At 35.7% G+C, this 230,686-nt stretch carries 208 protein-coding genes, 10 tRNA genes, 1 other RNA gene, 1 pseudogene and 1 riboswitch (1 of these 221 running past the window's edge); of the genes and pseudogenes, 98 read left to right on the top strand and 122 right to left on the bottom strand.

From position 1 onward, the window contains the following. A protein-coding gene (locus AC57AW_RS23355) for an adenylosuccinate synthase (RefSeq protein WP_496353773.1) crosses the window boundary here: on the top strand, positions 1-1,044 show its 3' portion. It extends 225 nt beyond the left edge of the window; the window shows 1,044 of its 1,269 coding nt (coding positions 226-1,269); its start codon lies off the left edge, out of view; its stop codon occupies positions 1,042-1,044. A 38-nt stretch (positions 1,045-1,082) separates the two neighbouring features. Here AC57AW_RS23355 and AC57AW_RS23350 read toward each other — a convergent pair whose 3' ends face one another. The 7 genes from AC57AW_RS23350 to AC57AW_RS23320 all read right to left on the bottom strand — a co-directional run bounded on the left by AC57AW_RS23350 (position 1,083) and on the right by AC57AW_RS23320 (position 7,223). Then, positions 1,083-1,685 (bottom strand): hypothetical protein, encoded by a 603-nt coding sequence (locus AC57AW_RS23350; protein WP_496353772.1) that lies wholly within the window; start codon positions 1,683-1,685, stop codon positions 1,083-1,085. 158 nt (positions 1,686-1,843) lie between these two features. Beyond that, a complete protein-coding gene (locus AC57AW_RS23345) occupies positions 1,844-3,175 on the bottom strand; it encodes a M12 family metallopeptidase (RefSeq protein ID WP_496353771.1) in 1,332 nt (443 codons plus the stop codon). A 401-nt stretch (positions 3,176-3,576) separates the two neighbouring features. After that, positions 3,577-5,331 carry an aspartate--tRNA ligase gene (gene aspS, locus AC57AW_RS23340; RefSeq protein WP_496353770.1) on the bottom strand — a complete coding sequence of 585 codons (1,755 nt, stop codon included), beginning with the start codon at positions 5,329-5,331 and terminating at the stop codon, positions 3,577-3,579. 137 nt (positions 5,332-5,468) lie between these two features. After that, complete coding sequence (locus AC57AW_RS23335) at positions 5,469-5,831, bottom strand: ankyrin repeat domain-containing protein (protein ID WP_139348588.1); 363 nt, start codon at positions 5,829-5,831, stop codon at positions 5,469-5,471. 150 nt (positions 5,832-5,981) lie between these two features. After that, positions 5,982-6,422 carry an ankyrin repeat domain-containing protein gene (locus tag AC57AW_RS23330; protein WP_496353769.1) on the bottom strand — a complete coding sequence of 147 codons (441 nt, stop codon included), beginning with the start codon at positions 6,420-6,422 and terminating at the stop codon, positions 5,982-5,984. 10 nt (positions 6,423-6,432) lie between these two features. After that, the gene (locus AC57AW_RS23325) at positions 6,433-6,636 is read right to left on the bottom strand and encodes a helix-turn-helix domain-containing protein (RefSeq protein ID WP_077418859.1); all 204 of its coding nucleotides are present in this window, start codon (positions 6,634-6,636) and stop codon (positions 6,433-6,435) included. A 2-nt stretch (positions 6,637-6,638) separates the two neighbouring features. After that, positions 6,639-7,223: a hypothetical protein gene (locus AC57AW_RS23320; RefSeq protein WP_496353768.1), complete on the bottom strand. Its 585-nt coding sequence runs from the start codon at positions 7,221-7,223 to the stop codon at positions 6,639-6,641. Between the two features lie 202 nt (positions 7,224-7,425). On the opposite strand from AC57AW_RS23320, the gene AC57AW_RS23315 reads away from it, so the two are divergent. Together AC57AW_RS23315 and AC57AW_RS23310 are read left to right on the top strand one after the other, a co-directional pair. Beyond that, a complete protein-coding gene (locus tag AC57AW_RS23315; RefSeq protein WP_496353767.1) occupies positions 7,426-8,820 on the top strand; it encodes an MATE family efflux transporter in 1,395 nt (464 codons plus the stop codon). A gap of 120 nt (positions 8,821-8,940) precedes the next feature. Beyond that, positions 8,941-9,060: a 30S ribosomal protein THX gene (locus AC57AW_RS23310; RefSeq protein ID WP_318846371.1), complete on the top strand. Its 120-nt coding sequence runs from the start codon at positions 8,941-8,943 to the stop codon at positions 9,058-9,060. Positions 9,061-9,119: 59 nt separating this feature from the next. Here the strand turns inward: AC57AW_RS23310 and AC57AW_RS23305 are convergent, their stop codons facing one another. From AC57AW_RS23305 to AC57AW_RS23295, 3 genes are all read right to left on the bottom strand, one after another. Next, entirely contained in the window at positions 9,120-9,776 is a 657-nt protein-coding gene (locus AC57AW_RS23305; RefSeq protein WP_318846372.1) for a DUF937 domain-containing protein, read from the bottom strand. Positions 9,777-9,856: 80 nt separating this feature from the next. Continuing rightward, positions 9,857-11,116 (bottom strand): protein O-mannosyl-transferase family, encoded by a 1,260-nt coding sequence (locus tag AC57AW_RS23300; RefSeq protein WP_496353766.1) that lies wholly within the window; start codon positions 11,114-11,116, stop codon positions 9,857-9,859. Between the two features lies 1 nt (position 11,117). After that, positions 11,118-11,627 carry a DUF2480 family protein gene (locus AC57AW_RS23295; protein ID WP_496353765.1) on the bottom strand — a complete coding sequence of 170 codons (510 nt, stop codon included), beginning with the start codon at positions 11,625-11,627 and terminating at the stop codon, positions 11,118-11,120. A 78-nt stretch (positions 11,628-11,705) separates the two neighbouring features. Between AC57AW_RS23295 and lpxB the strand changes: the two genes are divergently transcribed. The 14 genes from lpxB to AC57AW_RS23225 all read left to right on the top strand — a co-directional run bounded on the left by lpxB (position 11,706) and on the right by AC57AW_RS23225 (position 34,796). Then, on the top strand, positions 11,706-12,809 hold the full coding sequence (gene lpxB, locus AC57AW_RS23290; RefSeq protein ID WP_496353764.1) for a lipid-A-disaccharide synthase: 1,104 nt from the start codon (positions 11,706-11,708) through the stop codon (positions 12,807-12,809). 39 nt (positions 12,810-12,848) lie between these two features. Further along, the gene (locus AC57AW_RS23285) at positions 12,849-13,937 is read left to right on the top strand and encodes a glycoside hydrolase family 99 protein (RefSeq protein ID WP_496353763.1); all 1,089 of its coding nucleotides are present in this window, start codon (positions 12,849-12,851) and stop codon (positions 13,935-13,937) included. A gap of 145 nt (positions 13,938-14,082) precedes the next feature. Continuing rightward, positions 14,083-15,855: a ComEC/Rec2 family competence protein gene (locus AC57AW_RS23280; RefSeq protein ID WP_496353762.1), complete on the top strand. Its 1,773-nt coding sequence runs from the start codon at positions 14,083-14,085 to the stop codon at positions 15,853-15,855. 144 nt (positions 15,856-15,999) lie between these two features. Further along, positions 16,000-16,662: a succinate dehydrogenase cytochrome b subunit gene (locus AC57AW_RS23275; RefSeq protein ID WP_318846378.1), complete on the top strand. Its 663-nt coding sequence runs from the start codon at positions 16,000-16,002 to the stop codon at positions 16,660-16,662. A gap of 15 nt (positions 16,663-16,677) precedes the next feature. Further along, positions 16,678-18,690: a fumarate reductase/succinate dehydrogenase flavoprotein subunit gene (locus tag AC57AW_RS23270; protein WP_496353761.1), complete on the top strand. Its 2,013-nt coding sequence runs from the start codon at positions 16,678-16,680 to the stop codon at positions 18,688-18,690. Positions 18,691-18,714: 24 nt separating this feature from the next. Next, a complete protein-coding gene (locus AC57AW_RS23265) occupies positions 18,715-19,482 on the top strand; it encodes a succinate dehydrogenase/fumarate reductase iron-sulfur subunit (RefSeq protein ID WP_106914501.1) in 768 nt (255 codons plus the stop codon). A 309-nt stretch (positions 19,483-19,791) separates the two neighbouring features. After that, positions 19,792-21,336: a TlpA family protein disulfide reductase gene (locus AC57AW_RS23260; protein WP_318846380.1), complete on the top strand. Its 1,545-nt coding sequence runs from the start codon at positions 19,792-19,794 to the stop codon at positions 21,334-21,336. Between the two features lie 160 nt (positions 21,337-21,496). Further along, complete coding sequence (rlmD, locus tag AC57AW_RS23255; protein WP_496353760.1) at positions 21,497-22,903, top strand: 23S rRNA (uracil(1939)-C(5))-methyltransferase RlmD; 1,407 nt, start codon at positions 21,497-21,499, stop codon at positions 22,901-22,903. Positions 22,904-22,934: 31 nt separating this feature from the next. Further along, positions 22,935-23,408, top strand: coding sequence for a DUF6452 family protein (locus tag AC57AW_RS23250; protein WP_496353759.1), 474 nt, complete (start codon positions 22,935-22,937; stop codon positions 23,406-23,408). Next, entirely contained in the window at positions 23,374-24,039 is a 666-nt protein-coding gene (locus AC57AW_RS23245) for a DUF6048 family protein (RefSeq protein WP_496353758.1), read from the top strand. The genes AC57AW_RS23250 and AC57AW_RS23245 overlap by 35 nt, the downstream gene beginning before the upstream one ends. Before the next feature lie 180 nt (positions 24,040-24,219). Next, complete coding sequence (locus AC57AW_RS23240; protein WP_496353757.1) at positions 24,220-27,243, top strand: reprolysin-like metallopeptidase; 3,024 nt, start codon at positions 24,220-24,222, stop codon at positions 27,241-27,243. 167 nt (positions 27,244-27,410) lie between these two features. After that, entirely contained in the window at positions 27,411-31,841 is a 4,431-nt protein-coding gene (locus tag AC57AW_RS23235) for a GEVED domain-containing protein (RefSeq protein WP_496353756.1), read from the top strand. Between the two features lie 348 nt (positions 31,842-32,189). Further along, positions 32,190-32,360: a hypothetical protein gene (locus AC57AW_RS23230; RefSeq protein ID WP_496353755.1), complete on the top strand. Its 171-nt coding sequence runs from the start codon at positions 32,190-32,192 to the stop codon at positions 32,358-32,360. After that, a complete protein-coding gene (locus tag AC57AW_RS23225; RefSeq protein ID WP_496353753.1) occupies positions 32,361-34,796 on the top strand; it encodes a fibronectin type III domain-containing protein in 2,436 nt (811 codons plus the stop codon). Between the two features lie 67 nt (positions 34,797-34,863). On the opposite strand, the gene coaE is transcribed toward AC57AW_RS23225, so the two are convergent. The 4 genes from coaE to ruvB form a co-directional block, all read right to left on the bottom strand. Next, on the bottom strand, positions 34,864-35,493 hold the full coding sequence (gene coaE, locus AC57AW_RS23220; protein ID WP_496353752.1) for a dephospho-CoA kinase: 630 nt from the start codon (positions 35,491-35,493) through the stop codon (positions 34,864-34,866). A gap of 9 nt (positions 35,494-35,502) precedes the next feature. Then, positions 35,503-36,369, bottom strand: a complete 867-nt coding sequence (locus AC57AW_RS23215; RefSeq protein WP_318846389.1) for an MBL fold metallo-hydrolase — start codon at positions 36,367-36,369, stop codon at positions 35,503-35,505. Positions 36,370-36,382: 13 nt separating this feature from the next. Next, complete coding sequence (locus tag AC57AW_RS23210) at positions 36,383-36,994, bottom strand: FMN-binding negative transcriptional regulator (RefSeq protein ID WP_496353751.1); 612 nt, start codon at positions 36,992-36,994, stop codon at positions 36,383-36,385. A gap of 277 nt (positions 36,995-37,271) precedes the next feature. After that, on the bottom strand, positions 37,272-38,294 hold the full coding sequence (gene ruvB, locus AC57AW_RS23205) for a Holliday junction branch migration DNA helicase RuvB (RefSeq protein ID WP_496353750.1): 1,023 nt from the start codon (positions 38,292-38,294) through the stop codon (positions 37,272-37,274). Positions 38,295-38,553: 259 nt separating this feature from the next. Between ruvB and hutI the strand changes: the two genes are divergently transcribed. The 4 genes from hutI (at position 38,554) to AC57AW_RS23185 (ending at position 42,548) form a co-directional block, all read left to right on the top strand. Continuing rightward, positions 38,554-39,777 carry an imidazolonepropionase gene (hutI, locus tag AC57AW_RS23200; RefSeq protein ID WP_496353749.1) on the top strand — a complete coding sequence of 408 codons (1,224 nt, stop codon included), beginning with the start codon at positions 38,554-38,556 and terminating at the stop codon, positions 39,775-39,777. 14 nt (positions 39,778-39,791) lie between these two features. Continuing rightward, positions 39,792-40,193, top strand: a complete 402-nt coding sequence (locus tag AC57AW_RS23195; protein ID WP_496353748.1) for a hypothetical protein — start codon at positions 39,792-39,794, stop codon at positions 40,191-40,193. Positions 40,194-40,202: 9 nt separating this feature from the next. Further along, on the top strand, positions 40,203-41,117 hold the full coding sequence (hutG, locus tag AC57AW_RS23190; protein WP_496353747.1) for a formimidoylglutamase: 915 nt from the start codon (positions 40,203-40,205) through the stop codon (positions 41,115-41,117). A gap of 138 nt (positions 41,118-41,255) precedes the next feature. Next, positions 41,256-42,548 carry an aldehyde dehydrogenase family protein gene (locus AC57AW_RS23185; RefSeq protein WP_496353746.1) on the top strand — a complete coding sequence of 431 codons (1,293 nt, stop codon included), beginning with the start codon at positions 41,256-41,258 and terminating at the stop codon, positions 42,546-42,548. Between the two features lie 226 nt (positions 42,549-42,774). Here the strand turns inward: AC57AW_RS23185 and pyk are convergent, their stop codons facing one another. From pyk to ssrA, 6 genes are all read right to left on the bottom strand, one after another. Further along, positions 42,775-44,220, bottom strand: coding sequence for a pyruvate kinase (gene pyk / locus AC57AW_RS23180; RefSeq protein WP_318846396.1), 1,446 nt, complete (start codon positions 44,218-44,220; stop codon positions 42,775-42,777). Next, complete coding sequence (locus AC57AW_RS23175) at positions 44,213-44,686, bottom strand: IPExxxVDY family protein (RefSeq protein WP_318846397.1); 474 nt, start codon at positions 44,684-44,686, stop codon at positions 44,213-44,215. Before AC57AW_RS23175 ends, pyk begins: the two co-directional genes overlap by 8 nt. After that, complete coding sequence (gene rnc / locus AC57AW_RS23170; RefSeq protein ID WP_318846398.1) at positions 44,664-45,428, bottom strand: ribonuclease III; 765 nt, start codon at positions 45,426-45,428, stop codon at positions 44,664-44,666. Before rnc ends, AC57AW_RS23175 begins: the two co-directional genes overlap by 23 nt. A gap of 9 nt (positions 45,429-45,437) precedes the next feature. Further along, positions 45,438-46,682, bottom strand: coding sequence for a beta-ketoacyl-ACP synthase II (gene fabF / locus AC57AW_RS23165; RefSeq protein WP_318846399.1), 1,245 nt, complete (start codon positions 46,680-46,682; stop codon positions 45,438-45,440). A gap of 34 nt (positions 46,683-46,716) precedes the next feature. Beyond that, entirely contained in the window at positions 46,717-46,956 is a 240-nt protein-coding gene (locus AC57AW_RS23160; RefSeq protein WP_002976354.1) for an acyl carrier protein, read from the bottom strand. A 468-nt stretch (positions 46,957-47,424) separates the two neighbouring features. Next, positions 47,425-47,824: a transfer-messenger RNA gene (ssrA, locus tag AC57AW_RS23155) on the bottom strand. Between the two features lie 269 nt (positions 47,825-48,093). Here ssrA and rpsU point away from each other — a divergent pair. From rpsU to AC57AW_RS22955, 40 genes are all read left to right on the top strand, one after another. Next, on the top strand, positions 48,094-48,291 hold the full coding sequence (rpsU, locus tag AC57AW_RS23150) for a 30S ribosomal protein S21 (RefSeq protein ID WP_047379266.1): 198 nt from the start codon (positions 48,094-48,096) through the stop codon (positions 48,289-48,291). Positions 48,292-48,369: 78 nt separating this feature from the next. Further along, positions 48,370-49,257 carry a phage lytic cycle repressor MrpR family protein gene (locus tag AC57AW_RS23145; RefSeq protein WP_496353901.1) on the top strand — a complete coding sequence of 296 codons (888 nt, stop codon included), beginning with the start codon at positions 48,370-48,372 and terminating at the stop codon, positions 49,255-49,257. Next, positions 49,254-49,544, top strand: a complete 291-nt coding sequence (locus tag AC57AW_RS23140) for an HPF/RaiA family ribosome-associated protein (protein WP_318846400.1) — start codon at positions 49,254-49,256, stop codon at positions 49,542-49,544. The genes AC57AW_RS23145 and AC57AW_RS23140 overlap by 4 nt, the downstream gene beginning before the upstream one ends. Before the next feature lie 109 nt (positions 49,545-49,653). Continuing rightward, positions 49,654-49,727, top strand: a tRNA-Thr gene (locus AC57AW_RS23135). An 18-nt stretch (positions 49,728-49,745) separates the two neighbouring features. Beyond that, a tRNA-Tyr gene (locus AC57AW_RS23130) sits at positions 49,746-49,826 on the top strand. An 87-nt stretch (positions 49,827-49,913) separates the two neighbouring features. Then, positions 49,914-49,986 (top strand) — tRNA-Gly (locus AC57AW_RS23125). Between the two features lie 89 nt (positions 49,987-50,075). Continuing rightward, positions 50,076-50,149 (top strand) — tRNA-Thr (locus AC57AW_RS23120). Positions 50,150-50,169: 20 nt separating this feature from the next. After that, positions 50,170-50,250: transfer RNA gene (locus AC57AW_RS23115), tRNA-Tyr, on the top strand. Between the two features lie 86 nt (positions 50,251-50,336). Continuing rightward, positions 50,337-50,409, top strand: a tRNA-Gly gene (locus AC57AW_RS23110). A gap of 41 nt (positions 50,410-50,450) precedes the next feature. Then, a tRNA-Thr gene (locus AC57AW_RS23105) sits at positions 50,451-50,522 on the top strand. A 259-nt stretch (positions 50,523-50,781) separates the two neighbouring features. After that, positions 50,782-51,462, top strand: coding sequence for a response regulator transcription factor (locus tag AC57AW_RS23100; protein WP_318846401.1), 681 nt, complete (start codon positions 50,782-50,784; stop codon positions 51,460-51,462). Further along, entirely contained in the window at positions 51,463-52,827 is a 1,365-nt protein-coding gene (locus AC57AW_RS23095) for a sensor histidine kinase (protein WP_496353745.1), read from the top strand. 217 nt (positions 52,828-53,044) lie between these two features. Further along, positions 53,045-54,286, top strand: a complete 1,242-nt coding sequence (locus AC57AW_RS23090; RefSeq protein WP_496353744.1) for a TolC family protein — start codon at positions 53,045-53,047, stop codon at positions 54,284-54,286. 4 nt (positions 54,287-54,290) lie between these two features. Continuing rightward, positions 54,291-55,376 (top strand): efflux RND transporter periplasmic adaptor subunit, encoded by a 1,086-nt coding sequence (locus tag AC57AW_RS23085; protein ID WP_318846404.1) that lies wholly within the window; start codon positions 54,291-54,293, stop codon positions 55,374-55,376. A 69-nt stretch (positions 55,377-55,445) separates the two neighbouring features. Continuing rightward, positions 55,446-58,544 carry an efflux RND transporter permease subunit gene (locus AC57AW_RS23080; RefSeq protein ID WP_496353743.1) on the top strand — a complete coding sequence of 1,033 codons (3,099 nt, stop codon included), beginning with the start codon at positions 55,446-55,448 and terminating at the stop codon, positions 58,542-58,544. 253 nt (positions 58,545-58,797) lie between these two features. After that, positions 58,798-60,009, top strand: a complete 1,212-nt coding sequence (gene tuf / locus AC57AW_RS23075) for an elongation factor Tu (RefSeq protein ID WP_318846406.1) — start codon at positions 58,798-58,800, stop codon at positions 60,007-60,009. 54 nt (positions 60,010-60,063) lie between these two features. Next, positions 60,064-60,134: transfer RNA gene (locus AC57AW_RS23070), tRNA-Trp, on the top strand. A 12-nt stretch (positions 60,135-60,146) separates the two neighbouring features. Then, positions 60,147-60,353 carry a preprotein translocase subunit SecE gene (secE, locus tag AC57AW_RS23065; protein WP_045501119.1) on the top strand — a complete coding sequence of 69 codons (207 nt, stop codon included), beginning with the start codon at positions 60,147-60,149 and terminating at the stop codon, positions 60,351-60,353. 19 nt (positions 60,354-60,372) lie between these two features. Then, on the top strand, positions 60,373-60,915 hold the full coding sequence (gene nusG / locus AC57AW_RS23060) for a transcription termination/antitermination protein NusG (RefSeq protein WP_105681614.1): 543 nt from the start codon (positions 60,373-60,375) through the stop codon (positions 60,913-60,915). Positions 60,916-61,372: 457 nt separating this feature from the next. Beyond that, positions 61,373-61,993, top strand: coding sequence for a hypothetical protein (locus AC57AW_RS23055; protein WP_318846407.1), 621 nt, complete (start codon positions 61,373-61,375; stop codon positions 61,991-61,993). A gap of 14 nt (positions 61,994-62,007) precedes the next feature. Then, on the top strand, positions 62,008-62,655 hold the full coding sequence (locus tag AC57AW_RS23050; protein WP_496353742.1) for a hypothetical protein: 648 nt from the start codon (positions 62,008-62,010) through the stop codon (positions 62,653-62,655). Positions 62,656-62,661: 6 nt separating this feature from the next. Beyond that, positions 62,662-63,330, top strand: coding sequence for a hypothetical protein (locus tag AC57AW_RS23045; RefSeq protein ID WP_496353741.1), 669 nt, complete (start codon positions 62,662-62,664; stop codon positions 63,328-63,330). Positions 63,331-63,670: 340 nt separating this feature from the next. After that, entirely contained in the window at positions 63,671-64,114 is a 444-nt protein-coding gene (rplK, locus tag AC57AW_RS23040) for a 50S ribosomal protein L11 (RefSeq protein ID WP_047379251.1), read from the top strand. Positions 64,115-64,125: 11 nt separating this feature from the next. After that, positions 64,126-64,818 (top strand): 50S ribosomal protein L1, encoded by a 693-nt coding sequence (rplA, locus tag AC57AW_RS23035; protein ID WP_068944773.1) that lies wholly within the window; start codon positions 64,126-64,128, stop codon positions 64,816-64,818. A 17-nt stretch (positions 64,819-64,835) separates the two neighbouring features. Continuing rightward, positions 64,836-65,423: a 50S ribosomal protein L10 gene (rplJ, locus tag AC57AW_RS23030; RefSeq protein ID WP_149833642.1), complete on the top strand. Its 588-nt coding sequence runs from the start codon at positions 64,836-64,838 to the stop codon at positions 65,421-65,423. Positions 65,424-65,469: 46 nt separating this feature from the next. Beyond that, a complete protein-coding gene (rplL, locus tag AC57AW_RS23025) occupies positions 65,470-65,835 on the top strand; it encodes a 50S ribosomal protein L7/L12 (RefSeq protein WP_007845452.1) in 366 nt (121 codons plus the stop codon). Between the two features lie 274 nt (positions 65,836-66,109). Further along, positions 66,110-66,607 carry a hypothetical protein gene (locus AC57AW_RS23020; RefSeq protein ID WP_496353740.1) on the top strand — a complete coding sequence of 166 codons (498 nt, stop codon included), beginning with the start codon at positions 66,110-66,112 and terminating at the stop codon, positions 66,605-66,607. 131 nt (positions 66,608-66,738) lie between these two features. Next, complete coding sequence (locus AC57AW_RS23015) at positions 66,739-67,872, top strand: phage tail-like protein (RefSeq protein WP_496353739.1); 1,134 nt, start codon at positions 66,739-66,741, stop codon at positions 67,870-67,872. A 36-nt stretch (positions 67,873-67,908) separates the two neighbouring features. Next, a complete protein-coding gene (locus AC57AW_RS23010) occupies positions 67,909-70,506 on the top strand; it encodes a T9SS type A sorting domain-containing protein (RefSeq protein ID WP_496353738.1) in 2,598 nt (865 codons plus the stop codon). Positions 70,507-70,948: 442 nt separating this feature from the next. Beyond that, the gene (rpoB, locus tag AC57AW_RS23005) at positions 70,949-74,770 is read left to right on the top strand and encodes a DNA-directed RNA polymerase subunit beta (protein WP_318846413.1); all 3,822 of its coding nucleotides are present in this window, start codon (positions 70,949-70,951) and stop codon (positions 74,768-74,770) included. 80 nt (positions 74,771-74,850) lie between these two features. Continuing rightward, positions 74,851-79,116, top strand: a complete 4,266-nt coding sequence (gene rpoC, locus AC57AW_RS23000; protein WP_318846414.1) for a DNA-directed RNA polymerase subunit beta' — start codon at positions 74,851-74,853, stop codon at positions 79,114-79,116. A gap of 87 nt (positions 79,117-79,203) precedes the next feature. Next, positions 79,204-79,509 (top strand): DUF3467 domain-containing protein, encoded by a 306-nt coding sequence (locus AC57AW_RS22995; protein ID WP_027375539.1) that lies wholly within the window; start codon positions 79,204-79,206, stop codon positions 79,507-79,509. Between the two features lie 184 nt (positions 79,510-79,693). Further along, the gene (locus tag AC57AW_RS22990) at positions 79,694-80,344 is read left to right on the top strand and encodes a Crp/Fnr family transcriptional regulator (RefSeq protein ID WP_496353737.1); all 651 of its coding nucleotides are present in this window, start codon (positions 79,694-79,696) and stop codon (positions 80,342-80,344) included. A gap of 125 nt (positions 80,345-80,469) precedes the next feature. Next, on the top strand, positions 80,470-81,312 hold the full coding sequence (locus AC57AW_RS22985; RefSeq protein ID WP_318846416.1) for a DUF5777 family beta-barrel protein: 843 nt from the start codon (positions 80,470-80,472) through the stop codon (positions 81,310-81,312). A 1-nt stretch (position 81,313) separates the two neighbouring features. Then, positions 81,314-81,661 (top strand): hypothetical protein, encoded by a 348-nt coding sequence (locus tag AC57AW_RS22980; RefSeq protein ID WP_496353736.1) that lies wholly within the window; start codon positions 81,314-81,316, stop codon positions 81,659-81,661. Between the two features lie 10 nt (positions 81,662-81,671). Continuing rightward, positions 81,672-82,217: a YceI family protein gene (locus AC57AW_RS22975; protein ID WP_318846418.1), complete on the top strand. Its 546-nt coding sequence runs from the start codon at positions 81,672-81,674 to the stop codon at positions 82,215-82,217. Further along, on the top strand, positions 82,214-82,738 hold the full coding sequence (locus AC57AW_RS22970) for an ankyrin repeat domain-containing protein (protein ID WP_318846419.1): 525 nt from the start codon (positions 82,214-82,216) through the stop codon (positions 82,736-82,738). The genes AC57AW_RS22975 and AC57AW_RS22970 overlap by 4 nt, the downstream gene beginning before the upstream one ends. Position 82,739: 1 nt before the next feature. Then, the gene (locus AC57AW_RS22965; RefSeq protein WP_496353735.1) at positions 82,740-83,486 is read left to right on the top strand and encodes a T9SS type A sorting domain-containing protein; all 747 of its coding nucleotides are present in this window, start codon (positions 82,740-82,742) and stop codon (positions 83,484-83,486) included. Positions 83,487-83,659: 173 nt separating this feature from the next. After that, positions 83,660-84,505 carry a GNAT family N-acetyltransferase gene (locus AC57AW_RS22960; protein ID WP_496353734.1) on the top strand — a complete coding sequence of 282 codons (846 nt, stop codon included), beginning with the start codon at positions 83,660-83,662 and terminating at the stop codon, positions 84,503-84,505. 107 nt (positions 84,506-84,612) lie between these two features. Further along, positions 84,613-85,896, top strand: a complete 1,284-nt coding sequence (locus AC57AW_RS22955) for an alkaline phosphatase family protein (RefSeq protein ID WP_496353733.1) — start codon at positions 84,613-84,615, stop codon at positions 85,894-85,896. A gap of 86 nt (positions 85,897-85,982) precedes the next feature. Here the strand turns inward: AC57AW_RS22955 and AC57AW_RS22950 are convergent, their stop codons facing one another. Next, positions 85,983-86,861 (bottom strand): NAD(P)H-binding protein, encoded by an 879-nt coding sequence (locus AC57AW_RS22950; protein WP_496353732.1) that lies wholly within the window; start codon positions 86,859-86,861, stop codon positions 85,983-85,985. 169 nt (positions 86,862-87,030) lie between these two features. On the opposite strand from AC57AW_RS22950, the gene AC57AW_RS22945 reads away from it, so the two are divergent. Beyond that, entirely contained in the window at positions 87,031-87,459 is a 429-nt protein-coding gene (locus AC57AW_RS22945; RefSeq protein ID WP_496353731.1) for a winged helix-turn-helix transcriptional regulator, read from the top strand. Between the two features lie 52 nt (positions 87,460-87,511). On the opposite strand, the gene AC57AW_RS22940 is transcribed toward AC57AW_RS22945, so the two are convergent. The 3 genes and pseudogenes from AC57AW_RS22940 to AC57AW_RS22930 form a co-directional block, all read right to left on the bottom strand. Beyond that, the gene (locus tag AC57AW_RS22940) at positions 87,512-88,564 is read right to left on the bottom strand and encodes an NAD(P)-dependent alcohol dehydrogenase (RefSeq protein ID WP_496353730.1); all 1,053 of its coding nucleotides are present in this window, start codon (positions 88,562-88,564) and stop codon (positions 87,512-87,514) included. A gap of 24 nt (positions 88,565-88,588) precedes the next feature. Further along, a pseudogene (locus AC57AW_RS22935) lies at positions 88,589-88,813 on the bottom strand (cupin domain-containing protein); the annotation flags it as partial. An 18-nt stretch (positions 88,814-88,831) separates the two neighbouring features. Then, positions 88,832-88,993 (bottom strand): hypothetical protein, encoded by a 162-nt coding sequence (locus AC57AW_RS22930; RefSeq protein ID WP_496353729.1) that lies wholly within the window; start codon positions 88,991-88,993, stop codon positions 88,832-88,834. Positions 88,994-89,124: 131 nt separating this feature from the next. Between AC57AW_RS22930 and AC57AW_RS22925 the strand changes: the two genes are divergently transcribed. After that, a complete protein-coding gene (locus AC57AW_RS22925; RefSeq protein WP_496353728.1) occupies positions 89,125-90,027 on the top strand; it encodes a helix-turn-helix domain-containing protein in 903 nt (300 codons plus the stop codon). A 112-nt stretch (positions 90,028-90,139) separates the two neighbouring features. After that, complete coding sequence (locus tag AC57AW_RS22920; protein WP_496353727.1) at positions 90,140-91,480, top strand: carboxylesterase family protein; 1,341 nt, start codon at positions 90,140-90,142, stop codon at positions 91,478-91,480. Positions 91,481-91,944: 464 nt separating this feature from the next. Here the strand turns inward: AC57AW_RS22920 and AC57AW_RS22915 are convergent, their stop codons facing one another. The 6 genes from AC57AW_RS22915 to lpxK form a co-directional block, all read right to left on the bottom strand. Continuing rightward, positions 91,945-93,417 (bottom strand): alpha-amylase, encoded by a 1,473-nt coding sequence (locus AC57AW_RS22915; protein WP_496353726.1) that lies wholly within the window; start codon positions 93,415-93,417, stop codon positions 91,945-91,947. Positions 93,418-93,461: 44 nt separating this feature from the next. Beyond that, on the bottom strand, positions 93,462-94,559 hold the full coding sequence (gene dinB / locus AC57AW_RS22910) for a DNA polymerase IV (RefSeq protein WP_496353725.1): 1,098 nt from the start codon (positions 94,557-94,559) through the stop codon (positions 93,462-93,464). Between the two features lie 43 nt (positions 94,560-94,602). Beyond that, the gene (locus AC57AW_RS22905; protein ID WP_496353724.1) at positions 94,603-95,058 is read right to left on the bottom strand and encodes a GNAT family N-acetyltransferase; all 456 of its coding nucleotides are present in this window, start codon (positions 95,056-95,058) and stop codon (positions 94,603-94,605) included. Between the two features lie 61 nt (positions 95,059-95,119). Beyond that, positions 95,120-95,635, bottom strand: coding sequence for a TlpA family protein disulfide reductase (locus AC57AW_RS22900; RefSeq protein ID WP_318846431.1), 516 nt, complete (start codon positions 95,633-95,635; stop codon positions 95,120-95,122). 212 nt (positions 95,636-95,847) lie between these two features. Then, complete coding sequence (locus AC57AW_RS22895) at positions 95,848-96,663, bottom strand: purine-nucleoside phosphorylase (protein ID WP_496353723.1); 816 nt, start codon at positions 96,661-96,663, stop codon at positions 95,848-95,850. Further along, positions 96,647-97,672 carry a tetraacyldisaccharide 4'-kinase gene (gene lpxK, locus AC57AW_RS22890; RefSeq protein WP_318846433.1) on the bottom strand — a complete coding sequence of 342 codons (1,026 nt, stop codon included), beginning with the start codon at positions 97,670-97,672 and terminating at the stop codon, positions 96,647-96,649. The genes AC57AW_RS22895 and lpxK overlap by 17 nt, the downstream gene beginning before the upstream one ends. A 109-nt stretch (positions 97,673-97,781) precedes the next feature. On the opposite strand from lpxK, the gene truA reads away from it, so the two are divergent. Next, positions 97,782-98,516: a tRNA pseudouridine(38-40) synthase TruA gene (truA, locus tag AC57AW_RS22885; RefSeq protein WP_496353722.1), complete on the top strand. Its 735-nt coding sequence runs from the start codon at positions 97,782-97,784 to the stop codon at positions 98,514-98,516. Positions 98,517-98,607: 91 nt separating this feature from the next. Here the strand turns inward: truA and AC57AW_RS22880 are convergent, their stop codons facing one another. Beyond that, complete coding sequence (locus AC57AW_RS22880) at positions 98,608-100,065, bottom strand: hypothetical protein (RefSeq protein ID WP_496353721.1); 1,458 nt, start codon at positions 100,063-100,065, stop codon at positions 98,608-98,610. 248 nt (positions 100,066-100,313) lie between these two features. Here AC57AW_RS22880 and AC57AW_RS22875 point away from each other — a divergent pair, with 248 nt between their 5' ends. Continuing rightward, a complete protein-coding gene (locus AC57AW_RS22875; protein ID WP_318846435.1) occupies positions 100,314-102,071 on the top strand; it encodes an ABC transporter ATP-binding protein in 1,758 nt (585 codons plus the stop codon). A gap of 179 nt (positions 102,072-102,250) precedes the next feature. Here AC57AW_RS22875 and AC57AW_RS22870 read toward each other — a convergent pair whose 3' ends face one another. From AC57AW_RS22870 to AC57AW_RS22845, 6 genes are all read right to left on the bottom strand, one after another. Further along, a complete protein-coding gene (locus AC57AW_RS22870) occupies positions 102,251-104,026 on the bottom strand; it encodes a M43 family zinc metalloprotease (protein WP_496353720.1) in 1,776 nt (591 codons plus the stop codon). 58 nt (positions 104,027-104,084) lie between these two features. Then, on the bottom strand, positions 104,085-104,699 hold the full coding sequence (locus AC57AW_RS22865; protein ID WP_496353719.1) for a class I SAM-dependent methyltransferase: 615 nt from the start codon (positions 104,697-104,699) through the stop codon (positions 104,085-104,087). Next, complete coding sequence (locus AC57AW_RS22860; RefSeq protein WP_318846438.1) at positions 104,696-105,289, bottom strand: hypothetical protein; 594 nt, start codon at positions 105,287-105,289, stop codon at positions 104,696-104,698. Before AC57AW_RS22860 ends, AC57AW_RS22865 begins: the two co-directional genes overlap by 4 nt. Further along, positions 105,279-105,749: an RNA polymerase sigma factor gene (locus AC57AW_RS22855; protein WP_496353718.1), complete on the bottom strand. Its 471-nt coding sequence runs from the start codon at positions 105,747-105,749 to the stop codon at positions 105,279-105,281. Before AC57AW_RS22855 ends, AC57AW_RS22860 begins: the two co-directional genes overlap by 11 nt. Next, on the bottom strand, positions 105,749-106,600 hold the full coding sequence (locus AC57AW_RS22850; protein ID WP_496353717.1) for an alpha/beta fold hydrolase: 852 nt from the start codon (positions 106,598-106,600) through the stop codon (positions 105,749-105,751). Before AC57AW_RS22850 ends, AC57AW_RS22855 begins: the two co-directional genes overlap by 1 nt. A 203-nt stretch (positions 106,601-106,803) precedes the next feature. Further along, the gene (locus AC57AW_RS22845) at positions 106,804-107,478 is read right to left on the bottom strand and encodes a DUF4919 domain-containing protein (RefSeq protein ID WP_496353716.1); all 675 of its coding nucleotides are present in this window, start codon (positions 107,476-107,478) and stop codon (positions 106,804-106,806) included. Positions 107,479-107,698: 220 nt separating this feature from the next. On the opposite strand from AC57AW_RS22845, the gene AC57AW_RS22840 reads away from it, so the two are divergent. After that, the gene (locus tag AC57AW_RS22840; RefSeq protein ID WP_496353715.1) at positions 107,699-107,914 is read left to right on the top strand and encodes a hypothetical protein; all 216 of its coding nucleotides are present in this window, start codon (positions 107,699-107,701) and stop codon (positions 107,912-107,914) included. 60 nt (positions 107,915-107,974) lie between these two features. On the opposite strand, the gene AC57AW_RS22835 is transcribed toward AC57AW_RS22840, so the two are convergent. Further along, a complete protein-coding gene (locus AC57AW_RS22835) occupies positions 107,975-109,267 on the bottom strand; it encodes an MFS transporter (RefSeq protein ID WP_496353714.1) in 1,293 nt (430 codons plus the stop codon). Between the two features lie 102 nt (positions 109,268-109,369). Beyond that, positions 109,370-110,122 (bottom strand): DUF3575 domain-containing protein, encoded by a 753-nt coding sequence (locus AC57AW_RS22830; RefSeq protein WP_496353713.1) that lies wholly within the window; start codon positions 110,120-110,122, stop codon positions 109,370-109,372. Between the two features lie 166 nt (positions 110,123-110,288). Here AC57AW_RS22830 and AC57AW_RS22825 point away from each other — a divergent pair, with 166 nt between their 5' ends. After that, a complete protein-coding gene (locus AC57AW_RS22825) occupies positions 110,289-112,373 on the top strand; it encodes a TonB-dependent receptor domain-containing protein (protein ID WP_496353712.1) in 2,085 nt (694 codons plus the stop codon). 63 nt (positions 112,374-112,436) lie between these two features. Here AC57AW_RS22825 and AC57AW_RS22820 read toward each other — a convergent pair whose 3' ends face one another. The 37 genes from AC57AW_RS22820 to AC57AW_RS22640 form a co-directional block, all read right to left on the bottom strand. Next, positions 112,437-113,435 carry a T9SS type A sorting domain-containing protein gene (locus tag AC57AW_RS22820; protein WP_496353711.1) on the bottom strand — a complete coding sequence of 333 codons (999 nt, stop codon included), beginning with the start codon at positions 113,433-113,435 and terminating at the stop codon, positions 112,437-112,439. A gap of 142 nt (positions 113,436-113,577) precedes the next feature. After that, positions 113,578-114,225, bottom strand: a complete 648-nt coding sequence (gene ribB / locus AC57AW_RS22815) for a 3,4-dihydroxy-2-butanone-4-phosphate synthase (protein ID WP_318846446.1) — start codon at positions 114,223-114,225, stop codon at positions 113,578-113,580. 92 nt (positions 114,226-114,317) lie between these two features. Continuing rightward, positions 114,318-114,443, bottom strand: a riboswitch (FMN riboswitch). A 145-nt stretch (positions 114,444-114,588) separates the two neighbouring features. Next, complete coding sequence (locus tag AC57AW_RS22810) at positions 114,589-114,942, bottom strand: DUF2200 domain-containing protein (RefSeq protein ID WP_496353710.1); 354 nt, start codon at positions 114,940-114,942, stop codon at positions 114,589-114,591. A 36-nt stretch (positions 114,943-114,978) separates the two neighbouring features. Beyond that, on the bottom strand, positions 114,979-116,223 hold the full coding sequence (locus tag AC57AW_RS22805; RefSeq protein WP_496353709.1) for a hypothetical protein: 1,245 nt from the start codon (positions 116,221-116,223) through the stop codon (positions 114,979-114,981). A 688-nt stretch (positions 116,224-116,911) separates the two neighbouring features. Next, the gene (locus tag AC57AW_RS22800) at positions 116,912-117,922 is read right to left on the bottom strand and encodes a DUF2268 domain-containing putative Zn-dependent protease (protein ID WP_496353708.1); all 1,011 of its coding nucleotides are present in this window, start codon (positions 117,920-117,922) and stop codon (positions 116,912-116,914) included. 71 nt (positions 117,923-117,993) lie between these two features. Further along, positions 117,994-118,767: a hypothetical protein gene (locus AC57AW_RS22795; RefSeq protein ID WP_496353707.1), complete on the bottom strand. Its 774-nt coding sequence runs from the start codon at positions 118,765-118,767 to the stop codon at positions 117,994-117,996. Positions 118,768-118,814: 47 nt separating this feature from the next. Then, positions 118,815-119,318, bottom strand: coding sequence for a DinB family protein (locus tag AC57AW_RS22790; RefSeq protein WP_047386154.1), 504 nt, complete (start codon positions 119,316-119,318; stop codon positions 118,815-118,817). A 32-nt stretch (positions 119,319-119,350) separates the two neighbouring features. Beyond that, entirely contained in the window at positions 119,351-119,734 is a 384-nt protein-coding gene (locus AC57AW_RS22785) for a 5-carboxymethyl-2-hydroxymuconate Delta-isomerase (RefSeq protein ID WP_496353706.1), read from the bottom strand. 132 nt (positions 119,735-119,866) lie between these two features. Further along, the gene (locus AC57AW_RS22780) at positions 119,867-121,477 is read right to left on the bottom strand and encodes a serine hydrolase (protein ID WP_496353705.1); all 1,611 of its coding nucleotides are present in this window, start codon (positions 121,475-121,477) and stop codon (positions 119,867-119,869) included. 153 nt (positions 121,478-121,630) lie between these two features. Beyond that, positions 121,631-122,431 carry a hypothetical protein gene (locus AC57AW_RS22775; RefSeq protein ID WP_496353704.1) on the bottom strand — a complete coding sequence of 267 codons (801 nt, stop codon included), beginning with the start codon at positions 122,429-122,431 and terminating at the stop codon, positions 121,631-121,633. Next, positions 122,424-122,912, bottom strand: a complete 489-nt coding sequence (locus AC57AW_RS22770) for a hypothetical protein (RefSeq protein ID WP_496353703.1) — start codon at positions 122,910-122,912, stop codon at positions 122,424-122,426. The genes AC57AW_RS22775 and AC57AW_RS22770 overlap by 8 nt, the downstream gene beginning before the upstream one ends. Before the next feature lie 12 nt (positions 122,913-122,924). Then, on the bottom strand, positions 122,925-123,449 hold the full coding sequence (locus AC57AW_RS22765) for a hypothetical protein (RefSeq protein ID WP_496353702.1): 525 nt from the start codon (positions 123,447-123,449) through the stop codon (positions 122,925-122,927). Between the two features lie 2 nt (positions 123,450-123,451). Further along, positions 123,452-124,225 carry a hypothetical protein gene (locus tag AC57AW_RS22760; RefSeq protein WP_496353701.1) on the bottom strand — a complete coding sequence of 258 codons (774 nt, stop codon included), beginning with the start codon at positions 124,223-124,225 and terminating at the stop codon, positions 123,452-123,454. A gap of 19 nt (positions 124,226-124,244) precedes the next feature. Then, a complete protein-coding gene (locus AC57AW_RS22755) occupies positions 124,245-124,619 on the bottom strand; it encodes a VOC family protein (RefSeq protein ID WP_318846457.1) in 375 nt (124 codons plus the stop codon). An 11-nt stretch (positions 124,620-124,630) separates the two neighbouring features. Then, on the bottom strand, positions 124,631-125,170 hold the full coding sequence (locus AC57AW_RS22750) for a dihydrofolate reductase family protein (protein WP_496353700.1): 540 nt from the start codon (positions 125,168-125,170) through the stop codon (positions 124,631-124,633). Positions 125,171-125,267: 97 nt separating this feature from the next. Further along, positions 125,268-126,017 carry a phosphodiester glycosidase family protein gene (locus tag AC57AW_RS22745; RefSeq protein ID WP_496353699.1) on the bottom strand — a complete coding sequence of 250 codons (750 nt, stop codon included), beginning with the start codon at positions 126,015-126,017 and terminating at the stop codon, positions 125,268-125,270. Between the two features lie 44 nt (positions 126,018-126,061). Beyond that, positions 126,062-126,718, bottom strand: coding sequence for a hypothetical protein (locus AC57AW_RS22740; protein ID WP_496353698.1), 657 nt, complete (start codon positions 126,716-126,718; stop codon positions 126,062-126,064). Then, a complete protein-coding gene (locus AC57AW_RS22735; protein WP_496353697.1) occupies positions 126,715-127,095 on the bottom strand; it encodes a hypothetical protein in 381 nt (126 codons plus the stop codon). The genes AC57AW_RS22740 and AC57AW_RS22735 overlap by 4 nt, the downstream gene beginning before the upstream one ends. A 96-nt stretch (positions 127,096-127,191) precedes the next feature. Continuing rightward, the gene (locus AC57AW_RS22730) at positions 127,192-127,944 is read right to left on the bottom strand and encodes a hypothetical protein (protein ID WP_496353696.1); all 753 of its coding nucleotides are present in this window, start codon (positions 127,942-127,944) and stop codon (positions 127,192-127,194) included. A gap of 72 nt (positions 127,945-128,016) precedes the next feature. Further along, positions 128,017-128,592, bottom strand: a complete 576-nt coding sequence (locus AC57AW_RS22725) for a hypothetical protein (RefSeq protein WP_496353695.1) — start codon at positions 128,590-128,592, stop codon at positions 128,017-128,019. Between the two features lie 35 nt (positions 128,593-128,627). Beyond that, positions 128,628-129,287, bottom strand: a complete 660-nt coding sequence (locus AC57AW_RS22720) for a DUF2461 domain-containing protein (RefSeq protein ID WP_496353694.1) — start codon at positions 129,285-129,287, stop codon at positions 128,628-128,630. Between the two features lie 7 nt (positions 129,288-129,294). Further along, on the bottom strand, positions 129,295-129,840 hold the full coding sequence (locus AC57AW_RS22715) for a hypothetical protein (protein WP_496353693.1): 546 nt from the start codon (positions 129,838-129,840) through the stop codon (positions 129,295-129,297). A gap of 169 nt (positions 129,841-130,009) precedes the next feature. Continuing rightward, complete coding sequence (locus tag AC57AW_RS22710) at positions 130,010-131,224, bottom strand: hypothetical protein (RefSeq protein ID WP_496353692.1); 1,215 nt, start codon at positions 131,222-131,224, stop codon at positions 130,010-130,012. 87 nt (positions 131,225-131,311) lie between these two features. Further along, entirely contained in the window at positions 131,312-131,908 is a 597-nt protein-coding gene (locus AC57AW_RS22705; RefSeq protein WP_496353691.1) for an SMI1/KNR4 family protein, read from the bottom strand. Positions 131,909-131,956: 48 nt separating this feature from the next. Continuing rightward, positions 131,957-132,613: a hypothetical protein gene (locus tag AC57AW_RS22700; protein ID WP_496353690.1), complete on the bottom strand. Its 657-nt coding sequence runs from the start codon at positions 132,611-132,613 to the stop codon at positions 131,957-131,959. 162 nt (positions 132,614-132,775) lie between these two features. Next, positions 132,776-133,696: a serine hydrolase domain-containing protein gene (locus tag AC57AW_RS22695; RefSeq protein WP_496353689.1), complete on the bottom strand. Its 921-nt coding sequence runs from the start codon at positions 133,694-133,696 to the stop codon at positions 132,776-132,778. A gap of 147 nt (positions 133,697-133,843) precedes the next feature. Next, positions 133,844-134,254 (bottom strand): SMI1/KNR4 family protein, encoded by a 411-nt coding sequence (locus AC57AW_RS22690; protein ID WP_496353688.1) that lies wholly within the window; start codon positions 134,252-134,254, stop codon positions 133,844-133,846. A 60-nt stretch (positions 134,255-134,314) separates the two neighbouring features. Further along, positions 134,315-134,842 (bottom strand): hypothetical protein, encoded by a 528-nt coding sequence (locus tag AC57AW_RS22685; RefSeq protein ID WP_496353687.1) that lies wholly within the window; start codon positions 134,840-134,842, stop codon positions 134,315-134,317. 2 nt (positions 134,843-134,844) lie between these two features. Then, on the bottom strand, positions 134,845-135,288 hold the full coding sequence (locus tag AC57AW_RS22680; RefSeq protein WP_496353686.1) for a hypothetical protein: 444 nt from the start codon (positions 135,286-135,288) through the stop codon (positions 134,845-134,847). A gap of 68 nt (positions 135,289-135,356) precedes the next feature. After that, complete coding sequence (locus tag AC57AW_RS22675; protein ID WP_496353685.1) at positions 135,357-136,010, bottom strand: DUF4919 domain-containing protein; 654 nt, start codon at positions 136,008-136,010, stop codon at positions 135,357-135,359. A 69-nt stretch (positions 136,011-136,079) separates the two neighbouring features. Beyond that, positions 136,080-136,565: an ecotin family protein gene (locus AC57AW_RS22670; RefSeq protein ID WP_496353684.1), complete on the bottom strand. Its 486-nt coding sequence runs from the start codon at positions 136,563-136,565 to the stop codon at positions 136,080-136,082. A gap of 91 nt (positions 136,566-136,656) precedes the next feature. Beyond that, positions 136,657-137,832, bottom strand: a complete 1,176-nt coding sequence (locus AC57AW_RS22665; RefSeq protein ID WP_496353683.1) for a Kelch repeat-containing protein — start codon at positions 137,830-137,832, stop codon at positions 136,657-136,659. Positions 137,833-138,245: 413 nt separating this feature from the next. Then, positions 138,246-138,818, bottom strand: coding sequence for a hypothetical protein (locus tag AC57AW_RS22660; RefSeq protein ID WP_496353682.1), 573 nt, complete (start codon positions 138,816-138,818; stop codon positions 138,246-138,248). 41 nt (positions 138,819-138,859) lie between these two features. Beyond that, entirely contained in the window at positions 138,860-139,402 is a 543-nt protein-coding gene (locus AC57AW_RS22655) for a hypothetical protein (protein ID WP_496353681.1), read from the bottom strand. 125 nt (positions 139,403-139,527) lie between these two features. Further along, on the bottom strand, positions 139,528-140,157 hold the full coding sequence (locus tag AC57AW_RS22650) for a hypothetical protein (RefSeq protein WP_496353680.1): 630 nt from the start codon (positions 140,155-140,157) through the stop codon (positions 139,528-139,530). A 279-nt stretch (positions 140,158-140,436) separates the two neighbouring features. Further along, positions 140,437-141,078 (bottom strand): hypothetical protein, encoded by a 642-nt coding sequence (locus tag AC57AW_RS22645; protein ID WP_496353679.1) that lies wholly within the window; start codon positions 141,076-141,078, stop codon positions 140,437-140,439. A 120-nt stretch (positions 141,079-141,198) separates the two neighbouring features. Further along, a complete protein-coding gene (locus tag AC57AW_RS22640) occupies positions 141,199-141,723 on the bottom strand; it encodes a hypothetical protein (RefSeq protein ID WP_496353678.1) in 525 nt (174 codons plus the stop codon). Between the two features lie 689 nt (positions 141,724-142,412). Here AC57AW_RS22640 and AC57AW_RS22635 point away from each other — a divergent pair. After that, positions 142,413-142,646 (top strand): helix-turn-helix domain-containing protein, encoded by a 234-nt coding sequence (locus AC57AW_RS22635; RefSeq protein WP_496353677.1) that lies wholly within the window; start codon positions 142,413-142,415, stop codon positions 142,644-142,646. Between the two features lie 171 nt (positions 142,647-142,817). On the opposite strand, the gene AC57AW_RS22630 is transcribed toward AC57AW_RS22635, so the two are convergent. The 14 genes from AC57AW_RS22630 to AC57AW_RS22565 form a co-directional block, all read right to left on the bottom strand. Beyond that, a complete protein-coding gene (locus AC57AW_RS22630; RefSeq protein ID WP_496353676.1) occupies positions 142,818-143,258 on the bottom strand; it encodes a hypothetical protein in 441 nt (146 codons plus the stop codon). 9 nt (positions 143,259-143,267) lie between these two features. Further along, positions 143,268-143,630 carry a hypothetical protein gene (locus tag AC57AW_RS22625; RefSeq protein WP_496353675.1) on the bottom strand — a complete coding sequence of 121 codons (363 nt, stop codon included), beginning with the start codon at positions 143,628-143,630 and terminating at the stop codon, positions 143,268-143,270. After that, positions 143,630-144,166, bottom strand: coding sequence for a hypothetical protein (locus AC57AW_RS22620; protein ID WP_496353674.1), 537 nt, complete (start codon positions 144,164-144,166; stop codon positions 143,630-143,632). Before AC57AW_RS22620 ends, AC57AW_RS22625 begins: the two co-directional genes overlap by 1 nt. 187 nt (positions 144,167-144,353) lie before the next feature. Next, a complete protein-coding gene (locus AC57AW_RS22615; protein ID WP_496353673.1) occupies positions 144,354-145,229 on the bottom strand; it encodes a phosphotransferase in 876 nt (291 codons plus the stop codon). A 235-nt stretch (positions 145,230-145,464) separates the two neighbouring features. Continuing rightward, a complete protein-coding gene (locus AC57AW_RS22610) occupies positions 145,465-145,743 on the bottom strand; it encodes a putative quinol monooxygenase (RefSeq protein ID WP_496353672.1) in 279 nt (92 codons plus the stop codon). A 194-nt stretch (positions 145,744-145,937) separates the two neighbouring features. Next, a complete protein-coding gene (locus AC57AW_RS22605; protein ID WP_496353671.1) occupies positions 145,938-147,719 on the bottom strand; it encodes an AAA family ATPase in 1,782 nt (593 codons plus the stop codon). Between the two features lie 250 nt (positions 147,720-147,969). Continuing rightward, positions 147,970-148,134: a hypothetical protein gene (locus tag AC57AW_RS22600; RefSeq protein WP_496353903.1), complete on the bottom strand. Its 165-nt coding sequence runs from the start codon at positions 148,132-148,134 to the stop codon at positions 147,970-147,972. A 102-nt stretch (positions 148,135-148,236) separates the two neighbouring features. After that, positions 148,237-148,476, bottom strand: coding sequence for a hypothetical protein (locus AC57AW_RS22595; protein ID WP_496353670.1), 240 nt, complete (start codon positions 148,474-148,476; stop codon positions 148,237-148,239). A 241-nt stretch (positions 148,477-148,717) separates the two neighbouring features. Beyond that, positions 148,718-150,343 carry a chaperonin GroEL gene (gene groL / locus AC57AW_RS22590; RefSeq protein WP_496353669.1) on the bottom strand — a complete coding sequence of 542 codons (1,626 nt, stop codon included), beginning with the start codon at positions 150,341-150,343 and terminating at the stop codon, positions 148,718-148,720. Between the two features lie 104 nt (positions 150,344-150,447). Then, positions 150,448-150,726, bottom strand: a complete 279-nt coding sequence (locus AC57AW_RS22585; protein WP_034696138.1) for a co-chaperone GroES — start codon at positions 150,724-150,726, stop codon at positions 150,448-150,450. Positions 150,727-150,841: 115 nt separating this feature from the next. Continuing rightward, positions 150,842-151,633, bottom strand: a complete 792-nt coding sequence (locus AC57AW_RS22580; protein WP_496353668.1) for a TerC family protein — start codon at positions 151,631-151,633, stop codon at positions 150,842-150,844. Then, a complete protein-coding gene (locus tag AC57AW_RS22575) occupies positions 151,620-152,831 on the bottom strand; it encodes a cation:dicarboxylate symporter family transporter (RefSeq protein WP_496353667.1) in 1,212 nt (403 codons plus the stop codon). Before AC57AW_RS22575 ends, AC57AW_RS22580 begins: the two co-directional genes overlap by 14 nt. A 44-nt stretch (positions 152,832-152,875) precedes the next feature. After that, a complete protein-coding gene (locus AC57AW_RS22570) occupies positions 152,876-154,162 on the bottom strand; it encodes a CitMHS family transporter (protein ID WP_318846486.1) in 1,287 nt (428 codons plus the stop codon). Positions 154,163-154,186: 24 nt separating this feature from the next. Beyond that, positions 154,187-154,792 carry a DUF2490 domain-containing protein gene (locus AC57AW_RS22565; protein WP_262904063.1) on the bottom strand — a complete coding sequence of 202 codons (606 nt, stop codon included), beginning with the start codon at positions 154,790-154,792 and terminating at the stop codon, positions 154,187-154,189. Positions 154,793-155,174: 382 nt separating this feature from the next. On the opposite strand from AC57AW_RS22565, the gene AC57AW_RS22560 reads away from it, so the two are divergent. Then, positions 155,175-156,143, top strand: coding sequence for a sensor histidine kinase (locus tag AC57AW_RS22560; RefSeq protein WP_496353666.1), 969 nt, complete (start codon positions 155,175-155,177; stop codon positions 156,141-156,143). Beyond that, positions 156,136-156,834, top strand: a complete 699-nt coding sequence (locus tag AC57AW_RS22555; protein WP_496353665.1) for a LytR/AlgR family response regulator transcription factor — start codon at positions 156,136-156,138, stop codon at positions 156,832-156,834. The genes AC57AW_RS22560 and AC57AW_RS22555 overlap by 8 nt, the downstream gene beginning before the upstream one ends. Positions 156,835-156,888: 54 nt before the next feature. On the opposite strand, the gene AC57AW_RS22550 is transcribed toward AC57AW_RS22555, so the two are convergent. The 4 genes from AC57AW_RS22550 to AC57AW_RS22535 form a co-directional block, all read right to left on the bottom strand. Beyond that, positions 156,889-157,023, bottom strand: coding sequence for a hypothetical protein (locus AC57AW_RS22550; protein ID WP_262484685.1), 135 nt, complete (start codon positions 157,021-157,023; stop codon positions 156,889-156,891). Between the two features lie 239 nt (positions 157,024-157,262). Continuing rightward, positions 157,263-157,400 (bottom strand): hypothetical protein, encoded by a 138-nt coding sequence (locus AC57AW_RS22545; protein ID WP_165790518.1) that lies wholly within the window; start codon positions 157,398-157,400, stop codon positions 157,263-157,265. Between the two features lie 267 nt (positions 157,401-157,667). Beyond that, on the bottom strand, positions 157,668-160,055 hold the full coding sequence (locus tag AC57AW_RS22540; protein WP_496353664.1) for a M1 family metallopeptidase: 2,388 nt from the start codon (positions 160,053-160,055) through the stop codon (positions 157,668-157,670). 67 nt (positions 160,056-160,122) lie between these two features. Beyond that, entirely contained in the window at positions 160,123-160,701 is a 579-nt protein-coding gene (locus AC57AW_RS22535) for a HupE/UreJ family protein (RefSeq protein ID WP_047435205.1), read from the bottom strand. A gap of 151 nt (positions 160,702-160,852) precedes the next feature. On the opposite strand from AC57AW_RS22535, the gene AC57AW_RS22530 reads away from it, so the two are divergent. Next, on the top strand, positions 160,853-164,071 hold the full coding sequence (locus AC57AW_RS22530; RefSeq protein WP_496353663.1) for a S8/S53 family peptidase: 3,219 nt from the start codon (positions 160,853-160,855) through the stop codon (positions 164,069-164,071). Between the two features lie 80 nt (positions 164,072-164,151). Continuing rightward, positions 164,152-164,667, top strand: a complete 516-nt coding sequence (locus tag AC57AW_RS22525; RefSeq protein ID WP_496353662.1) for a DUF6702 family protein — start codon at positions 164,152-164,154, stop codon at positions 164,665-164,667. Positions 164,668-164,673: 6 nt separating this feature from the next. On the opposite strand, the gene AC57AW_RS22520 is transcribed toward AC57AW_RS22525, so the two are convergent. Together AC57AW_RS22520 and radA are read right to left on the bottom strand one after the other, a co-directional pair. Continuing rightward, the gene (locus tag AC57AW_RS22520; RefSeq protein ID WP_496353661.1) at positions 164,674-165,267 is read right to left on the bottom strand and encodes an acyl carrier protein phosphodiesterase; all 594 of its coding nucleotides are present in this window, start codon (positions 165,265-165,267) and stop codon (positions 164,674-164,676) included. 132 nt (positions 165,268-165,399) lie between these two features. Further along, entirely contained in the window at positions 165,400-166,749 is a 1,350-nt protein-coding gene (gene radA / locus AC57AW_RS22515; protein WP_318846496.1) for a DNA repair protein RadA, read from the bottom strand. A 136-nt stretch (positions 166,750-166,885) separates the two neighbouring features. On the opposite strand from radA, the gene AC57AW_RS22510 reads away from it, so the two are divergent. Next, the gene (locus tag AC57AW_RS22510) at positions 166,886-167,455 is read left to right on the top strand and encodes a YceI family protein (RefSeq protein ID WP_496353660.1); all 570 of its coding nucleotides are present in this window, start codon (positions 166,886-166,888) and stop codon (positions 167,453-167,455) included. Between the two features lie 246 nt (positions 167,456-167,701). On the opposite strand, the gene AC57AW_RS22505 is transcribed toward AC57AW_RS22510, so the two are convergent. From AC57AW_RS22505 to AC57AW_RS22480, 6 genes are all read right to left on the bottom strand, one after another. Further along, complete coding sequence (locus AC57AW_RS22505) at positions 167,702-169,402, bottom strand: bifunctional alpha/beta hydrolase/class I SAM-dependent methyltransferase (RefSeq protein ID WP_496353659.1); 1,701 nt, start codon at positions 169,400-169,402, stop codon at positions 167,702-167,704. Between the two features lie 3 nt (positions 169,403-169,405). Next, positions 169,406-170,707: a phosphatase PAP2 family protein gene (locus AC57AW_RS22500; RefSeq protein WP_496353658.1), complete on the bottom strand. Its 1,302-nt coding sequence runs from the start codon at positions 170,705-170,707 to the stop codon at positions 169,406-169,408. After that, positions 170,689-171,444 (bottom strand): SDR family NAD(P)-dependent oxidoreductase, encoded by a 756-nt coding sequence (locus tag AC57AW_RS22495; RefSeq protein ID WP_496353657.1) that lies wholly within the window; start codon positions 171,442-171,444, stop codon positions 170,689-170,691. The genes AC57AW_RS22500 and AC57AW_RS22495 overlap by 19 nt, the downstream gene beginning before the upstream one ends. A gap of 253 nt (positions 171,445-171,697) precedes the next feature. Then, positions 171,698-172,741, bottom strand: coding sequence for a patatin-like phospholipase family protein (locus AC57AW_RS22490; protein WP_496353656.1), 1,044 nt, complete (start codon positions 172,739-172,741; stop codon positions 171,698-171,700). A gap of 4 nt (positions 172,742-172,745) precedes the next feature. After that, positions 172,746-173,549, bottom strand: a complete 804-nt coding sequence (locus tag AC57AW_RS22485; RefSeq protein WP_496353655.1) for a phosphatidate cytidylyltransferase — start codon at positions 173,547-173,549, stop codon at positions 172,746-172,748. Beyond that, positions 173,539-174,141 carry a CDP-alcohol phosphatidyltransferase family protein gene (locus AC57AW_RS22480; protein WP_496353654.1) on the bottom strand — a complete coding sequence of 201 codons (603 nt, stop codon included), beginning with the start codon at positions 174,139-174,141 and terminating at the stop codon, positions 173,539-173,541. The genes AC57AW_RS22485 and AC57AW_RS22480 overlap by 11 nt, the downstream gene beginning before the upstream one ends. 153 nt (positions 174,142-174,294) lie before the next feature. Between AC57AW_RS22480 and pyrG the strand changes: the two genes are divergently transcribed. Together pyrG and yidC are read left to right on the top strand one after the other, a co-directional pair. Beyond that, positions 174,295-175,902, top strand: a complete 1,608-nt coding sequence (gene pyrG, locus AC57AW_RS22475) for a CTP synthase (RefSeq protein WP_318846504.1) — start codon at positions 174,295-174,297, stop codon at positions 175,900-175,902. Between the two features lie 204 nt (positions 175,903-176,106). After that, entirely contained in the window at positions 176,107-177,930 is a 1,824-nt protein-coding gene (gene yidC / locus AC57AW_RS22470) for a membrane protein insertase YidC (RefSeq protein ID WP_496353653.1), read from the top strand. 131 nt (positions 177,931-178,061) lie between these two features. Here the strand turns inward: yidC and rnhB are convergent, their stop codons facing one another. After that, positions 178,062-178,646 (bottom strand): ribonuclease HII, encoded by a 585-nt coding sequence (rnhB, locus tag AC57AW_RS22465; RefSeq protein ID WP_496353652.1) that lies wholly within the window; start codon positions 178,644-178,646, stop codon positions 178,062-178,064. A gap of 854 nt (positions 178,647-179,500) precedes the next feature. Between rnhB and AC57AW_RS22460 the strand changes: the two genes are divergently transcribed. From AC57AW_RS22460 to argS, 4 genes are all read left to right on the top strand, one after another. Then, on the top strand, positions 179,501-182,461 hold the full coding sequence (locus tag AC57AW_RS22460) for a SusC/RagA family TonB-linked outer membrane protein (protein ID WP_496353651.1): 2,961 nt from the start codon (positions 179,501-179,503) through the stop codon (positions 182,459-182,461). A gap of 4 nt (positions 182,462-182,465) precedes the next feature. Then, on the top strand, positions 182,466-183,926 hold the full coding sequence (locus tag AC57AW_RS22455; protein ID WP_496353650.1) for a SusD/RagB family nutrient-binding outer membrane lipoprotein: 1,461 nt from the start codon (positions 182,466-182,468) through the stop codon (positions 183,924-183,926). 56 nt (positions 183,927-183,982) lie between these two features. Further along, the gene (locus AC57AW_RS22450) at positions 183,983-184,432 is read left to right on the top strand and encodes a lipocalin-like domain-containing protein (protein WP_496353649.1); all 450 of its coding nucleotides are present in this window, start codon (positions 183,983-183,985) and stop codon (positions 184,430-184,432) included. Between the two features lie 73 nt (positions 184,433-184,505). Continuing rightward, entirely contained in the window at positions 184,506-186,266 is a 1,761-nt protein-coding gene (argS, locus tag AC57AW_RS22445) for an arginine--tRNA ligase (RefSeq protein ID WP_496353648.1), read from the top strand. A 110-nt stretch (positions 186,267-186,376) separates the two neighbouring features. On the opposite strand, the gene AC57AW_RS22440 is transcribed toward argS, so the two are convergent. From AC57AW_RS22440 to ccoN, 5 genes are all read right to left on the bottom strand, one after another. Then, positions 186,377-187,318, bottom strand: coding sequence for a YihY/virulence factor BrkB family protein (locus AC57AW_RS22440; protein WP_496353647.1), 942 nt, complete (start codon positions 187,316-187,318; stop codon positions 186,377-186,379). Position 187,319: 1 nt separating this feature from the next. Beyond that, on the bottom strand, positions 187,320-189,647 hold the full coding sequence (tamL, locus tag AC57AW_RS22435) for a translocation and assembly module lipoprotein TamL (protein WP_496353646.1): 2,328 nt from the start codon (positions 189,645-189,647) through the stop codon (positions 187,320-187,322). Beyond that, positions 189,647-194,680, bottom strand: a complete 5,034-nt coding sequence (locus AC57AW_RS22430) for a translocation/assembly module TamB domain-containing protein (protein ID WP_496353645.1) — start codon at positions 194,678-194,680, stop codon at positions 189,647-189,649. The genes tamL and AC57AW_RS22430 overlap by 1 nt, the downstream gene beginning before the upstream one ends. Before the next feature lie 286 nt (positions 194,681-194,966). After that, positions 194,967-195,854: a cbb3-type cytochrome c oxidase N-terminal domain-containing protein gene (locus AC57AW_RS22425; RefSeq protein WP_496353644.1), complete on the bottom strand. Its 888-nt coding sequence runs from the start codon at positions 195,852-195,854 to the stop codon at positions 194,967-194,969. Positions 195,855-195,872: 18 nt separating this feature from the next. Then, positions 195,873-198,152 (bottom strand): cytochrome-c oxidase, cbb3-type subunit I, encoded by a 2,280-nt coding sequence (gene ccoN / locus AC57AW_RS22420; RefSeq protein ID WP_496353643.1) that lies wholly within the window; start codon positions 198,150-198,152, stop codon positions 195,873-195,875. Between the two features lie 184 nt (positions 198,153-198,336). Here ccoN and AC57AW_RS22415 point away from each other — a divergent pair, with 184 nt between their 5' ends. The 7 genes from AC57AW_RS22415 to AC57AW_RS22385 all read left to right on the top strand — a co-directional run bounded on the left by AC57AW_RS22415 (position 198,337) and on the right by AC57AW_RS22385 (position 204,093). Then, positions 198,337-198,630 carry a helix-turn-helix domain-containing protein gene (locus AC57AW_RS22415; RefSeq protein ID WP_318846518.1) on the top strand — a complete coding sequence of 98 codons (294 nt, stop codon included), beginning with the start codon at positions 198,337-198,339 and terminating at the stop codon, positions 198,628-198,630. 237 nt (positions 198,631-198,867) lie between these two features. Beyond that, positions 198,868-200,286, top strand: a complete 1,419-nt coding sequence (locus AC57AW_RS22410; RefSeq protein ID WP_318846519.1) for an amino acid permease — start codon at positions 198,868-198,870, stop codon at positions 200,284-200,286. Positions 200,287-200,552: 266 nt separating this feature from the next. Then, positions 200,553-201,164, top strand: a complete 612-nt coding sequence (locus AC57AW_RS22405; protein ID WP_496353642.1) for a hypothetical protein — start codon at positions 200,553-200,555, stop codon at positions 201,162-201,164. A 4-nt stretch (positions 201,165-201,168) separates the two neighbouring features. Further along, positions 201,169-202,275, top strand: coding sequence for an agmatine deiminase family protein (locus AC57AW_RS22400; RefSeq protein WP_496353641.1), 1,107 nt, complete (start codon positions 201,169-201,171; stop codon positions 202,273-202,275). A 235-nt stretch (positions 202,276-202,510) separates the two neighbouring features. After that, positions 202,511-203,143: an HdeD family acid-resistance protein gene (locus AC57AW_RS22395; protein ID WP_047420013.1), complete on the top strand. Its 633-nt coding sequence runs from the start codon at positions 202,511-202,513 to the stop codon at positions 203,141-203,143. Between the two features lie 245 nt (positions 203,144-203,388). Beyond that, positions 203,389-203,724 (top strand): hypothetical protein, encoded by a 336-nt coding sequence (locus AC57AW_RS22390; RefSeq protein WP_496353640.1) that lies wholly within the window; start codon positions 203,389-203,391, stop codon positions 203,722-203,724. A 33-nt stretch (positions 203,725-203,757) separates the two neighbouring features. Continuing rightward, positions 203,758-204,093, top strand: a complete 336-nt coding sequence (locus tag AC57AW_RS22385) for a hypothetical protein (protein ID WP_496353639.1) — start codon at positions 203,758-203,760, stop codon at positions 204,091-204,093. Positions 204,094-204,272: 179 nt separating this feature from the next. Here the strand turns inward: AC57AW_RS22385 and AC57AW_RS22380 are convergent, their stop codons facing one another. The 3 genes from AC57AW_RS22380 to AC57AW_RS22370 all read right to left on the bottom strand — a co-directional run bounded on the left by AC57AW_RS22380 (position 204,273) and on the right by AC57AW_RS22370 (position 206,266). Next, positions 204,273-205,811, bottom strand: a complete 1,539-nt coding sequence (locus tag AC57AW_RS22380; RefSeq protein ID WP_496353638.1) for a T9SS type A sorting domain-containing protein — start codon at positions 205,809-205,811, stop codon at positions 204,273-204,275. An 84-nt stretch (positions 205,812-205,895) separates the two neighbouring features. Further along, positions 205,896-205,966 (bottom strand) — tRNA-Gln (locus AC57AW_RS22375). 229 nt (positions 205,967-206,195) lie between these two features. Further along, positions 206,196-206,266 (bottom strand) — tRNA-Gln (locus tag AC57AW_RS22370). Between the two features lie 98 nt (positions 206,267-206,364). On the opposite strand from AC57AW_RS22370, the gene AC57AW_RS22365 reads away from it, so the two are divergent. From AC57AW_RS22365 to AC57AW_RS22345, 5 genes are all read left to right on the top strand, one after another. Continuing rightward, entirely contained in the window at positions 206,365-207,387 is a 1,023-nt protein-coding gene (locus tag AC57AW_RS22365) for an AMP-binding protein (protein ID WP_496353637.1), read from the top strand. A gap of 8 nt (positions 207,388-207,395) precedes the next feature. After that, the gene (gene arfB, locus AC57AW_RS22360) at positions 207,396-207,788 is read left to right on the top strand and encodes an alternative ribosome rescue aminoacyl-tRNA hydrolase ArfB (protein WP_496353636.1); all 393 of its coding nucleotides are present in this window, start codon (positions 207,396-207,398) and stop codon (positions 207,786-207,788) included. Between the two features lie 48 nt (positions 207,789-207,836). Further along, positions 207,837-208,481: a hypothetical protein gene (locus AC57AW_RS22355; protein WP_496353635.1), complete on the top strand. Its 645-nt coding sequence runs from the start codon at positions 207,837-207,839 to the stop codon at positions 208,479-208,481. 299 nt (positions 208,482-208,780) lie between these two features. Further along, positions 208,781-209,161 carry a GreA/GreB family elongation factor gene (locus AC57AW_RS22350; protein ID WP_496353634.1) on the top strand — a complete coding sequence of 127 codons (381 nt, stop codon included), beginning with the start codon at positions 208,781-208,783 and terminating at the stop codon, positions 209,159-209,161. Between the two features lie 428 nt (positions 209,162-209,589). Next, positions 209,590-210,561, top strand: a complete 972-nt coding sequence (locus tag AC57AW_RS22345) for a deoxyhypusine synthase family protein (protein ID WP_236853006.1) — start codon at positions 209,590-209,592, stop codon at positions 210,559-210,561. A gap of 348 nt (positions 210,562-210,909) precedes the next feature. Here AC57AW_RS22345 and AC57AW_RS22340 read toward each other — a convergent pair whose 3' ends face one another. Continuing rightward, on the bottom strand, positions 210,910-211,056 hold the full coding sequence (locus AC57AW_RS22340; RefSeq protein WP_167498843.1) for a hypothetical protein: 147 nt from the start codon (positions 211,054-211,056) through the stop codon (positions 210,910-210,912). A gap of 88 nt (positions 211,057-211,144) precedes the next feature. Here AC57AW_RS22340 and AC57AW_RS22335 point away from each other — a divergent pair, with 88 nt between their 5' ends. Continuing rightward, complete coding sequence (locus AC57AW_RS22335; RefSeq protein ID WP_496353633.1) at positions 211,145-211,441, top strand: MGMT family protein; 297 nt, start codon at positions 211,145-211,147, stop codon at positions 211,439-211,441. A gap of 270 nt (positions 211,442-211,711) precedes the next feature. Here AC57AW_RS22335 and AC57AW_RS22330 read toward each other — a convergent pair whose 3' ends face one another. Next, a complete protein-coding gene (locus AC57AW_RS22330; RefSeq protein WP_496353632.1) occupies positions 211,712-212,098 on the bottom strand; it encodes a helix-turn-helix transcriptional regulator in 387 nt (128 codons plus the stop codon). Between the two features lie 396 nt (positions 212,099-212,494). Further along, complete coding sequence (htpG, locus tag AC57AW_RS22325; RefSeq protein WP_496353900.1) at positions 212,495-214,387, bottom strand: molecular chaperone HtpG; 1,893 nt, start codon at positions 214,385-214,387, stop codon at positions 212,495-212,497. 153 nt (positions 214,388-214,540) lie between these two features. On the opposite strand from htpG, the gene AC57AW_RS22320 reads away from it, so the two are divergent. Together AC57AW_RS22320 and AC57AW_RS22315 are read left to right on the top strand one after the other, a co-directional pair. After that, positions 214,541-217,435, top strand: coding sequence for an alpha/beta hydrolase family protein (locus AC57AW_RS22320; protein ID WP_496353631.1), 2,895 nt, complete (start codon positions 214,541-214,543; stop codon positions 217,433-217,435). Positions 217,436-217,584: 149 nt separating this feature from the next. Then, positions 217,585-219,018, top strand: a complete 1,434-nt coding sequence (locus tag AC57AW_RS22315) for a hypothetical protein (protein ID WP_496353630.1) — start codon at positions 217,585-217,587, stop codon at positions 219,016-219,018. A 312-nt stretch (positions 219,019-219,330) separates the two neighbouring features. Here AC57AW_RS22315 and recA read toward each other — a convergent pair whose 3' ends face one another. Further along, positions 219,331-220,332: a recombinase RecA gene (gene recA, locus AC57AW_RS22310; RefSeq protein ID WP_318846533.1), complete on the bottom strand. Its 1,002-nt coding sequence runs from the start codon at positions 220,330-220,332 to the stop codon at positions 219,331-219,333. Positions 220,333-220,704: 372 nt separating this feature from the next. Between recA and AC57AW_RS22305 the strand changes: the two genes are divergently transcribed. Further along, positions 220,705-221,916 carry a hypothetical protein gene (locus AC57AW_RS22305; protein ID WP_496353629.1) on the top strand — a complete coding sequence of 404 codons (1,212 nt, stop codon included), beginning with the start codon at positions 220,705-220,707 and terminating at the stop codon, positions 221,914-221,916. Positions 221,917-222,009: 93 nt separating this feature from the next. Here AC57AW_RS22305 and AC57AW_RS22300 read toward each other — a convergent pair whose 3' ends face one another. Both AC57AW_RS22300 and AC57AW_RS22295 read right to left on the bottom strand, forming a co-directional pair. Beyond that, complete coding sequence (locus AC57AW_RS22300; protein WP_496353628.1) at positions 222,010-223,194, bottom strand: oxygenase MpaB family protein; 1,185 nt, start codon at positions 223,192-223,194, stop codon at positions 222,010-222,012. Positions 223,195-223,273: 79 nt separating this feature from the next. Further along, positions 223,274-224,074, bottom strand: a complete 801-nt coding sequence (locus AC57AW_RS22295; protein WP_496353627.1) for a response regulator transcription factor — start codon at positions 224,072-224,074, stop codon at positions 223,274-223,276. Positions 224,075-224,268: 194 nt separating this feature from the next. Between AC57AW_RS22295 and AC57AW_RS22290 the strand changes: the two genes are divergently transcribed. Beyond that, positions 224,269-225,141: a hypothetical protein gene (locus tag AC57AW_RS22290; RefSeq protein WP_496353626.1), complete on the top strand. Its 873-nt coding sequence runs from the start codon at positions 224,269-224,271 to the stop codon at positions 225,139-225,141. A gap of 155 nt (positions 225,142-225,296) precedes the next feature. Here AC57AW_RS22290 and gap read toward each other — a convergent pair whose 3' ends face one another. The 4 genes from gap to AC57AW_RS22270 form a co-directional block, all read right to left on the bottom strand. Continuing rightward, complete coding sequence (gene gap, locus AC57AW_RS22285; RefSeq protein WP_496353625.1) at positions 225,297-226,301, bottom strand: type I glyceraldehyde-3-phosphate dehydrogenase; 1,005 nt, start codon at positions 226,299-226,301, stop codon at positions 225,297-225,299. Positions 226,302-226,333: 32 nt separating this feature from the next. Continuing rightward, positions 226,334-227,320 carry a 6-phosphofructokinase gene (pfkA, locus tag AC57AW_RS22280; protein ID WP_318846537.1) on the bottom strand — a complete coding sequence of 329 codons (987 nt, stop codon included), beginning with the start codon at positions 227,318-227,320 and terminating at the stop codon, positions 226,334-226,336. A gap of 83 nt (positions 227,321-227,403) precedes the next feature. After that, a complete protein-coding gene (locus AC57AW_RS22275) occupies positions 227,404-228,282 on the bottom strand; it encodes a DUF4846 domain-containing protein (protein ID WP_496353624.1) in 879 nt (292 codons plus the stop codon). Between the two features lie 83 nt (positions 228,283-228,365). Next, positions 228,366-228,707 carry a winged helix-turn-helix transcriptional regulator gene (locus AC57AW_RS22270; RefSeq protein WP_496353623.1) on the bottom strand — a complete coding sequence of 114 codons (342 nt, stop codon included), beginning with the start codon at positions 228,705-228,707 and terminating at the stop codon, positions 228,366-228,368. A 96-nt stretch (positions 228,708-228,803) separates the two neighbouring features. Here AC57AW_RS22270 and AC57AW_RS22265 point away from each other — a divergent pair, with 96 nt between their 5' ends. Continuing rightward, positions 228,804-229,604 (top strand): DNA alkylation repair protein, encoded by an 801-nt coding sequence (locus AC57AW_RS22265; protein ID WP_496353622.1) that lies wholly within the window; start codon positions 228,804-228,806, stop codon positions 229,602-229,604. 321 nt (positions 229,605-229,925) lie between these two features. On the opposite strand, the gene AC57AW_RS22260 is transcribed toward AC57AW_RS22265, so the two are convergent. Beyond that, on the bottom strand, positions 229,926-230,684 hold the full coding sequence (locus AC57AW_RS22260; protein WP_496353621.1) for a TIGR03915 family putative DNA repair protein: 759 nt from the start codon (positions 230,682-230,684) through the stop codon (positions 229,926-229,928). Positions 230,685-230,686 lie beyond the last annotated feature (2 nt).

The raw sequence follows: 230,686 nt of genomic DNA, 5'->3' as shown, positions 1-230,686 counted from the left end.
AGTTTTAAAAAAGAAATTGCGAATCTTCAGGCATTTGATGAAACGGTTCAACCGGAAAACAATGTGGTTATTTCTCTTAAGGCTCACTTTGTACTGCCTACTCATAAACTTCTGGATGTTTTTATGGAAGAAAGTCCGGATTATACAACCATCGGGACAACCAAAAATGGGATTGCACAGGCCTATTCAAATAAAATTTTAAGACAGAATGTAAGAGTAGGAGACATGTTTGCTCCTGACTTTAAAAGCAGAGTACAGCATATTTTAGAAAGAGATTATAAAATGCTGGCAGCAGGAGGTATGAAACTTCCTTCTTTGGAGGAAATAAGTAATGAGTTTTTTGAAGCTGTAGACTTCCTGAAGAGATTCAAATGTACTGAAACAGAAATATATTTAAACAATGCTCTGGCAGAAGGAAAGACAATATTAGCAGAAGGATCTCAGGCCGCCATGCTGGATATTGACCATGGAACATATCCTCATGTCACTTCTTCTTCAACTACCGCTTCAGGAGCCAGCAGCGGATTGGGTATTTCACCGAAAAAGGTAGGTGAGATCTTTGGTATTGCTAAAGCATACTGTACAAGAGTAGGGAATGGAGTATTTCCTACAGAATTATTTGATGAATTGGGTGAAGAGGTCAGAACAAAGGGAAATGAGTTTGGCTCTAATACGGGACGTCCCAGAAGGACTGGATGGTTAGATTTGCCCGCCTTAAAATATGCCGCCATGATCAACGGTGTAACTCAGTTGGTTCTGACTAAAGCTGATGTTTTAAGCGGTTTGAAATCTGTAGCAGTTTGTACCTGTTATGAACTTGAAGATGGAAGTATAGTTGAGGTTTCGGGGCTGCTTCCTGAAAATGGAAAGCCTATACTAAAATGGATGAACGGATGGGATGCTGATTTTTCTGTTATAAAAAACACTTCAGAATTACCAAAAGAATTAACTGAATTTCTATCATTTCTGGAAGCGGAATTGAGTATTCCGGTGGCATATCTTTCGACCGGGCCGGGAAGAGAGCAGATGATAAAAATGAAATGATTTTTTACAAATAAGAAAGCGGGATTGATGTTCCGCTTTTATTTTTTCCAGTTTTGCAGGAACTCCAAATCAATATAATAATTGCTTGGGATATATTTGTCAAAGTAGATCATTGTTGAAGAATACTGATTTTGAAAAATTTCTTTTAAAGTTATCTTATCAACATTGGTAAATGCTGTAAGCAATCGGGTTGAGCTTCCTTCTGTATATTCTACGGTGATTTTGGTTTTTACAAATTCAATATCGTCTTTGCTGTAAGAGATGTTAACATAGTCATTCTGGTCTTTTCCTACGCCAAAAACAAAACTTTCTATCATAGCATTGCTCAAATCTACATGGCCATAGATTTTGTATCGTTTTATATCCTGAATGATAAGTTCCTTATTAAAATTTTCTAGTGGAAATCCTTTTTCACTTTCAATAGTCGAATAAATATAATAGTAAACAGGAGCAAGAATTAGAATTCCAATTACAAAATAGCCTGCTTTAAAATCTAAATTACTTTCATATTTTGAATAACCGATTCCGTGGAATAATAAAAAAAGACCAACCACCCAAATGATGGTGATTGCGATGGTCCATGGCGTCCGTTTTTTGTTTTTCGGGAGTGGATTACTTGTCTTTTCCTCTGATTTATTCATCTGTCGAATTTTCTATTGAGATATAAAAAAAACGGGGCAAATACCCCGCTTTAAATTTATGCTTTTAAATTCAATTGTAATTCCAGTTCGTCAAGCTTTGTGTCTGCAATAGAAACAGGCGTGTCGATCATTATATGGTTCCTCTTTATTGAAAAAAATTAGTTAACTTTTGTAAGGATAAAACGCTGCTTTGTAGAAGGCTGAACCGTTTGGTCCGTAGTGCCGATTACAATAGGCGTAAGATTAGTTGTTAAACCATTCTTTACCTCTAATCTCAATGCAGGTGCATTTTTAGGAGCGAATCCGAAGCCATTGTTTCCCAGGTTGAATAATAACCATTTCTGAGAATCAGTATTGGAATTGGTTCTTAATTCAACAGCTGTTCCATTCGTTGTTCCGTTACCTTTTACGGTTAATACCTTTGCAGGGTCTAATATAGATTTGATAATATAATACCCATGATCTGATTTGCTGAAAGTAAATTTCTGGTTATTCCCCGTAGAAGCGGAATACAAAATTATACTGGTGCCGTCTGTAGTAGAGCTTCCGGAAATATCTAAGTTTTTATCATTCGCTAAAGCTGTTCTCATTGTATAAGTTCCGTTGATTGCAGAAGTAGCATTAACGGGTCCGTACAAATGATTTATTCCAGCATAATCACCGGCAGACAAACCTGTTCTTTGCTTGGTAAAAGTAGATCCGTCCAGCTTAGTCATTACAGGCTGGCTTGAGTTTATCGCAAAGTCTGTAGACTGATACATCATAACTGAACCGAAATCAAATGCACCATGTCCAGCGTAATCATTATAAAGGTTGAAGTTATGACGGCTGCCCTCCACGGCTTTGTTAACATCTACAATAATATACTGATCTCTGTCCGGACGGCACTGTTCATGCATGATTCCCATGGAATGCATTATTTCGTGAGCAATAATTGCGGGATAAGTAATATTATAAATTTTAATCCCATTCACTCTGTTTTTTTGCCATCCAAGTGGTGAGCTGTTGCTTGTTGTATAAGTAAAGGTGATATACTCTGTTTGATTGGTACGTTCAACAAACTGCATACTGGTTTGAGAAGAGATCATATCAAACGCTTTGTTGATATTGGTAAGGAACGTATTGTAATTCTGAGTGCTCAGACTTCCCTGGCTGGGCAAAGTATAATAAACTGTTGCATTTGGCCATGTTTTAATAAATGAACTTACAATAGTGCTTTTCTCAGTTGTTGATATTTCAGAATTGGCCTGCATCTTTAATTTGTCAAACTGCTCAGCGCTAATCGTAATATCATCTGCATAAAAATATTCACCATTTACTTCATTAACGTACGTGTATTTTCCGTTAATCAGTAATTTGTGAATCTTAGCATTGTCCAGTTTAGTCGTTGTAAGGTCTATTGAGTCTGCCTGTGCATTTTCAATATCCGACCTACATGAATTCAGTGCCAAAACAAGGCATGCTGATAAGAGTAATAGTTTGCTTTTCATATTATTTAATTTTGGTTTGGTGATCAGGTCAAATATGAACAGCTATATTATTATCGTACGCAAAAGATTATAAAATTAATCAAATCCTAAGTTTTGATTAAGTCTTCATTATAATTAAGCTGTATGATGTAAATGTATTAATAAAAGATTATGTTTGTATATAACATAATATAATAATTGTTTTGTTGTGTTTTTATTTTAAATGTGTATTAATTTCGATGATTTACTCTTTTTGCATTAATTTTTACTATTAGATTTCAAATTAAGTTATTTCACTAATCATTGATATGGTAACCAAAGTCGTACTTTATACTAGCGTAAAGCTTATAATATTAACAAATTAATGAAATGTGCTGAAATTTAGGATATAAAAAAAGCGGGGCAAATACCCCGCTTTAAATTTATGCTTTTAAATTCAATTGTAATTCCAGTTCATCCAGCTGTGCATCAGCAATAGAAGCAGGAGCGTCAATCATTACATCTCGTCCTGAATTGTTCTTAGGGAATGCGATATAATCTCTGATCACTTCGTTTCCGTCAAGGATTGCTACCAAACGGTCAAATCCAAATGCTAAGCCTCCGTGTGGCGGTGCTCCGTATTTGAAGGCATTCATAAGGAAACCAAACTGAGCTTCTGCCTCTTCTCTGGTGAATCCTAATAAATCAAACATTTTAGACTGCAGATCTCTGTCAAAAATTCTGATAGATCCTCCTCCAATTTCGTTTCCGTTCAGAACCATATCATAGGCATTGGCTCTTGCTTTTCCAGGATCTGTTTCCAGTAAGTGGATGTCTTCCGGTTTTGGAGAGGTGAACGGGTGGTGCATTGCATGGAATCTTTCAGAGTCTTCATCCCATTCCAATAGAGGGAAGTCAACTACCCATAGTGGCGCAAATACGTTTCCTTTTCTTAATCCTAAACGGTTTCCAAGTTCCATTCTTAAAGCAGAAAGCTGTGCTCTTACTTTATTTTCGTTTCCGGAAAGAATCAACATTAAGTCTCCTTCTTTCGCTCCGAATTTTTCGATGATTTTCGCAAGATCTTCTTCGTTGTAGAATTTGTTCACTGATGAGGTCTTCACTCCGTCATTCTGAAATTTAGCCCAAACCATACCTGAAGCTCCAACCTGAGGGCGTTTTACCCAATCAACAAGTTCATCAATCTGCTTTCTTGTATATTCTGCACATCCTTCTACATTGATTCCGACTACTAATTCTGCATCATCAAATATTTTAAAGTCTTTTCCTTTTACCAATTCGTTAAGTTCTACGAACTCCATTCCGAAACGAATATCCGGTTTGTCATTTCCGTATTTTCTCATCGCATCTGCGAAAGTCATTCTTGGGAAGTTTCCGAATTCCTGACCTGTAATATCTTTGATAAGAGTTTTGGTCATTCCTTCGAAGACATTCATGACATCTTCCTGCTCTACAAACGCCATTTCACAGTCGATCTGTGTAAACTCAGGTTGTCTGTCGGCTCTTAAATCTTCATCACGGAAACATTTTACAATCTGGAAATATTTATCCATTCCACCTACCATCAAGAGCTGTTTGAAAGTCTGTGGAGACTGTGGTAATGCATAAAACTGTCCCGGATTCATTCTGCTTGGTACAACAAAGTCTCTTGCTCCTTCCGGAGTAGACTTGATCAAAACAGGAGTTTCTACTTCAATGAAACCTTCTTCAGATAAATAATTTCTTACTTTCTGTGCCATCTTGTGGCGGAAGATCAGTTTATCTTTTACCGGATTTCTTCTGATATCCAGGTAACGGTATTTCATTCTTAATTCCTCACCGCCGTCTGTTTCATCCTCAATAGTGAAAGGAGGAAGCTGAGAATCGTTCAGAATAGTTAGTTTTTCTACCAGAATTTCAATTTCCCCTGTTGGAATATTAGGGTTTTTGCTCACTCTTTCAATAACTCTTCCGGTAGCCTGAATCACAAATTCACGGCCCAGTTTTTTAGCTTCTTCCATCAGCTGTGCAGAAGAACGCTCCTGGTCAAAAACCAGCTGGGTAATTCCGTAACGATCTCGAAGATCTACCCAAATCATAAATCCTTTATCACGGATAGTCTGTACCCATCCTGATAGTGTAACTTCTTCATTCAGATTTTTCAGAGATAGTTCTCCGTTGGTGTGTGATCGAAACATAATTATTTGTTTAAAGTTCAATGTTTAAGGCTCATTTCCGAACCTTGAATTTTTCGTTGGCAAAGATAAGATTTTTGCAGGTTTTATAAATAAAAAAAACTTCCTTTCGGAAGTTTCGTATCTTGTTTTTAGGTTTTTTAATTTCTATTACCCCCTTTTTCTGTCAGAATTTTCTTTATTTCTTCAGTGCCTTTTGTATCATCAGCTACTTCAAGAGGTGTTTTGTTCTGACATTTTTTGTTAACATTGGCCTTGTTGTCCAAAAGGAAATGTATAATATTCTTTCTGTCAGACATTACACTGAAACCAAGTGGCGAATAAGCTATATTTCCAACAAGGAAGCATTTGTTGTAATCTCCCGGGGCAAACTGTTTTTTAAATGTTGCCACATCATCAGAATAGATGGCTTTCATCTTTTCCTGAGTCATCTTCTGAGCAGAGAACATGCTGCCAGACAGTAACATTCCAAATAGAAAGGTAGTAGAGATTATTTTTTTCATAAGGATACTTTTTTAAGAATATACAAATCTAAATTAAATTTTATTACCAATTGCTAAGTTTTGATAATAATTATCGTTCTATTAATCAGATTATTCTAGTATTAATTATAGAATTGCAAAACGGTTGTTTTAAATATCATGATTTAAAAATTATTCCAAAAGCTTAATAATTTCAGATTTCTCATATTTTTTAGCATAATCCAGAGCTGTATAGCCAGTAGATGTTTTAGTCTCTTTTTTTGCTCCATTGGCCAGAAGTTTCTTTGTAAACTCTGTATTTCCATATTTCGCAGCAAACATCAAAGGAGTTTTACCATCACACACTTTATCCAGATCTGCTTTTTCATCAATCAGTTTTTGGAATATCTCTTTACTGTTCATTTTAATGGCTAAGCCTAATAAAGTGTAGGTGTTGTTTTCAATCTGATAGCAGGTATTGATATTATTTTTATTAATTAGAGTATTAAAATAAGCTGTATTATCATACTTCAACATTTGTTTATGTTCATTAGTCAGCTCTTGAGCGTTGGCAAATGTTGAAAATACAATTAATGTCAAAATGATTGTTCTTAGAGTTAAATTGAGTTTCATAGTATTAATGTTAAGGTTTAAATTCTAATATATCACCAGGTTGGCAGTCCAGTGCTGTGCAGATTGCTTCTAACGTTGAAATTTTTAAAGCTTTGGCTTTTCCATTTTTTAAAATTGATAGATTGGCTTGTGTAATTCCTATTTTTTCAGCCAATTCCTGGGACTGCATTTTTCGTTTGGCAAGCATTACATCAATATTGATAATGATCGGCATAATTATATTGTTAAGTCATTTTCTATTTGTAATTCATATCCCTTTTTGAAAAATTCTATAATGAAAAAGATAATGATTCCTAAGGTAAGATGAAGTAATATAAACATTGGGTCTATGCTATATACAGACTTATCCATAAAATATAAAACAGCACAATAAATCGGGATGAAAATTATATTGAGCATGGCAAATAGTTTGAGATCCTGAATAACTTTTGTATTAAAAACAATCACTTTGCTCATTCCTTTGAAAACTCTGAAGAGATAAAAAGTAAATAGGCTGTAGAATCCAATGAAAAATATAATTGAAACAAAGGTATACAGTGTATAGCTTCCCCTTATTACAGAACCGTTTAATGGCATATTGAATTGGAAAGTTAAAGAATCAGTAGCTGTTTTTGTTACTTCGTTATTGAAATTTCCGGTTTTAAATGTGTCTGAAAAATATTGTGTTCCTTGATGCATGTTGAGATATACTATAATGAATCCAAAAATTAAATAACCTAAATACAACAGCTGAGCTATTGAGACTGCCAGCAGAATTTTATTTAAAATTGTGGATATAGATTTTTCACCAATTAATTTCATGTGATATTGTTTTTTAATTGTTGTAAATTTATAAATATTTATCGTATTACGATAAATATTTGTTGTTAATTTTATTTTTAAATATTTTGACTCAATTTTTTTACAGGAGCAGTCAGCATTCAACAGTTATTAAAAACTTTCCATATGCCAACTTTTAATTGCTTTTGAATGAATACTTTTGCTAAGTAAACTAAAAGAAATCATGACAAAATATGTTGAGTTTTTGAAAAAAGCTTTCAGTGGGGAAGAAACTGATTTTACCAAAGTGAATATCAGAAGTGCCGTTCTGCTTCTAGCCATTCCTATGATGCTGGAAATGGCTATGGAATCCGTATTTGCCCTTGTTGATCTGTACTTTGTCGGGCATTTGAAAGAAAGTGGTTTTGCTATTCAGACTGTAGGACTTACCGAATCTGTACTTTCTGTGATGTACTCTATTGCGATTGGTATGAGTATGGCAGCAACAGCTTTGGTGGCAAGACGAATTGGGGAGAAAAATCCTGAACAGGCTTCCAGAAGTGCGGCACAGGTACTATTGGTTTCATTTGTTATTACTTTTGTTTTAAGTTTACTGGGAGTGATTTATGCTGAGGAAATCCTGATCCTGATGGGTTCAAAGCCGGAAGCGGCAGCCTATGGGAAGAATTTTACCAGAATTATGATGAGCAGCAGTACAATCATTATGCTGTTATTTTTAATTAATGGTATTTTCAGAGGTGCAGGAAATGCAATGATTGCTATGAAAAGCTTGTGGATAGCGAATATTGCCAACATTATTCTTTGTCCAATTCTGATAAAAGGGTTAGGACCAGTTCCTGCTTTGGGATTGACCGGAGCTGCTTTGGCAACAACTATAGGCCGAAGTATTGGGGTGATTTACCAATTGTACCATCTTTTAGTTGCTGATACCCAGATTCGTATTAAACTTTCTTATTTTAAACCGAGTTCTGAATTAATTAAATCTATTATAAAAATTGCAACGCCAGGAATTTTTCAGTTTGTCATTGCTTCATGCAGCTGGATTTTCCTTGCAGAATTGGTAGCGACTACAGGAGGTGAAAATGCCTCAGCCGGTTATCAGACAGCTTTAAGGCTTATGATGTTCTTTATACTTCCGGCCTGGGGACTTAGTAATGCTGCCTCTACACTGGTAGGGCAGAATATGGGTGCGAATGAAATGGTAAGAGCAGAACAGTCGGTGATGAAGACTGTGAAATATAATGCGATCTTTATGCTGATCGTAAGCCTGATATTTATTTTTATGGGAAATTTCTTAGTTAGTTTTTTCACTCAGGAAACGGCTATTAAGGATTTTGCTAAAAATGCCCTTCAGATTATGAGTATCGGGTTTATATTCTATGGAGTTGGAATGGTCATGATCAATGCCTTTAATGGAGCTGGAGATACCTGGACACCTACATGGGTGAATCTTTTTGGATTCTGGCTGTTTCAGATTCCGCTGGCATATTTTTTATCAAAGCATCTGGATATGGGACCGAAAGGAGTCTTTATTTCAATTCCTGCCGCAGAAACTCTGATAACAATAGTTGCTTTTATCTTATTCAAAAAAGGAAAGTGGAAAACGATTAAGGTTTGATCATAATTTGTAATTCTCTTTTTCAGTGTATCTGGTTATTTTATAAAACTTTAACAGCTTCATTAATTGGATTTTAGAGCTGTATTTTATAAATTCGTAATTAACAAATACATAATTACTATGGGAAAAGGAGACAAAAAATCAAGAAGAGGAAAAATCAATTCCGGAAGTTATGGTAAAAGAAGACCTAAAAAAGCCTCAAAATCTTTTATAGCTTCTGAAGAAAAATCTAAAAAATAATCTAAATAAAAAAGACCGAAGATCATCTCTCCGGTCTTTTTTTATGAAAATTAAATTAATTATTTACCTCCAAGAATATTACCAAGGATGCTGCCTAAGCCGCCACCGCCTTGTTGTTGGTTTCCGCCACCCAATACACTTCCTAGTATATCGTTCAATGGATTTCCTGATGATTGAGATTGCGTACCTCCTCCTAAAACACTTCCAAGAATGTCATTCAAAGGATTAGACTGCTGGGTTTGAGCCTGGTTGGAAGCATTCCCAAGAATTCCTCCTAAAAGATCTCCAAGTCCTCCTGCACCTACATTACTCTGCTGCTTCTGCTGTCCAATGTATCCCATTATAACAGGTGCCAGCATCGCCAGAATAGGACCTATCTTGTCAATTGAAATTCCTGTGTTTTGTGACAGTTGGTTTTCAACAGTACTTTTTTGTCCGCCAAAGATATGATCCAGAATAGATCCGCCTTCAGCCTGTCTTGCTTCAATTTGTGAAGCATCATCTAAAATACTTCCGTTATGGTCTTTATCTAAAGCACTATTTAAAGCTTCTGCTTCTTTAGCATCCTGAGACTTATTTCTAAGATAAGAAATAATAAGAGGGGTAGCTACAGCTAATAAGGCGATTACCTGGTTTTTGCCGATTCCGAATTTGTTTTCAGCCTGTTCAGCAACCTGGTTGCCTGTGTTCCCTGTAAGTAGGTCAATTAAACTCATTTTTTGTGTTTGTTAGTATTAAGTAAACCAAAGTTATCAAAAAATATGCCTCACAAAATGACCGCCTTTCATAATTATTGTTAAAGTTTTCTGATCTGTTCTTCCGTATACCCTTTGCTTTTTAATACCTTTATGTATTCTACAGCACTTATTGTCATCCAGTCGATCGGTTCAGGGGCTTGTTTTTTATCAATGGTGAACTCCAGAATGCCTGCATTGTTATTCATCCAGGGAAGAACATAATAATCCAGACCGCCTTTATATTCTTTAAATGCATGAAACTCTTTTCCTTTCTCTGTTAAAAATACCACTTTATAAAAAAGAAGATACCCTACAGGAATCAGCAGACATATCCACGAGAATTTTCTTAAACGGATGTACTTTGCAGAAGAAAGACCATATCCAATGGATAAGGCAAAAATAATATTGAAGGGTAAAAAGAAAACGTAATTATCTGATACTGCATAAAATGTGGAAAACCCATACACACAGATTGCCCCGACAGCAAAAACAAAAAACATTTTTTTATTGGCTTTGTACAAAAGCAGAATACCTGTGACTCCGAAAAATGTAAATACGTTGAAATTATAAATAAGATATACAAAAGATTGGAAAAAATCCTTTACATACTGAATTGTACTTTTTTTCAAAGAATCTTCCACCCATGTTCCCTGATCAGAACTATATGGAGATTTGAAAGGAAGTCCCTGGGAAATATTCAAAATAAATAAAGAGCCAAACAATATGGCAAACATCAGTAATGAAGCCACGGCATATTTTTTTTCGTTTCTGAAATAGAATAAAAAGACCAGTAAGGCAGGTATGAGCAGGATATTCTGAATGTGAACCCATAAGCTGATTCCTAGAAATACACTGCTCAGCAATATGTAGATTCTTTTATTTTCCGTAAAAGCTTTTATAACTGAAAAGAAAAAAAGACTTACCCAAAGGGAATTATAAGTATATACCTCTACTATTTCAGCATTTCTCCAAAATGAGAAGCTGAAGCCAAAAACAAAAGCAGCTGTAAGAGATGCCCATTCTGTTTTTGAAAGGGTTTTTACCGTGAGATAAATAATAGAAACCGTTGCCGCACCTGATGAGACAACCAAAAACCGGCTTGCTTCAATAGCGTTAATCCCTGTAAGGTTTTTAATGAAAATAACGGTATTGATATATAAAAAGTGACTCGTGGCAGTAGCATTTGTTGCCCATACTCCTTTTTCTGCATCCAGCACAAATCCTACGCAGTCTGCAAAAGGAATTTTCGAAAAACTTCCGATATAATAAATCCCAAGAAAAATAATAAACAAAAATCCCGCGGATAAATATTTGTTCATATTAATTCTTTACAATAGGGACATTAGAACATGCTTCTCCAAACATCAGAGATTTTACAATAGGCTTCAGCTGCTCTACCAGCTCTATATAGGCGTTTTCAGGAATGTCTTTATCAGAACAGCCTTTTACCAGAACTCTTTTTCCTCTCATTTCCTCAAAATCATGAGTCTGGATCGCATTGTGCATTAAAATAACATCAAGATTCTTACGGTCTCCGAAAACTATTTTTTTGGCTACATCTGTAAGTTTAGCTGTCAATACAAAATAAGCCCAAAGCGGAATAATGGTATCTACCGAGTTGTAGATGTAAATATAGGTGTCTTTATATTGTTCAGTATCGATAGCTTCTACCTTTTCACGAAAATCTTTTTCTTTCAGGATCATTTCCTGGAAAAGAAAATCTTTAAGGTCAATTCCTTTTCTTTCCCCCTTTGGAAGTAAAGTGGTAAGGTCAAAATTGATAAGGCCACTTTCTGCAACTTTATTCCGGATTTCAAATTCTTCTGACATTTTTTATCATTATCTTTGAACAAATTTACGAATTAAGATCATATCTATTTTAATTTGTTCTCTATCCTTACTATAGAAATGAAGTATTACATTATTGCAGGAGAAGCTTCCGGTGATTTGCATGGAAGCAATTTGATGAAAGCCTTAAAACATAAGGACCCGAATGCGGAGTTCAGATTTTGGGGTGGCGATCTGATGAAAGCTCAGGGCGGAACACTGGTAAAACATTACCGGGAACTGGCTTTTATGGGATTTCTTGAAGTGGTGATGAACCTACGGACAATTTTGAATAATATCAAATTCTGTAATGAGGATATTCAGAAAAACAGACCAGACGTTTTAATTTTAGTTGATTATCCGGGTTTTAATCTGAGAATTGCCAGATTTGCCAAAGAACTTGGGATCAAAGTTGTATATTATATTTCTCCACAGCTTTGGGCATGGAAAGAAGGACGTGTAGAAATTATCAAAAAGTACGTGGATGAAATGATGGTGATTCTTCCTTTCGAAGAAGATTTTTACAGGAAACATGGCGTTCATTCCCATTTTGTAGGCCATCCGTTGCTGGATGCTATTTCAGATCTACAGGAAATCAGTGCTGAAAAATTCAAATCGGAAAACGGACTGAACGAAAAAGAAATCATTGCATTATTACCGGGTTCCAGAGAGCAGGAAGTAGAAAAAATGCTTGAAATAATGCTTTCCGTAAGACCGCATTTTAAAAATTATCAATTTGTAATTGCCGGAGCACCGAGTCTTCCTAAAGAATTTTATCAGAAATATGTGGATGATAATGTGCATTTTGTTTCCAATAAAACCTATGATTTGCTGAGATGTTCCAAAGCAGCTCTTGTTACTTCCGGAACAGCTACATTAGAAACGGCTTTATTAAATATTCCTGAAGTGGTTTGCTATCGTGGAAGCAAAATTTCCTATGCTATTGCTAAAAGGTTAGTGAAGAACATCAATTATATTTCTTTGGTTAATCTTATCATGGATAGAGAAGTGGTGAAAGAACTTATTCAAAATGATCTGAACACCAAAAATCTGGTAGAAGAACTCAATAAAATTATAGAAGGAGACAAAAGAACACAGGTTCTAAATGATTACAGCCTTCTGAGAGAAAAATTGGGTGGAAAAGGTGCCAGTGACCATGCTGCTGAGGTGATATTAAAAGTATAGTTTGCCGAGGTTTTTGAGAATTTAATCTACTTTTTAACTATGAATTATTTTAACCGTTTTCTTTTATTATTGGTATTCACATTATTTTTCTCGAAAAGTTTTGCTCAACAGAGTGACTCAAGAGATAAAGTTCAGATATTCTATTACGGCTGGTATGGAAATCCTGCAACGGATGGAAGTTATCAGCATTGGAACCATGAAATTCTTCCTCACTGGAGTAATCCGAAGTGGAACAATCTGGGGCATCACAAAGGAGGAGATGATATTGGGGCTAATTTTTATCCAGCGCTTGGAAACTACAGTTCTAACGATGCAAAGATCATTGAAAAACATATGAAAATGATCAAAGAATCCGGAGTAGGGGTAGTGGTAGTCAGCTGGCTGGGAAAAGATTCATTCACGGATAAAAGTCTTATCAAATACCTCGATATTGCGGATCGATTTGATTTAAAAATTGCATTTCACATTGAGCCGTTTTATAAAAATACTTCAGAATTAAAAGAACAGCTTTCTTACCTTATAAAAACCTATTCTCATCATCACGCTTTCTATAAAAAAGAAGGAAAGCCATTGTTTTATGTCTATGACAGCTATAAGATTCCTAAAGAAGAATGGGTGAAAATATTATCCAAAAACGGAGAAAGTACGGTTAGAAATACAGATTTGGATGCTCTTTATATTGGATTATGGGTGGAAAAGGATGATGCGAAATTTTTTGATTCGTCAGGTTTTGACGGCTTCTATACCTATTTTGCCAGTGAAGGTTTTGTATATGGAAGCACAACGGCTAATTGGGATTTCTTATCCAAATATGCCAAAGATCATCATATGATATTTATTCCTTGTGTAGGTCCCGGTTATTCAGATACAAGAATCCGCCCATGGAATGAAGCCAACTTCAAAAGCAGAAATGAGGGTAAGTATTATGAAAATATGTTTGATGCAGCCATCAAAGTAAATCCGGATTTTATTGGAATCACGTCTTTCAACGAATGGCATGAAGGAACACAAATAGAACCCGCTATCCCTAAAAAAGTGGGAGATTTCAAATATGAGGATTATGGGAAAGATCCATTATTTTATATCAAAGAAACGAAACGTTTGACGGATAAATTTCTGAAAAAATAATAACATACTTTCAACCTTTAATTTTATAGCAAAAAATCAAGCGCTCAGTTAATGTCTTTGGTAAGCTGTAAAGTACTTATTCAGCTATTTAAGAGATAATACTTCATTGATTAATTATCTATTTTCCCTTGATAATTAATTGAAATTGCATAAGCAGCCTCTTCTTATTCTGGTAATATGTTTTATTCTTGGAATTCTTTTCCAGGAGAAAATGGTATTGACAGGCATTACGTTTTACCTGGTTATTATAATTTGCTTGATCATACTGGCTGCAATATGTTTTCATTCTTATTTTTTACATAAGACCAAAGCCGTTTTGCTGGGGCTTCTGTTCTTTGGAACGGGGATTATTCTTCATTTTTACAATACTTTTTCGGCGGACGTTTCTTCATATGTAAAGAAAAAAGAAACGATTACTTTTAAAATTTCTCAAAAATTAAATACTACAGAAAAATATAAGAAATACGAAGGAGCAGCACGGGTAGGAAATGTAAAATTCAATTCGGTTTTTTATGTTCCCAAGGATAGTAAAGAGTTGGACTTTATTCACTACTACAAGGCTGATGCTTATATAACACAACCCAAAGCTCCTCAGTATGATTTTCAGTTCGAGTATGGAAAATATCTGAGGCGAAAGCATATCGAATATCAGGTCTATCTTTCAAAAGAAATTAGAGCTACAGAACGGAATGATTTAACTCCTGCAGATAAACTACGCCAATATAGACTTAACGTTCTTCAGAAAATTGATAAAGCAAACATTTCGGGGAAAACCAAAGAATTTTTAAAAGGAATCATTCTAGCAGATCGTACAGAGATTGATGCGGGTACGGTACAGGATTTCAATAAATCAGGACTGGTTCACTTTCTTGCTATTTCCGGAACTCATATTGTGGTTATTTTCGGGATGTTTTACTTTTTGCTGATTCGTTTTATTCCCTTAAAATTTAGAAAATATGTGGTCATTTTAAGCTTGGGTTTCATTTGGCTGTTTGCTGCTTTTATTGGCTTTGGAAACTCAGTCATGCGGTCCTGTATCATGTTGAGTGTCTATTTTATTTTTGTATTGCTTCAGCGGAAACCTGATCTGCTTCATTCATTATCTTTATCTGCGTTTTTTATTTTAATTGGTGACACCCAGCAGTTTTTTGATGTAGGATTTCAGCTCAGTTTTTTGGCTGTTTTGGGGATTTATTGGTTGAATCAGCCTCTTTTGAAATACTTTCCAAAACAAAATAATTATTTAAAAAAGATATTGTTTAATACCATTACGATATCTTTATCAGCACAGATAGCTACACTTCCCTTGGTGTTGTATTATTTTCATCAGTTTTCATTCATATCCATCATCGCCAATTTTGTTATTGTTCCTTTTTCTGAAATGATCATCATTTTTTCATTCCTAATGACAGCTCTTATTGCTTGTGGGATTGACTTTGAATTGATGAACGGGATATATGATTTTGTGATTCAGATTTTATTGAAAATGATTCATTGGTTTGCTGAGGTTGATGTATTGTTCTTTGAAAATATTCCAATGAACGGACTAGAGGTGATTTCAGTATTTGTGCTTGTTTATTTATTAAGACCAGTCATCATAAAATTCGATGTTAAAAATTCTTCAAGAGTAATGATGGCTGTTATCATATTTCTGATCATAAGAACCGGATTCAATGTTTTTGAAGAACAGAAAGATGAGATATTAATCCATACATTTGGTAAAAACAATATTTTCTCAGTAAAAAGGGGAGATAAGGTATGCTTCTGGATTTCGGATATGGAAAATAAAACAAAGGTTTTGCAGTTTGTTGTGAAACCTTATTGCTCTTCAAGAAGAATACATCATTTTGAGATGAAAACCTTTCCAAAGTCTGTTCAAAAAGTAGTTTTCAGGAATAGGATTTATGATTTGAAATAATCGTTATAATTTATACGTTTTCCTGCATTTATAATACATGGAATTCTTATTTAGAAAGATTACAAACTGTCTATTTGTGAGATTTCTCACTTTTCGATATTGTTAAACTTTCTTAATTTTGTAGAAATTCAAATTTAAACTTATATGGCAGGTTTAACGAGTTCTACGATAGGTAGAAAATATGCGATGGCATTATCAGCTCTATTTTTGCTGATTTTTCTTATACTGCATTTGACGACCAATTTGTTATCAGTTCTGAATAAGGATGCATTCAATACAGCATCTGATTTTATGGGCTATAATCCTTTTGTGCAGTTCTTAATGCAGCCTATTCTTGGTTTTGCAGTAATTTTCCATTTCATTATGGGATTTGTGCTTGAAATCAAGAATAATAAAGCGCGTCCGGTAAAGTATGCAGCTAACAATGCGTCTGTGAATTCTTCATGGATGTCCAGAAATATGATTATTTCAGGAGCTGTTATTTTAGCGTTCTTAGCGCTTCACTTATATGATTTCTGGCTGCATGAAATCAATTACAAGTATGTAGAAGGATTGACTCCTGATGCTGAACGTTTCTGGCCGGAACTTCATGAGAAGTTTGCTGATCTTTGGAGAGTGGCTTTGTATGTAATCTCTTTTGTTTTACTAGGATTACACTTAGCTCACGGATTCCAGTCTTCATTCCAGTCTATCGGAGCAAGACATCCAAAATATACGCCGGTGATCAAAGCTTTCGGGAAATGGTATTCAATCCTTATCCCTGCAGGATTCATCATCGTAGCAGTTTACCATTTTATAACTCAATAATATCACTATACTAGTATGAGTAAATTAGATTCAAGAATTCCGGGAGGTCCTCTAAAGGACAAATGGAAAAATCATAAAGACCATATGAACCTTGTTGCACCAAACAACAGAGATAAGATTGATATTATTGTTGTAGGTACAGGTTTGGCAGGAGGTTCTGCAGCAGCTACATTGGCTGAGCAAGGATATAACGTAAAAGCATTCTGCTACCAGGATTCTCCAAGAAGAGCACACTCTATTGCAGCTCAAGGGGGAATCAACGCAGCGAAGAACTATCAGGGAGACGGTGACTCTACTTACAGATTATTCTATGATACCATTAAAGGTGGTGACTATAGAGCAAGAGAGGCTAACGTTTACAGATTAGCTGAAGTTTCTGCAAATATTATTGACCAGTGTGTTTCCCAAGGGGTACCTTTCGGGAGAGATTACGGCGGTCAGCTAGATAACCGTTCATTTGGTGGGGTTCAGGTAAAAAGAACTTTCTACGCAAAAGGACAAACAGGACAACAGTTATTATTAGGAGCATACTCTTCAATGAGCCGTCAGATCGGTAAAGGAAGAATCAAGATGTACAACCGTCATGAAATGCTGGATCTTGTAATTGTTGACGGAAAAGCAAGAGGTATCATCGCAAGAAACCTTGTAACAGGTGAGATCGAAAGACACTCTGCTCACGCAGTAGTAATTGCTTCAGGAGGATACGGAAACGTATATTTCCTTTCTACCAACGCAATGGGATCAAACGTTTCTGCAGCATGGAAAATTCACAAGAAAGGAGCTTACTTCGCAAACCCTTGCTACGTACAGATTCACCCGACTTGTATTCCTGTTCACGGAACACAGCAGTCTAAACTGACTTTGATGTCTGAATCATTAAGAAACTCCGGAAGAATCTGGGTTCCTAAGAAGATTGCAGATTCTGTAGCCATCAGAGAAGGTAAATTGAGACCTGAAAATATTAAAGAAGAAGATAGAGATTATTATTTAGAAAGAAGATATCCTGCATTCGGAAACTTAGTGCCTAGAGACGTTGCATCTAGAGCTGGTAAAGAAAGATGTGATGCTGGTTTCGGAATCGAAAATAATGAAACGAAAGAAGGTGTTTACTTAGATTTCTCAACAGAGATTATCAAAAAAGGTAAAGAAGCCGCTATCGAAAAACATATTCATAATCCTACAGATCAGCAGATTTATGATTTAGGAAAATCTTGGATTGAGGAAAAATATGGTAACTTGTTCGTTATGTACGAAAAAATTACTGCTGATGATCCTTACAAAACTCCAATGAAAATTTATCCTGCAGTTCACTATACAATGGGTGGTGTTTGGGTTGATTATAACCTTCAGTCTACAATCCCTGGATGTTTCGTAATCGGTGAAGCTAACTTCTCAGATCACGGGGCAAACAGACTTGGTGCTTCTGCATTGATGCAAGGTTTGGCAGATGGATATTTCGTTCTTCCTTATACGATTGCAGATTACCTTTCTGCAGATATCAGAACGGGAACAATTCCTACTAATTCAGCAGCATTTGATGAAGCTGAAAAAGAAATTAAAGGAAAAGTAGATTTCTTCTTAAATAATAAAGGAACACATTCTGTAGATCATTTCCATAAAAAATTAGGACATATCATGTGGAATAAAGTGGGGATGGGAAGAACTCCTGAAGGGTTAAAAGAAGCTATTGCTGAAATTGCTCAGGTGAAAAAAGAATTCTGGGAAGACGTGAAAGTTCCTGGTGATGCTGATGGAATGAACACTGAGCTTGAAAAAGCATTCAGAGTGGCAGATTTTATCGAACTAGGACAATTGATGGCTATTGATGCTCTACACAGAAACGAATCTTGTGGAGGACACTTCAGAGAAGATCATGCTACCTCAGAAGGAGAAGCAGAAAGAGATGATGTTAACTTTAAATATGTTGGAGCTTGGGAATATCAAACAGATGATATCACCACTGAAGTTCTGCATAAAGAAGATCTGATCTACGAAAACATTGAAGTTAAAGCAAGAAGTTACAAATAATCTCCAACCTATAAATAAACAATTATGAGTGCAAAAAAAGGCCTTCATCTTACCCTAAAAATTTGGAGACAAAAAAATAGCAAAACTAAAGGTCAGTTTGAGACCTACAAAATATCAGATGTTTCTACAGATTCTTCATTTTTGGAAATGTTAGATATTTTGAACGAAAATATCATTAACGAAGGAAAAGAACCAATCGCTTTTGATCACGACTGTCGTGAAGGAATCTGCGGAATGTGTTCTCTTTACATCAATGGTAGAGCGCACGGTCCGGATACGGGGATTACAACGTGTCAGCTTCACATGAGAATGTTCAAAGACGGTGAAACAATCGTTATTGAACCTTGGAGAAGTGCTGCTTTCCCTGTTATTAAAGATTTAATGGTAGACAGAAGCGCATTCGACAGAGTAATGGCTGCAGGTGGTTTCATTTCGGTGAACACTTCAGGAAATACTTTGGATGCTAATGCAATTCCGGTTCCTAAAGAAGATGCAGACAAAGCAATGGATGCTGCGGCTTGTATCGGATGTGGAGCTTGTGTGGCTACTTGTAAAAACGGATCTGCAATGTTATTCGTAGGAGCGAAAGTTTCTCAGTACGCTCTTTTACCTCAAGGTAGAGTAGAAGCGAAGCGAAGAGTTCTGAACATGGTAAAAGCTATGGACGAAGAAGGATTCGGAAACTGTTCAAATACAGGTGCTTGTGAAGTAGAATGTCCAAAAGGAATTTCTCTTGAAAACATTGCAAGAATGAACAGAGAGTACATGTCTGCTCTTGTAGATCAAGGATAGAATTGATTCAAATATATAAAAAATCGCCTTCATTTTTGGAGGCGATTTTTTTATGAATGGCATTACCCTGTTAAAGTTTGTTAACTTATTGACGGATTTTAGTCATTCTTTATTTAATAAGTATATATTTGGAGGGCAGTTGAATCGTTTTTTTAAAACATTCAATTACAGCTTGCTATTCAAAAAGAGATCAGTTAAAATAACTGGAATATCCCTTTTAAACAGCAATAATAAATTTTTTAAAAAAAATAATTAGTGTGAATTAACAAGCCCTAAAAAGCGTATTTTTGTGTAATATTAAAAATTGAAATGAAAAAATATCTTTTATTGTTTATCATCACAGTTTTTGTGATGTCTTGTTCAAAAAAAGTAGAAGTAAAAGGAAAAATTACTGGAAGCTCAGCATTAGAAAGAATTGAATTTGTAGAAGCTTCAGGAGTAGGAACCCTGCCTTTGGTTAATATAGGTTTAGATAAAGACGGAAACTTTTCAGGAAGCTTTGATGCTCCTAAAGATGGGATGTACGTGATCAACTATGCAGGAAGACAAAACCTTATTTATCTTGAAGGGGGACAAAAAGTGAATATTTCAGGAAACGGAACTACTTTCCCAAATGAATTCGTGATTACTGGAGATGCTAAGAAGAATAATGATTTTCTTACAGCAACTCAAAAGTTCTTAGCTGACTATGGTACTAAAGTTAATATAGCAGGCTTGATGGGCGGAGACGAAGCCGCATTTTTGAAAGGTATGCATAAAATAGAAGCAGATATCAATAAAAATGTAGATGATCTTGCAAAGAAAAACAGCCCTAGTAAAGCGCTTTTGGAATGGAAGAAAAATGACGTGAAAGTGACTGTTCTTAATTTGCTTGCCAACTATGAAATGTCTCACGGACCAATGTCTGGAAATCCATCTTACAAGGCTTCTAAAGCTTTTAAAGATTACGAAACTCAGTTGGAAACAGATAAAGATGCGATGGTGAAAACAATCCCTCTTTACAGACAATATCTTCTTGTAAAAATGACTCCTGATTTTCAGAAGTATGCAGAAGCAAACAGCAAAGGGAAAACAGGAATTACAACTTCTGAGATGTTTGCACAGTATTTAAAAACAAAGAAAGATTTATCTCAGACTGCAAAAGATTATCTATTGGCATTTGTAATGGCTCAGGCGGATATTCATCCTACAACTCCGGCTGAAAATATTGATAAAATCAAAAAGATCATTGATTCAGATATTAAAGATGCTACCATTAAAAGTGACCTGTTAAAAATGCAGGTAGCTATTACAGGACTTAAAATAGGAGATGCCGCTCCGGAAGCAGCTTTAGCAAAACAAGATGGAAAAGCTTATAAACTTTCTGAAAACAAAGGAAAGCCTTATATGTTATTCTTCTACGCTTCATGGAATCCTTATATCAGCGAAGCTACAGTACCTGTATTGAAAGAAGTAGTCAACTTCTATAAATCTAAAATGAATTTTGTATTTGTAAACGTAGACGATACAAAAGATCAGTTCATTAAAACCAGTAACTCTCTTTTAAAAGGAGTTCAGGGAGTAAATGTTTACGGAGAAGGAGGTTTAAACTCTGATATTGCTAAGAAATATGGTGTATACGGATTCAAATTACCTTGCTTTGTGATCATTGATAAAGATGGTAAAATTGCCAGCAGATCATTTGTAAATCTTGGTGAGCAGGAATTGGTAACTATTCTGGATAAGCAGACTGGTCTTTCGGCTCCAAAGGCAGAACCAAATATGCAGATGCAGCCACAATTGCAGCTTGATCCTTCTGCAGCTCAGCAGCAAGCTCCACAGCCAGCAAATCCACAGCCGGCTCCAACAAAATAATAAACTTTAACACAGTATAGAAACCTTATCTTCGGATAAGGTTTTTTTTATTGTATTTTTGCAAACGAAATTGGAACTGAAAGGTTTCATAGTTTATTAGAAAAAATAGAAAATAGATGAAGTATAGAGTAGAAAGCTATCTTCATCACAAGAAATTGATATGAGAAAGAAGAAAGATGTAATTCTTGAAAATATAAAACTTTTCGCGGCAGGAGCAAAAGGAGTAGCTATCGGAAAAACGGAAGAAGGGAAAACTGTTTTGGTTTCCGGGGCGATTCCTGGGGACGTTGTAAATGCAAGAGTTAAAAAATCAAAGTCAAAGTATTTTGAGGCTGAAGTAAAAGAAATTGTTGAAAAATCACCATTCAGAGTTGATCCAAAATGTATTCACTTCGGAACTTGTGGTGGTTGCAAATGGCAGAATATGAGCTACGAAAAGCAGCTTGATTTTAAACAAGAAGAAGTTTATAATAATATTAAAAGAATTGGAGGAATTGAAGATTTTGAAACTGTTCCAATTTTAGGTGCTGAAGAACAATATTTCTACAGAAATAAAATGGAATTTTCTTTTTCTAATGCAAGATGGTTGACTCAATACGAAATCAGTTCTGAAGAAAACTTCGGAAGCAGAGATGCGCTTGGTTTCCATATTCCGGGAATGTGGAGCAAGATTTTAGATTTAAAAGAATGCTTCCTTCAGGAAGATCCTTCGAATGCAATTCGTTTGGCAGTTAAAAAATTTGCTGAGAATAAAGGGTTAGATTTCTTTGATGTGAAAAACCAGGAAGGTTTCCTGAGAACTTTAATGATGAGACAAAACTCTAAAGGAGAATGGATGGTTTTATTCCAGCTTTATAGAGAAGAAAAAGAAAACCGCACTCAGCTTTTTGATTATTTGTTGGAGCAGTTCCCGCAGATAAAAACATTGGTATATGCCATTAATCCTAAACAGAATGATTCTATTTATGATTTAAATATCAATGTGTATTTCGGAGAAGGTTACCTTATGGAAGAAATGGACGGATTGAAATTTAAAATCGGACCAAAATCTTTCTTTCAGACCAATTACAAACAAGCTTTAGAATTATATAGAAAAACGCTTGAATTTGCTGATCTAAAAGGCGATGAAGTTGTTTACGATTTATATACAGGGACTGGAACGATTGCTCAATATGTGGCAAGAAATGCAAAACAGGTTATCGGAATCGAATCTGTTCAGGAAGCAATCGATGCAGCAATTGAACATGCTGAATTGAATGGTTTGACTAACACAACTTTCTATTGTGGAGATATGAAAAACGTCTTTAATGATGAGTTTTTAGAAAATCATCCAAAAGCAGATGTTTTGATTACAGATCCACCAAGAGACGGAATGCACCAGAAAGTGGTAGAACAGATCATAAAGCTTTCACCGGAAAAAGTAGTTTATGTAAGTTGTAACTCAGCAACACAGGCGAGAGACCTTGCTTTGATGAAAGATCACTATACTTTAGTAAAGATCCTACCGGTGGATATGTTCCCACAGACACACCATGTTGAGAACATTGCATTGCTGATTAAAAAATAAATTTATTTAAATTTGAATTTCAAATCTTAATATGAAGTACTTTAAATTTCTCATAGCGATCTGCTTTTTAGGAATGCTTTTTTCCTGTGGAGGAGATGATGATATTTGTGAAAGCGGAGAAGGAACTCCCAGAATGAAGGTAGCTTTCAGATCAAAGGATGGAAAAGAGACAACTCTGGATACACTCTATGTAGCAGTAGATTATGGAGCAGGGAAGGTAGATCTGGGTAAAGTTGCAAAGATTGATTCCAGGTTAATTCCTCTACGGGTAGACAACTCGCCTTATACAGACGTTTATTTTAAACTTACCATTAAGGGGGCGGAATCTAAAGTAAGGATTAATTATAGTACGAAGTCAACGTATGTTTCTCCCGGATGCGGAATCAAAAAATCGTACGAGAATTTAACTTCAGAATTAGTAACTCCGAATCCTGTTCAAAAGGTGGAAATCGGACAAAATCAAATAGAGAATGAAGACAAGACTAATCTTTACCTTTCTTTTTAGTTTATTAGGAATAATAAGCTGGGCACAAGACAAAAAAAAGGAAGCAGAGAAAAAGGTTCAGGAGAAATATGAACCCAATTTTATGGTTGGCCTTGATGTACTGAATACCGGAGCGGGTTTCTTTTCTGACAGAAAACTGTATCAGGGATTTATTTCTTCAAAAATAAAAGGAAACCTTCATGCTATTGCAGAGGCAGGTTTTGAAAAGAATGTGTATCAGAAGAATGGATATGATGCAAAGGCAAGCGGTCCTTTCGTGAAGTTGGGAGCATTCTATATGCTGGCAAAAGATGCAGAGAATGAATTCAACGGATTTTATGTTGGAGGAAAAGCTGCCGGATCATTTTATAATCAGGAATATATGGCAATCCCTGTTCGTGGATTTGGAGGAAGTAACTCTTCTGAAGCCTTTCCTTCATCATCCCAGTCATCTTTTTGGCTGGAAGGAACATTGGGGGGCAGAGTGCAGTTATTTACTTCAAATTTCTACATTGATGTGAATCTTCAGCCAAGATACATGGTTTATACTTCCAAGCAGGATGATATTTCTCCAATGATCGTTCCAGGCTTCGGAAAAAGTTCTTCAAAATTCAATATGGGATTTGCATGGAATATTGCATATAAGTTTTAGAAATAGCATTTCTTAACTTTTAAAATATATAAAATACAAACGTTAGACGAGTCTAACGTTTGTATTTTTTTTAATATATATGGGTAATGAGTGTGTTATGTTGAAAAATATTAACTTATTTTATCCATAAGATTTATAAAATAGTTATATTTGGCGGAAATTATAATTGTGTTTTAATTTATGAAAAGAGTATTTACTGCTTTAATGTTTACCTTTATAGGAGGAGCCGTGTTCGGTCAATGGACGCCAACTTCCTTTAAAAAAGGAGACGATAACAAAAGAAGTACAGGATTTAGAGTAGATCAATCTAGTGTAAGAGGTAACGGGTACTATAAATTAGACCTGAACTTACTGAGATCTCAGCTGAAGAATGCACAGGAAATGGGTACAAATGCCACTCCTGTAGTGATTTCTCTTCCTACTATGAGCGGGAAGATTGAAAGATTTAACGTATACAGTTTTCCAGTAGTTGTAAAAGAACTGGCAGACAAGTATGAATTAGGATCTTATGTTGGAACAAGTGTAGAAGACCCTACCAAGTATTTAAGATTCAGTATTGCTCCTAATGATTTTCAGTCGATGATCATCCATGGAGGTAACTATGAATTTATTGACCCGGCTTCTGCTGATAAAACAGTTTATGCCGTTCATCCTAAAACTAAAAAGGATAAAAGTGGATTCTTATGTTCTACAGAAGAATCTCCTGCCGCGAAAAAGCAAATAGATGCTTTATTAAAAAATGGGCAGTCATTCTCAAATCAGGCAACAACTTTCAACAAAAGTTCTGATAAGAAATACAGAACAATGAGATTGGCTATGTCTGTTACAGGTGAGTATACTCAATACTTTATGGGGCTTGCTGGTGTACCTGCTACAGCTACAGATGATCAGAAAAGAGCTCCGGCACTTGTTGCCATTAATAATACTTTAACCAGAGTAAACGGAGTTTTTGAGAAAGATTTTGCATTGCATTTGAATTTACAGAATTTTCCAGGTGTAATTTATATTGACCCGGCTACAGATCCATATTCTGCTGCTGCTACAGGATCGGGAGGTGCATGGAATGGAGAACTACAGGGTGCTTTGACTGCTAATGTAGGAAATGTCAACTATGATATCGGACACTTGTTCGGTAAATCAGGAGGTGGAGGAAATGCCGGATGTATCGGATGTGTATGTATCAATCCTACAACTGCAGTTCCTAAAGGAAAAGGTTCAGGATTTACTTCTCCGGCAAATGGAATTCCATCAGGTGATAGCTTTGATATCGACTATGTTGCTCATGAGATGGGGCACCAGTTAGGAGGTAACCATACTTTTTCTCATAATCTTGAAGGAAGTGGTGTAAACATGGAACCTGGTTCAGGAACTACCATTATGGGATATGCAGGTATTACTGGTCCTAATACAGACGTACAGCCTAACTCTGATCCTTACTTCCATAAAGCAAGTATTGGTCAGATTCAAGCCAACTTAATTGCAAAAACTTGTGATGTAGAAACTACAATTACCAACAATCCACCGGTAATTACGGATCTGCCAACATATACTATTCCTAAAGGGACTGCTTTTGTTTTAACAGGTGGTGCTACAGATCCTGAAAATGATCCAATGACTTATTCTTGGGAAGAGGTTGATGATGCATCAGTTTCTATTAATAAGTTTAACTTAGGAAATACAATGTCGGGAGCTTCGTTCAGATCTGCTGTTCCAAGTACGAATCCAGTAAGATACTTCCCGAAATTTGCATCTGTAATGAATGGAGTATTAAATAATGCAAACAATACTTGGGAAGCGGTATCAACTGTTGCAAGAACGACAAACTTTGCATTAACTGTTAGAGATAATAACTCTAATGTAGCTCAACAGCAGTCAGCTTTTAAAGTTCAAACGATTGTTGTAGGAGATAACGGACCTTTCAGAGTAGCTAACCAATATGCTGATGTGAATACTCCAACTCCAGTTCAATGGATTGTTGCAAATACTAATGCTGCTCCTTATAATGTTACTACTGTAAAAATTGATTATACTACAGATAACGGAACAACCTGGACTGTATTATCAGCATCAACACCTAATGACGGAACTGAAAACTTTACTTTCCCTTCTTCATTGAATGGGCAGACTATTAAAGTAAGAATTTCTTCAATTGGTAATGTTTTCTATGCGGTAGGGCCTCTTAGTATTGCACCTCTATCTGCATGTAGCAGTGCTGCTCCAACGAATGTAGCAGTGAGTAATATCACAGTATCTTCAGCTAGTGCATCTTGGATGTCTTATACTGGAGCGACTTATAAAGTACGTTATAGAAAAGTAGGTACAACAGTATGGACTGAAGCTGATACTACAGTGCCATCAATCAACTTAGGTAATCTAATAGATGGTACACAATATGAAATTCAGGTAGCTTTGGTTTGCGGTACTACAGTAGGAACATATTCTACTTCTGTAAACTTCACTACACCACAACTTGCTTATTGTACTACTGGTACGAATAATGCTGACTATGAGTATATTTCCAATGTAACACTTGCGAATGTAAATAATACTTCAGCAAGCAGTACATATACAAACTATACAACAAACACTGCACTTCAGATTAACTTAACAAAAGGGAATGTTTATCCTATGTCTGTTACTGCTAGTAATCCAGATGTTGCTGATTTTGATACAGTAGCAGCATTTATTGATTTTAATAAGGATGGTGTTTTCAGCGAAACAGAAAGAGTATTGAATTATCCTGTAGCGACTACTCCATCGCCAACTGTAGTAACAAGTAATGTTACAATTCCAAGTAATGCAGTAGAAGGGCAGCCATTAAGAATGAGAGTTGTATCATTTTTTGTAGGTAGTACAAATGCTGGTTTATCATTACCGGCAGATTATCTATGTGGAAATAATTTTGATTACGGAGAGGTTGAAGACTATAACGTAGTCATTACTGGTAACCTTGCTACTTCTGAAACTGCTGTTAAAAATAATGGTATTCAGATTTATCCAAACCCGGTAAGTGATATTCTAAATGTTACTAAAGTTTCAGATAAAGCTAATTATAAAATCTATAGTGCTGCTGGACAATTAGTAGATAGAGGAAATATCAATAACGGAAAAGTAAATGTTTCAACTTTAGTTAAAGGTGGTTATGTAATTACAATAGATGATAAAGGAATTGAGCAATTCAAATCTAAATTCATCAAAAAATAAAGATAACCTTTATATATTAGCAAATCCCCGGGCTTTCCCGGGGATTTCTTTATTTAAAGCATAAGTGGAGATATTATTGGATTTTTACAAAAAAAACCTAAATGTACATGTAAATTAATAACGAAAAATGATTAGATTTGTATGATTAATATTATAATGAAAACATTATGAAGAAATTCTTTACCTCTTTTATTCTGTTTCTCTGTTTGATATGTACAGGCTTTGTATCCAAAGTCTCAGCTCAGGCAGGACAGATCGGGACAGGAACGGGTACCTCAGTGTATCTCCCCATACGTTCCTATTATGGGTATAGTTATTCCCAGCAGATCTACACTGCTGCGGAACTTACGACTGCTATAGGTACGTCGAACTATATCACAGCTGTAAAGTTTTATTCCACCACCGTTGCAACCTCACAGGATGTATATAAGGATTGGGTGGTATATATGGGAAACACAACCCAGACTAACTTTGCAACCATTACAAACTGGGTTCCATTTAATTCTTTGACCCAGGTTTTCGCCGGAACTTTACCTACCCTGACAAATGGGAACTGGGTAACTCTTCAATTGGCAACTCCGTTTTTGTGGAACGGGACAGACAATCTTGTGATTGCTGTAAATGAAAAAACTCCAGGTTATGCATCTTCACCAGGTACGGCTTGGGGATCTTATAATGCAGGAGCAAACAGAGGGATGATCTATTATGAAGATTCCGCAAACCCAGACCCTGCAGCACCTCCTGCAGCAAAAGACAGACTTGCGGATATTCCTAGAATACAGTTGGAAAGCCATCCGCTGCCAGCTTGTTCAACGGCTCCGCCTACCAATATTACAGTTTCAAACCTGACAACAGCTACAGCTAATGTAGGTTGGTACCTTTCTGCAGGAGCTACGTATGTAGTACGATACAGACCTGTAGCCGGAGGACCTTGGGTGACAATTAACGTAACTACACCTTTGGTAGGAAATCAGCTCATTACCGGATTAACAGAACAAACCCAGTATGAAGTTCAGGTAGCTACTATCTGTGGGGGTGTTCAGGGAGCATTTTCTTCCAGTGTAAACTTTACAACTCCTGCACTTACTTATTGTAATTCAGCTGCTACAAGTACTTTTATTGACGGGTATATCAGCCAGGTTTCAGTTAATGCGCAAGGAGCTCCTTCAATGACAAGTAACTCTAATCAAAGTGGTTATACAGATTATAGTACAGACCCAACAAGATTAGTTACTTTAGTAAGAGGGGGTACTGCTAGTGTTTCTGTAGCAAAAACATGGCCGGGTTATCAATATAGCTTCCTGACAGGAGTTTGGATTGACTTTAACCGTAATGGTGTTTTTGAAGCGACTGAAAGAGTATTAACTTCTCCAAGTAATACAACAACGCCGGTTACGGCCACATTCAATATACCAAATGCAGGAGGTGGTGCCTATACAGGAAACCTTACTACCAGAATGCGTGTTGTAATGAATGAATACAGCCCTATTAATGCTTGTGGAACGTATTCTTATGGTGAGACTGAAGATTATGCTGTTAAACTTATCGATTTATCAGCGTGTACTACAGCTCCACCAGCTGATATTCAGGTGAATAACGTAACTCCTTCTTCAGCTAACGTTACTTGGACATCTACTACAGGTGCTACTTATATCGTAAGATACAGAGTTTCTCCTTCTGGTGCTTGGCAGCAGATTGCTGTAAATACACCTTTGGTAAGTAATCAAATGCTTACAGGGTTATTAGAGCAAACAGCATATGACGTTCAGGTAGCTACTGTTTGTGGAGGTACTACAGGTGCATTCTCTCCGACTGTAACCTTTACAACTCCAGCTCTTACTTATTGTACAGCAGGTCCTACAAGTAATACTGCTACTAGTGGATATATTAATAATGTAACCGTTACTCCTACGAATACTCCTATCATGTTGAGTAATTCAGGATCGGATAACTATAAAGATTATACACCAGACCCTACAAGAGTTGTTATTTTTGAAAGAGGTTCTGCAAATAATAAAATTTCTGTGAACAAATACTGGCCGGGTTCTCCTACATCTTATGGAGTTTCAGCTTGGGTTGACTTTAACAGAAACGGAACATTTGAAACAAGTGAGAGAATTCTGAATACTACTTATAATACAACTACTCCGGTAACGGCAACTTTTGCTGTACCTACAGTGGCGAGTGGAAATGTATATACAGGAACTCTTCCTACCCGTATGCGTGTCGTAATGAGATATTTTGATAATGCTACCCAATGTGGGACATTTACTCAGGGAGAAGTAGAAGATTACGCAGTGAAGTTTGTAGATTCTCAACCATGTTCAACAGCTCCTCCAACGAATATTACAGTAAACAATATTGGTGCAACTACTGCAACAGTATCTTGGGTTGCAACTGTAGGAGCTACTTATAATATCAGATGGAGAACTACTCCTGGAGGTGTTTGGCAGACGGCTACTGTGCCAGCAGGTCAAAACTTCTATGGAATTACTGGTCTTACCGAGCAGACAAATTATGAAGTTCAGGTTTCTACAACATGTGGAGGTTCTACAGGAGTTTACTCATCATCAGTAACGTTTACAACTCCACCGTTGTCTTACTGTCAGATGACAGGTACCGGAACGAATGACCATATTTCGAATGTAACAGTTACCTCTTCGAACCTTGGTGTTCCTCCAATGAATAATACTTCAGTACAGACTAATTATACGAGCTACACAACACCTGAGACCCTTATTACTTTAGATGTTGATTCTCAAAATAATAAAATCTCTGTAGCAAAAGGTTGGACCGGAGCTACTGGAAATGATGCTGTAACAGCATGGATCGACTTTGACAGAAACGGACAGTTTACAGATGCTGAGAGAATTTTAATTTCTCCGGCTAACACAACTACTCCTGTTACTGCTACGTTTGCCGTTCCTTCAACATCTTATACAGGACCGTTGACCACTACAATGAGAGTTGTACTAAAACGTACAAGTGCTCCTGTAATGTGTCAGAATGCAGTAGATGGAGAAGTGGAAGACTACAGAGTAAGAATCAGACCTTGTAGCAATGCAACTCCAAATGCACCTACATTTACTACTACTCATACAACAGCTACTGTTACAATTACAGGAGCAGGAGTAAGCTATGTAGTAAGATATAGAGTTCAGGGAACAACACCTTGGACATCAGTATATGCTTCTACACAATTAGGTAACCTTCCATTAGTAATTAGTAACTTGACACCTGCTACTACTTACGAAGTTGAAGTTGCTGCAATTTGTGGGGATATTGTTGGTACAGCTACTCCAATCAAGACATTCACAACAAGATGTGATCCTACTCCTCCGAATGTGACGGTAGGGAACATTACTCCAACAACAGCATTGATTACATGGGCTCCGCTTGCAGCAAGCTCTACGTATACAATGAGATGGAGAAAAGTAGGTACTACTGCATGGACTCTTATCAGTTTACCTGCAGCTCCTGCAAATACTTATGTGTTAGGTAGTGTAACTCCATTAGAGCCATTCACTACGTACGAAGTACAGATTGCTAATATGTGTAACGGAGAAACTGCTCTGAACCCATATTCTAACCCTAAAGTATTTACAACAGAAAGAATCTGTGAAATTCCGCCTCCAGGATTGACTATTACTCAATTACTTCCTACATCGGCAGCAATCCAGTGGGATCCTTTCCCGGGAGCAACATATGTTCTTAGATATAGAAAAGTAGGTATTCCAAGTTGGACAGAAGTACCATCATTAGTTAATAACCTTGTATTAACAGGTCTTACAGAATTAACGAAATATGAAATGCAGGTTGTAAATATCTGTAATGGTACACCAGGAAATTATACTCCTCCATATTACTTCACAACTCCTACAGTAATTTACTGTCAGATGCATTCAGGAAGTTCTACAGGTGAGCATATTTCTAAAGTTACAGTGAAGCCTACCGGTAAGAAAACAATGGAGAATGAATCAGGAGCATCAACGTATACAGATTATACAGGAGTTCCTAAAACATTCATTGAAATGATCCAGGGATCAACAGACAATGAGATCATCATTGAGAAGAAGTGGACAGGAAATACTTATAACGAAGGAATCGCAGTTTGGATCGACTTCAACAGAAATGGTGAATTTGATATCAACGAAAGAGTATTAAGCTCTCCACCAAATACAGACAGTCCTATCTCAGGTAAATTCAATGTACCGGCAGATGCGTTTGTAAGTATGACAGATTACAAATATGTTGTAATGAGAGTAGCAATGTCAAGAGATGGTATTCCTGTAAACTGTGCAAGCTTCAAAGACGGAGAAGTAGAGGATTATACAGTAAGAATCTCTAAGCCAATCGTTGCTAATCCAATTGATCAAACAGGTATCATGATTTATCCTAACCCGGTAAGCTCAATATTGTTTGTGAAAAATATCAGCAAGAGAGCTAAATATAAGATCTACAATGCTGCCGGACAGGTAATCGGAGATGGTATCTTATTAAACAACCAAATCAATGTAAGCAGATTGATTAACGGTGTTTATGTAATCGATATCGATGATAACGGTAAAACTGTTCAGAAGAAATTTATCAAAGAATAATTAATTTAAATTTCAAATAGAATAAGCCTCCAGAAATGGGGGCTTATTTTTTTGTGCTTAAAAATCACAATCAAGTATGGAGAATAAATGTTTTTTTGAATAGTAAAAAAAATTTCGATCAGTTTGAAATTTTAAAATCGAATAAAAATAAATAGATTTCAGAAGGAAATAGTATTTCTGCTATCAGATCATGTATTTTTTAATTCAGATAATACGTATTAAGTACTTGTTGTGCTGAAGTGATATTGTAATGAGTTTTATTTTATGAAATTAATAATAATTTTGAATACTGAAGTAAAGATTGATTTCTTTCAAATCTTATTATTAATCAAAACAATTTATATCCCAATGAGAAAAATTCTATTCTCTTTATTAGCACCTGAATATTATTATCTGCCCAACATTCAAAAATGGGAGTTTAATACAGCTAATCTTGATCAGCTAATCTATATAACCATTTCAAATGGAAAGAGTGTAAAAGCAAGAACTATTTATAAAGACACAGTAAAATTTTTCTAAATGAGATCAAGACAATCTATTGTATTGAGGGTATTAAGTATCCTTATTATTGCTTTAGTACTTGCATCTTGTACTACTGTTGTTCCGGCTCCTTTTCCTTACAAACAGGACTTCAGTGCTGATAATGGAAATTTTACTTTTGTGAACTCTACACAGTCAAATAAATGGACCTTTGGTAATGCCGCAGGAAATCCTTCCCGGGCTATTTATATTTCCAATACAAACGGAGGTACAAATGCTTATAATAACGGTGCTTCCAGTATTGTTCATACATATAGAGACATTGTTATTCCTGCAGGAACATCAACTACGATATTATCTTTCGATTGGAGAGCAGCGGGAGAAAACGGTCAGGATTATCTTACAGTATGGCTTGTACCAACTTCTTTTACTCCGACAGCAGGCACAGGAATTACGGCAGGTGCCGGAAGAGTGAAGGTGGGTTCTAGCTTTAATGCGCAATCTACATGGCAGACCTATATGAATGCCAATCTGAATTTAAGCAGTTTTGCAGGATCCAATATGCGTTTGGTATTTGAATGGAGGAATAATAATAATGGTGGAGCCCAGCCGCCAGCTGGTGTAGATAATATTTATCTTGGGAGATGTTTTATCCCCACACCAACACCTGTAACTTTAATAACGTCTACTACGGCCCAGTTGAATTGGACCGCTCCATCTCTACCTCCGTCCAATGGGTATGAGTATTATCTGACAACAACAAATACTCCTCCTAATCAAAGTACAGCATCTACTGGTTCTTCCAGTACTGTTTTTGCAAGCGTGTCCCAATTGTTGCCGAATACAACTTATTATTGGTGGATACGTTCTGTATGTGGTACTAATAAAAGCCTTTGGGTTTCTGGTGGAAATTTTACAACATTAGCTTGTAATGCTACACCCCCAGTACTTACAATGGGTGGAATAACTCATAATTCAGCTTCTGTACAATGGCCCCGCAATAATGGAGTAGGAAACTATCAGATAAGGTACAGACCTGTTGGCACATTAAATTGGGTAGTAGTCAACCAGCCAGCTGTTTTACCTCCACAGGCAATGAATACTTTTAATGCAGCTAATTTATTACCTGCTACATTGTACGAAGTTGAGATTGCAGCAGTGTGTAATGGAACAGCAGGAAATTATGCTCATACGGAATTTTCAACAAGATGTGATCCTAATCCTCCCAATGTAACAGTGAGTACTATTACTTCAACAAGCGCATCCATTACATGGACACCGGTTTCATCAGGTTCTAGCTATATCATGAGATGGAGAGAAGTAGGAACAACAGCATGGAATCTGGTACCAATGCCAGTACCTCCTGCCAATACATTTAATCTTACAGGTTTAAGTGCCAATAAAACATATGAAGTACAAATCGCCAGTCAATGTGTTGGAAGCACTACTGTAAATCCTTACTCAGCCTCTCAGGTCTTTACAACAGGGAGAGTCTGCGAAATCCCGCCTCCAGGATTGACGATTACCCAATTGCTTCCTACATCAGCAGCAATCCAGTGGGATTCTTTCCCAGGAGCAACATATGTTCTTAGATATAGAAAAGTGGGTATTCCAAGTTGGACAGAAGTACCATCATTAGTTAATAATCTTGTATTAACAGGTCTTATAGAATTAACGAAATATGAGATGCAGGTAGTGAATATCTGTAACGGGACACCAGGAAATTATACTCCTCCATACTATTTTACAACGCCTACAGTCATTTATTGTAAGATGACCTCAAGAATTTCTACCGATGAGCATATTTCTAAAATTACAGTAAAGCCTTCTGATAAGAAAACAATGGAGAATGAATCAGGAGCGTCAACATATACAGATTATACAGGAGTTCCTAAAACATTCATCGAAATGATCCAGGGATCAACAGATAATGAAATCATCATTGAGAAGAAGTGGACAGGAAATACCTATAATGAAGGAATCGCAGTATGGATCGACTTCAACAGAAATGGTGAATTTGATATCAATGAAAGAATATTAACCTCTCCACCAAATACAGACAGTCCTGTTTCGGGTAAATTCAATGTACCGGCAGATGCCTTTGTAAGCATGACAGACCATAAGTATGTAGTGATGAGAGTAGCCATGTCCAGAGACGGTATTCCTGTAAACTGTACAAGCTTCAAAAACGGGGAAGTGGAAGACTATAAAGTAGCAATTTTAAAAAATAAAGTGCCTAATTTACTTGATCAGACCAGTATCATGATTTATCCCAACCCGGTAAGTACGATACTCTATGTAAAAAATATAAGTAAAAAGGCTAGTTATAAGTTATACAGTATATCCGGCCAGTTTATATCCGGCGGAATTATACTGAATAATAAGATTGATGTAAGCAAATTGATCAACAGTGTATATGTGATCTCTATTGAAGATGGTGGAAATACCATACAAAAGAAATTTATAAAAGAATAACACAAAAGCCCTCAGAAAATGAGGGCTTTTTTATTTTTAAGCGAGAAAATAATCTTCAAGAATATTTCTATTCAATAGCAAAGATTACTTTTTCGGTTTGTTCTTTTAATTCTTCCAGATTGGTATTGTTGTAGATGATACAATCTGCCATTTTAATTTTATCCCTTTCAGGCATCTGTTTTTCCATGACAGCTTCTACCTCACGGTAGGTTTTGTTATCTCTGTCCATTACTCTTTTAGCCCTGATATTATCCTCAGCAGTTACCAGAAGAGATTTATAACATTGCCTGTTGAGTTTTAGTTCAAACAATAATGCAGTTTCTTTGAAAACCAAATATTTGCTTTGCTTCTTGATCCAATTTTCAAAATCAATGCGTACAGCCGGGTGTATGATCTCATTCAATTGATGGAGCAGATCATTATTGTTGAATACCTTACTGGCAACAAATTTTCTGTCATACAATCCATTTTCATCATAAGATTCTTCACCAAGAAGTTCTTTGATCTTTATTTTCAGATCTTCGCTCTCATTGACGATGGCCTTTGCTCTGTCATCGGAATAATAAACCGGAAATCCGAATTCCTCTATAAAATGGGCAACTGTAGTTTTTCCAGAGCCTATTCCACCTGTTAAACCTATGATCTTGGGTGCTGGTTCCGGTTCAGTTTGTTGTGTTTCTGAATGTAGTTCTTCCATGATTAAAAATTAATATCCAAAAACATCATTAAAGCTAAATGTCTCATCAAGTCTTACTCCTTTTTCGGTCATTTTAAGACTTGCAAGCTCATTATGAGCGTCATGTTCAAAGAACAATAAATATTCGTTATCTACACACTGCTTCAGGAACTTTCCTTTCTCTTCCATTGTTAAAAGAGGTCTGGTATCATATCCCATCACATATACCGGGTTGATATGTCCCGCCGTAGGAATAAGATCTGCAGCAAAAACAACTGTTTTTTCCTGATATTGAATTACCGGAAGCATTTGCTTTTCTGTATGCCCGTCTACAAAGATGACATCCATCTTCAGATCCGGAGCAAAACCGTAGTTTCCTGTAGTAGGAAGAGGTAAAAAGTTAAGCTGGCCGCTTTCCTGTATCGGCATAATATTTTCCTTCAGGAAGCTTGCTTTTTCTCTCGCATTAGGTTCTGTTGCCCACTGCCAGTGATTTTCATTAGTCCAGAAGTTAGCATTTTTGAAAGCTGGTCTGTATCCGGTTCTGTCATCATTCCATTCTATAGCACCACCACAGTGATCGAAGTGAAGGTGAGTAAAGAATACATCCGTAATATCTTCCTTTATAAAACCGTATTTCTTTAGATTTTTATCAAGAGTATCATCTCCCCAAAGAGAATAATGTCCGAAAAATTTATCGTCCTGTTTGTTACCAAGACCGCAGTCTACAAGGATGAGTTTTTTTCCGTCTTCAATAAGCAGAGAACGGGTTCCCAGCTCGATTAGGTTTTTTTCGTCTGCTGGGTTTGTTTTTTCCCACAGACTCTTCGGGACGACTCCGAACATAGCACCGCCGTCCAGTTTAAATTTTCCACATTGTATTGGATATAACTTCATATGTATATTTTGATTATTTCTTTATTACTTTCATTTTCTCCGCAATCTTTTTTGCGTTATCATCAGATTGTTCAAGTTGAGTGATAATATTATTAAAATCAGCCTCTTTTCTGTTCTGAGAAAGTTTTTGTTTGATAAATATTTCGGTAGGAATTATTTTAATACCAAAAGCACCCTTCATCTCCTTTTCCACAAACTCTTTTCCCATATCCTTCACCATCATTGGACATTGCTGAGATTTTTCATATTTGGAGGTAAGTTTGTCCAAATGAGCATAAAGCTCGTCATGATTCATCAGTTCAATCTTTCCGTAGATCTGTACCGCCTCATAATTCCAGGTGGAGACATTAATATGATCATACCAGCTGCTGGAAATATAGGTGTGAGCTCCTAAAAAATCACAAAGCACTTCATCTCCGTTTTTTAAGGTTTTTGCCTGTGGATTCACTCTCGAAATATGAGTTTCAATATAAGCATTTTCCGGATCATCTTCATTCAGCATCATCATAGAATGAGTGGCTCTTATCTTATCCACAGAAGAAATGAGTAAAGCAAAAGAATTTTCTTTGATAATCTCTCTCATCAAATTGTAATCTTCGCTTCTGTATAATTTGGGTATGAACATTCTTTAAATATTGAAGAATAGATAAATTAAAAATAATGTTATAGCTATAGTCACACAATTTGCAACTAAAAATATTTTCTTTTCTTTAAGAATCAGTTGAAAACAAAAATCTATTACTAATAAAGATAGTATTAAACAAAAAGAGAGTATAAGCATAAAAAGCCATCCTCCTTCAAAATCTAAATTCACACTATATTTAAAAATAGAAACAATAAATATCAGGATACAAAAAATATGTATCGGAGTGAACTTTTGACTTGTTAATAACGATTTCATACTAGAAAAGCTCGCCAGGGTTTTTAGGTCTTGTAATATTCAAATGTTTATAAGCCTTATCGGTAACTTCTCGTCCTCTTGGAGTTCTGATGATAAATCCTTCCTGGATTAAAAACGGTTCATAAACCTCTTCCAGTGTTTCAGGATTTTCAGCAATAGATGTGGCCAGAGCAGAAATACCAACCGGTTTTCCTTTAAAATTTTCAATCATAACACGCATGATCTTATTGTCCATTTCATCCAACCCGAATTCATCCACATTTAGAGAATCCAGCGCATATTTTGTGATCTTGATCTCAATTTCACCATTCCCTTTAATCTCCGCGAAATCACGCACCCTTCTTAATAATGCATTCGCAATCCTTGGTGTCCCACGGCTTCTTCTTGCAATTTCTATCGCTGCATCTTCATAAATAACAACTCCCAAAACTCTTGCACTTCGCTGGATAATCATTGACAAAAGTTCAATAGAATAATATTCCAGTCTGCTTTGAATCCCGAATCGGGCAAGCATGGGTTTGGTAAGCATTCCGCTTCTTGTAGTAGCACCTACTAGGGTAAAAGGATTCAGCCCGATCTGTACACTTCTGGCATTAGGACCAGTCTCCAGCATGATGTCAATTTTGTAATCCTCCATGGCAGAGTAAAGATATTCCTCTACAATAGGAGACAGACGGTGAATTTCATCAATGAAAAGAACATCATTTTCTTCCAGATTGGTCAGCAAACCGGCTAAACTTCCAGGTTTGTCCAATACAGGGCCGGAAGTAATCTTACAGTTTACCCCAAGTTCATTAGCAATAATGTTAGCTAAAGTTGTTTTTCCAAGACCTGGAGGACCGTGTAATAAGACATGATCTAGTGCACCGCCACGTCTTTTAGCAGCGGTAACGAAAACATCAAGGTTCTCCAGCGTTTTTCTCTGTCCCGCAAAATCTTTAAAGCTCTGGGGACGGATCTGTTCTTCCTGCATCAGCTCCTCGTGTGAGTAGTTTTCCTTATCTGGATGTAAAAAATCTGGCATTAATTCATTTCATTTACCTCAAAGATAGCAAATTTAGACTAAGGTTGAAGGGCAGATTGAGAAAAGGTTAAGATTGACACTGAGTTTAGGCTATGGTTAAAAATGAGAACGGCTAAGATTTAAATAATTGGGATATTTTGAGTATTTTTGAGAGGAGAAATTATTGATAAAAATTATTAAAATTTTGATTGTTTAGCAGACAAGTGCTGATGATGAATAAATCAGTCTCAAACTAAACATAAGCATTAACTTTAAACTAATGAAATTAATAGGACCATTTAAGCAGGTTGTAACACTTGCTAACTTACCATTAAGAGGAAAACTTTCCGATGAACAACTTGAAATTATTATAGACGGAGGAATTGTTGTAGATCAGAATACTATTCAGGAAGTTGGAAATTTTGAAACATTAAAAACAGAAAATCCTACCATAGAAATCGAACATATCCAGGGAGAGCAGATTGTTCTTCCTGCTTTTGTAGATTCACATACCCATATCTGTTTCGGAGGAAACCGTGCCAATGATTTTGCCATGCGTAATGCAGGGAAAACCTATCTGGAAATTGCTGAAAGCGGCGGTGGAATCTGGAGTTCCGTACAGCATACAAGAAATGCTTCAGAAGAAGAATTATTGGAAACTTTAGTGGAAAGAATCAACTTTTTGATTGATTTAGGAATTACGACCATTGAAGTGAAGAGCGGTTACGGTTTAGATCTGGAAAACGAGCTGAAAATGCTTAGAATTATTAAAAAAGCTCAGAACGCAACTAAGGCTACTTTGGTTCCTACCTGTCTTTCGGCACATTTAAAGCCTAGAGACTTTGAAGGGAGTAACCCTGAATATCTTGACTATATCATTACTGAAATTTTACCAAAAGTAAAAGAAGAAAAGCTGGCCAACAGAGTAGATATTTTTATTGAAAAGTCTGCATTCCAGCCTGAAGAGAGTAAAGAGTTCTTACTTAAAGCAAAAGCATTAGGTTTTGAGATTACCGTTCATGCAGACCAGTTTACGCCGGGAAGTTCAAGAATAGCAGTAGAGGTGGGAGCAAAGTCAGCAGATCATCTGGAAGCAACCATTGATGAGGATATTGAATTTTTGGCTAAGTCTGATACGGTAGCAACAGCACTTCCCGGAGCAAGTTTAGGACTGGGCGAAAAATTTACGCCCGCAAGAAAATTATTAGATGCAGGAGCTATTGTAGCTATTGCAAGTGACTGGAATCCAGGATCAGCTCCAATGGGAAATTTAATTACCCAGGCTTCTATTTTAGCGACTTTCCAGAAACTAACCACTGCTGAAGTGTTGGCCGGAATGACTTTCCGTGCCGCTTATGCACTTAATATGGAGGATAGAGGACAGCTGGAAGCAGGAAAAAAGGCAGATTTTGTTACTTTTAAAACGAATAATTTCCAGAATGTGCTGTATAATCAGGGAAGCTTAAAAGCTGAACTTGTTTATATTGATGGCAATAAAAGCTAATTAAAAACACAACCATGAAAATTACATTTGACGAGATTAAAGAAAAGTATGTCTCTCTAGGTGTTCCTGAAAAAAATATTGAATATGCATTGAATGCAGTAAAGTCCGGAACAAAAAAGGATTTTATTATGAAGAATTTGACTTCTGATATTAGAAAGGTGGAAGCCAATGTAGCCAACAGCATGCTTGACGAAATGTTTACGGCAAACGGAGGGGAATTTAAGTACGAAAATAGAGGAGGATATCTTTATTCCATATTTTACTTAATAGCTATTGTAGCATTGGGTATTGTGACTTTTTATTATAGTTATGAAAACAGAAGCATGCAATTCAAATTGGGAGGAGCTTTAGTAATATTTACAGTTTTATTTTTTAGAACACTTATACCTACAATAAGAGGCAGGTTTAGAGAATAATTTTAGATTATGATTTGGCAAGGCAGATTAGACGGAGAAGAACTTCTCCATCACAGAATATTTCAAAGAGTAAAAGAAGAACGCAATTACGATAATATCGCAATGGATGACTTTGTACTGCATGGTTTTGCTGTAGATGAAGGAGTAAGGCGAAACAAAGGCCGTCAGGGAGCTAAGGATGCTCCTGATGTCATCAGGAAAAATATGTCTAATTTTCCTGTCATTCTTCCTGATTTTTCAATGCTGGATTTTGGGAATGTTACCTGTGACGATGGCAATTTGGAAAATACGCAGAATAATCTTGCCAAAAATGTTTCAAAAGTACTTTTAAAAGGAGGGAAGTCTCTTGTTTTGGGCGGAGGCCATGAAGTTACTTACGCTCATTATTTAGGCGTTAAAACCGCTTTTCCGGAGCAAAAAATAGGGATTGTTAATCTTGATGCCCATTTTGATAACAGACAGCCGGAAAAAGGAGTAGGGGCAAGCTCAGGTACCGGATTTTGGCAGATTGCTCAGGAAGGTCCTATCAACTCGCTGCATATTGGGATTCAGAGAAACTCCAATACACTGAAGCTTTTTGATACCGCTCACCAGTATGGAATGAAATATATCCTGGCCGATGAATTGTTTTTTGAAAATCTTCCATCCATCTACCAGCGTATTGATGAATTGCTGGATACTGTCGATTATGCCTATCTTACGATATGTATGGATGTCTTTAATGCATCAATCGCTCCCGGCGTTTCGGCTGCAGCGTATAATGGAATCTTTGCGGATCCTACGTTTATGCATTTTTACAGACATATCTTAAAAAATAAAAAATTGGTTGCAATGGATGTGGCAGAAGTTAATCCTTCTTTCGATATCCAGGACCGGACCGCAAGACTGGCATCATGTCTTGTGAATGAATGGCTAATGATTTAAGATAAAGCTATATTCTTCCGATAGAGAAAATCATTATTTTATTGACCCTTTAAGGAATGAAATTTGCTAATTTCACCGTGCTTTTAAAATAAAAGCGCTCATAAATTCATTAGCTGAATTTAAAACAGAATTTATATTATGGAACAATTAATTGAAAGCAAGCTTATTAAAGCAGATAAAGCGTTTTCAGTGTGGAGAAAAGTGCCGTTTGAGGAAAGGCAGAAGTTAATTGCAAAAGCAGCAGAGATTTTAAAGAATAATTCGGAGAAATTTGGTAGAATAATTACAACAGAAATGAATAAACCCATTTCAGAATCAATAGCTGAGGTGGAAAAGTGTGCTTTAATGATGAATTATTATGCCGCTGCTGATAATATTTTAAAACCGGAAAAAGTAGAATCTGAATTTACTTATTCCGAAGTTCATTACACTCCGAAAGGAGTCATTTTAGGGGTAATGCCCTGGAACTTTCCTTTTTGGCAGGTATTGAGATTTGCTACGCCTGCAATTTTAGCTGGAAATACAATAGTTTTGAAGCATGCTTCAATTTGTTTCGGAAGCGGAAATGCCATTGAAGAAGTTCTTTTGGAAGCGGGTTTCCCGGAAGGGATTTTCCAGAACCTTGAAGTAGGACATAAAGCAGTAAAGGAAATCCTTGAACATGATGCTGTAAGAGGTGTAAGTCTTACAGGGAGCGGAAAAGCTGGAGGAGAAGTAGCTTCAATAGCTGGTTTAAATATCAAAAAATCTTTACTTGAATTAGGTGGAAGTGATGCATTTATCATTTTTGATGATGCGGATCTTGAAGCAGCAGCAAAAGCTGGGGTAAAGTCCAGACTTCAAAACTGTGGGCAAACATGTACTGCAGCAAAAAGATTTATTATCGATGAAAAAATCGAAAATGAATTTCTTCCTATATTCATTGAAGAATATAAAAAATATGAAATCGGAGATCCTTTAGATAAAGAAACTAAATTAGCGGGAATGGCAAGACCTGACCTTGCTGATGAGCTGGAAGCTCAATTCAACAGAGCATTGGAAAATGGTGCAGAAATTATTATTCCTCTGGAAAGAATTTCAGAAAATGAATTTACGCCAGGCCTAATAAGAGTTCAGGAAGGAAATCCAATTTTAAAAGAAGAACTTTTCGGACCTCTCGGTATGATTATGATCGCAAAAAATGATGAAGAAGCCTTACAAATGGCTAATGATATTCCTTTTGGGCTTTCCAATTCCGTATGGACTCAAAATAAAGAGCGTCAATTATATTTCATAGAAAACCTTGAATCCGGAACAGTCAATATCAATAGAATGACAAGCTCTGATCCGCGTTTTCCGTTCGGAGGATCTAAGGCTTCAGGATATGGAACAGAATTGTCTTTATTAGCCTTAAAAGAATTTGTAACAGCAAAAACAATTGTGGGTAACTAAAATGTGTTTAGTGTCATTCCGAGGAATAAAGCAATCTCATAGATTCTTCACTTCGTTATATTCAGAATGACAAACTACCTGTTACTAAAATATAATGAGTTAATAATAGACTCTTTGCAGGATAAAAATAAAAATTCCCAGAAATTAATTTCTGGGAATTTTTTATATGCTTTTACAAGAAGTAATTTTGCTTATTGCTTATTGCTTATTGCTTATTGCTTATTGCTTATACTGTCGTCAATCTCAGTGTATTCGTTTTTCCACCTTCATATGACGGAGTCGCGTTGATATTGATTACAAAGTCTCCGGTTTCAATATAGCCGTAGTTGTGTGTCAGCATATTTACCTGAATAATTGTTTCATCAGTAGATTTTTTCATGTCATAATAATACGCGTGAACACCCCAAAGAAGGTTCAGCATAGCAATAACTCTTCTGTTACCGCTATATACAATGATATGAGAGTTTGGTCTGTGTGCTGCCAGCTGGAAAGCCGTATATCCTGAATGAGTAAGGGTTACAATAGCAGAAACGTTTGTAGTTTTAGCAATTCTTACCGCTGCAAGACAAACTCTGTTGGTAATGAACCTCTCATCAATACAGTTATAATCTTTTTCGATTGGCTCATTTTTGTGTTGGTAAAAATGAGTGGTTTCGATATTCTTTACAATCTTAGCCATGTTTTCCACTACTTGTACCGGATATCTACCTACAGAAGTTTCTCCAGAAAGCATTACAGCATCAGCGCCATCCAATACAGAGTTAGCAACGTCATTTACTTCCGCTCTTGTTGGGGTTAAGCTGTTGATCATCGTTTCCATCATTTGGGTAGCAATGATCACTGGCTTAGAATAGAATCTTGCTTTTTCTACCAGGTTTTTCTGGATAGCAGGAACTTCTTCCATTGGAACTTCTACTCCAAGATCTCCACGAGCCACCATTAATCCGTCACATTCAAGAAGGATTTCTTCAATATTTTTTACTCCTTCAGGTTTTTCAATCTTCGCGATGATTGGCGTTTTGAATTTACCATTCGGATGTGCTTTGATAAGCTCTTTCAGGTCGATAATATCCTGAGCATGACGAACAAATGACAAGGCAATCCAGTCAACTTCCATATCAAGCATGAAATTAGCATCCTGAATATCCTTTTCTGTCAATGCAGGAAGAGAAACATTCGTATTAGGTAGATTAACTCCTTTTTTAGAACTTAACGGACCTCCCTGAATGGTTTTTGCTTTTACAGTATCTATTTCATTGGTTTCGATAACCTCCAACATCAGTTTTCCATCATCAATAAGGATTCTTTCCCCTACTTTTACATCCTGTGGAAACTGTTGATAAGTCATGTATACCTTAGTGGAATCTCCCTCCATCTTTTCGTTGGTGAAGGTAAGAATATCACCAGGATTCAAATAAGATCCCTCTTTTACAACTCCTACTCTCAGCTTAGGACCCTGAAGATCTCCCAAGATTCCCACTGAATAACCATACTCGCTGTTTAGCTCTCTAATTATTTCAATATTGTTTCGAACTAAGTCGTAATCTGCATGGGAAAAATTTATTCTGAAAATATCAACACCCGCTCTCATTAAATCTAACATTACCTCCTTCGATGATGAAGCAGGCCCTAGTGTTGCGATAATTTTTGTCTTCTTTAAATACTTATTCATAATACTGGATAATTTGATAAAGTTCTTCATCAGAACTCAGTGTATAATCTTGAATTGGAAACACAAGATTTTCAGGGAGCAAAATTACGGAAAAATCAGGAAACTGTTCCGAACTATGCAGAATATATTCTACATCTACCTGATTATTTAATAAAAATTTAATGTTTTCTTCTTCTGTAAAGAGTTCTGTCTGAACTTTTTTTTGCTTACTTTCAGAAGATTTATTTGAAATAAAGGTAAAACAGGTCTTAGAAAACTTGTGGTAGGCCTCAAATCTTGGAAAAAAATAATCATAATACCCTCCATGAAAGACAAGATCTTTCTTTCTTGAAAAATTGAGGTTGTTGGTCTGATTTATTTTGTAGAAAAACTCATGAGCAGGTACATCTTTTGCTAATCTTACCAATCCTATGGCAATATCTTCAAATTCTATATCATCAAGATCATAAAGTTTTTGAATTTCCAAGTATATTCTCTTTTTTATTTAAAATATAAAATGCCCTTTGTGCTGCCTTTTCCTCTGCTTTTTTCTTGGAAGTTTCTGTTGCATTAGCAATTTTTTCTTCACCCAGCCACACGTGACATCGGAATATGACAGATTTATTAACTTGTATTTCTTCGCAGGTTTCGTACTTTATATTAACCTTCTTCTTTTGACTCCATTCGAGTAGGAGGCCTTTATAGCTTACAATTTTGTTTTCAAGCTTGTTGATTTCAGAAGGCGTAAGCAGTCTTTCCAAAATAATCCTCTTACAGGTATCATAATGGAAGTCTAAGTAAACGGCACCGATTAAGGCTTCGAATAAATTTCCGGAGATATTCTCGCCCAAAGCCGAAGAACTGTTTTGCTTTTGCAAAAGGTTGGTAAGCTTTAGGTCTTCGCCTAATTTATTGAGGTTTTTCCTATTAACAATCTTAGATTTCATCTGTGTCAGATATCCCTCATTAGCCTGAGGATAGGTCTGAAACAGGTGACAAGAAATAATTGTACCCAAAACAGAATCTCCCAAAAATTCAAGTCTCTCGTAGTTGCTGTCTTGATTTTTAGAAGAATTTTTCAAAGAAAAAGCTTCGCGGTAAAGAGCTATATTTTGTATCTCTGTACCTAAAACTTTTGTAAGCTCAGTACTGAGAAAATACTCTCTCTCCGTTAATTGCTTTTTTCTTTTTTTGAGAAGGAATTTAGAAAAGTATTTCTGTAACTCCATTCATTGAATTTAGATTTTCTTAAATAGAACGCAAGCGTTATGCCCGCCAAATCCAAAAGTATTGCTCATGGCTACTTTTACATCTTTCTTCACAGCTGTATTAAACGTAAAGTTTAGTCTGCTGTCAATATTTTCATCATCAGTAAAATGGTTGATGGTAGGAGGAACAATACCATGAATAATAGTTCCCAACGCAGCGATAGCTTCAATAACACCAGCAGCACCAAGAAGGTGGCCCGTCATTGATTTTGTAGAATTAATCTGAATGTCATAAGCGTGCTCGCCTAATAATCTTGAGATTGCATTGGATTCTGCGATGTCTCCTAATGGAGTAGATGTACCATGCATATTGATATGATCTACTTCATCAGCAGTTAAACCTGCATCTTCCAGGCAACTCTTCATTACCAGATAAGCACCAAGGCCTTCAGGGTGCGGAGCAGTCATGTGATGTGCATCAGCACTTAGACCTCCTCCTAATAATTCTGCATAAATTGTAGCACCACGTTTTACTGCGTGCTCATATTCTTCAAGAATGATTGTTCCAGCACCTTCGCCTAATACAAATCCATCTCTGTCTTTGTCAAAAGGTCTTGAAGCTGTTTTAGGATCATCGTTTCTTGTAGAAAGTGCCATCATTGCATTAAATCCACCGACACCACTTGCTGTAACGGCTGCTTCAGAGCCTCCGCATACAATCACGTCTGCTTTTCCTAATTGGATCAGCATTTTGGAATCAATTATCGCGTTTGCAGAAGATGCACATGCAGATACAGTAGTATAGTTAGGTCCGTGGAAACCGTATTCTATAGAGATATGTCCTGGAGTGATATCCGCAATCATTTTAGGGATAAAGAACGGGTTGAATCTCGGAATTTCCGTATTGGCCCATCCTAACACTTCAGTTTCAAAAGTCTCTAAACCTCCGATTCCGGAACCCCAAATTACACCAACTCTGTTTTTATCTACATTGTCTTCAATAATTCTGGAATGTGCTACTGCTTCTCTTGCAGCAACAAGTCCCAGTTGGGTATTTCGGTCCATTTTTTTAGACTCTTTCTTTTCGAAATGCTGTAATGGATCAAAACCTTTAATTTCGCAAGCGAACTTTGTTTTAAAGTTTGTGGCATCAAAAAGAGTAATCGGAGCGGCACCGCTCTCACCTTTTACAAGATTTTCCCAGTATTCTTTTGCATTATTTCCTATTGGCGTTATTGCTCCAAATCCGGTTACAACTACTCTTTTTAATTCCATAAACTTTGTTTAATTTCTTTTTTGTTGAAGAATATTATTTATTTACTACTTCTTCGATGTAAGCGATAGCGTGCCCTACAGTAGTAATTTTTTCAGCTTGGTCATCAGGGATCTGAATATTAAATTCTTTTTCAAATTCCATGATTAACTCAACTGTATCCAATGAGTCAGCTCCTAAATCGTTAGTGAAGCTAGCTTCAGGAGTTACTTCTGTTTCTTCAACGTCAAGCTTATCAGCGATGATAGCTTTTACTCTTGATGCAATGTCTGACATAGTAAATTATTTTTTTAATTGTTAGATGGTGCAAATATATAAAATTCTTTACGATAAAACATTTTTTTAGCCTTTTTTGTGGACCAGAAGCTTTCATTTTAAATTGTCTCGCTTTAGTCTTTTAGTTTTCAGGAGGTTATATTTGATGTTTAAGCGTAAATATGAAAGCAATCCTGAAAGTTTGAAAATACTTAATAGAAATGACTCTTGGATCTTCTTTTATGCACTTCCATTTTGTGAAATTAGATCTTAGAAAATCAACTTGTCTTTTTTTTATTTGGAGTAAGAGAAAATTGATTTTTAAATTTAAGTTCTTGAAAAACTCAGAACTTTTTTCTTTAAGGTACTCCATACTATATTATATAAATTTATATTTTATTGGAACGATGATGAGTAAATCTAAAATTTGAAAAAAAGAGATGAGAGAATGATAAATAAAAAAACCGCTTAGATGAACTAAACGGTTTTTTGTGGAGTTGGAGGGATTCGAACCCTCGTCCAAACAAGCAATACATAAGATTTCTACATGCTTATTCTACCATTGGTTTTCGACTGAAGGCAGAGGGCAGACACCCAACTTCCAGCTTATCTTCTAAAGTTTTCGAATTTTAGCCGAAGCGTCTAAAATCTTATTCCCGCATTCCTATATCTCAGGATCAAACGCCGCAGAACAGAGCATTTGTGAGATATCTTGCTTCCTTACTATCTTCAGGAAAGCGCTTAGATCTACTATAATTCGATATTAAGCTGCAAGAGCGAACTCTTCGTTGCCAGTTAAAGTTGTGTAGCAAGGGATTAAAGAGATCGCGCTACGGTTCTCTGCATGCTTACTTACCCATTGGTCTTGCTGTCGAAACCAGTCAACCCCATGAATAAAGTGATTGCAAAGATAATGCTTTTTGTTCACATTTCATTAATACGATTGATTTTAATGAAATGAAGTTGTAGAATAGATTGATCTTAACTTTTTAGGATTTGAATATTTAGTTATTGTGGATAAAAAAATATAACGTCTAATTAACCTTAAATACTAGGTTTTTGAGGATAACTACAAGTGAGAAGTACTCGTTTGTTAAAATATATTTTGTGATGTAAGAAAAATTGTCTAGTTTTGCAATCCAAAATGAGATGTAAAATATGTTAATAATTCCAGTAAAAGATGGTGAATCCATCGACAGAGCTTTAAAAAAATACAAGAGAAAATTTGATAAAACAGGAACAGTTCGTCAATTAAGATCTAGACAAGCGTTTATCAAGCCTTCTGTAACTTTGAGACAATCAAGGTTGAAAGCTGCTTACAAACAAAGAGCACTTAGCAAAGAAGAGCAGGCTTAAGATTTTTTCTTAACCATATATTAATTCACTTCTTAAATTCTTATATTTGAGGAGTGAATTTTTATTTTTATACCCATGATGCTTGAAAAATTTTTAGAATACTTACAATTCGAAAAAAGGTACTCTCCTCATACTGTTACAAGCTATAAAAAAGATCTTGAAGACTTCTCCCATTTCTTTCTACGAACAGAGTCTTCCGATAATCTGGCCAAAGCAGACAAAAAAATCATCAGAAATTTCATTGTTGAACTAAGCGAAAATAATATTTCTAAAAGAAGTATCAACAGAAAACTGTCTTCTCTCCGCAGTTTCTATCTTTTTCTTCTAAAAATAGGCGAAATTAAGGTTTCTCCTACCGAAGGGGTTTCTTCCCTGAAGTTTTATGCTGAAAAGCAGATTCCTATGTCTCAGGAAGAAATGACTGATCTTAATGAAAGGATTTTCGAACAGCTGCATGATGTGCTTGAAAAATGTATCATGGAAGTACTTTATCAGACAGGTATGCGTAAAGCTGAACTTTGTGGCCTGATATTTGAGAATGTTGACTTATATGAGAATGAATTAAAAGTAATAGGAAAAGGAAATAAAGAAAGGGTAATTCCTGTTTCCAATGAATTGTCTGAACTTCTTAAAAGTTATCTGGAAATAAGAAATCCACAGACAGAATTTAAATCATATTTTTTTGTAAATAAGAAAGGGAAAAAACTCAACGAAAAATTTGTTTATGTGGTAGTTAATAAGTACCTTAGTCTTATAACAACGAAAGAAAAAAAAAGTCCTCACATCCTTCGTCATAGCTTTGCTACTCACGTATTGGATAATGGGGCGGAGATCTCCAAAGTAAAAAAAATATTAGGGCATTCCAGTCTTGCTAGTACTCAAGTTTATACGAATGCTAATATTGAACAATTGAAAAAAGTGTTTAATCAGGCTCACCCTCGAGCTTCAAAAAAAGAAGAATTATGAAGATTTCAGTACAATCAATTGGTTTAACTCCACACGAACCACTAGAGTCACACATTGACAAAAAAGTAAGTAAGTTAGACACCTTCTATGACAAAATTCAGGAGTGTAAGGTGTTTTTGAAAGTAGAAAATAACGCGGATAAAGTTAACAAAACAACTGAGCTTATTCTGGCGGTTCCGGGAGATGATATTGTAGTAAAAAAGACATCTTCAAGTTTTGAAGAAAGTTTGGACCTTTGTGTTGATACTGCTAAAAAGCTATTAATCAAGAAAAAAGAAATGGCTTAGAAAAAAAAGTTAAAAAAAGTTTATAAAAAATTTGAGAATTCAAAAAATCCGTTCTATATTTGCACTCGCAAAAAAGGAACAGCGATCTTTTGAATTCTTTTTTATATTTGCCTCCATAGCTCAGTTGGCCAGAGCACGTGATTTGTAATCTCGGGGTCGTGGGTTCGAATCCCTCTGGAGGCTCATTAATATAAAATATCTGGGGAGATTCCAGAGTGGCTAAATGGGACTGACTGTAACTCAGTTGCTTCGGCTTCGTAGGTTCGAATCCTGCTCTCCCCACTATATTTTTTATAAAAAAAACTTGCAAGATTAAATAAGTTTTCTTAGTTTTGCACAGCGTTTACCAATGGTTTTGGAAACAAAATTGCGGAAGTAGCTCAGTTGGTAGAGCGTCAGCCTTCCAAGCTGAATGTCGCGGGTTCGACCCCCGTCTTCCGCTCAAAAAAAGATCTCGATAAGAGTGATTTTTTTTAACACTGAAATGTGTAGAGTAGATTCTCTCAATCACTTTCAGTCTTTTATTAAAATGCCTCCATAGCTCAGTTGGCCAGAGCACGTGATTTGTAATCTCGGGGTCGTGGGTTCGAATCCCTCTGGAGGCTCATTTTAATATAAAATATCTGGGGAGATTCCAGAGTGGCTAAATGGGACTGACTGTAACTCAGTTGCTTCGGCTTCGTAGGTTCGAATCCTGCTCTCCCCACATTTTATATTAATAAAAAACTTGCAAAATTAAATAAGTTTTATTAGTTTTGCACAGCGTTTACCAATAGTTTTGGAAACAAAATTGCGGAAGTAGCTCAGTTGGTAGAGCGTCAGCCTTCCAAGCTGAATGTCGCGGGTTCGACCCCCGTCTTCCGCTCAAAAAAAATCACGCTACTTAGTGTGATTTTTTTAGTTGATGCCGACTTAGCTCAGCGGTAGAGTGCTTCCTTGGTAAGGAAGAGGTCACGGGTTCAAGTCCCGTAGTTGGCTCTCGATTTTCCCGAATTTCTTCGGGAATTTTTTTTTACCCTATTTTTGAAAATAAGAATGAAGTGATTTTGTCATTGAATAAGTTTTCTAGTTAAACACTTGCTTAAATAAAATCATAAAATTGATTCTATTCAACTTTTGCTCCAGGGTATTCTCCACCTATAAGAATAAAGTACAGAAATGCTTTGAAAATTTTTACTTCATCTTTTAGAATCACAATCATAAAATTTTCGTTAAATTCGTGTAAAATAAATTTTTGATGAATATTCTTTTATTAGAAGATGATCTCATTCTGTCTGCAGAACTTTGCCGATTTTTAGAATCAAATAATTTTAACTGTGATAAAATCTATGACGGGGAAACCTTCCTCCGCCAGATAAAAAATAATACTTACGAACTGTATTTGCTCGACATTAATGTTCCTAAAATAAATGGACTTGATGTCTGCCAGACCATCCGTTCTTTTGATAAGAATACACCTATTATTATCATTTCTGCCTATGGGGACATTTCTGATAAAAAAGATGCCTTCACCAGACTGGCTGATGATTATCTGGTAAAGCCTTTTCAGTTTGAAGAACTTCTTTTAAGAATGAATTCGCTGCTGAGACGAAAAGCACCTTCTGATAGTTCGGATCAGGATATTCTCAGAATTGATGATCTTATTATCAACAAAACCGAGCAGAAGATCTATCGTGGAGGAAATGAAATAACACTTACATTAAAAGAATTTCAGTTGTTAGTTTATCTTGCGGAAGCGCAGGGAAGAACAGTTTCTAAACAACAGATTACAGAACATGTATGGGAACACAATTTTAATACGAATACCAATACGGTAGAAGTTTATATCAATTTCCTGAGGAAAAAGATTGATAAAGATTTTAAAATAAAATTGATCCATACCCGTTCAGGTTTCGGATATTACCTTAGTCCACTATAAATGTCTTTAAAAAGAAAGATAGCCTTAACGATCAGTATCGCCTTTTCACTGCTTTTTGGAATGGTGATGGCGGTCATATATTTATCTTTTAACGATTTCAGAAGGGACGAATTTAAAGAGCGCTTCAGGCAGAGACTTGAATTTACCTCTCATTTCATTTCAAAATCCAAAGACTTTGAAGAAGAGGCTCCGGTTTTCTTCAATGAAAATTCAGATAATATTCTTTTGAATGAAAAGATTTTGATTTTCAACGAAAAAAAAGAATTGATCTACAGCACCATCAAGGACCGGAATGTTACCTGGGACAGTGCGATGCTTAAGGAACTGGATAAAAAGAAGATTATCTATACGGAAAGAACAGTTCCGGAGATCTATGCCGCACTCAGGACTATTAATGGGGAAGACTATTATATCCTTACCAGTGCCTTTGATACCAACGGAAAATCGAAGCTGGGGTATCTGAAATACCTTTTGATCACGGCTTATGCTATGAGTACTCTTCTTATTGGCTTTTTCAGTTATTATTTTGTAGAAAAGTTCCTTCGTCCGCTGGAAGATCTTAACAAAGAGATTTCTGAAGTAACGGCCCATAAACTTACAAAACAGATTCCTGTTGAACAGTCTAATGATGAAGTCAGTGTCTTGGCAAGGTCATTTAATACAATGATTGGAAGATTGGATGATGTATTTCAGTCACAGAAGGATTTTACAGCAAGTGCTTCCCATGAGATAAGGACACCTATTACAAGAATGGCATTTCAGCTGGAGAACCTTATAAAATTCGAAGAACATTCTCCGGAAACGCTGTCTTCTTTACAGCAGATTCAGCGGGATGTATATCAATTGTCGGATTTGACGAATTCACTTTTGCTGCTTACAAAATTTGATAAAGAAAATATTCAGAGCATTTATGAAGAAGTAAGAATTGACGAAGTTATCTTTGAGGCTTTTGAAGCTGTAGAGAAAAGTTACCCGGAGCTTAAGCTGGATTTCCTGATTAATGAGGATAGTTCTGAAAATGCTTTTCTAACCATAAAGGGAATTCAATCCCTATTGGTCATTGTCTTTATTAATCTCTTTAAAAATGCAGCGGTATATTCTGATAACACAGAAGTGAATGTCTTGATTACTGAGACGAATGATAATCTCTCTGTAGAAGTTCTTTCTCACGGAAATACTATTTCCGAAGATGAGCAAACCAAACTGTTTGAAGCTTTCACAAGAGGAAATAATGCCCAGAATATTGCAGGATCAGGGTTAGGCCTCAGGATCGTCAAAAGAATTCTGGAATATCATGATGCTGATATCCTCTATTCTTCTCCTGAGGAGTATAGTAATAAATTCACTTTAATTTTTAAAAAATAATATTCAAAAGCAACGGCTCAAAAAGCAGTTGCTTTTTTGTTAAACTCCAGATTAAATTTTTAACCAAAAATTCAACAATTGGAGAATAAAATATCTATTCTGCTGTTTTTGTTTTCTCCGAAACGTCCTGTAGAAGGAGATTTTAATATTTTTTTAAGCGTCATTTAAGTTTCTTTTAATAGCATCAAAGCAATTTTGTAATTTAAAAAGAAAAACAATGAACAGAATTGCAGTGCTGTGTCTCGCCGTTTCCTCATTCATGGCAGCACAACAGCAGATGTCTCTTTTGGATTGCGAACAAGCTTTTCAGAAGAACAACCTCCAGCTGCTCGCCGAACAATACAACATCAATATGGCTGATGCAGATATTCTTCAGGCTAAAATCTGGGAATTACCGCAACTAAGCGGACAATTCAATGCTTATAATCCTCAGGATAAAAAGATTTTTGATGTCGGTCACTCAAAAGGAGCAGGAATTACTCAATTGATCTATATGGGTGGGAAAAAGAAAAACGAAATTGCTTTTGCCAAATCCAATAAAGAACTTGCCCAACTTCAGTTTTCCCAACTGCTGGCTGATTTAAGATCTCAGCTTCGTTCTGCCTATTTCAACCTTTATTACGAAAAACTAAAACTGGAGAACACCAATAGGCAGCTAGGCTATATGAACGATCTTTTAAACGCCTATCGTGTACAATCCGCAAAAGGAAATGTTTCGCTTAAAGATGCTGTCAGGTTACAGAGTATTGTAATACAGCTGAATCATGATAAACTGGAGATCAATAAAAATATTCTGGATTTTGAACAGAACCTGAAAGTTTTAACGGGAGTTTCGGATGAGATAGAACCAATGATGTCTGAAGCTGAAGCTAAAGAATCGTTGGCGGCACAGCCTTTCGGAAATGAAGACGAACTGAAAAGTAAAGCGCTGGAAAATAATGCGGATTATCAATACAATCTGAAACTCATTGACAACAGCAAGTTATATGCACAATGGCAGAAATCCTTGAATGTACCGGATGTGACGGTAGGTGCTGCATGGGATCAGGCAGGCGGAACCTTTAATAATGAAGCAAACTTAACTTTAGGGATTCCTTTGCCTTTATGGAAAGCGAATCAGGGGAATGTGGTAAAAGCAAACTATGCTATTCAGCAGAATCAGAAAAATGCAGACTTTCAGAAACTGACGCTGGAGACAAAAGTTCAGTCTGCTTATAAAATCTGGAAAGCCCAGTATGAGCAGCTTCTGGACATCAAAACTACAGACCTGCAAAATATGGATCTCGTATACAATGGAATGCTGAATAACTTCAGGAAAGGAAATGTAAACCTGATTGAATTTACAGACTTTATGGATAGCTACAGGGAAACAGCCCTTCAGATCTATGATATGAAAAATGAGATCATGCAGTCCGCAGAACAGCTTAATCAACTTGTACAAACTAAAATCTTCTATTAAAATCATGAAAACATATATTATCCCCGTATTGATGGCCCTTTCATTATTGGCCTGTTCAAAAAAAGAGGAAGAGAAAACCAATCACGCCAAAAAAGGATTTGAGCTAAGCAACACAATGCTGAATTCTATTTCCCTGGCAAAAGTTGAAAAAAAGAATATAGAAGATGAATACAGCTTTTACGGAAAGATCTCTGCAGACAAAAATAGCTACATAGATGTTTACCCGTTGGTAGGAGGAAATGTGATGAGTGTAAATGTAGAGCTGGGTGACTACGTGAAAAAAGGACAGGTGCTGGCAACAATCAGGAGTACCGAGCTTGCGGAAATTCAAAAAGATGTAAGTGATGCCAAAACAGATATGGTAGTGGCGAAAAATAATCTTCGTGTTGCAAAGGAGCTGTACGAAGGAAAACTGAATACAGAAAGAGATGTCCTGGAAGCCAAAAGCCAGTTACAAAAAGCCGAAGACCAATTGCAGAGAGCGGCAGCAGTAAGCACGGTTTACAATGTGAAAACCGGAAATATATACAGTGTAGTAGCACCCATCAATGGCTATATTGTTCAGAAAAGTATCAATAAAGATATGCAGTTGAGAAGCGACAGAAGCGATAATATTTTTGATGTTGCCAATACAACCAACGTGTGGGCAATTATGAATGTCAACGAATCGGACATTGATAAAATCAGTCTGGGCATGAAGGCCCAGGTATCTACTCTTTCTTATCCTGATAAAGTTTTTGACGGGAAAATTGATAAAATATTCAAGATTATTGATCCGCAGACCAACGCCATGCAGGCAAGAGTGGTACTGGATAATGCCAATGGATTGCTGATCCCCGACAGTAAGGCAACGATAAAAGTTTCCAGCCTGGAAAGCAATACTACGTTGACTGTTCCATCCAAAGCCGTGATTTTTGATGATAACAAAAGTTTTGTTGTGATTTTTAAATCCAGAACAGATGTGAAAGTCAGAGAAGTTAAAGTATTAAAGCAGGTAGGAGATGTCACTTATATTGCGGAAGGACTGAAAGAAGGAGAGGAAGTGATTACCAATAACCAGCTGCTGATATACCGTTCGCTGAACAGCTAGTCTTATTAAACCATTAAGAATATTAATATTTTTCTTTAACGGCTTTTTTAGGTCATCAATTTATCTATCATGAATAAATTCATAAAAAATATAATCGCTTTTTCATTAAAAAATAAAGCATTTACCTTTATCTGGGTAGCAATTTTAGCCATCTCCGGGTTTATAAGTTTCAAAAATATGCCTATTGAAGCTTTTCCGGATGTTACCAATACCCAGATTGTAATCATTACCCAATGGAATGGACGTAGTGCAGAAGAAGTAGAACGCTTTGTCACTACACCCATTGAATTGGCGATGAGCCCGGTTCAGAAGAAAACAAGTGTGAGAAGTACCACCATGTTTGGTCTTTCCATTGTTAAAATTCTTTTTGACGATGGGGTGGACGATACTTTTGCCAGAAATCAGGTCAATAACCAATTAAGAACCATTAGCCTTCCTGATGAGGTAGATCCCGAAGTACAGCCACCCTACGGGCCAACCGGTGAGATTTTCAGATATACACTGGAAAGTAAAACAAAAGATTCCCGGGCGCTGCTTACTTTACAAAATTGGGTTATAGACCGCGCTTTAAGAGGTGTTCCCGGAGTCGCTGATATCAATGTCTTCGGAGGCCAGGATAAAGTATTTGAACTAAGTATAGACCCAAGAGCGCTGGATAAATACAATCTGACACCACTTCAGGTATATGATGCCGTTACCAAGAGCAACCTGAATGTAGGAGGAGATGTCATTGAAAAAAATGGACAGGCCTATGTCGTAAGAGGGATTGGTTTGGTGAAATCAGTGGCTGATATCGGAAATATTACCATTCAGAATGACAGCGGAAACCCTGTTCTCGTAAAAAATGTAGCAGAAGTTCACGAAAGTTCCATGCCCAGAGTAGGGCAGGCTGCTTTGAATCATCATGACGATACAGTAGAAGGAATTGTTGTAATGAGAAAAGGAGAAAATCCAAGAGAAGTTTTGGTAGGAGTGAAAGCTAAAATTAAAGAGCTTAATGAAAAGATTCTTCCAAAAGATGTTAAAATGGTCACTTTCTACGATCGTGACAATCTGATGGATTTTACCACCCATACCGTAATGCACAACCTTATCGAAGGAATTGTACTGGTAACGGTCATTGTTTTAATCTTTATGGCCGACTGGAGAACAACGCTGATTGTTTCCATCATCATACCTTTATCCTTACTCTTTGCATTTTTATGCTTAAAGCTGGCCGGAATGAGTGCCAATCTGCTTTCATTAGGAGCGGTAGACTTCGGGATCATCATAGACGGAGCCGTCGTCATGGTAGAAGGTCTATTTGTAATGCTCGATCATAAGGCAAAAAGATACGGAACGGAAAAGTTTAATAAGTTGGCAAAAGGAGGCTGGATCAAACAGACCGGAACCGGATTGGGAAAAGCCATCTTCTTTTCAAAATTAATCATCATTACTTCCCTGATTCCTATTTTCTCATTTCAGAAAGTAGAAGGAAAGATGTTCTCTCCTTTGGCTTTTACACTCGGATTTGCATTAATTGGAGCATTAATATTCACATTAACCCTGGTTCCTGTTCTTTCCCATCTCCTTTTAAATAAAAATGTAAGAGAAAAAAATAATCCGTTTGTTAATTTCTGGGATAAGATCGTATTGAAAGGCTTTAATTTAACATTTAAGCATAAAAAAACGAGTATGATCGTTGCCATCTCCTTCCTGATTGTTACTTTATTTTCCGGTAAATTTTTAGGAACAGAATTCCTGCCTCAGTTGAATGAAGGTTCCTTGTGGATCACAGCCGAAATGCCGATGAGCTCCTCATTAAAAGAATCTCTGAAAACAGCAGACCTTTTGAAGAAAGATATTATGAGCTTTTCTGAAGTTACAGATGTTCTGGCACAAACGGGGAGGAGTAATGACGGAACAGACCCTAATGGATTTGGATTCGTACAGTTTGCTGTTAACCTTAAGCCAAGAGAAGAATGGAAGCGTAAGATCACGTATGATGAATTGATTAATGAAATTGATATAAAGCTCAGAAGTTATCAGGGAATTACTTTCAATTATTCCCAGCCGATTTCAGATAACGTAGCAGAAGCAGTAGCAGGATTTAAAGCAGAAAACGGAATCAAAATCTATGGTGACAACCTGGAAACCCTGGATAAATTAGCCAATGAAATTCTCTTAAAAATTAAAGATGTAAAAGGCGTAAAAGATCCCGGAATTATTAAAAATATTGGTCAGCCGGAAGTAAGCGTTGTACTGGATAGAGATAAAATGGCTGCTTATGGCGTAATGCCGGCAGATGCACAGGCTGTGTTGGAAATGGCTTTTGGTGGGAAAACCGCTTCAGAAATGTTTGATGGCGAAAGAAAATTCCCGATCCGTCTGCGCTATTCTCAGCAATACAGGACCAATGAGAACGATATTGCAGCTTTGATGGTTCCTACCCAGGATGGAGCAAAAATTCCATTAAAGGAAATAAGTACCATTGTTAAAGATAACGGAGCTGCATTTATTTACCGGGACAATATCAAACGATATATTGGGGTTAAATTCTCAATTCGTGACAGAGATTTGGGAAGTACCATTGCCGATGCCCAGAAAAAAGTTGAAACCATTGAACTTCCGGACGGATATTCCGTAGGATGGACCGGTCAGTTTGAAAACCAGCAGCGGGCCTCTCACAGATTGACACAGGTAGTACCCGTAAGTATTCTGATGATTTTCTTCCTGTTGTTTATTCTGTTTGGAAATATGAAGGATTCCCTTCTGGTATTAGCCAATGTACCTTTTGCTTTAATAGGAGGAATCATTGCATTACATGTTACCGGAATCAATTTTGGAATTTCAGCCGGAGTAGGAATGATTGCCCTCCTCGGAATTTGTATTCAGAACGGGGTAATTCTTATCACAGAATTTCATCAGAACGTGAAAGATGGTCTTGATATAGACTCTGCAATATTAAATGGGGTGAAATCAAGAACCAGACCCGTAATTATGACTGCGCTTATGGCCTCTATCGGATTGATGCCGGCAGCATTGTCTACAGGAATAGGGTCAGAATCTCAAAAACCTCTGGCTATTGTCATCATTGGAGGGCTTATTACAGCTACTGTACTTACGCTCCTTATTTTTCCAATTATTTTCTGGATGTTCAACAGGACAAAAAAGCTCAGCCACATGTGATTTTTCTTTCATTTATATATTAATTGAGCCTGGAATATTCTGTATTTCAGGCTTTTTCATAAAAGGTTTCAGAAAGTTTTTTTCAATCAGGAAAAATATGTAAATTTGCAGTCTCAATACGTTAAATATAAGGTTTGTCCTTCACTGGATGAGAATATTGAAAGTTTTTTTAATAAAAAGTTTTTGGTATTTAAAAATTCATTATATTTGCACACCGAAAATTTGAAAAACAATAAATAAATAATTTTAAATCATGGCAAAGGAAACGTTTAATCGTAACAAACCACACTTGAACATTGGTACTATTGGTCACGTTGACCATGGTAAAACTACTCTTACAGCTGCTATTTCTGCTGTATTAGCTAGCAAAGGTCTTGCTGAGAAAAAAGACTTCTCTGCAATTGACTCTGCTCCAGAAGAAAAAGAAAGAGGTATTACTATCAATACTGCTCACATCGAATACGAAACTGAAAAAAGACACTATGCTCACGTTGACTGTCCAGGTCACGCCGACTATGTTAAGAACATGGTAACTGGTGCTGCTCAAATGGATGGAGCTATCGTAGTATGTGCTGCAACTGATGGTCCTATGCCTCAGACTAGAGAACATATCCTACTTTGCCGTCAGGTAAACGTACCAAGAATCGTTGTTTTCATGAACAAAGTTGACATGGTAGATGATCCAGAGTTATTAGAGCTTGTTGAAATGGAGCTTAGAGACTTACTATCTACTTATGACTTTGACGGAGATAACTCTCCAGTAATTCAAGGTTCTGCATTAGGAGCTCTTACTGCAGCTACTGCATCTCCTGCTAACACAGAAGATAAGTGGTTCAAGAGCGTTGAAGAATTGATGGATGCTGTTGATACTTGGATCGAGCAACCACCAAGAGATACTGAAAAGCCATTCTTGATGCCAATCGAAGACGTATTCTCTATTACAGGTAGAGGTACTGTTGCAACTGGTAGAATCGAGGCTGGTGTTATCAACACTGGAGATCCAGTTGATATCGTAGGTATGGGTGACGAAAAATTAACTTCTACTATTACAGGAGTTGAGATGTTCAGAAAGATCCTAGATAGAGGTGAAGCTGGAGATAACGTAGGTCTATTGTTGAGAGGTATTGAAAAAACTGACATCAAGAGAGGTATGGTTATCGCTAAGAAAGATTCAGTTAAGCCACACAAAAAATTCAAGGCTTCTGTTTATATCCTTTCTAAAGAAGAAGGTGGACGTCACACTCCATTCCACAACAAGTACCGTCCTCAGTTCTACGTAAGAACTACTGACGTTACAGGTGAGATCTTCTTACCAGAAGGTGTAGAAATGGTAATGCCTGGTGATAACTTAGAGATCACTGTAGAATTGTTACAACCAATCGCTCTTAACGTAGGTCTTAGATTTGCGATCAGAGAAGGAGGTAGAACAGTTGGTTCAGGTCAGGTTACTGAAATCATAGACTAATCATCTTAAAATAAATAAAGCTTCCGAAAGGAAACTCTCGGAAGCTTTTTATCTACGGGCATCGTCCAATGGTAGGATACCGGTCTCCAAAACCGTTGATCAGGGTTCGAATCCTTGTGCCCGTGCAAATATAAATTATGAGTTCATTTGTCGATTTTTTAAAAGGTTCTTATAACGAATTCAGACATAAAGTTGAATGGCCAAAGTGGGCTGACCTTCAGTCATCTACTATTGTAGTGACTATTGCGACAGTGATTCTGGCATTATTTACTTTTGGAGTTGATGAATTGTTTTCTAAATCAATCAGCAACATCATTGGAATGCTAATCAACTTGTTCAATTAATTAAAAGTATTTTCCCATAATGAGCGAATTGAAATGGTATGTGCTGAAAGCAATCAGCGGACAGGAAAATAAAGTGAAAAACTATATTGAGACAGAAATCAAGCGTTTAGGGTTTGAGCAGTACGTTACTCAAGTGGTTATTCCTATGGAAAAGGTGATTCAAATTAGAAACGGAAAAAAAGTTCCTAAAGAGAGACCTTACTACCCTGGATACTTGATGATTGAAGCTGATCTGATGGGAGAGATTCCTCACGCTATCAAAAATATCCCTGGAGTTATTTCTTTCTTAAGTTTAACAAAAGGAGGAGATCCTGTTCCAATGAGAAAATCAGAGGTTAACAGAATGCTTGGAAGAATGGATGAGCTTTCAGAATTCGCAAGCGATGTTGAGATTCCTTACGTAGTAGGTGAAAACGTGAAAGTAATTGATGGACCTTTCAATGGATTCAATGGTACAGTTGAGAAGATTCTTGAGGACAAAAAGAAAATTGAAGTTTCTGTATTGATCTTCGGTAGAAAAACTCCAATGGAACTTAGCTACATGCAAGTAGAAAAAGTATAACAATTACTTACAAAAATATAAAAAGACTGCTATTAAGCGGTCTTTTTGCTTTTATATCCTCAGCTTATAAATGTTGGCTCGTTGCCAGGGAATATCTTAATAGAAGATATATAATGCGCATTGAATAGTAGATCTCAATATTTTCCAGATTGCATTATTTACTCTTCTAAAATACAGATTTCCTGTTGACTACTTCTATAAGGTATTTACTTCAATTCAATTATCACTATCGGGAGATTATAATTATTTTTCTGTACCAAAGTTCTTTTTTTAATTTTTAATTCACCTTCAGATGGCATAGTTCTTGCAAACAAGCTGTTAACTAATCCATAAATTTTATTTTTTTTATTTCATACACTGATTACAGGCGTATGGCCATTTTTATGTTTTTCAACTAAAAAATGTAAAATCTGGATTAGCTATTCAAAACACAAGCTTTATATAAACACATAACCCCATGACAAAAATTATTTCGATGGTCATTCTGGTGGGTACATCTGTACTTGCGAGTGCGCAGGTTGGTATCAATACTGCAAAACCGGAAAAAGAACTTACCGTGAACGGTACAATGAAGACATCCGGAATGGTCTTCAAGCAACCGATGGAGAAATTGAAAGCGGACGAGAATTACACTTTCATTATCAAATCTCCAGCGCCGGAAAACAAAATTACAGCGTACAATGACACCTTTGTACCCAACTCTCCGGCACCAATTAATCTTGTTCAATTTAAAATTACATGTGATCCTTCAGACAAGGATTGGGTAAATCAGTTTGACACAAAGATCAATTCTAATAAGTTTTTGGTGGTAATTTCTTCTTTTGGATTTACACAGCCTACAAGAACTTTTTCTGCGGATTGGCTTACACCAGTACCTCAGATTTTTGCTTATTCTACAGGAGGTACATGGAAACTTAAAGCAGATTACCAGGGATTCTCTCCGGATGCTTCTTTTCCTACAGGAGTTTGGACTCTGAATTTGCTGGTATTTGACAGATCTTATGCCAAAGATTTTAATTCTACACAAAGCCTTAATGCTTCTACAACAGGTGCTGCAGCAGCTCCATTAATTCAATAAAAGACAAATACGTTATGAAAAAAATTATTGCGATACTCTTTACAGGGTTTGCTGCTTTAAGCATTAATGCACAAGTTGGAATTAACACTAATACCCCTAAAGGAACTCTCGATGTTGAAGGAGAAACATTGGTAGAGTCCTATTTAATAGATACTGAGAATACGAAGGCAAGCGGAAACTATCTTCTTCTTACCCGTTCAAAAGATACTTCACCAGTAGGTAAGGTAAAGCTGTTGGACATATCGCTCCGTAATGTAGCCCCTGTGAATATGTATAATATTGTATTGAAAAATGTGAGACAGGATGAAGTGGTAAATCTCAATACAGGATTAGATGTAAGTAAATATGTTGTGGCAATTACAGGTGCTGTTTTTACAGGAGCGGTATCAGCGGCTAATACGACGACGAATCCAAAATCATATGGTTCTTATTCTACTGAAGTTACTCAGGTAGCAAGTGGAGGTAAAAATTATCATGCAATTAATTTGAGCTTTAAAGGAGCCGGTACCGTTTCCTCTCAAAATGGAACATGGACTCTTACCCTGAATGTCTTTGAAAAATCATTAGTTAAAGACTGGGGAACTTTCAACGGTTCTGTTTCAGCATCTGCTTCACCGGGTTATTCGGGAGTATCAACCAATACGCCTCTAGGGCTTCAATAAAAAAATATGAAAAGAAAAATTTATATCACAATAATCATGTGTCTGGGGATATTTTTGAACGCTCAGAAAGGAAATGTAGGGGTGAACACTGCTAATCCTACAGAAACACTTGATGTTAACGGAAAAACATATACGAATTCTTTATATCTGAGAAATCCGGGAGAGCCTACCATGACCGGAGGGAGCTTTTTAGCAACTTCGCAAAATGGTTTACAATTGTATGATCCGGCTTTGGAAAGCAGCGGACTGTTCAATTATCTTAAGCTTAGCCTTACTGGAATATCAGGTGCAGGGATTACAGATTATGATACCAAAATTGATGCAAATAACTTTTTGGTTGTCCTTCATAACTATTCATTCAAAATGAATGATGGAAATACCAATGTGATGCTTGATTATGGTGATAACGGTGTTAATGACAACAAACAGGGATCCCCTGATGTGGTGGCATTCAAAAGTAACGGGACATGGCATATAAGAGCAAGATTTACAGACAGCAGAATTATTGCTGTAAATTCATCCAATCCATCAAGAAACTACAATAATTTTACGGTAGATCTCTATCTGATGGCTTACAGAAGGTTGATTACAAAACAAAATATCAGTGATGTTAATGCTGATCTTGGAGGGAATAATGGTTCTACCCAAACGATTACCAAGCCATCCGGTTTTTAGCAGGTCTTTGAATTCTATAAATAAAAAAGAAGAGCAGGTATATGTTCTTCTTTTTTATTTGTTATAAGATCTTCTTTTTAAAATCGAGTGGAAGTAATTTACATTATATTTCAAAATCCTCTTGAAAGAGGACATTGCAAAAGTTGATCTGAAAAAATAATTTCGGGAACTCAACTATTTTTTTAAAACTTTTTAAAAATCAGCAATTTCCGTTTGCTATTTCAAAAATATTTTATACTTTTGCAGTCCAAAAAGTAGGTTTATTGTTATGTGAGTGCATAACCTACTGAATAATAAATGCTTCCAAACTCATTAATTATTCAAATTTAAAAAACAAACAATGGCTAAGAAAGTCTTTAAAATGGTAAAACTTCAGGTGAAAGGTGGCGCAGCTAACCCTTCTCCACCAGTAGGTCCAGCATTGGGTTCTGCAGGTGTGAACATCATGGAGTTTTGTAAGCAATTTAACGGAAGAACCCAAGATAAGCCAGGGCAAGTTTTACCTGTAGTAATTACAGTATACGAAGACAAATCTTTTGAATTCGTTATTAAAACTCCACCTGCAGCAATCCAGTTAATGGATGCAGCTAAGATCAAGGGAGGTTCTGGTGAACCAAACAGAAACAAAGTAGGTTCTGTAACTTGGGAACAAGTAAAGAAAATCGCTGAAGATAAAATGGCGGATCTTAACTGTTTTACAACAGACTCTGCTCTTTCTATGGTTGCAGGTACTGCTAGATCTATGGGATTAAGAGTAACAGGAACTAAACCAACTAACGCTTAAAACTTAAAGAAATGGCAAAATTAACAAAAAAGCAAAAGGAAGCTTTAAGCAAAGTAGAAAAAGGAAGAATCTATAACCTTGAAGAAGGTTCAGCTCTTGTAAAGGAGGTGAACACTGCAAAGTTTGATGCTTCTGTAGATATCGCTGTAAGATTAGGTGTAGACCCAAGAAAAGCAAACCAAATGGTAAGAGGTGTTGTATCTCTTCCTCACGGTACTGGTAAAGATGTTAAAGTATTAGCTCTTGTAACTCCAGATAAAGAAGCAGAAGCTAAAGCTGCTGGTGCTGATTATGTAGGTCTTGACGAATATTTACAAAAAATCAAAGAAGGTTGGACAGATGTTGACGTTATCGTTACTATGCCAGCTGTAATGGGTAAATTAGGTCCATTAGGTAGAGTATTAGGACCAAGAGGTTTAATGCCAAACCCTAAATCAGGAACTGTAACAATGGAAATTGGTAAAGCAGTAACTGAAGTGAAAGCAGGTAAAATTGATTTCAAAGTAGACAAGTATGGTATCATCCACGCTGGTATTGGTAAAGTATCTTTCGATGCTGCTAAGATCAAAGAAAATGCGCAGGAATTGATCTCTACATTGATCAAAATGAAGCCAACTGCTGCTAAAGGAACGTATGTAAAAAGCATTTACTTGTCTTCTACAATGAGCCCTGGTATTGCAATCGATACTAAATCTGTTAACTAATATAAATCCTTAAGACAATGACAAAAGACCAAAAAGTTGTAGCAATACAAGAGATCAAAGACTTGCTTCAGGATGCAAAAGTAGTATACGTAGCAGATCTAGACGGTTTGAACGCTGCGAAGTCTTCAGAATTCAGAAGACAGGCTTTCAAACAAAATATCAAAGTGAAAGTGGTAAAAAATACACTTTTACAAAAAGCAATGGAGCAGATTGAAGGAGTAGATTACTCTGAAATGTTCCAGACTTTTAAAGGAAACTCTGCATTAATGATTTCTGAGACTGCAAACGGTCCAGCAAAATTAATCCAAGGGTTCAGAAAGAAAGAAGAAAAGCCAGCTTTAAAGTCTGCTTTTGTTCAGGAAACTTTCTACGTTGGAGACGAAAACTTATCTGCACTTGCTAACATCAAGTCTAGAGAAGAAATGATCGGAGAAATCATTGGATTACTTCAATCTCCAATTCAAAGAGTTGTTTCTGCTCTTCAAAACAAATCTGAAACTGTAGAAGCTAAAGCTGAAGAAGCTGCTGCTCCTGCTGTAGAAGAAACTCCTGCTGAAGCTCCTGAAGCTGCTGCAGAAAGCACTGAAGAAACAAGTGCTGAATAATTACACTCAAGAAATTAAATAAATAATCAACAAAAACATTACAACAATGTCAGATTTAAAAAATTTAGCTGAAACGCTAGTAAACTTAACAGTAAAAGACGTAAACGAATTAGCAACTATCCTTAAGGATGAGTACGGAATTGAGCCAGCTGCTGCTGCTGTAGTTGTTGCTGCAGGTGGTGGAGAAGCTGCTGAAGAAAAAACTGAATTCGACGTAATTCTTAAGTCTGCAGGTGCTTCTAAATTAGCTATCGTTAAATTAGTAAAAGATTTAACTGGTGCTGGTCTTAAAGAAGCTAAAGATATCGTAGATGGTGCTCCTGCTCCAATCAAAACTGGTATCTCTAAAGACGAAGCTGAAGCTCTTAAGAAGCAATTAGAAGAAGCTGGTGCTGAAGTAGAATTGAAATAATTTCAATTTTATTATAAATATAGGAGTCCGGGCATTGCCCGGACTCTTTTTTTTGTATGCAAGTCTTTGTAAACGTGTACGTTATTTCATAATAGTATTTGAATATTATTAATCCTTTTTTCTTTATATTTTATTATGATTATTTATTTAATAATAATTAACATAATATTTTATTTTTATTTCGCAATTTGGTTGTTTTGTTTATATTTAAATTAATAAAGTGTTGTTTTGGTTGAAAAAATATTATATTTGTACCGAAAAAAACACAACATAATTGGATAGAAATTATTTTCTTTCTTACGGCCACAAGATTACACTTTTGCTGCTTCTGGCGGCTGTAGGAAAATTAAACGCTAAGTTTATACCTGTAACAATGAGTAAAACTCAATTACTCTATTGTACAGATATAAATAATCACCCGCAGCAATATTTGGCTGATCTTTCAGTTCATCTGTCTGAAGCAGGAAATGGCGTGGCAGCTGTACATAAAATATCTGCTGTTCAGAATGAAACTTTTGCATTCTATTGCAATAGATTACAAAACAATCTTTCTTTTTTAAATAATGACAACCTTCAGTTATTCTTCTTTAGAGATATCAAATTTGTTGCTGGTTGGAGTAAGTGGACTTATTCGTATCTGAACTACAAAGAAAATATTTCCCTGATATTTAATGAAGTCCGAAAATTCTATGTCAACTCATTTAAGCTTGTTGACGGTTTTAAGTTTATCATTAAAATTCCTGATAAATTAATCCATTCTTTTATCCTATAATATTTCGTACAATTTAAGCGCTTTCTTACAGTACTATCTGTTATTTCATTTATTATTTGAATGAGAATGCCCGGGAATTGCCTTTTCAAAAACACACACATACATAAAAAAAACAGCAAATATCATTAGACATGAAAAACAGATTATTCACCATCGCTCTTTTATCAATTGGTGTATCACTATCAGCACAGGTTGGGATTAATACCGGACAGGCTCAGGCAACCTTTGATATCGTAGGATCACCTTCCAATGCCAGTAAACTTGATGGCGTGATTGCTCCAAGACTTACAGGAGTACAACTGAGAGCTAAAAGCTATACTGCAGCCCAAACAGGGGCTATAGTTTATATTACAGCAGCCGAAACTACACCTTCCGGGCAGACCGTTGATGTTGTATCACCAGGGTACTATTATTTTGATGGTACCAAATGGGGTAATTTAAGTGGAAACTGGCGTACAGCAGGAAATGCTGGTACAACAGCGGCAACAGCCACATTAGGAACAGATATTGGTGCCGGGAATTACTTAGGTACAAATGACGGTCAGAATTTAGTTCTGGCTACTCAGAAAAATGTAAAAGGAATATTAGATACTAACGGAACCCTGCAGGGTGGAAATTCCAATTCTGCAACAGGTCCTTATGCTTCGTTTACTTGGGGGTCCAATAATATTCTTACCAACAGTACTTCTTCAAATATTGCATTGGGAAAAGACAACTCGGTTTCTGCGCAGGGTAATTTTCTCGCTGTAGCTATCGGAATGGGGAATACCGCAAATAATGGAGCTAAGGTGATAGGAAACACCAACAATGCTACCGGACCTAATAATTTAGTATTTGGAAACCTGAACACCGTAACAGGACTCACAGGACTGACTGTTGGAAACAATCATACCAACAGCGGTGGGATTGCTATCGGAAGCGGAAATACAACATCATTGAATAATATTGCTGTTGGTTCTGCCAATACAGCCACCGGTACAGAAGCTTTTGCAATTGGATTTTCAGGCCAGGCAGCAGCAGGGCAGATGGTTTATGCCAATAAACAACATATTTTCTTCAATAAAAACAACGGAACAGATACAATATTAGGAATCAATATGACACCTACTGCGGCAACAGCTACAGGTGCCGCTATTCAGATGAAAGGAATTGCTTCCGGTGCCAACGCAGCATGTTCAGCAGCAGAGGAAGGTGCAATCCGATATAATACAACCGCTAAAGTGCATGAAGGTTGTAATGGGACTAACTGGAAAGCGCTTTACTAATTCATAAAATAGACACAAACCTTAAAAAAATAAAAAATGACCAGAAAATTATTCGAAAAGTTAGCTGCGATGCTTATGACATTGATGATGTCAGTGGCAGTATTTGCGCAGCAGGGCTATGAACCTATCCGTGGGATGGGAGTAGAGGCAAAACCTGTCAACAATTCAGGGATTTGTCTAGCATGTTATAACGGAAGCATGAATCCGGTGGTGGATGCAAGCCTTGATAACAGCGTAAGTATGGGGAATTTCGCCTCCCTGTTAAGTGGAAACGGAATCTCAGTAAAGAATAAAAATACAACCTATCCTGCGGGATATATTACCGGATTCAATGTAGATCTTGGGACGAGTTTTATTACTGTTGATCTTTTGAGTTCTTTGCGAATCAGTACGTATAAAAATGGTGTTCTTCAGGAGACAACTACCAGCAGTACACTTTTATCGGTTCCTGCATTCGGAGGAAGTAAGAACAGGATATTCCTGCACTTTAAAACTTCAAAAGAATTTGATGAAGTAAGACTATATCAAACCAATGTTCTTTCTGTGTTCAGTGCTATGAATGTGTATTATGCATTTGCATTTGATCCTGCAAAAGTACCTACAGAAAATAATGGTATTTGTGATGATATCATTGCAGGAAGCGGTGTTGACGGAAATGTATCCGGAAGCAGCAGTTTCCTGGCTCCGCTTTCTTATGTTCAGAATAAAGAAAGAATTGGAGATGGAAATAAAAACTCTTACGGATCAATAGTCCTTCCAATCGGATTACTGGGATCTTATTCAGTAGGAGTTCTTGATAAAAATCAGGTGTATCCTGCAGGTAACAGAACAGGTTTTGTTATTGAACCGGATGATCAGGGGAAGCTGTTAAGTGCTGAGTTTTTAAAGAATATTACAATAGAAACTTACCTTTACGGTCAGCTTCAGGATTCAAAACAGCTTTCTGACGGAGGAGGTTTGATTAACATTAAAGTATTGGGATTTGGTTCAGGAAAACAGAAGGTTACCTTAACGACTACTAAGCCTTTCAATGAAGTAAGATTAAAAATTACCCAGACAGTAGGATTTAATTTAGGAGCTTTAAAAGTTTACTATGCTTTTGAAGAACCTGTTTCTTGTGAATGTGATGATAAAATTCAGACAAGTGGTTCTGCTGTACCGGGAAATCTGGTAACAGGTACTTCATGGACATCAGGTCCTGGATTCCTTGGTCTTATTTTAGCGAAGATGATCAATCCGGAAGCGATTGTGGATAACAATCCATCTAATTACGCAACGGCTACTGTTCCGGCAGCATCTTTTCTTAGTATTTTCTCAGCATATGCAACGGTAAGTACTGCGAGTGTACTTCCTGTGAATACGATGGCTGGGTTTACTGTAGAAAAAGCAGGAAACCTTCTTGGGGTAAGTGTTCTGGAAAATATCACGGTGACATTGTACAACGGAAATACTTTGACAGATACCTTTACAAGCTCAGGAAGTTTGATCAGCGGAAACTTCTTCACTACGAATTCAAATAAATTCTATGTCGGAGGAAAAGCTACAAAGCCTTTCAACCGTATTAAAATTACATTCAACAGCGGAACTGCGGTTCGTATTCCTCAGAACTATTACATCTATAATGCTTTTGCGAGCAGAGATGATGATAACGATGGAGTTCCAAACTGTTTCGACCGTTGCCCTGGAGGGGATGACAGCATAGATAATAACGGAAACGGAATTCCTGACTGTGCAGAAGGCTGTACGGAAGTAAATGACAAATCTCCTGCACTGGATACAGACGGAGATGGTATTGTAGATGCTTGTGATCTGGATTCTGATAACGACGGTATTCTTGATGCTGTAGAAGATTTTGATAAAAATGGAAAATTCCAGGATGATGATAACGAAGGAGATATTCTGTTGACACCGGTATTGGGAGATTCAGTTCCGAATTATCTTGACCTTGATTCTGATAACGATGGTATCTTAGATCTGTTTGAGTCAGGAATTCCAACGTCAGTAATTAATCAGATTGATACAGACCATAATGGTGTTATCGATGCTAATGTTCCGGTAGGTAAAAACGGTATCGCTGATATTTTGGAAACTTCACCTGACTCAGGAGTTCTGAAATATACAGTTAAAAATACAGATGGGGATGATAAACCGGACTTTCTGGATATTACTTCCAATGGTTCAGATCTTGACCTTTATCAGATTGGGAAAGGTAACCTTGATACATTAGGCGGTGGATTCATTTCTACAATCAACGATAAAGACAAAGATGGTATTCAGGCTGTTGTAGATACAGACCTTGTGAAAAGAGGTTCTCCGAATTCTCCGCTTTCACCTTATGCGTCCTTATTGAAGAATGCATCCAAAACTGCTGCAAAAATCACAACTTCGGAAATTGCTGCTGCAGCAAATGATGTGAAAGTATATCCAAACCCTGTAAAAGCAGGAGAAAATCTTAGAATTACATCCGCAGAAGAAGGAGTGTATACACTGTTCTCAGCACAGGGACAGGTGATTAAGACAGATAAATTTAATGCCAATACCGGTATTGATACATCTTCACTTCCTACAGGAGTTTATATTATTAAAATAGAAACCAAATCAAAAATACAATCTTATAAGGTTATTGTGAAATAGTCATAAGATTAGCTTGTGTTGTGGAGGGGTTGCTCATATTTGGGCAGCCTCTCTTGTTTTTAAGAGCCTCGAAATGAGGTGATTTATTTGTTATTGTGGATAACTTTTTGTATCTTTGCCCCTCTTTTGGCGCGAAAAATTGTTTGTAAATTTATAAAATACTGAAAATCAACTCTTTCATTGTGAAAACATGAAGGGGATTTCGTATATGTAGATATTGCGGTAATACAGCCTCAAAAGTAATAAAAATATTTTGCATTACACTGTGAAAAGATATACCAGTGTTGCAGTTAGAAAGAGCCAAGTGCAAAGTTAAAAGAGCCTTAAGGTCTTCTGTGAGCGCCAAAAACACTTTTACCTTTTACTTTTACCTTGTTTCTTGTTCTTTTCTGATATTTTTTTAATGAATCAAAATATTTTTTAACCCTTTCTTAAAAGTTTTATGAGTAAAACAAAATCAACAACTCAAGGAAATCCGAGAATTAATTTCTCATCAGCGAAAGGAAAAATCATCACTCCAGACTTTTTGGATATCCAAATTGAGTCTTTCAGAGAATTTTTCCAGCTTGATACACTTCCTGAAGCCAGAAAGACAGAAGCTCTTTACAAGACTTTCCAAGAGAATTTCCCAATTACGGATTCAAGAAACCAATTCGTATTAGAATTCCTTGACTATCTGGTAGATTCTCCACGTTATTCAATCGATGAGTGTGTGGAAAGAGGACTTACTTATTCAGTTCCTCTAAAAGCTAGACTTAAATTGTATTGTACTGACCCGGAACACGAAGATTTCCAAACAGTGGTTCAGGATGTATATTTAGGTCCGGTTCCTTATATGACGCCAAGTGGTTCTTTCATCATCAACGGTGCTGAGAGGGTTATCGTTACGCAGCTTCACCGTTCACCTGGTGTATTCTTCGGACAGACTTACCATGCGAATGGAACCAAACTTTACTATTCAAGAATTATCCCTTTCAAAGGATCTTGGATGGAATTTACAACTGATATCAACAGCGTAATGTACGCGTATATCGACCGTAAGAAAAAATTACCATTAACAACTTTATTAAGAGCTATCGGATTTGAATCTGATAAAGATATCCTTCAGATCTTCGACCTTGCGGAAGAAGTGAAAGTTTCTAAAGCAGCCCTTAAAAAAGTAGAAGGGAGAACATTGGCTGCGAGAGTATTGAACACTTGGTTCGAAGATTTCGTAGACGAAGATACAGGTGAAGTAGTTTCTATCGAAAGAAACGAGATCATCTTGGATAGAGAAACAATCCTTGAAAAAGAACACTTAGATCTTATCCTGGATGCTGGTGTGAAATCAATCCTGATTCACAAAGAAAACAGTAACGAATTCTCTATCATCCAGAATACATTACAAAAAGACCCTACTAACTCTGAAAAAGAAGCAGTAGAGTATATTTATCGTCAGTTAAGAAATGCAGATCCACCAGATGAGGAAACTGCAAGAGGAATCATTGAAAAATTATTCTTCTCTGAGCAGAGATACTCTTTAGGTGAAGTAGGACGTTACAGATTAAATAAAAAATTAAGTCTAAATATCCCAACTACAACTGAAGTTCTTACAAAAGAAGATATTATTGCAATTGTAAGACACTTAATTGAGTTAGTAAACTCAAAAACTGATGTTGATGATATTGACCACTTATCAAACAGAAGAATTAAAACTGTTGGTGAGCAATTGGCAGGACAGTTCGGTGTAGGTCTTTCAAGAATTGCAAGAACAATCAAGGAAAGAATGAACGTTAGAGATAACGAAATCTTTACTCCGCTTGACCTTGTAAATGCTAAGACATTAACATCTGTAATTAACTCATTCTTCGGTACCAACCAGCTTTCTCAGTTCATGGACCAGACCAACCCGCTATCAGAAATCACGCACAAGCGTAGACTTTCTGCACTAGGGCCTGGTGGTTTATCAAGAGAAAGAGCAGGTTTCGAGGTTCGTGACGTTCACCATACTCACTACGGAAGAATTTGTCCGATTGAAACTCCGGAAGGACCAAACATCGGTTTGATTTCATCTCTAGGGATCTATGCAAAAATCAACAACCTTGGTTTCATCGAAACTCCATATAGAAAAGTAGAAAGTGGTAAGATTGATCTTAACGCTGATCCTATTTACTTAAATGCTGAAGATGAAGAAGACAAAGTAATTGCTCAGGCAAACGTTGAATTGAGTGATAACGGAGATTTCTTAACAGACAGAATTATCGCAAGATTGGATGGTGACTATCCGGTGGTGGAGCCTGCTCAGGTAAACCTTATCGATGTAGCTCCAAACCAGATCTCAGGTATTTCTGCTTCATTGATTCCATTCTTGGAACATGATGATGCGAACCGTGCATTGATGGGATCTAACATGATGCGTCAGGCCGTTCCTCTATTGAAGCCACAGGCTCCAATCGTTGGTACAGGGCTTGAGCAGCAAGTTGCAAGAGATTCAAGAATCTTAATTAACGCTGAAGGTACAGGTACTGTAGAGTACGTAGATGCTGACAGAATTATCATTAAATATGAAAGAAGCGAAGACGAAGATTTAGTACAATTCGAGTCTGCTACTAAAACATACAAACTTACTAAGTTTAGAAAAACGAACCAGAGTACAACAATTACCCTAAGACCAAACGTAAGAGTAGGTGATGTAGTGGAGAAAGGACAGGTACTTTGCGACGGTTATGCTACTGAAAAAGGAGAATTAGCTCTTGGTAGAAACTTAGTGGTAGCGTTCATGCCTTGGAAAGGGTACAACTTCGAGGATGCAATCGTAATCAACGAAAAAGTTGTACGTGAAGACTGGTTTACTTCAATCCACGTAGATGAATATTCTCTTGAAGTTCGTGATACCAAATTAGGTATGGAAGAGCTTACAGCAGATATTCCAAACGTATCTGAAGAAGCTACCAAAGATCTTGACGAGAACGGTATGATCAGAATCGGTGCTGAAGTGAAGCCTGGAGATATCATGATTGGTAAAATTACTCCAAAAGGTGAATCTGACCCGACTCCTGAAGAAAAACTTCTTAGAGCAATCTTCGGTGATAAAGCTGGTGATGTAAAAGATGCATCATTAAAAGCTGACTCTTCATTAAGAGGAGTTGTTATCAACAAGAAATTGTTCTCTAGAAACATTAAAGACAAAAAGAAAAGAACTGAAGAAAAACTTAGACTTGAAGAAATTGAAAACACTTACAAGGCTAAATTTGACGAGTTGAGAAATACTTTAATTGAAAAATTAAATACACTGGTAAGCGGTAAAACTTCTCAAGGGGTACAAAATGACCTTGACGAAGAAATCATCGGTAAAGGTGTGAAATTTACTCACAAGTTATTAACTTCAGTTGAAGATTATGTAAACGTTAGTGGTGCAGACTGGACAGTTGACGCTGACAAGAATGAATTGATCAAACAATTAATTCACAACTACAAAATCAAATATAACGACATCCAAGGAGTTAAAAACCGTGAGAAATTTGCAATTTCAATCGGAGATGAGCTTCCAGCAGGGATCATGAAGTTGGCTAAAGTTTACATCGCTAAGAAACGTAAACTGAATGTAGGAGATAAGATGGCGGGACGTCACGGTAACAAAGGTATCGTTTCAAGAATCGTTCGTGAAGAAGACATGCCGTTCTTAGAAGATGGAACACCAGTAGATATCGTATTGAATCCACTAGGGGTACCTTCTCGTATGAACATCGGTCAGATCTACGAAACAGTTCTTGGATGGGCTGGTCAGAAACTGGGAATGAAGTTCGCTACACCAATCTTTGACGGAGCTACTCTTGATCAGATTACTGAATATACAGAGAAAGCAGGGGTACCTAAATTCGGTCACACTCACCTTTATGATGGTGGTACCGGAGAAAGATTTACTCAGGCTGCGACAGTAGGTATCATTTACATGTTGAAACTAGGACACATGGTTGATGATAAGATGCACGCACGTTCTATTGGACCTTACTCATTGATTACTCAGCAGCCGTTAGGAGGTAAAGCTCAGTTCGGAGGTCAGAGATTCGGAGAGATGGAGGTTTGGGCACTTGAAGCATTCGGTGCATCCAATATCTTGAGAGAAATCTTGACTGTGAAGTCGGATGACGTGATTGGTAGAGCAAAAACTTATGAAGCAATTGCAAAAGGTGAATCTATGCCTGAACCAGGTATTCCGGAATCATTCAATGTATTACTTCACGAGTTACAAGGACTTGGACTTGATGTAAGACTTGAGGAATAATTTTAAATTTTGCCTGTTGAATTTTGAACCCGTTCAGAATTCTATCCAAAATTTATAATCCAAAATCTAAAATCTAAAAAATGTCAAATAAAAATAAAACAAGTAGATTTAATAAAATAACCATCGGTTTAGCTTCACCGGAGTCTATTTTACAAGACTCAAGAGGGGAGGTTTTAAAACCGGAAACTATTAACTACAGAACTCACAAACCTGAAAGAGACGGATTATTCTGTGAGAAAATCTTTGGTCCTGTAAAAGATTACGAATGTGCTTGTGGTAAATACAAGAGAATTCGTTACAAAGGGATCGTTTGTGACCGTTGTGGTGTAGAAGTTACTGAGAAAAAAGTAAGAAGAGAAAGAATCGGTCATATCGGATTGGTTGTTCCTATTGCTCATATCTGGTACTTCCGTTCATTGCCAAACAAAATCGGATACCTTTTAGGAATCCCTTCTAAGAAATTAGACATGATCATCTACTACGAAAGATATGTAGTGATTCAGCAGGGTATTGCTAAAAAATTAGATGGTTCTGATTTCGAAAATATGGAATTCCTTACGGAAGAAGAATACCTTGATATCATGGAAACTCTTCCGGTGGAAAACCAATATCTTGATGATTCTGATCCAAACAAATTCATCGCCAGAATGGGTGCTGAAGCTGTAGAAGATCTATTAAAAAGAATCGATCTTGATGCATTGTCTTTCGACTTGAGACACAAAGCTCACAACGAAGGTTCTAAGCAAAGAAGAACAGAAGCTCTTAAAAGACTGAACGTTGTAGAAGCATTGAGAGGTGCTAATACAAGAATGATCAACAGACCAGAGTGGATGATTATGCGTGTACTTCCTGTTATCCCACCAGAACTAAGACCATTAGTTCCATTGGATGGAGGACGTTTCGCAACTTCTGACTTGAATGACCTTTATAGAAGAGTAATTATCAGAAATAACCGTTTGAAGAGATTATTGGAAATCAAAGCTCCTGAAGTAATCTTGAGAAACGAGAAGCGTATGCTTCAGGAATCAGTAGATTCATTATTCGATAACACAAGAAAATCTTCTGCAGTAAAATCTGAATCAAACAGACCATTGAAATCACTTTCTGATTCATTGAAAGGTAAGCAAGGTCGTTTCCGTCAGAACTTACTAGGGAAAAGGGTAGATTACTCTGCGCGTTCCGTAATTGTTGTAGGTCCAAACTTACAGCTTCACGAATGTGGTATTCCTAAAGATATGGCAGCTGAACTTTACAAACCGTTTATCATTAGAAAACTAATTGAAAGAGGGATTGTAAAAACGGTAAAATCTGCAAAGAGAATTATTGATAGAAAAGAACCCGTAGTTTATGATATCCTTGAAAACGTGATGAAAGGTCACCCTGTTCTATTGAACAGAGCACCTACGCTTCACAGACTGGGTATTCAGGCTTTCCAACCTAAGATGATCGAAGGTAAGGCAATCCAGCTACACCCATTAGTAACTACGGCCTTCAATGCCGATTTCGATGGTGACCAGATGGCAGTACACTTGCCGTTAGGACCAGAAGCAATCCTTGAAGCTCAGTTATTGATGTTAGGTTCTCAAAACATCTTGAACCCTGCAAACGGTTCTCCAATTACAGTACCATCTCAGGACATGGTTCTTGGTCTTTATTTCATGACTAAAGAACTGAGCTCTACAGAAGATATGAAAGTAAAAGGTGAAGGTCTTGCATTCTATTCTCCTGAAGAAGCGGAAATCGCTTATGCTGAAGGTAGAGTATCTTTAAATGCTAAAGTAAGATGTAGACTACCTGTTAAAGAAGAGGGAGTAATTGTAACAAGATTAATCGAAACGTCTGTTGGTAGAATTCTATTCAACCAGATTGTACCTAAACAGTCAGGATATATCAATGAACTTCTTACGAAGAAATCATTGAGAAATGTTATTGGTAAGATCCTTGCTGATACAGATTTCCCTACAACGGTGAAGTTCCTTGATGCAATGAAAGACTTAGGGTATTCAAATGCATTCAAAGGAGGTCTTTCATTCTCACTTGGGGATATTGTAGTTCCTGTTGAGAAAAAGCAGATGATTGCGTCTTCAATTGAAACAGTAGACGAAATTAGAGCCAACTATAACATGGGTCTAATTACAGATACAGAACGTTATAACCAGGTAATCGACGTTTGGACAAACACCAACGCTGGATTAACTGAAATGATCATGAGCAGAATGAAAGTTGACCAAGGTGGATTCAATTCTGTATACATGATGCTTGACTCTGGAGCGAGGGGTTCTAAAGAACAGATCCGTCAGTTATCAGGGATGAGAGGTTTGATGGCAAAACCGCAAAAAGCTGGTTCTACCGGTGCGGAGATTATCGAAAACCCGATCCTTGCAAACTTTAAGGAAGGTCTTTCGATTCTAGAGTACTTTATCTCTACCCACGGTGCTCGTAAGGGTCTTGCGGATACCGCTCTTAAGACAGCCGATGCTGGTTACTTAACGAGAAGATTGGTAGACGTTGCACAGGACGTTATCGTTACAGAAGACGACTGTGGAACGCTAAGAGGTACAGAAGTTACTGCACTTAAGAAAAATGATGAGATCGTTGAAAAGATTTCTGAAAGAATCTTAGGTAGAGTATCTCTTCATAATATCTATGATCCTGAAACTGATGAGCTAATTGCTAGTGCAGATCAGGTAATCATCGAAGCATTAGCTAAGAGAATTGAAGAAGCTGGACTAGAAGCGGTTGAAGTTCGTTCACCGTTAACTTGTGAGGCTAAGAAAGGAATCTGTGCAAAATGTTATGGTAGAAACTTAGCAACAGGTAAAGTGATCCATATGGGTGAAGCTGTAGGAGTAATTGCAGCTCAGTCAATTGGTGAACCGGGAACTCAGTTAACATTGAGAACTTTCCACCAGGGAGGGGTTTCAACAAACGTTTCCGAAAACCCATCTATTGTTGCTAGAAGAGACGGTATCGTTGAATTGGATGAAGTAAGAACAATTACTTCTGAAGACGAAAATGGTAACACTGCAGAAGTAGTGGTTTCACGTACAACAGAATTTAGATTGGTAGCTGAGAATGAGACTAAGACTCCATTAATGATCGCTAACGTACCTTACGGTGCTATATTATCTGTAAAACCAGGTGATAAAGTGAAAAAAGGAGATATTATCTGTAAGTGGGATCCATATAACGCGGTTATCATTGCAGAAACTGCTGGTAAAGTAGAATATGAAGATATCATCCAGGGTATTTCATTCCAACTTGAAATTGACGAACAAACAGGATTCGAAGAGAAAGTAATCTCTGAATCTAGAAATAAGAAAGCCGTACCTACCTTGAAGGTGGTAGACTCTAAAGGAGTTGAGCAGAAAGCTTACAACTTACCGGTAGGAGCCCACTTAATGGTAAACGATGGTGAAAAAATTAAAGCAGGTAAAGTTTTAATCAAGATCCCAAGAAAAGCTGCAAAGACAGGGGATATCACCGGAGGTCTTCCGAGAGTTACCGAATTATTCGAAGCAAGAAACCCTTCAAACCCAGCGGTTGTTACTGAAATCGACGGGGTAGTTTCTTACGGAAAAATTAAAAGAGGTAACCGTGAATTGATCGTAGAAGCAAAAACTGGAGAAAGAAAAATTTACTTGGTAAAACTTTCTAACCAGATCTTGGTTCAGGAGAATGACTTCGTAAGAGCTGGTTCTCCACTTTCTGACGGTTCAGTTACTCCGGACGACATTCTGAAAATCAAAGGGCCAACTGCGGTTCAGGAATACTTAGTAAATGAGATTCAGGAAGTTTACCGTCTACAAGGGGTAAAAATCGACGACAAGCACTTCGAAATTATCGTAAGACAGATGATGACGAAAGTATCTATCGTAGATGGAGGTGATACTCAATTCCTTGAAGGAGCTCTTGAGCACAAGTATGATTTCTTAGAAGAAAACAACAGAGTATTTGGTCTTAAAGTAGTAGTAGAAGCTGGTGATTCTAAAGAATTTATGCCAGGTCAGATGATTACTGCAAGAGAATTAAGAGATGAAAACTCTAAGTTGAAGCGTGAAGATTTAGGTCTTGTAGAAGTAAGAGAAGCTCTTCCTGCTACAGCAACTCCTGTATTACAAGGTATTACAAGAGCAGCACTTCAGACTAAGTCATTCATGTCTGCAGCATCGTTCCAGGAAACAACTAAAGTTCTTAACGAAGCAGCTGTTGCTGGTAAAGTAGACGAACTTAACGGTCTTAAAGAAAATGTAATTGTAGGTCACAGAATCCCTGCAGGTACAGGTCTTAAAGAGTATCAGAACGTTATTGTAGGTTCTAAGAAAGAATTCGAAGACCTTAACTAAAATTAATGATTTGAAATTTGGGATTTGAAATTATTTTTATATTTTCACAATCTCAAATTTCGAATTTTAAAAACATAATTTATAACAATGGACAACAATCAAAATCCACAAGACGGAAACATCAACATCGAATTAAACGAAATGGTAGCTGCTGGTATCTATGCTAACCTAGCTTTAGTAAACCACTCTCCATCTGAATTTGTAGTAGACTTTATTCAGTTGATGCCAGGTGTTCAGCAAGCTAAAGTAAGATCAAGAGTTATTCTTGCTCCACTTCACGCTAAAAGAGTATTAAGCGCTCTTCAACAGAACATCGCTAACTACGAGCAGCAGTTCGGAGAAATCAAAGAAGTTGAGCCTTTCGTATTAGGAGGAAACAACGTTCAAGCGTAAGATTTCTTTTTACAATAAATAAAGATGCCCTGGTTTTTACCGGGGCATTTTTTGTGCTCAACTTTGCTCAAAAAATGAATATCGAATTTATCTAATTGTTAATTTTCTTTAATAACATAAAAATTTATAGTAACGATACATCAATTTTATATCTTTGTTTTTGAAAAAGTAGAAAATATAAGATATGGTTGATAATGCGTTCGCCGTAAGTAAATTTGGCTTTTTAGGTGCCGATTTTTTATCTGAACTGGAAAAGCACGCTGTTGCAATTGATATAAAAGCAAAAACTGAAATCATAAGAGAAGGGCAGAAAAATAAATTTGTGCCTTTCTTGATAAAAGGCTCTATCAAGGTATTTACCCTTAATGATGGAAGAGAACTGATCTATTATTATATTAAACCCAAAGATAGCTGTCTTATGACATTCTCATCCATTCTCACAGATTATGTCAGCAGGGTATATGCTATTGCAGAAGAAGATTCTGAAGCTATTCTTATTCCCGTTTCCGTAATGCATGATTGGCTGATAAGATTCCCGGAAATCAATAAACTGTTTTATCATGAATATGACCGTAGGTTTTCTGAAGTGATGAATATGGTGAATGATGCAGTATTCCACAGGCTGGATAAAAGAGTCCTGAATTATATCAAACAGCAGATTTCATCCACAGGAAACAATCCTATTAAGATCACCCACCGTGAAATTGCGAGCAGTTTGGGAACTTCCAGGGAAGTGGTAAGCAGAGTTTTGAAAAAAATTGAAAGCGAAGGTGAAATTGCTCAAACCAAAGAAGGAATAAAAGTGCCTGTAAATGAAAATGTTAGTATGATCTAATTTTAATTGTTTGAAAAGTTTATTTCTATCATTGATAAAAACAATTTCAATGGTGACTTTTATCACCTGTTTTTGAATTGAGAACTCGATAAGTTTGTTATATCATAATTTAATTCAAATTGTATATGACGAAAACTCTCTTATTTTTGTCAGTATTTTCTTCAGGTCTTGTCTTTGCACAGGAAGATCTGCTGAAAGATATTGACACGGTGAAAACCAACACAGAAACCTCACAACCCGCTTTCAAAGCCCTTCAGATTGTTACGGGACAATCTACAAAACTGGCTGCAAAAAAAGAATGGTACATGATTGTGGCCCATAGATTTGGAGATATAAGCGCAGGATTTAAAGACTTTTTCGGTCTGGATCATGCCTCAACCAAATTGGGTGCTGTCTACGGTATCTCAGATGCTGTCTCCGTAAGCCTTTCCAGAGAAACGAATATGAAAACGTTTGAAGGAGCGGTGAAATACAGGCTGGTAAGACAAAATGAAAAATTTCCGGTAGATATTGTGGGGTACAATGTAATGGCTGCCAATACTGAACTGGATAAAGATGCTTATCCACACCTTAAATTCAGTGACAGGCTTTCTTATCTTACACAGGCATTGATCTCAAGAAGGTTCAATGATAAGCTTTCATTGCAGCTTACTCCTTCCTTTGTTCATAAAAACCTTTACGAACCCACTATTGAAAACAAAAATCAATTTTTGGCAGGTTTGGGAGGACGCTACAAAATTTCCAAAAGAGTTTCTGTGAATGCAGAATATTTTGTGAATTTCGACGATCACAGTTTTTATAAAAACCCTCTGTCTTTGGGGGTAGATATAGAAACAGGAGGACACGTGTTCCAGCTTTTACTGACGAACTCCCAGATAAATTCAGATATCGGATATCTTACCAATGCCACAGGAGCATGGGGAAAAGGACATATTTTCTTTGGGTTTAATCTTTATAGAGTTTTTTAATATGAAAAAGCTAACATCCTTATTAATATTGTCGTCAGCAATCATACTGACGGCGTGTGACAGCAGAACTTATGAAGAGATTTCTGATAATACACCCATCACAGTACCTGTAAAATATACAGCAGATGTAAAACCTATTGTAGATAATAATTGCATAGGCTGCCATTCTGCGGGAAGTTTTAAACCGTTCGTTACTTACGATCAGGTAAAAAATAACATAGACGGAATTCTGGACCGTATTCAGAGACCCAACGGTGATTCCGGTAAAATGCCTCAGGGAGGATCGTTGTCCGCTACCCAGATCAATATTTTCATAAAATGGAAAGCCGACGGATTAAATGAAAATTAAAAAAATTGATATGAAAAAATTAGCATTATTAAGCGTATTACTGCTTTCTGCCGGTTACGCTTCAGCACAAAAATACAGCTCTAAAACAGGAAAAGTAACTTTTGAAGCTTCAGTACCACTGTTTGATGATATTTTTGCCCAGGATGACACCAATATTGTGATTCTTAACGCAGACAATGGTGAAATGGCATCTGTTTCAACAGTTAAAAACTTTCATTTTAAAACAAAATTAATGGAAGAGCATTTCAACGAAAGTTATGCAGAATCTGCAAAATACCCGAAAACAACATTCAAAGGGAAAATTGTCAACTTTGATAAAACAAAACTTACGACAAGCCCTCAGAAATATACCGTTCAGGGAACGCTTAACTTTCATGGAGTAGACAAAGCAGTTGCTTCTTCAGCCACATTATATGCAAAAGATGGTAAAATCTATATGCAGGGTGGTTTTATGGCAAGACCTGCAGATTATAAAGTGACCATCCCTAAAATGGTTACCAAGAAAGTGGCAGAAAATGTCAACATTGAATACAATTACGTAATGGTAAAACAATGAGAAGTGTAATCTTAATTGTAGGATTATTTCTGAGCTCATTGATATTTGCTCAGGAAAAAGCAAAATCAATATTTGATATTGCCAGAAGCGGAACAGTTCCTGAAGTGCAGGAACTGATGAAACAAAATCCGGATATTATTAATCAGGTGAACGAAAACGGATTCTCTCCCCTTATTTTAGCTTGTTACAGAGGGAATACAAGCGTTGCAGATTTTCTGATTGAAAATGTAAAGGATGTTAACTACAAAAGCCGTGAAGGAACTGCACTGGCAGGTCTTGCTATTAAATACAACAAAGACCTGGTAGAACATCTGCTAAAGAAAAAAGCAGACCCCAATATTGCAGATTCTACAGGATACACTCCTTTATTCTGGGCTGTAAAATCCGGTAATAAAGATCTGGTAGAACAGCTGTTGAAATATAAAGCAGATAAAACAAAGAAAGATTCAATGGGAATGACTCCTTTTGAATATGCATTGCAAACCAATAACAAGGAAATTATTAATCTTTTAAAAAATTGATATGAAAAAAACTCTACTAGTACTTAGTTTAGCTCTTGCAAATTTAGCTTGGGCACAGTTTTCGTCAGGGACGGTAAATTTACCGAATACAGCTATGACGGTGAAATTAGATACAACTCCAGCCGGAGTAACAATTACAGTAACAGGTGACAGCAATTCTATGTTGGGAATTGGTTTCGGAAGTGTGGGGATGGGAGCAGGTTCAGATGGATTTATATACAATTCTTCTACCAATAGAGACTATGGATTTACCGGCCCTATGATACCTCCTACCGTTGATCCTTCGCAGGACTGGACAGAAACTTCTAATACTATTTCAGGATCTACCAGAACTGTCATTGCGACAAGAAGTCTTTCAGGAGGAGCAGGAGACCTTGCCATTGCCAATGCTGCAGGAACAATTAACATATTCTATGCAAGAAAAACAGGTACAGGTATAGGTTATCATGATGCAGGAAGAGGTTATGCAACCTTAACGATGACAGCAGCTTCTTTATCTACCAATGAAATTGCAGCCAATAGCAAGAAAGTAAGCCTATATCCTAACCCAGCAAAATCAACAGTTAATTTCAAGAATTCTGATAAAATAAAATCTATTGATATCTTCGAAGCATCAGGCCGAAAAGTACTATCAGTAAAACCGGATGGAGAAAGCATCAGTGTTGAAAATTTGAGATCAGGAAGCTACTATCTTGAAATTCAGCTTAAAGATGGAACTACGTCTTACGAAAAACTGATTAAAGAGTAATTTTTAAGAAAAAATACACCTAAATAATTAGTAATGAATACCTCTGACTTTTCAGGGGTATCATTTTTTCTTAAAAGGCCTATTTCATGGAGATTGCTTTAAAATTCCTATATTTGTGTAGATCAGAATTCTTAATAAAAGGCAGTTTCTTAGCCTTATAATTTTTACAACCGATGGAGTTTAAAACTTTAGCCAATACCACAATAGACGAACTTTTATCAGTGTTCAATCATTCATTTTCTGACTATGTTGTTCCTTTTCATTTAACGAAAGAGGTGCTTGTTTCAAAAATCGCAGCAGAGAAATTAAATATGAATTTATCGGTTGGTACATTTGAAGAAGGAAAACTCGTTGGCTTTATTCTTCAGTCTGAAAAAATTGAAAATGGGGAGAAAGTTATATACAATGGTGGGACAGGAGTCGTTCCTGAAAGCCGAGGTAAAGGATTGGTGAGAAAAATGTATGATTTTATTATTCCTACCCTAAAAGAACGAAATGCAGATACATTATTGCTTGAAGTTATTGAAGGAAATCATAATGCGGTCAGAGCCTATGAAAATTTAGGTTTTACCATTGTCCGAAGATTGCTTTGCTTTAACGGAAGTATTCAACAGGGTAAAGAAAATGCTGAGGTTTCTATTAAGGATTTGAAAGACTTTCAATGGGAGCTGTTATGTTCTTTCTGGGATATCGAACCTTCCTGGCAGGGATCTGTTTTTGCATTGGAACCTATGCCGGAAAACTATGTGACTTTAGGTGCTTATATTGAAGAAAAGCTTGTAGGATATGCTGTTTATAGTCCTGCAGCTAAAAAAATATACCAGTTTGCGGTAGATAAGAATTTCAGAAACCAGGGAATAGGTACAATGCTTTTTAATTCCATTTCGGATAAAAATGAAGGACAAGCTATAGCATTGAACAATGTAGATGATTCCTCAGAAAACACCAGCCGATTTCTTGGTGAAAAAATAGGACTGAACAATTGGCTGTCACAGTTTGAAATGAAAAAGTCAATTTAACAGATCGTCATTTTATTCAAAAAAATAATAGGTTTTAATATACTTTTAATCTCTTAAACTTTTCAGGCAGAAGTATAGGATGTAACTTTGCGGAAAATTTTAAAATAATGAAGCGAGGAATCCATTTTTTACTGCTGCTAATTTCCTTTACGGCTTTTGCACAACAGGCTAATATTGATACAGCCCAGGTGGTCATCCCGGGGAGACAAAACAGTACAGAAGCCCAGTCTAAGCCTTACGTGATTATGATATCTACAGACGGATTCCGTTATGACTATGCGCAAAAATACAAAGCCGAAAATCTTTTGAAACTTGCCAATGGCGGTGTAAAGGCTGAAGCAATGATTCCTAGTTATCCCAGTATTACGTTTCCCAACCACTGGAGCCTAATTACTGGACTTTATCCTTCTCATCATGGTTTGATAGATAACTTTTTCTATGATTATAAAAGAAAAGAAGGATATGCCATGAGCAGCAAGAAAGATGCTGAAGATGGCAGCTGGTACGGCGGAACTCCACTTTGGGGGCTTGCTGAAAAGCAGGGAATGGTATCGGCTTCTTTGATGTGGGTAGGATCTGCCAGCGATGCAGGAGGAATAAGACCTACTTATTATTATCCTTATCACGAAAAATTCACACCTTCCGAAAAAGTAGAAAAAGTAGTAAACTGGCTGAAATTACCGGAAGAGAAAAGACCTCATTTTATATCATTATATTTCCCGGAAGTAGACGGTAGCGGTCATCATTATGGACCTGACGCCCAAGAAACAGAAACAGCTGTTCATCTGATAGATCAGGCGATTGGTGATCTTGTTCAGAAAGTAAATGAATTAGGATTAAAAAATGTCAACTTTATTTTTGTTTCCGATCACGGAATGATCAAAGTAGATGGGGGTACTCCTTTGGAAATCCCAACTGTACTTTTTGATAAAAGCAGATTCGATTTTTATAACTCTCAAACCTTGTTAAGAGTTTACGTTAAAAATCAGGATGAGGTAAAATCAGTTTATAAAGAGCTGAAAGCTAATAAAACAGACGATTACGAAGTATATCTGGATAAAAAGCTTCCTAAATATTTACATTTTGCCACAAAAGATGACAAATATAACAGAATAGGGCAGATTCTTCTGATCCCGAAAGCTCCAAAAATATTCCTGGAAAAAGGAAAGAAAACATCCGTTGGAAAACACGGCTACAATCCTAAAGTGGTGCCGGAAATGAAAGCCACTTTCTTTGCCTGGGGACCGGAGTTTAAAAATAATCTGGTCATCCCTGAATTTGCCAACATTAATGTTTATCCTTTGGTTGCTGAAGTTTTAGGATTAAAAATTGATCAACCTATTGATGGAAAACTTAAAGTTTTAAAAGAAGCTTTGAAAGAAAAAAAATAGTTAGAAGAAAAAAATATAATTAAAAAGCTTCGGCGCACCTTTGGTGCGCCGAAGCTTTTTTTAACTTTTGTTCAAGACAAAAGAAATTAAAATTGAGAAGAAAACTCTTTAGCAAAATCTTCCAGCTTAACATTTCCTGCTACAGGAGAGCCATGATCGATAAAATCTTTCTGCACAACACCCGTTCTTATTCCTCTTCCCATTTCAACATACAACTTGGCCATATCTTCAGGAAGCCCGGCCTGCAGCATTCCGTTTAAAGAATCTTCATCAGAGAATTCTACCCATGGAAGTTCAGGTTTGCTAACAGAAGTTCCTAAAACCTTTGCAAAATCAGAAGCTGTTCGTACATCGCTCACAATATATCTGATACTGTTTGTATTTCCATCTTTTATCAATTCTTCAGCTGCTGCCTTAGCAATATCAGTAGGATGTACTACAGGCACTTCAATACTTGCGGGATAATTACCACCAATGATTCCAGCATTTTGAATCAAAGGAATATCGTTGAAGAAGTTATTGTAAAAATATCCGGCTCTTAAAAAAGTGAAAGAAGTATTTTCTACGTTGTTATATATTTTTTCAATATTGTGAAGACCTGCTATCGGACCGTTTTCTATCGGAGATTCTGCTCCCACACTACTTAGCATTACCGCTCTCTTTACATTGGCATTCTTTAAAGCTTCAGCATAATTTTTTCCTGCATTGGTTGTGTTTTCCACAATCTTATCCGGGCTGATAGCTGGAGGTGTCATTACAAAAACAGCATCTGCTCCTTCAAATGTCTGGGTTAGAAAATTAACGTCTGTGATAGAACCAATGGCTGGAGTTGCTCCAAGAGATTCAATATCCTGTTTTCTTGCCTCGCTGCTGCTTACTACGGTAATGTCGTGCCCTTCGGCAATTAATTGTTGTGCTAAGGGTTTAGCTACATTTCCTAATGATCCTGTGATTACAATTTTCATATGTAAATTTTTTTGTTGTTTAATGATCATATGCAATCGCTGAATATTGACTCGCATTTATAAACTCATCAAATGACTGCGATTTCATAATAAATATTTTTTTATTTCTGAGAACAAAGTTATATTTGTACTTACTTTTATACAAGTACTTACCCTAAAGTATGTAAATATGACAGCAATCAAAGAAAGTTCAACCATTCAGGAAAACAGAAAGACAGTGCAGGATTGCCCTGTAATGTACGTTATGGAAAGAATTGGCGGATTCTGGAAACCCATTATCCTGTTTAATCTTTCTACAGGAGAAAAAAGATACAGTGAATTGAAAAAAGCAATTCCTGCCGTAACAGAAAAAATGCTGATTCAGCATCTGAAGCAGCTTGAAGCGGACGGATTAATTATCAGAACAGCAAAACCTGTAGTACCACCTCATGTGACCTATAAGTTGAGTGGTGCGGGTAATGAACTGGCTCCTGTTATTGATGCCATGGCAGCATGGGCTTTTCAGGATATGGAAAGACATGATAATAAATGTGCTGAAGGAAACCAATATATTGTGAATCAGGCTCAGAATGCTTTTAGTCAAAATCTGAAAAAATAAAAACAGGCGCTTCAATCTGAAGCGCCTGTTTTCGTTATATTCTGCAAAAGAATTACAGAGATTGCATATCAATCACAAAGCGATATCTTACATCACTTTTCAGCATTCTTTCATAAGCTTCATTGATGTCCTGCATTTTGATCATTTCAATTTCTGAAACAATATTGTGCTCCCCACAGAAATCTAATAATTCCTGAGTTTCTGCAATACCTCCAATTACTGAACCCGCTACAGATTTTCTTCCCAGAATCATAGGAACAGTATTAAGGATAGGCTCCAAGCCTCCCAGGTATCCTACAAGAACATGAGTTCCATTGATATTTAAAGTAGTCACATATGGATTTACATCATGTACATAAGGAACCGTATCAATGATCACATCGAATTTTCCTTTTACAGAATCCATTTGTGCTTCATCAGTAGAGATGATAACGTGATCAGCTCCCAGTTGTTTGGCATCATCAGTTTTTCCGGGAGTTCTTGAGAACAAAGTAACTTCAGCTCCCAGTCCTTTTGCCAGTTTAATAGCCATGTGCCCCAAACCACCTAATCCTACAACAGCTACTTTAGAACCAGGACCTACATTCCAGTGCTTTAAAGGTGACCATGTGGTAATACCTGCACAAAGAAGAGGTGCCACGGCTGCAAGGTCAAGATTTTCAGGTACTTTTAAAACATGATGAGAATCCACAACTACTTTCTGAGAATATCCTCCGAAAGTATGACCTCCCAAATGCTTGTCTTTTCCATTGTATGTTCCCGTGAAACCATTTAGACAATATTGTTCCAGATCATGCTGGCAGCTATCGCAATGTCCGCAAGAATCTACGATACATCCTACCCCTGCAAGATCACCTACTTTAAATTTGGAAACCTCACTTCCTACTTTAGTAATTCTTCCAACAATTTCATGTCCCGGAACTGCAGGATATAAAGATCCGCCCCAGTCATTTCTTGCCGTATGAAGGTCAGAGTGGCATACCCCGCAATATAGAATTTCAATCTCTACATCCTTTGAGGTTACTTCTCTTCTTTCAATATTCATTTCTTTCAGATCTGCCGTGGTAGACTCTGCACCATAGGCTTTTACTGTGATTGTACTCATTTTTTATTTAGTTTAAGTTTAGTTTTACAAATTGTGATATTCTTCATCTGTTACAGGTTCCAGCCACTCTACAATTCCGTTTTGAGTGTTAGGATTGATCGCAATGTGGGTAAATTCACTGTCCGGGCCGGCACCATGCCAATGAATGATACCAGAAAGAATATTAACGAGATCCCCCGGGGTTAAAATTTGTACAGGTTTACCTTTTTCCTGATAATATCCTGTTCCTGAAGTTACAATTAAAATCTGTCCACCGACATGAGAATATCAGTTATTTCTGCACCTGGACTCGAAAATGACATTTCCTATCTGAGAGTTCAGGCTGTCCTCATTGGTTTTCAGAATAGGAACCCACGCTGTTCCGCCGGAGAAATGCTCTGCAGGAGCTTTTTTCCCTTTTGGAAAAATGGTTGTATTAAAAGTTTCCATAACGATACAAAAGTCGAAACTTTTCAGTAAACCGGACTTATACAGATTACCGAATTACTTACCAATTTTACAGACACTATTTCAGTTACAAAGGAAAGTGGTAATTTTGAATAGAAATAAAAATATACTTCATGGAAAATCAGGAGGTTGAAATCTATAATAGTGTCTCAGAATACAACAAAATGGCCAATCATGAAACCCTGCACCCGCTGGTCAGTGTAATTGATTTTTCTAAATCCGATCCTATTTGCCAGCATAAAAGAAAATTTGGTTTTTTTACTGTTTTTCTGAAAGATGTAATGTGTGGAGATATGCAGTATGGAAAACACAGTTACGATTATCAGGAAGGAACCCTAGTTTTCATCGCTCCCGGACAGACTTATGGAATTTATAATAAAGATAAATATATTCAACCTGCAGGTTCTGCATTAATTTTCCATCCCGATTTAATAAAAGGTACCAACCTGGGAAAGAATATTAAAGACTATTCGTTTTTCTCATATGATGTACACGAAGCCCTGCACCTCTCTGAAAAAGAGCGGGAAATTATATTGGAATGCTTTAAAAATATCAAGCTGGAACTTGAACAGCCTATTGATAAACACAGTAAATCTTTAGTTGTTAACAATATTGAATTGTTTTTGAATTACTGTATGCGTTTTTATGACCGTCAGTTCATTACAAGAGACTATATCAATCAGGGAGTGATCGGGAAATTTGAAAATCTTGTTGATGATTATTTAAAATCTGAAAATCCTAAAAATATAGGTTTTCCGATGGTCAACTATTTTGCAGAGAAACTGAATCTGTCAGCTAATTATTTCGGAGACCTGATTAAAAAAGAACTGGGGATTTCTGCACAGGAATTTATCCACAACAAACTTATTGATATTGCTAAAGAACAAATTCTTGATCAGGCAAAAACAATCAGTGAGATTTCCTATGATTTAGGATTCAAATATCCACAGCATTTTACAAGACTCTTCAAAACGAAAGTAGGTATTTCTCCAAGTGAATACAAAACCCTGAACTAAGTTTTTTCAACACGAATACCACTATAATCAGTAGTGAATATTTGTGCTTGTATTCGTGAAATTTGTGTTTAAATAATTAAATTTAAAGAGAAAAGTTTTCACAGTTTTAACGATGACACCAAATCAGCAGAACATTGCTACTTTCGAAACTCGTTTCGGGAGAATTACAGCATTAAAAGAAGAAGGGATTATAAGAGTCCGAAGTATTCGTTATGCCCATTCTGAAAGGTTTAAAAAACCTGTTGCTGTTGAAGCTTCCTTATCTTTAAGGATTATTCCTCCGGAAAGAATTCCGGTTTGCCCGCAGACTTTAAGTCCACTTGTGGAAAAAATGATAGGAGCAACACCTGTAGAAAGTTTCGAAGTTGATGAAGCTACACAATATCTATCCATCACCCGCCCTGAAATTATATCTGAAAATGAAAAACTCCCTGTTGTTGTCTGGATTCACGGAGGGTCTCATGAAATAGGCTGTGGTGATCTTGCTACTGCTGATCCTGCTGAATGGGTGAAAGAGCAGCATATTATTGTAGTCACCGTTTCCTATCGTCTAGGACTTTTTGGTTTTTTAGGTGGCGATGAAAAGAGACCTGCCAATCTTGGGTTGCTGGATATCATTGAAGCCTTGAAGTGGATAAAAATCAATATTGGAGATCTGGGAGGAGATGAAAAAAATATCACCCTTCTCGGGCAGTCTTCAGGCGGTGATGCTATTGCTCATTTAATGATATCAGAAGGTATAGAAGGCTTATTTCAGCGTTTGATTATCCAGAGCGCGCCTTTGGGATTACGCCATAAAAGACAGAAAATGTCTGCAGAATTTCTAAAAAAAACAGAAGTGTTGAAAGATGAAACCGATGTTTTAAAAATGATGGAGGCGTACGGGAAATTTTTACCGTCTGTGATAAGGTATGGATTGAAAGCAGCGATGCCTTTTGGTACCCAATATGGATGTTTTCCTCTATGCAAAGAAGAAGAGTCTGTAGAAATGTGGAAAAAGAATGCGCAGAAATACGATGTGCTGATTGGTTTAAATAACGATGAAACTGCATTTTATCTTAAAACTTCTGAAGCTTTAAATAAATATTTCGGAAAAGGATTGGGCTTGAAAATCATAGATAAAACCGTTGAAAAAACTACAGAATTTATCTACGGAAATCCGGCAAGGCAATTTGCACAAAATCTGGCTGATGCCGAAGGGAACGTCTACCTCTTCAGAATTCATTCAAAATTGAAAGACAATCATATCGGAGCATCGCACTGTATTGATCTTCCTTTGATCTTTGGGAATGAATCAGCCTGGAAATCTTCCGAAATGCTGAAAGATATTCCCTGGAGTCGTATCCATGAGAATGGTAAAAAACTTAGGGCTCTCTGGGCTGAATTTGCCCGTACCGGAAAAATAGCCGATACCTCAGAAAGGCCGGAGATCCTGGAGCTCCGAAAGATGTAACCGCATAACAAGCTTATAAAATTTTTAATTCTAACAAATATCTCAATTGGAGACGCAAATATTCCCTTTTTGTGGAGGGGTGTCGAAAATTCAAAGAATTTTTGACGGGGTGGTTTATGTATATTTACTATTTATTTCAGATTTCACTATGATTATATTTGCTAATCAGGTTGTTAGTGTTAAGATTTCGTCAATAATTGTAATTTTTGACGTATATTTAATTGCAAACCAAATAAAATAATAATTATGAAAACAAACAAAGATTTCAAAGTAAAAAAACTTAAACGTGAGGAGTTGAAAAGTTTAAAAGCCGGAGATTTAAATTGGGGTAAAGTATGCTGCACTTCCAACGAAGATGGGCAATGCTGTGAATGGGCTATAGATATTTGGAATTGCAGATACATTTATTGCTAATTTTCTAATGAAAGAAAGCCTTGTCAAGGTTTTAAACCTTAACAAGGCTCTTATTCGGGGATCCAAACACTTATATTTCCGGCCGGAACAGGGAAATTTCCCCATCCGTTTTCATCAATGATTACCTTTTCTTTGAATCGTTTCAACAGGTCTTTGAATTTTTTTCCAGCGTAAAGCTGTCCCATTTCCATAGGCTTGTTATAAGCGTCTTTATTGCTTAGTACGACAGCACATCCTGAATGTTCATCATCTCCTGTACGAACCCATCCAAGGCAGTTGGCATCCTCAAAATAATCCTGCTGATCACCATAAGCATGCTCTTTTCGAGCTTTTAATAACTCTTCTATTCCATCTACTTTTGGCATAAATATTTCCTGATCATGGCCTCCCCGATCCTTATCCACATAATGGGCACCATATAAATCAGGATAAAAAACACATGGATAGCCATCTTTTCTCAATAAAATCAAAGCATAAGCAAGAGGTTTGAACCAGGGCTCTACAGGAGCCTCAAGATCCTGAAGCGGCTGAGTATCATGATTGGCCACCAAACTTACCGAATGCATAGGATCTGCCTGAGTAAGAGTTTCATCAAAAATTCTCCTGAGATCATAAGAACTTCCTTCTTTCGAAGCATTATGAAAATTATTTTGAAGGGAACTGTCAAAAAGACTCATACAGCCTTCCGTCACTTCAATATACTTCTGAAGCAAATGAAGATATCCGGGAGCCCAGTATTCACCTACAGCAAAAATATTTTTTTCTGAATTGGAACGAAGCATAGTGAGCCATTCTTTATAAAAATCGAACGAAATATGCTTCAAAGCATCCAGTCTTACTCCATCAAAATCTGCTTGGTCAAAATACCACTTAGCCCAGTGGTTAAGCTCTTCGCGTACAAAAGGATTGCGGTGTTCAATGTCATTATACATCAGGTAGTCATAATTTCCTTTTTCATCATGAATCATTTCTTCCCAGTCATCCCCGTATTCAGATTGTATTTTATAAATGTGGGATTCCATACCTTCGGCATAATCTACACCACTGAAACAGGTGAAGTTCCATTCGAAATCAGAATATTTTTTTCCTCTTCCGGGAAAGGTGAATTTGGTATAGGACTCAATTTCGATTACGTCAGAAATAACTTTGTCCCTGTTTTCCTCATCTACTTTCACCACTTTGAATTTTTCCAGTTCGTCACCACCGGCTTTATGTCCCAGTACAATATCTACAATCACTTGTATATTTTGTTTCTTTAGGGCTTTAATGGCTTTTGTGTAATCGGTTTTAGTGCCATATTTGGTAGGAATAGTTCCCTTTTGGTCAAATTCTCCAAGGTCATAGAGGTCATAAGCATCATATCCGGTAGAGTAACCGCCATTTGTCCCTTTGTAGGCAGGAGGGAACCATACAGAAGTAATCCCCAGTTTAGCTAAATATCTGGCCTGTTTTTCGGCTTCTTTCCACAACTTTCCGTCTCCTTCAGAATACCAGTGAAAAAACTGAATCATGGTTGGGTTCATAAATTTGCTGATTTGGTAGATACAAGTTAGCGAAAATATATGATCTACTCATTTTCAAATTCTTCAAACGGGATTTTTAGTTGAACGGAAACTTGTTTTTTTTCTTCCGTATTGAGGTGGGAGAGAGACAGCCCCAGAAGACGTACAGCCTTATCGAAAGGGCGGAGCTCCCAGAGTTTTCTTCCCGTATTAAAGTACTGTTCCGGTGATGAGAAATAATCTTCCCTCGTTATACTTCTTGTGAAAAGAGAAAAATCTTTATATTTTATTTTTAACGTTAAAGTTCTTCCGAGAATATTATTTTTCTGTAATCTCTGATGAAGTTCCTGTCCGAGACTTTCCAGTTTTTCATTGATCTGCTGCTCATCCAGAAGATCCTCAAAAAAAGTTCTTTCTACGGCTACACTTTTCTGGATCCGATGAGGTTTTACTTCAGAAGTATGAATGCCGCGTACCACATTGTAATAATGGTTTCCAGATTTTCCGAAAAGCCTTACCAGATCTTCAAGTGATTTCTTTTTTAAATCTTTTCCTTTATAAATTCCCAAGCTAAACATTTTATTAGCGGTAACTTTTCCAACCCCATAAAACTTTTCTACAGGCAATTCTTCCAGGAAGTGTTCCATTTTATCAGGGTGAATGGTTTTCTGGCCATTCGGTTTGTTGATATCGGAAGCTACTTTAGCCAAAAATTTATTAACTGAAATTCCCGCAGAAGCAGTCAATCCTGTCTGTTCAAAAATTTTCTGACGGATTTCTTTGGCGATCAGGTTGGCAGATTCCATTCCTTTTTTATTTTCAGTGACATCCAGATAAGCTTCATCCAGAGAAAGGGGTTCTACCAGATCAGTATATTCATAGAAAATTTCCCGGATCTTTTTTGAGATTTCTTTATATCTGGCAAATCGGGGAGGAACAAAAATAAGATGTGGACATTTTTCTTTTGCAGTCTTGCTGGGCATTGCAGAGCGTACACCATATTTTCTGGCTTCATAGCTTGCCGCAGCCACTACACCACGATGTTGCCCTCCAACTGCAATAGGTTTGCCCTTCAATGTCGGATTATCATGCTGCTCCACAGAAGCATAGAATGCGTCCATGTCAACATGAATAATTTTACGAAGTGGCAAAGAAAAATCCATATGCAAAGATATGGATTCCTTTATTTATGGTAAATTATTCTCGTTAGGATTTCAATCTCATCATGAGAATATGAGGTTCAAAATCGGCCTTTTCATAAGCTTTTATAGCAGATTCATTTTGAGCGTATACTTCCAGCCTTACTTCATCAATGCCTCTTGATTTTGACCAGACAATCAGCTCATCAGTGATCACTTTATTGATTCCTTTTCCTCTGTGTTCCGGTTTTACGTACATAAAACCCAGATAAGCATAGCTTTCAAACTGATTATAATATTTTTCTGATTTTTTAATCAGGGCATAGCCCGATGCAATGACCTCATTATTCTCTTCGGCAACAATTACAGTAGCGTCTGGAGACTGCATAAGGCTGTTTAAATCATAATAATGAATTTCTCCTTCAATAAGTGTACTGTTGAATGGTCTTTCTGCAGCAATTACTCCCTGTTCAAACTCTAAAAGAATTTCCAGGTCCTTTTCTGTAGCTTCTCTTGTAATCATGGTATTAAGATAACTGAAACTTTCAATAGAGTAAAGTTTCTGTATTTTTTGTGATTAAAAATTATTTTAAAAGATTGTTGATCGTTTGTTGAAGTTCAGGATCTTCAGGAGATATCGCGTAATATTTTGCAATAGAAGATTTCTGATCGATCACCATATATCTTGGGATCCAGTTAAGATCTACATAATTATTAAAATCATTTTTCCATCCTGAAGCGAACCAATAATTTTCTTTGTCTTTCATATCAAATCTATCAAGGCTTTTTTCAAATCCTTCTTTTGAACGGTCTAATGATAGAAATACAAAATCAATATTCTTATTATTTTCTTCTAATTCCTTAGCTTTTGGAAGGGCATTTAAGCAATCTCTACACCATCCTGCCCAAAAATCAATGACTAAAACTTTTCCTTTATGCTGATCAAGAATCTGCTGGATGCTAATGGTTTTTCCATCTTCATCTTCCAGTTTCTGCTGTAAAGCTTCTTTTGAAAATCCTGTTTTAAGAACGGCAGGAACTTTTTGTGAATAACTTATTCCAAAAATACCTATCATTAAAATTAATATCAACTTTCTCATTTTATACAATTTCATTTGTACAAATCTAAACAATGAATTGCAATCTGAGATTGATTTTTGTTGAATTAGTAAAAATTTATAATATTGATGGTTTCTATAGGGTATGAGGGGGGAATATGTAAACTACCTCTTCAAAAATTCTTTGAATTTTTCGCCATCCTCCCGTGGGAGAGGAATATGACGTCTTCAGTTATATTAGTTGTTAAATATTTTTACTGATAGTTTTTAATCAAACCTTTCACAACGGCAATTACATTGGGCATTGCTTTATTGGCTGCATTTAAAACTTCTTCGTGAGAAACAGCCAAAGCAATATCCGGTCCGCCAAGGTCTGTGATGACCGAAATACAGAATGCATCCATTCCCATATGTCTGGCAACAATAACTTCCGGAACGGTACTCATGCCTACCATATCTCCGCCAATGGCTTTTATCATACCATATTCAGCTGGAGTTTCAAAAGTTGGTCCTTGCAAGGCAACGTAAACTCCCTGATGGATCTTGATATGATGATCTGCTGCAGCCTGTTCTGCTGTGGCAATCATTTTTTTGTTGTAAGGTTCGCTCATGTCCACAAAACGCGGTCCAAGCTCGTCTATATTTTTTCCACGGAGCGGATGCTCAGGCATCATGTTGATATGGTCTTTCAGAATAACAATATCTGCAACGCTGTAAGCAGGATTTACGCCGCCGCACGCATTGGAAAGAATAAGATTTTGAATACCCAATACATGAAAAACTCTCACAGGGAAAGTTACGGTTTCCATAGAGTGCCCTTCGTAATAATGAAAACGGCCGTTCATCATCAGAACTTTTTTCCCTTCCAATATTCCATACACAAGCTTTCCGGTATGTCCGGCAACGGTAGTTTGTGGAAAATGGGGAATGTCTTTGTACTCTAAAACGTGGATCGGTTCTACTTCATTTTGTAATTTCCCCAATCCGGATCCTAAAACAACTGCAAAATCAGGAGTTTCCTGAATAATATTTTTAATAAAATCAGCAGTCTCTTTAATTTTTTCTAACATAATCTAAGATGATTTGATTGAATTCTTCTTTCTTATCAATCAATACATTGATAGGCCAGTAGTAAACAATATCTCTAAGATAGTCAAAAGTTTTCAGACGAACGTAATCTTTCTCTGTGGTTAATATCAGTTTATATTCTCCTAATTTTTTATACTCGGCAAGGATTTTTTTAATATCATCATCCGTGAAATTATGATGATCTCTGAACTTTAAATGTTTCACCCTTTTTGAGAATTTTGCCAGATGTTCCAGAAGCGGTTTAGGATTGGCAATTCCGGTGATCAGTAAAATATCATAATAATTCAGGTTGTTATCCGGCAGCATTTTCTCTTTTCCGTATACATTTTCGTCATAACCAATGGATGAAAAGAAAACTTTCTGCCCGTAAGAAGGTCTTATTCTTGAGATATAATACCTTTTTGTTTCCTCAGTAAGTTCGTCAGGACATTTGCTGACCATAATGATGTCCGCTCTTTTATATCCTGCTCTTGATTCTCTCAGATCTCCGGCAGGAAGTATATAATCTTTAAAAAAAGGATCATTAAAATCAGTCATCAGAATGTTGAATCCTGCCTTAATAGCTCTGTGCTGCAAGGCATCATCCAGTACCAGAACCTGAAGGTCCATATCTTCAATTACTTTTTTAGCGCCGGGCACACGTTCTTCTGAAACGGCAATGACAAATCGGTTTTTGAAACGTTCAAAAAGCTGCATCGCTTCATCGCCCACCATTTTGTAGTTGCTTTCATAATTGGTTACTTCATAGCCTTTTGTAAGCCTTCCATAACCTCGTGAAAGTACTCCGGTTCTGTAATGTTTGGATAGATATTGAGCAAGATACATCACCATGGGTGACTTTCCGCTGCCGCCCACAGAAAGGTTTCCGACATTGATTATCGGAGTTTTGAATTTTGTTGACTTAAAAATTCCCAGATCATACATTGTGTTCCGGATACCCGTTGCCAAATGATAACCGAGGGAAAAAGGATAAAGGTACCATCTTTTCATACGATTGCAAAAATAGGAATTTTCATAAGGATTTGGTATAATATTCTTGAAGACTTTTCAATAAATATTTCGTTAAATTAAAGTATTTTTGTGGAGTTATTAGATTACATTGAGATACTTTATAGAATTTTCTTACAATGGAAAGAATTATTTCGGCTACCAGATACAGCCGGATGCCATTTCTGTACAGGAAGAACTGGAAAAAGCACTTTCCACAATTTTAAGGGAAGAGATTAAAACGACAGGAGCGGGAAGAACCGATACAGGAGTTCACGCCAAGAAAATATTTGCTCATTTTGATACGGAAAAAGAAGTGAACGATCAGCTTCCACGCAGGCTGAACGGCTTTCTTCCACCTGATATTTCCATTAAAAGGATTTTTCAGGTAAAGGATGATTTTCATGCCCGTTTTGATGCGACCTACAGAACCTATGAATATTATATCTCGCTGGAAAAAAATCCGTTCACCCAGGAATCTGCCTGGCAGCACTGGAAAAGGAATCTTGATATTGATAGAATGAACGAAGCCTGCAAAATTCTTTTTGAATATGAAGATTTTACCAGTTTTGCCAAATTAAAAACCGACAACAAAACCAATATCTGCAAAGTGTATAAAGCAGAATGGGAACAGAACGGAACGGAATTGAAATTCACCGTTTCAGCTAATCGTTTTTTGAGAAATATGGTTCGCGCCATTGTAGGAACAATGATAGAAATAGGAACCGGAAAACTGAAACCGGAAGATCTTCGTACAGTGATTGAAGATAAAAACCGAAATTCTGCCGGAACTTCAGCGCCAGGACACGGGTTGTATCTGGTGGATGTGGGCTATGAATTTAGATAACTTTTTCAAATAAATATAGTTTATTAATCATAAAAGTGAAAGCCCATCTTTTATAAAAATGGGCCTTCTGTTAAATATTTCAAATCAATTTTTAGTTACAAGGTTTAGATAATATTTGTCCATCTTTTATGCTGAGTTCTTCCCAATCATTAGAATTATTAGAACCTCTTAATACTTTTAGTCCCGAATCCTTTTCGGAAAGCATTTTTACAAATCCTAATTCGTTAACTTGAGGTGTGTTGTTTATATGTATATTGTAATCCAGAAGATAATTCATGGTACTAAAATTATCAGTTTTTCCTACGTCAATCTGTCCATCTGGTGTAAGGAACTGATCTGTAAAAGTTAAAAATTTTGCAGAATCATCAATTACCAGAATATATTGCGTGTTAGAAGCCGTTACCAGTCCAAAAATGAATGTATTGTGGTTTTTAATGAACCAATTCTTATGCATTAATGAGAAACTGGCAAGATCAGCAGCTGTAAATACAGATAATAATCCCACGTGGTGAGAATGTATAAATCCATCAATAGGAGCTGTGATATCAATATTAATTCCTCCTAGTCCAGCCTGTCCCACTACAGAAATATTATTAATCTGTCCTCCTGATTCTGTAAGGATTTCACCGAATTCTTGATTAGAATTGAACTTTGTCTTTAGGTTTTCAAAAAGTTGTTTTGTAGTGCTATTTCTCCCAATTCTAGTGATTTTTGCACAAGGAGAAGATTTCGGAAGAGGTAGGTTAGGTATTGTAGGAGTTCCATCATTATTTCCTCCTCCTAAGCCTCCAGGATTGGTAGGACCGCCGCCTCCGCCGGTACCATCGTCTCCAAGTGCTGTAGAAGCAGGAAGAGCTTTACATCTGTGTACAACCACGGTAACTAACGTTGAAGGCTGATCTGCTTTGCATGGACCTCCCTGGCCTTTGGGAAGTTCACCATTAAAATGCTGACCTTCACTACAGGAAGTATAATAGGATTCTTCAATCCATTCACAGGTCATATTGGATTTTCCTGCTGGCCCACCTTCATTGTATATTCTAGGACTAAGCTCTTCTATACTAAATTTAGTCTTTGCATCAAGAGAACCATTATTCATCAGGATCTGTTTTTCTTGTGAAGTAAACTGGTAAGTAATTAAAAGTGCTTTATAGGTACCATCTGGAAGAAGACTTAATACGAGATTTTCTAACGGTGCATTCGCAGGTGCATTCTCACGGGCAATATGAAAAGTATAACTATGGAAATTCTGCCCTCGTTCTATATAAATGACATCATTAGTATTGATAGAAATCCCATTGTTGTATTCTGTGGTTTTTCCTTGTGTGTATGTTTGTAAATTCTTAAATATTCCATTTACATGTTGTAATTCTGTGGAAATTTTTGCTTTATGCTTGCTTTCAGTTAAAGATATTCTTTTCGAAGTAAAATGAAGATTACTATTGTTCGTAAAAGTTTCATTTTGATCTTGTAAAGACTCGGTTTGGCATGACCATAGCATGCCGAATAGAACTATCAGTAGAAATAGCCTGAATGTAATTTTTATCATGTATTAAAAGTTTTTTTCAATCCAAATATATTAAAAGATTACAGAATTACAAGTGGTAAGGATCACGGAGTTGATCAAATTTTTATTTTAAATTTAATGTTGGTACAACAATCTATACTATTCATTCTGTAAATAACAGGTATCTGAAATTTTCTATGACGATTTGCAAAAGTTGTAAAGGCAGTCCGATTATAAAGTCTTATTTTTGCATGGAATTTTTATTTTAATTCTTTCTTTCGATTCGTACAATGAAAAAACAAGATACCTGGGAGATTATAAAAAGGCTGTTCTTTATCGGAATGAAGTTCCGTTCATGGTTCATCCTTACTCTTATAATTTCTATTTTCCTTTCCATTGTTTCTACTTACAGGCCATATCTTACTATGCAGGTGGTGGATAATGATATTACAAAGCTTCATGATAAGGCTTTGATGATGAAACATATCTATATCCTTGTAGGGCTGGTGTTTGCTGAAACGATTTTAAACTTTTTCTTAGTTTATTTTTCCAATTTTATCTCGCAGAATGTGATCAGGGATATCAGGGAGCGTTTATATGCTAAACTGATTTATTTCAAGACTTCATTTTTTGATAAAACCCCTATCGGGCAGCTGGTAACGCGTGCGGTAGGAGATGTAGAAACAATTGCTACCGTATATACGGACGGTTTCCTGATGGTTTTTGGGGATATTCTTAGAATTGTTTTTGTATTGATTATGATGTTCAGCACCAATGTTCACCTGAGTTACATTACGCTGGCCATTTTACCTTTGATGGTCGTTATTACAAGATTCTTTCAGAAAAGACTGAAGAAAGCTTTTGGAGACGAGAGAAACTGGACCGCGAATCAAAACTCTTTTGTTCAGGAAAGACTGGCGGGAATGTCTATTATTCAGGTATTCAACAGACAGGAATCTGAGTTTAAGAAATTTGATGATATCAATATTACCCTGAAAAGTGCATTGCTGAGAACGGTATTTATTTTCTCACTGTTCTTTCCCGTAGTGGAACTTATTTCCTCATTATTCATAGGATTTATCCTTTTCTATGGAGGGTATATTACCATCAGTGCCGGGGTGGTGATTGCATTTATCCAGTATATTTCAATGTTGATTCGTCCTTTGAGGCAGATTGCTGACCGTTTCAACAATATTCAGCGAGGAATTGTAGGAGCAGAAAGGGTATTGGGATTAATGGATGAGGAGATTTCGATGCCTAATAACGGAACGGTGAAGAAAGACCACTTTGCCGGGAAAATTGAATTCAAGAAAGTGCATTTTGCCTACGATGAAAAGCAGGAAGTTCTGAAAGGAATTGATTTTAAAGTAAATCCGGGAGAAACAGTAGCGATAGTGGGTGCCACAGGTGCCGGAAAATCTACTATTATCAGTTTGATCACAAGATTGTATGATATCAATTCCGGAAATATTCTGATTGATGATGTGGATTTAAAAGATTATGAGCTTTATAATCTGAGAAGCCACATTGGAGTCGTTTTGCAGGATGTTTTCCTTTTCCATGGAAGTATTTTTGAAAACCTTGCTTTCGGTGATGACAGTATAACTTTGGATAAGATAAAAGCAGGTGCCAGAGAAATTGAAGTAGACGAGTTTATCCAGCAGCTGCCTGGCGGATATGATTATGTAGTGAGCGAAAGGGGATCGTCAATCTCTTTAGGACAGAGACAATTGCTGTCTTTCCTGAGAGCCTATTTATCAGATCCGAAAATTTTAATCCTGGATGAAGCAACGTCTTCTATTGACCATGAAAGTGAAAAACTGATCCAGAGAGCAACAGAAAAAATTACGAAAAACAGAACCTCTATTATTATTGCCCACAGGCTTTCCACTATTGAAAAAGCAGATAAAATTATTGTGATGGAGCACGGTAAAATTGTGGAAGAAGGTAAGCATCTTGAGCTTCTGGATAAGAACGGATATTATTCTACTCTTTACAAAGCCCAGCTGCGCCATGAGGTAGAAATGGAGGAAGAAAAAGAATCATAATCCATAAGAAATAATGATAACAAAAAAGAGAGTCACTGCGACTCTCTTTTTTTATGAAGCTGTCTAATCTTTTACATTAATTATTTTAACCACAAAAGGTACAAAGGTTTTAAACACTTAAGTTTTTTAGAATCAAGCTTGTGCTTTGTAAAGTTTAGACTGCTTTTATAAATGAATTTTTAGAATTTTAATTTCTTAGTGATTATTTTTCCGTTTTCCAGTACTGCTGTTACGGTGATAACTATATTCTTCTGATCAACCGGATATTTGAATTCTGAAGATTTAATATCTGTCTTTCTCATTAGCAGTCTTCCTGAAACATCATAAATATGCAATGAAGAGATTTTTACATTACTTCTCACTGATACAGAATTTTCATCTTTAAAAATGACAGATGAATTTTTTGATCCAGTGTTTTCTAGAGCTAATAAAGTTTTGGTTTCGATGATCACAGAATAATCTTCCACTTGCCCATATTTTGGAGTATAACAGGCTGTTACTGCAGTGCCATTGAACTCTCCAATCACTCTCATTCTTAAAGGAGTATTGGTAACTGCACTGGCAGGAGGGGTTACCTGAGCTGTAGCGAATGAACCGCTGCTTACGCCAGTTTGGTTAAGAACAAGTTCTGTAGATTCATTAAACTGACCGTCATTATTATAATCAATATAAGCTTTAATAATGTGGGGATTGTTGGTTCCCGGTGCTACAGTAAGTGTTGTAGCTGTATTTTGAGGAATTGTAGTTTTTGATATTCCAAAACAGTAAGTTCCTGTAAAGTTTTCATAGAAATTATTAGCCGCCTGTTTGAAATTGCTGGAGTAATTGCTAATACTCCCGAATTTTACAGAAGTAATTCCCACATTGTAATTTCCTGGATTTGTGATTGAAGCGGGGGTGCAGGCATTGGTCAATACAGCACTGTTATTAGTTATAGAAGCAACCGGTGAGTTGATCAATAACTGTCTATATTGTAAAAGCTGCGCCGTTGCTCTGTCAGTCTGCCCTTGTGTAAATAAATTTCTGAAGCAGTAAGTGTACGCCATCACATTTCTTTCACCTCCATTATACAACTGGCTGGTACAAGGATTTATCTGTCCTGTCTGGCAGCTATGAGGAACGGAAGAGTGGTAAAGACTTTTCATGGGTTCTGTATCACAAACAAGATCTCCCTCCAGAGTACAGTCATTATTGGTAGGGCAATCTCCTGTGGTTTCATTATATCCCTGGTGGGTATGTCTGAGGCCCAGAGCATGCCCGAACTCATGAGCTAAAGTCTGTGCATTGACAGCAGAAGCACTTGTCGCCATAAAAGCATAATCCTTGCTTCCTCCCGGATAATAGGCAAAACCATTCAATCCTCCAGAGTTGGATGTTAATTTTTTAACGACATAGATATTGTAATATTTTGAGGTATCCCACATCCCCATTGCAGTAATCTCAGAGGCGGTCACCGCATTGGTAGTATTGTCATTATTGACTCCTCCGCTTACATATTTAGGAAGAGTAGAAGCATTGATTCTGTTGATGCCATTGGTTGCATTACAGTTGGGATCCTTGATTGCGAAAACAAATTTGACAGGCAGGATAGAACTTGTTCCGGACATTCCGCTGGTGGAACTTCCGGCGAAAACTCCGTTGGTATAGTTCACCCATGCGATGATATCAGCATCAGACTTATTATTGGTGGTTCCTATAGCACTTCCGTCTCCTACAACATGTACAACAATAGGAATTTCATACACCTGATTGTTGAGCTTAGAAGCAAGCTTCCCACTTTTGATCATATTGGATAATTTCAGGTTGAAAGCATCGTCCTGAGCTTTCTCTTCCGGATACCTTTCATAATGTTTTTTCATCAATTCATCGGTTCCGCATTCCTGGAATTCCAAACTTTGTGAATAAATATTTGAGCAGAATGCCCCTGAAATAAGCAGAAATAGTAGTTTTTTCATAGTATTTTTTATTTAATGGTTTGAAATCTAAAAATAAATAAAAAATACTTACAATGAATTAACGTTTTTGAAAACTACAGAAAACAAAATTCTGAACGGTCTCAAAAGGAGTGATATGATCTTCAGTAATGCATTTTATTTTTTCAAAACTTCCTTCAAATTTTTCGGATAATGATTCTTCGTCATATTGCTGAATATCCAGTCCGCTGCATTTCGTAGGTCCTTTTTTAGAGAAAGTTCCGAGGATCAGAAAGTTATTCACATTTTTTTCTGCAATAGTAATATATTTTGAAACCTGTTCCGGAGTTGTCAGGAAATGAAAAGCAGCTCTGTCATGCCATATATCGTAAGTTTCGGTAGGTTCGAAAGCGGTAATGTCTGTAGCGATCCATTTTACTTTATTGGCAATCTCTCCCAGTCTTTCCTGTGCTTTTTCCAAAGCGTTGGCAGAAATATCAAGTACTGTAATATTTTCATAGCCTTCTTCAAGAAGAAAATCAACAAGGTTGCTGTCTCCGCCGCCGATGTCAATGATTCTGGCATCCTTTCCCAATCCGGAAGACCTGATAAAATCAAGCGATGTCTGAGGTTTTTCCTGGGTCCAGCTTACCTGGTCAGGACTTTTGGTTTCGTATACGTTTTCCCAGTGGTTTTTGTTGTCTGAAGAACTCATGATTCTTTTAATTGATTGTTTATCTCTTCAAATTTATTAATTAATTCATCAAGTTTTCCCTGTTGTTTCTTTATTGTTTTAGGTCTTAAATAAAACCAATTGAAAGCAATCCACCCTAATGTTACCGCATAGGCCAGAATACCCGAACCAAGTGTCATTATTGAAGTGTATTCATACATATAAAAACATATTCCAAGAGACAGCATAATAAAATATAAGTTGAGTATGGTCGTCTGCATCAATTTCTGCTTACTCTTTACCACATATAAACTCTGGAGATACTCATTGTTGGATTGGGTCTGATCAATTTTGTAAAACACCATAAACATTTTATTATAAGCAAAAAGGAACATAACCATGGCCAGAATGACAAGCACAATCCCGATTTTTGTAGTAATCATCTGAGGCTGGAAACGATACCAGATATAAATAATTAATAATGAAGTGGTGATTAATCCAATATTGGCAGCGATCAGTTTACGCAGATTTTGATTTCTGAATTTTTTCAGCTTACCAAGAAGCTCTTCCAGATTAGGTTTGTTGGAAGTCTGCTGCTTCCATATATTTTTGAAATTGATATTAGTATCCATTTTCTTTAAACTTTTGTGTTAATTTTTCCTTTATCCTGTGAATCTTTACCCGTATGTTAGATTCCGAAAGCCCTACGATATGAGCTATCTCAGCCTGTTTTACCTCTTCCAGCTCCAATGAAATAATAATTCTGTCCGTTTCCGGCAGCTCAGAAATAAACTGATACAGCATTTGTATCTGAGGTTCCATAGATTCCTGTTTTTTCTCTTCCAGATTAATAGGTAAATCTGCTTTAGCAAATTTCTTTTCCTTTTCAATCTGTCGGAGGCAGTTATTGGAGGCTATTCTGAAAATCCATGTTCCTATGCTGGATTCATTTCTGAATTTCGGAAGCTGCTGCCATACAATGATAAATGTTTCCTGGGCCAGATCCTGAGCGAGGTCAGGATTATTCACATATCCCATGCACAGACGGAATATCCTTTGCCAGTAGAGTTCGTATATCTCCTCAAAAACCATTATTTCGAAGATAAGAAGTTATTCAACTGATTAAAGTACCAATCTTTATCATCATACATAATGAAATGTAATCCTTTTGAAGCATACTGCATATTGGCATTTTTCAAATTTTTGTATTGACCTTCGATCGTTGGTTTCAGATTGGCAAAAAAGGATTCCAAAAGAATAAGAGAAGGACACTGTATATTTTTTATTTTCTCTCTCAAGTCGGTATTAGAAAAATCACAATACATTTTAGCGAATGTTTTTCGGTCAGATTTCATGCTCCAGTTGATCACAGTTTCCTGCATAGAAGTATCTGCCAGGAGACGCGGCATAGTCTGTGTCTGCATTTTTCGGAACTGTTCTTCACTCATGGCTGTTAATTTTTCAATGATAGAAGTACAGTCATTATTTTCCTTAGAGGTGAAATCAGGATCAGATATTGCAGCCAGACAAGGCAGTGTGTCTACGATGACGATTTTCCCTACCAGCTCAGGATAGTCTGCTGCAATGGCCAGAGCAAGACCTCCTCCCATGCTGTGTCCGATGATAATAGGTTTGTCAATTTTATTATTCTTTATATAAGCTGCAATTCCTTTTTCCCAATCTTTAAAGCTGGCATCTGTCTGAGGTTTTGTTCCGGCAAATCCAGCCATCGTTAAAGTATAACAAGTAAAGTTTTTTTCAAATTTTGCAGTTGTTTCGTTCCATACATCTCCTGAAGAGGCAAACCCAGGAATAAATAATAAAGACTGGTTTCCTTTTCCGGTTTTCTTTACTTCAAACGGATATGCTGCTTCCTGACCGAATACATTACATACTGCCGCGAAAAATAACATGATGATAAGAAGGAATGTGAATTTTTTCATGATTTCTAAAGTTTTAAGGTTTATTTGTCTTTTAGAGACGAACCTTAAAAAAATGTTACACTAGATTTTAATTTTTTTTGAGAAAAAATATTCCTTCCTACTCCGAAACCCTTATCATTAGGGGAAAATTATATGAAAATATTTTAGTAATTTATCGTTAAATAATAAACTTAAGTGAATTTTTGAATACAATATTGAAAAGATTAATCTAATATTCTTCCGTAAAACCTACTGATATCAAAATAAAATCCAGGGATTTTATATTTGTCTTTTTCAAATTCCTGATAGTCACATTTTCCATTGTGGCTTTGTGCTTTGGTTTCCATTTGGAATCTGTTCAAAAGTACATATTCATCAGTAACGGATATGATATGAAACCCCGTCTCACATTTCAGTCCATCACCGGAAGTAAGAATGGCGTTTAATAATCCGTGGAAATTTCCAGCAATTTTTTCAGCGGTGGCATCATCATTATTTAAATGATACAAATAAGCAAGATAATTCATAGCACGCAGATCCAGTGGGTTTTCGTCCAAAGCATCCAAAAATAGTTGGATCCCTTTGGACAGATCTTTTTGTGAAATACCTTCGCCGCGATAATATTTAGCTACTTCTTCGGCTTTCTTTCCTATTTTATAAGGCTGATAGTCTTTTTGAAAGGTATAACCGAAGTAAAGATGACGGTATTGATTGCTCGTAAGAAGTGTATCGTTCTGTTTTAATCTCTTTAAAAGCTTCGGATAATACAATTCTGAGCTTTTATCCTCAATATTTTTTTGAATTAAAGAATAATCAGGTGCCTTAAATTCCATTTTCTGAGCATGCAGGAAAGTAAGCAGTATTAAAAAGGATAAAGAGAAAAATGCTTTAATATTCATGGTTTGTTTACCGTTGTAGTGATTTTTTGACGACTTAAAAATACGGAATATGTATTAATAAGATAAAATTACATTGTCTGTTTGTAAAAAAAGTAATAAAATGTTGTCAAAGTGTTATTTTGTGTTGATAAATTTACTAACTTTATTCGGAATTTGAGAGGTTACCCCTGATATTCAAAGGGGTAAATGGAATTTTTAACTAAAAAACTAAAAAATATTAATGAGCAGTAGTATCCAAGATGAATTTAAAGTCTTCAAAGACGAATTGAGAAAGTTGAATATCGAAGTACAGAAAGTTGTAAAAGTAGGAAACGGTAGTATGGATTTCCATGAGGTTTTCTACAAATCACCGAGGTATGAAGAGGTAAAAAGTATATATGTTCAGCGTCATAATCTGGACAATATGATTGAAAAATTTAAACAAGCCTATCATTAAAAAATAGAACATGCGCCACAGATCCTCTGTGGCGCATGTTTTTTATAAAGGTGTATCGTATTAATCTTTATCAAGGGTGGAAGTTTCTTTTGTGTCTTTCATTCCGGTATAGACGATCAGGGAAAACAAAATACATCCTGTAATATACCAGTAGAAATAGCTTTCTGTTCCTGCCTGCTTAAACCATAGGGCAACATATTCTGCAGTTCCTCCGAAAATAGCAACTGTCAGTGCATAGGGAAGACCTACACCCAGCGCTCTGATTTCAGAAGGAAAAAGTTCCGCTTTTACAACCGCATTGATGGAAGTATATCCGCTGACAATAATCAGGGATGCCATAATCAGGAAAAAGGCGGTCCACATTGAAGTTGTTGTACTTAAAGCGGTGAGAAGAGGTACAGTGAATAACGTTCCCAAAATCCCAAAGCCCAAAAGAAGCGGTCTTCTTCCAATTTTGTCTGATAATGCTCCAAAAACAGGCTGCAGGCAGGCAAATATAAATAATGAGATAAATGAAATAAGGGTAGATTGCTCTTTAGTCAAATGAACGGTATTCACCAGGAATTTTTGCATATACGTGGTATAAGTGTAGAACGCAAGAGTTCCTCCTAACGTCAATCCGATTACCGTCAGCAAAGCTTTAGGATGCTTGAGAAGTTCCGTTACCGTTCCTTTTTTCTTTTCACTAAGTTCTTTTTTATTCTCAAATGCTTCTGTTTCGTGAAGATTGGCTCTTAAATATAAAGCGATAACAGAAAGTAGTGCTCCAATAACAAAAGGAATTCTCCAGCCCCATTCTTCAAGCTGAGTCTCTGTTAAAAGTAGTTTCTGTAAGATCAGTTGTATTCCCAGTGCAATCAGCTGACCTCCGATCAGAGTTACATACTGAAAGCTCGAATAAAATCCTCTTTTATCTTCCGATGCCATTTCGCTGAGGTAAGTCGCGGAAACGCCGTATTCACCTCCTACACTCAATCCCTGCAATAATCTGGCGATCAGTAATAAGGCAGGAGCCAGAATTCCAATGGTTTTATAAGTAGGAGTAAGGGCAATCAGCAGGGATCCGAATGACATGAGTAATACAGAAAGTGTCATAGCTTTTTTTCTTCCAATCTTGTCGGCAATACTTCCGAATATCCAGCCTCCAATGGGGCGCATCAGAAAGCCTACCGCAAATATTCCTGCCGTATTCATCAGCTGCGCATTCAGATCAGAATCCGGAAAAAAGGAATTGGAAAAATAAATGGCAAAAGCCGCGTAAGCATACCAGTCGTACCATTCTACAAGATTTCCTATAGATCCGCCTATGATGGCTTTGATTCTTTGACCAGTAGTGATAGTGGGTGAATTCATAAAGTATTATTTCAGACAAGTTTTTGACATCCAAGATACAAATTTCAGAAAAAAATAAATCGCTCTGAAAAAGAACGATTTACAAGTATAAGCTGTGTGTTTTTAAAATCTATACCCAATGGAAAGCCCGCTTCTGAAACCTGCCCAAGGGCCATCTACTTTTATTTTAGCTCCATTGGCATTGGTTTCCACGGTATAATCTACAAAAGGAATATCCAGGTTTTCTATTTCTTTTTTTAATTGAGCCTGCATATCAGGAGTCAATACATAATCTGAGGTCATGATAAAATCACCCTTTCCGCTTCCGTAGTGAGCGCCTGCAATCCAGAAATCCAAGACAAGATTTTGACTTCGGGTAAGAAAGAATTGTACGCCAACCATCAGGCCTCCGCTATTTCCTTTGGTATCTCCATGACCTTTAAGCGGAATTTGATAGGTAACTCCATTGGGACCATTATAATCATAATAAAAATCAAAAGTATTGGAAGTAACACTTGAATACCGATAGTAAGGCGCAAAATAAAATCCTTTTCCATAACCTTTACCAATATAAAACCTGGGTTCTATGGTGAAATTGGTGGCTTTTACCCTAAGGTTCTGAAATCTTTTCTCATCCTCATCTTTTAGAAAGGCATTGATGAATGGAACTTTTCCTTCCGTCATTGTTCCGAAACCGATGTTCACTGAAAACCATTGGTTGATGGCACGCTCATAAGATAAGTTGATATTTCTGAATGCATAAGCTGTAACATTGGTTTTGACAATATTCATCTTTTCTGCCGAACTGTTTTGAATTTCCTGAGCTCCCAATACTGAAAAAAGAAAGCACGGAATGAATATGAATACTTTTTTCATGACTTTATATTTTGTGATGTGAAATAATACCAGCAAAAAACGGGCTGTATTTAACATAATAATTGAAATGTAAAGAAAAATTATTGATAAATCTTTAATGTTAATGATCGACAATGTAATATACAACGGAGATTGATTGTCCTAATAGTATTATTCATCTTTTGACATGAAAAAAACTATTTATACCATATTCTTTCTTTGCGGGGCTTTTGCTTTTGCTCAGGAGAAGAAAAGTGATACAGCCGATGTTGCAGCAACAAAAGAGATTCAGGAAGTTATTTTAAAATCACAACGTAAAAAACAGCTTGCGGATAAAGCAGTTTATACTTTTGATAAAGAGGCGCTGGAAAGAGCGCGCTATGCAAAGGATTTGCTTCGTACCCTTCCTGAATTACAACTGGATCCGGTATCGAATACAATTACCAGCACTAAAGGAGGAACGGTACTGTTTCTTATCAACGGCATTGAGGCTACAGATATGCAGATCCGGAGTGTAGCTCCCGGTGAAGTGGTAAAGGTGGAATATTACGACATTCCGCCGGCAAGATGGGCAACGAGGGCTGATACTGTAGTTAATATTCTGACGAGGTCTACAGAAACAGGATATGTTTTCGGGGCTGATGTATCTTCTGCCTTGAATACGGGGTTTGTGAATAGTTCTGCCTATGCCAATTATACCAAAGGAAAAAATAATTTCGGACTTGAATATTCCCTGAATCTTAGGGATTATGATGACCGAAGGGTAAACAGCATCTATGATTACCAGCTGAATGGAAAACATTACCGTTCTGATGAAAACAGGAAAGATCATTTCGGATATACTTTCCAGAATGTTGCCTTGCGCTATACCAGACTTGTTCCTGACGATTATGCTTTTCAGGCCAAATTGAATATGGATATTTTCAGCAAGTTTTCAAAAGGAGTAGGGCAGAGCATTTTTACAGAAGATCAACTGAAGGAAGAACATGCAATGTTTAAAAATAATGGTTCGGATTATGTGATTCCTAAGCTGGATCTTTACTACTCTAAAAAGATTGGTGAAAAAGATGAGCTGAGCATTAATGTTGTAGGTTCTCATTATACGACCAATACTACAGAAACTGCCCAGGAATGGATAGTAGGCTCAGGATTTTCTGTATATGATAATGATATGGTTTTAAAGGCAAAGCAAACGAGTCTGGTAGGAGAGCTTGCTCATACTCATGATTTCAAAGCAGGAAAACTTTCATCCGGATATCGTATTTCAAGGTCTTCTATTTCCAATGATCTGAATAACCTTGCTGGATCTTCTGAATACAGCGTTAATTATCTGGAGCAGTATTTTTACACTGAATTTGCTGGAAAGATAGATCAATTCAGTTACCGAGTTGGGGCAGGTCTTACGAATATCCACAACAAAAGTGCAGAGAATACTTTTGATGAATGGACTTTTACTCCGAAGGTTATTCTGGCTTATCAGATTAAAAACAATCAGAATCTTCGTTTTACAGCAAGTTATAACCCGGTAAGCCCATGGAGTAATGCTCTGAGTAGTAATGTGGTGCAGCTGGCGCCAAATATTGTCCAAAGAGGAAATCCTTTTTTAGAATCTCAACAGGTCTTTTCTAATAACCTGACCTATTCTTTTAATAATAAATATTTTGATTTCAATGCAGGTTTATTTTACAGGTATACCAATAGAGTGATCAATCAGTATTATGTTCAGGATGATATATTGGGCGGTTATGCATTGACATATGAAAACGGGAAAAACGGACAGCGATACGGAGTACAGCTTACAGGATCTTATAAACCTTTCGGAAATAGCCTGCTTGTAATAAAAGCTGTGCTTACGCCCACTTCTGAAACGGTAAGGACAAGTACAGGGGCTTTGATCAAAAATGATTATTTAGGAAATTACTTTTCGCTTTCCTCAGAATATAAATCTTTCTCACTTCAGTATCAGTTCAATATTCCGGTGTATAATCTTAGTGGAGCTTTCCTTAATACAAATGAAAACCAGAATAATATTTTTGTAAGCTATAAACACAAAAACTGGACATTTTCTACAGGAATGTATTGGATAGGAATGCCTTCAGAGTATAAAACGAAAAGTTTATCTGAAAGTTTAGTAGATTATAAAGTTCATACGCAGATTATGAACAATAAATCTATGTTTGTATTGGGATTAAGCTATGATTTCTCCAAAGGGAAAAAGACTGAAATTCAGCGAAAGCTTAATAACGAAACAGCTCCTGCAGCTACTTTTTAAAAGCAATTTTGAATGTTAATAAGAAATCCCCGCTCATTTGTAGGAGCGGGGATTTTGCTTTTATTATTTCTTGATGAATTTTGTATTCTTTTTGTCTGCAGCATTTTTTCCACTGATCTCAATGAAATAAGGAGCTGGAGGAAGGTCTGAGATTTGTATGTTTCCTAATTTTACATCTGAAGTTTTAACCAGTTTCCCATCCAGACTGTAGATGTTTGCTTTAGAATAATTATCAGTATTTCCTTTGAAACCAATAAAGTCCTGCGCAGGATTAGGATAAACCACTAAGTTCTCTTTTTTCGCAGCATTGCTGGTGGACAGGAAAGTTTCGCTTAAAGCTAATGAAGTTGCTACCGTTTGGTTGATACTCAACAATGGAACACTAACATTTCCGTTTGTAGAATTTAACAGTGCATATCTGTGAGAAGCATCATAATAAGCGTATGCTGTATTGGTAGCTGTTCCAATAGGATTAGCATAAATAACATCAAAAGCTGCATATAGATTAAGGTTCTGTGTATATTTTACTCTAAGAACATTACTGTACGTTTGATTACCTATAATCAGCGTTCCGTATGCATCAGCTTGGGCGGCCATTGTACCGCTGAACAATCCGTTGGCAACAGATGAAGAGAAAGTTCCTTTGGCTGTGTCGCTTTGCGCTGGTCCGTAAGTGGTAGGATAATTGTTATAAGTTCCGTTATCTACACTGAAATTTAAAGTAAGCTGTGGGTTTACAATTCCTGTAATTTCAAGTTTAGTAGTAGAAGCTTTATAGTAAATGGTTGTTGCTCCGTCTATCATTTTAATGGTGGAACCTGGAAATGTTGTTATTTCAGCAGAAGTAGGAGTAGAATAAGTAGTTAGTGACGAAACTCCCATGGTAAGACCTCCATTTGAAAATGTAGCATTAGCTCCTGTCGCGGAGTTGTTTACGACCCCGGTTACATGATTGTAATTGATAACGTTTCCAGAAATAGGGTCATTGGCTGCTTTTGTAAGCGTGATCTGCGCAGAAAGCATGGCAGATGTTCCCAATAAAAGGAGTACAGATTTTTTCATAGTCAAGATTTTTAATTTTTTTGTTAAAAATAATTAAAAAATAGTATTCAAATGTTAATTTTATTTGTTTTTCATTAAGTTTTTAACAAAAACGCCTGCTGATCATATCAACAGGCGGCTCTGTGCGTTAAAAAGTTTAAGTCTAGTTGCTTATCACCATTTTACGGTAAGCATAAATGTCTTCAATGGTCACGACGCTCATCCCTTTTTTGATGGCAAAGTCTACAATTTCCGGAAGTCTTGCCATAGAACCGTCTTCATTCGTCAGTTCACAAAGTACGGCATCATCACCCAGATTGGCCATTTTTACAAGATCTACACTGCCTTCAGTATGACCACGTCTTTCAAATACCCCATCTTTCCTGGCGATGAGTGGAAATACGTGTCCTGGGCTTGCAATATGCTCTGCCTGAGCGCCTGCAGCCACAGCAGTTCTGATCGTTGTTACACGGTCTCTTGCGGAAACACCTGATTCCACACCTTCTCTGGCTTCAATGGAAATAGTGAATGCGGTTTGATTTTTTGAATTATTGTTTTCCACCATCGGACGAAGGTTGAGGTGGCGGCTTTTTTCCTCAGAAATACATAAGCAGACGATACCGCTGCATTCGCGGATCAGAAGTGCCATATCCTGTTCTGTAATTGTGGAAGCGGGAAAGATGATATCACCCTCGTTTTCGCGGTTTTCATCATCTACTAAAAGAATACCTTTTCCCTGTTGTAATGTTTGAAGTGCTTTTTCTACACGTTCTTTGGAGGTAGCTCCAAATTGTACTAATAATTTTTCCATGTTATTTTACTTTTAAAAGTTAAAATAGTCTTCGGTACATGGAAATGAAATACAACGCAACAAGAGTCCATAAGGAATCTTATTGGTTATCTCATTTTCTTCTCCCATCCAGACTTTAACTGTCGGTTCCGGAATTTCACCAGATCAGTCCCTTCAAAAGAAAGGAGTCGCGGACTGTAACCGCCGGTAGGGAATTTCACCCTGCCCCGAAGAAAACTTATACTAAGTTTTGTTGTATGTTGTAATTTAAATTTTTATTTCATTGAATAGTATTTAACGCACAGACCGCTAATTTCGGGAAGTTTTTTGAAATGGAGAAGAATTTTGTCAAATTTATAAGACTGTAAAAGAGATATTTATTTTTTAGACTGTTCTCAAAATTTTCTCCATCTTCTTTCCTTTCGCCAGCTCATCAATGAGTTTGTCCATATAACGGATATTTTGCATGAGTTCATCTTCAATTTCTTCCACGCGATATCCACAAATTACCCCTTTGATCAATGAAGCATTAGGATTCATCCGAGGAGCCTGATCAAAAAAAGTAATAAAATCATTTCTTTTATCAATCTGTTCCTGCAGGCCCTTTTCGTCATAACCTGTCAGCCAGCAGATGATTTCATGAACTTCTGATTTTGTACGCCCCTTTTTTTCTGCTTTTTGAATATAATGTGGATAAACACTGGCAAAAGCGGTTGTGAAAATTTTGGTATTCTGCATGAGTTTATTGTTAGTAATTAATGGCTGAAGGTTTCATTACCACTTCCAGATCTGAGGTTCATCTTTCCAGATCAGCAGCCTGAACTCTTCATAATGTTTCCCGTTTCCGATGGTGTGTGTATCTCTGTGCCCTTTTTCTAATTTTAGTTTGTGCAAAATGCCAGAGTGTGCAGCTACCCAAAGGGTTTCTTCATCATCAGAAAGGGCTATTCCTGTAATGGTAGAACCCAGGAAGTATCTCCAAAGCTGATTTCCGTTCTTATCAAAAGCTTTGATGTAGCCGTAAGCATCTCCCAGGATATAATAGTCTTTTATGGCAACCCCTTCATAGACTCTCATTTCTTCATCAATGAATGTAAAGTCTTCACTTTCTGTATAGGCTTCAATATCAGCTCCTACATATTGATCTGCATTGATTCCGATGGTAATTCCGTTATAAAAATGACAGGAGTTGGTAATCAGCTGGCTGTCATCTTTTGCAAAAAGACAAAAATGTGGATAAGATGATTGAGGTCCTATAGATCCTACAGTATTACCCTCATGATCCAATATTCTGTGATCATACCCTTGATCTCCAACTACGATATAAGAATTGTCGTTGGATAATGCTGCATTTTCCATGTCAATCTGGGAACTCCAGTCTTCTTCATTGTCTTCATTGATGGGATGGATGAGTTTCTTTTCAGTATTTGAAACCAGAAAAATTCCTTCTGAGGAAACAATCACAACTTTACTTCCATCATTGAAAGGGTATAAATCTGTAATCCCAAAATCTGGGTTTTCATCGAGTTCAAATTCATTGATGAGGTCTCCGTTCCAACCTTTGTATAAAGATATTTTATGAGAATCTGCAATGGCGAAAATATTCTCCCGTTTGGATTTTCCAATGGCACGGATGTTTTCATCAAGTTGCGTGACAATATCTCCATCAAGAAGATAAGCCTGTCTTTTTTCATATGAAGTGCCTGTCATGAAAACAATTTTCTCATCAGAAATAAAGTGCATATGCTCAATATTCTGAGCTTTATTTTCCATTAAAGGAATGATAGGAGCGTGAGCGGGCGGGAAATGTTCTCTGAAATTTTCTGTATCTCCGTTTTTGTTGGCGATTGTAAGCAGTTCAAAAACTTCGCGGGCTATATTGGCTCTTTTATCTTCAGGTTCTTCACCTTTCCAGTTTTCCCAGCCGTTTTTTTCACCAAACTCAACCATTTCATTGATTTCTTTTGCATAACGTTCTCCTTCTGAGAACCATTCTTTTTGGATTGTCATATTGTACATGAGACTATATTTTTATTATCAGTGTTTGTAGAAATAGTATTGGTACTCTTTCACAACTAACTTACAAAAAATCTCATAATCGGAATATGATAAAACCCCTTATTCGTATGATAATAAGGGCTGCTTAATTTATTTTTCATTTGTGGATAACTTTTTTCGTGCTTCTCATTTGAAGATGAGAATATGGAGGTATTTTAATCTGCATCAGATTTTCCATGTCTTTTTTATATATGAATTGGGATGTTGAGTTTAAAACTTAGATTGATTGTATTGTTCTTATATTCAGGGTTTTATTTAAGTGGTCTTTTTTTATGTCTTTACAAAAGAGCTAATAAATAATGATGAATATGTGTTTATCTTGTAGAAGTAGAATGTTGCTAAATGAAGCTATTTAGTTAAAAAAAATGTGGATAAGTTATCCACAAATACTTATCCACATGATTTTATAGGGTAGAATTTCTACAAAAACTGATATTTATTTTAAATAATTGAATACTATTTCTTTATGAGGATTTTTTCTCATTGTTCAAAAGTTATCCATACGTTATCCACAGAAGAGAATTGATTGAAATAAAGTTATCAACATATTTTTTTAAATGTTAGCAGAAATCTATTTTGAAATTAAGTTTCATTAAATCAGCTGATTATTGTCTATTTTTAAAGTACCTGATTATAATATTGTGGATAACTATAAATTTTCTACATATTTTTCGTAACCACTTTTTTCCAGAAGGTCTTTTGCTGTCAGATGGTACACGTCTTTCCAGGAATCGGGTCCGTTTTTTTCCACATATTTTTCGATGATTCTAAAACCCAGCCAGTAATTCATAGATTTTGGAGCTTTCGGAAATATTTTCAGCTGGTCATTTCTTAATAACGGATTGTTGCCTGAGGTATCAAAGAAATAAGGTTTCAGCTTGGTGAAAATTTCTTTTTCATGGCTGATATACCATTGCCAGTTATCTTGCGTCATATTTTCTACAGCTTCCCATTGAGGTATCTTTCGATCAAAAAACACATACGTAAAGTAGCATGCGAATCCTTCATCAATAGTTTGATTCAGGGCAGATGCCCAATTTTTATCTGTTTTTCTGAAATTTTCATACACCATATGATTCAGTTCGTGAGGCAGACCTTTTTCTAAGGTGTACTGTATATCCACACTTTTATTGTTTAGTTCCAGAGCAAACTGTTCGGTATTACAGCCTCCGAAAGAAATTCCTGTGAGCGGGGTGAATAATAAACTTATTCTGGCTTTAGGCTGATAAGGAACCAATGTTCTGAATTTGGTAAGTGTTTTCTTAAATGTTTTTTCAAGATTGATCTCTAAAAGGATATTGGTTTTTTCCTCAAACTGTTTTTTATTTTCTTTATATAAGGTTTTATTCCATGCAATCATTCCTGCTGGGTTGTTGAATAAGCGGCCATTTTCATCTCCAAATATGACTCCATAGCAGCTATCCCAAAGTTTTTTATGAGGAAGATAAACATTTTTAACAATCCGGGCAGAATCATATCTGTTATTCTGATGCGCCAGCATTTGATGCTTGAATAGATTATTGATTACGATATTTTCAACCTTAACACTGTCCGAAATCTGACCTAATTTTTGATAATCAAAAGTATGATCGGAAACAGCTCTTGTAGAGCAAGCCAGCACAATAAATAGAAATAAAAATGGAATGATTTTTTTCATCATAAGATATTAGGTGTTATGAACAATTTGAATTTTCTGAAATAGATAATAATACGTTGAATCCATGTTATGTATTATTCCAGTGGATTAATGAGCATAAATGATTTGTTGCTGACCTTATAAAAAAATCCATTCTCTGAAGATCTAAGGTTTTTGAATTCGGAATCTATTTGATAGAGTTTTCCAGATTCCGGATTCCAGACAAAAAAACCTGATTTATATCCATAGGTAGAGTGAAATATAATATCGCCACCCCTAGTGGATACAGATTGTGCACCTAAACATACAGAAGGGGTTCTATGACTGACCACATTTAACGTGTTCAGATCCAGTTCCTGCATTGAAAAATTTCCATAACCGTTAAAAATAATCTTTCCAATTCCCAGATTGGCAATACAGTAACAGTCAATAAGCTTGTTGTGTAAAGTACTTGAATTGAAACCGAAAACCTGCTTTCCTTTAAGATTAAATATGACCAGGGCATCATTATCCGGTTGGTCACCGCTTAATATACCTTCATCAAAATAGGACACCATGATTTTTTTACCATTTATTTTTATGTCATTGATAGAAGTTCCTATGTTAAATTTTACTTTGCAATTTCCCGAATAGTCAATGATTAAAGCATTTTCGATGGAGGTTGGACGATGAATAACGACAAGGATTTTTTCTTCGTCTATGATTTTAGCCATTACGATATCAACCCCTAAATCTAATGGAGTTTCTATGCCAGAGGTTACAATTCTGTTCTTAGAAGTCACAGCAATGTAATTACCAAGGTCATCCGTTGAAAGATATTTGATGTTTTCCTGAAATAAGTCGAGTTCTATGGTTTTAGTGGTTATCATTATGTTGTCAATCTTCAGTTTTTAGTAATAGAAACAAACTATTGATTCTATTGCTTATCCTTATAAATATTCCAGAAGTTAAAATCTGTCATAGGAGCATCTGTTATTCCTATATTTCTTCCCATCGTTACGATTTGCCCTCTGTGATAAGTCCCGTGAAGAATGGCGTGCTGAATATATTCATATTTGGAAAAATCACACTGAAACCATTGAGATTCTATCTTTACATTCTTTGAAAGATCATCTTCAGAGAGACTTTCCACATAATCTACCAGTTTTTGCGAATTGTTTTTTATGGCATTGAAAACATCTTCTTTGTCTGTGGTTTCTGTGGTTTTAGTAAAATCAAAATCATTTTTTTCAGAAATGTGACTCCACCAATATTCCTGAGTCTGCCAGATATGGTGTAAAGTTTTTAGGATAGTCGGAAAACTTGAAATTGTTTCCTGATTAAGCTGCTCGTCAGATTTTGTGGATAACCAGTCAATATATTTGTTGACTACCCAATTGTTGTACTGTACGCTTTTGTTGACTAATGCTTTTAAGCTCATAATATTAGTATTTAGTTGGTGTAAAAAGAAAATTATAATCCGAAATGTCGGTTTTTATCTGTGTTTTCAGGATTAATAAGTGCTTTGTTGCTGTAGGTTGCCGCTTCAAAATCGTTGATATTTACAGAAAGGAAAGAAATATCGGTTAGTAGTTCAGATAGCCGGATGCTGATCTGTCTGGAAAGATGGGCTTTTTGTTCCGTAGTACGGCCTTCCATAATATATCCGAAGACATGCAGGAAATTTCTCTTATCTGTTCCTAATCTGTAATATTGATAGGGGTGAAGCCTCACTTTGATATCATTGGGTGCAAACAGACCTGTTGCGTTAGCTGTTTCATAAACGGCATCCATTAATTCTTCGGGCGTTCTCATCTGAAGAATATCCTGTGAACAATCTATAATAAAATGAGGCATAAATTATATTTTGTGGTTTGATTTTGTGTGAGATAAAAATAATAAAAAATATCAATGAATATTCAAAATAAAAACCGCCATGAAAACAGGGCGGTTGAAAAATATGTATTTTTTACTATGTAAATACCGGTTTTATTGAACTGATTTTTTGATACTGAATTGTGGTTTTACAGTATTGGTCATATCGAGAACAATATCATAAACCCCTTCTTCGTTGATTGGAAAAGCATAAGCATCAAAGGCAACACTTTTATTATCGTTGTTCAGTCCAAGGCTGTATCCCCAGTCGCTATTAAACCTGAATTTAAGATCACCCTTAATCAGTTTATAATTTTTCAGAAAATAAATATTCGGATTTTTAAGATTTGTCTGTAACGGGATATCTTTTCCATCCCAGCCGCTAGGAGTTGCATTTCCTATAATTCCCCAGGTAAGGTTTTGTGTGTTTTTTTTAGCTGTTTTCACGGTTCCATCCCAAAAATGAATGACAAGAGTATCTATTTTACCGTTTTGATCCGGTTTAAATGTACAGGAAAATTTTTCGTCCAGTTGAAACGATGTTTTGCTTATTGGTAATAAAGCGTTTCTGGGATAACTGCCTTCTTTGAAGATCAGTTTTCCATCGGCACTGTTTATATAAAAATTTGAGTTTTCAGTAGAATAAACACCTTCCAGTTTTTTTAAATCCTCAGCACTTACTTTTGCAATGGTTGGAATGGTATAAGGTTTATTGTACAGAATTTTTTCTACCAGAGGAAAAATAAAATCTGTGTGTGAAAGCTGTGAATTTGAAATGACAATGACACAAATATCGTCTTCCAGAATTCTGTAATATCTACTTCTGTAACCGGGCCCGCCGCCGTCATGACCCACTCTTTTTTTGTCAAAAACAGATGAGATCTGAAAACCTAGTCCGTAATGATCTTTAAGATAAGGTGTAAAAGCTTTGTCTATCGTTTCTTTTTTCAGGATGGTATAATTCTTTAGCGCTTCATTGAACTTAAAGAGATCTTCCACGGTAGAATACATGGCTCCTGCCCCAAAAGGATGGTCGGTTTTGAAACGTAATGCTTCGTTAGACCTATTCTCTGATAAAAATTCATACCCCAATGCTTTATTTTCATCTGTAACGTTATTGAAGTTGAATCCACTGTGACTCATTTTCAGAGGTTTTAGTATGTTGTTTCCTATCACTTTATCATAATTCTGATCTGTCACTTTTTTAATGATATAACCGAGAATATAATATCCGGAATTGGAGTAATCCCAATCTTTACCAGGAGAAAAGGTTAAAGGTTTTGCGGAAATATATTTAAAAAATGTTTCCTCATCTACAGTATACTCAGAGTTTGTATCATTAGGAATTCCTGATGTATGAGAAAGCAGATTGGCTAAAGTGATGCTGTCTCCCTTCGGAAAGTCAGGGTAATATTTAGAAAGCTTGTCGTTCAAGGATAATTTTCCCTGTTCTTCCAGCTGAAAAAGAACGGTTGCAGTGAACATTTTTGTGGTAGAGAAAACCCGGTAAAGGCTGTTATTGGTGTTTTTTATTTTTTGAGGTGCATTTCTGTAGCCATAACTTTTTTCAAAAATAATCTTTCCTTTTTCAGCAATCAGGACAGAACCGCTGAACAAGCCGGCTTTTTCATACGTTGAGAATAATTGCTCAAGCTTTTCAGGTTTCTGAGAAAAAAGAGGATGGGTTGCAAGTAATAAAACAATACACGTTAAAATAGATTTCATTTAATTTTTTTAAATAAGACACTTTTAGGTGTGATAATATTACATGGGATTTTAAAAATATTTGTGCAGAGTTGAAGATGATTAGTTTTCTCTCTATGATTTTTTTTTGGATGGAATAACAATTATATTGAATCCGTATTCAAGATTTTTTTCTCAATTATTTTCAATAATTCCTACATCTGTTGGCTCAAAGGGTATTTTTTGTTCACCAATGAGTTTATTTTTAAATTTATCAGCGTAGGTATGAGCAAATTTTTCTTTTTCACTTTTTGAAAGCCGAAAATAAAAATCCATTCTTTTCTTCTGGGCATCATAATCTATATCGTCGTCGTTATTATTGTACCCAGGTCTCTCAACAATGTCTAGATAGTGGACGTAATGCCCGAACTCATGAGGTAGGGTTCTGTAAAGTTGGGTGTTTCTAGCTGTTTCAGGTATGAGTTCTGCAATAAAATTTCTTTTTGTTTCGGTAAAAATATGTCCATCTGCTTTTAATCTTTCGAATTCCTGCTGATCTTCAATCGTTTGCTTTTTAGACCATAATAATTGCTTTTTTGTGTCGATTGCATCCAGGATGATAGCGGGATAATATTCATCCTCGAAATCATAGCTGTAGATTAATCTTCCCCAAACGGGTGAAAGAATTTCTTCTTTTCGTTTAGGCTGCCGTAGAATAATAAACTTCAATTCTCCATAATCTTCAGTTGGAATTTGCTCTATAATTCTTTGAATATCATTTACCGAACAAGGATGAATTGAATTTTCACGGTTTTTTTCAACTAAAAATATAAATTCATGGTTGTTGATGATTCGGGTTTCTTTTTGGTAATCAGTAAGTTTTTCATAAAAAGATTTCAAATTACCATAAGGTGAAGCAATAGTCAGTTTATTATCCTGACCATAACCTTGATGTTTAGTTCCGATATTTTTATTTCTTCTTGACGGATTATACATTGTGTTGTGTTTTATTAATCAAATCTACGATTTCATCGGCTTTTTCTTGTTTGATCCAGTCTATGATTCTAATTTCCTGATCTTTTGTTGTGAAAACGACAGAGTAAGTAGATTGACCTAGTGAAAAATTGTACCGCACTCTGTATTTTGATGTTTCTATCGCAAAATCTTTTGTTTCAACATGATCTATATCTTTTTTCAGATAGGTTTTAGGATTTGTGAATAGTTTGTTTTTATACTCTACTTTCACAGTTTCGGGATCAATGGTAAGAACTGTTTTTCCGAAATTATTCCACAACCAGATATACAGGACGAAAATAAATAAAGCTCCAAAAGGAAGTGTAAAAGGGAGAAAACTTGCTTGAAGAAGCCCAATAGAAACGATGATAAGAATTATACAAAACAAAATGAGTAAGCCAACACTCGTGATAAAGGTAACTAGCCAATTGGTTTTGTTTTTTATAGTAATAATTGCTGGCATACTGGAGAATTTTTATCGTGAGTCTTTACTTTCATACAACTTTGCCTTCTCCAATCCAAAATTATTAATTCTTACGGCTGGAGAATCCAGATCCCAGTTTGGAAGATTCAGGGAAAGCTGATCTTCTAATTTCACGATTCCCGGGGTTACTTCATCATCAAATTCATAGCTTTTTTTATGGGTAATGATTTCCAGTCCGGATTGTTTTCTTTCACTGAATGGGGATGGAATACGGAAAGAATATATTGAAATAATTTCATCCCATTGTATCCATTCTGTTGAGTTTTTTTGTCTAAAATAAAACCCTTCGTCTGTATATTGAAAAATACCATCATCCTCATGCAGTCTGTTCATTTCTTTTTGAACCGAATCATAATCCTCTTTATCACTGGGAAAATAAAGTTTTGCTGCCGAAAATATAATAACAACAAAACATAGAAAAATAACAGCAAATGTAATTTTTTTGTCGTCAAAAATAGGATAGTTATAAAGAGTCAGAATGAAGACAAGACTACTGACAGCAATTATTTTTTTCATTTTTATATTTTCTCAAAGTACTTCCCAGTGAACTGATAGCGTATTTTTTTATCTGTAACTTTATAATCATCAAGGATTAACGGAATGCTGATGATTTTCTTTTTAGCATCATATTCAATATCATAATTTTCAACCTCATTATTCCAATTAGATTTTGCTGCAAGATCTATTTCATATCCCAATTGGTTTCTGATGCCGGTTTTGGTTTTAATAAGCCTGGCATCACTGTTGAGTTTTCCATTATCAATAGAAAAAACTTTTATGCTGTGGGACGTAAGGGCAGAACTATAGGTTGCCATATTTTGAGCGAGATAATATTTTTTATTCTCAGAGATAATATCATTGATTTTATAATAAAATGTTTGGGGATTCATTTCACTGTTATCACCAATTATTTCAGAATATACTTTGTTATCTGCTTCATACTGAAAAATATTTTTGAAAAAATGCATCGTTCCGCCGTTCCACGTATCCCATGAATAGATCCTGAATTTTCCATCCTCTGATGAAGAAACCTGTAAACCGTTTTTTCTGAGTGATTTAAAATCATATTTCAAGGTCTGCGGATTGGATGTGTGCTTCAGCAATAGCTTTTCAAATTCATTATTAGCTGCCATAAGTGAATCTGCAGCATCTCTGTTGTGGTTTTGGTCTGCATACCAGTAACCGATTTTCTGGAAAGAAAGTTCCAGTTGTTTTTCTATAGCGTTTATATTTTGTCCGGATACAATATGAGATAAAAGGATGAAGAATAAAATTCCTATTGTTTTTTTCATGGTTTTGTAGAATTAGTTTTTATTTTTTGCTCTTTAGCTGAAAGACATTTCCTTCAGGATCGGTTCCGTCACAGAGCCAGAAAGGATAGTCGTCGAAAGTTTTGACTTCCCTCATCTGAATGTTTTTTGAGACCAGTTTATTTCTTGCAGATTCTATATCTATGTCAATTTCAAAAACAATTTTGGTATTGTTATCGAAGAGATATCCCGCTTCGATTTTTTCAAGATACTGATCTCCGATTTTATGTAATCCGATATGAGCACCTCCGGCATCAAGCAAAACCCAGATTGGATCTTCTTCAATCACTTTAAGATTAAAATGATCCACATAAAAGTCCCTGAGCAGCTGTACATTTTGTACGTACAGAATAATGGTACTGAGCTGAACATTCATATCGTTTTAGTTTAAGCTTCATAAATAAGTTGTACCACACCAGATTTAAAAACATTTGTTTTGATCAGTTTTAAATTTAATCTTTCCTTTAAATCTTCAAAAAGCGGTTTCCCTTTTCCTAAAGCAATCGGATGAACAGATATTCTGTAGGTATCAATAAGATTAAGCTGAATAAATGTTTTGATAAGACTTGCTCCACCATACAGCCAGATATCTTTTCCCCCTTGATTTTTTATTTCAGAAACTTTTTCCACAATATCAGAACTGATAAAAATGGCATTTTCATCTTCTCTGTTTTGACTGGAAAACACAAATTTATTTTTTGAATGAACGGCTTCCCAGAGTTTTTGTTCTTCCGGTCCTGCATTTTCTTCCGGCTGATAATTTCCCCATGCGTCATAGCTTACTCTTCCGTAAAAAATAGTATCTATCCCTGCCAGAAATCCATCAAAATCCATATCATCATCCATGATACACCAATCTATTTCTCCATTGGGACCTTCAATAAAGCCGTCTAAAGTTGTGGCCAGGTCTAATATTACTTTTTTCATTTTTTAAAAATATGTGATTAGGGATTTAACATTCTAAAATGACAGGAAAGATAGGCATATTTACTTTTTTAATGACGAAGTTATGACAACTTTATTTTTACTTTGCAGATGTTGTTACCCCTATCATCACTCCAAAATTTCCGTCTTTTTGAATCCAGTTTTTTTCAGGAAGATAAGTTCTGGAAACATATCCGTCAAGATAAAGAGCCTCTTTGCATCCTGAATTTTTGAAAAACTCTGCCAGGGTATAAAAATTGACTTCTTTTTTAGACATTACAAAAATAAGGTCTCCGTTTTCCAGAATTCCCACCCCGTTTCTGATGTTCAGATTTTTAGAATTTTCCTCAAAGATCGGGTTGATTTTTCCATTTGTTATCAGCATTGGCCCGGATTGGGTGGCATACCGGATCACTTTATTGTATCTGAATTTTTTAGTTTCTACAATTCCTGCCCGGTTATTTTGTGTTAAATAAAAGACTCCATTAGGCTGAAGATAAAAATTTCCGTTGCCCTGCAATGTGTCTGTGAATTTCAGGATTTTAAAATCTTCAATATAAAGACCTTTCGGAGCGTTGTCCGGTTCAAACATGCCGCCGTTCATGGCGAATATTAACTTTGCATTTTTAAATTGAACATTCTGATTGAGGCGATCAAGACTTTTCAGGAGTTCACCATTATCGTTTTTCCAATACATCTGTATGTTTTGTTTCTCAGGGTTCACCTGGTAAGTGATAAAACGGTTATCATCCTTTGCTTTTTCCTTACAGCACAAACTACTGAAAAGCAGAAAGAAAAGAAATAAATAATAGGGTTTTATTTTGAGAAAGGGAATAGTACTTTTGAGCATGGTGTGATTTTCAGAACAAATATATTGTTTTCTCCTCACTCATTTCAATGCCGGGATTTCCTGCGCAGCAGGATTAAAGCTATAAGAAACATGATGATCACAAAAACGGAAATATAAATGATCATTTTATATCTGTTATTTTGTTGAGTAAGGGTTGATATTTCTCTTTTCTGTTCATTCATTTTTCTGTCAGATTGATTAAAATCTTCAACAATCAACTCTGTAAGTTCAGCATGATTGGATAAATCCGAACTCTCAGATAATTTTTTATATCTGTTACTTAAGGATTCAAGCTCTTTTAATTCTGCAGGTGAAAGCTCATCCAATTTTTTCTGTATAAAGCACTGATCTGAGTAGAGCAGTCCGGTATCTTGTTCAGCAAATGCAAAAATTAAATATTTCCCCTTTTGTGTAAAAAGAATATCACAAGAATGTAATGGAGATCCGAAAAGGGTTGCATTGTGTTGATAAAATTCGTTGAAGTCATTTGATTTGTAAAGCTTGTTTATTTTAACCTTGCTAAGAATATTTTGTGCAGTTTTGAATCCTGAAGGAATCACTGTTACATCATATATTTCCCCAATGAAAACAAAATCTGCATTTTCGAACGAAGATTTTAAAGTTGGTTTGCCATTACATTTGCAGGCTGAAATATTGACTGAAAATAATAGTAGAAAAGGAAAAAAGAGTCTGAACCTCATTGGGGTGATTTTTTTCTTGATTGAAAGAATTTTATAGATACAAAAATAAATCCCCAAACCATAAATGCAGTGAAAATAATAAAAAGATCAACATTGGTAAAGGATAGCCAATCCATTCCAAAGAGTGCGCCTGATATAAAATAAATAATATGATATATAAGCATGGAGATTACTGTGTTTAGTTGCTTTTTAATACTAATAATTAATATTAAAGCTGTCGAAACAGCCAAAGAAATACCAGAAACAGCCATAATAGCAATAGGCAGCATTGCAACATTTCCACTGGGCAATTTCAATAGTTTGATATACTCAGCAGTTATTATAGTATTTAAAATCCCGATTAATAATAGGATTCCAATGGTTTGTAGAGTCTTCATTTTTTTGAATTCATATTATAAAAATAGCTAACTATAATGCGTTTAATTAATTATTATCCAGTTTTTTATAGATTGAACTGAATATTAGGTTTGAAATTAATCATTAAAATATTTATCATTAATACTGCCTTCAAATTCATTTGACACAACATTTCCCAGTCTATATCTGAATTTTGTTTTAAAATTTCCACTTAATTGAGGTTCAAATACAGTCGCAATTTCTTTTGGTTTTAAAACGAAAAACTTAATACCTGTTCCACAAGTATATCTTCTGTAACCATATATTTTTTTCCATTGATGATCTTTATCTAAACCTTCCAATTCCAAAGCGACATTGTTACCAAAACCAATTACCCGTTCTTTTTTTTCTGCATTATAGATGGTAACAGGAAATCCATCATAATACGTTATAATGAATGGAATCTCTTTTGTTAGCTTTAAACCAGCAGCCAAACTATCCATTTTGATATCATAGTCTAGATTTGATATTTTTGTGGTATCAATATGGGTTTTAATTAATGGTGTTTTTTGAGATGTATCTACAAAAATTCTGAGATTTTTATACTGACGTTTATTAAATTCTTGATTAAGAGCAATGAAATCCTTATTCCGGTAATTTTTTTCTAAAAATTTACTATGCCATTCATTACCAGTATAGGTGAGCGTAATATTCTTTTCAGGTTGACCGATGTACTGTATTTGCTTATATCTAAAAAGATTGATGTCTTCCGTTTTTTCTACAGGAATGTTATTTAAATCTTTATCATAAATATATTTAGGATAGATCATTTCCTGTGACCATAACAGACAGGAGAAAAATACAAGAGAGGCTATTAGATATTTTTTCATCAGTTAATAGTTTTTGTAAAATCCTTCTTACAACGGAACGGCTTTGAATAAATTGTCAATATAAATCTGTTTTTAAAGCTTCAACTTAATTTTTTGTGCTTCAGTTTTATTAGGTTTATCTATTTTGTTGGGTAGGGTCCAGGCTATATAAAGTTCTTTATTTTCAAGATGTATGCTGTCGATACAATAATGAGGAAGCAGGCTTGAGCAATTTTCCCAGTTTTCTCCGAGGAACTGTTTTTCTTTTCCAGCAATGTTTTCAGCAACTAATTTATAAGGGAGAGAATCTGTTTCATAGATAACAATACCATTTACTTTGTCATATGCTAATGTATTTTCATAAAATTTGACTTCATTATTGTTAAAGGGTAAAATTAAATCTGTCCAGGTATCACTTCCATTAGAATGCCTGAGACACATATATTGATCATTACTCCATTGTAAAGACGTTTTATGATCCAGATAATTATTACTGATCGATTCTGAAGAATTGAATGTACTCTTACCATTAGTCCAACGTAAAAAAGAGGTTGAATCTGTTGCTTTAACGATTTCAAATGTATGTTTCGGGTTGATGGTGTCATTCTTATTTGATGAATGGCAAGCTGATATCAATAGACCAAAAGATAATAGAAGGAACGGTTTCATATGGTGTTTAGCTTTGCAAAGTATTATATTGAATTTTAAAACACAGGTTCCCCGTTCAAATCTGTAGTCAGTATTTCACTCATATAATCAAAAAAAGGACGCATTGCTAATAAGGTGAGAAGTGTTTCTTTTTGAAAATTATCAGCTAAAACTTCCTTGTCTGTGAATTTCCGCATCACCAGGAATTGTTTTTTTCTGATTAAATCTATGGCCGGATGGTTTTTATCAAAACCACGCGGAGCTGTTTTTACGGAATCGCCTTCCAGCTCTCCGAAATATTTTACGAAAGTTTCGTCAGAAATAATCTTTTCGATTTCTGTGCTGCTAATTTCAAATTCTTTACGGATGCGGAGCAGATCCTTTGCTTCCGGACCCCAGAATCCACCTCCTACAAAGCTGTTGCCAGGTTCCAGCTGAATATAATATCCGCCTCTCAGCATTGGCTTTGAACGGGAATATCCAACTCCAAAATTGGTTTTATAGGGTGTCTTGTCTTTTGAAAAACGAACGTCTTTGTAAATCCTGAAAATATAAATTCCTTTCAGGTTGTCATATTCTTGAAGTTCGGTATAGATCTGATTAAAAAAAACTTTGTTTTCTTTTATAATGGCTTCGTATTCGGACTTGTGTTTAGCAAACCATTCCCGGTTATTGTTTTTTTCTAGTTGTTTAAGGAATTCAAATGCTTTTTTCATATTCAGATCAGGATTTTTCTTCGTTGATATATTCTTTATAGTCTTCTTCTAATTTGTCAATCTCTTTAATTAAGAAGTCATATATATTTCCTTCAAATACTTCGTAATCTTCCTCGTCATATTTGTCGTACTCAATTTTTATGATCCCGTTATCGGTATACGCTCTGTACAGATTTCCACTTCGTTTGAAAAATAACTGTCCCAAAGGTTTTTCCCGATATTCAAGAGCTTCATCATGCTTTTCTTCAAAACCCATCCATGAAGGCATCTCTGCATCCTGAGAAAGACCGTATACAAAAAAGCCATATCCAAATTTCCACGCGGGAATAACATCAAACTCCTGTGGCCGTGCCCATATCTCTTCTTTAACCTCAAAAATCAACGAACCAAATGTGGTCAGAAAGTCTTTAATATCTTCACTGAATATAAAACCTGTGCTTTCCTCATACTGTGTAATCTGTTCTTCGGTTGCCGGATTTGCCAGAGAGCCCATCACGAAAAAGTCATCATTTAACTTCTTTTTTCTGTCCCAGAATTCTTCTTTTGTTGCCATATTTTGTTTGGTTTTATGCCGTCATCATTGATCAGACCGTTATTGAAACAAATATAGGGGAAAGTTGGAGGGATAAAAAATTGAGGGAGGAAAATGATATGGTCTGGGAAATGAAACTATTTTCATTAGCACCTTCTTTGTGATGTCTTCCTATTTTGGATTAGTTTTTTTATGAAGTGAGATATTCTTGTGCCCATTGCAGTTCAATGTATTTTGTACAATCGTTTTTCATTTCATCATATCCATCGAGTAAAATTGCTGAACCTCCATTTTTTACGACTTCTTTTACAATTTTATAATTTTCTTGGGCTCCATCCGGGCCTAGTCCAACTAAGTCAAAAATAATATTATTTGTATTTGAAAGAGTAGTATACAATGATAATAGCTTTCTCAGGCTGCCTATAAGCGTATTGACTTTTATTTTTTTAGTGATCCATTCTGTCTCATAAATCTTTTCGGAATAGGGGCTAGTGGGATTTGCATTCTTCTTTAAATATTTTCCCACAGTCATAGGATAAAAAATATCTCTAAACTTCGATTCTCCGAAATGTTCAACAAAAGTCATTTTTTTATGGATGATAACATTTTCATGGGGTGTACTACCACAAAATAGATCTTTAAGAAACATTTCCGTTTCATAAAAATGTGCTCCGCTGAAAAGATTGACAACAATAATTTCCCCTGCATTGAGTGTAAATGGAGGAACGTAAAATTTATCTGTTTTGATTCCTTTGTTTTCGATGAATATTGAGGTGTCTTTTATCCAGCCAAGTTTGTCAAATAATAGTTCTTCATATTCTTTGTTCCCATTAATAGCTTTAACAAGATTTTTAGCGTTGTCCGGGATATTATTGATGTGATTTAGTTTGTTTCCATATCGTAACTTATAATGATAAAGCTCAACTAAATTGGATGTGTTATTGGCTCTTTCTAAAATAGTATGATACAATTGTTCTGCTTCGCCATTTTCTTGTAGTTTTATCCAATATGTCAACATAGAAATCCCTATACGCTCGATGACATATCCTTTGTTGAATTGATCAACAAGGTAATTGGCAACAGTTTTAGTTCCAAATGCATTCAAACAAGGTATCAGAAATATTCTGTTGAAACTGGGATCTTTATAATGTATTGCTGTTATTAATAGAGACTCAAATAGCTCTCTGCTGAAACTGTCATATAAATAAAGTAAGTCAGCAACAAAATATTTGTTAGACATTTCAGAATCACTTTGGAGAAGATTTAGTAATTCAGTTGTTTGTTGATCCGATAAATTTTGATTATTTGCTTTGAATTCATTCAAGGCTTCATTCTCTTGCTCATAATCAGGATTAAAGTATTTACCAATGATTTTATATTTTTCGAGGGCAGCTTTAATTTCCATAGTTTATTTCTGGCTAAAGAGCTTAATGTATTAGTTCGAATAGGCAAATTTATTTAATTAATATAGCTAACTAAACTCACTTGTTAGCTACCCTATTTTTTTGTTCCAAAATGAGCTTGTATCAATTTTCTTTTTTTCAACATGGCGAAGTGAAAAAATATCACTTGCAATTCCTTTTGATAAATTACCGCTCCAAAATATAATGTCATCACCAAACATTGAAAGAACAGTTTCTTCATGATCCAGTATTAAAAACCGATGTCCTAGATAGGGGATAATTGGAGGTGTATTTTGGTTCTTAATAATATTTTCCGTCACGCGGTTGGCTTCCATAGTCAGTTTAATTCTTGCTTTTATGACGGGAATGTCATCAGGGTATGAATAAAATGTAGGACCAAAATCAATTTCTCCTTCACCACCATTATTATCTATTCCTGGTTTGTCAAGGCCATTCATCGTTCTGTAATAGTTTTTTAATGACTCAGGAAATCTGATGTTCAGTTGTTTCTGGAAATCTTCTAATTCATATTCTGACAATCCTTTTTTCCATGTACTTCCTTCTTGAATCTGGAATCCCCAGCATTCCATCAGATCTACTTTCTGCCAATATTTTTCGCTTTTCTTTTTTATCCATTGAAAGCTTGAAATTGAATTGTCCAGTTTTTTAAATTGTCTTTTTTTCATCATGTTTCTTTTGGTATGAGCATAAGTTTAGAAATTGAGTGACGTGGGTTATTTATTCTCTATTAATTTTCGTTTCAATTCTTCAGAGATCAAATTGTTTTCAATCAGATAATCACTCATTATTTTCAGAAAATACTGGCATTTTTTTAAATAATCTTTGTCTGGTAAAACATTATCTGCATCTTTTAAATAAGTGTTTGCTCTGTTAACAAATACTCCGGCACCTTCAAATTCTTTGCTTATGAACAGTGTTCCAATCAGCGATAGGTAAGAAACAAATTTATATTCACTGTAGTTTCTTCGTAAATATTGAGGGGGCATCTTTTTGATCATCTCTTGAAAATAAGATATTATTCCGATGTCTTTCAGATATTTCTCTTTTTCTATCACAAACCAGTCGTCCACTATTTCGCCATCAAAATCCATTTCAAGATCATAATACCCGATGGGTTCCAGGTTTTTAAGATAGATTTCATTTTCCACACAAAGACTTATTCTTGCTCTGATAGTAGGCCCGCTGTATAGTTGTTCAATCAGATATCGGTATCCCTCAAATTGAAAAGTAATTTCATGGCGGGCAAAGCCTCCTATAAGTTCTTCAGGATTTTCTGAGAGTATTTTGTGAAGGGTGTCAAATGCTTTGTTCTTGAGATCAAATGTCTCAACTCTTTCAGTGAGGAATGTTTGAAGTTTCTGAGCGTTCATGTCATGATTATTAGTCCCCAAATCTACATATAAATACCAGAATAATGACGCAGATAATATTGAGTTAAAAAATAAACCCATTCTTTAAAAGCAGAAAGGTTTTAGTTATGATGGTATTTATTCATAGATATTCAAAACAGACATTTGCCGGTAGGGAAAGTTTTATTTTTCGTTTTTCAAAATCGCTTTAATAGCATCTGAAATTTCAAATAACTTTCCTTTGTAATGGTTGCCTAATAAAATGATCGTGAATTTTTCATTCATATCTGAAACTAAAATAGCTTCATAGCTTCCGGCTCTTCCATCATGCAAATGCTCAACCAATTTTTTGTTTATAAATTTTGCCTGCCCTAAAGCAGATTGGGTTTCAGGCAGATTAAACTGCTGCCCAAGCTCAAACAAAGAATTTGTGTTTATTATTTTACTGGAATGAAGACAGTCTGCCCATTTCAATAAATCCTTAGTAGTTAAATACGTTCCTCCTGTTATAGGTAAATCTTCTTTGTCCGCAACCAGATCATTATTAAATCCTTTGGCTATATTAATTTCATTTTCAAAAGGAGTCATCACAGAAGAATTCATTTTACAAGGCTTAAAAATGAATTTTTCTACATAGGTTTTAAAATTCATTCCTGTCACACGCTCAACGATAAACTGGCGTAAAAACAGGTTGTTGTTATTATAATCATAATGAGTGGCAGGTTTGAAATCTAATGAATCAACATGTTGTAAGCCCTCAAAAAGATCTTTGTCATTTTTAATTTTTTTCCAGGCTACATTGGGAATGCCACTCGTGTATTGCAACAAATCTTTTAGGGTAACTTCACTGGCCCATTTGGGTAATTCCGGAATGTATTGAGAAACATGATCATCCAGTTTCAGTTTCCCCTGTTCTTGTAATTGTAACAAGGCAACACCGCTGAATTCCTTAGTGATAGAGCCAATGTTAAACCTGTAATCACTAGTAAGTTTTTTTGTTTTTGTCACATCAGTAAAACCAAACGAAGCATTATAAATGATCTTATTGTTTTTTGCAACTAAAACATTTCCATTAAAGGCTCCAATCTGGTTTGACCATTTCATTAGAGAATCAATTTTATTAATCTCTTTTGTTTGAGCAAATGTATGAGTGGCTAAAAGTAGGAATGTCGAAAAAAGTAAGATGAACTGTTTATGGTATTGCATATTTAGGTTTTTGTTATTAGGTTTAGTGTATCAGCAAAGTTAGCATCAATATAAAATATCTGCATCCGAATTAATAAGAAGAATCACTTCAGAAAAAGTGTCTGCAATTAATTCATGTGTTTCAGTAGAATTTTTAAACACTCCATTTTTTCCTTTCACAAAGCCGATATGATGCGCATTGATCAGATAGTCTGCAAACACAATGAAGCTTTTGTCATTTTCGTTATGATATTCCTCCAGGATTTTTGCTAACGGCCAGATAGAAAACATATTCTTTGTCCAGTCCCAATCTGCAAATCCATCCAGTTTTAAATACAATTCTTTAAAATCATCAGGAAACTGAAAGTCAATAAATTCTTGGACAGCAGTAATAGATTCTGGTGTTGCGGGTGGGCTAAGCTTAATATTTTCATTGGCCCATTTCTCTTTAATTTTATCGACCCGGAGGTGTATCATACTAATGAAGTTTATAAATTTCTTTCCACTTGGGATTGCCTTACGAAAGCTTAATTAATTTTATTGTTTTGAACTCTCTTGATTGATTGCAGGAGGTAATTTTGGATAATTTTTTTTGCTTTTAAATTCAAAACTCTTTTGAGTTTCTTTTAATTTTAAAGACTTTTTTGTTTCATAAATCCAATGAGCAAAATTGCTTAATGATTTTGGAGCATTATAACTGTGAACTTTTATAGTTTTCCTGATTTTATCTTTTCTAATATAGAAACTGTAAAATTCTCCATCTTGATACTTTTCAAAGTATAAGGTGTCTAAACTTTTGAAATCTATATTCGACATAAAACTATCCAGTTTCGATCTCTGTTTTTCATTCAGGGTTGAAAGATAGCTGGTTTTGTTTCTTGGTAATTGTTTGTTCTCTGCAGCCCAATTTTCATACAAAAAAATTGAATCATTTTTACTACTGAATTTTATTGAGAAATCTGTCTCAAAAGTATTGCTATAGGAAAAATCAAAGTCATCGAATTCTTGCTTTTTGCATCCCAAAAACAAAAATAGGATTGATAGAAACAGTGCTTTATTTTTCATGATTATTTCCTTATTCTTAGCCTGAGTCTGTTAAAAGCTTTCTTTGTGAAATAGAACTCTATTGCGAATAACGAGTAAAAAAATAGTACTGAAAGTATAACAAGTACTAGATCTCCCTGGAAATCAGGCTCAATATTTTTTTTTATGATAGAGAATAAAAATAATAACAGAAGAATTGAGAACCAAATATATCCAAAAAAGCTTAATCTCAATCTGGGATTCTGAAGATCATTCTTTTTAAAAATAATGATTAAGATGGGAAGAATTGTTAAGAAAGGTGTTTTTATTCTTGTCACTTCAATTCTGTTTTTAAACTCCCTGCCATAGAATAATTTTCCATCACTCGCCAATGAAGCAGTGTTAGCTAAATCTAATATCATAGAGCTTCTCTTTGAGTTTTGTCTGACTGCCTCCTCAATTTTAGTACTGCTAAAATCTAAATTCATTTTAATCATGATGTTTTTTGTATACGGTTGTTAGTTATTGGTTTTTAGCTATTAGCACAAATATTTTTTTAAAAAAAATATCCGCCCACTAATTTTACAAATACCTCCCTGTCTCCGATTTTATATATCGTCAATATACTTCCGTCTGAAAGTTGCTTCATTTTTTGACTGAACTCTGCTCTCGGTCCCGATATAGCCAATTTATCAAGCTGCTGTAAGACTTCTCCAGGTGTTAAAACACAAATTGCTGTTTCTTCACTTTTCCCGTCTCCACTTTTTTCTATCGTTTGAATGATCAGATCCTTTTGTTGAGAACATAATTCTCTTTTTTGATTTTCATCAAGCGCACGATAAATATTCATCATATCGTCCAGTAAGTCTTTATTGAGAGGATTGATTGCATATTTTGATTCGGCTTCAGCAAGCATTTTTTCTGCTTTACTTTTTGACAGCCTTTTTTGAACAGGTTTCCAGAATGTGCCAGATTCACTATTATAATTCCCGATGGTGTAATCAATTTTCACAAATTTGCTTCCATAATACAACTGATTTAATTGCTCCTGTGTCAATTCGGAAGGGTGTACTTTGAATGTATCTAACAGTTTATAAAAATTTTCCTGTGGATTTTCGGTGACATTCTTTTTAATCAGATCCGTATTTATTTGTGCATAAAATACCTGAAAAATTAAAACTAAAAGGCCTGAAATAATATTTTTTTTCATTGTTTTTATTTGAATTCTAAAATTGTTTGTATAACCTTATATTGTATCAATACAGTATGTGTAATGTTTTTAACGTTCTATGTTTTTGAACTCCGAATTTACTTTCCACAATCTATATTCTACAGTCCATTTTTCAGGGATATAGAAAGGAATCGCATAATAGCCGGTATATTCTCTGAAAATATTCTGAGAGCTTAAAACTTTCTTTTTTACTTTTTTGGTTTTATCACAATCAGATTTGTTATTATTTAATGAAATAATATCTACTGGTAGCTCTTTGGGCAATACATAATAAGGAAATCTATATGGCGGAATGGCATGTTTTTCTTCTAAGTTTTTCATATTAAAACCAAAATCTGTAGTTTCTGAGCATTCGGAAACTTCTATTTCCATTCCAAATTTTATTTCAATTTTATAGTCTTTATAGTTCTCAATTTTTGGGAGTTTAAGATCAACTCTTTTCATTCCTTTTTCAGGCTTCGGATAATCGGGTTTTTCTTGTGAATAAATATTGAACGAATATAAAATACAAAAGAATAAAATTATATTTTTCATAGTAAGGAGACTGTTTTTATTATTGAATAGCATCTCTTAAGTTATACAAGTATTATTTGAAACAGAGTTTTAAAAAAGAATGGGCTTATGGTTATCTTACAATTCTAACCTGTTGCAAAACCCCTTTCTCATTTTTATACATGAAAATATAAGTCCCGCGCGGTACTTTAGATAAATCTATCGTTTTATTATAATAGGCAAAACCTTTGCTGATTTGCTTCCCATCTGTGGAGTAAACGGTGTATTCAAACTGATTGCTGTTATTTTTATTGCCGATAAGAAAGCCGTCTCTATTTGCATTGGTATATACCCTTGTTTTAGTTTCATGATCTTCATTGGCTACGGTTGAAGAAAGTACGCTCTCATTAATATCGGCTACCTGGGTGCTTTTAATGGCTGATTTGGTTACAGACGTTGTACTTCCACCAATGATGTATAAATTATTGTTATATACTTCTGCTGCTGCGTGTCTTCTTGGGATCATATTGGATGATAACTGATGGAACTTATTGGTTGTCGTATCAAAATAGGCCAGAAAAGTTTGATTATTATAACCACCTGCAATAAAAATCTTATTATCGGATACCGCTAATGAATGTCCGGATATCCCAGCAGGCATCGTATATTGATCGGTCCAAAGATTAGTGTTTAGGTCGTAAACATTGATCAGACGGGATGAGGTACCATTGAAACCACCAATGACATAGAGCTTATCATTCACAATTTTGCCCCTTGTTTCTCTGGCTGTGGGCATATTGGGTAATGGATGCCACGTATCTGAAGCAATATCATAATATTGGAATCTATTAGAAAATACAGTGGTTGCAGCACCATTTAGTCCGCTGCCACCGAATACATATATTTTCCCGTTATGGATGGCAGAGCCAGCATTTCCTGTATAGGAACGATTAACTGCTCCCTTTGTTATTTTATTGGTAGCAAGATCTAAAATTTCAAGATGACTGTTTCCCCAACCGTTAAAAATATAAATTTTATTATCGTAAGTCTCTGAGTTAGCAAATTTTTTGGAAAGCAGAGAAGAATTGAAAACACTCCATTTGTTATCGGTAATATTATATTTTTCAATATAATTGGCATTACCGCTGTTTTCCTGATATCCATTGCTCACATATATATTATCCTCCACAATGACACTGTTTATGGCACCTCTGCCTATAGACATATTGGCGAGAGTTTTAAATTGAAGCGTTTGTGCATGGGTAAGCAATGAACCTAACAATGAAAGGAATAATAATTTTGTTTTCAATGGTATTCGTTTTAGTGTTTGTTTTATTTGGTTTTCTTTCAATGATTCAGTTTTATTTTCAGTACCGAACTTTAATTGAATATCGTGGTTTAAAGATAGGAAAAAGTTGAAAAGGATTTTATGAAATTGCTTTTAGTCACATGAACATAAAGTTCTTTTTGCTGTCAACAAGACGGTTTTATTCATATTCTGTATTTCATCATCAAGTATAGCTACCTCCTTACCTAAGGGGATAGAGGGGGTTGCATAAGGGGGTATAGCCACTTACCCAAGTGGTTAAAGGGACTTATGGAAGTGGCTGAAGGTAGTATAGAAGAGGGTGGAGGTATTTTATTGTCCGAAATCTTATGATTTTGGATATTTTATTAGTAAGTCTGCAAATTTTGTAGATCAGAATTACCCTTCATTTTATTTTATTTTATTTTTTCAGGATGTTTTTTATACCATTTGTATAAAGCTAAGTTTAATAATATGGGCATAATTATTCTATCTGTTATCAGGAAAAAAAATAATCTAATGATATTGAATCCTGAAAGTATATCTGCTAATACTAAATAGGGGTATTTAATAAAAGTATTAAAGGGCTCGTAGCTTGGGGCAGAGTTATCTATACCATCAAGGAGATTTTTTAATCGATCTACACTATTATGAGTGACAATTTTGTCTTTTTCGTCAATATAATAATATTGAATGTACCCCGTGAAGAAACTAAGATTATAAGCAATAAAAAAGATAGCTAATGATGTTACTATCATTTTGGAAAGATTTAATTCCTTACTTTTTAAAATTGTTTTTTTTAATACAAAGTATATTACTAAAATATTAGAGAACATTAATGTATACCAATAAATAGAAAATAATAAAGTATTCCCTGTTGAAAAACTTCCTAAATTGAAATAGCTGTAATAAAAAGAAAGGGCTCGATGGATAAGAAATAAAATGATGGAAAAGATGATTATATTTTTAATGTAGATTTTATTTTTCATTTGAATGTTGTGCTCCAGAGCTGGGGTTATTAGTTTTGTTTTTATTTCAAATAAGTTTGTTCAAGAAGTTCCACTGATTCCGTTTCAGTTAATGGATTCTTCTTATCTGTATTATTGGTTAAATTAAATGAGATCAGATTGTTGTTTCTAACGGCATAGAGTAAATAGGAAGTCTTGTCCTTACTAACATCCTGAGATTTATCTTTTAGGATAATTTTCCAGATAATATAATTTTTTTCTTCGTTTCGTTTTACTTCGGAAACTTCAGCTTTCACTCCGGTTGCAGAGGCCCAGTAATCATATTCCCATTTGTAAAATGCATTCAGCAATTCTTTTTCCGTTAAACCTTCTTTATAAAATTCAAATTTTTCAGGTTTTCTTACTGAAATCAGCAAACTTATCTTTTCGTCTTTATTGCTTAAGTGAAATTGTCCGGATTGTTTCAGTTGATTTTTATATTCCCATTTTCCGGGAACCTCAAATAATTCTCCATTGATTTGAAAAGGAGTCTTCTTTTGGGCAAAAGAAGAACTTGAAACCAGAAAAAGAATGAAGATTGAAAAAAGTTTAATGTTTAATTTCATTTGGGTATAAGTTTCTTGAAGTATTGGTTATTAGTTTTGTTTTTTATAATGGCGCAAAGTCTAGAGACTTTGTGGAGCGTGGGTTCGCCCCACTATTGCAAAACCGATGTTATCAGAAACTTTTCTTATTGTTCATATTCTTTTAAAATTCTAATAACAGTTTCTTTGTTAAATGTTGATGTATTTTCAATTTTTGAAGATAATTCAGGTTTTGAAGAGGTAATTTCTTTCAGTTTATTTTTCATACTATTGAATGTACCAACATTTACTTCTTGATTTTTTTCATTTATGAAATGGTCTGTTATCTGAACGCTTCCATCGTATGCGTGATTGTAATATTCTCTAAACCATTTAATTTTTCCATCATAAAAATTCTCCTGCAAAGATTTATATTCAGAACCTCTATTCACAAATCTTCTTTCGTTTCCATTATAATCTTTAATAGTCATTTCTTTTAGGAGTTGGAAATAGATGTATTCTTTTTTTCCTGTCTTATCATAAATTTGAAAAAATTTGTTTATTGAAGTTTCATTTAGAAATCCATAAATTATATTTTTTTGACCTCTAATTTTTCCATCAATCGTTTTATCGTTAATGAAAGTGATTTTCGCATCCATCACATTTTTTTCTTGGATATTTGCGTTTTGAGTAGAGTACTCTTCAAGTGGCTTCAATTCACTCATCTGATTCCAAACTTTTACGCAACTTGTAAGTAAAAGTACAGATGATAAAATAATAATTGGTTTTAATTTCATAAGTTTTGGTTGATAAGCGATTTATATGATAAAATTTCTGCTAACGTTTCGGGTATTGCTGTAGTTTCGGGGCAACCGAAGCACAATCCGTGTAAAATTACAAAGATTTCTTTTGCTGTCAAATTATAAATGTTTTTCCCTGCTACCGCACGAATCCTTTCGTGTGGTTACAGGATTATAAATTATATAATTTTAACCGAGCCACACGATACAATCGTGCGGTAGCGGAGCGAGGTTACTGCCTTCTTCAATGGTGCAAACTCATGTTAGCAACAGTTATTATTTTAATTGAATTTCAATCTTTTTATTTTCCATAAATAGCTTTATCCAATTCGGATTTTCATTATTTCTTGGAATGCATTCGATTAAACTTTTATTATTCTTATAATTTTCTATAGCTTTTTTCCCAAACTTGATTTTCATTTCATAAATTTCATTGCCACCATATCCAATCCAGGCTTTTGTTATTATTTGCTTGTTGTTTTCAATATTATGATAAAGTAAAGATTTTGAGTCTTCTGGTAAATGACTTATACCATCACACCAAAAAGACTTAGCATAATATTTTATCTTTTCATTTTCAATGTTTTTAAAATCCAGAGACCATTCTAAATGACTGCAAAATTCTATATTAAACACTGGTTCATTAAGATTATAATTAAAAGCACCACAATTTGGACATTCAATATATTCTCCATCCAATTTTTCAAACTCACATTCTGCACATCTGCCATTTCTATTGTTTAAATGTTGAATAATAATTTTTGCTTCATTTTTGTCTAAATTGAATTCGTCAATTATTTTTTTTTCAGTAAATACTTTTAAATCGTTTTGCATCAAAATATAAAGATCAAGCTTTTGTTCTTCAGAAAAGTTGATAGTAATAACTTCATTTTTACATTTGTTGCAATTAATTTTCATTCTTAATTTTTTTTGTTACAAACATCCAAATTTAGATATTAAATTAACATGAGAGAGTATCTATAGGTTCAAATGTAAATAGAGAGCATTTGAATAAAAATTGTTCTTTTAGAATAGCTTTTATATTTTCCCTTTCCTTTCAAGAAGAAGATACGCTGCATCCAACATTTTGATCAGATGGATGTATGGGTTTATCATATTTCTTTCCGGGAGATTGTTATATACTCCAAGTGAGAAATAGGCCATCCCGGATATAAAATAATCAAACTCCTTTATGCTGTATTCTTTGAATGCTTTTTTGAAAACCAACAGAGGATTTTGGTATTCTTTCTCAGAAAGCAAGCCAAGAACTAAGGGAGAGACTTCTTCCAACGGAGTATTGATGGTCTTTTTCTTTTCCTTCATCGCTATGAAGTAACCTGCACGGATGAATGACCGCATCGCCTGGTAAAAATGAAGAATAACGGATGGATCTTCTTGTATCCGGCTATTTCGTTTGAGGGCATAATTCATAATGTTGTTTAGCTGTTCTTTGGATGCTGTAAGATCATTGAACTGAAAATAGGTTTCCATCAGCTGTAAACCGTAATATTTTTTGTGGCCTTTTCCCAGCCGGGACTGAAAGTCTGTTCTGTTGTTTTTCATGAGTTTGTATTTTTTAGTGATTTTTAAATGATTAATTGGTGTACAATTTTTTAAACCATTAAGAATTTTTAAGGGATTAAGAATCATTAAGATCATAGCTGAAGCTATGTATTCAGCGGACTGCTTCATCCATCTTTGATGGATCTTAACTTATCTTATTCTCTTCATCTTCCTTAATGGTTTTAATTTTTTGTTTTATTGTATGACTTTACTGGCCATAAAGGAAGAAGTTCTGAACTTTCTGCCCATACAAGCCTGATGAATAGTGCAGAATTTGTGTTTTTCTAAAAGCCCGAAAGCCGCAATGGATTGTACACACCATTGTATCGTATCATGATACTTTAGTAAAGCAGGCTTAGAAAAAGATGATTGTAGAAAAGCAGAACAGCATGAAAATAAAAACGGCATGAGACTCTACAATATCTGTAATAGGGGTACTGGTATACCGTGCAACAGATAAGAGAGCCCACGCCTAGGTCGTGAGCTTCATACTTATCATCTTGTTGCTTTAAAAATTACCAGTTTTCTATTACAAGATTCTAAGCAATAGCTTCTATAATTTCTTTGAAGTATCGCAAAATTACTCTAATGAGTAATCTTTTCCAAATATAATAAATTTTCATTTTGTTACAAGTACTTGTAACAATATTTGTGAAAAAAATTACGCCCTTTGTATAAAGTGCTACTAAATGGACATTTTACAAGATGAAATACTAAAAAGATTTGGAGAACACATCAAAGATTTAAGACTAAAATCTGGGCTTACCCAAGATGATGTAGTCCTAAATAGTTCCAAAATTACTAAAGGTACAGTAAGCGATATAGAAAATGGAAAAAGAAACTTTGCATTTACTACATTAATTGATTTGGCCAGAGGTCTAAATGTATCACCTAAAGATTTATTGAATTTCAAAATTGATTAGAAATCCTATATTTGTTCTTAACTAGAATATAAACTAAGCTCCGAAGTCTGAAGACTTCGGAGCTTAGTTTTAAATAGATTGGTTTTGTTTTATTGGCTCAAAGTCAGGAGGCTTTGCACAGCGGACACGAGCGAGACGCTCGCACTAGCTGGGGTTGTATTATTAAATGATTTATTTTAATAAGATCTCTCCTTTATTATATAATAAAGTTCTTTCCTTGCACCAATATCCACTATTATCTTCACAATTCTCTGAAATAAGAACAAATTTCTCGTTAACAGGGATTTCAATTATTACTCCTTTCGCATTTACTTTATCTATGCAATAATAAACGTTTTTATCATTGACTAATTTTTGGTCGATGATGTTATACTTGGGTATAACTTTCTCATATCTTTTCTCAAAAGTGAGATAAACAGGATAAGATAATGTAATACTTTCTTCTGGTAAATTAAGAAAAACAAAAGTTTCTCTGGCAATTTCCTTTATATCTGAATTAAATTTTTCATTTTCGCTTTTACGTTCTTGGACAAAGTAATTACTAAATTTTAATCCTTGTGCTGAAAATGGATTAACACTAATTATTAAAAGTAAGAGGAGAATCTTCTTCATTATGTTTATTTATTCAGATAAAAAATCATTAAAAAAATCTGAGACGTTCGATGTTTTAAACTGTACAGTATCATATAAATCCGAAATTGCTATATCTTCAGGAAATTTATATAAAGAATTTCCAGTTTCATCAATAATTTCTAATCTAAAATCTTCAATCCAATCATAATAGTCTTCGTCCATGTAATGTTTTACTTTTAATCTAAAAAGTCTAATCTTTTTTTCTAAGACGTCAGTATAGTAGATTGCATCTAAAAGTTCCTCACTTCCTAATAAAGCAGGTTTAGCAAATGTGCCAATTCTCCATTTTATTTTATCTTCTTTGGTATCTTTATTTAATTTGAAAATAAATTGTCTATTTACTTTATCCATTATCTTGATTTTGCTTTATTTTCTTTTAAGTTTTCCATCTGTCTGATAATTTCTTGTATAGCTCCATACACTTCCCATATGTCTTCAATATTTGTAGAATAAAATCTAACAAAAAATTTCTTAAAGTAGCTAGTAGTAATTGTAGTACCAGTACTTTGTTCAAATTTATTCTTCTTTAACCATTTTATAAAAATAATTAACTCATTTATTTGCTTTCTATCATTTTTTGATAATTTTTTTCTTAAATCATATAATTCAACCTTGCATACACCTAATTCATTTTTTATTTCAACTATATTGCTGTTATAGTTATTTAGATAGTTGTTAAAATTTGACGAAGTTTGTATAAGGTTCTTTAAATGTTTAGTAATTCTCTTCTCAAATAGAATATCAGTTTTTAATTTGTTAAGGTCTGATTTAATGAATAAACCAATTATTAGAACACTTACAGAAATACTAAAGCCAACAACTTCAAGTACATTTGCCCATACATCAAGTTCCCAATTTGTAAATAATTCTTTTAATAATATTTCCATGTAGTGTTTAATTGTAGCTAACATACAATACACATAATTGTGCTAATGTTGTTTTAGCTATATATTTGTTAATTATTAAATATAAAACATAAATATACTATTTCCTTACGGAAAACCATAATGCAAACAAAAACCGCCCCACAAAAGCAGAACGGTCAGTATATTAATTTGTCACGGCCGCTAGCCGTTATTCAATTTCAATTTTGTTGTATACTATCCAGCGTTTCAAATTACCAACCATTCTTTTTAAATGATCTTCGTTCAGGAAAATATTTGTCCAATAGTCGAATCTGTCGCATTGTACACTGATGTAATAGGTCATAATGACTAAACAGGCGAAAGGTAAAAACTGTTTTTCTTCGTTGCTGATTTTAGTTACTGTTTCGTAACCTTTCAAAAAGCTTTCTGCTTTTTCTTGATATTCTTCTTCGTTTAAATGAGTGGTAAGTAACTGGAACATAAAATAAGAAATGTCAAAACATAAATACCCGTTGCCACAAAAATCAAAGTCAAAAAATGTTATTTCCTTTTCATCATCAATATGTAAATTATCAAACCAAACGTCAAGATGAACACTCCCATGTCTCATTTTCGATACGTCGGTATTTTGGATTTTCAGCGTTAAAAATGCAGATAGCTTTTCTAAAAATTCAATTTCGCTAATGTTTTTATTAAAGAATTCTTTTATCCTGGAAACTGGCTTTATAAGCATGTTCTCATTATTGTAAGACATTCTGTTGAGTTCAAAACCTTCTGTCGATTGATGAACTTTGGCCAATGCCTGCCCGATGAGAAAACTTGTTTGAGATGAAAACTTTGCGGTCTTTGTTCCTTTGGCATATGAAAACAAAACACCAAATCTTTTTCCTTCCGGAGCTTCAATTTCTTGAATGTATTGGTTTGATTTGTCCTTTATGGGATAAGCAACCTGTCGGTCATTTTCTTTTAAATGAAGTAAAAGCCTTAGCTCTTCTTCAATTTCTGATTTTGTTCGCCATTCACAAGTGTACACTCTAAAAGCATATTTGTTTTCGTTGTCGTGAACAATGTATAGATGGTTCATTGCAAGCCGAAATATGCTGCATTGGGTTCTGTCACTTAGCCTGTATTGTTGTTGAATAAGTTTTCCAAGTGCATTTGGTGAAAGTGTGCTATTTATTGTGGGAAATTTCTCTGGCATCAATTCTTCATTATCTATGGTTGTGGTTAGTTTTATATGAGTATAATACTCACACTTGTTTTTTATATTCCTGCACCTCCTACAATTTCTAGTTCTTGTCCTTTCGTTGGCTGTCCGTCTAATATGGGCATTCTTTTATGATGAGCTCTTTTACTCCTTCTATTTTTAAAGAATTATCATGGTCGTCTTTGCTATCCCAAATTTCTGTAACATAAACAGAATCTGCATTATCCTTGTCATTACTAACTGCATACAGTTTACAACCTGTAGCCGTTGATACAAGTTGAGATGCTTGTATTAAAATATCAGCAAGCTCCTCTTTATGTCCTGATTTTGCTGTTAGCTTTCCATGAAGTAAATATTTGTTTTCTATAATTGTCTTTACAAATATATCCATTTATACGGCAATTTTAAAGGTATCATTAATCAACTGAAAGAAAAAAAACGCTCTATAAAAAGCAGAACGGTTAGTATATTAAATTTATCTCAACGACACGTTTTTACATCATTCCTGACATTCTACCACCCAATGGGATAGCTTTGCATTCCATTGTTAGGGAATTATTTTAGGTGAGAGTGTTTGTTTTATTACTAAAAACTTTTATCAATTATTTGGAGAATCTTTTCAAATAAAGGTCTGAATTCAGAAAAATTTGAGGAATCCATAGTTTTAATTTTTTCTGTGAATTTTCTCTTACTTCCATTAAATAAGTATATTTTTCCTCCTCCAGTCATAATTTCTTCATGGAAAAATTTTTCTCTTATTTCTTTAATATTTAAAAATAATGATTCAATTGTTAGTTTCGACTCACCTTTAAATGTATCAAGATTGTTCTTTATTACTAAATTTTTTATAGGTTCTTCATTTGATGCAGGAAGTAACATTAGGAATCCATTTTTGTTATTTGTTCTTACTAAACATTTTTTGGGGTCATTTTCAATTATATTGTTAAATTTTTTTTCACGATTCCAATTTTGATAACCAGCATGATCAAAATCAAATAAAGCAATTAATTTTTTATTGGGAAATTGAATGAAAATGCCATCTGGTGATTCATCACCCTGATTAAATAAAGCTCCCAAAAAATTAGCTGAAAAAGAATCTTGAATAAAAAATGGCATTTCACGATTGTCATAGATTTTTTTCCATGCAATTTCTAATGTAATTTTGTCTGTAATTCCTTCAGTAAATAAAATATCTTTTTCAATATTTTTTAAAGTATATTCTATTCCAATACTTCCTTCTTCAATACTAATGGTTTCTAATCCACTGCTCAAATTTTGAACAGCATTTTTTTTATCTTCCTTTACAGGATATCCTAATGTTCTATCCATTCTGAAAATAGAATCATTAGGTGCTAGCGCAATTGTAGAGGGAGAATGAGTTGTCAAAATTACTTTTACATTTTGTTCTTTAACAAGAACATCTTGTATTACTGAAAGAAATAATTGTGTCAAAGAGGGATGAAGATGAGCATCAGGTTCATCAAAAAGAATTACATCGGGAAATTTTCCAGAATTGGACGAATGGTAAAGTACAAAAATCAAAGCCATTATTGTTTTTTCTCCCGATGATAAACTTTCAAAGGTAGCATCTGTAATATTAATTTCTTTATCAATCAATTTTATTGGTAAAGGAGACTCTTCATCTACTGCGGGTGTATATTCTGCTTTGTATTTAAATTTTGCTTTATCTAAAATATCATTAAAAACTTTCCAAGGGGGAGATACATTTCTTGTTAAGTTTGGATAATATTTCTGTTTTAAAAAAAATTGATGAAATAATAAATCTAATGAAGCAGAAAAGATTTGTGCTGGGACATCATAAAATATTAAATAATCAATGTATGTTAATTCGTCAATTGATTTAGATGCTTTTGTGCTTATTTCTTTGAGTTGATATAATTGATGTAATTCAATTTGTCTGAGGTCTGATGTTGAAAATCTCGAAGGATTATTAGATAAGTTTTTAACAAATTCTACTATTGATGTGTTTAATTCATTTAACTCATCTTGCTCATGTTGAAACTTTTTATTTTTTATTAAATGGTAACATTTAACAATAGGGGTTAGTTGCAACCATTTCTCTTTAATTTGTTGAATTAGAGGGTGTTCATATCCATTAGTTATTTCATAGTTTTTTAATCCTGGGAAAGAATAGACAATTTCATTCAATGGATTGCCGTTATTATCATAAATTGGTTTCTCAAAAGGCGCTTCTAATCGAAACAATCCCGTGGTTTGATAATATAAATATTGTAATAACTGTGTCTTTCCAGAACCGTTTTCACCTGTTAAAACAGTGAAATCTGGAACTTCTAAATTATATTTATTTTGTAAGATTTTATTGTTGTTTAAAATATTGAGAATCATATTGCTTGTATTGGTTTACATATGTTTTTTAGCTTCTTTAACAGTGTCTAAATTACATATTATATAAATGTTATTGTATATAGTATTTATATTTCTATAAATGTTTATTTAATGTACTTATCTTTAGACTTTAACAGATTTCTAATTTAGTGTATTAGTGCAGATATTTTCTTATGGAAACCCATAAATACAAAAAACGCCCCACAAAAGCAGAACGTTTTATATATTAAATTGTCTTAGCAACACGTTGTTATGTCATTCCCCGCATTCCACCACCCATTGGCATAGCTGGTTCAGCGCTCTTCATTTCAGTGATTACACATTCTGTTGTAAGAAGCATTCCAGATACAGATGCTGCGTTTTCAAGGGCAACTTTTGTTAATTTGGTTGGGTCAATGATTCCTGCTTCAAGCATTTGAACATACTCGTCAGTTCTCGCATTGTATTCGAAGTATTTAAATTTTGCATTACTTATTTTATTTGCTCAAAGCCGGGAGATTTTGCGCAGTGGGTTATATTATACATTACCAAGCCAAGGTGGATTTGAACCTGCTATTGCTTTATACTCTTCTACAGTAATATCTCTATGACTTAATATTACAATTGCAATTTTTGAATCAGGATATTTTTCTTTTGCCATTCTCATCGCCTTATCTTTGACAATATTTGGACTATATCCAGCTCCCATAATTGTCATAATTTCTGATTTCTCCCCATCAATTAATACATTTACTTCATCTATAAAGTGATTTTTCATTTTTTATTTTTTAATTATGTTTGTAAAGCTTTGTTTTTTGTGGGATTACAGCTAACAACCAAATTTACGTATTGCGCCAATATTACAATATATACAATTGCGCTAATGTTGATTTTGCTATCTATTAGTCATTAAATATAAAACATAAATATACTGTTTCCTTACGGAAAACCATAAAAATAAAAAACCGCCCTACAAAAGCAGAACGGTTAGTATATTAAATTGTCTCAGCGACACGCTATTACATCATTCCTGGCATTCCACCACCCATTGGCATAGCTGGTTCAGCGCTCTTCACTTCAGTGATTACACATTCTGTTGTAAGAAGCATTCCAGATACAGAAGCTGCATTTTCAAGGGCAACTCTTGTTACTTTAGTTGGGTCAATGATTCCTGCTTCAAGCATGTGAACATACTCGTCAGTTTTAGCATTGTATCCGAAGTCTCCTGTTCCTTCTGCTACTTTAGCAACGATTACAGAACCTTCACCACCTGCGTTAGCAACGATTTGTCTTAATGGCTCTTCAATCGCTCTTTTCACGATTTTGATACCCGTGTTTTCGTCAGCGTTAATACCTGAAAGGCTGTCTAAAGCTTTGATTGCTCTTACTAGGGCAACACCTCCACCTGCAACAATACCTTCTTCCACAGCTGCTCTTGTAGCGTGAAGTGCATCATCTACTCTGTCTTTTTTCTCTTTCATTTCTACTTCAGAAGCAGCACCTACGTAAAGTACAGCAACACCACCAGCTAATTTAGCTAATCTTTCCTGAAGTTTTTCTTTGTCATAATCAGAAGTAGAAGTTTCCATCTGAGCTTTGATCTGAGCTACTCTTCCTTTGATTTTCGCTTCGTCACCACCACCGTTTACAACTGTTGTGTTGTCTTTGTCAATCGTTACTTTCTCAGCAGTTCCAAGCATATCCAAAGAGATGTTTTCCATAGTGAAACCTTGCTCTTCAGAGATCACCTGTCCACCTGTAAGGATAGCGATATCTTCTAACATTGCTTTTCTTCTGTCTCCGAATCCTGGAGCTTTCACAGCAGCAATTTTAAGAGAACCTCTTAGTTTGTTTACGACCAAAGTAGCTAAAGCTTCACCTTCAACTTCTTCAGAGATAATCAATAGAGACTTACCACCTTGTGCAATTGGCTCAAGAACTGGAAGTAATTCTTTCATTGAAGAGATTTTCTTCTCTACTAAAAGGATATATGGGTTTTCTAGTTCAGCTAGCATTTTCTCAGGGTTAGTCACGAAGTAAGGTGACTGGTATCCTCTGTCGAACTGCATACCTTCTACAACATCTACTGTTGTATCAATACCTTTAGCTTCTTCTACAGTGATTACTCCTTCTTTTCCAACTTTTCCGAAAGCTTCAGCAATTAAAGTACCGATAGTTTCGTCATTGTTAGCAGAAACAGAAGCAACCTGCTTTACCATTTCTGTAGAATCTCCAACGGTCTGAGACTGAGTTTTAAGGTTTTCAACAACAGCAGTTACAGCTTTGTCGATCCCTCTTTTAAGATCCATTGGGTTAGCACCAGCAGCTACATTCTTAAGACCTTCTCTTACGATAGCCTGTGCCAATACAGTAGCGGTAGTAGTACCGTCTCCTGCGATATCATTAGTTTTGGACGCAACTTCTTTTACCATCTGCGCTCCCATATTTTCTACTCTGTCTTCAAGTTCGATTTCTTTTGCAACAGAAACACCGTCCTTAGTAACGTGAGGTGCACCGAAAGATTTTTCGATTACTACGTTTCTTCCTTTAGGACCTAAAGTTACTTTTACTGCATTAGCCAATGCATCAACTCCTCTCTTTAGAGCGTCTCTTGATTCAATATCGAATTTTATTTCTTTTGCCATTTTTGATTAGATATTAGATGTTAGATGCCAGATATTAGACAACTAACGATAGTTTTTTAATTTGATTTTTTTAATCTGAAATCTGATGTCTGTGATCTGAGATCTTACCCAATAATTCCTAATAAATCAGCTTCTCTTACGATTAAATAGTCTTTTCCTTCAAGCTTCAATTCTGCACCTGAATATTTTCCATAAAGAACTTTGTCACCTACCTGAACAGTTGTAGGCTCATCTTTTTTACCAGGACCTACTGCCACTACAGTACCTTCTTGCGGCTTTTCCTTTGCAGTATCCGGGATGATAATACCTGAAGCTGTTTTAGTTTCTGCAGCGATAGGTTCTACTAGAACTCTGTCTGCTAATGGTTTAAAGTTTACTGACATAATATGTTTATTTATTAATTATTTCTGCGTAATAATTCTCTAAATGTATGCCATGAGATCCTGATGGATGAAATGGCAGACTTTTGTTTCCGAATGTGAAAATTTGGCAGAAAAATTATTTTTTGCGTGCGGGAAATCCGAAGAGATAGCTGGTAGCTACAGGTACTACAAACAAGAGAACGGTAATGGCGGAAACCAGAATTTCCATTGTATGGCTGGCTAAAAACTGAGCAAAGGCGGTAGCAGGGTAGAAGTGTTCATATAATGACAAACTTAGTTTAACTCCTAAAATAGCAATCACAATAAAAGCGGCTGTTTCCAGAAAAGGAAATACCTGCATGAGACGGACAAACCACTGTGCAATAAATCTCATCGCTAAAATTCCTATAAAAACACCAAGCGTAATCAAAAGCAGATTGTCTGAAAATGCTACGGCAGCAAAGACATTATCGATAGAAAAAGCAAGATCCATTACTTCTACAATGGCAACCGTAGCCCAGAATTGTCCCAGCAGTCCAATTGAATTTTTATACAGCCAACTGGATTCTTTGCTAGGGCTTTCCTCTGGATTTTCATCATCATTTGTGTTTTTTATTTTTTTGATAAACCAGTCAGCAGAAATATAGAGCAGGTATAATCCTCCCAATGGTTTCAGCCACCATACGGAAATCAGTACGGATGCAAAAATAAGAGCCAGTCCGCGAAATACATAAGCACCAAGGATGCCGTATTTCAGAGCTCTTTTTCTTTGATGCTCCGGAAGATCCATTACGATGGTTGCCAATACTGCAGCATTATCTACGGAAAGGAGACTTTCTATAAGGATAAGATTGCCGATAATGGCTATAGATTTTGCAGGGTTTTGTAAAATGTCATTGAAAAGGTGGGTGAAATCAGGAAATATCATTTTTTAAAGAAATACTATTTTGGTTAAGTTTTGAAATAATGGCGGCAGAAACTGAAATGCCTATGAAATTGGTAACAGATCTGGCTTCATTCATAAAGCGGTCTACACTGTATAACAGAGCAAGATCTGTGGTGGGGATTTTTCCGAAACGGCTTAAGGTAAACATCAGGGCAAGAAAGCCTGATCCGGGAACTCCCGAAGCGGTTTTGGAAGCAATTGAAATGGTTATAAAAAGCCAGAAATAATCTTTTAACGTAAGAGGAATATTATAAAACTGGATCAGGAAAATACATGAAATAGAAAGGTAAATACAAGCCCCTGCCAGATTAAAGCTATATCCGAGAGGAATAATAAGACGCAGAATTTTCCGGTCATAGCCCTGTGATTCCATTTTATCAAAAATCATGGGGAATGCCATCTTGGAAGAAGAAGTGGCTACCACCAGAATAATTTCTTCTTTGATGCTGATCAGGAAATCCCAGAGGTTAATTTTAAAGTAAGCTGTGATCACGCCTAATATTCCGAAAATGAAAAATACACTCGTAAGGTATACTGTGGCCACAATTTTACTTAATGGCAGTAAAGTATTAATGCCATATACTGAAATTCCATACGCGATATTACAGAAAATGACTATCGGAAGAAATATATAAACATACTTGATGAGTTTAAAAAACAGGTTTCTTCCAGCGTCTATAACTTTAAGAATATTATTCTTTCTCTTAGAAAGGCCAATCAGGACTCCTGCCGATATGGATATTAAAAGAAAAAGTACATAATTGCTGATGTGCAAAGGGTTGGTGGTTTTTGCTAAGAATCTTTCAGGAAGTGCTTTATGAGAAGAAATTATAATTCCCGTATTGGCCCCCGGTTTTAAAAGAAGCCCGGAGCCGATTCCCAATAAAATACTGATGGAAGTGATGATTAAGAAATAGATCACCATCTGGCTTACAATTTTAAATGCATTTTTAGTGCTGAAAATATAGCTTACTCCATACGTTACTGCAATGAAAATAACGGGGATAATCAAAATCTCCAGAAGCATGAAAAAGTAACTGCTTACCGTTTCCAGATGTTTACTGACTTCCGGAAAATAATAACCCGTTAATGCTCCACAGATAATAGCCGTGAACACATACAAAGTAAGGTTTCTTAAATAGGAGTCTGTAAATGTTTTTTGCTTAAAAGGTTTCATCATCCACTTTTTTATATGATAAGATTACAAAATTCAAAGATATAACCTTATATAATACCAAGAACCAATGCGCTCAGCAACATTACGATTGATGATCCTATGGCCCATTTTAAAGTAAATTTTAAGTGATCAGAGAATTCAACACCTGCCAGTGAAACCAGCAGATAAGTGGACGGAACCAATGGACTTAATAAATGGGAAGCCTGACCCACAAGGCTGGCACGTCCCAAAATATCCGGAGGAATATTCAGCTGGCTGCCGGTTGCTGTAATCACAGGTAATATTCCGAAATAATAGGCATCATTGGTAAGGAAAAATGTAAGCGGTACACTGAATATAGCCGTGATTACATTCAGATAGCCGCCCCAGGTTTTAGGGACGATGCTGATAATACTGTTTCCCATAGCACTCATAATTCCTGTACCATTTAATATTCCTGTGAAAATTCCTGCGCCGAAGATCATTCCTGCTACTGATAAGGCATTTCCTGCATGTTTTGAAATGATTTTCTGCTGGTCTTTCAGTTTAGGATAATTAATCAGGGAAGCGATACAAAAGGCAATCATAAAGGCAATTCCCAAAGGAATAATATCAAGAATCATCACGCAAAGCAGGACAATAGTCAGAATCAGGTTGATAATAATTAGCTTTGGACGTCTTAATGCAGGGTCATTTTCACCAGCAATATCCTGTCCACTGTATTTGGTATATTTTCCATGCTTGCTTATTCTTTTTTTCTCTCTGACTCCTAAAATATAGGCAACGAAAAATACCCATACCAACCCTATCAGCATTACCGGAATCATAGGAACGAATATTTCTGTATGTCCCAGTTTAAGAGAACTCATTACTCTTGCAGTAGGTCCGCCCCATGGCAAAATATTCATAATACCTCCGGCCAGCATGATAATACAGGTAAGAACTAAAGGATTCATCCCCTGTTTTTTATAAAGTGGAAGTAATGCTGCTACCACAATAATATAAGTGGAAGAGCCATCTCCGTCTAAAGAAACTAAAGTGGTGAGAAGGGCGGTTCCAATGGTTGTTTTTACAGGATTATCTCCTACAGCCTTTAATATGGCATTCACAAGAGGTTCAAAAAGTCCTGTATCAATCATCAGACTGAAGTACAGAATGGCAAAAATCAGCATAACCCCCGTAAGCGCTATTTCTTTTACTCCATCTTTCATCATTTTTCCCAGGTCAGGCCCGAATCCTGCCACTACAGCAATCAATACAGGTACAAGCACTAAAGCAGTAAGCGGAGTCATCTTTTTATTCATGATGAGAATCATGAAGATGAAAATCATTAAAAAACCAAGAAATGTAAGCATAGTATATTGTAAATATTAATGAGGTTATTGTTTCTTTTTTCTCCAGTCAAAATTGTTTCTGAAACCAACAAATCCGTAATTACTCGTTTTTTTGGTTTCCAGCTGATTGATAAAGGCAAGCTCCAACGCAGAATTTTTTCCTAATTTTATTCCAAGGCCTGCCGTAATACGATTGCTGTCGAAAGGTTCCAGCTTATCAACATTCATTCTTATTTCATTTTTTAGAATGCCGTAGAGTTTTTCCTTTTCTCCTTTTTTATTGAAAGGAATCCGGACAGAGATCAGATAACGGATCCTTACTTCAAATTCATCAGGATTGCTGATAAAACGTTCCTCTACTCTAAGACGGTTGGAGATTGATGTTCTGCCAATGTAGTAATCAGCGGTAACCTGTTGAAAAGGTCTTTTTTCATATCTTATTTTTTTAGAATCATCAGCATTATAAGATTCAAGGATCAAAAACATAGCTCCTGCAGCAGGTTTTATATTTTCTACCACTTCATAGTCTACATAAGCATTCACAAGAAAAAGTCTTGTATCATAAGCCAGATCGAAGGAACGGTATTGAGTAAGGGCAGTTAAAGTGCTTTTATCAGTAAGCTTTGCTGACAGCAGGTACTGAAACCACATATTATAATTGTCTTTGCTCTGACTGTGTAAAAGGCCATTTATCAAGCAGAATGATAAAATAAGCGTTAATTGTATATTAAGTTTCATGTAATATTTGATTAATATTGCGGTTTCTCAAATATATTTATTCAAAAGAGCGGGCCTGGATTTTTTCAATCAATGACAGTTTTTCTCAACGAACTGCATTTTGAGACAAAAAGATATTATATTTGATGCGTTTCAAAATAAGGTATGGACTATGTTTTTAATCATTAATTTTATTATTATATTACTGATTATCAGAATTTTATTTAGTGGTAAGATTCTGGAAGGTCTTATGAAGTACCGTTGGAAATTTTTGTTGAGGTTTCAGCACATTTTTTTCCTTTTTATCTTCATTTTGATGACTTATTTCACCGAAAACTACTTCCTGGATTCCACTCAACTGGTGATAAGCATTATTTTGAATACAATTTTCAATGTGGGAATTTATTATCTGGTGTACTATTATCTTGTTCCCCGGTTTTATTTATCCAATAAGTATCCTGAGTTTATCCTCTATGCTTTAATCTGCTTTTTGGTGTCCAGTCTTTTCAGAATTTTGTGGGAGCCTGCGGTTTTTCAGATGGATTTCAGTGAAAAAGAATACCATGTAGGTTTTTTGTATAATGTATATATTTCGCAGGGGATCATCATTCTGGTGGGGTCATTTTTAGGAATTACCAAAGACAAATTTTTAATAGAACAGGATGTGATCAGTCTTGGAGAAGAGAAAGATCAGCTTTATCTGGATTTGCTGAAGTCTAAACTGAATCCTCATTTTTTGCTGAATACCCTTAATAATATCTATGCGAACAGTTTTACGCATTCAGAAAAGACGTCGGATTCTATTTTACAGTTGAGCAAACTTCTAAAGTATATTATTTATGACAGTGGGAAAGAAAAAGTGACGGTTTCCCAAGAATTTTCTTCCCTGAAAGCACTTGCGGCTTTATATCAGCTTAAATATAATAACCAGCTTGATATTGTCATGGATATTGAAGAGCAGGAAGAATTTGACATTGCTGAAATCCCTTCTGCTATACTTCTTACTTTATTTGAAAATGCTTTAAAACACTCAGCAATAGGAGAGGATGCTCATGGTTTTATAAAATTATTCTGTAATATTGAGCGCTTTGAGCTGTATTTTGAAATTATCAATTCCGTAGGGAAAGATAGAATTCATGCAGCTGAATCTAATTATCATGGATTGGGTAATGAAGCAATTATTCATATATTGGACAAATTTTATCCTGATCGGTATGAATTTTATTCCGGGCCGAAAGAAAATGATCAATATAAAATTGCTTTAACAATTACTATCAATGACTAACCTGACTATCGTTAATGTAGATGATGAGTATCCTGCATTGCAGCTTGTAAAACAATATTGCAATCAGCTTGAAGGTGTTGAACTGCTGGCTTCATTTCAGAAACCGGAAGAAGCACTGGCGTTTTTGAAAGCAAACAAAGTAGATCTGGTTGTTTTCGATATCAATATGCCTGGCATGAATGGAGTAGAACTTTTGCAGCAGCTCTCCGATCCGCCGTTGTGTATTTTTCTTACCCTGGAAACAAAATATGCGGTGAAAGCATTTGAGCTGGATGTGGTTCATTATCTTATAAAACCTGTGGATTTTGATACTTTTAAAAAAGCAGTCAATAAAGCAAGGGATTTTGTTCAGTTTAAAAGTTCGGCCAGCAGTAAACAGCAGGAAGATTTTATTATGTTCAAATCCAATTATGTGATGAACAAGGTTTTTCTCAAAGATATTCTTTGGATACAAGGATTTGGGGAATATATTGTATTGATGACACCATTGAAAAAGTATATGATTCTGGAAAGGATGTCAAATTTTGAAGAGAAATTTCAGCATTTCGGATTTATTAGAATCCATAAGTCTTATATTGTATTATCTGATCATATCAATTCTTACAATTCCAACTATGTTTTCCTGAAAAATGGGGATGAACTTCCATTGGGAAGAACCTATAAAAAGAATTTGAAAGCCCATTTAGGCTAAAAAATAAAGCCGGAAATTTCCGGCTTTATTCAAAATTGTTATCTGATGACAGAACTATGGGCAATATTGTCCCGGTCCGATCCAAAGTATACATTGTCCTTTGTAATTGTACTCACAGCAAAAACGTCCTGCTGCTCCGCCATTGATTGATTTCTGAGCATCTCTGCTTAATAATTTAGCGTTTTTCATAGTTAGTAATATTTTGATTTGTACATCCTGAGCATTTAAAGTCAATCAGGATTTTGACATTTGGTGTAAAAGAAGTGGATCAAAGATACTATTTTTCCTTATGATGTGATATATTTTATTACTATTTTTTTTAAATAAAATTTTGATTATCAGTTATTAGTGATTTTGAATGTGGTTGAGAATATAAAAAGAGAAAGCCGGAAATTTCCGGCTTTATTTTAAATTGTTATCAGATTGAACTATGGGCAATTCTGTCCCGGTCCGATCCATAAAGTACATTTTCCATTATCATCGCGTTCGCAGCATACCAATCTGGCAGCAATTCCGCCATTGATCGTTTTCTGAGCATCTCTGCTTAGTAATTTGGCATTTTTCATAAGTAATATTTTGTTTTTTTGTAATCCTGAACATTTATTGTCAATCAGATTTTTGACATTTGGTGTTTTATGATAATTCAAATATAAAACTTTTTAAGTCAGGTTGTTATATTTTTTTTGTAGACGAGAATAAGGTGTTCGTGTTTGAGAGTAGTTCAGGTTTTAAGCAAAAAAAATACTTCATATTAAAAAGGTCATAAGAATTATTCTTTCCCTAGTTAATATGAAGTAGTGTTGTATTTATTAAAAGTTACAACTTTTTGGTTTTTAACTCTTTCCTGCGGCCTGCATTGGATTCACCTTTCCGGTAGAGCCTCCTCTTACAGAACCTCCTTCCTGTTTTTGTTTAAAGAGTTGGAATTTTGAAGTTTCAGTCCCTGATCCGGTACTGCTCCAGAAATTATTGTTCGTATCAATATCAGCAGTCTCTCTCATTGGATCAAGCTGAATAGATTTTACTTTCTTATCAAAATAATACGTCTTGGAAACCTTTTGCTCATTCAGTCTCCAGATCTGTGCTGCAGATTTATCGTACAATTTTGAACCATCTTCAAATGTGAATTCAAGGATGATCGGCATTACTAATCCGCCTTTGTTTACAAAATCAATCTGATATCCTGTAATATTTTTGAATTTCTCTTTATCCTTGGCATCTAAAGGAAGACCAGCTTCTGTTTTTATGGTGTATTCCTTGTTATTATCCACCTTTTCCTGACCTCTGTCATATTTATAATAGAAATCCTGAGCAGCTTTATCAGTTTCTACATAGAATTTAATATTCTTATCTTCTCTGTTTCTGATTTTTGAAAGATCTTCAAAGCTGTTTACTAAAGGTTTTTCAACCTGATATTTCACTTCAGCAGCAGCTTTAGGATCGGTATCCAGGTTTGGAACGGCTACCGTTACTTTATCAATCGCAATATCTACAGGATCTGTACCGTAGAACCAGCCTCTCCAGAACCAGTCAAGGTCTTCACCGCTGGCATCTTCCATAGTACGGAACAAGTCTGCAGGTTCAGGATGCTTAAAAGCCCATCTTTTAGCATAGGTTTTAAAAGCTTTGTCGAAAAGTTCTCTTCCCATGATTGTTTCACGAAGAATATTCAATCCCGTTGCAGGTTTTGAATACGCGTTCGGACCATACTGAACAATATTTTCAGAGTTACTCATGATAGGCTCCAGTTGATCTTTCGGCAGTTTCATATAATCTACGATCGTCCATGCCGGTCCTCTTTTGGAAGGGAATTTATTATCCCATTTTTCTTCTGTAAGATATTCTGTAAATGTATTTAAACCTTCATCCATCCATGCCCACTGTCTTTCATCAGAATTGATGATCATTGGGAAGAAATTGTGTCCCACTTCGTGGATGATTACTCCAAGCATTCCGTTTTTAGTTCCTTCAGAATAGGTTCCGTCTTTTTCAGTTCTCCCGAAGTTAAAACAGATCATAGGATATTCCATCCCATTGGCAGCTTCTACAGATTGTGCTACAGGATATGGATAAGGAATGGTAAATTCTGAATAGGTTTTAATGGTATGGGCAACCGCTTTTGTGGAAAACTTTCTGTAAAGGCCATAAGATTCTTTTGGATAGAAACTCATTGCCATTACTTTATTATTGTTTTCAGGAATTGTCACACGCATTCCGTCCCAGACAAATTTTCTTGAAGAAGTCCATGCAAAATCACGAACATCCTTCGCTTCAAAAACCCAAGTTTTTCTTTGTTTTGAATGATTTTTCTCTGCTTTTTTAGCCTCATCCAAGGTTACGATTTCGATAGGTTCAGCAGCGGTTTCAGCTTTTTTGTATCTTGATAACTGGTCAGCGGTCAACACCTGATCGTAGTTTTTACACTCTCCGGTTCCGCCTACAATATGATCGGCAGGGACGTTCATTGAAACTTTAAAGTCTCCAAAAACCAAAGCAAATTCACCTCTTCCGGTAAACTGATGGTTCTGCCATCCCTGGAAATCACTGTATACGCACATTCTTGGATACCATTGTGCCATAGTATAGAGATCATTGCCGTCTTCCGGGAAATTTTCATAACCGCCACGGCCTCCCATCTTCATTCTGTTGGAGATATTATAGTTCCAGTCTACTTTGAAAATGAATTTTTCACCCTTTTTCAATGCTTTAGGAAGATCTATACGCATCATGGTTTTGTTGACGGTATACTTCAAGGTATTGCCTGAAGCATCTGTTACTTTCTCAAGACTCACGCCGTAACCATTATCTTTTACAGGAAGCTCAGTGGCCTTAAGCTGCTGATCAGTTGTTGAAGGGCGAAGAACAGATGAAGCGTCATACCCGGCATTTCTGATGCTTGAATGCTCATTTTCATCAAGCTGCAGCCAGATATAATCCAGATCATCAGGAGAATTGTTGTAGTAAGTCACCGTTTCCGAACCTTTCAGATTTCTTTTATCCTCATCCAGATATGCGGTAATGTTATAGTCGGCTCTGTTTTGCCAGTATCCGTGTCCCGGAGCTCCTGAAGCCGTTCTGTAAATGTTGGGTGTTGGTAGAATAGTTCCCAGCTGCTCAAACTTGTTACCGTGGTTGCTGCCCGGGTTATTCTGAATATTTTGTGCGGTGAAACCTGTATATGCAAATACAGAAAGTGAAAGTATAACAACTTTTAGTTTCATAACCGAAATGATTTATTAATGATCAAAGATAGTAATAAGCTCTTGAAATAATGAAAATATTTAACTTTTAAAAAGGAATTCTTTCCAAAGTCATTTTTAAGGATAAAGCAAATACCCCTGAAGAAACAAAGAGTATCCAGTCTTTTTTATTCACTTTGAAAAGATTGAGTGAAATAAACAGAATGATTAAAATCGCAGCAACAATTACAATTTGTCCAAGTTCCAAACCAATATTGAATCCCAGCAGAGGTAAAGCAATACTTTGACTTTTTGCGATCATTACTCTTGCAGTATTGGCGAATCCCATTCCATGTACCAGACCGAAGATCAGGGCAAGATAGTAGTTGGCCCGCATCAAGGTCTGCTTCTGATTTTTCATGATGATATTATCCAATGATGTCAGTACAATCGTCAAGGGAATTAAAAATTCAACCCAGTCAGACGGAACTCTGAAGACATCCAGAATACTTAAAGCTAATGTAATGGAATGCCCGATCGTAAACGCGGTGACAAGGATCAGAATTTTTTTCCAGTCACTGTAAGAATAAACAGCGATCAATGCCAGAACAAACAACTGATGATCTAAAGCATCCAAAGAAATAATATGTTCCCATCCAAGGTTTAAATAAAAAAGAAAATCCTGCATTTTGGTTGAAAAATTTTATATTTTAAATATTTTGTTAAAATGTTATTAATTTTATTATTTGATTTAATTTTTACGCTTGTTATTTGTTAATTATTTGTATTATTTATATTTTGAATAAATATTGTATAATTGTATTGCTTAAAAATGAAATATGGATATTAAAAAATTATTTTTTACAAAAGTAAACATTTCACACGGAGGAGCGAAGCTTCTGAGAAATGCAACAGCAGCCTTTTTAGGATTATATTCCTATGCTTTTTACGGGCAGGTACAGAAACTGGACTCTCGATTTGATATTTTATTGAAAAATAAAGAGAGTATAGCCAACGGAAGAGCAGTGAAAGAACTGGAACGCCCGGATATGAAACTTGATCAGCATCTGGTAGTGACTTCCAAGGGAGCACAAACAATGTATTCATGTATTATTTATACCAAAGAACCGGAAAAACTGAAAGCAGACGGCTTCATTATTCAGAGTCAGCTGCCAGCTTTTTCCACAGCTTTGGTTACCATTGAAGATATTGAAAAACTTGTGCAGCTTCCCTATGTAACATCTGTAATGGGGCCGGCATTTGATGAGCTTCATAATGATGTGAGCAGAGCTCAGTCCGGAGCAAGTCTTTTGCAGGATGGAGTTTTCAATAATACAGCTTATAACGGTACCGGTGTTTTGGTAGGAATATATGACAGTGGAATAGACTGGAAACACCCGGATTTCAGAAAAGCTAATGATCAAACCAAAAGTAGAATTGTTTCCATCTGGGATCAGACCTTAACTGCACAATTTGGGGAAACTATTCCTACAGGATTTTCAACAGGTGTAGAATATACGAGAGCACAGATTGAAGATGAATTGGATGGAACACCTGTAGGATTTGTTCGTGAAAATGATACAAACGGACATGGAACTCACGTTTCAGGTACAGCTGCCGGAAATGGTGCAGCTTTTACCGATAAAAGGCATAAAGGATTTTCATCCGATGCAGATATTGTATTCGTAAAAGGAGGAAATGGTTCTTTTCCAACAACAAATACGATTAATGCGTTAACCTATTTTAAAAATGTAGCTACAGCACTTAATAAACCTATCGTTGTCAATATGAGTATTGGCGGCCAGGGAACGGCTCATGACGGAACATCCAGCCATGAAGTGGCTGTTAATAATTTTACGGCGTCAGGACCGGGTAGAGTTGTGGTTATTTCTGCCGGAAATGATTACGGAGCTAACCTTCACAGAAAAGTGGATATTGCAGCTGGTGCAGCACAGACATATAATTTTACAGTAGCAAGCAATACCGCAGCTACTTCAGTATTTTCATTCATAATGTATGCCAATGATAATACTGCTGTGACAGCAAAACTGACTACTCCTGATGGGCAGCAGTATACGCAGAATATAAGTACGACTACGGCTCACACTATATTGGGAGGTGGCCTTACAGCAACGATGTATAACTATTGGGGAAATGACAACAACAAAAGATATGTACAATTAGTTGTAACCAGAACTTCGGGAACTACCAATGTTCAGGGGAATTATACATTAGAAATCACCAATAACGGCGCACAGCAGATCACCACACACGGCTGGCTGTATAGCCAGGGAGTGGGGACTACCTTGCAAAATGGTGATAATGAATATATTGTAGGGTCTCCGGGGAATGCTTCTAATGCGATTACTGTTGCTTCCTATATGGGAAGAGCAAGTTGGTATAGCGGAACAAGCGGCTATTTTACTCTTACTCCACAGGAATCTATATCTTCATTCAGCGGACAGGGACCAAGAACAGATGGTTTTCAAAAACCAGATATTGCAGGTTCAGGGCAGAATGTCATTTCATCCAGATCAGGTGATTCTGCTCCAGGTGCTACAGATATTATTGCAGGAACCAATTATTATGTGAAAAATCAGGGAACAAGTATGTCTTCGCCGGGTGTAGCAGGAGCTGTAGGGTTATTACTGCAGGCTAATCCGGCATTGACAGCAGCTCAGGTAAAAGCACGTCTTACTTCTAATGCAAGAATGGATGGAGCAACTGGAACTGTGCCCAACATGAGATGGGGATATGGTAAACTGGATATTTACAAGGCGGTTACCGATGAATTAGGATGTGTAAAATCTAATTTTGAGACGGTAGGGTATGATGAACCTTATATCATTGCCAATACAGAATCTAATTATTATTTTGATAATATAGCCCTTGCTGTCAGATATACACCAACCCTTACAGGAAAGCTGGGTGGATTCTCATTATTAACGGGAACTTCACTTCCTTCAGATATTCCGGTAGATATTCAAATCAGAAAAGTGGATGCGAATGGAAATCCCGGAGATATTATAGCCACTAAGACCATTACTTCATGGCTTAATAATATGCAGAGATTTACCTGGAATTACGTGAGTCTTTCCGATCTGAATGTACAGATGGTAACCGGAAAAGAATTTTATATTGTAGTCAATGGTTTAGGAGGAAGAATTGCTGTAAAAGCTGAGAATGCAGTGGTCAACAACAGATCCAAGACGTCTACAGATGGTACAACATGGACTTCTAGAACATTCGATCTTAAAATGAGAGCTGTGGTCTATGAAAATGTTGCCGAAGTGAAGAATCTTGCAACATCCAATCAAACGAAAGCAAGTGCAGTGGCCAATGGATATAACTATTTTACCAATGCCTGCCAGCTGATTTCAAGAGTTGAAAAAGAAACTGCGAGTACTGTAACAGGAAATACAACATCAAAGGTATGGGTAGATAATGCACAGCCCAACTATGTTGCAAGAAGATATGAAATAAATCCGGACACGAATGCAGCAGCTGCAACCGGAAAAGTAACTTTATACTTTAAACAGAGTGATTTTGATGCTTATAATCTAACCAATGGTGTCAAACTTCCTACTTCACCTGCTGATGTTGCTAATAAAGCGAATCTTCTTATTGAAAAATATACAGGAACAAGTACTACAGGTACAGTAGCTTCTTTTGGAGGAGCTGCTACAGTTATTACCCCTGATATCGCTGATATTATCTGGAATGATACCTACCAATACTGGGAAGTGAGTTTCCAGACAACAGGTTTTGGCGGATATTTTGTGAAAACAGGAACTACATTAGGAACAGCGGATGTTAAAATGAATTCAGAAGTGAATATCACTCCGAATCCTGCGAAAGATTTTGTGAATGTAGTCTTAGGAAGACATTCTAAAGCGGCAGTAACCATTTATGATGCGTCAGGAAAACTGATTAAAACCGTAAATGTGAATGCCAATTCCAGTAAAATTGATGTTTCAGAATTGGTAAGAGGAACTTATCTGTTTACCCTTGTACTTGAAGATAGTACAAAAATCACGAAGAAAGTGATTAAACAATAAATCTTCATCAATCAATTATAATCAGAAGCAGCGGTTTTATAACTGCTGCTTTTTTTATATTTGCTGTAAAAATAGAATTCATGTCGGGTAAGCTTTTTTTTGGATTTTTTTTATTCGTAACCATGGTATGTCAGAGTTTTAGGAGTGATGAAGCTTTTCATCCCTATCATGTGGGCTCTGTGGAAATGAATTATAATTCAAAATCCAGAACCTTTGAAGTGACAGGAAGATTCTTCCTTGATGATATGGAAAATGGTTTGGGAAAAAAATATGGAGGATCTTTTCATTTTAATGACGAAAAATATAAAGCAAAATTGAATGATGCCCTGCAAAAATACTGTTCAGAATATTTCAAATTAAAAGCAGACGGAAAATTTTTGAAAGTAAACTATATAGGCTATGAAGAAGACCACGAATCGGTCAACGTTTTCCTGGAGTCTGAACCTATAGCCACTCCTAAAAAAGTGGAAACTGCTGTAAGTTTTCTGTATAACCTTTTTGATGATCAGATTAATATTGTCCACATTATTGTCGACGGACAAAGGAGCAGCGAAAAACTTACTTATCCTAACCGATATCTCTATAAACAGTTCTAATATATATTAATTTTCCAGTTCGAGTAATGTGTTAATTCCTTTTGCATGGGCAAGAAGGTCAGGAAAAAAGTCATCATAACATTGCTGAAGGTGATCTTTATTCTTTAAAAAAGCTTCAAAAACAGGAATGTCTTTATCCAGGTATTTCGCTTTATTGAGCACATTCTGAATACTGAATTTAATTCCCCAGTCTTCACGGTAATTATAAAGCCAGTCGTCGTGTTCCATTTTGACCAGCATTTTTTTGAAATTTTCCGGCAGCCATTGTCCGTTAGCATTCAAAACGCTGTAAACCTTAAGAGAATGAGCTTTCCATTCCGCCAAAGAGTGTAGAGAAAGATCCCTGGCCACAAAGTGATCCATAGAAACATCTACAAATGCTCCGGCATACAGCCTTACCAAAGGAGAAAATACTTTTTTTGCTTCATGGATGGCGGGATGCGAATCTGTATATGTATCAATAGCTCTGTGCAGGGTAATGCCGTCCTGAATATTTTTTGGGAAAGAAAAACGATCCCTGTTGCGGATAAAATCTTCGAGAAATTGACCCACGATCTGTCCGTCGGTAAAAGAAAGAAAAGAATGAGCCAGATAATTCATAACTTAAAGGTATGAATTAAAAGTGGATGTTTGATGATAGTGAATAATGAATAGTGAATCCGCTTCGCTCGTGAATTTTTTATCTATGTTCCAATTGACAATTGACTTGCGAAGCAAAATTGACCATTCACATTAAAAAAGCCTCTCATGGAAATCCTCAATCTTACTCACTTCCTCGATCTTTATCCCAAATTTTCTTTTCGGAATTTTATTAAGATTGGAGACAAATATTTTTTCATAACCCAGCTTTTCAGCCTCGGTAATTCTTTGTTCCACTTGTGCAACAGGACGTATTTCACCACTTAACCCAATTTCTCCGGCAAAACAATAATGCTCTGAGATGGCAATATCTTCATTGGATGAAAGAACAGAAGCTATCACCGCCAGATCCAATGCCGGATCGTCTGTTTTTATCCCTCCGGTAATATTCAGGAAAACGTCTTTAGCTCCCAATTGGAAGCCTGCTCTTTTTTCCAGTACGGCCAAAAGCATATTCAGTCTTTTGGAATCAAAACCGGTAGAACTTCTTTGAGGTGTACCATAAACGGCAGTACTTACCAATGCCTGAATTTCCAGAAGCATAGGTCGGTTTCCTTCCAGGGTTACTGCAACGGAATTCCCGGAAAGTTCCTCGAATTTCTTTGTGATCAGGATTTCAGAAGGATTTTTAATTTCTTTCAATCCTTGGGAAACCATTTCATAGATCCCAATCTCGGAAGTAGATCCAAAACGGTTTTTATTGGCTCTCAACAATCTGAAAAGATGATTTCGGTCTCCATCAAAGTTCAAAACAACATCCACCATGTGCTCCAGCACCTTTGGCCCAGCAATCTGACCATCTTTGGTAATGTGTCCTACAAGAAATACGGGAGTATTATTTTCTTTGGCATATTTGATGATCTCATTGGAACATTCCCGGATTTGGGAAACCGTTCCCGGAGAACTTTCTATCAATTGAGACTGCAGAGTCTGAATAGAATCAATGATCATGAAATCCGGCTCCAGTTTTTTGGCCTCGTGAAGGATTTTTTCCAATGATGTTTCAGTAAAAAGGAAGCAGTTTGGATTTTGAATATCCGTAAGTCTGTCTGCTCTCATTTTAATCTGAGAAGCACTTTCTTCCCCCGAAACATAGAAGATTTTTTTCTTCATTTTCAAAGCAAGCTGAAGCAGAAGGGTAGATTTTCCAATTCCCGGTTCACCACCAATCAATGTAACAGAACCTAAAACAATTCCACCTCCTAAAACACGGTTCAATTCATCAGAAGGAGTTTTTATTCTCGGCTCTTCGCTCGTTACCACTTCAACGATATTGATTACATTTTGTTTGGTTTTCGAGAAAGGAGGAGTTTTATGAGAAGGTTTTTCAACAACTTCTTCCACCAGAGTGTTCCATTCTCCACAGTTTTTACATTGTCCAAGCCATTGTGGATATTGAGTTCCGCAGTTTTGACAGAAATATGCTGTTTTCAGTTTTGCCATACTGCGAAGTTATAAAAAAGCATTTTTCTTTCAGAATCTAAATGGATTTAATATTAAAAACTAATCCATCCACGGTAGAAATATCTTTCATATCTTAGCTTTGTTCAATTAAATAGTAATGTAAAATATAATTACAATGAAAAAAGTATTTTTATCTTTCGTATTTGCGCTTTTAAGTGTTGTGGCTTTTGCACAAGGTACCTGGGGAGTAGATCATATGCATTCTTCTGTTAACTTCAATATTAAGCATATGGGAATTAGCTTTGTACAGGGAAGGTTCGATAAATTTGACGGTAGAATGGCTAGCAGTGGTGCTAACCTGGATAATGCAGATTTAAACTTTTCTGTAAGTGTTTCCAGCATTAATACCGGAGTGGATATGAGAGACAGACATCTTATAAGCGAAGAATTTTTTGATGTTGCCAAATATCCTACTATTGAATTTAAAAGTTCTTCCGTTACAAAAGATAAAAACAACAATTATATCGTAAAAGGGAAACTGACAATGAAAGGAGTGGAAAAAGATATCAGTGCTCCAGTTACATTTGGTGGAATTACGAAAAATAAAGACGGAAAGGAAGTGATGGGAATTCAGACGAAGTTTACAGTCAACCGTCTGGATTACGGAATCAAATATGATCCTACAGGAGCAGGGATTGCAAAAGATGTTGAGGTAATTGCTTATTTTGAATTGGTTAAGCAGTAACATTTCAAAACATAAAAAAATAAAAAGGTTTTCCACTCAATGGAAAACCTTTTTTTATGAAAGTTGTTTAAACTCTATAAAACCACAAAAGTCACAAAAGCTTTTATTTTAAAACATGTTATTCCAATGTAAGTTTAAAATAATTCTGTAAAAAACTTAAGTGTTTAAGTCTTTTGTGACTTTTGTGGTTGAAAATAATCAATATCAAAGTTTAAAGCTGATTAAAATCCGTGAGAGATTAGGTGTTTAGTTTGAAACATTCACTTTTCCTGAAGAAACCGTGAAGATTCCAAAGTCATCGATCAGCATATTTTCTTTCTGAATAGTATTAAAAGCCATCACTCTGTCCAGTTCTTTCTGTGAGCGTCTTCTCATGATCCAGTCTTTATTCTGGTGATTGTTCAGAACATAAGCAATCATTTTCAGTTGTGGATGCCATGGCTGTCCGGTATAAACGATATAAGCATTCTTTTCTGAAACAGAATTCACTCCCTGAATGGCTTTACTGGCCATTTCATTATCCCCGAAAAGCTCAAAAATTCCAGATACAATGGTTATATTAGGTTCAAAATTTAGTTTTTGGTAGGTCTGCGGATCAAAACAGTCAAAATTCGTAAAACGGATATTCTGATACATCTTTTCCTTAATAACCTTTTCCCCGATTTCAATATTGGATTTTACAAATTCATTGATCACAATTTCAGCCTCGGGATACTTTTCTTTGATATCGAATAAATAATTTCCTGTTCCGCCAGCAATATCCAGTATTTTAATCGCTCTTCCCTGTTGTTTCAGAGCTTGTATATTATGTTCTAAAAGCTGGAGCAAATGCTGTTTTCTGATACGGATTCCTTTCCAGCCGATCGCATTGAGGTAATTTTTATCCATCATTTTCCCGAAACCAAACTTTCCTTTCGGTTGATTCTGATACACATAATCCAATGAAGCTCCGGAATCGAAGCCATATTTCAGACCAATAGCCATCCCGTTACTTATTTTTCCGATTTTTCCAAGTGACAATTTCTGCATTTTAAAATTCAGGTTATTCCCGACATTATTTTGCAGGTCTTCATATTCTTTCACCGAAAAACGATCAGGAGAAAGAGATGTTTGTTTTACATTTCTGTTAAAACATTTTTCAGCAAACTCTACAATTTTATCATAGACTTTTTCCTTTCCGGTATCGAATAAAATACCATGGAAAAAACCTGGAAGAACTTCATATTGCTTTAAATCCGTATCCAGCTTTTCATGGAATATTTTCTGTTCTTTATTGAAAACCACATGATCTTTTTCAGCAGCCAGAATTAAGGTTGGAGTATCTACAGCTTCAGCATCTTCTACCAGACGTTTTCCTGCTTTTGCAAGATCTATAAGAAGTTCCGCATCAATAGATTTTGAGATCAGTGGATCTGTGTCATATGCTTTTTGCTGTTCAGGATCGTGAGTCAGCATTTTGGATTTTACATAACTTTTAATGATTAATCCTTTCTTCAGTTTCGTTCCTAAAGTAATCATTTCATTAGCCAGAGGAACAATAAGATTGATTTTAAAAGCAGGAGCTAAAAGTGCCATTCCAGAGATAGAAGGTGCAAAATCATGTGCCCAGGCAGATGCTACAACACCGCCAATGCTGTTGGCGACAACGAAAATATCTGAAATTTTCACTTTGTATTGAGCATGGATAAACTTAGAAAACGCATCAAGATCTCTTACATAATCCATAAACACAGATGAGGTTTTGGTTTTTGTATGGCCATGTCCCCGAAGATCAAATGCAAAGATGTTGTACTTCGAAAACTGAGGAGATTGCGCAATATCATTCAGCCTTTCAGAATGCTCATGTCCACGGTGAATCATGATGATGCTTTTCTGATAGGGCTGGTAATTCCACTCACGATAAAAAATTTCACTGTGGTCAAAACTTTTAAAATGTCCGCTGTTCATAGGTTAAAATTTTTTCAGAAAATCCTCTAGGTAAGTATGAATGACTGCATGCTTATTATGGGTTTTCATTAAGGTTATTGCTTCTGTTAAAGGTAAAGATAAAATATTTTTCATCACTAAAATTCCAATCACTGAACTTCTGGTGAATCCCATGGTGCAATGAATCAGAATCCTTTCACCTGTAGGAAGTTGTTTGTGTTTTTCGGTAATTTCCAAAACCAGCTTTTGGGTTTCATGAATATCCAGTGTTCCAATGTCCAGAAATGGAACGGAGTGATAATCTGATGTATCTTTTATGATGGGAAGTTCTTCCATTTCGGCTGATAGATCATAGACAAATGTCTTTTGGGTAATCCCGAAATTTTTCAGTGTTTCCCGATCGGGTCTTGATGAAATATACAAACCCGGCAGGATTTCTACAGGCATTTTATTTTTTCGGAAAAACTTCCAGAATATCTGATATAGCAGTAAATATGGAGAGTAGAAGATTTTTTTAATCCATGGAATATTGCCTTCTTTATCTTTCAAAAAGTAAATATTGTTTTTCTGATAATGATAGCCGATCAGAATGGTCATTGCACCTGGCCACAAGAAGAATAATCCTATATTTCCACAGAATTGATTCATCAGGAGTGCTGTTAAAATAATCAACCATCCCAATAGAAGATACATATTAGCTACCTGAAAATTCCTGTACAGAAAATCATTTTTTCTATAGGGAAAGATAATAAAGCTAAAGTGTGCAAGAATGCTTCCGGTGAGGATATCAATACAATGATGTTGATACGTCGTCAATGTAGAAATTCCCAACAAAATGAGCCAACATAGTAATAACGTTCTTCCTCTTTTTAAATTCCTGAAAACAGACCAGAAAATAAAAGCATAAGCAATATGCAATGAAGGAGCCTGATTAAAAGGAGAATCAAATGTTTTTAAGAATTGAAAAGAATACCCCAGTAAAGAACTGCTGACTTGAGGTTTAGGCAATGAAAATTTTAAAGGAAATAATAGAAAACAAAGTCCGGCTGCAATGGTTACAAAGAGCATCCGCTGTGTTAAAACTTTCAACTGCTCTTTATTTCTACAGAAGAAAAATACGGCACAGAAAAAAATACAGCTCGTCATATAAGGAATAATGCTCCATGGAATGAAGGGAATATATTTTTCAAATCCAAAAACAAAAGATGGGATTTCATCTAATGTTGAAAGATACCATGCTGCAAAATTGTATACCATCATAAATACAATGGCACAAAGAATCAGGGCATATGCTTTCCGTTGCACTGTCAGTCGTTTTTCATCCATTTAGCTTTTCTGAACATAATGATGTTTAATAATGAAGAAGGAAGCAGGGATAACGACTTCATCATCCACTTCATTTTTGCAGGAAAAATAACGAGTTTTTTTTGTTTTTCTATCGCTTCGGAGATGATGGAGACTGCTGTTTCTACATCAGTGAGAAATGGTTTTTTGCTTAAATCATTCTGGTTAAGCTGCCTTAATTTTTCAGTATCAATATATCCCGGTGCAATTGCAGTGACTGAAATTCCAAAAGGCTTCAATGCACGGCGGTAAGCATCAGCAATCTGTATCACAGAACGTTTCGTTTTCGTATAAAGGCTGGAGTTTTCATATTCCAGTATTCCTGAAACAGAGGCAATTACTGCAATACTTCCTTTTTTTTGATTCTTCATTACTTTTCTTGCCGCCTCGAAGCAGTTTACCGTTCCCAGAATATTGGTTTGCAGCATTTCTTCGGCTTCTTCATAGGAAATTCTTCCGGCAACATCTTCCGCATAGCTTCCGGCACAGTTAATGAAAATATCAAGTTCATTTTTATCCACAAGAAATGACTGTAATGTGGATAACGCTGCATTCATATCACAGACATCTACCTGAAAAGCTTTTAAATCTTTAGAATTATTTTCCGGTATTTTGGCTAAATCTCTTCCGCAGATTCCCACACAATATCCTTTGGAAAGATAATGCCTGGCCAGTGCATAGCCTATGCCTGAAGTTCCGCCTGCAATAAAAACGTTCATGCGTGTTTTGTGGTTTTCAATTTTATGTAAAAATAAATTTTAAAAGTGAAAAATTGGAATAATGTTTTTAATGAAGCTGATTAAACTTTTATTTTTTGAAACATCAAGATCAGCTTTGCTTTTAAGCTTAAAAATCAGCATAATTTATCTTAACTATTCAATAAGCACGGGCTTTAGCCCTTGATCACAATAGATCATCATACCAATGGCTTTAGCCAAAAACTTAAAAAAATTCCGTTTTCAATTGAAATAATTATGATCTGCTTTTTATGCTCTTTATGGTTTGATTAAACCCGTACTGCCATTGTATTTCCATGTCTTTTACAAATTGTGGATAACTTTTTGGAAAAGAAAAATCGATTTCAAATTTTCTCCAGTTGATACCTTTTTTCAGATAATGACCTTTTAATTCCTGTTTTATTTGGGTAGTATCAATCTGCAGACCTGATAGGAGTTGTTCTGTTTCTGCAAGCCTTTTATTTCCACTAAATCCAAGAACAGAACGAACAAGAGATTCTTCTACCGGATTATAGGATTGTTTTTTTTCGGTGATCGTTTCCTGAGCCAGATGTTGAGCCAGCTCAGCGGGAACAAGATCTATCGCTCCGCCTGCAAAATATTTTCCCTGAAGAAATGCCGGTTGTACATAAAACATATCAGAAACAGAAGCGCGGGTACTTTCAAGCATAGAAAAATTTGTGATGATGTTGGGGGATTCTTCAACAGCACTGTTTCTATAATTTTCAGAATTGCTGATGATTTGTTCAGGTTTGATTCTCTTTGCGGTTTCCGTGTCAGTGAAGATTGTTTTTTGATATAATTTTTTTCCGTTTCTGGGTTGTTCTGTTTCGTTTGGGGTAAAAAGAAGCTCAGAGCCAATAATTACAGTTGGGATTTCTTTTGAAAACTGAACATCTTTGATAGATGGAAAACATTCAGATAAATTCTGAGACAATTCTACAAGATAACGGTTGAAAACATCTTCAATGAAAGGTGCATTTCTTTTATCGAAGATTTTCTTCAATGAGAAAAATCCTATTTCTGAAAGCTTTTTATGTTTTGTTAATACTGTACCGGCAACAAATTGAAAATATTCTTCTGACTTCAGGTATTCTTTTCGGGAGTGATGATCAGGAAAAGCATTAATGATTGTCGCCGCAAATGATCCGCCACAGGAAGCAATGAGAATATCCGGTTTGAGATCCATCTCTTCCAGAGCCGCAAAAATCCCGAGGTAGATCATCAGCCTGGTTCCGCCTCCTGAAAAAATAACCGCTCTTTTATATTTTTCATTCATCGCTTTAATTTTTGATCAGTAAGAGAAGTGCCCAAAAGAATAATGGAGCATTGAAAATCAGACTGTCCATTCTGTCCAGAAGCCCTCCATGTCCGGGAAGAAGATTGCCTGTATCTTTTACTCCCGTTTTTCGTTTTAAATAAGACATGAAAATATCTCCAAAAAATCCTGAAATGCCTAGAATAAGTCCTAAAATGCTATTGGTTAAAATATTGGTTTTAAGCAAAAAATAACCTAAAATATTACTCAAAATAATAGTGAGGAAAACCCCGCCGATAAGACCTTCCAAGGTTTTGTTGGGACTGATTTGAGGTGTTATTTTGTTTTTTCCAAACACTTTTCCCATCAAATATTGAAATACATCATTCAGCTCTGTTACTACCACAATGAATATGATGGCGCTGATGCCGTTGTTACTATTTCTTATCCATAATAAATGAGGGAAAGAAAGAAGACATACCAGTAAGGCTATTGATAATCCATATAACTGTTTTACAGAAGATTTTAATACTAAAAAGTAAAGTAGAACAGATATTCCCAAAAGACTGCCATACAAAAGATAATGCTCAATATTAAAATAAAATAACAGATAAAACTGTGCAATTCCTATCAATATTGATGAAATAACAATGTTTACAGGAAGCTTATACATTCTGGAAAATTCAAAGAAGGATTGTAATCCTATCCATGAAACAAAAAGAGCCATGGCAAAAGGATGTGATATTCCCAGTGCAAAAACAATAATGATATAGATCCATGTTTTTACCCTTAAAGGAACATCTGCAAATTTATTTTCTTCAGGCTTCATTCAAAGATTTCTTAAGTCGTGTATACGTACTGATCAGGAGCAGGGCAATGATAATTCCAAAAATATACTGAGAAATATTAGTAATACTTGCTCCGAAAAATATCAGTAAACCATAAAGCCCTAAGATAAGTGCGCGGTCACTTTTTCCCATAGGGCCATCATAACGGCGATCTTTTCCAACGATTTTCCCCATTAATCCAGCAAATTCATTAACGATGCTAAGAACTATAAAAACAACAATAAGATATAGGCTTTCTGGCTGGAACTTAAGAAGAGGAAAAAATATAATCACATCAGAAACAATATCTCCTACCTCATTTAAAACCTCTCCAAGTTTACTCGTCTGATTGAATTTCCTTGCCATCATTCCGTCCAAAGCATTTAAAGCCATTCTTACAAGGAGTCCAATGGGAAGGCTTAGAAAAAACCATTTTGAAATATCCGCATTCCAGAACAGTATCCCAATTACGGCAGACAGCAGAACAGAGCTGATGGTAATCTGGTTGGCTGTGATTTTATTCTTATGTAAAAATAATAAAACAGGAGTGAGGAGCTGCTGGAATTTTGGTTTTAGTTTATATACGGAAATCATGGTGGTTATAGCTTTGTTTCATTTGCCTTTATCAAATATAGATAAAATTTTTAATCAGGTTTTATAATTGTTTGAGCCGTGTTTTTGTATTTTAAAAACTTAAATAATTGCTTTGTATCTCTTTTTCCCATAACTTTGCACAAACCTAATCTAATGAGTAAAAAGAATACAAAGTACATCTTTGTGACAGGAGGTGTAACTTCATCTTTGGGAAAGGGAATCGTTTCTGCTTCTCTGGGACTTCTACTAAAATCACGCGGCTTTAATGTAACGATCCAAAAATTAGATCCTTATATCAATATCGACCCAGGAACTTTGAATCCTTATGAGCACGGAGAGTGTTATGTAACCGAAGATGGTGCAGAGACGGATCTGGATTTAGGCCACTACGAGCGTTATCTTGATGCTCCTACATCCCAAAATAACAACGTTACTACAGGAAAAATTTACCAGACTGTAATTGAAAAAGAAAGAAAAGGAGATTTCCTTGGAAAAACAGTTCAGGTAATTCCTCATATTACTAACGAAATCAAACGTAGAATTAAAATCCTTTCAAAACAGAACTACGATATCATCATTACGGAGATCGGAGGAACTGTAGGAGATATTGAATCTTTACCATACATTGAAACTGTTCGTCAGTTGAAATGGGAATTGGGAGATAACAATTCTATGGTGATTCACCTTACTTTACTGCCTTATTTGGCTTCAAGTGGAGAATTAAAAACAAAACCATCCCAGCACTCCGTTCGTCAGCTAATGGAAAGCGGAATTATGGCAGATGTTTTAGTGTGCAGAACCGAACATAAAATTCCTAAAGATCAAAGAGCTAAACTGGCTCAATTCTGTAATGTTGCTTTAGAAAACGTCATTGAATGTAAAGATTTGGAAACAATCTATGAAGTTCCAATGTATCTTCAGAAACAAAACTTTGATGATGTAGTATTGAAAGAACTGGATCTGAAAAGTGATAAAACAGCTGATCTTAAAGACTGGAAGAACTTCCTTAAGAAATTCCAGAACCCGAAGAAAACAGTTGAGATTGCATTGGTAGGAAAATATATTTCTCTTCAGGATTCCTATATTTCTATTGCTGAAGCATTCAAACATGCAGGAGCTGACCTTGAAACGGAAGTAAAAGTAAGATGGGTATACAGTGGAGATATTACTGAGGAAAATATCAAAGAAACTCTGAAAGGGGTTAATGGTATTCTTGTTGCTCCCGGTTTCGGTGACAGAGGAATTGAAGGAAAAGTTCTTACGGCAAAATATGCAAGAGAAAACAAAATTCCAATGTTGGGAATCTGTTTAGGTATGCAGATCATGACGATTGAATTTGCAAGAAATGTGTTAGGATATACAAAAGCAAATTCAGTAGAATTTGATACAGCAACTCCTGATCCTGTGATCTCATTAATGGAAGAGCAGAAAAATGTAATCGATAAAGGAGGAACAATGCGTCTTGGAGCTTGGAAATGTTCTCTGAAAAACGGTTCTAAGCTATATGATACCTACGGAAGCAAAAATATTTCTGAAAGACACCGTCACCGTTATGAATTCAACAGTGATTATCTTCAGGAGTTTGAGAAAAATGGTTTCCTTGCTACAGGTACCAATCCTGAAACAGGCTTGGTAGAAGCGCTTGAACTTCCTGATCACCCGTTCTATGTGGGAGTTCAGTATCACCCGGAATATAAGAGTACGGTAGCAACACCGCATCCTTTATTCAGAGCTTTCATTAAGGCTTGCGAAAAGAAATAAGGTAATATTTTATCATAAACGTCTACACATAAACTCAGGCTGATTATTCTCAGCTTGAGTTTATTATATAGTAATGTATTATAGTATAGAGTTTTGATAAAAAAACAGTATTTTTGTCAGCTCAAATTTGCTGCAGATTTATTAGTTTTCTTATAGTTCTGTAGTAAGCCAAGAATAGGAAATTTTAATTATAACAAAAATAAAATGCAACAAAACAACGGAATCGATAAGAAGCAAATGATTAGTTTCGCGGTTTTATGCCTTGTTCTCTTCGGTTTTATGTTCTATTTCCAGAACAAACAAACGAAAGAAGCGGAGTTGAAAGCTCAGGAGCAGAAAACGGAACAGGTGAAAAATGCCGTAAAACAAACTCAGGCAAACAATATCAATCCAAATGTAACTCCGGGCGCAATTCAGACTGCCAGTTTGTCAAACAAAGAATTAAATGTTGAATTCTCAAGCTTAGGAGGACAGGTTTCTAAAGTTCAGCTTTCAAAATATAAAGCATACGATCATAAAACAGATAAAGCGGATCTACCTCTTTACCTGATCAATAAAAATAATTCTAACTACGGTTTCCAATTTAAAGATAAAACAGGAAAAGTAATCAATACTAAAGATTTAGTTTTCTCGCCTGTTATTAATGGGAATTCGGCAACGATGACGGCCAACTATAATGGTGCTGTTATCCAGTTTATTTATACTTTAAATAACAATCCTAAAGCAGAACTAAAAGATCAGTACGCTCTTGATTTTAAAGTAAGAACTCAAGGTTTAGCCACTATCACATCTGACAATAAAGCAGATTTTATCTGGGATTACAATGTAAGAAACCTGGAAAAAGGTAGAGCTCAGGAGCAGTCTCACTCAGAATTCTCTTATGCTTTCAATAATTATAAGGATTATGATTATGATGGAAGAACGACAATGGATGAGGAAAAAGAAACGCTTAACTGGATTGGAGTAAAGCAGCAGTTCTTTTCTTCAGTGATTGAAGCTAAAAATGGTTTCACACATAGTAAAGGTAACCAGGAGTCTGTTGAAGAAGGAGAATATTTGAAGAAACTAAATTATGAAGGTTTCGTTCAGATGACCGGAAGCGAATTGAATCAGGATTTTACCTGGTATTTTATGCCATTGGATTTACCATTGTTGAAATCTTATGATAAAAACTTTGATGAGATCTTACCATTAGGATGGTCTTTTATCGGTTGGATGAACCGTTACTTCTTTATGTGGTTGTATAGTGTTATCGCTGGCTGGGGATTATCAGCAGGTTGGGTAATTTTTGTAATGACAATCATTGTTAAGTTGATTTTATCACCAATTATGTATAAGCAGCATAAATTGAGTGCGATGATGAAGGTAATCCGTCCGGAAATTGATGAAGCAAATGCTAAATTCAAGGATGCAGATCCAATGAAGAAGCAGCAGGCTACAATGGAGATCTATAGAAAAGCGGGAGTAAATCAGATGGCAGGTTGTTTACCGGCATTGGTTCAGATTCCTATTTTCTATGCCTTATTCCGTTTCTTCCCGAACTTTATTGATCTTAGAGGACAGGGATTCTGGTTTGCAAAGGATTTGACCGCTTATGATGATTTGATCAAACTTCCATTTAAAGTTCCTTTCCTAGGAGATCACTTGAGTATTTTTGCATTAGCTTGTACAATTGTTATCTTAATATATACGGTAATGACTTCTGGGAATATGCAGCAGCCTCAGCAGGAAGGAATGCCAAATATGAAGGTGTTAATGTATATCTTCCCGATTACATTCTTATTCTTTCTTAATACTTCAGCGTCAGGTCTTTCTTGGTATTATTTTGTATCGAATGCGATTAACATCTTAATTATCCTTGTTATTAAATATGTGATTCTGGATGAAAAGAAAATTCACGCCCAGATTCAGTCTAATAAAGAAAAACCGAAAGCAGAAGGTAAGTTCCAGAAGAGAATGAGAGAAATGATGGAGAAGGCTCAGGAACAGCAACAAGTTCAAGGACAGCAAAAAAATAAGAAGAAATAATTCTTAATTATAAATAAAAAAAGAGAAGCAATAGATAATTGCTTCTCTTTTTTTTATTTGAGTTTTTATTTAGAATGATTTTAAATTTCCGACCAGTATATAAGGATTTAATAATTGAGAATCAGATGTTTTCAATCATATTTAAGTCTGAAAGATTGTCTGTGATGAGATGTCGGGCCATATTTTATAAGAGCTTCCTGATGTTTTTTTGTAGCGTAACCAAAATTGGTGTCCCATCCATACTCAGGATGTTCTTCATGAAGCTGAATCATTAATTTATCCCTGTAGTTTTTGGCCAGAATTGACGCTGCAGCAATTGATAAAACCTTAGAGTCTCCTTTAATAATACATTGATGCGGAATGTAATTATAGGGGTGGAATTTGTTGCCATCCACCAAAATAAGTTCTGGTATTATTGTCAGCTTATCCAGTGCACGATGCATGGCGTGAATGCTTGCGTTAAGAATATTATGTTCATCAATAAATGAAGGAGGAAGCTCTGATATGGCATAGTCTTTTACGTTATCTTTGATGTAGCTATCCAGTTCCATACGGGTTTTGAACGTTAATTTTTTTGAATCATTCACCAGATTTTGTTTGAAATTATCATCTAAAATTACCGCAGCTGCCACTACCGGGCCACTTAAACATCCTCTTCCCACTTCATCACATCCAGCTTCGATGTAAAGCTTCGACCAGTTTTTTATTAGCTCCATGAAATTGTTCTATAAAGGCAAAAGTATGAATTTTTATAGGAAGTGATTTTTATTAATATAACGAATATACACCAATGCTATTATAAATGCAGAACGCGAAATACTAAGGAACTTAATCAGGTCACAGCCTCTAGGTCGTCAACTGGAAAAGTGTCTGCTGCAAATTACCAATACCATATTGCAATAGTCCAAGTTTTAATATCATTTTAAGGGAAGATAAAATTAATCACAGGTTAGCAAGCTTTAGTTGTTATTGATAATGTGATATCAAAGATGATTTGGAACTGCTGCCGATAAGGTTGAGGCTATTATGACTCAAAAATGAATTGCTTTAACAGGACTTACCCTATAAATCTTATTTTAATTATACAATCTAATATCAATAATGTTTCAAATATGTTAGCAGATGATGTCAGTGTTAAAAATGAATTTACCGTTTTCTGGGTTTAATTTTATAAATATATTCTTCATATATTTTATCACCTTCAGGCGATTTTTTGTTTAAAAAGCTGATGTATTTTTCGAATATTAAAATATGTTAAGCATAGTAATTTCGGAATTTATACTTGCCTTTTTTTCTTTTGCGTTAATTAATTAACTGATATTCAATTTGTTTTAATGATTTTGGGATAAATAGAATATAGATAATATCAATTTAAGTGATTGTTATTATTTCTTAAAAAAAAATAACAAATAAGTAATTCATTTTTGTTAAATATTTTGTTTTTAACTTATTTTAATACTTATTTGTATGTTTTTATTTTAAAATATTGAATAAACTGTAATTTTTTTAAATTTTGCTTTGCTGTATTAAGAAAGTTTTACAAATTTGTAGGGTACAAAATTAATTTGATATGAAGAAACTAACAGCAAGTCTTCTTGTTTTAGTATTATCTTCTTCTATAGCGGTTGCGAACGCTCAGCAAAAGAATGATACTATTAAAACAAAAGAAATTGAGGGTGTGGTTGTAACTGCACTCGGAATTAAAAGAGAAAAAAAATCTCTTGGTTATGCTTCTGAAGAAGTAAAAGCAGCAGAATTAACCGGTGGAACTACAAACACGGGTAACGTTGCATCTCTTCTTTCTGGTAAGGTAGCCGGACTACAGGTAAATACAAATAACAACTTTGGTGGATCTGCCAATCTCTTGATCAGAGGATATAAATCTTTAAATGGCGGTTCTCCACTTATTGTAATTGATGGTTCCCCAGTTAATAACACAACAGTAACAACTGGAGCTCCTTTCGATTATGGTAATTTCTTATCAGATATCAATCAGGAAGACATTGAATCAATTAACGTGCTGAAAGGTGCTGCAGCATCTGCTTTATACGGAGAAAGAGGAAGTGATGGAGTTATCCTAATTGTGACTAAAAGTGGTAGAGGTAATAATGATGGAAGCTGGGGAGTTACTTTAAGCTCAGGGATTACTGCTGGTTTCATTGATAAATCTACGTTCCCTAAATACCAAACAAAGTATGGTGCTGGATATGGGGGGGAATCTTGGAATGAAGATCCTGGGCCAGGAGGATATAATTATGCTAACTTTGGAGATGATGCATCTTATGGACCTGCATTTAATCCCAATTCACTAGTCTACCAATGGGATTCATTTGATCCGTCTTCGCCTAATTATGGTAAAGCAACACCTTGGGTAGCCGCTAAAAACGGACCCATTAAATTCTTTGAAACACCAGTCACATACGTTAATACACTTACCCTTGAAAAAGGCAACAAAACGTCAAACCTTTCCTTATCATATTCCAATATGCTTTCTAATGGTTTGATGCCTAATTCAGAATTGAGAAAAAATACAATCTCGGCAAAGTTCAGCCATGATTTCACTGACAAATTACATGCTTCTGTTTTTACGACATTAACCTTACAAGGGACAAGAGGACGTAATGAAACCGGATATTCAGATAATATTGTTTCTGGTTTTAGACAATGGTGGCAGACCAATACGGATGTATATGCTTTAAGAAGTGCTTATCAAAATAATGGCAACAGTAACTTTTCTTGGAATCGAACTTCGGCAGATGATGGTACTCCACAATATTGGAATAACCCTTATTTCCAAAGATATCAGAGTTATCAGTCAGATGACAGAACAAGAGTCTTTAGTTATGCGCAATTAAAGTATGATATTTCTAAAAACTTCGGTATTACGGGTAAGTTATCTTATGATGATTTACAGATGGTGGTAGAAGAAAGATTGATGAACGGATCATTGCCTCAGGTATTCGGAGCTTCTGGCCTTAATGTTGGATCAGGATATGCAAGAACGAATGTCAAGAATTCAGAAATGAATTTTGACTTATTTGCTAACTATAAATTTAATATCACTCCTGACTTAAATGTAAGTGGAATTGCGGGAGGAAACGTTAGAAGAAATTTGATCGATAATGTATATATGAGTACAGAAGGTGGTTTATCTAAACCAGGACTTTTTGCTATATCGAACTCAGTAAGAACAATACTTCCTCCTGATGAAAATTATGCAAAATTTTTAACCTCAAGTTTATATGCAACAGCATCTTTTGGATATAAAAACTTTTTATTTGTAGATGGTACTTTCCGTGTTGACCAATCTTCTAATTTACCAAAAAGCAATAACAGTTACTCATATCCATCAGTAACTGGATCCCTTATCTTGTCAGAATTTGTGAAACAGCCATGGCTTAGCTTCTGGAAAGTAAGAGGAAACTATGCTGAAGTAGGTTCTTCAACAACTAACTACAGATTAGCCAATACATTTAAAGCAAGAGGAGAAGGATTGTTTGATCAGCCTTATTTCCTTGCGAATCCTGATTTGAAACCTCAGAGATCCAAAGAAACTGAATTTGGTATGGAGGCTCAGTTCTTTAAAAATCGCTTAGGATTTGATATTGCTATTTATAAGACCAAAACTATTGATCAGATCATCAATTTACCAGTATCTTCAGCTACAGGATACAGAACATTCTTGGTAAACGCTGGACAGATTGATAATAAAGGTATTGAAATTCAGCTGAATGGTACACCATTCAAATCTGATAACTTTACTTGGGATGTTAATGTAAACTGGTCTAAGAACGAAAATAAAGTTATTGCCCTTAATGGTAATTCACAGAATTATCTAATGGCAACTTATCAAAACGGAGTTTCTTTGAATGCCCGTGTAGGTGAAGCTTTTGGAGCATTGGTAGGATCAGATTATCAATATGATGCTAATGGTAACAAAATTGTAGATCCGGTGAGTGGAAACTATCTTAGAAATAATAATCAGGTGATTGGAAATATTACACCAGATTGGGTAGGAGGTATAAGAAACAGTTTCCGTTATAAAGAATTCTCTTTAAGTTTCCTTATTGATGTAAAACAGGGAGGAGATGTATATTCTCCGGATATGGCTTATGGAATAGCTACTGGTTTATATGAAGAAACAGCTTACTATAGAGAAAGTGGAATTATTAATCCAGGAGTAAATCCAAATGGAAATCAAAATACTACTGTAGCAGGTGATCCAACTTCTGCTGGTAGTGTAGACGGATATGGTGTTATGCCAAATAAGAGATTCGTATACGATGCTTCTTATGTGAAATTAAGAGAAGCTAGTATAGGATATTCATTGCCAAAATCTATTTTAGCGAATACTTCTATTCGAGATGCAAAAATATCTATTGTAGGTAGAAACTTATGGATAATTCACAAGAATTTACCATATGCTGACCCGGAAGCAGGTACAGGTAACGGATTAGCTGCAAAAGGACAGTCTATTGGGGTATTGCCTACGACTCGTGATATTGGAATAGATTTAACTTTAAAATTCTAAAAAAATGAAAAAAATATTTTTAATTATAGGCTTAGCTTCATTATCATTAACTTTTACATCTTGCGAAAGAGAGATTACGTCATTGAATGAAGACCCTAAGCATCCAACGGAAGTGCCTTCCGGAGTACTTTTTGCAAGTGCTGAACAGGTTTTACTTGATCAGATCTTGAATGTTAATGTTAACCGTAATATTACCAAATTTTTCACCCAGCAATGGTCAGAGACAACATATATTGATGAATCAAGATATGATATGGTATCAAGACCGATTCCTAGAAACCATTATAATCGTATGATGGCTTCTTCGTCAGCTACAGTCAATTCTCCAGGAGTTCTTTCAGCATTAAGAGATGCTAGAAGATTCCTTGACAGTGAAGGAGTAAGTGCTGTTGTGAAAAATAATAATATTGCTATGATTGAATTGGTAAATGCTTATGCATGGGCTAATTTAGTTGATACTTATGGAGATGTACCTTATTTTGGAGCTCTCAAGGCAACAGCAGAAAATCCGGGAAATTCTGAAATCCCATATGATGATGCAAAGACGATTTATCTTGATCTCATCAAAAGAATAGATGCTGCTCTCGCTATGATTGATACTTCAGGTACTGGATATTCCAATGATCTGATTTATAAGGGAGATATGTCAAAATGGAAGAAAATGGGTAATTCTTTGAAATTTAGACTAGCTGTTACTCTTTCTGATGTGGAACCCGCTCTGGCTAAAACTTATGCGGAAGCAGCATATTCAGGAGGATTATTTACAGAAAAAGCAGATAATTTCGGATTACAGACTTTCCCTTCAGGTTTATTATCAAACCCTGTTTATCAGGATGTAATCCAGTCTGGTAGAAACGATTTTTTACCTTCTGATGTATTAATGAATTTCATGAATGGGAAAAATGATCCAAGAAGAGCCGTTTGGTTTACTACTGTAAGCGGTGCATATATTGGAGGAAAGTATGCTAAACAAAACGTTTTTGGACAATATTCTCACTTTACAAATGCTATTTCGGGAGAAAATGCTCAAGGGTTCCTGTTAGATTATACAGAAATCATGTTTTTAAGAGCTGAAGCTGCACAGAGAGGATTTAGTGTAGGAGGTGCTGCTGCTACTTTATATAATGATGCTATTATGGCTTCTATGACAGAATATGGAGTAAGTCTTGCAAATGCTGGTGCCTATGCTGCTGCTAATCCTTATGATGCTGTCAATTGGAAAAAATCTATTGGAGAGCAATCATGGATAGCCATGTTTAATAAAGGCTTCCAGGCATGGAACTTTGCAAGAAGACTTGACTTTCCGGTATTTGTGAATCCTTCGAATTCTAGAGTAGAAGCAGTTCCAATTAGAATGCGTTATTCTGACCAGGAATATCTTTTGAATGCTACTAACGTAAATGCTGCTGCATCAAAAATAGGAGGAGATAAAGTTTCAACAAAGATCTTTTGGGATAAATTTTAATTTGAACAATAATCCGGTTAATGATAATATTAGCCGGATGTAGAAAATACTTAATTATGAAATATTTTATTGGAATTCTTTTATTGATGGGAATTGTTTCATGTTCTAATGATGATGATAATAATAATGTAGTGACTAACGAAGTGAGCATAAATGGAACATGGAAACCATTTAAATATGAATTCCGAGGCAAAACTATTACGCTGAATGATTGTGAGGACAAAGGAGGGATAATGATCAATGCAGATTTTTCAGGAGCCTATGACAGATATGAAGCAGGAGTTTCTGGAAATTGTAATTTATCAGATTCTTTTGTAGGGAAATGGGCTTATGATAAATTGTATAACACCCTTGTAATTACTTATACAGAGGCTGGAGTTACTAAAACCATGAAAAAAGAAGTACAGTCATATTCTGATACTGAACTTAGAATTCGGGATAATAGTAAGAATCTGGATAATATACCTGGAAATGACGATGCCGTCTTAGTTTTTAGAAAAGAATAAATATTTCTTTACCTATAAAACCGCCTTCGGGCGGTTTTTTTATTTCCGTATATTTGTACTTCAAAATTTTGAAATGAATATTAAAGATATTATAGAAGAAAAACTTTCAGAAGTCATTTTAAACGTATATCAGTTAAAAGACATCAAGCTGGAAGTTCAGGAAAATAAAACGGAATTTGAGGGTGATTTTACCATTGTCACTTTCCCGTTGGTAAAACAGTTGAAAAAAAATCCTGAAAGTATTGGGGTTGAATTAGGTGAAGCTTTGACAGAGCAGACGGAAATTTTCGAAAGCTTTAATGTTGTAAAAGGGTTCCTTAATGTTAAGGTTAAAAACCAATTGTTTGTAGATAATTTTAGATCTGTAAGCAAAAATTTCTCTACAATAGAAAAGAAAAATTCTACAGTAATGGTAGAATATTCTTCACCAAATACGAATAAGCCATTACACTTAGGGCACATCAGAAATAATTTGTTAGGATTCTCTGTTGCTCAGATTTTAAAGGAAGCTGGATATGATGTGATCAAAACTCAGATCATTAACGACAGAGGAATTCATATCTGTAAATCTATGCTGGCGTGGGAGAAATTCGGGAATGGAGAAACTCCTGAAACAACAAATACTAAAGGAGATAAATTTGTTGGAAACTACTATGTAGAATTTGACAAAAACTATAAAAAAGAAATTGCAGATCTTGTAGAGCAGGGAGTAGGAGAGGAACAGGCTAAAAAGGATGCTCCGGTGATGAAAGAAGCACAGAAAATGCTCTTGGATTGGGAAAATGGAGATGCAACGGTAAGAGCGCTTTGGGAAGAAATGAATTCATGGGTTTACAAAGGATTCAATGAAACGTATAAAAGGCTTGGTGTTGACTTTGATCAGGTCCAGTACGAAAGCAATACTTATATTTTAGGAAAAGATCTTATTCAGGCAGGGTTGGATAAAGGAGTTCTGTACCAGAAAGAAGATGGTTCTGTTTGGTGTGATCTTACTGATGAAGGTCTTGATCAGAAGCTGTTGCTGCGTTCAGACGGTACTTCAGTCTATATGACGCAGGATTTGGGAACAGCCGTAGAGCGTTTTAAAGACAATAATATTCAAAAGTTGATTTACACTGTTGGAAATGAACAGGATTATCACTTCCAGATTTTATTTAAAATTATGAAAAAGCTTGGATATTCATGGGCAGATCAGTTATTCCACCTTTCTTATGGTATGGTTGAACTTCCGGAAGGAAAAATGAAATCCCGTGAAGGAACTGTTGTGGATGCGGACGACCTGATGGCAGAAATGCATGAAACGGCAAAATTAAAAGCTATAGAACAAGGAAAACTTGATGGTCTTTCAGAAGAAGTAAAAGTAGCTTCTTATGAAATCATTGGAATGGGGGCACTCAAATATTTCATGCTGAAAGTGGATCCTAAGAAAAAAATGTTATTCAATCCGGCAGAAAGTATTGAATTTAATGGAAATACAGGACCGTTTATTCAATATACCTATGCTCGTACGCAGTCTTTGTTGGCAAAAGCAGATTACCAGTATAAAGAAATCTCGGATGTAACTTTAAACCAGTATGAAAAAGAACTAATCATGCTTTTGGCTAACTACAAGACAATTGTTGAAAGAGCAGCAGAAGCATTGAGCCCAGCCTTGATCGCCAATTATGTTTATGACCTGGCTAAATCTTATAATTCGTTCTACCAAAGTAATATTATTCTGAAACTGGAAGATGAAAATGTAAAACAATTCCGTTTGAATATTTCAGATATCACAGCGAAGACGATCAGAAAATCGTTGGAACTACTGGGAATAGGAATCGTAAACAGAATGTAAAAATAGAAAGCCTCCTGAATTTTTAGGAGGCTTTTTTGTATGTAAAAGTTTTTGACGTATTAATTAGTTTAGAAATAATACATAAACAAAGACGTCACAAAACCAGAATCTTACAATTTATTACTTTCCCCACTGCTCATCTGCTTCAGACTATCTGCATACAATTTGGCTGAAGTCCATCTTGCATGCTTGGAAAGAATAGCTTTATATCCTTTTTTATAAGTATAAACTTTGGTAAATACGGCGCCAAAAAATATCAGCATACAGGAATAGTTGATCCACATCATAATCAGGATGACCGTTCCCGCAGCTCCAAAGGCTGAAGTAGGTTTTATCTGGTTGAAATAAAGACTTAATAAAAACTTTCCGAGGGTAAATAAAACAGTTGTCAGAAATGCTCCTTTCCATACCGGTTTCCAGCTGATCAGAACATCAGGCAGTACTTTAAACATCAAAGCAAATAAGAACATGACAATTCCAAAACCTATCGCAAAATTCACAAACTCTACCAGCATATAGGTTTCAAAACCAAAATACTGAGTGATTATTTTATTGAACAGACTGATCAGAGAAGATAAAACCATAGTGATCATCAAAAGAAATCCCATAATAAGAATCATTCCCAAAGAATTGGCTCTGTCCAGAAGAAATTTAATCAATGCCTTTTTGGGAGCAGCTTCTACTTCCCAAAGTGAATTTAATGAATGCTGAAGCTGAAAAAAGAGTGTTGTAGAACCGAAAACCAAAGATCCAACTCCTACGGCTTTCATGAAAATATTCTTTTTGTCAATCAGAGCACCTGCCAGCATACCTTCAATACTTTTGGCAACATCAGGGCCCATAATACCACTGATCTGCGTGCTTATTTGTCCACGGATGGCTTCTTCGCCAAAGAAATTTCCGAGTACCCATATAATAATGATCAATAATCCCGGAATTGAAAAGATAGCATAATAGGCCAGACTTGCTGAATCTTTTGATGCAGTAGAATTGTTCCATTCTGTAAATGTATCTTTCAGAACCTCCCAGAAAAATTTAGCACTTTTAATCATATTAAAAAGGATATCCGATAGCAATATTTAAAACAAGATTATCTTTTCTCCAGTTAGAGTCTCCGAAATTAATTTTATCGAAGGCCCATCTGTCCCCTTTTTGATAGTAAGGAACTCTCAGTGGCATCGCAAGATCAAGTCTTAAAATCAGGATAGAAAAATCCAGTCTCAGACCTACTCCGGCACCCACCGCAATTTCGTTTAAAAAGTCTTTTGAAAACTTAGCGCCCGGTCTGTCTTTGTCGTCGTGAAGCAGCCAGATATTTCCGGCATCTACAAAAACGGCAGCATTTAAAAATTTATAAAGATTGGCTCTGTACTCAGCATTTAACTCCAGTTTAACATCCCCGGACTGATCAAAATAAGTTCCTTCATCAAGGGTTCTCGGATCAAAACTTCCCGGCCCTAATGTTCTTGCACGGAATGCTCTGATACTGTTGCTACCTCCTGAGAAAAACTGCTTGGAGAAAGGAATAAACTCTGAATTTCCATATGGATAAGCGATCCCTCCGATAAATCTCGTTGCCAATGAAGACTTTTCAGTGAACTTATGATAGAATCTGAAATCATTTTCAATCTTTACATATTGGCTGAAAGGAATTCCAAATATTTTCTTTTCCTTATCTTTCTTTACATCAGCCCCTGTGGTCAACCCTGTAATATTTCCTGCCAGATCAAGGGTACCTTTATAATAAACCGTATTGGTTCTCGGCAGCATGGTATTGGTGTACGTGAAAGAATAGGTAGGTCCAAAAATAAGCTGTTTATCAACAATCCGTTGCATAGCAGGATTTTTGGCAGATTTAGCACGATATTCTTCTGTAACATTTGCTGGAGATACCAACGTAATATCAATGACTTTCAGATCATGTTCTTTCCTTGCATTTTCTTTCCATAGATATCCAAATGATCCGGTGAAATTATTTAAGGTATAATATTGTGTTCTGTTTTGGAATTCATATCCCAATGTGATATTCGTTCTGGGAACAAATTCGCTGGAAGAATGAAAACGGAAAGGAGCAACAATTCTCGGAATGGAAAGCTGCACATTCGTTCCCGCACGGAAAATATTATTTGCATTCTGAGCACCTCCCATCTGGAAATCAAAAGCTCCGTAGATGGCTGCTTTGAATTGTTCTGCACCCCTGAAGAAATTTCGGTGAGTCCAGTTTAGATTCAGTTCACTACCCGCATAGTTGGCAGAATTTGTTCTTCCCAAGGCTTCCAGACGAAGCGACTGAATTTGTCTTGGAGTTAATAAATAATAAGCATCAAATTTATGACTCAGTGAATCAGAAACAACAAACTCATTTTTTACAAATTTGAAAACACCCAGGCTGATCAATCGGTTCAGGGTGAGATTGTGATTGGAGCGGTTATAAAGATCTCCTTTTTTAAAATATAAAGCTCTGTCAAAAATTTTCGGTTTGAATTTATGCTGTGGGTCAATGACGTAAATATCATCAAAACTATATTTTGAAAGAGAATCTTTATTCATCGGAATACTGTATTTGCCATCCTTTACATCCTGAATGTTGTAATTGGGAAATACAATAACTTTATCTATCCCGAATTGCTGAGTCGCTAAATCCGGAGTGTTATCTTTGAGTTTTACGTTAAGTTCAACCTTATGATTTTTGCTTACCGTACTGTCTGCCTGTACAATGATATTGTCAGGATGGAAATAGTAAAAACCTCTTTCCTTTAAGCCATTATCAATTCTGTCTCTTTCCGCCTTGATGACATCCAGATCAAATGGTCTGCCATTTTTAAGAAACGTTTTATTTGCTAAACCTTGGATTTCCTGATTGACCAGCGTAGAATCCTTCTGGAATTTTACTCCGTCAATCATATATCTGGAACCCGGTCTTACGGTATAAATGACCTGCGCTTTTTTATTCTTCGAAACGGTATCATATGAAGCCTTAGCATTGAAATACCCTTTGTTTTCAGAATAGTTTTCAATAATATCTTTGTTGAATTCACGGTCTACATCGCCTAATAACACAGGTTTTTCACCCATTTTATATTTAAGCCAGTAATTAAAACCTTTATCCTTTTTTGGCTCTTTGGCGATATTATAAAAATATAGCTTGGGACGCATTCCCAAAAATGTAGAATTGGGTTTTGGAGTGAGGTTTGCTTCCAGCGCAGTTTGAAGGTCTTTTTTTTCGCTCTTTGAAATCGTATCGTTTTCAATCTTTACTTTGGCTCCCGTGTAAAGCATCTGGCCTTCTTTCAAAAACCTTGTATTGCTGCATGAAATCACAGTTGATGCCATTCCGGAAACCAACAGATACTTACAATATATTTGGAACTTATTACTCATTATTTAAATTCTACCACTTGGTTATTTTGATTTTTTTTCGGCTTTTTCTCTTTAGATTTCTGGAAAATCTCCCGGAATTTGTCATAATCCAAAGTAATAATAAATCCTACTCCGGTTTCTATGATCTGCCCTTGAAGAGCCACCTGATATTCATCTTTACGGTAAGCACGTAACATGTACCTTCCATCTTTGGAAAGACTGTAATCTACGGAAACATTCCCTGCGATATTGGTCATATTTTCGTTCTCACGAGCCTGACCTTCCAATCCGAAATTACTTCCTACCGTTACTTTCAGTCGGTCATTCAATAGTTTTTTGCTGATATCCACATTCAGGTCGGTTCTGGTATTTTTTTGTCCACTGGAATAATCTTCCGAAGAATCAAGTCCAAAATTAAGATCTACCCCTTTGATCAGGCCTGCAGCAAGATTATTTAACTGCTGAGAAAGAATTTTACTCACACTCTGTCTTGCCATGGTCTCCGCAGACATTCCCGCGCCGCTTTCAAACGGATTTTCTCCGATAAAGCGGTTCAGAAGCAGTAATGCAAAAACCTGTTTGTTCAGTTCAGATTCCTGAGTTCTGAGTTGGGCAAGTTTTTGATCTACAACATCTTTTACATTGGTAGAGACCGAATTATTTTTTTCTTCCGTAGTAATATCAAAAGTAAGCTGAGGTTTCAACAGCTCACCTTTCATTTTCAATAAAGCATTGAATGGAATTCTTTGTTTAAACTGATTGATCAGTGATGCGCCGCCGTTTTCGGTTCCTACCTGCTGCTCCACAAGATCAATAGGTGCTGCCTCTGTTTTATAAACAGCTGTGATATCCATGATAGCCGTGGTAGGTTCACCGGTCCAGGTTATCGTACTTCCTTTCTGGATATCAAACTTACGCTTCAGGAAGCTTACAGAAAGATCATAGCTGCCTTTTTCTACTTCATATACCCCAACCAATGTGGTTTTTCCTGACGGATCTATTCCGCCGGTTAATTCGGCCTCACCCTGAAGTTGTACAAAATCACCGTTGGCTTTGTCAATAATCAATGAAATTTTTGCTTCCTTGCTTACTTCAATATTAACACTTACGTCCATCCCTTTGATACGGCTCTGTGCATTAAGAGAATCTGCTTTAATCGTTTTGTTTAAAACTACCTGATCCTGATCCACAAACTCTACTATACCATCTCTTTCCTGTAAAGATGGTGTAGATTGGGGGAGAACAAAAGTAAAATCAGTATTATCTGCTATATTCAGTTTTCCGTCTACCTTGGGAAGATCCAGGTTTCCGCGGATATGAAGTCCGGCATCAATAGCCAGAATCCCGTACATCATCGCATCATTTGACTTTTCCGAATTAACAACTTTAAAGTCCTTGGCATTTACATTTAGGTTAAAGGCAAAATCTCTGTACGTTTGGGTAAGAACCTGCCCATCTACGACTAGAGCATTTCCGTCTTTGTCTTTGATTTTGAATTTATCAAACTCTATTCCCTGGCTTGTAAAGTCTATTTCATCACTCAGATCTCTGAAATCACTTCCTATTTTGGCAATTTCCAGTCCGGCATCATTGAATTTTACTTTTCCTAAAATATTGGGTTTATCAGTAGTTCCGGTGATCTTTAAATTTCCTGAAAGATAACCTTCCGTATTGGTAATGGCATTCATAGAAAAGCCTTGAATACTCTTCATCTGAAGCTGGTTGATCGCCATATTCATATCAAAAGTACTGGAAGAAGTGTTATAATCTCCCAGGATTTTCACATCATTATTATTTCCGGAAAGTGCAATATCTGCATTTAAAACATTCGGTGAAGCATTGTTCACTTTTACCGCAAGATTTCCGACAGGACTTCCATAGACGATTAAGTCGGAAATATTCAGGTCGGAAGTGAAGGTCATATTTTTAGTAACATCCCGAAGCTGTGCTGTTCCGTTGATGGTTCCTCTTGCCAGAACGGTATCTTTTTTAATAAGTTCCGTAATGGTTTCAATTTTGAAATCTTTCAACGAAATGTTCAAAGGACTACTTGGGCTATTGCTTTCAGACTGAACTGCAATTTGGCTGTTCCCATTGGACAAAATAAAGTTATCCGCCAGAATTCCTTTGTTGCTGATCTGGATTTTGTTGTTTTCCGCAACATTCCAGTCTGTATAATTTAGCTTTAATCCGTTCGGATTTAAAGATATTTCTGTAATGTCATTCAGTGATTTTGCGTTTCCTGCAATCAGGAATTGGGTAGCATCTTTCTCGTCTTTTGTCGTTATATTGTATCGGATCGTATTGTCAGCAACATCACCGTCAATATTGATTTTGTTTAAAGAAAAACTTGAACTTTTTAAGGCCGCAACATTCAGACTGTACTGTAATGCCTGATTTTCATTCGTAACTTTTAAAGCTCCTTTTTCAATAGTATTTTCACCATAAAGTAATCGGGGAACCTGTCCGTCAATTTCAATTTTTTGAGAATCGGCATCATAGTTTCCTGTCAGATTGATGGTTTCAAAATCTTTCAGATCCGGAACAAATTTTCTGATCAGGTCATCATTTTTTATTTTAGCTGTAAAAGTAAAATGCTGCCCCGGATCAATTTTCTGTTTGTTATCCGGTTTCTGGAACTGATAATATTGATTGACCGTTTGCGTTAAAGCGCTAAAAATCTGAGTCAGTTTATATTTACCTTTCAGTTCTACATCTGCTACCTGAGAGTTGAAAATAATCTGGGTAGAATCCTGAGTAGAAGAAGCTTTCAGATTGACTTCCTGTATAGGATACACTTCTTTTGTATCTGAAAATGCAAAATCTTTAAGGTTTAAATATCCGTTCAGATTATTCGGATCAAGACTTGTGAAATCACCATCAATTTTTCCAGCAATGATCATCGGTTTTTCATAGAAACCAAGTTTGTTGACATCCAGTTTGATGACTTCTCCATTCACTTTTACCGTAGGATTTTTTTCATCATACACTCCGGAAGCGGTCAGCTGTAAACTGGCATTTGGGTCCTTTGAATCTAAAGTCACATGATAAGCACCTTTGTTGATCTTTCCGGTAAGATTCATGTTTTGATAACGGTATCCTTTGTAGACTGCGGAAGCAACATGTCCTTTTAAATCTGCATTGGCATTTTTAAAATCAAAACTTTCACCTTTTGCAGCAATCTGTGCTGTGACAGGGCCAATGTCTTTATTCTGAATGATTTTTCCCACCTGTATTCCCTGAAGATTTGCTTTTACATCATACAATTCATGATTTTTCCTGCGCATATCTACTTGTGCGATGACAGCGGCATTTCCTAGTGTGGAGTAGAGGTTCAGATCTGCGTTTACCACTTTGGTTGTTCCTTTTGCAGTTCCTTTGACACTGAAATGGGAGGGAAGTGAAATATTGGAAGGAATAGTATTTTTCGGTACAAGATTGAATATCGTTTTGGCACTGGAAGAAAATTCCCCGATTCTCAGATCATAATATAGCTGATCCGGATTCATCGCATTTTTGATTTTTCCGGAAGCCATTACCCTCAACTGATCCAGCCCGGAAACTTTAAGATCCTGAATTAAAAGATCATTCACGCTTCCTTTTACATTCGCATTGACATTAAGAATAGCGTTCGGGTATTTGTTGAACGGAACGGTATTTTTTAAAGTCGGAACCAGGTTCAGAATATCAGAGAATCCTATTTTTGAATCTTTGATGTTGGCTGAGATTTTTACAGCACCTAAGTTTGAACTGAGCTGATCTATGGAGTTATAGTTTAAAATAACCTCATCACGTAATATTGTTTTTGGGGTCTGAAGATAAAGATCTTTGAGATAAGCCTCCTTTTCTGCGTAGACAAAATCAGTATTGAATTTCTGGATATCCAGACCTCTGCCTTCTTTAATTTCTGCTGTGTTCACAGTTCCGGCAAAAGTATTATTCTCCATTTTGAAGCTTCTCACCTCAACATTCATTTTTGAAAAATTAAGGTGGTTGAAGTCCATTCCCTGTTTTGTCGGAGCGATGGCTGTATTGTTATAATTAACTTTTACATCGTTCAAAACAAGTTTTCCTAACAGCAATTTCATGGCCTTATCCTGATCGGAAGCTTTGGAAACTTCAGGTTCTTTTGTTGTTTTTGGATTGGTATTCTGGGCAGGAAGATAAAGATTGGCATTAATATCTGCCCCGGAAAGAAATACATTTGAAACGTTGTAGGCATTGTTTTCAAGATCAAGCTTATTGACCTTTGTACTCAGCTCTTTGAAGATAACTTTTGCAAATGTTTTGGTATTTTCATCACCGTAGTCAATGTCGAAATGAGTAAGCTTAATGCCTCTCAATCCAATATTCATTGGCTTCTTTTCATTGAGAGAATCTACTTTTTTCTCAACTTTTTGGGCAACTTCTTCTACAAGTCCCTGTTTTAACTTTAATTTTAATCCGTCAAGATTAATATCATTAACAGCGTAATTGTTTTTGTTAAGATCAAAAGTTTTTACTCTTGTATCAAAAGACTTAAAATAGAGTTTAATGTCATTCTTTGATTGTTGGTCATTGAAGGTAACGCCAATATCTTTTAAATTGATTTTATCAAGAGAAATAATGAATGGTTTGGAAGAACTTTCTTCTTTGTCACTGGTTGCGAAAGCATCAATGATATAATCGAAATTGAATTTGCCATCCGGTTTCCGGACAACATTAGCGCGGGCTCCTTCCATGCTGACTGAAGTAATGTCTGCTGTAGAATTGAGGAGTTTCATCATATGTAAACCTACATCCAGTTTCCTGACTGCCAGGAGTGTGTCTACATCTTGCCCTTTGAGATAAAGATTTTCCATCACCAGGCTGTTGGGAAATCCAATGTATACTTTTTCAAGACTTACCTTGGTTTTAATTTTTTTCTCAAGGTAAACAATAAGCTTGTCTTTAATGAAGTTTTGAACGGCAGGAAGTCTTAAGCTTAATATCAACAGGGTAAGAAAAACCAATATTGAAATAAAGGTTATTGCAATACGCCTTAAAATTTTTGTGGTGTTGATTTTCAGTTTCAAATGCGAGGTGGTTTCTAACAAAGATAATAATACTATTTTACTTAGTCTTTGTTGTGGTATCCTTTGCAAATGCAAAAATCCTGCCTTGGCTGTCTTATTATGGAATTTTTAGTTTGTAGTTGTCAAGTGAATAGTTGAGTAAGACGAACCAAGGCATGGATATTTATTGTAAAAAAGCCCCCTTTATATCATTTTAATGTTGAAAAGGTTAGTTAGCAAAAATGAAATTCAAATGTTAGTGTAGAAAAGGGGGCTTGGCATGGTTTATATGATAGATAATAATTTTTTAGTTGTTTCCGTTTTCCCATTTCACTTCTTCTCCCTGCGGAGCGGCACCGCCTTGTGCGGCTGTAATAGGAGCGGTTTCCTGGTTGATATGGTAAATGTAAGCAGCAATCTTTTCAGCATCTCTTCCTGTGATGGTTCCTTCCTTGATGAAAGGCCTCATGGTAGGATTGTTTGGAGAACCGTTTTCAAGCATCCAGAATACATTTTTAAATAAACTTTTTTCTTTCATGTTGATCCAGTGTGTATCAGTAAGGTTCGGGCCTATTCCTCCTTTTCCTCCGTCTCCATGGCAGGTAACACAATTCGTTTTGAAAAGCTCCTGACCTTCTGCGATATTATCAGCACTGTATTTTGCGGATTCCAGGTTGATCTGAGGAGCTGTTTTTTCATATTCTTCAATAGAGGCCAACATGGTTTTTACTTCTTTGGTATATTCTACCTCAGGATGGGCGTAATCTGTAAAAGAAAAGGCTACCAGATAGACTACACAGAAGATACATCCAAACCAAAACAGACCAATCCACCATTTCGGAAGTGAGTTGTCAAGCTCTGTAATTCCGTCAAAACCGTGGTCGATAAGGATATCCTTTTCTTCTGTAACGGATTGTTTTTTGAAGGCAGAGTTCCATAATTTCTGATAATAAGGAACCTTTTTGTCTGCCAGATATTGTTTTTTCTCTTCTTCTGATAATCTGTTGAAATTTTCATTTTCCACCAGATCTCCAATCGAATTCATGATCAGCAGGAGGATAATGGCAATTAATATAAGCGCCCAGAAAAAAGGAGAAGAAAAATATCCTGAATCACTGGCGAACATTTCAAAGGCCATGATCGTTAAACCTATCGTTGCTGCGATATATATTGAAATTGGGGTTCTCGTTTTCATTGCAATTCAATTTTAATGTTACTCTACACTTGCTGTTTGTACCTGTGTTGTTTTAATGTCGGTACCTAATCTTTGCAGGTAAGCGATCATCGCTACAATTTCTCTCTGTTCAAGTGGTATATACGCAGATCCTTTTGCTGTTTTCTCTTTTACCATTTGATCTTTCACATCTGTTGCTTCAGAGTAGATTCTCTGTACAATTGCTTTTGACTGGTTGTCTGCCCATTGGTTGGCAGAATCTATCTGAGCTTTTGTATAAGGAACATCGAAAACGTTTTTCATCAGTTTCATCTTATCCACCATCTGATCACGGTCCAGTTTATTGGTGATCAGCCATGGGAAACGAGGCATGATAGAACCGGCAGACGTAATTCTTGGGTTGTACATATGTTTGAAGTGCCATGAGTCTGGGTTCCTTCCTCCTTCTCTGTGAAGATCCGGTCCTGTTCTTTTAGATCCCCATAAGAAAGGTCTGTCGTAAATAAATTCTCCGGCTTTGGAATACTGTCCGTTTTTTCCTTCAAATCTTACCACTTCATCACGGAAAGGTCTGATCATCTGAGAGTGGCATGAATTACAGCCTTCACGGATATAAAGATCTCTTCCTTCCAGTTCCAGCGGTGTATAAGGTTTTACTGCCGTGATCGTCGGAACACTTTGCTTCAGTGAGAGTGTGGGAACAATCTCCACCAATCCACCAATTGCTATTGTGATAAAAGCTAATATAGAAAGGAGAGTAGGTGTTCTTTCCAACCACAGGTGTACCCCTTCGCCTTCTTTTCTTGAAGTACTAATGTTGGCTAATGCAGGAGCTTCCGCAGGAACTTCTTTCTGGAATGAACCGGCTTTAACAGTTTTGATAACGTTGATGACCATTAAAATTGCTCCGGACAGATAAAGAATACCTCCTAAGAATCTCATTTTAAAGTAAGGAATGATCGCGGTAACAGTATCCAGCCAGTTTTTCCATAATAAGGTTCCGTCTGGGTTGAATTGTTTCCACATCAATCCCTGTGTGAATCCTGAAATATACATAGGAACGGCATAGAAGATAATTCCTAATGTTCCCAGCCAGAAGTGCCAGTTGGCCAGTTTTTTAGACCAAAGAGGCGTTCTCCACATGATCGGAACCAGATAATATACCACTCCGAATGCCATGAAACCATTCCATCCAAGAGCTCCTAAGTGTACGTGACCAATAACCCAGTCGGTATAGTGACCAATTTTATTTAATGATTTTGTTGCCAATAAAGGTCCTTCAAAAGTAGCCATACCATAACAGGTAATAGCAACTACAAAGAATTTCAGAATCGGATTTTCTCTTACTTTATCCCATGCTCCTCTTAAGGTTAGAAGACCATTCAGCATTCCTCCCCATGACGGTGCAATAAGCATGATAGAGAATCCCGTTCCTACGGCCTGAGCCCAGGCAGGTAAAGCTGTATATTGCAGGTGATGAGGCCCGGCCCAAAGGTATACAAAGATCAGCGACCAGAAGTGAATGATGGATAGCTTGTATGAGAATACCGGTCGCTGTGCTGCTTTTGGCATAAAGTAATACATCAGACCTAATACAGGGGTAGTTAATACAAATGCTACCGCATTGTGCCCATACCACCATTGTACTAATGCATCTTTTACACCTGCATATACAGAATAAGATTTCCAGCTTGTGAAAGATAACGGAACTTCCAGGTTATTGAAGATATGAAGCATTGCTACAGCAATCCAGGTTGCAAGGTAGAACCAGATGGCTACATATAAATGTCTCACTCTTCTCTTGGCAATAGTTCCAAACATATTGATTCCAAAAACGATCCATGAAAATGCAATTAAGATGTCAATAGGCCATTCATGTTCAGCGTATTCTTTAGAAGTGTTGATTCCCATAAGGAAAGTAATCACTACACTAACGATCATCAACTGCCATGACCAAAAATGGATCCATGAAAGCGTATCACTATACATTCTTGTTTTAAGAAGTCTTTGCATACTGTAGTAAGCACCACAGAAAAAGGAATTACATACGAAAGCAAAAATTACAGCACTGGTATGAAGCATTCTGATTCTTCCGAAGCCCATTGCTCCCTGAGTATTGATCAGTCCCTGAATATTGCCTGAAGCTAAGCTTTTAATAGTTGTATCATCCGTACCGAATAAAAATTCAGGTAATTCAGGATAAAAAAGCATCAATGCAGCTGTAAGCCCCAGCAGAAATCCTACAAGTCCAAATGCAATAGTTGCATAGAGGAATGCTCTGACAATATTATTGTCATAATTAAATTTTTGCGTCTCCATAAATTCCAATAGTGTTTACCGAAGTGATATTTTCTCTGAAAAAAGGCTTATTTTTGACTCTTTTCTATGTTGAAAATAAATATCATGTAACGTGTATAATGTTTTGCCAAAGGTATTTATTAACTTTGTTAGAGGCTATTAGATAATCTTCTAAAATATACCGAAAACTACTAAAACAAAAACGATGAAAGTATGTGGACAAAATATCAGGAAAATCCGTAGGAATAAAGATCTTACGCAGGAATATATGGCTTTTGAAATGGGAATTTCCCAGAAGGCTTATTCCGATATTGAGAACTCCAAGGTAAAGATCAATCTGGAGATACTGACTAAAATATCAACTATTTTAGACATCAAACCATCTGATATCTGCAGCATTTCGCATAAATGTGGAATAGATGCATATGAAGACAAATACCAGGATCTTTTGGAGTATATGAAAAAGAATAATATTTCGATTCCGAAGGAGTTTTTGTAAGCTTTAGTTTTTGCGCTTTACATTAATATAAGTTATCATAAAATAATAATCTCCTTCAGCAGTTGAGGGAGATCTTTTTTTGTGCTGAAAAATTGACAGCAACTCGTAAGCTTTATCAATACTATAAAAAGAAAAGAGGTCTCTTCTGTTATGGGAACTCGAATTGTCAATTTACCCCATGGAATGTGAATTTCTCTGAAAAGTTTTTATATATTTAGCGACCGAATAATTCATTCAATGAGCAACGAAAATAAAACAGGAGAAAAGGATACTTTAGTTAGAGGATTAACAAATCGACACATACAATTAATAGCCCTTGGAGGAGCCATAGGAACCGGGTTGTTTCTGGGAATTGGGCCGGCTGCAGTACTGGCAGGACCATCAGTAATTTTAGGCTATGCTTTAGCAGGAATTATTGCCTTTTTTATTATGCGTCAGCTTGGTGAAATGGTTGTTCAGGAACCCGTATCAGGAAGTTTTAGTCACTTTGCCTACAAATATTGGGGAAATTTCCCGGGATTTGCATCCGGATGGAACTATTGGATTCTCTATATCCTGGTAAGTATGGCGGAACTCACGGCAATTGGACATTATATTCACTTTTGGTGGCCGGATATACCGCTTTGGGTTTCCAGTTTATTCTTTTTTATTGTAATTAATGCGCTTAATCTTGCTTCTGTAAAGGTGTACGGAGAAACAGAGTTCTGGTTTTCTATCATCAAAGTAGTCGCTATTATTGCTATGATTATCTTCGGGGTTTATCTTTTGATAAGTGGCACAGGAGGAGAAAAAGCAACCATTTCCAATTTATGGAATGATGGCGGATTCTTCCCGAAAGGCTTATTTAATAAAACAGAAAGCGGATATTCAGGATTATTTTCAGCAATGGCCATGATCATGTTCTCTTTCGGAGGGTTGGAACTTATCGGAATTACTGCTGCAGAAGCTAAAAATCCGGAGAAAACCATTCCACAGGCTACCAACCAGGTGATCTATAGAATCCTTATTTTCTATGTAGGAGCTTTGGTAATCTTATTTTCATTAAGCCCTTGGAGAGATATTACAGAAGGATCCAGCCCGTTTGTAATGGTGTTTCAAAATCTGAACGGCCTTGAATTCAGTGTTTTTGGTAAAGTAGTTCAATTCAATACATTGATTGCGAATGTTCTGAACCTGATTGTTTTAACGGCAGCTTTATCAGTATATAACAGTAGCGTTTACAGCAACAGCAGAATGCTTTTCGGATTGTCTCAGCAGGGGAATGCCCCAAAATTCCTGAAGAAACTGAATAAAAATTCTGTTCCTATCAACGCTATTCTTATTTCATCGTGCTTTGCTGGGATATGTATTATCATTAACAAACTAGTGCCGGAAAAAGCTTTTGAATACTTAATGGCTTTAGTAGTATCTACTTTGATCATCAACTGGCTGATGATATGCTATACCCACTTGAAGTTTAAAAAATCTATAAATGCATCAGGAATTCATTCAAAATTCCCCTCCATATTTTATCCAATATCCAATTATATCTGTATTGCCTTCTTGGTTCTGATATTAGGATTGATGAGTATTACAGGAATGGAAATTCAGGTGATTCTGATTCCGGTATGGATTGGCTTTTTGTTCGTTATGTATAAGTTGTACAAACCAAAATAAAAATATAAAACAGATTTAAATATGTTTTGAAAAGGTGAAAATTAAATGATTTTCACCTTTTTTGTTTTTATTTCTGTAAATTGGTAGTAGGGTATATCTTGAAAATATATCTTTTTTTTCTATCGTTTTGGCTTGCTGGATATTTTAAGCTGCTTGGAAAGAATGTCAATTTAGGACAAGATTTGTTTTTTTGAGAGACGTAATTTTGCACCTGTAAATCATCACTATGATGAATTTGCAATGTAAAATCTCAAAAAACAAATAGAATGAAAAATATATTTCTTCTCATCTTATTACTTCCTTTTTGTGCGAAGGCACAAATTTCTGTTCAGGCGTATGGCGGAAATAAAGAGACTGAACTTCTGGGGATTTATAATAAAGATTTCAATGGCAAATGGAATTATTTTGCTTCAGGAACTATTAGCTACAACTATGTATCAGGAAAAGTAAGTCCTGAGCTCTATCAGAATATTAATTATGGAATTGTAAAAAACCTGGGAGTTTCTGCCGGAGTTCATATTTCAGATAAAGATATCATGCCGTCCGTAGGATTGGCATATGGTAAAGAAAATGACGTTTTTGGAATCAATATATTTCCTGCATTTACCTATTCTACGGATGCAAAAGAATTTGGGCTTGGGCTCTATACTTTACTGGAATATACTCCGAAAATTAATGAGAAGCTTAACCTTTACAGTATGTTGATCGTAGAATCTGATTTTAGTTTTAAAGAACATCAGGCAAGCAGCCAGGTGATCCGTTTAGGAATAGAAAATAAGAAAAAGATGCAGTTGGGAATAGGAAGTAATATTTCCCAGACGGGGAGCAGTTTTGAAACCGATGTCAATTTCGGTGTATTTATTGGAAAGAAATTTTAATGATATGAAAAAATTATTCACACTCACTTTAGTATTGAGTTTTATAGTAAGTATGGCACAGACAGATTATCGTTTTCCCGAAGAATCTTCGCGGCATGAAGGAACTTGGCTGCAATGGCCGCATCACTATCAGCATGGAATGACGTACCGCAAAAGGGTAGAGCAGACATGGGTAGATATGACAAAAGCCCTTCAGCCGGGGGAGAAAGTTCACATTATTGCTTATAATGCTGAGGAAAAAAATAGAATTATCAGCCTTCTGGAAGAAAATAAAGTTTCCATGAAGAATGTTGATTTCAGAATCTATCCTACAGATGATGTATGGATTAGAGATAACGGACCTATTTTCGTAAAAGACAACAAAGGAAATGTTCTCATTGAAGATTGGGGGTTTAACGGATGGGGCGAGAAATTTGATTTTGAAAACTGTGACGCAATCCCACAAAAGCTGGGTAATGATCTTGGAATAAAAGTAATCGATCTGAATGATGAAATGGTCAACGAAGGAGGTTCTGTAGAAACTGATGGAAATGGTGTACTGATGGCTTGTAAAAGTTCAGTAATCAGCCAGAAAAAAGGGGCTACCAGAAACAAAGATATCACTCAGGAAGAAGCCGAAGAAGTGTTTGAAACGTACTATGGAGTATCCAAAGTAATTTGGCTTGATGGGGTGACCGGATTGGACGTTACGGATATGCATATTGACGGTTTTATGAAATTTACTAATCATAATACCATGATTACCATGAAAGATGATGATCTTCTTGACCTGGGCCTTTCTGAAAAAGATGTCAATACACTTTATACAGCAACCAATGTAAATGGAAAAGAATACAAAAAAGTATACGTGCCTGCAACCAAGAATAAAGTAACAACAGCGTATGGAAAACAGTTGGATGAAAAAGGGTCTTATGTCAATTATTACGTTGCTAATACAGTAGTACTCGTTCCAAATTATGGAGATCCTAATGATAAAATTGCCAATAAAATTATTCAGGAACAGTATCCGGATAGAAAAGTAATAGGAATAGACGTAAGAAATCTATACGAAAACGGAGGAATGGTGCATTGTGTTACGCAGCAGCAGCCAGCAGGAAATCTGACAAAATAAATTCAAATAATGAAGTGATATTTCTGCATCAGATGAATTCAATGAAACAAATTGGCTTTATCTGATGCTTTTTTTGTGGAAACAATTCACAGAATCGGACACGTTCCCGGGTTATTTTTTTGTATCTTAGTAAGAGGTTATATTTCAAATTCAGGTGAAATTTTAATCTGTTGAAATACCTGCGGATAAGCCGAAAACCGTTACAAAAAAGTAGGCAGGACCAAAAAAGACACCTATGGCTAATTTATTTCAAACTCTTACGAATACCGTAAAACATTGGTACATTCCATTAATCTTCGGAATTATATTTCTGATCTGTGGTTTTTATGTATTCAGTGTGCCACTTGCAACGTATGTTACACTTTCTATTTTTTTCAGTGTCTCATTTTTGTTTTCAGGAATTACGGAAATATTTTTTTCCTTACAAAACAGTAAATCCTTGCAGGGCTGGGGCTGGTTTTTGGTAAGCGGATTATTAACTACTGCAATAGGAGTATATCTCATCGCAAATCCTCAGATTTCAATGACTGTGCTTCCGTTTGTCATAGGATTTACTTTACTGTTTCGTTCTTTTCAGTTATTAGGTTTTGCATTTGATCTGAGAAGTATGAGAATAATGAGTTGGGGAAATGTAGCCCTTGCCAGTGTCGGAGGAATTATCTTTTCTCTGTTGTTGATTTTTAATCCAGTATTTACAGGAATTTCATTAGTTACCCTTACTGGTGTTTCTTTTATTTTCATGGGAATTGCTTCCATTATGCTCGCTCTGGATTTAAGGAAAATTAAAAAAATTCCAGGAAAAGTAAGTCAGGAATTAAGAGACAGAATCAAATCTATACAGGAGGAGATTGATGATCTGAAAAAATAATAAGTAAATTACTTCTAAATATAAAGACCTTGTAAAAAGGTCTTTAGTATTTTTAGGGAAAATGAAATACATTGCTGGAAAAATAACTAGGCATTTTGTAGTGATGAAAAATATTTTGATACCTTTAATGGTTAATTTTTATTATATTTTTTTGTATTCAAAGTAAAATAGAAATCAGATAACGAGACCCAATAGAAATTGGTTTTTTTTTAAAAATTGGGCATATATCTCAATTAGATTAGATTATGAAAATATTTGTTTTTTGTGTTTTTTTATTAGGTTTATTTTCTTGTGGAGAAATTGATTGTAATACTGTGAAACAAGGGTTCTATCCTGATGAATATAATATGATTGTCGGAGAAGCTAGTATAGATAATTCCTGGATCAAAATTACAGGTTATCATCCCATAACCTATGAGAAATCAAATATTATGGTGCATAATAATTGGATGGTAGACTTCGATGAAGTTGAGGAAGGAGATACAATAGTTAAGAAAAGGGGAGAGTTAATGCTTGCTATTCATAAAAAAGATACCATTATCAGGCATGATTGGTATTGTAAAGGAAAAGCTTATAAATAAGTTAAATGTTTACCCCTAATATTTGATTAAAGTATGAAAATATTTGTTTTTTTTAGCTTTTTAATCTTGGTGACTTCATGTGGAGAACCTGATTGTAATGATGTAAAAAAAGCTTTCTATCCTGATGAATATAATATGATTGTCGGAGAAGCTAGTATAAATAATTCCTGGATTAAAATTACAGGCTATCATCCCATAACCTATGAGAAATCAAATATTATGGTACACAATAACTGGATTGACGATTATAATGAAGTGGAAGCGGGAGATACAATAATTAAGAGAGCAGGAAATCTAGAACTTGTTGTTCATAAAAAAGATACCATTATCAGACATGATTGGTATTGTAAGGGGAAGCCTTATAAGTAAGTTTAATACTTACTCTAATCATTGTCATCAAAAAAATAAAAACGGAATTTTTTCCGCTTTTATTTTTATGTTTATATTAGAAAATAAAATTTTAATCTCAATTTAAGTATGTATCAGTAAATAAATAGAAACCATCCTTGAAAGAATGGTTTCTATTTATAAAGGATCAATATCTACTTTTATTTCTTCAATAATTTCAAAGACTGTCTATCTCCTTTTTTAGTGTCAAACTGGATCATATAATTTCCTTTTTCCAGTCTCTGAACATTTATTTGTTCATTGAATTTTGAAGAACCACTTTGAATTTTTTTCCCGGACATATCAAAAATATTGTACTCAAAACTTTCGCTGCTGTATTTTTTATTTTGTATCGTAATGTTATCACCCGCCGGGTTAGGGTAAAGGGTAAAAGTAGTATTCTGATCTTTATCAGAGATATCATTCAGTCCTAAGAAACCACTGTTAAATTTAGTCAAAAAAGACTTAGAGCCATACGTTACGCTACCACCGGAATATGCAAGAACAAGTGAGCCATCATTAAGGTTAAATAACTTTTTAACATAATCAGCTCTTATTGATGCAGCAGGAGGAGCAGCCATGAAATACTGAAAACCAGCGCTGGAAGTGGTGTAATCCACACTGCCATTAGCATTTAATCTTGTTACAAATAGTTGCTGAATAAGGTTTGGAGTACCATTATACATATTCATTAAAGCCCCCATTACTACTATTTTTGAATTTGGTAATACGGTAATTTGTCCCAATGTCAGTTGCTGTGCAGTGTTAAAGCTGTAATCTGGTGTTCTTCCGTTATTGGAAAACCCAGTAACAGAAGAGCCGTCTGAAATTTGAATTTTAGACAAAAAGAAAGTACCTCCAAAGGTCGTATTTTTACTATGTAGCACTAAGATCGAATTATTAGTATAATCATATTCAAAATTTCTGGCTACAGAACCATCCGTATTAGGAATAAAAACAGATCCATTATTACCAAATGTAGTATCATAAGTACCATCGGGCAGTCTTCTTTCGATATAAGAATCCTCAGTATAGGTTAGGGTATTAGTTTTAGTACCCGCCATTACCAGTTTTCCATCATTCTGGATATAAAACTTTTTGGGATAAAATGTACTAAGTGATAACTTTCCATTAGTACCGAAATTGTTATCAATGACTCCATTCTGGTTTACTTTTACCATATAAGAACCCATGTTGGAAACAAGAAGGTAGCTGTTGCCATTCTGATCTACCGCAATATCATCTGCTGTACCATTTTGACTCACAGATTGAGTGGTAAAACCATTAGTACCAAAACTGGTGTCCAAAGATCCGTCCAGATTAATTCTGGTTAGAAACCAATCATATAAGCTGTGGGTAGGAGTGGCATTTACCCTTCCATAGACTAATATCTTATTGTTATTTAAAACAATTTTTTTGATAGATTCACTCTTATCTGATGAATTGCTGCCCATATCATAATTCTTTGTGCCAAAAGCAGTATCAAGAATTCCACTTTGGTTTACCTTTCTTATTGTGATAGAACCTGTGGATGTAGCAGTAATGAATTGACCATCTGGAAGCATGACGGCATCCGATGTTTCATAAAAATTATCATACATGCAATAACCACCATTTCCGAATGTAGAATCGAAACTAAAACTTTGGGCGTTCAAAAAAATGCTGATAATGGAAAATAAAAAGAAATAATGTTTTTTCATAGGTTATAGTTTTTTAATTATTTATTTCCGAATTCAGTCGGAAATAAGGATAAAATAAAAACCATCCTTAAAAAGGATGGTTTGTAGACCCACAGGGATTCGAACCCCGACTGACGGTACCAAAAACCGGAGTGCTACCGTTACACTATAGGTCTGCTTTATTTTGGTGATGCAAATTTATGTATTTTTTTCTTATTTACAAATATCTTCTTTCAATTTTCTACTGTTTACATCAAAAAATAGTATTTGTTTTTTTAATTCTACACCAATTAAAAGTAGGATAAAACTGTTTTGTCAGGAAACTAAATCCGGGAAAGATGAAATTTTAATGAAAAATATGATAGTAAATATAAAACAAAAACCATCCTTAAAAAGGATGGTTTGTAGACCCACAGGGATTCGAACCCCGAATGACGGTACCAAAAACCGGAGTGTTACCGTTACACTATAGGTCTGTTTTATTTTGGTGGTGCAAATTTACATCTTTTTTATTTATATACAAGGATTTTTGATTTTTTTTTTAAATTTACTGTGGATTTTATTTACGGAAAATATGCTGATAGACTTCAATAATCTCAATATTAATAAATTATCGTTCCATACGGAATTTGAAAAAAAAGTGAAAATTTTTCTTGAAGAGTGGTTTTCAGAAAAAGCGGGAGTGAATGTACAGACTTCAGGCTCTACAGGAGTACCAAAAATCTTTGAGATCGAAAAAAAGAAAATGATCAACTCTGCAGTGATGACCTGTAACTTTTTGGGATTAAAAAAAGGAGATACTGCGTTACTCTGCCTTCCTGTAGAATATATTTCAGGAAAAATGATGATAGTCCGTTCTATAGAAAGAGAGTTGAAGTTAAGAATTGCAGAACCTTCTCTGAAACCTGTTGAGGATTTGGAAGAAAAAATAGATTTTTGTGCCATGACACCGCTTCAGGTAGAAAATTCACTGGAAAAACTTCATCTGATTAAAAACCTGATTATCGGTGGTGCAGCAGTTTCAGAAAGTCTGAAAAATAAAATCCTACAGATGAACCTCAGTGCTTCAAACCATATTTTTGAAACCTATGGAATGTCAGAAACGCTTTCTCATATTGGTTTGAAACAACTGATGCCGGAACAGGAAGACTATTTTACGGTTTTTGAAAATGTGTCCATCTCTTTGGATGATCGGGGGTGTCTGAAAATTTTTGCCCCTAATGTGAATGCTGAAGAATTGCAAACTAATGATTTAGTTAACATTAGGAATGAAAGACAATTTAAATTTCTAGGAAGAATTGATAACGTTATCAACTCAGGAGGAGCGAAAATTTTTCCAGAAACTCTTGAAACATTGGTGAAAAAAGAAATTCCGAATGAAGCCGTATTTATCGGTTTGCCGGATGAAAGTTTGGGGCAGAAATTGATACTGATTATAGAAGGAAATGAATCTGATGAGGTCATAAAGAAAATCTCAGAAATCCCTTTTGAGAAGAGTTTTCACAAACCCAAAGAAATTATTTTCATCAGTGAAATTCCGCGGACACCCAACGGGAAAGTAAACAGAATGGAATTGCATAAAAATATAAATATTTAGTCAAAAACATGAAAGACTTTTCAAAAGAACTCAGTTTCAAAACTTCCCGAAGCAGCGGGGCAGGAGGGCAGAATGTCAACAAAGTGGAAACCGCTGTTACCGTACTTTGGAAAGTAGATTCCTCAGAATTTTTCAGTGATGATGAAAAAATATTGATTCAGTATAAAGTGAAAAACAGGATCAATGCAGATGGCTTTTTATTCCTTACAGTTTCTGAAAGCAGAACTCAGCTGATGAATAAAAATAAAGCCATTGAAAAAATAATTGAAATTGTAAATAAAGCCCTCATAGTTCCAAAGAAAAGAACCGCAACAAAACCTTCAAGAGCTCAGAAACAAAAAAGACTTGATGGCAAGAAAAAACTTTCTGATAAAAAAGAGAACAGACGCTTTAAATTTTAGCTTGTTTCTCCCGAAGAAAATTTTAATTTTGCCGGAAACTTTAAAACCATGATAAAAAAACTAATTCTATTAGGAACTATTTCGAGTTCTTTACTTTCTTTTGCACAGGAAAAAATAACCATCATACCGGCTGTAGGATATGCGTGGAGAGTAGCTAAAACAGCACCTGGGCTTTCCATGGCAGAAAAAAATTATGTTAAAGGATTGAAAAACGGAGTCCATTTTGAAATTGCTGCTTATTATAATGTGAAAAATATTGGGATTGGTGCTAAATTTTCCAATTATAACGCTTCCAGCAGTGCTGTATTGAGCGGATACAATATGAATGGGCAGACTGTTACAGCTTCTATAAGCACTAAAGATAATATTACATTCTTTGGACCTTCCGTTATGTTCTCCAACTATACCAAACCTACAAACCACAAAATTGTTGCTGATGTATCTCTTGGAGTGATTACTTACACTACAAAAACAGAAGCTGTAAAAGGTACAGGTTCCAACCTTGGTCTGGAACTGGGGGCAGCCTATCAATATGCAGTTTCGAAAAACTTTATGATAGGTCCAAAGTTGGGAATTACGGCAGGAACCTTGAGCAAAATAAAAGTTAATGGACAAACCGTTGATCTTGGTGATGACCAGAAAGAAGGTCTGACAAGAGTTTCTTTAAGTGCAGCAGCTACATTCCGTTTTTAAATTACTATCTTTGTAAGGATTACAAAGAATTTTATAATAATGGCAGCAACAATCTCTTTATCAGCAGAACGCAGGCAATCAGGATTGTTGCTGTCATTACTTTATCTACATACAGATTCTTTTCTGAAAAGTTCTAAGGACTTTATCAATTAAGCCCTGTCAGGATCCAAGACAGGGGATTTTTCCGGATTTTATTTATTGCTTTTTTGCGGTTTTCTATAGAAGAAGGCTGTTGTATGCCTGGATTCTACATTGGATCTTTTGGGATAACTGCATTTTAATTTTAAAAATTGAAAAAAATGTCCAATCATATTATTGTAACCACCGGAATTTATGATGCTATAAAAGATACACTCAGAAGAAAAAAAGTGAGCATCGGAGAAGAAAAAAGATTAACTGAAGAACTTAGAAAAGCGAAACAGGTATTGAGAAGAAATCTGCCTGCTGATATTGTAACCGTTGAAAGGAAAGTAACTTTAAAAGACCATACCTTGGATTTTGAGCACGAATATATTTTTGTGCCATCTACTAAAGCAAAACTTAAAAAGAATAAACATTCCATACTTTCGGATATTGCTCTTGCAGTAGTAGGATATAAAGTGGGGGATATTATCAGCTGGCCGTTCAGAGATGGCGAAAGAAAAATTGAAATCCTGAAAGTAGAAACCTGGGAAGGGTAAATTCCTGTTGAATGCTATTAGGTTGAATTACAATGAAAGCGTGGCTCGTATGAGTTGCGCTTTTTTATAGACTTAATGTTGGAAAACGCAAAGACGCAAATTGTTTTAAATCCTGTAAGATGCAGAGATTTTATCTCCGATAAAATTGTGTACTGTATATTTTATTTAATCTCACGCTGATTTTGCATATTTACATAAAAAAAATGCACAATCTGTATGATTTGCACGAAAATTTAATGTTTCCCTTGCTGAAAATCTTAGATATTCTTGCGCCTTAAAATATTCATAACGCATGAAACTCTTTGCGCCTTTGTGTTTCCAACAAATGTAATTTAACAAATGATAAAAAAAGATCTCTCTATGGTACTTTCTTGAAGTGCTTTGACTGCATTCCGTTTTTAAGTTTTATCTTTGCAAAAATTTAAAAAATGAGCAAACCGATAACTGAATTCATAGAAAAGTATTACCTGCACTTCAACGCAGCTGCATTGGTGGATGCTTCTAAAGGATATGTTGCACATCTTAAAGATGGCGGGAAAATGATGATCACTTTAGCTGGAGCAATGTCTACTGCTGAATTGGGTAAAATTCTTGCAGAAATGATCCGTCAGGGGAAAGTAGATTTTATCTCTTGTACAGGGGCTAACCTTGAAGAAGATTTAATGAACCTTGTGGCTCACTCTCACTATGAAAGAGTTCCTCATTATAGAGATCTGACAGCTCAGGATGAGTGGGATCTTTTAGAAAGAGGTTTAAATAGAGTTACAGACACATGTATTCCTGAAGAAGAAGCTTTCAGAAGATTACAGAAACATATCGTAGAGATCTGGAAAGATGCTGAAGCTAAAGGAGAAAGATATTTCCCACACGAATTCATGTACAAAATGATCCTTTCTGGAGTTTTGGAGCAGTACTATGAAATTCCTAGAGAAAACTCTTGGATGATCGCTGCAGCAGAAGCAAACCTGCCAATTGTAGTTCCGGGATGGGAAGATTCTACAATGGGTAACATCTTCGCTTCTTACTGTATCAAAGGAGAGCTTACAGCGACTACAATGAAATCAGGAATCGAATATATGACTTACCTTGCTGACTGGTATACTAAAAACTCAGCAGGAAAAGGAGTTGGGTTCTTCCAGATTGGTGGAGGTATCGCAGGAGATTTCCCTATCTGTGTAGTGCCAATGTTGTATCAGGATATGGAAATGCATGACATTCCTTTCTGGTCTTATTTCTGTCAGATTTCTGACTCTACAACATCTTATGGTTCATATTCAGGAGCAGTTCCAAATGAGAAAATCACTTGGGGTAAACTTGATATCACTACACCGAAATTTATCGTTGAAAGTGATGCAACAATCTGTGCACCATTGATGTTCTCTTACATCTTAGAAAACTAAGAACAAAATTCTCATCAGAGATTACCATACAGCGCTTCAATTTATTTGGAGCGCTTTTTCATTTTAGCATTTAGAAATAGATTTGTTTTAAAAACTCAAACTATTTAAACCATTAAGAAAAATGGAGAAAATAAGAATAATTAAGTTTCATCTTTGAAGAAAAATAAAGCACACAGCTACATAAAATAGCTTAGCTATTTCCCTTAATAACGATATAAAATTTTATCGAAGATAAAATCCTTGCGCCTTACAACACATAGTATTAAAATAATTTTGCGCCTTTGCGTTCTCCAAAAAACATACATAAGTATTTGTGAAAATCTGTGTAATCCGTGGAAAAGAAAAAAATCAATCCAAAGAATTCACCAGTACAAAATAGCGATACGCCAGAATACCTTTTTCCACTTTTGTCAACTGATTAGGATCCTTTTTACTCAGCTTCGGAAGAACTTTTTTATTGACTGCATTCAACAGCCTGAAAAATGATTTTTTCATATCTTTATCTTTTAATGAAACATCATTGAGCCTAAGAGACTTCAAAAATGATGCAAAAAAGATCGCCAGCTAAAAATAATAAAGGAATATGGACGAAATTTTCAAACAACAGGTATACGAAGTGGCAAGACTTATTCCTAAAGGGAGAGTATCCACTTATGGGGCCATAGCAAAAGCAGTTGGTTATCCCAATCATTCTCGTCATGTAGGAAAAGCGATGGGAGGATGTCCGAAAGATGTTCCTGCTCACCGTGTTATTTCCAGTTCAGGAGTATTATCTGTTCCTGAATTTCAACCTAAGCTGGAAGCGGAGGGGATCACTGTGGAAAATTTTAGAATAAAAAATTTCAAAAAACTGTTCTGGGATCCGTTGGCTGAATTATAGATTAAATGTATTTGAATTCTTTTTAACGCAAAGGTTTTATTTTTATGCTGTACTATTTTTAAGGAAGCAAAGAAGGGAATCAATTTCATTGATTTTTTTAAGCGAACGTATAACCCCAAAGCTTCATCAGCGACAGAGTCGCAACTCTTCGCCTCCTGAAATAAAACATTCGAATCATTAAGTACTTTGCGTCAAAAATAATAGGATAAAAAAATGTCACTCCATAGCTTAATATGAATGACATCAATATTTTTAAGTGTTTAAACTGTATTATTTTCTTCCTCTCGGGAGACCTTTTAGTTCTTCTTTCAGCTTTTCGTTCTCCTCTTTTAATAGAGCAATATAGTTTTGAAGGTTTTTAATGATGTCCCCAGGGATATTATCATAATTATTTTGGTTACTGATAACTCCTGCAGATCTATCATTAAATACAGGATGGTCATTATTAACAACTATTGTAGCTTCCTCTTCTTCATAAATATCCTCAATTGGTACATCCAGAAAACGGGCAAGTTTGTCCCACTCATCTCTTACAATCTTTACATCACCGCTTTCCTTTCTACTGTAATTAGATACATCTGTTGCGATAAAGTCAGCTACCTGCTGCTGAGTATAGCCTTTTTGCTTTCTGATGACGCGTAATTTTTCTTTTTGCATGACCGACATTTTATACAAAAATGGCGAAAAAGCATAATCTATACAATAGAAAACAGAAAAAATATAGAGGAAAGCCGTGAAAATGAATAGAAAATAAAGAAAAGCTTTATAATATGAATCTTATTTGGAGTGACTGTTAATGATTTTTAGTTTGCTTTGTTGGAAAAAAGCAAAGGCGCAAAGAGTTTCATGCGTTATGAAGATTTTGGGGCGCAAGAAAATCAAAGATTTTCAGCAAGAATTAATTCTTATAGGATTAGGAATAAAAAATTTTATCGCAGATAAATCTTTGCGCCTTAAAGACGAATAAAATCAAAAAATTGCGCCTTTGCGTTTTTCTAACATTCTTCTCAAACAAAAAAAAGACTGCTTCAAAATGAAACAGTCTTGTGTATATTATTTTTCAAGTTGCTTATAGCTTCTCTGTATAAAATCTGTCAGGTCTTTTCCTTTCAGTAAGTTTTGTGAAAGTTTGGCAAGATCCAAAGCATATTTGATCAAACTTTCTTTCTCTTCCGTATTTTCAGTCTTTAAAATCTGATTAGAAAGTTCACTGTTGGAGTTTACCACAAGATTGTACATCTCCGGGAAACCTCCCATTCCGAACATACCGCCACCGCCTGTAGCCTGCATTTCCTTCATTCTTCTCATAAATTCTGGCTGGGTAATGGTAAACGGAGCATCATTGCTGTCCAGATCTTCAAGCTGAACGGTGAACTTAGTATCCTGGATAGCTTCTTCCACGTTCTTTTTTAAAGATTCTTTGTCAGTGTCATTCAGTTTTGAGATGGTTGGCTCATCTTTTTTAATCAGGTTGTTCACGTGATCCGCATCTACTCTTGCAAAAGAAATATTTTCTTTTGACGTTTCCAACTTCTGGATAACGTGTGGAGTGATAGGAGAATCTAGTAACAGAACTTCATATCCTTTATCCTTTGCAGATTGGATGTAGCTGTGCTGTTCATCAGCATTGGTAGCATATAGTACAACCAGTTTGTTGTCTTTATCCGTTTGTATAGGTTTGATTTTTTCAATCAATTCATCCCAAAGGAAATATTTTCCATCTGTTGTAGGATACAGTGTGAATTTGTCTGCTTTTTCAGCAAATTTCTCTTCTGTAATGATTCCGTACTCAATTACGATCTTAATGTCATTCCATTTTTGCTCATAATCTTCACGGTTTTCATTGATCAAAGAAGCCATTTTGTCGGCAACTTTTTTCGTGATGTAAGATGAGATCTTCTTTACCGCACCGTCTGCCTGAAGATAAGAACGGGAAACGTTCAATGGGATATCCGGAGAATCAATGACTCCTCTCAGAAGCATCAGGAAGTCCGGAACGATTCCTTTTACTTCATCCGTTACGAATACCTGGTTTTGATATAATTGAATTTTATCCTTATCAATATTCAAATTATTGCTCAGTTTCGGGAAGAACAGAACTCCGGTAAGGTTGAATGGATAATCAACATTAAGGTGAATATTGAATAAAGGTTCCTCAAACTGCATTGGATACAACTCGTGGTAGAACTTCATATAATCTTCGTTGGTCAGTTCGCTTGGAGCAATCGTCCATGCTGGAACCGGATTATTGATGATATTGTCTACCTCTTCCGTTTCAGCTACAGCATCTTCAGGAGCATCTTCCGGTAATGGAAGTGTATGTGTTTTTGTTCCGAATTTGATTGGAACAGGCATGAATTTGTTATACTTTAATAACAGCTCACGGATTTTTCCTTCTTCCAAAAATTCTACAGAATCTTCAGCAATATGAAGGATGATCTCCGTTCCTCTATCAGTTTTGTCAGTAGTTTCTTCAAGCGTAAACTCCGGGCTTCCGTCGCAGATCCAACGTACTGCCGGCTCATCTTTGTAAGACTTTGTAAGAATTTCTACCTTTTCAGCTACCATAAATGCAGAGTAGAATCCAAGACCAAAATGTCCGATAATCCCTGAATCTTTCGCAGAATCTTTATATTTCTCCAAAAACTCTTCAGCGCCTGAAAAAGCAACCTGGTTGATGTATTTTTCAACCTCTTCACTTGTCATCCCAATACCCTGGTCTATGATACGTAACGTTTTCTGGTCTTTATCAATTTTAACTTCGAGTTTTGGGTTTCCGTATTCCACTTTTGCTTCTCCGATGCTTGTTAAATGTTTTAATTTTAAAGTAGCATCAGTGGCATTGGAGATTAATTCTCTTAAGAATATTTCGTGGTCACTGTAAAGAAATTTTTTAATAAGCGGAAAAATGTTTTCCACAGATACATTAATATTTCCTTTAGTCATCATATTTTATATTTTAATTGTTCAACATACTTCTCAAAAAAAATACCATGCAGAAGAAAGTGACAGAATGGCATTTTTTCAATGTGAAACAGTCTTATGCTATGAATTTGTCAAAGAAATATCTTATTTTTAATTATTAAAAATTTTTTAAAGATGAAGTTGAAATGTACAGTTTTTATTCTGCTCATTATGACCTGCTGGGTGTATGGACAGAAAAAACCTTTAGACCATTCTGTCTATGACAGTTGGCAAAATATTGGAGTAAGAAAAATCTCCAATGACGGAAAATGGATTGCTTATTCTGTGGATGCTCAGGAAGGAAATCCTAACCTCTCTTTATATTCCGTTAAAAATAAAACGTCAAAAAAATTTGCAAGAGGAACAAAAGTAGATTTTACGAATGATTCCAGGTTTGCTGTCTTTCAAATCCGTCCACAGTATAAAGATATAAAAGCGGTAAAAGATAAAAAGCTTAAAAAAAATAAATTAACAAAAGACAGCCTTGCAATTGTTGATTTTTTAAATGATAAAACGGAGAAAATTCCAAATGTGAAATCATTTAAAATTCCTGAAAAAGCAGGTTCTTATGTTGCTTATCTCCTGGAAAACACAAAAGATAAATCTTCAGATGATGCTTCTGATAAAGAAGATGGAGACGAAAATAAAGATGAAGATAAAAATGTAAAGCCTTTGCAGCTGGTTGTACAAAATCTTTTGGATGGAAAAACTACGGAGTATGATAATGTAGTCCGTTATGAGTTCAGTAAAAATGGAAAGCAGCTTGTTTTTGTCACTAAAAAACCGGACGAAAAGAAAGATAAAAAAGAAGGAAAGGATTCAAAAGATGAAAAATCTGCGGACAAAAAAGATACAGATAAATCAAAGCCAAAGAAATATGCGCTTCAAACCGTACAGGTTGTAGATCTGCAGAAAGGAACTGTAACTATGATTTCAGAAATGGAAGGCGATTTTTCACAATTGTCTTTTGATGAAGAAGGAAATCAGTTGGCATATGTGGGAACTTCTTCTGCACAAAATGATTTGGTGAAATTGTATCAGTTGTATTACTTTAATTTTAAAGGAAATAAAAAGGAAACTGTTACCAATGAAAATGGGCAGATGAAAAAGAACTGGGTAATTTCTGAAAACCGTTTACCCTTATTCAGTAAAAATGGGAAGCAGCTGTATTTTGGTGTTGCTCCGAAACCTATTGCAAAAGACACAGCGATGATCGCGAATGACCATGCGGTTGTAGATGTTTGGAATTATAAAGATGATTATCTGCAAACAGTACAGCTAAAAGAATTGAAAAATGACCTGAAAAAATCTTATGCTGCCGTAATGCAGACGGAAAAACCGGATTTCTTTAGAAATATTGACGGCGAAGATCTGGATACTTTACGATTGGTCAACGAAGGAAATGCTGAATTTGCACTTGGTATTACAAGTATGAATAACCGTGTTTCTTCACAGTGGGAAGGGGCAACAAAGAAAACGTATTTCCTGATTGATAATAAAACAGGAGAAAGAACAGAAATTATTAGAAACCTTAACGGTTCGGTTTCTGTTTCTCCACTTGGGAAGTTCGTTGTGATTTTTGACAGAGAAAAAGGAAATTGGCAAAGCTATAATATTAAAACAAAGCAAACACTTCCATTGAGTAACGGATTGCCGGTCTCTTTTGTGGATGAGGAGTTTGATATGCCTGATTTTCCAAGTTCTTATGGAATTGCATCCTGGACAGATAATGATGAGTCTGTGATTATCAAAGACCGTTTCGATCTTTGGGAATTTTTCCTGAACGGGTCAAAAAAGCCAAGAAATATTACTAATGGATTTGGACGTAAAAATAAAATAACGTTTGATACCTACGATTTAGATAAAGATATTAAAAGTTTAGACCGAAAATCAGCCATTTATTTATCAGCGTTTGATAATACATCCAAAGCGAATGGTATTTTTAAAACATCTATTCAGTCGAATTCTGATCCGGTAAAAATCCAGATGGAAAATGTATGGGGGTATAGAAGTCTTCAAAAAGCGAAAAATGCAGAAGAATATATTATGGTAAAGGAATCATACACTGATTCTCCCAATATTTTTGCAGCATCAGATTTCTCAAAACAACAAAAGCTGAGTGATACCAATCCGCAGCAAAGCCATTATAATTGGGGTACAGACGAATTGGTAAACTGGACAACGCCGAAAGGAAATACCTCTACAGGAGTTTTATACAAGCCCGAAGATTTTGATCCTAATAAAAAATATCCAATGATCGTCTATTTCTATGAAAAGCTTTCGGATAATCTGAACCGTTATGTAGCACCAGCTCCAACACCTTCAAGATTAAATATTTCTTATTTTGTGAGCAACGGATATCTGGTTTTTACTCCTGATATTTCGTACACAGATGGTTTTCCCGGAGAATCTGCAATGGAATATATTAATTCCGGAGTTGAAAAGTTAAAGCAAAATTCATGGGTAGATGATGCTAAAATCGGAATTCAGGGACAAAGCTGGGGTGGTTATCAGGTAGCCTATCTTATTGCTCATACCAATATGTATGCAGCTGCGTGGAGTGGTGCTCCTGTTGTCAACATGACGTCTGCATATGGAGGAATCCGATGGACTTCTGGGATGAACAGACAATTCCAGTATGAAAAATCACAAAGCAGATTAGGAAAAAATCTATGGGAGGCGCCGGATCTTTATATTAAGAATTCACCGCTTTTTACCATTGATAAAGTAAAAACTCCTGTGGTGATTATGAGTAATGATAAAGATGGAGCAGTGCCTTGGTATCAGGGAATTGAAATGTTTACCGCATTGCGCCGTCTCGGAAAACCAGTGTGGCTTCTGAATTATAATGGTGATGATCACAATCTGGTAAAGCGCCAGAACAGAAAAGATATCCAAATCCGTGAACAACAGTTTTTTGATTATTATCTCAAGGGTGCTAAAGCTCCGGTCTGGATGACAAAAGGTATTCCAGCCACTCAAAAAGGGAAAGATTGGGGCTTTGAGTTAACAGATGATAAGCCTAATTAAAAGAATCGGCGGAGCCTTTGGCTCTGCCGATTCTGTTTAAAATACCCTTTGAAAAATATGACGAAGCTTAAACTGACACAATGGCATTTTTTTATGATGGATCTGTTGATCGCTTTTTATTATATTTACCGCCAATTATAAATAACAGTATGGGAATCTTTGATTTTTTTAAGAAGAAAAATAACAGTCAGGAAAATGTAAGTACTCAGGTTCAGGAAATGGAAATGCCTGAGGAAATGATAGTGGAGGAAGTAGTAGAAGAGGTTGTGGAAACAATGCCGGAAATCTCTTCACCACAAATAGAAGAGCCAAAGGTAAATGGTGAGTACGAAAAAATCAGAATTTATAATGATTATATAGTGTATTCTATAGCACTTCAGCTGAGAGGTGAATATACTCCTATTTCTGCTTTTGAAAAAGAAAATGGTGAGGTAGAAGGTTTTGCTTATATGGTGACAGAAGATGCTTATGCACTTGCTCCACAACAGGCGATTGCGCAAATGGAAGAAAAGCTTGAAAACGAACTTCAGGAAGGTAAGATCAAATCTTATATGATTTTGTATCATTCTCAGTTTGATAATAACGATAATCATAATCCGGCAACCAAAGAAGAAGAGTTTAAAGCAATTTCACTTTCTTACCATTTTGAAGGAGCTGGTAAGGCAAAAACGGGACTTCCTTATGTTTTCGAAAACCAGAATGTGACCTATAAAGGTTTTGCAGAGTTTTCTCACGAAGAAAATAATGAGATCATGAATCATCAGTTGGTGGATGGTAAAGATTATTTCCCGAATACAGAAGGAATTGCAGCGCCTGAAACTACCAACGAAGCAGGAATCATCATAAGAAAATCGAATGTTCATAATCTTGTGAATACATGGAGCGGGATTTTTGGTCATGAAAATTTCCAGACTAAAGATTACGGTCAATATCTTACCACTGTTTTAATGCAGTCTACGGTTGCAGAGCCGTCTGATGAAGATAAAAGCAAAACAGAATTTGAAGATGTAAGGTTTAAAACCATTGTTACAGATGAATTGAGTACCATCATTCCGGAGGTGAAAACCGATTATGTTTTAGATTTTGAAACAAGATCAATCAGAGAATGGGAAAATGCGTTGAACTTACAAGCGATTGTGGCTGGCCCTGCCAGAGATACTTTCGGAGTTTGGTTCTTTGCGACAGATTATGCGGAAAACAGAAACAAATATTTAACACAGCCTCATCTGAAAGTAAATCTTAGTGGAATTGTTCTAATTCTTGATGTTCATACCAACACAGATTTACCAGATGGTACTAAAATGAGTGAAGACTTTACAACCTATGCGCCAAGCCAGGATCTTCCTAACTATGCATGTTTTGATTTCATTGCTCAGATTGTAGATTGTAAGGAAACGGAATTGCTTGAAGATGGAAGCGTGAAAGGATATATCCTGAAACTGAAACTGATCACAAACGAAGAGAATGAAGATTTCTTCACCATCGATGCTTTTGTTAATAAGGAGAACATGAGATTTGAAACTCCAACAAAAGGAATGAAAGTTACCGGAGCCCTTCAGCTGCAAGGTAAGATGGCTGAATAGTTTTAAAGAATATAAAAACTAAAGAGGTTGTTCCACGGAATGACCTCTTTTTTATTTTCTGATCCTTCATTTATTTAAACGCAAAGAATAAATGCTTTATTTCAAGAAGCCAATAGAAGCGAATTTGTCGCTGAAGGAGCTTTGTGGTAAATGAGGCGTTTGCTTAGTACGAATCAATGAAATTGATTCTGCCCTTTGCTCTCTTAAAAATATTACAACTTACAGATGAAACCTTTGCGTTAAAAAATATCTGCATGTAAAAAACAAAAAAAGGCAATCCTAAGACTGCCTTTTCTATATTTTTCTGAAAAATTATTTGTTTTTCATTTCTTCCTTGATCTTGTTTTCCAATTCCTCAGAAAGATCAGGATTATCTTTTAAAACATCTTTTACAGCATCACGTCCCTGACCAAGTTTAGTCTCTTCGTAGCTGAACCAAGAACCGCTTTTCTTTACAATTCCCATGTCTACTGCTGTATCAAGAATTTCTCCTACTTTAGAAACTCCTTCACCATACATGATATCGAATTCTGCCTGCTTGAAAGGAGGTGCTACTTTGTTTTTCACAATCTTCACTTTCACACGGCTACCAATAGCTTCATCACCTTGTTTGATAGGTGCGCTGGCTTTTCTGATATCAATTCTTACAGAAGCATAGAATTTAAGAGCATTACCTCCGGTAGTAGTCTCAGGATTCCCGAACATTACCCCGATTTTTTCTCTTAACTGGTTGATGAAAATCACTGTACATTTCGTTCTGGAAATAGTAGCTGTAAGCTTTCTTAATGCCTGAGACATCAATCTTGCATGAAGACCCATTTTTGAATCTCCCATTTCACCTTCAATCTCCGCTTTGGGTGTAAGTGCAGCAACAGAGTCAATCACAACGATATCAATAGCTCCTGAGCGGATAAGGTTATCGGCAATTTCTAATGCCTGTTCCCCATTGTCCGGCTGAGAAATGATAAGGTTCTCCAAATCTATTCCTAATTTTGCAGCATAAGTTCTGTCGAAAGCGTGCTCAGCATCAATGAATGCAGCAATACCACCTGCTTTTTGAGCTTCAGCAATAGCGTGAAGGGTCAATGTTGTTTTACCTGAAGATTCAGGACCATATATTTCAATGATTCTTCCTTTTGGATATCCACCTACTCCTAAGGCAATATCTACTCCTAAAGAACCGGAAGGAATTACTTCTATTGTAGTGTCTACGGTATCATCTCCTAAAGTCATTACCGTCCCTTTTCCGTATGTTTTATCTAATTTTTCAAGCACTAAAGCGAGTGCTTTTTTCTTATCATCAATGTTACTCATCGCTATTAAAATAATTTCTCAAAAATACATAATTTAAATATCAAAAGCTAATATTATTTATCTCTGAAAACTGTTTTTAGAGTTAAAAAATGATAAAAGTTTATAAGTGATATTATTCATAACGAGATAGATGTGGGGTGTGAAGGGATATGATGTTAAAAAAAATATTTAAGCTGATAAAGTGATCATTGTAAGAAAAAGACAAGGAGGGTGAAAGCTACTGTTGGATGGGCCATTTCTGTGAGATGGAGTCTTCCCTGCTTATTAAATTAGTCTATTACAACATTTTTTATGTTGATCAGTACGAATGTCTTTTTATCCATTCATATAAAAAAATGCTTATCTTAAAACATTGTTTTTAAAGATTATTCTATGGACAGAAAATTAAAACGATTCCTGATTAAATCTTTTGCTGTATTAGTAGTAATACATCTCGCTTATTTTATCTATGGCTATATAAAGTTTGAAGGTCTGCAAAAAATTGATATTTATACAGAATTTTACAGGTTCAAATTTTATGATGATGTTTCCATTTCTCACTTTTTTGTAACCAGCTTTTTCTTGTTTTTCTTTGTTTTTCTTCTCCTTAGAAATCATTCTCCAAAGAGAAATGAATCGTTAAATATTTGGAGAATGACCATTATACTGTTATTTATATCCTTTTTATCCCTCACTTTTTTCATCAGTTATAGTTTTGGATTAAATGCAAAGCTACGAACTGAATTGCCTGAAAAGAATCTTAATAAGGACAAAACGCTACTGAACGTCTTACAGCCTTTTTTATACAATTATACGTCTTATAGCTCTGAGAAGCTATTTAATCCCAAAAATATTTTATACCCCAAACCTTATCCTGTAGTTGAACTGAGGGATACAGTATATTATGAGCCAGGTAATGATAAGGATTATTTTTCAACAGAATCCAGGTATTACAGTATTGATACCCTGAGAGTACTGAGAGCTGATTATAAAAAATTAAGCAATAAATCGAAGTCAGTGCTTGATATTCTGGGGCTTGATGCCGAGAAGCTGGGAAAAAGATTAATTTCTAAAAAAGAGATAGGGGACAGTACTGAAATTCTATTTCAAGGAATAGAGGTACATCCTCAATATGATGAGAAAATGTGTATTTTCCTTGAAAATAAAAGCTTGTCTTCTTCATTGCATAATATCCCTGAACGGAAACAGCAGTATGAAAATGCCGTTAAAAGATATAATTTGCTTTATAAATATAATCAGGATTCGCTGCTAAACTCGTTGAAGAGGCTGGATGTTCTTTTAAAAAAATACAATATAGAAACACAGATAATTCCAGAACAGCTAACAAAAGATGTCTTTTATTACAGAGACCATCAGCAGGAGCCTCTGAATGAAATACGAAATACTTACGAAAGAAATAGGTTAAAAGAAAAATTTGAAACCCTTGACCGATTGTTCTACAAACCGAATTATCTTCATCCCTCCATTACAGTCATTTTTATAGGGGTTGTCATTAGCGTCTGGATCATCTTATTTTTATTGTATCTGATCTGGAGTGTAAGAAACAGAAAGCTTATTACAGGAAATGTAAAGGAAAAAGAATAAATATAATATTGCCTCTTTTTCAATGAAATGGAGAAGTCTCAATTTTTATTTTAAATAACTTCCAGCTTTTCATTTCCTTCAAAAATAAAGTTTTTAATGAAAATTGGAGTTTTTAGTAATATTCAGATAGTCTTCCAATACTTTCATCTGGTCCTTATTTCCTCTTTTTATTCTCGCTTCACGGCTTACGAGTTTGTCATATATTTTGTTGAAAAGTATTTTTGATTTGGGGAACAGGTTTTTGTTGGGAACTTCCGGGATTTGCAGTCTTTTGCAAACTTCATCATCCAGCAGAAACCAGGTACAGCAGACATGCAGATATTTTAAATTTTTCCTTTGGAATTCAAATTTTAAAATTGGATTTTCCAGAGATTCATTCAACAGAGAATGAGCAAGGAGAACAGAATCTTTATCAGAAGGAGGTTGAACAGAAGTCCATAAATAAAAATATTCGGTAGCTTGTTTTTTATTGTCGGGGAGAAGCTGTTCCGGAATTCCCAGAAGATAACCTACATATTTCCACAGGTGAAAAATTCCCTGTTCTTCCTCAATGGAAAAACTATTTCCCAGTTTTTGAAGACTGTGAAGAAAGACAAGACTAAAACCAATGTACGTTGCCATCATATCCCATGAATTGATAGGCTCACCCCAGTTTTCGGTATCCCAGTCTTTATAATGTTTTTTGATGGAAAGTCTAGCGTAAGAATGGATCAGACGGGTTTTGATAGCAAATTCATACCCTTTTGCGTGAACTTCCAGCGCATTATATCGGGTAGCGTTTACCCAGAAATCCAATGTTTCCGAAAGACGTTTTACCGCACCCTTTTTTAATGCTTCTGTAACGATAAGGGGCTTGTTGAGGTAGGCATAGTCATAACCGCCGATCAGACAATAATCCCTCAACGAAATCAGGGAGTCAAGGTTGCTTCTCATACAGAGTTCTGCACCGTTTTTGAGTAAATTGTAATCAAGCCATTCAGGAACTTTTTGAGTTTGTGTGAAAAGCTTTTTTACACTTTCAGGAACTGAATCTGTTTCCGAAACTCCATTTCTGATGTACTGCTCAATTTCCCTGGATGCCTCATGAAATTTTTTAGTAAAATAAACATCTTTTACTACCTCATCACCAATCTCGTCCACATGATGAAAAAAAGGAGCGAATTTTTCAAATTTTTCAAAACTCACTTCTGCACCGGAAAATTCAATAAGCAGTTTTCCGTTGCCCCTTTCCCAGAAATCTCTGAAATGAGAAGCGTCTTTAAATCGTGGTTGTATCATGTTCATTCCTTTACCTATAAAAGTACAAGTTTTATGCTGAAATTCTTTGGTGAGATTTGTCAGGATTGTGATGAGCTTTCTACAGGTATCCCCATTCAAAGGTCTTTCTGATGAGTTCAGAGCTGTTTCTGCAATCGGATTTTCTTAAAATATTTTTTCTGTGGGTGCGTACGGTTTCTTCCGAGATATGTAAAAGATTGGATATTTTTCCTGTTGGATATCCTTTCGCAATACAATTAATGATTTCGACTTCTCTTTTGGTAAAAATAACGAAGGTAGATTCAGGAGATTTATGGTGTTCCATCCACTGCATCTGGTGGAAATCTTCTCGTCCGTTAATTCCGGACACCAATACAACATAAGAATTTTGGTGCGTGATGTGTTCAATATTCGTATGGATATTAACCGCTTGCAAAAGCCTGCCGTTTTCATCTTTGTACGTGTGTAAAGCCTGATGATGGAAAAGTTCATAATTACCTTTTGAAGTTCTCATTCTGAAGCAATAGCTGGTTTTCAGTTCCTGCTGATAATCAAAGCCATCAATTTCTTTTATCTTTTCTATTGACATTCTTTCTGCTTCCATGACAAACTCAATGTCATCAGGATGGATGAGGTCTATAATTTCTTTCAGATGTACAGGATGTTTATTGAGGCCATGTATTGCTAAAATATCTTCATCGTGATTACAAATAATGGTGCTGCCTGCAAAATTGATGACATAATAATAGAATTTTCCTGGAGCAAAAACTTCTCCGATAATGTTTTCAATCGTTGGAACAGGCAATATTCTGTTATCATTCTGTAAAATTTCAGGATAGTCATTCCAGACTTTGGTGAGGGGATGCGGTTTTTTTGCATGAGTCAAGTGTTTTTTCTCCATTGGTTAATGTTTTCTTAAAAATAATAAAATTATGTTAAAAAATCACCCTTTTGTGGTATTTCGTGTGGTAGGTAAGTATTGTAGCTTTAAATAAAACTAATGACCATGGAAACTTAATTTCCTGAACATTCCCTTTAAGGAGATAATTCAATCACTGACACTTCAAAAAACTTTAATCTGAAAAATAAATAACCATGAAAACAAAAATTTTATTACTGTTTCTGCTCGGATGGGTGGGGATGGCTTTTGGACAAGAAGGACTAAAAGAAAAAGATACAATCACATTTATAAATAGTGTAAATCTAAGTAAAAATGCAGTTCTTGTTCCATATACATATTCAAATAATGAGGATATTGCAGAAAAGCTTAAAAGTATTTCCACAAACGTTTTGAAATCTGGGATTAGATATATAATTCTTAGCATTGACGAAAAATCTAAAAATGTTATAGTATCACCTATAAATTTCAAAGTTTTTAATAAGAGAAGAATCATAAGAAGAAATAACCGTAAAAATTTTCTGGATAGCCATATAATTGATAAGTCAATAAATAGTATTCTTTATAATGATAAATCTTTTGAAATATCTTTAGATAATTTAAAGAAGAATGCAACTAAAAAGAAAGAAAATATTCCAGATAGATTCTCAATTGGAATTTTAACTCTTCCATTTAAATATAGGCCTCAAGATGAAAAAACATTCGAAGCTCAATTTAATTTGAATTCTAGTTTGAATGTTCTTTTAGTACATAATTTTTGGGGGAGTGGCACAAATTTTTATGCGCAAATTGGGGCGGGATTAGGAAGTGTTGAGCTTAATTCTAACAACTCTTATGGAGTAGGTTTAGATGAAAATATAAATGCGGCAACACTTACCGCCTTTGGAGGAGTAATGCTTCAATATAAAAAAGTACAGGCAGGTTTCTATTTTGGTTGTGATCAGATAAATAATCAGAATCATTATCAATGGAGGAATAATGGAAATCTATGGTTGGGATTTGGTATTGGCTATCAGTTATTTAATGTGGGTTTGGGAGAGTCAAAATCAAATAATAACGATAAAAAATAACTTACTTAACATTACTTATGCACAATTAATTCTCTAAGAGAATATTTAGTAATTGATCTAGATTTCTATGAAGTGTCTAGTATCTAATATTAATAAAAAAAAACCTTCCCATCGGGAAGGTTTTATATTACTTATTGCTTATCGCTCATTACTTATTACAAAGAAGCAGCGTGTACAAGCATATCCACTAACTTGTTAGAGTAACCCATTTCGTTGTCATACCAAGAAACAAGTTTCACGAAGTTTGGAGAAAGCATGATACCAGCATCTTTGTCGAAGATAGAAGTTCTCTTATCTCCAATGAAGTCCTGAGATACTACTGCATCTTCAGTATATCCAAGAATACCTTTCAATTCACCTTCAGAAGCAGCTTTGATTACTGAACAGATTTCTTCATAAGAAGCAGCTTTGTCAATTCTCACTGTTAAATCTACTACAGAAACGTCAACAGTTGGTACTCTGAAAGACATACCTGTTAGTTTTCCGTTCAAAGAAGGGATTACTTTTCCTACTGCTTTAGCAGCACCTGTAGAAGAAGGGATAATGTTATTTAGAGCAGCTCTACCACCTCTCCAGTCTTTCACTGAAGGACCATCAACAGTTTTCTGAGTAGCTGTTGTAGCATGTACAGTTGTCATTAAACCTTCTACGATTCCGAAGTTATCGTGGATTACTTTAGCTAAAGGAGCTAAACAGTTTGTAGTACAAGAAGCGTTTGATAAAATTTTGATATCGTCAGTAAGTTCCTTGTGGTTTACACCCATTACGAACATTGGAGTATCATCTTTAGAAGGAGCAGAAAGGATTACTTTCTTAGCACCAGCGTTGATGTGAGCCTGAGCAGTATCTTTAGATAAGAAAAGACCTGTAGATTCTACGATATAGTCAGCACCAATTTCATTCCACTTTAGGTTGTTAGGATCTCTTTCAGCAGTTACTCTGATTCTTTTTCCGTTTACTACAAGATCATTTCCTTCTACAGAAACTTCACCTGGGAAAATACCGTGTACAGAGTCATATTTTAACATGTAAGCCATGTATTCTGCATTAATAAGGTCATTGATTCCTACAACTTCAATGTTGTCTCTTTCAGTCATTGCTCTGAAAACAAGACGTCCAATTCTACCAAAACCGTTGATACCTACTTTAATTGTTGACATAATAGTTTGTTTTTATTAGATTATAAAAATAATTAGATTGCTAAAATTTTTGAAATCAGTAAAAGATCTTCATTGATTTCGTTATGTTTTTTAATGGCTTCTTCAATCGGCGTATACGTCAGATCATTGGAACGCATTCCGGCCATTACATTGGATTGTCCTTCCATTAATCCAGTTACAGCACCGTAGCCTAATCTGCTTGCCAAAACCCTGTCTGCACAGCTTGGAGAACCTCCTCTCTGCATGTGTCCCAAAATGGCTACACGAATGTCATAGTCAGGGAATGTCTGCTTTGTTTTTTCGGCAAGTTCATACACATTGGCAAGTTTTTCACCTTCTGCCACTACCACAATGCTTGATGCCTTTCCTGTTTTTTCAGCATCTCTGAATTTCGCGAAAAGCTCATCAATACTGTCTTTTTTCTCAGGAATTAAAATATCCAGAGCCCCTGTTGCCAACCCGCTGTTTAATGCAATAAAACCGGCATCACGACCCATCACCTCCACAAAGAAAACTCTGTTGTGAGAAGTTGCCGTATCACGGATTTTGTCAATGGCATCCATTGCAGTATTCAATGCAGTATCATATCCGATGGTGTTATCAGTTCCGAAAATATCGTTGTCGATCGTTCCCGGGATACCGATTACTCTGATTCCGAACTCTTCATTAAAGATTTTCGCACCGGTGAAAGTTCCGTCTCCACCAATACAAACCAATCCGTCTATTCCAAGCTTTATGCAATTATCATAAGCTTTCTGACGGCCTTCTTTTGTTCTGAATTCAGCGGATCTGGCAGACTTTAGAATTGTTCCACCCTGGTTGATTATATTTTTTACGGAACGGGCTCCCATTTTCAGGAAATCATTGTTGATAAGACCATTGTAGCCTTCTCTCACCCCGTAGCATTCGATATTATAGTAATTGGCGGTTCTTACTACCGCTCTTAACGCCGCATTCATACCCGGAGAGTCACCTCCTGAAGTAAGAACTGCAATTTTTTTTACAGCACTCTCTTTCATCAAGAAAAAAATTTCGAACACAAATTTACAAAAACAAGTTCAGATTATCGTAGTAACTTTCCAATAGTTTTGAATATAAATTATTAAAAGCTTCTGAAGTTTGTAGGTTTAAAAAAATATCGTGCGGTTTTCGTTTCCTGAGCATCGATATCCAGGTCATACCATGGTGTAAAATAGGGATTAAACGGATTAGAGAGCACATGAATAGACTGTGCGGGTGTAAATCCTTCACTCAATAAAAACAATCTTTTCCCTTCTTTATTCTGGCAGACCCCGGAAATAAAAACAATATGTCCCGGACTTCCCGGTGTGATTAGGATATCTCCGGTTTTCAGATCGGAATTTTTTGCAACGGGTTTTGTTTCTTTATTTAATGAAATAGTCCCCGCATAATTAAAGATCAGATCCAGATAATTTCTGAAACTCTGATAAGAATCATCAAAAGTAGCAGTCTTTCTAAAGCTCACCGAATTTCCACTGACAAAAGCTCTTGTTCCGTTTTTGTAGTCATTCCAGTTGAGAAGATCACCACTGGTAAAATGAAATTTGATTTCGTCAAACTTTTTCGCCTTATAAAGATACTCTGCTCTCATACGGATTGCTGCATCAGCGCATTGCTGAAGGTCTTTACTTCCTGTATCAATATCAAAAATAGCTTCATGAAGATGCTGGGTAGAAATAGGAGTTCCATCATATTTCAGAATCTGACTGTCATAAGGTTTCAGCTTGAAATTTTCAATAAAATATCCAAAAGAATCAGCCTTTTCTTCAATCCACTCATATCCTTCAGGTGGAGAGAATCTTTCCCTGATCGTATTTTTATCTTTATGAATCTTTGCAGAACTTTTTGTTGCTAAATTTTCGTTATGATCGGGCTCAGCCAATAAACGATCTGATAATTTTTCTTTCGTACAGCCTGTGAGAATAAGAACAGTTATGATTCCCGTGATAATTTTTTTCATGCGTTTTTAATGAACACAAATATCATTTTTTTTCACGTACCAACAAATAAGGTTCTGAAAATCTGCAATATTTAACTTCTGCTTTACGCTTTTTCCCTTTCCGGAATCAGTAATTTGCCCCAATCATTCAGCTGCCAAAGAATTTTTACCAGCTGTTCACCTAGTTCTGTTAAAGAATATTCTACCCTTGGAGGAAGTTCATTGAAAGACTGTTTCGTTAGAATACCGTCATCTACCATCTCTGATAATTGTTGATTCAGAACCCTTCGGTCTACTTTAGCAATACCACGCAGAAATTCACTGGGACGTTTTTTTCCTTCATTGATCTGCCAAACGATAGGAATTTTCCATTTTCCACTGATGGTATTGACTGCGACTTCCAGCGGACAAATTTTATTTTCTTCAGCTCTTTCCTTTGTTTCCATAAAATTGACTTTTTTATCCCTATGGGTGAAAAATATGCGGTATTGCTTATGTCTGCTTAGTTTCAGACTTTTGTAAAGATAATCATTAAAAACAGCATGACAGAAAAACGAAAAGGGGTCCGTTCCATCAAAGATATTCCACCGGATATTTTAGAACAGCTGAACCGGGGAGAAATTGAAACCGCCAATCTTACAGAATGGCTGGCAGTAGATCAAAAGCTCTTGTTGGAGAACTTACTTCAGCAGAATAACAGGATTGATTATTTAAAACCCGTCTTAGAAGATGTAGATCAATTGAAAAAACAAACTGTCAATACTCTTAACGAAGCTATTGGAGTTGGACTTTTGAATTTAGCCAGAAAAAATAATGATGATGAATTTCTATCGAAGTTTGCAACCCACCCGGCAGATCTTGTGCGTTGCTGGGCAGCTTATACTATAGGAAGAAATAATGATTTGAAACTTAAAGAAAAATTGAACAGCATTCAGTCTTTTGCTTCTGATTCCCATTTTGGAGTGAGGGAGATCTGCTGGATGACAGTCCGTTCGGATATTTCAAAAAATCTTGACGAGAGTTTATCTATTTTATCAGAATGGACGAAGCATGATAATGAAAATGTAAGGCGTTTTGCCAGTGAATCTACACGGCCGAGAGGAGTTTGGTGTGAACATATTAATGCTTTGAAACAAAATCCCGGACTAGGACTGGAAATTTTAGAACCTCTACGCTCAGATTCATCCCGATATGTGCAGGATAGTGTCGGCAATTGGTTGAATGATGCCAGCAAATCCCAACCTGAATTTGTGGTAGAAACCTGTGATGAGTGGCTTCGTGAAAGTCCGACAAAAGAAACCCAATATATTGTAAAGAAAGCCTTGAGGACCATCAAAAAATAAGAGTTATCCACAAAATAAAAATGTTGATTTAATTTTTGGTTATGTAGGTTGCAGATTTACATAGTTTTACATCATATTTTCCTATTCCTTTTTTCCTGGGAAGTAACTTTATTTGCTTAATTTTTATATTAAAAATAACATCGAGATATTTTCAATGTTAACCATATGTTAACGACAAAAGTTATCCACAATATGAATTTTCAATTAATGTGGATTCTATATGACAGTAAATTAATAATTTAAATAAAAATTAAAAAATGGATGCTTGAATTACCATCTTTTCTTCACTGAAAAAAAAGTTATCCACAATATGAGTTTTACCTACCATTTTTCGGTCAAATACTTCCAGTATCTTTTCGGGACATGCTGAATATGAAGTTTCATATTCTTTCGCTCTACAATATTGGTTTTAGTAAAATATCGCTGCCAAAGGGTTTGATAATTGTTTTCTTCATCATGGAACTTCTGTTGATACTGACTGAAATCCAGCTTTTCATCAGGGTAGAAAAATTCACAGTTTTCCAGATCGTAAAGAATACCGTAGTTTCTCCGCAGATCATAGATCATCCATTTCTGGTCCTGATACCGGTCATTAAAATGTTTTCTGATCAGAGGAAGAACGTTGAAATCAGGATCTATTTTGGCGAAAAAAATACCATCCTGCATTTTTTCAAAGCGGACAAAAGCTGTCATTCGATGCCTTTCCCTGTCTACTGATTTGCAGATTTTTGAAATTTGAAGGATATTATTGTCTGCAAAGTTTTCAAGAATATTTTCTCCCGGATGTTTGATAGATTGACGGACAGCAGATAAGATGAGGTTTTCTAGGCCGGGATCTTCGGATAAAAAAACTTTTAAAAGCTTATACACTCCCTGTTTTCCAATATTCTGTTCCAATCTATTAAGTACCCTTTCAGACTTTTCTGTTTGCGTAATAACTTCATGGATCTCTGCAAAAATATTTTCCTGATGAAACCTTTCTCTATTTACTATATCTACGTCTTTATAACGGTATTCAAAAACTTCAAATACCGCGGTAAAAAGGCCGTCAAAACTGCCATCGTAGAGTAGGGTTGTCATAA

The sequence above is a fragment of the Chryseobacterium sp. BGA-UO-ETr-SB22 genome (assembly GCF_059567885.1).
The sequence above is the reverse complement of the archived record's forward strand: the minus strand, read 5'-3'. Positions and strand labels throughout refer to the sequence as shown.

What these genes read in the sequence shown, in the direction of transcription:
- AC57AW_RS23350 (WP_496353772.1), bottom strand. Translation starts at nt 1,685, where the DNA reads ATGAATAAATCAGAGGAAAAGACAAGTAATCCACTCCCGAAAAACAAA.
- AC57AW_RS23345 (WP_496353771.1), bottom strand. Translation starts at nt 3,175, where the DNA reads ATGAAAAGCAAACTATTACTCTTATCAGCATGCCTTGTTTTGGCACTG.
- aspS (WP_496353770.1), bottom strand. Translation starts at nt 5,331, where the DNA reads ATGTTTCGATCACACACCAACGGAGAACTATCTCTGAAAAATCTGAAT.
- AC57AW_RS23335 (WP_139348588.1), bottom strand. Translation starts at nt 5,831, where the DNA reads ATGAAAAAAATAATCTCTACTACCTTTCTATTTGGAATGTTACTGTCT.
- AC57AW_RS23330 (WP_496353769.1), bottom strand. Translation starts at nt 6,422, where the DNA reads ATGAAACTCAATTTAACTCTAAGAACAATCATTTTGACATTAATTGTA.
- AC57AW_RS23325 (WP_077418859.1), bottom strand. Translation starts at nt 6,636, where the DNA reads ATGCCGATCATTATCAATATTGATGTAATGCTTGCCAAACGAAAAATG.
- AC57AW_RS23320 (WP_496353768.1), bottom strand. Translation starts at nt 7,223, where the DNA reads ATGAAATTAATTGGTGAAAAATCTATATCCACAATTTTAAATAAAATT.
- AC57AW_RS23315 (WP_496353767.1), top strand. Translation starts at nt 7,426, where the DNA reads ATGACAAAATATGTTGAGTTTTTGAAAAAAGCTTTCAGTGGGGAAGAA.
- AC57AW_RS23310 (WP_318846371.1), top strand. Translation starts at nt 8,941, where the DNA reads ATGGGAAAAGGAGACAAAAAATCAAGAAGAGGAAAAATCAATTCCGGA.
- AC57AW_RS23305 (WP_318846372.1), bottom strand. Translation starts at nt 9,776, where the DNA reads ATGAGTTTAATTGACCTACTTACAGGGAACACAGGCAACCAGGTTGCT.
- AC57AW_RS23300 (WP_496353766.1), bottom strand. Translation starts at nt 11,116, where the DNA reads ATGAACAAATATTTATCCGCGGGATTTTTGTTTATTATTTTTCTTGGG.
- AC57AW_RS23295 (WP_496353765.1), bottom strand. Translation starts at nt 11,627, where the DNA reads ATGTCAGAAGAATTTGAAATCCGGAATAAAGTTGCAGAAAGTGGCCTT.
- lpxB (WP_496353764.1), top strand. Translation starts at nt 11,706, where the DNA reads ATGAAGTATTACATTATTGCAGGAGAAGCTTCCGGTGATTTGCATGGA.
- AC57AW_RS23285 (WP_496353763.1), top strand. Translation starts at nt 12,849, where the DNA reads ATGAATTATTTTAACCGTTTTCTTTTATTATTGGTATTCACATTATTT.
- AC57AW_RS23275 (WP_318846378.1), top strand. Translation starts at nt 16,000, where the DNA reads ATGGCAGGTTTAACGAGTTCTACGATAGGTAGAAAATATGCGATGGCA.
- AC57AW_RS23270 (WP_496353761.1), top strand. Translation starts at nt 16,678, where the DNA reads ATGAGTAAATTAGATTCAAGAATTCCGGGAGGTCCTCTAAAGGACAAA.
- AC57AW_RS23265 (WP_106914501.1), top strand. Translation starts at nt 18,715, where the DNA reads ATGAGTGCAAAAAAAGGCCTTCATCTTACCCTAAAAATTTGGAGACAA.
- AC57AW_RS23260 (WP_318846380.1), top strand. Translation starts at nt 19,792, where the DNA reads ATGAAAAAATATCTTTTATTGTTTATCATCACAGTTTTTGTGATGTCT.
- rlmD (WP_496353760.1), top strand. Translation starts at nt 21,497, where the DNA reads ATGAGAAAGAAGAAAGATGTAATTCTTGAAAATATAAAACTTTTCGCG.
- AC57AW_RS23250 (WP_496353759.1), top strand. Translation starts at nt 22,935, where the DNA reads ATGAAGTACTTTAAATTTCTCATAGCGATCTGCTTTTTAGGAATGCTT.
- AC57AW_RS23245 (WP_496353758.1), top strand. Translation starts at nt 23,374, where the DNA reads ATGAAGACAAGACTAATCTTTACCTTTCTTTTTAGTTTATTAGGAATA.
- AC57AW_RS23240 (WP_496353757.1), top strand. Translation starts at nt 24,220, where the DNA reads ATGAAAAGAGTATTTACTGCTTTAATGTTTACCTTTATAGGAGGAGCC.
- AC57AW_RS23235 (WP_496353756.1), top strand. Translation starts at nt 27,411, where the DNA reads ATGAAGAAATTCTTTACCTCTTTTATTCTGTTTCTCTGTTTGATATGT.
- AC57AW_RS23230 (WP_496353755.1), top strand. Translation starts at nt 32,190, where the DNA reads ATGAGAAAAATTCTATTCTCTTTATTAGCACCTGAATATTATTATCTG.
- AC57AW_RS23225 (WP_496353753.1), top strand. Translation starts at nt 32,361, where the DNA reads ATGAGATCAAGACAATCTATTGTATTGAGGGTATTAAGTATCCTTATT.
- coaE (WP_496353752.1), bottom strand. Translation starts at nt 35,493, where the DNA reads ATGGAAGAACTACATTCAGAAACACAACAAACTGAACCGGAACCAGCA.
- AC57AW_RS23215 (WP_318846389.1), bottom strand. Translation starts at nt 36,369, where the DNA reads ATGAAGTTATATCCAATACAATGTGGAAAATTTAAACTGGACGGCGGT.
- AC57AW_RS23210 (WP_496353751.1), bottom strand. Translation starts at nt 36,994, where the DNA reads ATGTTCATACCCAAATTATACAGAAGCGAAGATTACAATTTGATGAGA.
- ruvB (WP_496353750.1), bottom strand. Translation starts at nt 38,294, where the DNA reads ATGCCAGATTTTTTACATCCAGATAAGGAAAACTACTCACACGAGGAG.
- hutI (WP_496353749.1), top strand. Translation starts at nt 38,554, where the DNA reads ATGAAATTAATAGGACCATTTAAGCAGGTTGTAACACTTGCTAACTTA.
- AC57AW_RS23195 (WP_496353748.1), top strand. Translation starts at nt 39,792, where the DNA reads ATGAAAATTACATTTGACGAGATTAAAGAAAAGTATGTCTCTCTAGGT.
- hutG (WP_496353747.1), top strand. Translation starts at nt 40,203, where the DNA reads ATGATTTGGCAAGGCAGATTAGACGGAGAAGAACTTCTCCATCACAGA.
- AC57AW_RS23185 (WP_496353746.1), top strand. Translation starts at nt 41,256, where the DNA reads ATGGAACAATTAATTGAAAGCAAGCTTATTAAAGCAGATAAAGCGTTT.
- pyk (WP_318846396.1), bottom strand. Translation starts at nt 44,220, where the DNA reads ATGAATAAGTATTTAAAGAAGACAAAAATTATCGCAACACTAGGGCCT.
- rnc (WP_318846398.1), bottom strand. Translation starts at nt 45,428, where the DNA reads ATGGAGTTACAGAAATACTTTTCTAAATTCCTTCTCAAAAAAAGAAAA.
- fabF (WP_318846399.1), bottom strand. Translation starts at nt 46,682, where the DNA reads ATGGAATTAAAAAGAGTAGTTGTAACCGGATTTGGAGCAATAACGCCA.
- AC57AW_RS23160 (WP_002976354.1), bottom strand. Translation starts at nt 46,956, where the DNA reads ATGTCAGACATTGCATCAAGAGTAAAAGCTATCATCGCTGATAAGCTT.
- rpsU (WP_047379266.1), top strand. Translation starts at nt 48,094, where the DNA reads ATGTTAATAATTCCAGTAAAAGATGGTGAATCCATCGACAGAGCTTTA.
- AC57AW_RS23145 (WP_496353901.1), top strand. Translation starts at nt 48,370, where the DNA reads ATGCTTGAAAAATTTTTAGAATACTTACAATTCGAAAAAAGGTACTCT.
- AC57AW_RS23140 (WP_318846400.1), top strand. Translation starts at nt 49,254, where the DNA reads ATGAAGATTTCAGTACAATCAATTGGTTTAACTCCACACGAACCACTA.
- AC57AW_RS23100 (WP_318846401.1), top strand. Translation starts at nt 50,782, where the DNA reads ATGAATATTCTTTTATTAGAAGATGATCTCATTCTGTCTGCAGAACTT.
- AC57AW_RS23095 (WP_496353745.1), top strand. Translation starts at nt 51,463, where the DNA reads ATGTCTTTAAAAAGAAAGATAGCCTTAACGATCAGTATCGCCTTTTCA.
- AC57AW_RS23090 (WP_496353744.1), top strand. Translation starts at nt 53,045, where the DNA reads ATGAACAGAATTGCAGTGCTGTGTCTCGCCGTTTCCTCATTCATGGCA.
- AC57AW_RS23085 (WP_318846404.1), top strand. Translation starts at nt 54,291, where the DNA reads ATGAAAACATATATTATCCCCGTATTGATGGCCCTTTCATTATTGGCC.
- AC57AW_RS23080 (WP_496353743.1), top strand. Translation starts at nt 55,446, where the DNA reads ATGAATAAATTCATAAAAAATATAATCGCTTTTTCATTAAAAAATAAA.
- tuf (WP_318846406.1), top strand. Translation starts at nt 58,798, where the DNA reads ATGGCAAAGGAAACGTTTAATCGTAACAAACCACACTTGAACATTGGT.
- secE (WP_045501119.1), top strand. Translation starts at nt 60,147, where the DNA reads ATGAGTTCATTTGTCGATTTTTTAAAAGGTTCTTATAACGAATTCAGA.
- nusG (WP_105681614.1), top strand. Translation starts at nt 60,373, where the DNA reads ATGAGCGAATTGAAATGGTATGTGCTGAAAGCAATCAGCGGACAGGAA.
- AC57AW_RS23055 (WP_318846407.1), top strand. Translation starts at nt 61,373, where the DNA reads ATGACAAAAATTATTTCGATGGTCATTCTGGTGGGTACATCTGTACTT.
- AC57AW_RS23050 (WP_496353742.1), top strand. Translation starts at nt 62,008, where the DNA reads ATGAAAAAAATTATTGCGATACTCTTTACAGGGTTTGCTGCTTTAAGC.
- AC57AW_RS23045 (WP_496353741.1), top strand. Translation starts at nt 62,662, where the DNA reads ATGAAAAGAAAAATTTATATCACAATAATCATGTGTCTGGGGATATTT.
- rplK (WP_047379251.1), top strand. Translation starts at nt 63,671, where the DNA reads ATGGCTAAGAAAGTCTTTAAAATGGTAAAACTTCAGGTGAAAGGTGGC.
- rplA (WP_068944773.1), top strand. Translation starts at nt 64,126, where the DNA reads ATGGCAAAATTAACAAAAAAGCAAAAGGAAGCTTTAAGCAAAGTAGAA.
- rplJ (WP_149833642.1), top strand. Translation starts at nt 64,836, where the DNA reads ATGACAAAAGACCAAAAAGTTGTAGCAATACAAGAGATCAAAGACTTG.
- rplL (WP_007845452.1), top strand. Translation starts at nt 65,470, where the DNA reads ATGTCAGATTTAAAAAATTTAGCTGAAACGCTAGTAAACTTAACAGTA.
- AC57AW_RS23015 (WP_496353739.1), top strand. Translation starts at nt 66,739, where the DNA reads ATGAAAAACAGATTATTCACCATCGCTCTTTTATCAATTGGTGTATCA.
- AC57AW_RS23010 (WP_496353738.1), top strand. Translation starts at nt 67,909, where the DNA reads ATGACCAGAAAATTATTCGAAAAGTTAGCTGCGATGCTTATGACATTG.
- rpoB (WP_318846413.1), top strand. Translation starts at nt 70,949, where the DNA reads ATGAGTAAAACAAAATCAACAACTCAAGGAAATCCGAGAATTAATTTC.
- rpoC (WP_318846414.1), top strand. Translation starts at nt 74,851, where the DNA reads ATGTCAAATAAAAATAAAACAAGTAGATTTAATAAAATAACCATCGGT.
- AC57AW_RS22995 (WP_027375539.1), top strand. Translation starts at nt 79,204, where the DNA reads ATGGACAACAATCAAAATCCACAAGACGGAAACATCAACATCGAATTA.
- AC57AW_RS22990 (WP_496353737.1), top strand. Translation starts at nt 79,694, where the DNA reads ATGGTTGATAATGCGTTCGCCGTAAGTAAATTTGGCTTTTTAGGTGCC.
- AC57AW_RS22985 (WP_318846416.1), top strand. Translation starts at nt 80,470, where the DNA reads ATGACGAAAACTCTCTTATTTTTGTCAGTATTTTCTTCAGGTCTTGTC.
- AC57AW_RS22980 (WP_496353736.1), top strand. Translation starts at nt 81,314, where the DNA reads ATGAAAAAGCTAACATCCTTATTAATATTGTCGTCAGCAATCATACTG.
- AC57AW_RS22975 (WP_318846418.1), top strand. Translation starts at nt 81,672, where the DNA reads ATGAAAAAATTAGCATTATTAAGCGTATTACTGCTTTCTGCCGGTTAC.
- AC57AW_RS22970 (WP_318846419.1), top strand. Translation starts at nt 82,214, where the DNA reads ATGAGAAGTGTAATCTTAATTGTAGGATTATTTCTGAGCTCATTGATA.
- AC57AW_RS22965 (WP_496353735.1), top strand. Translation starts at nt 82,740, where the DNA reads ATGAAAAAAACTCTACTAGTACTTAGTTTAGCTCTTGCAAATTTAGCT.
- AC57AW_RS22960 (WP_496353734.1), top strand. Translation starts at nt 83,660, where the DNA reads ATGGAGTTTAAAACTTTAGCCAATACCACAATAGACGAACTTTTATCA.
- AC57AW_RS22955 (WP_496353733.1), top strand. Translation starts at nt 84,613, where the DNA reads ATGAAGCGAGGAATCCATTTTTTACTGCTGCTAATTTCCTTTACGGCT.
- AC57AW_RS22950 (WP_496353732.1), bottom strand. Translation starts at nt 86,861, where the DNA reads ATGAAAATTGTAATCACAGGATCATTAGGAAATGTAGCTAAACCCTTA.
- AC57AW_RS22945 (WP_496353731.1), top strand. Translation starts at nt 87,031, where the DNA reads ATGACAGCAATCAAAGAAAGTTCAACCATTCAGGAAAACAGAAAGACA.
- AC57AW_RS22940 (WP_496353730.1), bottom strand. Translation starts at nt 88,564, where the DNA reads ATGAGTACAATCACAGTAAAAGCCTATGGTGCAGAGTCTACCACGGCA.
- AC57AW_RS22930 (WP_496353729.1), bottom strand. Translation starts at nt 88,993, where the DNA reads ATGGAAACTTTTAATACAACCATTTTTCCAAAAGGGAAAAAAGCTCCT.
- AC57AW_RS22925 (WP_496353728.1), top strand. Translation starts at nt 89,125, where the DNA reads ATGGAAAATCAGGAGGTTGAAATCTATAATAGTGTCTCAGAATACAAC.
- AC57AW_RS22920 (WP_496353727.1), top strand. Translation starts at nt 90,140, where the DNA reads ATGACACCAAATCAGCAGAACATTGCTACTTTCGAAACTCGTTTCGGG.
- AC57AW_RS22915 (WP_496353726.1), bottom strand. Translation starts at nt 93,417, where the DNA reads ATGAACCCAACCATGATTCAGTTTTTTCACTGGTATTCTGAAGGAGAC.
- dinB (WP_496353725.1), bottom strand. Translation starts at nt 94,559, where the DNA reads ATGGATTTTTCTTTGCCACTTCGTAAAATTATTCATGTTGACATGGAC.
- AC57AW_RS22905 (WP_496353724.1), bottom strand. Translation starts at nt 95,058, where the DNA reads ATGATTACAAGAGAAGCTACAGAAAAGGACCTGGAAATTCTTTTAGAG.
- AC57AW_RS22900 (WP_318846431.1), bottom strand. Translation starts at nt 95,635, where the DNA reads ATGAGAAAGTTGATATTAATTTTAATGATAGGTATTTTTGGAATAAGT.
- AC57AW_RS22895 (WP_496353723.1), bottom strand. Translation starts at nt 96,663, where the DNA reads ATGTTAGAAAAAATTAAAGAGACTGCTGATTTTATTAAAAATATTATT.
- lpxK (WP_318846433.1), bottom strand. Translation starts at nt 97,672, where the DNA reads ATGAAAAGATGGTACCTTTATCCTTTTTCCCTCGGTTATCATTTGGCA.
- AC57AW_RS22880 (WP_496353721.1), bottom strand. Translation starts at nt 100,065, where the DNA reads ATGATAAAAATTACATTCAGGCTATTTCTACTGATAGTTCTATTCGGC.
- AC57AW_RS22875 (WP_318846435.1), top strand. Translation starts at nt 100,314, where the DNA reads ATGAAAAAACAAGATACCTGGGAGATTATAAAAAGGCTGTTCTTTATC.
- AC57AW_RS22870 (WP_496353720.1), bottom strand. Translation starts at nt 104,026, where the DNA reads ATGAAAAAACTACTATTTCTGCTTATTTCAGGGGCATTCTGCTCAAAT.
- AC57AW_RS22865 (WP_496353719.1), bottom strand. Translation starts at nt 104,699, where the DNA reads ATGAGTTCTTCAGACAACAAAAACCACTGGGAAAACGTATACGAAACC.
- AC57AW_RS22860 (WP_318846438.1), bottom strand. Translation starts at nt 105,289, where the DNA reads ATGGATACTAATATCAATTTCAAAAATATATGGAAGCAGCAGACTTCC.
- AC57AW_RS22855 (WP_496353718.1), bottom strand. Translation starts at nt 105,749, where the DNA reads ATGGTTTTTGAGGAGATATACGAACTCTACTGGCAAAGGATATTCCGT.
- AC57AW_RS22850 (WP_496353717.1), bottom strand. Translation starts at nt 106,600, where the DNA reads ATGAAAAAATTCACATTCCTTCTTATCATCATGTTATTTTTCGCGGCA.
- AC57AW_RS22845 (WP_496353716.1), bottom strand. Translation starts at nt 107,478, where the DNA reads ATGAATATTAAAGCATTTTTCTCTTTATCCTTTTTAATACTGCTTACT.
- AC57AW_RS22840 (WP_496353715.1), top strand. Translation starts at nt 107,699, where the DNA reads ATGAGCAGTAGTATCCAAGATGAATTTAAAGTCTTCAAAGACGAATTG.
- AC57AW_RS22835 (WP_496353714.1), bottom strand. Translation starts at nt 109,267, where the DNA reads ATGAATTCACCCACTATCACTACTGGTCAAAGAATCAAAGCCATCATA.
- AC57AW_RS22830 (WP_496353713.1), bottom strand. Translation starts at nt 110,122, where the DNA reads ATGAAAAAAGTATTCATATTCATTCCGTGCTTTCTTTTTTCAGTATTG.
- AC57AW_RS22825 (WP_496353712.1), top strand. Translation starts at nt 110,289, where the DNA reads ATGAAAAAAACTATTTATACCATATTCTTTCTTTGCGGGGCTTTTGCT.
- AC57AW_RS22820 (WP_496353711.1), bottom strand. Translation starts at nt 113,435, where the DNA reads ATGAAAAAATCTGTACTCCTTTTATTGGGAACATCTGCCATGCTTTCT.
- ribB (WP_318846446.1), bottom strand. Translation starts at nt 114,225, where the DNA reads ATGGAAAAATTATTAGTACAATTTGGAGCTACCTCCAAAGAACGTGTA.
- AC57AW_RS22810 (WP_496353710.1), bottom strand. Translation starts at nt 114,942, where the DNA reads ATGCAGAATACCAAAATTTTCACAACCGCTTTTGCCAGTGTTTATCCA.
- AC57AW_RS22805 (WP_496353709.1), bottom strand. Translation starts at nt 116,223, where the DNA reads ATGTACAATATGACAATCCAAAAAGAATGGTTCTCAGAAGGAGAACGT.
- AC57AW_RS22800 (WP_496353708.1), bottom strand. Translation starts at nt 117,922, where the DNA reads ATGATGAAAAAAATCATTCCATTTTTATTTCTATTTATTGTGCTGGCT.
- AC57AW_RS22795 (WP_496353707.1), bottom strand. Translation starts at nt 118,767, where the DNA reads ATGATAACCACTAAAACCATAGAACTCGACTTATTTCAGGAAAACATC.
- AC57AW_RS22790 (WP_047386154.1), bottom strand. Translation starts at nt 119,318, where the DNA reads ATGAGCTTAAAAGCATTAGTCAACAAAAGCGTACAGTACAACAATTGG.
- AC57AW_RS22785 (WP_496353706.1), bottom strand. Translation starts at nt 119,734, where the DNA reads ATGCCTCATTTTATTATAGATTGTTCACAGGATATTCTTCAGATGAGA.
- AC57AW_RS22780 (WP_496353705.1), bottom strand. Translation starts at nt 121,477, where the DNA reads ATGAAATCTATTTTAACGTGTATTGTTTTATTACTTGCAACCCATCCT.
- AC57AW_RS22775 (WP_496353704.1), bottom strand. Translation starts at nt 122,431, where the DNA reads ATGTATAATCCGTCAAGAAGAAATAAAAATATCGGAACTAAACATCAA.
- AC57AW_RS22770 (WP_496353703.1), bottom strand. Translation starts at nt 122,912, where the DNA reads ATGCCAGCAATTATTACTATAAAAAACAAAACCAATTGGCTAGTTACC.
- AC57AW_RS22765 (WP_496353702.1), bottom strand. Translation starts at nt 123,449, where the DNA reads ATGAAAAAAATAATTGCTGTCAGTAGTCTTGTCTTCATTCTGACTCTT.
- AC57AW_RS22760 (WP_496353701.1), bottom strand. Translation starts at nt 124,225, where the DNA reads ATGAAAAAAACAATAGGAATTTTATTCTTCATCCTTTTATCTCATATT.
- AC57AW_RS22755 (WP_318846457.1), bottom strand. Translation starts at nt 124,619, where the DNA reads ATGAATGTTCAGCTCAGTACCATTATTCTGTACGTACAAAATGTACAG.
- AC57AW_RS22750 (WP_496353700.1), bottom strand. Translation starts at nt 125,170, where the DNA reads ATGAAAAAAGTAATATTAGACCTGGCCACAACTTTAGACGGCTTTATT.
- AC57AW_RS22745 (WP_496353699.1), bottom strand. Translation starts at nt 126,017, where the DNA reads ATGCTCAAAAGTACTATTCCCTTTCTCAAAATAAAACCCTATTATTTA.
- AC57AW_RS22740 (WP_496353698.1), bottom strand. Translation starts at nt 126,718, where the DNA reads ATGAGGTTCAGACTCTTTTTTCCTTTTCTACTATTATTTTCAGTCAAT.
- AC57AW_RS22735 (WP_496353697.1), bottom strand. Translation starts at nt 127,095, where the DNA reads ATGAAGACTCTACAAACCATTGGAATCCTATTATTAATCGGGATTTTA.
- AC57AW_RS22730 (WP_496353696.1), bottom strand. Translation starts at nt 127,944, where the DNA reads ATGAAAAAATATCTAATAGCCTCTCTTGTATTTTTCTCCTGTCTGTTA.
- AC57AW_RS22725 (WP_496353695.1), bottom strand. Translation starts at nt 128,592, where the DNA reads ATGAAACCGTTCCTTCTATTATCTTTTGGTCTATTGATATCAGCTTGC.
- AC57AW_RS22720 (WP_496353694.1), bottom strand. Translation starts at nt 129,287, where the DNA reads ATGAAAAAAGCATTTGAATTCCTTAAACAACTAGAAAAAAACAATAAC.
- AC57AW_RS22715 (WP_496353693.1), bottom strand. Translation starts at nt 129,840, where the DNA reads ATGGCAACAAAAGAAGAATTCTGGGACAGAAAAAAGAAGTTAAATGAT.
- AC57AW_RS22710 (WP_496353692.1), bottom strand. Translation starts at nt 131,224, where the DNA reads ATGGAAATTAAAGCTGCCCTCGAAAAATATAAAATCATTGGTAAATAC.
- AC57AW_RS22705 (WP_496353691.1), bottom strand. Translation starts at nt 131,908, where the DNA reads ATGAAAAAAAGACAATTTAAAAAACTGGACAATTCAATTTCAAGCTTT.
- AC57AW_RS22700 (WP_496353690.1), bottom strand. Translation starts at nt 132,613, where the DNA reads ATGAACGCTCAGAAACTTCAAACATTCCTCACTGAAAGAGTTGAGACA.
- AC57AW_RS22695 (WP_496353689.1), bottom strand. Translation starts at nt 133,696, where the DNA reads ATGAAATGGTCAAACCAGATTGGAGCCTTTAATGGAAATGTTTTAGTT.
- AC57AW_RS22690 (WP_496353688.1), bottom strand. Translation starts at nt 134,254, where the DNA reads ATGATACACCTCCGGGTCGATAAAATTAAAGAGAAATGGGCCAATGAA.
- AC57AW_RS22685 (WP_496353687.1), bottom strand. Translation starts at nt 134,842, where the DNA reads ATGAAAAATAAAGCACTGTTTCTATCAATCCTATTTTTGTTTTTGGGA.
- AC57AW_RS22680 (WP_496353686.1), bottom strand. Translation starts at nt 135,288, where the DNA reads ATGAATTTAGATTTTAGCAGTACTAAAATTGAGGAGGCAGTCAGACAA.
- AC57AW_RS22675 (WP_496353685.1), bottom strand. Translation starts at nt 136,010, where the DNA reads ATGAAAAAAAATATTATTTCAGGCCTTTTAGTTTTAATTTTTCAGGTA.
- AC57AW_RS22670 (WP_496353684.1), bottom strand. Translation starts at nt 136,565, where the DNA reads ATGAAAAATATAATTTTATTCTTTTGTATTTTATATTCGTTCAATATT.
- AC57AW_RS22660 (WP_496353682.1), bottom strand. Translation starts at nt 138,818, where the DNA reads ATGAAAAATAAAATCTACATTAAAAATATAATCATCTTTTCCATCATT.
- AC57AW_RS22655 (WP_496353681.1), bottom strand. Translation starts at nt 139,402, where the DNA reads ATGAAATTAAACATTAAACTTTTTTCAATCTTCATTCTTTTTCTGGTT.
- AC57AW_RS22650 (WP_496353680.1), bottom strand. Translation starts at nt 140,157, where the DNA reads ATGAAATTAAAACCAATTATTATTTTATCATCTGTACTTTTACTTACA.
- AC57AW_RS22645 (WP_496353679.1), bottom strand. Translation starts at nt 141,078, where the DNA reads ATGAAAATTAATTGCAACAAATGTAAAAATGAAGTTATTACTATCAAC.
- AC57AW_RS22640 (WP_496353678.1), bottom strand. Translation starts at nt 141,723, where the DNA reads ATGAAAAACAACAGAACAGACTTTCAGTCCCGGCTGGGAAAAGGCCAC.
- AC57AW_RS22635 (WP_496353677.1), top strand. Translation starts at nt 142,413, where the DNA reads ATGGACATTTTACAAGATGAAATACTAAAAAGATTTGGAGAACACATC.
- AC57AW_RS22630 (WP_496353676.1), bottom strand. Translation starts at nt 143,258, where the DNA reads ATGAAGAAGATTCTCCTCTTACTTTTAATAATTAGTGTTAATCCATTT.
- AC57AW_RS22625 (WP_496353675.1), bottom strand. Translation starts at nt 143,630, where the DNA reads ATGGATAAAGTAAATAGACAATTTATTTTCAAATTAAATAAAGATACC.
- AC57AW_RS22620 (WP_496353674.1), bottom strand. Translation starts at nt 144,166, where the DNA reads ATGGAAATATTATTAAAAGAATTATTTACAAATTGGGAACTTGATGTA.
- AC57AW_RS22615 (WP_496353673.1), bottom strand. Translation starts at nt 145,229, where the DNA reads ATGAACCATCTATACATTGTTCACGACAACGAAAACAAATATGCTTTT.
- AC57AW_RS22610 (WP_496353672.1), bottom strand. Translation starts at nt 145,743, where the DNA reads ATGGATATATTTGTAAAGACAATTATAGAAAACAAATATTTACTTCAT.
- AC57AW_RS22605 (WP_496353671.1), bottom strand. Translation starts at nt 147,719, where the DNA reads ATGATTCTCAATATTTTAAACAACAATAAAATCTTACAAAATAAATAT.
- AC57AW_RS22600 (WP_496353903.1), bottom strand. Translation starts at nt 148,134, where the DNA reads ATGCTTGAAGCAGGAATCATTGACCCAACCAAATTAACAAAAGTTGCC.
- AC57AW_RS22595 (WP_496353670.1), bottom strand. Translation starts at nt 148,476, where the DNA reads ATGAAAAATCACTTTATAGATGAAGTAAATGTATTAATTGATGGGGAG.
- groL (WP_496353669.1), bottom strand. Translation starts at nt 150,343, where the DNA reads ATGGCAAAAGAAATAAAATTCGATATTGAATCAAGAGACGCTCTAAAG.
- AC57AW_RS22585 (WP_034696138.1), bottom strand. Translation starts at nt 150,726, where the DNA reads ATGTCAGTAAACTTTAAACCATTAGCAGACAGAGTTCTAGTAGAACCT.
- AC57AW_RS22580 (WP_496353668.1), bottom strand. Translation starts at nt 151,633, where the DNA reads ATGATATTTCCTGATTTCACCCACCTTTTCAATGACATTTTACAAAAC.
- AC57AW_RS22575 (WP_496353667.1), bottom strand. Translation starts at nt 152,831, where the DNA reads ATGATGAAACCTTTTAAGCAAAAAACATTTACAGACTCCTATTTAAGA.
- AC57AW_RS22570 (WP_318846486.1), bottom strand. Translation starts at nt 154,162, where the DNA reads ATGCTTACATTTCTTGGTTTTTTAATGATTTTCATCTTCATGATTCTC.
- AC57AW_RS22565 (WP_262904063.1), bottom strand. Translation starts at nt 154,792, where the DNA reads ATGTGGTTTCAGTACCTGCTGTCAGCAAAGCTTACTGATAAAAGCACT.
- AC57AW_RS22560 (WP_496353666.1), top strand. Translation starts at nt 155,175, where the DNA reads ATGACTTATTTCACCGAAAACTACTTCCTGGATTCCACTCAACTGGTG.
- AC57AW_RS22555 (WP_496353665.1), top strand. Translation starts at nt 156,136, where the DNA reads ATGACTAACCTGACTATCGTTAATGTAGATGATGAGTATCCTGCATTG.
- AC57AW_RS22550 (WP_262484685.1), bottom strand. Translation starts at nt 157,023, where the DNA reads ATGAAAAACGCTAAATTATTAAGCAGAGATGCTCAGAAATCAATCAAT.
- AC57AW_RS22545 (WP_165790518.1), bottom strand. Translation starts at nt 157,400, where the DNA reads ATGAAAAATGCCAAATTACTAAGCAGAGATGCTCAGAAAACGATCAAT.
- AC57AW_RS22540 (WP_496353664.1), bottom strand. Translation starts at nt 160,055, where the DNA reads ATGAAACTAAAAGTTGTTATACTTTCACTTTCTGTATTTGCATATACA.
- AC57AW_RS22535 (WP_047435205.1), bottom strand. Translation starts at nt 160,701, where the DNA reads ATGCAGGATTTTCTTTTTTATTTAAACCTTGGATGGGAACATATTATT.
- AC57AW_RS22530 (WP_496353663.1), top strand. Translation starts at nt 160,853, where the DNA reads ATGGATATTAAAAAATTATTTTTTACAAAAGTAAACATTTCACACGGA.
- AC57AW_RS22525 (WP_496353662.1), top strand. Translation starts at nt 164,152, where the DNA reads ATGTCGGGTAAGCTTTTTTTTGGATTTTTTTTATTCGTAACCATGGTA.
- AC57AW_RS22520 (WP_496353661.1), bottom strand. Translation starts at nt 165,267, where the DNA reads ATGAATTATCTGGCTCATTCTTTTCTTTCTTTTACCGACGGACAGATC.
- radA (WP_318846496.1), bottom strand. Translation starts at nt 166,749, where the DNA reads ATGGCAAAACTGAAAACAGCATATTTCTGTCAAAACTGCGGAACTCAA.
- AC57AW_RS22510 (WP_496353660.1), top strand. Translation starts at nt 166,886, where the DNA reads ATGAAAAAAGTATTTTTATCTTTCGTATTTGCGCTTTTAAGTGTTGTG.
- AC57AW_RS22505 (WP_496353659.1), bottom strand. Translation starts at nt 169,402, where the DNA reads ATGAACAGCGGACATTTTAAAAGTTTTGACCACAGTGAAATTTTTTAT.
- AC57AW_RS22500 (WP_496353658.1), bottom strand. Translation starts at nt 170,707, where the DNA reads ATGGATGAAAAACGACTGACAGTGCAACGGAAAGCATATGCCCTGATT.
- AC57AW_RS22495 (WP_496353657.1), bottom strand. Translation starts at nt 171,444, where the DNA reads ATGAACGTTTTTATTGCAGGCGGAACTTCAGGCATAGGCTATGCACTG.
- AC57AW_RS22490 (WP_496353656.1), bottom strand. Translation starts at nt 172,741, where the DNA reads ATGAATGAAAAATATAAAAGAGCGGTTATTTTTTCAGGAGGCGGAACC.
- AC57AW_RS22485 (WP_496353655.1), bottom strand. Translation starts at nt 173,549, where the DNA reads ATGAAGCCTGAAGAAAATAAATTTGCAGATGTTCCTTTAAGGGTAAAA.
- AC57AW_RS22480 (WP_496353654.1), bottom strand. Translation starts at nt 174,141, where the DNA reads ATGATTTCCGTATATAAACTAAAACCAAAATTCCAGCAGCTCCTCACT.
- pyrG (WP_318846504.1), top strand. Translation starts at nt 174,295, where the DNA reads ATGAGTAAAAAGAATACAAAGTACATCTTTGTGACAGGAGGTGTAACT.
- yidC (WP_496353653.1), top strand. Translation starts at nt 176,107, where the DNA reads ATGCAACAAAACAACGGAATCGATAAGAAGCAAATGATTAGTTTCGCG.
- rnhB (WP_496353652.1), bottom strand. Translation starts at nt 178,646, where the DNA reads ATGGAGCTAATAAAAAACTGGTCGAAGCTTTACATCGAAGCTGGATGT.
- AC57AW_RS22460 (WP_496353651.1), top strand. Translation starts at nt 179,501, where the DNA reads ATGAAGAAACTAACAGCAAGTCTTCTTGTTTTAGTATTATCTTCTTCT.
- AC57AW_RS22455 (WP_496353650.1), top strand. Translation starts at nt 182,466, where the DNA reads ATGAAAAAAATATTTTTAATTATAGGCTTAGCTTCATTATCATTAACT.
- AC57AW_RS22450 (WP_496353649.1), top strand. Translation starts at nt 183,983, where the DNA reads ATGAAATATTTTATTGGAATTCTTTTATTGATGGGAATTGTTTCATGT.
- argS (WP_496353648.1), top strand. Translation starts at nt 184,506, where the DNA reads ATGAATATTAAAGATATTATAGAAGAAAAACTTTCAGAAGTCATTTTA.
- AC57AW_RS22440 (WP_496353647.1), bottom strand. Translation starts at nt 187,318, where the DNA reads ATGATTAAAAGTGCTAAATTTTTCTGGGAGGTTCTGAAAGATACATTT.
- tamL (WP_496353646.1), bottom strand. Translation starts at nt 189,647, where the DNA reads ATGAGTAATAAGTTCCAAATATATTGTAAGTATCTGTTGGTTTCCGGA.
- AC57AW_RS22425 (WP_496353644.1), bottom strand. Translation starts at nt 195,854, where the DNA reads ATGAAAACGAGAACCCCAATTTCAATATATATCGCAGCAACGATAGGT.
- ccoN (WP_496353643.1), bottom strand. Translation starts at nt 198,152, where the DNA reads ATGGAGACGCAAAAATTTAATTATGACAATAATATTGTCAGAGCATTC.
- AC57AW_RS22415 (WP_318846518.1), top strand. Translation starts at nt 198,337, where the DNA reads ATGAAAGTATGTGGACAAAATATCAGGAAAATCCGTAGGAATAAAGAT.
- AC57AW_RS22410 (WP_318846519.1), top strand. Translation starts at nt 198,868, where the DNA reads ATGAGCAACGAAAATAAAACAGGAGAAAAGGATACTTTAGTTAGAGGA.
- AC57AW_RS22405 (WP_496353642.1), top strand. Translation starts at nt 200,553, where the DNA reads ATGAAAAATATATTTCTTCTCATCTTATTACTTCCTTTTTGTGCGAAG.
- AC57AW_RS22400 (WP_496353641.1), top strand. Translation starts at nt 201,169, where the DNA reads ATGAAAAAATTATTCACACTCACTTTAGTATTGAGTTTTATAGTAAGT.
- AC57AW_RS22395 (WP_047420013.1), top strand. Translation starts at nt 202,511, where the DNA reads ATGGCTAATTTATTTCAAACTCTTACGAATACCGTAAAACATTGGTAC.
- AC57AW_RS22390 (WP_496353640.1), top strand. Translation starts at nt 203,389, where the DNA reads ATGAAAATATTTGTTTTTTGTGTTTTTTTATTAGGTTTATTTTCTTGT.
- AC57AW_RS22385 (WP_496353639.1), top strand. Translation starts at nt 203,758, where the DNA reads ATGAAAATATTTGTTTTTTTTAGCTTTTTAATCTTGGTGACTTCATGT.
- AC57AW_RS22380 (WP_496353638.1), bottom strand. Translation starts at nt 205,811, where the DNA reads ATGAAAAAACATTATTTCTTTTTATTTTCCATTATCAGCATTTTTTTG.
- AC57AW_RS22365 (WP_496353637.1), top strand. Translation starts at nt 206,365, where the DNA reads ATGCTGATAGACTTCAATAATCTCAATATTAATAAATTATCGTTCCAT.
- arfB (WP_496353636.1), top strand. Translation starts at nt 207,396, where the DNA reads ATGAAAGACTTTTCAAAAGAACTCAGTTTCAAAACTTCCCGAAGCAGC.
- AC57AW_RS22355 (WP_496353635.1), top strand. Translation starts at nt 207,837, where the DNA reads ATGATAAAAAAACTAATTCTATTAGGAACTATTTCGAGTTCTTTACTT.
- AC57AW_RS22350 (WP_496353634.1), top strand. Translation starts at nt 208,781, where the DNA reads ATGTCCAATCATATTATTGTAACCACCGGAATTTATGATGCTATAAAA.
- AC57AW_RS22345 (WP_236853006.1), top strand. Translation starts at nt 209,590, where the DNA reads ATGAGCAAACCGATAACTGAATTCATAGAAAAGTATTACCTGCACTTC.
- AC57AW_RS22340 (WP_167498843.1), bottom strand. Translation starts at nt 211,056, where the DNA reads ATGAAAAAATCATTTTTCAGGCTGTTGAATGCAGTCAATAAAAAAGTT.
- AC57AW_RS22335 (WP_496353633.1), top strand. Translation starts at nt 211,145, where the DNA reads ATGGACGAAATTTTCAAACAACAGGTATACGAAGTGGCAAGACTTATT.
- AC57AW_RS22330 (WP_496353632.1), bottom strand. Translation starts at nt 212,098, where the DNA reads ATGCAAAAAGAAAAATTACGCGTCATCAGAAAGCAAAAAGGCTATACT.
- htpG (WP_496353900.1), bottom strand. Translation starts at nt 214,387, where the DNA reads ATGACTAAAGGAAATATTAATGTATCTGTGGAAAACATTTTTCCGCTT.
- AC57AW_RS22320 (WP_496353631.1), top strand. Translation starts at nt 214,541, where the DNA reads ATGAAGTTGAAATGTACAGTTTTTATTCTGCTCATTATGACCTGCTGG.
- AC57AW_RS22315 (WP_496353630.1), top strand. Translation starts at nt 217,585, where the DNA reads ATGGGAATCTTTGATTTTTTTAAGAAGAAAAATAACAGTCAGGAAAAT.
- recA (WP_318846533.1), bottom strand. Translation starts at nt 220,332, where the DNA reads ATGAGTAACATTGATGATAAGAAAAAAGCACTCGCTTTAGTGCTTGAA.
- AC57AW_RS22305 (WP_496353629.1), top strand. Translation starts at nt 220,705, where the DNA reads ATGGACAGAAAATTAAAACGATTCCTGATTAAATCTTTTGCTGTATTA.
- AC57AW_RS22300 (WP_496353628.1), bottom strand. Translation starts at nt 223,194, where the DNA reads ATGATACAACCACGATTTAAAGACGCTTCTCATTTCAGAGATTTCTGG.
- AC57AW_RS22295 (WP_496353627.1), bottom strand. Translation starts at nt 224,074, where the DNA reads ATGGAGAAAAAACACTTGACTCATGCAAAAAAACCGCATCCCCTCACC.
- AC57AW_RS22290 (WP_496353626.1), top strand. Translation starts at nt 224,269, where the DNA reads ATGAAAACAAAAATTTTATTACTGTTTCTGCTCGGATGGGTGGGGATG.
- gap (WP_496353625.1), bottom strand. Translation starts at nt 226,301, where the DNA reads ATGTCAACAATTAAAGTAGGTATCAACGGTTTTGGTAGAATTGGACGT.
- pfkA (WP_318846537.1), bottom strand. Translation starts at nt 227,320, where the DNA reads ATGAAAGAGAGTGCTGTAAAAAAAATTGCAGTTCTTACTTCAGGAGGT.
- AC57AW_RS22275 (WP_496353624.1), bottom strand. Translation starts at nt 228,282, where the DNA reads ATGAAAAAAATTATCACGGGAATCATAACTGTTCTTATTCTCACAGGC.
- AC57AW_RS22270 (WP_496353623.1), bottom strand. Translation starts at nt 228,707, where the DNA reads ATGGAAACAAAGGAAAGAGCTGAAGAAAATAAAATTTGTCCGCTGGAA.
- AC57AW_RS22265 (WP_496353622.1), top strand. Translation starts at nt 228,804, where the DNA reads ATGACAGAAAAACGAAAAGGGGTCCGTTCCATCAAAGATATTCCACCG.
- AC57AW_RS22260 (WP_496353621.1), bottom strand. Translation starts at nt 230,684, where the DNA reads ATGACAACCCTACTCTACGATGGCAGTTTTGACGGCCTTTTTACCGCG.